Annotated in this window: 211 protein-coding genes, 1 tRNA gene, 1 pseudogene, 1 riboswitch and 4 other annotated features (2 of these 218 running past the window's edge); of the genes and pseudogenes, 42 read left to right on the forward strand and 171 right to left on the reverse strand. The window is 34.4% G+C overall.

Annotated features, from left to right (window positions below; translation table 11 throughout):
- The 16 genes from CRO45_RS04370 to CRO45_RS04445 form a co-directional block, all read right to left on the reverse strand.
- A protein-coding gene (locus CRO45_RS04370; protein ID WP_097148415.1) for a hypothetical protein crosses the window boundary here: on the reverse strand, nt 1-471 show its 5' portion. It extends 501 nt beyond the left edge of the window; only the first 471 of its 972 coding nucleotides appear in the window; it begins with the start codon at nt 469-471; the stop codon falls past the left edge of the window.
- A 172-nt stretch (nt 472-643) separates the two neighbouring features.
- Nucleotides 644-1,933 (reverse strand): glutamate-1-semialdehyde 2,1-aminomutase, encoded by a 1,290-nt coding sequence (gene hemL / locus CRO45_RS04375; RefSeq protein ID WP_097148416.1) that lies wholly within the window; start codon nt 1,931-1,933, stop codon nt 644-646.
- Between the two features lies 1 nt (nt 1,934).
- Nucleotides 1,935-2,915 (reverse strand): porphobilinogen synthase, encoded by a 981-nt coding sequence (hemB, locus tag CRO45_RS04380; RefSeq protein WP_097148417.1) that lies wholly within the window; start codon nt 2,913-2,915, stop codon nt 1,935-1,937.
- 10 nt (nt 2,916-2,925) lie between these two features.
- A complete protein-coding gene (locus tag CRO45_RS04385) occupies nt 2,926-3,672 on the reverse strand; it encodes a uroporphyrinogen-III synthase (RefSeq protein WP_097148418.1) in 747 nt (248 codons plus the stop codon).
- Nucleotides 3,662-4,594 carry a hydroxymethylbilane synthase gene (hemC, locus tag CRO45_RS04390; protein WP_097148419.1) on the reverse strand — a complete coding sequence of 311 codons (933 nt, stop codon included), beginning with the start codon at nt 4,592-4,594 and terminating at the stop codon, nt 3,662-3,664. The genes CRO45_RS04385 and hemC overlap by 11 nt, the downstream gene beginning before the upstream one ends.
- 100 nt (nt 4,595-4,694) lie before the next feature.
- Entirely contained in the window at nt 4,695-5,522 is an 828-nt protein-coding gene (ccsA, locus tag CRO45_RS04395; protein ID WP_097148420.1) for a cytochrome c biogenesis protein CcsA, read from the reverse strand.
- A gap of 132 nt (nt 5,523-5,654) precedes the next feature.
- Nucleotides 5,655-7,010, reverse strand: coding sequence for a glutamyl-tRNA reductase (hemA, locus tag CRO45_RS04400; protein WP_097148421.1), 1,356 nt, complete (start codon nt 7,008-7,010; stop codon nt 5,655-5,657).
- 264 nt (nt 7,011-7,274) lie between these two features.
- Nucleotides 7,275-7,856, reverse strand: coding sequence for a ribosome biogenesis GTP-binding protein YihA/YsxC (yihA, locus tag CRO45_RS04405; RefSeq protein ID WP_097148422.1), 582 nt, complete (start codon nt 7,854-7,856; stop codon nt 7,275-7,277).
- On the reverse strand, nt 7,843-10,176 hold the full coding sequence (lon, locus tag CRO45_RS04410; protein ID WP_097148423.1) for an endopeptidase La: 2,334 nt from the start codon (nt 10,174-10,176) through the stop codon (nt 7,843-7,845). The genes yihA and lon overlap by 14 nt, the downstream gene beginning before the upstream one ends.
- 434 nt (nt 10,177-10,610) lie before the next feature.
- The gene (gene clpX, locus CRO45_RS04415; protein ID WP_097148424.1) at nt 10,611-11,876 is read right to left on the reverse strand and encodes an ATP-dependent protease ATP-binding subunit ClpX; all 1,266 of its coding nucleotides are present in this window, start codon (nt 11,874-11,876) and stop codon (nt 10,611-10,613) included.
- 407 nt (nt 11,877-12,283) lie between these two features.
- Nucleotides 12,284-13,576: a trigger factor gene (tig, locus tag CRO45_RS04420; protein ID WP_097148425.1), complete on the reverse strand. Its 1,293-nt coding sequence runs from the start codon at nt 13,574-13,576 to the stop codon at nt 12,284-12,286.
- Nucleotides 13,577-13,680: 104 nt separating this feature from the next.
- Entirely contained in the window at nt 13,681-14,688 is a 1,008-nt protein-coding gene (locus CRO45_RS04425; RefSeq protein WP_097148426.1) for a tetratricopeptide repeat protein, read from the reverse strand.
- 412 nt (nt 14,689-15,100) lie between these two features.
- Nucleotides 15,101-15,661, reverse strand: coding sequence for an energy-coupled thiamine transporter ThiT (thiT, locus tag CRO45_RS04430; protein WP_097148427.1), 561 nt, complete (start codon nt 15,659-15,661; stop codon nt 15,101-15,103).
- Nucleotides 15,662-15,773: 112 nt separating this feature from the next.
- A riboswitch (TPP riboswitch) is annotated at nt 15,774-15,882 on the reverse strand.
- Between the two features lie 166 nt (nt 15,883-16,048).
- A complete protein-coding gene (locus tag CRO45_RS04435; protein WP_097148428.1) occupies nt 16,049-16,930 on the reverse strand; it encodes an NAD-dependent epimerase/dehydratase family protein in 882 nt (293 codons plus the stop codon).
- An 84-nt stretch (nt 16,931-17,014) separates the two neighbouring features.
- A complete protein-coding gene (locus CRO45_RS04440) occupies nt 17,015-18,067 on the reverse strand; it encodes a DUF4097 family beta strand repeat-containing protein (RefSeq protein WP_097148429.1) in 1,053 nt (350 codons plus the stop codon).
- Nucleotides 18,064-18,384, reverse strand: coding sequence for a PadR family transcriptional regulator (locus tag CRO45_RS04445; RefSeq protein ID WP_097148430.1), 321 nt, complete (start codon nt 18,382-18,384; stop codon nt 18,064-18,066). The genes CRO45_RS04440 and CRO45_RS04445 overlap by 4 nt, the downstream gene beginning before the upstream one ends.
- Before the next feature lie 198 nt (nt 18,385-18,582).
- Here CRO45_RS04445 and CRO45_RS04450 point away from each other — a divergent pair, with 198 nt between their 5' ends.
- From CRO45_RS04450 to CRO45_RS04465, 4 genes are all read left to right on the forward strand, one after another.
- Nucleotides 18,583-19,191: a hypothetical protein gene (locus tag CRO45_RS04450; protein WP_097148431.1), complete on the forward strand. Its 609-nt coding sequence runs from the start codon at nt 18,583-18,585 to the stop codon at nt 19,189-19,191.
- 105 nt (nt 19,192-19,296) lie between these two features.
- The gene (locus CRO45_RS04455; protein ID WP_097148432.1) at nt 19,297-20,043 is read left to right on the forward strand and encodes an SDR family NAD(P)-dependent oxidoreductase; all 747 of its coding nucleotides are present in this window, start codon (nt 19,297-19,299) and stop codon (nt 20,041-20,043) included.
- Nucleotides 20,044-20,168: 125 nt separating this feature from the next.
- The gene (locus CRO45_RS04460; protein WP_097148433.1) at nt 20,169-20,462 is read left to right on the forward strand and encodes a hypothetical protein; all 294 of its coding nucleotides are present in this window, start codon (nt 20,169-20,171) and stop codon (nt 20,460-20,462) included.
- Nucleotides 20,463-20,494: 32 nt separating this feature from the next.
- A complete protein-coding gene (locus CRO45_RS04465; RefSeq protein WP_097148434.1) occupies nt 20,495-21,040 on the forward strand; it encodes a hypothetical protein in 546 nt (181 codons plus the stop codon).
- A 64-nt stretch (nt 21,041-21,104) separates the two neighbouring features.
- On the opposite strand, the gene trhA is transcribed toward CRO45_RS04465, so the two are convergent.
- The 14 genes from trhA to CRO45_RS04535 form a co-directional block, all read right to left on the reverse strand.
- Nucleotides 21,105-21,746, reverse strand: coding sequence for a PAQR family membrane homeostasis protein TrhA (gene trhA, locus CRO45_RS04470; protein WP_097148435.1), 642 nt, complete (start codon nt 21,744-21,746; stop codon nt 21,105-21,107).
- Nucleotides 21,747-21,940: 194 nt separating this feature from the next.
- Nucleotides 21,941-22,360 (reverse strand): universal stress protein, encoded by a 420-nt coding sequence (locus CRO45_RS04475; RefSeq protein ID WP_097148436.1) that lies wholly within the window; start codon nt 22,358-22,360, stop codon nt 21,941-21,943.
- A gap of 149 nt (nt 22,361-22,509) precedes the next feature.
- Nucleotides 22,510-23,337 (reverse strand): C40 family peptidase, encoded by an 828-nt coding sequence (locus CRO45_RS04480; RefSeq protein WP_097148437.1) that lies wholly within the window; start codon nt 23,335-23,337, stop codon nt 22,510-22,512.
- Nucleotides 23,334-24,122, reverse strand: coding sequence for a serine hydrolase (locus tag CRO45_RS04485; RefSeq protein WP_170949403.1), 789 nt, complete (start codon nt 24,120-24,122; stop codon nt 23,334-23,336). Before CRO45_RS04485 ends, CRO45_RS04480 begins: the two co-directional genes overlap by 4 nt.
- Before the next feature lie 10 nt (nt 24,123-24,132).
- Nucleotides 24,133-25,065, reverse strand: coding sequence for a S66 peptidase family protein (locus tag CRO45_RS04490; protein ID WP_097148439.1), 933 nt, complete (start codon nt 25,063-25,065; stop codon nt 24,133-24,135).
- Entirely contained in the window at nt 25,062-26,009 is a 948-nt protein-coding gene (locus CRO45_RS04495; protein WP_097148652.1) for an ATP-binding cassette domain-containing protein, read from the reverse strand. The genes CRO45_RS04490 and CRO45_RS04495 overlap by 4 nt, the downstream gene beginning before the upstream one ends.
- Nucleotides 26,002-27,060, reverse strand: coding sequence for an ABC transporter ATP-binding protein (locus CRO45_RS04500; protein WP_097148440.1), 1,059 nt, complete (start codon nt 27,058-27,060; stop codon nt 26,002-26,004). The genes CRO45_RS04495 and CRO45_RS04500 overlap by 8 nt, the downstream gene beginning before the upstream one ends.
- Before the next feature lie 11 nt (nt 27,061-27,071).
- On the reverse strand, nt 27,072-28,046 hold the full coding sequence (locus CRO45_RS04505; RefSeq protein ID WP_097148441.1) for an ABC transporter permease: 975 nt from the start codon (nt 28,044-28,046) through the stop codon (nt 27,072-27,074).
- Nucleotides 28,046-28,990, reverse strand: a complete 945-nt coding sequence (locus CRO45_RS04510; RefSeq protein ID WP_097148442.1) for an ABC transporter permease — start codon at nt 28,988-28,990, stop codon at nt 28,046-28,048. Before CRO45_RS04510 ends, CRO45_RS04505 begins: the two co-directional genes overlap by 1 nt.
- A gap of 122 nt (nt 28,991-29,112) precedes the next feature.
- Nucleotides 29,113-30,924 (reverse strand): peptide ABC transporter substrate-binding protein, encoded by a 1,812-nt coding sequence (locus CRO45_RS04515; RefSeq protein ID WP_097148443.1) that lies wholly within the window; start codon nt 30,922-30,924, stop codon nt 29,113-29,115.
- Nucleotides 30,925-30,949: 25 nt separating this feature from the next.
- Complete coding sequence (locus CRO45_RS04520) at nt 30,950-32,017, reverse strand: dipeptide epimerase (protein ID WP_097148444.1); 1,068 nt, start codon at nt 32,015-32,017, stop codon at nt 30,950-30,952.
- A gap of 22 nt (nt 32,018-32,039) precedes the next feature.
- The gene (locus CRO45_RS04525) at nt 32,040-32,834 is read right to left on the reverse strand and encodes a M55 family metallopeptidase (protein ID WP_097148445.1); all 795 of its coding nucleotides are present in this window, start codon (nt 32,832-32,834) and stop codon (nt 32,040-32,042) included.
- Complete coding sequence (locus CRO45_RS04530; protein WP_235864519.1) at nt 32,818-33,582, reverse strand: M15 family metallopeptidase; 765 nt, start codon at nt 33,580-33,582, stop codon at nt 32,818-32,820. Before CRO45_RS04530 ends, CRO45_RS04525 begins: the two co-directional genes overlap by 17 nt.
- A 274-nt stretch (nt 33,583-33,856) precedes the next feature.
- Complete coding sequence (locus CRO45_RS04535) at nt 33,857-34,912, reverse strand: DmpA family aminopeptidase (protein ID WP_097148446.1); 1,056 nt, start codon at nt 34,910-34,912, stop codon at nt 33,857-33,859.
- Between the two features lie 429 nt (nt 34,913-35,341).
- Here CRO45_RS04535 and CRO45_RS04540 point away from each other — a divergent pair, with 429 nt between their 5' ends.
- Complete coding sequence (locus CRO45_RS04540) at nt 35,342-37,609, forward strand: sensor histidine kinase (RefSeq protein ID WP_097148447.1); 2,268 nt, start codon at nt 35,342-35,344, stop codon at nt 37,607-37,609.
- Between the two features lie 2 nt (nt 37,610-37,611).
- Nucleotides 37,612-38,241 carry a response regulator transcription factor gene (locus tag CRO45_RS04545; RefSeq protein WP_097148448.1) on the forward strand — a complete coding sequence of 210 codons (630 nt, stop codon included), beginning with the start codon at nt 37,612-37,614 and terminating at the stop codon, nt 38,239-38,241.
- A 97-nt stretch (nt 38,242-38,338) separates the two neighbouring features.
- Here the strand turns inward: CRO45_RS04545 and CRO45_RS04550 are convergent, their stop codons facing one another.
- From CRO45_RS04550 to dacB, 5 genes are all read right to left on the reverse strand, one after another.
- A complete protein-coding gene (locus tag CRO45_RS04550; RefSeq protein ID WP_097148449.1) occupies nt 38,339-38,530 on the reverse strand; it encodes an ABC transporter permease in 192 nt (63 codons plus the stop codon).
- 175 nt (nt 38,531-38,705) lie between these two features.
- Nucleotides 38,706-40,706 (reverse strand): glycoside hydrolase family 3 protein, encoded by a 2,001-nt coding sequence (locus tag CRO45_RS04555; RefSeq protein WP_170949404.1) that lies wholly within the window; start codon nt 40,704-40,706, stop codon nt 38,706-38,708.
- 167 nt (nt 40,707-40,873) lie between these two features.
- Nucleotides 40,874-41,098: a transcriptional regulator gene (locus CRO45_RS04560; RefSeq protein WP_097148451.1), complete on the reverse strand. Its 225-nt coding sequence runs from the start codon at nt 41,096-41,098 to the stop codon at nt 40,874-40,876.
- 128 nt (nt 41,099-41,226) lie between these two features.
- Entirely contained in the window at nt 41,227-41,478 is a 252-nt protein-coding gene (locus CRO45_RS04565) for a hypothetical protein (RefSeq protein ID WP_097148452.1), read from the reverse strand.
- Nucleotides 41,479-41,718: 240 nt separating this feature from the next.
- On the reverse strand, nt 41,719-43,176 hold the full coding sequence (dacB, locus tag CRO45_RS04570; RefSeq protein WP_097148453.1) for a D-alanyl-D-alanine carboxypeptidase/D-alanyl-D-alanine endopeptidase: 1,458 nt from the start codon (nt 43,174-43,176) through the stop codon (nt 41,719-41,721).
- Nucleotides 43,177-43,545: 369 nt separating this feature from the next.
- On the opposite strand from dacB, the gene CRO45_RS04575 reads away from it, so the two are divergent.
- Nucleotides 43,546-44,508 (forward strand): aldolase catalytic domain-containing protein, encoded by a 963-nt coding sequence (locus tag CRO45_RS04575; RefSeq protein WP_097148454.1) that lies wholly within the window; start codon nt 43,546-43,548, stop codon nt 44,506-44,508.
- 111 nt (nt 44,509-44,619) lie between these two features.
- On the opposite strand, the gene CRO45_RS04580 is transcribed toward CRO45_RS04575, so the two are convergent.
- Both CRO45_RS04580 and CRO45_RS04585 read right to left on the reverse strand, forming a co-directional pair.
- Nucleotides 44,620-45,096 (reverse strand): ASCH domain-containing protein, encoded by a 477-nt coding sequence (locus CRO45_RS04580; protein ID WP_097148455.1) that lies wholly within the window; start codon nt 45,094-45,096, stop codon nt 44,620-44,622.
- Nucleotides 45,097-45,116: 20 nt separating this feature from the next.
- Complete coding sequence (locus CRO45_RS04585) at nt 45,117-45,689, reverse strand: YdcF family protein (protein ID WP_097148456.1); 573 nt, start codon at nt 45,687-45,689, stop codon at nt 45,117-45,119.
- Between the two features lie 174 nt (nt 45,690-45,863).
- Here CRO45_RS04585 and CRO45_RS04590 point away from each other — a divergent pair, with 174 nt between their 5' ends.
- Nucleotides 45,864-46,142, forward strand: coding sequence for a DUF5320 domain-containing protein (locus tag CRO45_RS04590; RefSeq protein WP_097148457.1), 279 nt, complete (start codon nt 45,864-45,866; stop codon nt 46,140-46,142).
- 70 nt (nt 46,143-46,212) lie between these two features.
- Here the strand turns inward: CRO45_RS04590 and CRO45_RS04595 are convergent, their stop codons facing one another.
- Nucleotides 46,213-47,406, reverse strand: coding sequence for a PqqD family protein (locus CRO45_RS04595; protein WP_097148458.1), 1,194 nt, complete (start codon nt 47,404-47,406; stop codon nt 46,213-46,215).
- Nucleotides 47,407-47,537: 131 nt separating this feature from the next.
- Entirely contained in the window at nt 47,538-48,716 is a 1,179-nt protein-coding gene (locus tag CRO45_RS04600; RefSeq protein ID WP_097148459.1) for an HD-GYP domain-containing protein, read from the reverse strand.
- Nucleotides 48,717-49,222: 506 nt separating this feature from the next.
- Here CRO45_RS04600 and CRO45_RS04605 point away from each other — a divergent pair.
- A complete protein-coding gene (locus tag CRO45_RS04605; RefSeq protein ID WP_097148460.1) occupies nt 49,223-50,083 on the forward strand; it encodes a YitT family protein in 861 nt (286 codons plus the stop codon).
- A gap of 347 nt (nt 50,084-50,430) precedes the next feature.
- Here CRO45_RS04605 and CRO45_RS04610 read toward each other — a convergent pair whose 3' ends face one another.
- The gene (locus CRO45_RS04610) at nt 50,431-50,919 is read right to left on the reverse strand and encodes a DUF6241 domain-containing protein (protein ID WP_097148461.1); all 489 of its coding nucleotides are present in this window, start codon (nt 50,917-50,919) and stop codon (nt 50,431-50,433) included.
- A gap of 224 nt (nt 50,920-51,143) precedes the next feature.
- On the opposite strand from CRO45_RS04610, the gene CRO45_RS04615 reads away from it, so the two are divergent.
- Nucleotides 51,144-51,401: a hypothetical protein gene (locus tag CRO45_RS04615; RefSeq protein ID WP_097148462.1), complete on the forward strand. Its 258-nt coding sequence runs from the start codon at nt 51,144-51,146 to the stop codon at nt 51,399-51,401.
- Nucleotides 51,402-51,738: 337 nt separating this feature from the next.
- Here CRO45_RS04615 and CRO45_RS04620 read toward each other — a convergent pair.
- The 10 genes from CRO45_RS04620 to CRO45_RS04665 form a co-directional block, all read right to left on the reverse strand.
- Nucleotides 51,739-51,812: transfer RNA gene (locus CRO45_RS04620), tRNA-Arg, on the reverse strand.
- An 87-nt stretch (nt 51,813-51,899) separates the two neighbouring features.
- Complete coding sequence (locus CRO45_RS04625; RefSeq protein ID WP_097148463.1) at nt 51,900-52,403, reverse strand: metallophosphoesterase; 504 nt, start codon at nt 52,401-52,403, stop codon at nt 51,900-51,902.
- A gap of 84 nt (nt 52,404-52,487) precedes the next feature.
- Nucleotides 52,488-53,081: an XTP/dITP diphosphatase gene (locus tag CRO45_RS04630; protein WP_097148464.1), complete on the reverse strand. Its 594-nt coding sequence runs from the start codon at nt 53,079-53,081 to the stop codon at nt 52,488-52,490.
- Nucleotides 53,082-53,123: 42 nt separating this feature from the next.
- Entirely contained in the window at nt 53,124-53,873 is a 750-nt protein-coding gene (rph, locus tag CRO45_RS04635) for a ribonuclease PH (RefSeq protein WP_097148465.1), read from the reverse strand.
- A gap of 159 nt (nt 53,874-54,032) precedes the next feature.
- Complete coding sequence (racE, locus tag CRO45_RS04640; protein ID WP_097148466.1) at nt 54,033-54,830, reverse strand: glutamate racemase; 798 nt, start codon at nt 54,828-54,830, stop codon at nt 54,033-54,035.
- Nucleotides 54,831-55,433: 603 nt separating this feature from the next.
- The gene (locus CRO45_RS04645; protein WP_036186004.1) at nt 55,434-55,655 is read right to left on the reverse strand and encodes a helix-turn-helix domain-containing protein; all 222 of its coding nucleotides are present in this window, start codon (nt 55,653-55,655) and stop codon (nt 55,434-55,436) included.
- Between the two features lie 72 nt (nt 55,656-55,727).
- Entirely contained in the window at nt 55,728-56,171 is a 444-nt protein-coding gene (locus CRO45_RS04650) for an acyl-CoA thioesterase (protein ID WP_097148467.1), read from the reverse strand.
- A gap of 496 nt (nt 56,172-56,667) precedes the next feature.
- Nucleotides 56,668-57,450, reverse strand: a complete 783-nt coding sequence (gene sdhB / locus CRO45_RS04655; RefSeq protein ID WP_097148468.1) for a succinate dehydrogenase iron-sulfur subunit — start codon at nt 57,448-57,450, stop codon at nt 56,668-56,670.
- Nucleotides 57,451-57,472: 22 nt separating this feature from the next.
- Entirely contained in the window at nt 57,473-59,218 is a 1,746-nt protein-coding gene (gene sdhA / locus CRO45_RS04660; RefSeq protein ID WP_097148469.1) for a succinate dehydrogenase flavoprotein subunit, read from the reverse strand.
- 49 nt (nt 59,219-59,267) lie between these two features.
- Nucleotides 59,268-59,882 (reverse strand): succinate dehydrogenase cytochrome b558 subunit, encoded by a 615-nt coding sequence (locus tag CRO45_RS04665; protein WP_097148470.1) that lies wholly within the window; start codon nt 59,880-59,882, stop codon nt 59,268-59,270.
- 263 nt (nt 59,883-60,145) lie between these two features.
- Between CRO45_RS04665 and CRO45_RS04670 the strand changes: the two genes are divergently transcribed.
- On the forward strand, nt 60,146-60,559 hold the full coding sequence (locus tag CRO45_RS04670; protein WP_097148471.1) for a YslB family protein: 414 nt from the start codon (nt 60,146-60,148) through the stop codon (nt 60,557-60,559).
- A gap of 96 nt (nt 60,560-60,655) precedes the next feature.
- On the opposite strand, the gene CRO45_RS04675 is transcribed toward CRO45_RS04670, so the two are convergent.
- The 13 genes and pseudogenes from CRO45_RS04675 to zapA all read right to left on the reverse strand — a co-directional run bounded on the left by CRO45_RS04675 (nt 60,656) and on the right by zapA (nt 75,310).
- Nucleotides 60,656-61,879: an aspartate kinase gene (locus CRO45_RS04675; RefSeq protein ID WP_097148472.1), complete on the reverse strand. Its 1,224-nt coding sequence runs from the start codon at nt 61,877-61,879 to the stop codon at nt 60,656-60,658.
- A 28-nt stretch (nt 61,880-61,907) separates the two neighbouring features.
- Nucleotides 61,908-63,698, reverse strand: a complete 1,791-nt coding sequence (gene uvrC, locus CRO45_RS04680; protein WP_097148473.1) for an excinuclease ABC subunit UvrC — start codon at nt 63,696-63,698, stop codon at nt 61,908-61,910.
- Between the two features lie 211 nt (nt 63,699-63,909).
- Nucleotides 63,910-64,233: pseudogene (gene trxA, locus CRO45_RS04685) on the reverse strand (thioredoxin); the annotation flags it as partial.
- Nucleotides 64,234-64,387: 154 nt separating this feature from the next.
- Nucleotides 64,388-65,365 (reverse strand): electron transfer flavoprotein subunit alpha/FixB family protein, encoded by a 978-nt coding sequence (locus tag CRO45_RS04690; RefSeq protein WP_097148475.1) that lies wholly within the window; start codon nt 65,363-65,365, stop codon nt 64,388-64,390.
- A gap of 29 nt (nt 65,366-65,394) precedes the next feature.
- Nucleotides 65,395-66,168, reverse strand: coding sequence for an electron transfer flavoprotein subunit beta/FixA family protein (locus CRO45_RS04695; RefSeq protein ID WP_097148476.1), 774 nt, complete (start codon nt 66,166-66,168; stop codon nt 65,395-65,397).
- A 20-nt stretch (nt 66,169-66,188) separates the two neighbouring features.
- Nucleotides 66,189-66,962: an enoyl-CoA hydratase gene (locus CRO45_RS04700; protein WP_097148477.1), complete on the reverse strand. Its 774-nt coding sequence runs from the start codon at nt 66,960-66,962 to the stop codon at nt 66,189-66,191.
- A gap of 19 nt (nt 66,963-66,981) precedes the next feature.
- A complete protein-coding gene (locus tag CRO45_RS04705; RefSeq protein ID WP_097148478.1) occupies nt 66,982-67,563 on the reverse strand; it encodes a TetR/AcrR family transcriptional regulator in 582 nt (193 codons plus the stop codon).
- 171 nt (nt 67,564-67,734) lie between these two features.
- Nucleotides 67,735-69,426 (reverse strand): long-chain-fatty-acid--CoA ligase, encoded by a 1,692-nt coding sequence (locus CRO45_RS04710; RefSeq protein ID WP_097148479.1) that lies wholly within the window; start codon nt 69,424-69,426, stop codon nt 67,735-67,737.
- A 391-nt stretch (nt 69,427-69,817) separates the two neighbouring features.
- Nucleotides 69,818-70,231 (reverse strand): DUF350 domain-containing protein, encoded by a 414-nt coding sequence (locus CRO45_RS04715; RefSeq protein WP_097148480.1) that lies wholly within the window; start codon nt 70,229-70,231, stop codon nt 69,818-69,820.
- A 57-nt stretch (nt 70,232-70,288) separates the two neighbouring features.
- Complete coding sequence (locus tag CRO45_RS04720) at nt 70,289-72,655, reverse strand: endonuclease MutS2 (protein ID WP_097148481.1); 2,367 nt, start codon at nt 72,653-72,655, stop codon at nt 70,289-70,291.
- Between the two features lie 42 nt (nt 72,656-72,697).
- The gene (gene polX / locus CRO45_RS04725) at nt 72,698-74,407 is read right to left on the reverse strand and encodes a DNA polymerase/3'-5' exonuclease PolX (protein ID WP_170949406.1); all 1,710 of its coding nucleotides are present in this window, start codon (nt 74,405-74,407) and stop codon (nt 72,698-72,700) included.
- 97 nt (nt 74,408-74,504) lie between these two features.
- Nucleotides 74,505-75,044 carry a CvpA family protein gene (locus tag CRO45_RS04730; RefSeq protein ID WP_097148483.1) on the reverse strand — a complete coding sequence of 180 codons (540 nt, stop codon included), beginning with the start codon at nt 75,042-75,044 and terminating at the stop codon, nt 74,505-74,507.
- Nucleotides 75,045-75,049: 5 nt separating this feature from the next.
- On the reverse strand, nt 75,050-75,310 hold the full coding sequence (zapA, locus tag CRO45_RS04735; protein ID WP_097148484.1) for a cell division protein ZapA: 261 nt from the start codon (nt 75,308-75,310) through the stop codon (nt 75,050-75,052).
- Between the two features lie 519 nt (nt 75,311-75,829).
- Between zapA and rnhC the strand changes: the two genes are divergently transcribed.
- Nucleotides 75,830-76,780: a ribonuclease HIII gene (gene rnhC, locus CRO45_RS04740; protein WP_097148485.1), complete on the forward strand. Its 951-nt coding sequence runs from the start codon at nt 75,830-75,832 to the stop codon at nt 76,778-76,780.
- 469 nt (nt 76,781-77,249) lie between these two features.
- Here rnhC and CRO45_RS19985 read toward each other — a convergent pair whose 3' ends face one another.
- The 3 genes from CRO45_RS19985 to CRO45_RS04750 all read right to left on the reverse strand — a co-directional run bounded on the left by CRO45_RS19985 (nt 77,250) and on the right by CRO45_RS04750 (nt 79,006).
- Nucleotides 77,250-77,411, reverse strand: coding sequence for a hypothetical protein (locus CRO45_RS19985; protein ID WP_170949407.1), 162 nt, complete (start codon nt 77,409-77,411; stop codon nt 77,250-77,252).
- A gap of 125 nt (nt 77,412-77,536) precedes the next feature.
- Nucleotides 77,537-78,148, reverse strand: coding sequence for a SafA/ExsA family spore coat assembly protein (gene safA, locus CRO45_RS04745; RefSeq protein ID WP_097148486.1), 612 nt, complete (start codon nt 78,146-78,148; stop codon nt 77,537-77,539).
- 318 nt (nt 78,149-78,466) lie between these two features.
- Nucleotides 78,467-79,006, reverse strand: a complete 540-nt coding sequence (locus CRO45_RS04750; RefSeq protein ID WP_097148487.1) for a hydrolase — start codon at nt 79,004-79,006, stop codon at nt 78,467-78,469.
- Nucleotides 79,007-79,157: 151 nt separating this feature from the next.
- Between CRO45_RS04750 and CRO45_RS04755 the strand changes: the two genes are divergently transcribed.
- The gene (locus CRO45_RS04755) at nt 79,158-79,619 is read left to right on the forward strand and encodes a nucleoside-diphosphate sugar epimerase (RefSeq protein ID WP_097148488.1); all 462 of its coding nucleotides are present in this window, start codon (nt 79,158-79,160) and stop codon (nt 79,617-79,619) included.
- Nucleotides 79,620-79,743: 124 nt separating this feature from the next.
- Here CRO45_RS04755 and pheT read toward each other — a convergent pair whose 3' ends face one another.
- The 10 genes from pheT to CRO45_RS04805 form a co-directional block, all read right to left on the reverse strand.
- Nucleotides 79,744-82,152 (reverse strand): phenylalanine--tRNA ligase subunit beta, encoded by a 2,409-nt coding sequence (pheT, locus tag CRO45_RS04760; protein WP_097148489.1) that lies wholly within the window; start codon nt 82,150-82,152, stop codon nt 79,744-79,746.
- 13 nt (nt 82,153-82,165) lie between these two features.
- Complete coding sequence (gene pheS, locus CRO45_RS04765; protein WP_097148490.1) at nt 82,166-83,203, reverse strand: phenylalanine--tRNA ligase subunit alpha; 1,038 nt, start codon at nt 83,201-83,203, stop codon at nt 82,166-82,168.
- Nucleotides 83,204-83,295: 92 nt separating this feature from the next.
- Nucleotides 83,296-83,527: a binding site (T-box leader), on the reverse strand.
- A 133-nt stretch (nt 83,528-83,660) separates the two neighbouring features.
- A complete protein-coding gene (locus tag CRO45_RS04770) occupies nt 83,661-84,755 on the reverse strand; it encodes an ABC transporter ATP-binding protein (protein WP_097148491.1) in 1,095 nt (364 codons plus the stop codon).
- A gap of 196 nt (nt 84,756-84,951) precedes the next feature.
- Nucleotides 84,952-86,019: a serine hydrolase domain-containing protein gene (locus tag CRO45_RS04775; RefSeq protein ID WP_097148492.1), complete on the reverse strand. Its 1,068-nt coding sequence runs from the start codon at nt 86,017-86,019 to the stop codon at nt 84,952-84,954.
- Nucleotides 86,020-86,057: 38 nt separating this feature from the next.
- Nucleotides 86,058-86,891 carry a carbohydrate ABC transporter permease gene (locus tag CRO45_RS04780; protein WP_097148493.1) on the reverse strand — a complete coding sequence of 278 codons (834 nt, stop codon included), beginning with the start codon at nt 86,889-86,891 and terminating at the stop codon, nt 86,058-86,060.
- Nucleotides 86,892-86,901: 10 nt separating this feature from the next.
- Nucleotides 86,902-87,795, reverse strand: a complete 894-nt coding sequence (locus tag CRO45_RS04785) for a carbohydrate ABC transporter permease (protein WP_097148494.1) — start codon at nt 87,793-87,795, stop codon at nt 86,902-86,904.
- A 141-nt stretch (nt 87,796-87,936) separates the two neighbouring features.
- Entirely contained in the window at nt 87,937-89,334 is a 1,398-nt protein-coding gene (locus CRO45_RS04790; RefSeq protein WP_097148495.1) for an ABC transporter substrate-binding protein, read from the reverse strand.
- Nucleotides 89,335-89,693: 359 nt separating this feature from the next.
- On the reverse strand, nt 89,694-90,455 hold the full coding sequence (locus CRO45_RS04795; RefSeq protein ID WP_097148496.1) for a DUF2935 domain-containing protein: 762 nt from the start codon (nt 90,453-90,455) through the stop codon (nt 89,694-89,696).
- 162 nt (nt 90,456-90,617) lie between these two features.
- The gene (locus CRO45_RS04800) at nt 90,618-91,382 is read right to left on the reverse strand and encodes a TrmH family RNA methyltransferase (RefSeq protein ID WP_097148497.1); all 765 of its coding nucleotides are present in this window, start codon (nt 91,380-91,382) and stop codon (nt 90,618-90,620) included.
- A gap of 83 nt (nt 91,383-91,465) precedes the next feature.
- Nucleotides 91,466-92,578 (reverse strand): cysteine desulfurase family protein, encoded by a 1,113-nt coding sequence (locus CRO45_RS04805; protein ID WP_097148498.1) that lies wholly within the window; start codon nt 92,576-92,578, stop codon nt 91,466-91,468.
- A gap of 129 nt (nt 92,579-92,707) precedes the next feature.
- Between CRO45_RS04805 and nadB the strand changes: the two genes are divergently transcribed.
- From nadB to nadA, 3 genes are read left to right on the forward strand one after another with little or no spacing between them, the layout of a single operon-like run.
- The gene (nadB, locus tag CRO45_RS04810) at nt 92,708-94,303 is read left to right on the forward strand and encodes an L-aspartate oxidase (RefSeq protein ID WP_097148499.1); all 1,596 of its coding nucleotides are present in this window, start codon (nt 92,708-92,710) and stop codon (nt 94,301-94,303) included.
- Complete coding sequence (gene nadC, locus CRO45_RS04815) at nt 94,260-95,105, forward strand: carboxylating nicotinate-nucleotide diphosphorylase (protein WP_097148500.1); 846 nt, start codon at nt 94,260-94,262, stop codon at nt 95,103-95,105. Before nadB ends, nadC begins: the two co-directional genes overlap by 44 nt.
- Before the next feature lie 3 nt (nt 95,106-95,108).
- On the forward strand, nt 95,109-96,212 hold the full coding sequence (nadA, locus tag CRO45_RS04820) for a quinolinate synthase NadA (RefSeq protein ID WP_097148501.1): 1,104 nt from the start codon (nt 95,109-95,111) through the stop codon (nt 96,210-96,212).
- Between the two features lie 141 nt (nt 96,213-96,353).
- On the opposite strand, the gene CRO45_RS04825 is transcribed toward nadA, so the two are convergent.
- Nucleotides 96,354-96,719: a hypothetical protein gene (locus CRO45_RS04825; RefSeq protein ID WP_097148502.1), complete on the reverse strand. Its 366-nt coding sequence runs from the start codon at nt 96,717-96,719 to the stop codon at nt 96,354-96,356.
- A gap of 163 nt (nt 96,720-96,882) precedes the next feature.
- Entirely contained in the window at nt 96,883-97,752 is an 870-nt protein-coding gene (locus CRO45_RS04830) for a YitT family protein (protein ID WP_097148503.1), read from the reverse strand.
- A gap of 202 nt (nt 97,753-97,954) precedes the next feature.
- Between CRO45_RS04830 and sspI the strand changes: the two genes are divergently transcribed.
- Nucleotides 97,955-98,164 carry a small acid-soluble spore protein SspI gene (gene sspI / locus CRO45_RS04835; protein ID WP_097148504.1) on the forward strand — a complete coding sequence of 70 codons (210 nt, stop codon included), beginning with the start codon at nt 97,955-97,957 and terminating at the stop codon, nt 98,162-98,164.
- A gap of 140 nt (nt 98,165-98,304) precedes the next feature.
- Here sspI and argF read toward each other — a convergent pair whose 3' ends face one another.
- The 3 genes from argF to CRO45_RS04850 all read right to left on the reverse strand — a co-directional run bounded on the left by argF (nt 98,305) and on the right by CRO45_RS04850 (nt 102,076).
- Nucleotides 98,305-99,270: an ornithine carbamoyltransferase gene (gene argF, locus CRO45_RS04840; RefSeq protein WP_097148505.1), complete on the reverse strand. Its 966-nt coding sequence runs from the start codon at nt 99,268-99,270 to the stop codon at nt 98,305-98,307.
- Between the two features lie 404 nt (nt 99,271-99,674).
- Nucleotides 99,675-101,132 (reverse strand): AMP-binding protein, encoded by a 1,458-nt coding sequence (locus CRO45_RS04845; protein ID WP_235864521.1) that lies wholly within the window; start codon nt 101,130-101,132, stop codon nt 99,675-99,677.
- Between the two features lie 119 nt (nt 101,133-101,251).
- Nucleotides 101,252-102,076 carry an SDR family NAD(P)-dependent oxidoreductase gene (locus tag CRO45_RS04850; protein ID WP_097148507.1) on the reverse strand — a complete coding sequence of 275 codons (825 nt, stop codon included), beginning with the start codon at nt 102,074-102,076 and terminating at the stop codon, nt 101,252-101,254.
- Between the two features lie 169 nt (nt 102,077-102,245).
- On the opposite strand from CRO45_RS04850, the gene CRO45_RS04855 reads away from it, so the two are divergent.
- The gene (locus tag CRO45_RS04855) at nt 102,246-102,770 is read left to right on the forward strand and encodes an RNA polymerase sigma factor (protein WP_097148508.1); all 525 of its coding nucleotides are present in this window, start codon (nt 102,246-102,248) and stop codon (nt 102,768-102,770) included.
- The gene (locus tag CRO45_RS04860; RefSeq protein ID WP_097148509.1) at nt 102,767-103,963 is read left to right on the forward strand and encodes a hypothetical protein; all 1,197 of its coding nucleotides are present in this window, start codon (nt 102,767-102,769) and stop codon (nt 103,961-103,963) included. Before CRO45_RS04855 ends, CRO45_RS04860 begins: the two co-directional genes overlap by 4 nt.
- 78 nt (nt 103,964-104,041) lie before the next feature.
- Here CRO45_RS04860 and CRO45_RS04865 read toward each other — a convergent pair whose 3' ends face one another.
- From CRO45_RS04865 to CRO45_RS04880, 4 genes are all read right to left on the reverse strand, one after another.
- A complete protein-coding gene (locus CRO45_RS04865; protein ID WP_097148510.1) occupies nt 104,042-104,422 on the reverse strand; it encodes a VOC family protein in 381 nt (126 codons plus the stop codon).
- Nucleotides 104,423-104,436: 14 nt separating this feature from the next.
- Nucleotides 104,437-104,796 (reverse strand): VOC family protein, encoded by a 360-nt coding sequence (locus CRO45_RS04870; protein ID WP_097148511.1) that lies wholly within the window; start codon nt 104,794-104,796, stop codon nt 104,437-104,439.
- Nucleotides 104,797-104,897: 101 nt separating this feature from the next.
- Nucleotides 104,898-105,986: a M42 family metallopeptidase gene (locus tag CRO45_RS04875; RefSeq protein ID WP_097148512.1), complete on the reverse strand. Its 1,089-nt coding sequence runs from the start codon at nt 105,984-105,986 to the stop codon at nt 104,898-104,900.
- Between the two features lie 53 nt (nt 105,987-106,039).
- Complete coding sequence (locus tag CRO45_RS04880) at nt 106,040-106,528, reverse strand: dUTP diphosphatase (protein ID WP_097148654.1); 489 nt, start codon at nt 106,526-106,528, stop codon at nt 106,040-106,042.
- 91 nt (nt 106,529-106,619) lie between these two features.
- Here CRO45_RS04880 and CRO45_RS04885 point away from each other — a divergent pair, with 91 nt between their 5' ends.
- The gene (locus tag CRO45_RS04885) at nt 106,620-107,006 is read left to right on the forward strand and encodes a sigma-w pathway protein ysdB (protein WP_097148513.1); all 387 of its coding nucleotides are present in this window, start codon (nt 106,620-106,622) and stop codon (nt 107,004-107,006) included.
- A gap of 780 nt (nt 107,007-107,786) precedes the next feature.
- Here the strand turns inward: CRO45_RS04885 and metG are convergent.
- The 5 genes from metG to infC all read right to left on the reverse strand — a co-directional run bounded on the left by metG (nt 107,787) and on the right by infC (nt 111,573).
- Nucleotides 107,787-109,427 (reverse strand): methionine--tRNA ligase, encoded by a 1,641-nt coding sequence (metG, locus tag CRO45_RS04895; protein ID WP_097148515.1) that lies wholly within the window; start codon nt 109,425-109,427, stop codon nt 107,787-107,789.
- Between the two features lie 225 nt (nt 109,428-109,652).
- Nucleotides 109,653-109,894 (reverse strand) — a binding site (T-box leader).
- A gap of 73 nt (nt 109,895-109,967) precedes the next feature.
- Nucleotides 109,968-110,237: a DUF1294 domain-containing protein gene (locus CRO45_RS04900; protein ID WP_097148516.1), complete on the reverse strand. Its 270-nt coding sequence runs from the start codon at nt 110,235-110,237 to the stop codon at nt 109,968-109,970.
- 175 nt (nt 110,238-110,412) lie between these two features.
- Nucleotides 110,413-110,772, reverse strand: a complete 360-nt coding sequence (gene rplT / locus CRO45_RS04905) for a 50S ribosomal protein L20 (RefSeq protein WP_097148517.1) — start codon at nt 110,770-110,772, stop codon at nt 110,413-110,415.
- Between the two features lie 63 nt (nt 110,773-110,835).
- Entirely contained in the window at nt 110,836-111,036 is a 201-nt protein-coding gene (gene rpmI / locus CRO45_RS04910; protein WP_036190138.1) for a 50S ribosomal protein L35, read from the reverse strand.
- Between the two features lie 30 nt (nt 111,037-111,066).
- Nucleotides 111,067-111,573 (reverse strand): translation initiation factor IF-3, encoded by a 507-nt coding sequence (gene infC / locus CRO45_RS04915; RefSeq protein WP_097148518.1) that lies wholly within the window; start codon nt 111,571-111,573, stop codon nt 111,067-111,069.
- 392 nt (nt 111,574-111,965) lie between these two features.
- Here infC and CRO45_RS20265 point away from each other — a divergent pair, with 392 nt between their 5' ends.
- The gene (locus CRO45_RS20265; RefSeq protein WP_097148519.1) at nt 111,966-112,232 is read left to right on the forward strand and encodes a Parvovirus coat protein VP1-like protein; all 267 of its coding nucleotides are present in this window, start codon (nt 111,966-111,968) and stop codon (nt 112,230-112,232) included.
- 41 nt (nt 112,233-112,273) lie between these two features.
- Here CRO45_RS20265 and thrS read toward each other — a convergent pair whose 3' ends face one another.
- The 7 genes from thrS to CRO45_RS04960 all read right to left on the reverse strand — a co-directional run bounded on the left by thrS (nt 112,274) and on the right by CRO45_RS04960 (nt 122,882).
- Nucleotides 112,274-114,205 (reverse strand): threonine--tRNA ligase, encoded by a 1,932-nt coding sequence (gene thrS, locus CRO45_RS04925; RefSeq protein WP_097148520.1) that lies wholly within the window; start codon nt 114,203-114,205, stop codon nt 112,274-112,276.
- A gap of 433 nt (nt 114,206-114,638) precedes the next feature.
- Entirely contained in the window at nt 114,639-115,586 is a 948-nt protein-coding gene (gene dnaI / locus CRO45_RS04935) for a primosomal protein DnaI (RefSeq protein WP_097148522.1), read from the reverse strand.
- Nucleotides 115,587-115,590: 4 nt separating this feature from the next.
- On the reverse strand, nt 115,591-118,335 hold the full coding sequence (locus CRO45_RS04940) for a DnaD domain protein (RefSeq protein WP_097148523.1): 2,745 nt from the start codon (nt 118,333-118,335) through the stop codon (nt 115,591-115,593).
- Between the two features lie 21 nt (nt 118,336-118,356).
- Nucleotides 118,357-118,824 (reverse strand): transcriptional regulator NrdR, encoded by a 468-nt coding sequence (gene nrdR / locus CRO45_RS04945; protein ID WP_097148524.1) that lies wholly within the window; start codon nt 118,822-118,824, stop codon nt 118,357-118,359.
- A gap of 478 nt (nt 118,825-119,302) precedes the next feature.
- A complete protein-coding gene (locus CRO45_RS04950; RefSeq protein ID WP_097148525.1) occupies nt 119,303-120,325 on the reverse strand; it encodes a glyceraldehyde-3-phosphate dehydrogenase in 1,023 nt (340 codons plus the stop codon).
- Nucleotides 120,326-120,520: 195 nt separating this feature from the next.
- Nucleotides 120,521-122,365, reverse strand: a complete 1,845-nt coding sequence (locus CRO45_RS04955; RefSeq protein ID WP_097148526.1) for a DUF4652 domain-containing protein — start codon at nt 122,363-122,365, stop codon at nt 120,521-120,523.
- Nucleotides 122,358-122,882, reverse strand: a complete 525-nt coding sequence (locus CRO45_RS04960) for a sigma-70 family RNA polymerase sigma factor (RefSeq protein ID WP_097148527.1) — start codon at nt 122,880-122,882, stop codon at nt 122,358-122,360. The genes CRO45_RS04955 and CRO45_RS04960 overlap by 8 nt, the downstream gene beginning before the upstream one ends.
- A gap of 318 nt (nt 122,883-123,200) precedes the next feature.
- On the opposite strand from CRO45_RS04960, the gene CRO45_RS19890 reads away from it, so the two are divergent.
- Nucleotides 123,201-123,638 (forward strand): hypothetical protein, encoded by a 438-nt coding sequence (locus CRO45_RS19890; RefSeq protein WP_141400315.1) that lies wholly within the window; start codon nt 123,201-123,203, stop codon nt 123,636-123,638.
- On the opposite strand, the gene coaE is transcribed toward CRO45_RS19890, so the two are convergent.
- The 12 genes from coaE to citZ form a co-directional block, all read right to left on the reverse strand.
- Nucleotides 123,559-124,155 carry a dephospho-CoA kinase gene (gene coaE / locus CRO45_RS04965; RefSeq protein WP_097148528.1) on the reverse strand — a complete coding sequence of 199 codons (597 nt, stop codon included), beginning with the start codon at nt 124,153-124,155 and terminating at the stop codon, nt 123,559-123,561. The two genes, CRO45_RS19890 and coaE, sit on opposite strands and share 80 nt — an antisense overlap.
- A gap of 13 nt (nt 124,156-124,168) precedes the next feature.
- The gene (gene mutM / locus CRO45_RS04970) at nt 124,169-125,041 is read right to left on the reverse strand and encodes a bifunctional DNA-formamidopyrimidine glycosylase/DNA-(apurinic or apyrimidinic site) lyase (RefSeq protein ID WP_097148529.1); all 873 of its coding nucleotides are present in this window, start codon (nt 125,039-125,041) and stop codon (nt 124,169-124,171) included.
- Between the two features lie 12 nt (nt 125,042-125,053).
- On the reverse strand, nt 125,054-127,681 hold the full coding sequence (polA, locus tag CRO45_RS04975; RefSeq protein WP_097148530.1) for a DNA polymerase I: 2,628 nt from the start codon (nt 127,679-127,681) through the stop codon (nt 125,054-125,056).
- Nucleotides 127,682-127,833: 152 nt separating this feature from the next.
- Nucleotides 127,834-128,280: a DNA polymerase I gene (locus tag CRO45_RS04980; protein WP_235864522.1), complete on the reverse strand. Its 447-nt coding sequence runs from the start codon at nt 128,278-128,280 to the stop codon at nt 127,834-127,836.
- A 166-nt stretch (nt 128,281-128,446) separates the two neighbouring features.
- Complete coding sequence (gene hflC, locus CRO45_RS04985) at nt 128,447-129,484, reverse strand: protease modulator HflC (RefSeq protein ID WP_097148531.1); 1,038 nt, start codon at nt 129,482-129,484, stop codon at nt 128,447-128,449.
- The gene (gene hflK, locus CRO45_RS04990) at nt 129,484-130,440 is read right to left on the reverse strand and encodes an FtsH protease activity modulator HflK (RefSeq protein WP_170949409.1); all 957 of its coding nucleotides are present in this window, start codon (nt 130,438-130,440) and stop codon (nt 129,484-129,486) included. Before hflK ends, hflC begins: the two co-directional genes overlap by 1 nt.
- A 328-nt stretch (nt 130,441-130,768) precedes the next feature.
- The gene (gene pnpS, locus CRO45_RS04995) at nt 130,769-132,220 is read right to left on the reverse strand and encodes a two-component system histidine kinase PnpS (protein ID WP_097148533.1); all 1,452 of its coding nucleotides are present in this window, start codon (nt 132,218-132,220) and stop codon (nt 130,769-130,771) included.
- Nucleotides 132,217-132,930 (reverse strand): response regulator transcription factor, encoded by a 714-nt coding sequence (locus CRO45_RS05000; protein ID WP_097148534.1) that lies wholly within the window; start codon nt 132,928-132,930, stop codon nt 132,217-132,219. Before CRO45_RS05000 ends, pnpS begins: the two co-directional genes overlap by 4 nt.
- A gap of 49 nt (nt 132,931-132,979) precedes the next feature.
- A complete protein-coding gene (locus CRO45_RS05005) occupies nt 132,980-133,417 on the reverse strand; it encodes a MaoC/PaaZ C-terminal domain-containing protein (RefSeq protein ID WP_097148535.1) in 438 nt (145 codons plus the stop codon).
- Between the two features lie 148 nt (nt 133,418-133,565).
- A complete protein-coding gene (gene mdh, locus CRO45_RS05010) occupies nt 133,566-134,504 on the reverse strand; it encodes a malate dehydrogenase (protein ID WP_097148536.1) in 939 nt (312 codons plus the stop codon).
- A gap of 129 nt (nt 134,505-134,633) precedes the next feature.
- Complete coding sequence (gene icd, locus CRO45_RS05015) at nt 134,634-135,896, reverse strand: NADP-dependent isocitrate dehydrogenase (RefSeq protein WP_097148537.1); 1,263 nt, start codon at nt 135,894-135,896, stop codon at nt 134,634-134,636.
- A gap of 81 nt (nt 135,897-135,977) precedes the next feature.
- Entirely contained in the window at nt 135,978-137,093 is a 1,116-nt protein-coding gene (gene citZ / locus CRO45_RS05020; protein ID WP_097148538.1) for a citrate synthase, read from the reverse strand.
- Between the two features lie 252 nt (nt 137,094-137,345).
- Between citZ and CRO45_RS05025 the strand changes: the two genes are divergently transcribed.
- Nucleotides 137,346-138,311: an AI-2E family transporter gene (locus CRO45_RS05025; RefSeq protein ID WP_097148539.1), complete on the forward strand. Its 966-nt coding sequence runs from the start codon at nt 137,346-137,348 to the stop codon at nt 138,309-138,311.
- On the opposite strand, the gene CRO45_RS05030 is transcribed toward CRO45_RS05025, so the two are convergent.
- From CRO45_RS05030 to CRO45_RS05065, 8 genes are all read right to left on the reverse strand, one after another.
- Nucleotides 138,301-138,690: an FxsA family protein gene (locus CRO45_RS05030; protein WP_097148540.1), complete on the reverse strand. Its 390-nt coding sequence runs from the start codon at nt 138,688-138,690 to the stop codon at nt 138,301-138,303. The two genes, CRO45_RS05025 and CRO45_RS05030, sit on opposite strands and share 11 nt — an antisense overlap.
- Nucleotides 138,691-138,830: 140 nt before the next feature.
- On the reverse strand, nt 138,831-140,591 hold the full coding sequence (gene pyk, locus CRO45_RS05035; RefSeq protein ID WP_097148541.1) for a pyruvate kinase: 1,761 nt from the start codon (nt 140,589-140,591) through the stop codon (nt 138,831-138,833).
- 29 nt (nt 140,592-140,620) lie between these two features.
- Nucleotides 140,621-141,580, reverse strand: coding sequence for a 6-phosphofructokinase (gene pfkA, locus CRO45_RS05040; protein WP_097148542.1), 960 nt, complete (start codon nt 141,578-141,580; stop codon nt 140,621-140,623).
- Between the two features lie 275 nt (nt 141,581-141,855).
- A complete protein-coding gene (gene accA / locus CRO45_RS05045; RefSeq protein ID WP_097148543.1) occupies nt 141,856-142,812 on the reverse strand; it encodes an acetyl-CoA carboxylase carboxyl transferase subunit alpha in 957 nt (318 codons plus the stop codon).
- Nucleotides 142,805-143,680 (reverse strand): acetyl-CoA carboxylase, carboxyltransferase subunit beta, encoded by an 876-nt coding sequence (gene accD, locus CRO45_RS05050; protein WP_097148544.1) that lies wholly within the window; start codon nt 143,678-143,680, stop codon nt 142,805-142,807. Before accD ends, accA begins: the two co-directional genes overlap by 8 nt.
- Nucleotides 143,681-143,703: 23 nt before the next feature.
- The gene (locus CRO45_RS05055; RefSeq protein ID WP_097148545.1) at nt 143,704-144,360 is read right to left on the reverse strand and encodes a FadR/GntR family transcriptional regulator; all 657 of its coding nucleotides are present in this window, start codon (nt 144,358-144,360) and stop codon (nt 143,704-143,706) included.
- 287 nt (nt 144,361-144,647) lie between these two features.
- Entirely contained in the window at nt 144,648-147,737 is a 3,090-nt protein-coding gene (gene dnaE / locus CRO45_RS05060) for a DNA polymerase III subunit alpha (protein WP_097148546.1), read from the reverse strand.
- Nucleotides 147,738-147,756: 19 nt separating this feature from the next.
- Nucleotides 147,757-148,701: a DHH family phosphoesterase gene (locus CRO45_RS05065; RefSeq protein ID WP_097148547.1), complete on the reverse strand. Its 945-nt coding sequence runs from the start codon at nt 148,699-148,701 to the stop codon at nt 147,757-147,759.
- 139 nt (nt 148,702-148,840) lie between these two features.
- On the opposite strand from CRO45_RS05065, the gene CRO45_RS05070 reads away from it, so the two are divergent.
- Nucleotides 148,841-149,149 (forward strand): YtpI family protein, encoded by a 309-nt coding sequence (locus CRO45_RS05070; protein ID WP_097148548.1) that lies wholly within the window; start codon nt 148,841-148,843, stop codon nt 149,147-149,149.
- A gap of 47 nt (nt 149,150-149,196) precedes the next feature.
- Here the strand turns inward: CRO45_RS05070 and CRO45_RS05075 are convergent, their stop codons facing one another.
- Both CRO45_RS05075 and CRO45_RS05080 read right to left on the reverse strand, forming a co-directional pair.
- Nucleotides 149,197-150,504 (reverse strand): DRTGG domain-containing protein, encoded by a 1,308-nt coding sequence (locus CRO45_RS05075; protein WP_097148549.1) that lies wholly within the window; start codon nt 150,502-150,504, stop codon nt 149,197-149,199.
- A 166-nt stretch (nt 150,505-150,670) separates the two neighbouring features.
- Nucleotides 150,671-151,351: a metal-dependent hydrolase gene (locus tag CRO45_RS05080; RefSeq protein WP_097148550.1), complete on the reverse strand. Its 681-nt coding sequence runs from the start codon at nt 151,349-151,351 to the stop codon at nt 150,671-150,673.
- Nucleotides 151,352-151,472: 121 nt separating this feature from the next.
- Between CRO45_RS05080 and CRO45_RS05085 the strand changes: the two genes are divergently transcribed.
- Nucleotides 151,473-152,558 (forward strand): M24 family metallopeptidase, encoded by a 1,086-nt coding sequence (locus CRO45_RS05085; protein WP_097148551.1) that lies wholly within the window; start codon nt 151,473-151,475, stop codon nt 152,556-152,558.
- Nucleotides 152,559-152,620: 62 nt separating this feature from the next.
- Here CRO45_RS05085 and CRO45_RS05090 read toward each other — a convergent pair whose 3' ends face one another.
- The 6 genes from CRO45_RS05090 to ald form a co-directional block, all read right to left on the reverse strand.
- Nucleotides 152,621-153,334 (reverse strand): ABC transporter ATP-binding protein, encoded by a 714-nt coding sequence (locus tag CRO45_RS05090; RefSeq protein WP_097148552.1) that lies wholly within the window; start codon nt 153,332-153,334, stop codon nt 152,621-152,623.
- Nucleotides 153,327-154,100 (reverse strand): ABC transporter ATP-binding protein, encoded by a 774-nt coding sequence (locus CRO45_RS05095; RefSeq protein WP_097148553.1) that lies wholly within the window; start codon nt 154,098-154,100, stop codon nt 153,327-153,329. The genes CRO45_RS05090 and CRO45_RS05095 overlap by 8 nt, the downstream gene beginning before the upstream one ends.
- Nucleotides 154,100-155,050 carry a branched-chain amino acid ABC transporter permease gene (locus CRO45_RS05100; protein WP_097148554.1) on the reverse strand — a complete coding sequence of 317 codons (951 nt, stop codon included), beginning with the start codon at nt 155,048-155,050 and terminating at the stop codon, nt 154,100-154,102. The genes CRO45_RS05095 and CRO45_RS05100 overlap by 1 nt, the downstream gene beginning before the upstream one ends.
- 4 nt (nt 155,051-155,054) lie before the next feature.
- Nucleotides 155,055-155,939, reverse strand: coding sequence for a branched-chain amino acid ABC transporter permease (locus tag CRO45_RS05105; RefSeq protein WP_097148555.1), 885 nt, complete (start codon nt 155,937-155,939; stop codon nt 155,055-155,057).
- Between the two features lie 96 nt (nt 155,940-156,035).
- On the reverse strand, nt 156,036-157,193 hold the full coding sequence (locus CRO45_RS05110) for an ABC transporter substrate-binding protein (protein ID WP_097148556.1): 1,158 nt from the start codon (nt 157,191-157,193) through the stop codon (nt 156,036-156,038).
- A 280-nt stretch (nt 157,194-157,473) separates the two neighbouring features.
- On the reverse strand, nt 157,474-158,610 hold the full coding sequence (gene ald, locus CRO45_RS05115; RefSeq protein WP_097148557.1) for an alanine dehydrogenase: 1,137 nt from the start codon (nt 158,608-158,610) through the stop codon (nt 157,474-157,476).
- Nucleotides 158,611-158,875: 265 nt separating this feature from the next.
- Here ald and CRO45_RS05120 point away from each other — a divergent pair, with 265 nt between their 5' ends.
- Complete coding sequence (locus tag CRO45_RS05120) at nt 158,876-159,331, forward strand: universal stress protein (RefSeq protein WP_097148558.1); 456 nt, start codon at nt 158,876-158,878, stop codon at nt 159,329-159,331.
- A gap of 86 nt (nt 159,332-159,417) precedes the next feature.
- Here the strand turns inward: CRO45_RS05120 and CRO45_RS05125 are convergent, their stop codons facing one another.
- From CRO45_RS05125 to ezrA, 9 genes are all read right to left on the reverse strand, one after another.
- Nucleotides 159,418-160,347: a class I SAM-dependent methyltransferase gene (locus CRO45_RS05125; RefSeq protein WP_097148559.1), complete on the reverse strand. Its 930-nt coding sequence runs from the start codon at nt 160,345-160,347 to the stop codon at nt 159,418-159,420.
- Between the two features lie 105 nt (nt 160,348-160,452).
- Nucleotides 160,453-160,962, reverse strand: coding sequence for a thiol peroxidase (tpx, locus tag CRO45_RS05130; protein ID WP_097148560.1), 510 nt, complete (start codon nt 160,960-160,962; stop codon nt 160,453-160,455).
- Between the two features lie 81 nt (nt 160,963-161,043).
- On the reverse strand, nt 161,044-161,595 hold the full coding sequence (locus CRO45_RS05135; protein WP_235864523.1) for an RDD family protein: 552 nt from the start codon (nt 161,593-161,595) through the stop codon (nt 161,044-161,046).
- A gap of 15 nt (nt 161,596-161,610) precedes the next feature.
- Entirely contained in the window at nt 161,611-162,615 is a 1,005-nt protein-coding gene (sppA, locus tag CRO45_RS05140; RefSeq protein ID WP_097148561.1) for a signal peptide peptidase SppA, read from the reverse strand.
- A 148-nt stretch (nt 162,616-162,763) separates the two neighbouring features.
- Entirely contained in the window at nt 162,764-164,347 is a 1,584-nt protein-coding gene (gene mbcS, locus CRO45_RS05145) for an acyl-CoA synthetase MbcS (RefSeq protein ID WP_097148562.1), read from the reverse strand.
- Nucleotides 164,348-164,610: 263 nt separating this feature from the next.
- Nucleotides 164,611-164,823, reverse strand: coding sequence for an alpha/beta-type small acid-soluble spore protein (locus tag CRO45_RS05150; RefSeq protein WP_097148563.1), 213 nt, complete (start codon nt 164,821-164,823; stop codon nt 164,611-164,613).
- A gap of 135 nt (nt 164,824-164,958) precedes the next feature.
- Nucleotides 164,959-166,167 carry a tRNA uracil 4-sulfurtransferase ThiI gene (gene thiI, locus CRO45_RS05155; protein ID WP_097148564.1) on the reverse strand — a complete coding sequence of 403 codons (1,209 nt, stop codon included), beginning with the start codon at nt 166,165-166,167 and terminating at the stop codon, nt 164,959-164,961.
- Entirely contained in the window at nt 166,164-167,312 is a 1,149-nt protein-coding gene (locus CRO45_RS05160) for a cysteine desulfurase family protein (protein WP_097148565.1), read from the reverse strand. Before CRO45_RS05160 ends, thiI begins: the two co-directional genes overlap by 4 nt.
- 198 nt (nt 167,313-167,510) lie before the next feature.
- Entirely contained in the window at nt 167,511-169,214 is a 1,704-nt protein-coding gene (ezrA, locus tag CRO45_RS05165) for a septation ring formation regulator EzrA (RefSeq protein ID WP_097148566.1), read from the reverse strand.
- Between the two features lie 135 nt (nt 169,215-169,349).
- Between ezrA and hisJ the strand changes: the two genes are divergently transcribed.
- Complete coding sequence (gene hisJ / locus CRO45_RS05170; protein WP_097148567.1) at nt 169,350-170,144, forward strand: histidinol-phosphatase HisJ; 795 nt, start codon at nt 169,350-169,352, stop codon at nt 170,142-170,144.
- 12 nt (nt 170,145-170,156) lie between these two features.
- Nucleotides 170,157-170,636 (forward strand): GAF domain-containing protein, encoded by a 480-nt coding sequence (locus CRO45_RS05175; RefSeq protein WP_097148568.1) that lies wholly within the window; start codon nt 170,157-170,159, stop codon nt 170,634-170,636.
- 46 nt (nt 170,637-170,682) lie between these two features.
- On the opposite strand, the gene CRO45_RS05180 is transcribed toward CRO45_RS05175, so the two are convergent.
- The gene (locus CRO45_RS05180) at nt 170,683-172,557 is read right to left on the reverse strand and encodes a sensor domain-containing diguanylate cyclase (RefSeq protein ID WP_097148569.1); all 1,875 of its coding nucleotides are present in this window, start codon (nt 172,555-172,557) and stop codon (nt 170,683-170,685) included.
- A gap of 427 nt (nt 172,558-172,984) precedes the next feature.
- Between CRO45_RS05180 and rpsD the strand changes: the two genes are divergently transcribed.
- Nucleotides 172,985-173,587 carry a 30S ribosomal protein S4 gene (gene rpsD / locus CRO45_RS05185; RefSeq protein ID WP_097148570.1) on the forward strand — a complete coding sequence of 201 codons (603 nt, stop codon included), beginning with the start codon at nt 172,985-172,987 and terminating at the stop codon, nt 173,585-173,587.
- An 89-nt stretch (nt 173,588-173,676) separates the two neighbouring features.
- On the opposite strand, the gene CRO45_RS05190 is transcribed toward rpsD, so the two are convergent.
- The 5 genes from CRO45_RS05190 to CRO45_RS05210 form a co-directional block, all read right to left on the reverse strand.
- On the reverse strand, nt 173,677-174,087 hold the full coding sequence (locus CRO45_RS05190; RefSeq protein WP_097148571.1) for a YugN family protein: 411 nt from the start codon (nt 174,085-174,087) through the stop codon (nt 173,677-173,679).
- Between the two features lie 112 nt (nt 174,088-174,199).
- Nucleotides 174,200-175,225, reverse strand: a complete 1,026-nt coding sequence (gene splB / locus CRO45_RS05195) for a spore photoproduct lyase (RefSeq protein WP_097148572.1) — start codon at nt 175,223-175,225, stop codon at nt 174,200-174,202.
- 14 nt (nt 175,226-175,239) lie between these two features.
- Nucleotides 175,240-175,473, reverse strand: a complete 234-nt coding sequence (locus tag CRO45_RS05200; protein ID WP_097148573.1) for a transcriptional regulator SplA domain-containing protein — start codon at nt 175,471-175,473, stop codon at nt 175,240-175,242.
- Nucleotides 175,474-175,588: 115 nt separating this feature from the next.
- A complete protein-coding gene (locus CRO45_RS05205; RefSeq protein ID WP_097148574.1) occupies nt 175,589-176,914 on the reverse strand; it encodes a hemolysin family protein in 1,326 nt (441 codons plus the stop codon).
- A 377-nt stretch (nt 176,915-177,291) separates the two neighbouring features.
- Nucleotides 177,292-178,611, reverse strand: coding sequence for a gluconate:H+ symporter (locus CRO45_RS05210; protein WP_097148575.1), 1,320 nt, complete (start codon nt 178,609-178,611; stop codon nt 177,292-177,294).
- A gap of 347 nt (nt 178,612-178,958) precedes the next feature.
- Here CRO45_RS05210 and CRO45_RS05215 point away from each other — a divergent pair, with 347 nt between their 5' ends.
- Nucleotides 178,959-179,573, forward strand: coding sequence for a GntR family transcriptional regulator (locus tag CRO45_RS05215; RefSeq protein WP_328588591.1), 615 nt, complete (start codon nt 178,959-178,961; stop codon nt 179,571-179,573).
- A 279-nt stretch (nt 179,574-179,852) separates the two neighbouring features.
- Here the strand turns inward: CRO45_RS05215 and tyrS are convergent, their stop codons facing one another.
- A complete protein-coding gene (gene tyrS / locus CRO45_RS05220; protein ID WP_097148576.1) occupies nt 179,853-181,133 on the reverse strand; it encodes a tyrosine--tRNA ligase in 1,281 nt (426 codons plus the stop codon).
- A 153-nt stretch (nt 181,134-181,286) separates the two neighbouring features.
- Nucleotides 181,287-181,493, reverse strand: a binding site (T-box leader).
- A gap of 120 nt (nt 181,494-181,613) precedes the next feature.
- Between tyrS and CRO45_RS05225 the strand changes: the two genes are divergently transcribed.
- Nucleotides 181,614-184,559: a transglycosylase domain-containing protein gene (locus CRO45_RS05225; protein WP_097148658.1), complete on the forward strand. Its 2,946-nt coding sequence runs from the start codon at nt 181,614-181,616 to the stop codon at nt 184,557-184,559.
- Nucleotides 184,560-185,122: 563 nt separating this feature from the next.
- Here CRO45_RS05225 and CRO45_RS05235 read toward each other — a convergent pair.
- From CRO45_RS05235 to argC, 4 genes are read right to left on the reverse strand one after another with little or no spacing between them, the layout of a single operon-like run.
- The gene (locus CRO45_RS05235; protein ID WP_097148578.1) at nt 185,123-186,280 is read right to left on the reverse strand and encodes an acetylornithine transaminase; all 1,158 of its coding nucleotides are present in this window, start codon (nt 186,278-186,280) and stop codon (nt 185,123-185,125) included.
- Nucleotides 186,277-187,062: an acetylglutamate kinase gene (gene argB / locus CRO45_RS05240; protein ID WP_097148579.1), complete on the reverse strand. Its 786-nt coding sequence runs from the start codon at nt 187,060-187,062 to the stop codon at nt 186,277-186,279. The genes CRO45_RS05235 and argB overlap by 4 nt, the downstream gene beginning before the upstream one ends.
- Nucleotides 187,025-188,251 carry a bifunctional ornithine acetyltransferase/N-acetylglutamate synthase gene (gene argJ / locus CRO45_RS05245; protein ID WP_097148580.1) on the reverse strand — a complete coding sequence of 409 codons (1,227 nt, stop codon included), beginning with the start codon at nt 188,249-188,251 and terminating at the stop codon, nt 187,025-187,027. The genes argB and argJ overlap by 38 nt, the downstream gene beginning before the upstream one ends.
- Before the next feature lie 11 nt (nt 188,252-188,262).
- Complete coding sequence (gene argC / locus CRO45_RS05250) at nt 188,263-189,297, reverse strand: N-acetyl-gamma-glutamyl-phosphate reductase (RefSeq protein ID WP_097148581.1); 1,035 nt, start codon at nt 189,295-189,297, stop codon at nt 188,263-188,265.
- Nucleotides 189,298-189,718: 421 nt separating this feature from the next.
- Here argC and CRO45_RS05255 point away from each other — a divergent pair, with 421 nt between their 5' ends.
- The 3 genes from CRO45_RS05255 to CRO45_RS05265 are packed head-to-tail and all read left to right on the forward strand — an operon-like array spanning nt 189,719 to nt 192,166.
- On the forward strand, nt 189,719-190,351 hold the full coding sequence (locus CRO45_RS05255) for a GNAT family N-acetyltransferase (RefSeq protein ID WP_097148582.1): 633 nt from the start codon (nt 189,719-189,721) through the stop codon (nt 190,349-190,351).
- 16 nt (nt 190,352-190,367) lie between these two features.
- On the forward strand, nt 190,368-191,006 hold the full coding sequence (locus CRO45_RS05260) for an acetoin utilization AcuB family protein (protein WP_097148583.1): 639 nt from the start codon (nt 190,368-190,370) through the stop codon (nt 191,004-191,006).
- Entirely contained in the window at nt 191,003-192,166 is a 1,164-nt protein-coding gene (locus CRO45_RS05265) for an acetoin utilization protein AcuC (RefSeq protein WP_097148584.1), read from the forward strand. Before CRO45_RS05260 ends, CRO45_RS05265 begins: the two co-directional genes overlap by 4 nt.
- Nucleotides 192,167-192,230: 64 nt before the next feature.
- Here the strand turns inward: CRO45_RS05265 and ccpA are convergent, their stop codons facing one another.
- Both ccpA and CRO45_RS05275 read right to left on the reverse strand, forming a co-directional pair.
- Nucleotides 192,231-193,232, reverse strand: coding sequence for a catabolite control protein A (gene ccpA, locus CRO45_RS05270; RefSeq protein WP_097148585.1), 1,002 nt, complete (start codon nt 193,230-193,232; stop codon nt 192,231-192,233).
- A 263-nt stretch (nt 193,233-193,495) separates the two neighbouring features.
- Complete coding sequence (locus CRO45_RS05275; protein ID WP_097148586.1) at nt 193,496-194,581, reverse strand: bifunctional 3-deoxy-7-phosphoheptulonate synthase/chorismate mutase; 1,086 nt, start codon at nt 194,579-194,581, stop codon at nt 193,496-193,498.
- Between the two features lie 174 nt (nt 194,582-194,755).
- Here CRO45_RS05275 and pilM point away from each other — a divergent pair, with 174 nt between their 5' ends.
- Complete coding sequence (gene pilM / locus CRO45_RS05280) at nt 194,756-196,900, forward strand: pilus assembly protein PilM (RefSeq protein ID WP_097148587.1); 2,145 nt, start codon at nt 194,756-194,758, stop codon at nt 196,898-196,900.
- 66 nt (nt 196,901-196,966) lie between these two features.
- On the opposite strand, the gene CRO45_RS05285 is transcribed toward pilM, so the two are convergent.
- The 9 genes from CRO45_RS05285 to CRO45_RS05325 all read right to left on the reverse strand — a co-directional run bounded on the left by CRO45_RS05285 (nt 196,967) and on the right by CRO45_RS05325 (nt 206,712).
- Nucleotides 196,967-197,422 (reverse strand): YtxH domain-containing protein, encoded by a 456-nt coding sequence (locus CRO45_RS05285; protein ID WP_097148588.1) that lies wholly within the window; start codon nt 197,420-197,422, stop codon nt 196,967-196,969.
- A 54-nt stretch (nt 197,423-197,476) separates the two neighbouring features.
- A complete protein-coding gene (locus CRO45_RS05290; RefSeq protein WP_097148589.1) occupies nt 197,477-197,896 on the reverse strand; it encodes a DUF948 domain-containing protein in 420 nt (139 codons plus the stop codon).
- A gap of 149 nt (nt 197,897-198,045) precedes the next feature.
- The gene (gene murC / locus CRO45_RS05295) at nt 198,046-199,344 is read right to left on the reverse strand and encodes a UDP-N-acetylmuramate--L-alanine ligase (RefSeq protein ID WP_097148590.1); all 1,299 of its coding nucleotides are present in this window, start codon (nt 199,342-199,344) and stop codon (nt 198,046-198,048) included.
- Nucleotides 199,345-199,674: 330 nt separating this feature from the next.
- The gene (locus tag CRO45_RS05300) at nt 199,675-202,620 is read right to left on the reverse strand and encodes a DNA translocase FtsK (RefSeq protein WP_097148591.1); all 2,946 of its coding nucleotides are present in this window, start codon (nt 202,618-202,620) and stop codon (nt 199,675-199,677) included.
- Nucleotides 202,621-202,885: 265 nt separating this feature from the next.
- Nucleotides 202,886-203,503: a YtpR family tRNA-binding protein gene (ytpR, locus tag CRO45_RS05305; protein WP_097148592.1), complete on the reverse strand. Its 618-nt coding sequence runs from the start codon at nt 203,501-203,503 to the stop codon at nt 202,886-202,888.
- Nucleotides 203,500-204,315: a DUF1444 domain-containing protein gene (locus tag CRO45_RS05310; RefSeq protein WP_097148593.1), complete on the reverse strand. Its 816-nt coding sequence runs from the start codon at nt 204,313-204,315 to the stop codon at nt 203,500-203,502. The genes ytpR and CRO45_RS05310 overlap by 4 nt, the downstream gene beginning before the upstream one ends.
- A 122-nt stretch (nt 204,316-204,437) precedes the next feature.
- Nucleotides 204,438-204,950: a hypothetical protein gene (locus tag CRO45_RS05315; protein ID WP_097148594.1), complete on the reverse strand. Its 513-nt coding sequence runs from the start codon at nt 204,948-204,950 to the stop codon at nt 204,438-204,440.
- Nucleotides 204,951-205,024: 74 nt separating this feature from the next.
- Nucleotides 205,025-205,546, reverse strand: coding sequence for a DUF84 family protein (locus tag CRO45_RS05320; RefSeq protein ID WP_097148595.1), 522 nt, complete (start codon nt 205,544-205,546; stop codon nt 205,025-205,027).
- A gap of 86 nt (nt 205,547-205,632) precedes the next feature.
- A complete protein-coding gene (locus tag CRO45_RS05325) occupies nt 205,633-206,712 on the reverse strand; it encodes a M42 family metallopeptidase (RefSeq protein ID WP_097148596.1) in 1,080 nt (359 codons plus the stop codon).
- Nucleotides 206,713-206,943: 231 nt separating this feature from the next.
- Here CRO45_RS05325 and CRO45_RS05330 point away from each other — a divergent pair, with 231 nt between their 5' ends.
- Nucleotides 206,944-207,258 carry a hypothetical protein gene (locus tag CRO45_RS05330; RefSeq protein WP_097148597.1) on the forward strand — a complete coding sequence of 105 codons (315 nt, stop codon included), beginning with the start codon at nt 206,944-206,946 and terminating at the stop codon, nt 207,256-207,258.
- A 203-nt stretch (nt 207,259-207,461) separates the two neighbouring features.
- On the opposite strand, the gene CRO45_RS05335 is transcribed toward CRO45_RS05330, so the two are convergent.
- From CRO45_RS05335 to pepV, 6 genes are all read right to left on the reverse strand, one after another.
- The gene (locus tag CRO45_RS05335; RefSeq protein ID WP_097148598.1) at nt 207,462-208,334 is read right to left on the reverse strand and encodes a YtnP family quorum-quenching lactonase; all 873 of its coding nucleotides are present in this window, start codon (nt 208,332-208,334) and stop codon (nt 207,462-207,464) included.
- A gap of 66 nt (nt 208,335-208,400) precedes the next feature.
- Entirely contained in the window at nt 208,401-209,048 is a 648-nt protein-coding gene (trmB, locus tag CRO45_RS05340) for a tRNA (guanosine(46)-N7)-methyltransferase TrmB (protein ID WP_097148599.1), read from the reverse strand.
- Between the two features lie 51 nt (nt 209,049-209,099).
- On the reverse strand, nt 209,100-210,059 hold the full coding sequence (locus CRO45_RS05345) for a diacylglycerol/lipid kinase family protein (RefSeq protein WP_097148600.1): 960 nt from the start codon (nt 210,057-210,059) through the stop codon (nt 209,100-209,102).
- Between the two features lie 17 nt (nt 210,060-210,076).
- Nucleotides 210,077-211,057 carry an NERD domain-containing protein gene (locus CRO45_RS05350; protein ID WP_097148601.1) on the reverse strand — a complete coding sequence of 327 codons (981 nt, stop codon included), beginning with the start codon at nt 211,055-211,057 and terminating at the stop codon, nt 210,077-210,079.
- A 109-nt stretch (nt 211,058-211,166) separates the two neighbouring features.
- Complete coding sequence (gene dat / locus CRO45_RS05355) at nt 211,167-212,021, reverse strand: D-amino-acid transaminase (protein WP_097148602.1); 855 nt, start codon at nt 212,019-212,021, stop codon at nt 211,167-211,169.
- A gap of 21 nt (nt 212,022-212,042) precedes the next feature.
- Nucleotides 212,043-213,434 carry a dipeptidase PepV gene (gene pepV, locus CRO45_RS05360; protein ID WP_097148603.1) on the reverse strand — a complete coding sequence of 464 codons (1,392 nt, stop codon included), beginning with the start codon at nt 213,432-213,434 and terminating at the stop codon, nt 212,043-212,045.
- A 479-nt stretch (nt 213,435-213,913) separates the two neighbouring features.
- Between pepV and CRO45_RS05365 the strand changes: the two genes are divergently transcribed.
- Entirely contained in the window at nt 213,914-214,135 is a 222-nt protein-coding gene (locus CRO45_RS05365) for a DeoR family transcriptional regulator (RefSeq protein WP_097148604.1), read from the forward strand.
- A gap of 74 nt (nt 214,136-214,209) precedes the next feature.
- Here CRO45_RS05365 and CRO45_RS05370 read toward each other — a convergent pair whose 3' ends face one another.
- The 3 genes from CRO45_RS05370 to asnB form a co-directional block, all read right to left on the reverse strand.
- On the reverse strand, nt 214,210-214,923 hold the full coding sequence (locus tag CRO45_RS05370; protein ID WP_097148605.1) for a pseudouridine synthase: 714 nt from the start codon (nt 214,921-214,923) through the stop codon (nt 214,210-214,212).
- Nucleotides 214,924-214,932: 9 nt separating this feature from the next.
- A complete protein-coding gene (locus tag CRO45_RS05375; RefSeq protein WP_097148606.1) occupies nt 214,933-216,549 on the reverse strand; it encodes a putative polysaccharide biosynthesis protein in 1,617 nt (538 codons plus the stop codon).
- 222 nt (nt 216,550-216,771) lie between these two features.
- Nucleotides 216,772-218,631, reverse strand: a complete 1,860-nt coding sequence (asnB, locus tag CRO45_RS05380; protein WP_097148607.1) for an asparagine synthase (glutamine-hydrolyzing) — start codon at nt 218,629-218,631, stop codon at nt 216,772-216,774.
- A gap of 300 nt (nt 218,632-218,931) precedes the next feature.
- Between asnB and CRO45_RS05385 the strand changes: the two genes are divergently transcribed.
- Nucleotides 218,932-220,188 carry a BaiN/RdsA family NAD(P)/FAD-dependent oxidoreductase gene (locus CRO45_RS05385; RefSeq protein WP_097148608.1) on the forward strand — a complete coding sequence of 419 codons (1,257 nt, stop codon included), beginning with the start codon at nt 218,932-218,934 and terminating at the stop codon, nt 220,186-220,188.
- Between the two features lie 392 nt (nt 220,189-220,580).
- On the opposite strand, the gene CRO45_RS05395 is transcribed toward CRO45_RS05385, so the two are convergent.
- The 4 genes from CRO45_RS05395 to CRO45_RS05410 form a co-directional block, all read right to left on the reverse strand.
- Nucleotides 220,581-220,763, reverse strand: coding sequence for a hypothetical protein (locus CRO45_RS05395; RefSeq protein ID WP_097148659.1), 183 nt, complete (start codon nt 220,761-220,763; stop codon nt 220,581-220,583).
- A gap of 14 nt (nt 220,764-220,777) precedes the next feature.
- Nucleotides 220,778-221,971: a class I SAM-dependent rRNA methyltransferase gene (locus CRO45_RS05400; RefSeq protein ID WP_097148610.1), complete on the reverse strand. Its 1,194-nt coding sequence runs from the start codon at nt 221,969-221,971 to the stop codon at nt 220,778-220,780.
- A 232-nt stretch (nt 221,972-222,203) separates the two neighbouring features.
- The gene (leuS, locus tag CRO45_RS05405) at nt 222,204-224,618 is read right to left on the reverse strand and encodes a leucine--tRNA ligase (protein WP_097148611.1); all 2,415 of its coding nucleotides are present in this window, start codon (nt 224,616-224,618) and stop codon (nt 222,204-222,206) included.
- 144 nt (nt 224,619-224,762) lie between these two features.
- Nucleotides 224,763-224,968, reverse strand: a binding site (T-box leader).
- 307 nt (nt 224,969-225,275) lie between these two features.
- Nucleotides 225,276-226,451 (reverse strand): MDR family MFS transporter, encoded by a 1,176-nt coding sequence (locus CRO45_RS05410; RefSeq protein ID WP_097148612.1) that lies wholly within the window; start codon nt 226,449-226,451, stop codon nt 225,276-225,278.
- Between the two features lie 347 nt (nt 226,452-226,798).
- Here CRO45_RS05410 and CRO45_RS05415 point away from each other — a divergent pair, with 347 nt between their 5' ends.
- Nucleotides 226,799-227,755, forward strand: coding sequence for a TIGR01212 family radical SAM protein (locus CRO45_RS05415; protein WP_097148613.1), 957 nt, complete (start codon nt 226,799-226,801; stop codon nt 227,753-227,755).
- A complete protein-coding gene (locus CRO45_RS05420; protein WP_097148614.1) occupies nt 227,755-228,336 on the forward strand; it encodes a class I SAM-dependent methyltransferase in 582 nt (193 codons plus the stop codon). Before CRO45_RS05415 ends, CRO45_RS05420 begins: the two co-directional genes overlap by 1 nt.
- Nucleotides 228,337-228,366: 30 nt before the next feature.
- Here the strand turns inward: CRO45_RS05420 and CRO45_RS05425 are convergent, their stop codons facing one another.
- Complete coding sequence (locus CRO45_RS05425) at nt 228,367-229,170, reverse strand: alpha/beta hydrolase (protein ID WP_097148615.1); 804 nt, start codon at nt 229,168-229,170, stop codon at nt 228,367-228,369.
- Between the two features lie 121 nt (nt 229,171-229,291).
- Between CRO45_RS05425 and CRO45_RS05430 the strand changes: the two genes are divergently transcribed.
- Together CRO45_RS05430 and CRO45_RS05435 are read left to right on the forward strand one after the other, a co-directional pair.
- Nucleotides 229,292-229,804 (forward strand): gamma carbonic anhydrase, encoded by a 513-nt coding sequence (locus tag CRO45_RS05430; protein WP_097148616.1) that lies wholly within the window; start codon nt 229,292-229,294, stop codon nt 229,802-229,804.
- 133 nt (nt 229,805-229,937) lie between these two features.
- Nucleotides 229,938-230,480 (forward strand): hypothetical protein, encoded by a 543-nt coding sequence (locus CRO45_RS05435; protein ID WP_097148617.1) that lies wholly within the window; start codon nt 229,938-229,940, stop codon nt 230,478-230,480.
- Nucleotides 230,481-230,525: 45 nt separating this feature from the next.
- Here CRO45_RS05435 and metK read toward each other — a convergent pair whose 3' ends face one another.
- On the reverse strand, nt 230,526-230,686 hold the final stretch of the coding sequence (gene metK / locus CRO45_RS05440) for a methionine adenosyltransferase (RefSeq protein WP_097148618.1). 1,042 nt of this gene lie beyond the right edge of the window; only the last 161 of its 1,203 coding nucleotides appear in the window; its start codon lies off the right edge, out of view; it ends in the stop codon at nt 230,526-230,528.

Genomic DNA, 230,686 nt, shown 5'->3' on the forward strand with positions numbered 1-230,686 from the left:
TGGAATATTATTCGACTCCAGATAAGCATCAAATCGAATACTATCCTCTTCCTCAATCGCAGGCTCCACAACAGGCTCAGGAATAATGCAAGAAACATCCCAATTGAATGCTGCGCAAGATCCTGTAGATACATCGTAATTAACATTTTCAACATAAAGCTCTGGATGACAACCATCAGGAATTTTTTCTTTTGGTAAATTTACCTCCAATGGTAATGCGTATTCAAAGTATCCATCATCTTCATTTAGTTCAATATGTTCAATTAGAGTACCTTCACTGTATTCTGGTAGTTCATGTGGATCAAAACGTACAGTTGAAGTAATATGATAAATTCCAACTAGTCTAAGCGATTCTTCTGTTTCAATTAGCTGAAAACGTGGTTTTATATCAACAGCAACAACATCTTCTACTAGCCCATATTCTTCAGGAAAAACAAATTGTGTCTTTATATCCCAATTATAATTTTGCATTAAATCCCTCCCGCTAATACAATATGCGAAAGAATTTCAAGTATGCAAAATCGAGTCTCCAAAATCTCCTACTAAATATGAGGTTTTCAGGGCTTTTTCTAGTTATTTTAAAAAACAAAAAAGTGCCTTTCTCATCATTGAAAAAGACACTTTTTTTACTATTTAATATTAATTATCGAGCAAGTTTTTCAAAAACAGTATGGAATGCTTGAATTGTTTTATTGATATGTTCTTCAGTATGTGCAGTAGAAATAAATAATCCTTCAAATTGTGAAGGTGGTAAATAAATACCTTCTTCTGCCATTAATTTATAATACTCAGCAAATAAACTTAAGTCAGAAGTTTTCGCTGTCTCGAAATCAACTACTTCTTCATTTGTTAAGAATAATCCAATCATCGAACCAGCACGGTTTACTGTATGTGGGATGTTGTATTTTGTAGCTGCTTCACGTATTCCTGCTTCTAGTAAGTCACCAAGCTTTGTGAAATAATCATATGATTCAGGTGTCAAACGGGATAAAGTTTCAATACCTGCGGTCATTGCTAATGGGTTACCAGATAGAGTACCAGCTTGGTAAACAGGGCCTGCAGGAGCAACGTGTTCCATAATGTCCCGACGGCCACCATAAGCCCCAACTGGAAGTCCACCACCTACAACTTTACCTAAGCAAGTTAAATCAGGTGTTACTCCGTAATATCCTTGTGCACAATTATAGCCAACACGAAAACCAGTCATTACTTCATCAAAAATAAGTAGAGAACCATTCTCCTTCGTAATTTGACGAAGTCCCTCTAAAAAGCCTTGCTTTGGAGGAACAACACCCATATTTCCTGCAACAGGTTCTACGATAACTGCTGCAATTTGTTCGCCAAATTTCTCAAATACAACTTTAACTGCTTCAATATCATTATAAGGAACAGTCATAGTATTTTTTGCTATATCAGCTGGTACACCAGGACTATCTGGTAATCCAAGTGTAGCCACACCAGAACCAGCTTTAATTAATAAAGAATCACCGTGTCCATGATAAGAACCTTCAAATTTTAAAATAATATCTCTTTTTGTATATCCACGTGCTAAACGTAGTGCTGCCATTGTCGCTTCTGTACCTGAAGATACAAAACGAACCATTTCAACAGCTGGAACACGATCAATAACAAGTTCAGCTAATTTATTTTCTAGTAAAGTAGGTGCACCAAAAGAAGTGCCCTTTACAGCCTGCTCTTGAATCGCTTTAACAACTTCAGGATGAGAATGACCTAAAATAAGTGGTCCCCAACTTAACACATAGTCAATATATTCGTTACCATCAATATCTTTAATGATTGCGCCATTTCCTGAATCGATGAAAATTGGATCAATATTTACAGATTTAAATGCACGAACAGGGCTGTTAACTCCACCTGGCATTAGATCAACGGCTTCTTTAAATGCTTCGATCGATTTTTCAAAAGTTTTCATATTATTTCTCCTCCAACCAACGAGCAACATCTTTTGCATGATAAGTTAAAATTAAATCAGCACCAGCACGTTTCATTCCTAATAATGTTTCTAAAACGACTGATTTTTCATCTATCCAACCATTACCTGCAGCAGCCTTAATCATCGCATATTCACCAGAGACATTATATGCAACAATTGGTACCGGGAAGTTGTTGCGTACATCTCGTACAACGTCTAAGTAAGATAATGCCGGTTTAACGATTAAGAAATCTGCACCTTCATCGATATCTGATTGAGCTTCGCGAATTGCTTCTAATCGGTTTGATGGATCCATTTGATACGTTTTTCGATCCCCGAATTGTGGTGCACCATCTGCCGCTTCACGGAAAGGTCCATAATAGCTTGAAGCATATTTTACAGCATAAGACATGATCGGCACATCGTGGAATCCTGCTTCATCAAGTGCGGTACGAATTGCAATAACGAAACCATCCATCATATTTGACGGTGCAATAATGTCTGCTCCTGCTTTTGCTTGTGATACAGCGGTACGAGCTAATACATCTAATGAAGGATCATTTAAAATTGTTTCACCTTCAACTACACCACAATGTCCATGGTCAGTAAATTCACATAAACATGTGTCAGCTATAACTAAAAGCTCTGGGTGACGAGCTTTAATTTGACGTGTTGCTTCTTGAACAATTCCATGGTCATGGAAAGCTCCTGTCCCAACATCGTCTTTTTCAGCTGGAATACCGAATAAAATAACCGCTGGAATCCCTAATTCAACAACTTCATCAATTTCTTCATCTAATCTATCAAGAGAAAATTGAAATACACCCGGCATTGAGCTAACAGGGTTTTTAATATTTTCTCCTTCCATTACAAATATAGGGTAAATTAAATCCTCTTTGTGTAAATATGTTTCTTTCACCATTGAGCGCATTGTTGCTGATGATCTTAAGCGACGATGTCTTTTAAAATGCAATTGTGTCATATAGATCCTCCTATTTAACGATTTCTTCTAACACTGCTTCCATAGTATAGGTTTTTGGTTGATAGGAAACATGAGCACTATACTTAAGTAGAGCATTACTCGTTATATGCCCAATACTTGCGATTTTAATTTTCTCCCATCCTACAAATGGTGCAATATGTAATCCAAATGCATCGACTGCAGATGGACTTGCAAAAACTAAAATAATATTCTCACGGGTTTGAATTAAATTAATTAGCTGATGTATATAATCGATATTTTCTTTTGTTTCGTATACATCCCACTCAATTACTTCGAACGGTAGTCCAGTTTTTATTGTATCTTTGGCCATTATTCCGCGCACAAATAAACAACGAGAATTTTCATGAGCAACATTTGGAAATTCCTTCACAAAGACATCTGCACTAAAAACTGTGGGAACAAAGTCAACAGCAAACCCATTAGCTAATAATCTTTCTTTTGTTTTCGAACCAACAGCGGCAATTTTCCCTTGAAAATGAGAAGGTGTTAAATTATACCTTAACATTTTAGCACAAAATGACATTACTGCATTTTGACTGGTGAAAATTAGCCAATCAAATGATCTCGCCTTTTGAAGTTGGCTAAGATCATGTGGATGTAATATTTCTACTGTTTTAATGAGCGGACAAGAAACTGCTTCGCCACCTAGTTGCTCAATTTTTTGTAGAATCGTTGTTGTAACCTTAGACCCAGTTACAACAACGGTCTTCCCTTTTAGAGGATTGTTAATTTGCATCAAGCTCAGCCTTTACCTGTTGGATTAAATCAAATGCACCTTGTTCAGTTAATTTACGTGCAACTTCTTCACCAATTTCAACCGGATTTGTACCTGTAATTGTTTCTTCATAAAAAACAGATGCGTCTGGAGCTGCTACTAATCCAGTAAGTGTAATAGAATCTCCTGTTGTCTTAGCATAGCCTGCAATAGGTACTTGGCAACCACCATCCATAGCAGCTAAAAATGCTCTTTCTGCAAATGCCTCATTCCAAGTTGTTTGATCTGTTAGTTTTGCTAACTCGCGAAGTAACTCTGCATCATCAGCTCGACATTCAATTCCAAGAGATCCTTGAGCTACTGCTGGTAAACATAGATCTGTATCCAAATATTCTGTTACTACATCATCATTCCAACCAAGACGTTTAAGCCCTGCTGCAGCAAGAATAATTGCATCGTAATTTTCATTTTCTAATTTTGCTAAGCGTGTATCCACATTTCCGCGAATCCATTTAATTTCTATGTCAGGACGTACCTTTTTTAATTGTGCACTTCGGCGTAAAGAACTAGTTCCAACAATCGCATACTGTGGTAAATCCTTAAACTTTACATGACCTTTCGAAATAAATGCGTCACGAGGATCTTCTCTCTTCGGAATACATCCAATCACTAATCCTTCAGGCAGTACAGAAGGCATATCTTTCATGGAGTGTACAGCAAAATCAATTTCTTTATCGTATAATGCTTGCTCGATTTCTTTAACAAACAAACCTTTCCCACCGACTTTAGATAGTTGAACATCTAAAATGCGGTCCCCTTTAGTTACAATTTCTTTCACTTCAAACTCAAAAGGAGCGCCAGCTTTTTTCATTTGCTCGATAAACCAATTCGTTTGTGTTAAAGCTAATTTACTTTTTCTAGAACCAACAATAATTTTTCTCAAAATGATCAGACCTCTCTAACTTTAAATATCCGAAGATTATGCCCGCGCTGATTCAATTTATATCACCATTAAGTCGCAAGGCTGTACATTGAAACCTACTTTAAAACCATAAATGGAAGCTTGAAAGTTTACTTCCTAAAAAGAAATTAATAACGACTAGTAAAAACGTATATATTTGTGCCCAAGAATACTGAATCGCTGTTATTTTACCTCTATGATGTAAAATCAATATCATTAAATAAATGACAAAGATGATAAACGAACCTATTATCTTCGCATCAATAATTGATAAACCTTCTAATGTCAAAAATGCCCATTCTAACCCTAAAATTATACTTATTAGAAAGAGTGGATTACCAATTAAAATTGAACCATTTACCCATTTACTCAACTGCTGCAATGAAGGTAATCGTGACCATAATTTTGAATATTTTTTGCCCTTTAGTAGTTTATATAAAATTAGATATAACACAGAAAATACAAAGGCAATCGTAAAGGTTGCATAAGATACCATTGCAAAACTTATATGAATAATCAACATTTCAGACACTAGCGATTCTCGTAGTGGATATTGAACATAATCTGGTGCAAATAAATGAATTGTGACAAAAATAAATCCTAAAAAGTTTATAAAAAAAACAGGTAAATCTACTCTAACAATGCAATGTAGTATGATTGAGATCGTAATTAATAACCACGCGTAAAAGTATACCCCTTCAATCAAGGACAGCACAGGGAATCGCTTCATTTCAAAAATATATAATACTAAGAAAAGCGTTTGCATTACCCATACAATCGATACAAGCCAAAATGCAACACGCCGTATTTTAACTTGTTTGTAAAAATAATCAAAGAAATAAAGAACGATACTAATAGCATATAGGATCACCATTACCTCATAAATCCTAGATATTACTGAATCAATCATTCGCATCCCTTCTCCATCAAAAATGTCCTTATTAATGAAAACTACACAATAAAAGCGTTTTTCGTATCTAGTTTAACATATAGATACGAAAACGCCTTAGGAAGTCCTTATAACGAAATACCGAAACTGATTTTAATATGACAAATTTGGATTTGCAACTTGCTCAGTTCGATTAATTTTTTGTTCTGCTTTCTTTTGTTGTAGGATTACTTCTTCTTTGACTTCATCTTCGATTCCAAATATTTGTTGGAATAGTTGAAGTTGCTCATTTGCTTTTTTTGAATTCGCTAATTCTTTTGCTTGAAGAATTGGTTCCTTTAACAATTGATTAATAATGGATTTCGTATGCTTATTTAATATTTTTCTTTCGCGATCCGTTAAATTAGGCATTTTATTTTCAATGCTATTCATTGTTTCTTCTTGGATATTACTTGCTTTTTTACGTAAAGCAGAAATGACAGGTACTACACCTAATGTTGTAATCCAATCTTTAAATTGGATAACTTCTTCGGTAATCATTTCTGAAATTTCCTTAGCTGCTTTTTCACGTTCTGCAAGATTTGCTTCTACAATACCTTGTAAATCGTCTATATCGTACAAGAATACATTTGGTAAATCACCAATTTTAGGATCCAAGTCCCTAGGAACAGCAATATCGACCATAAATAATGGCTTACCTTTTCTTAATCGTTCTACAAATTGCATTAATTCAAAATCAATTACATAGTCAGTGGACCCAGTTGAGCTGATTAAAATATCAGCTTCTAGTAACGTACATTGCAATTCTTGCATCGATTTAGCTTGTCCATTAAATTTTTCAGCTAATACTTGAGCCTTTTCAAAAGTGCGGTTTATGACTGTAACTTTCCCTACACCACTACCAGCTAAATTCTGTGCAGCAAGTTCCCCCATTTTACCTGCTCCAAGAATAGCTACATGTTTATGTTTTAGGGAACCAAAGATTTTCTTAGCTAATTCAACTGCAGCATATGAAACAGATACGGCATTTTCGTTTATTGTTGTTTCGTTATGAGCACGTTTAGCGAAGGTTACTGCCTGTTTAAATAGATGATTGTAAACGGTACCAGTAGCACCAACTTCTTGAGCATCTAAAAAGCTTTTTCGCACTTGTCCAAGAATTTGTGTTTCACCTAATACCATTGAATCGATTCCACTTGTAACACGGAATAAATGATTTAACGATTCATCATTTTCACGAATATATAAATGTTGTTCAAACTCATTAACCGGAATATCAAACCATTTTGCTAAAAATTGTTTTATATAATAACGACCTGTATGCAATTGATCAACAACCGCATATATTTCTGTACGATTGCACGTTGATACAATTACATCTTCTAAAATGCTTTTTTCTTTTTTTAGCGCTGCCATTGCATTCGGTAAATCGCTTTCAATAAATGACAATTTTTCACGAATTTCGACAGGCGCAGTTTTGTAATTCAAGCCTACGACAAGTGTATGCATTGAACTTTACACCTCACATTATATTTTCCAACCTTATCTTATCATAAAGAATGAACTATTAAGCGATAAATTGTGAACATGCTATGAACTGGTTGATTCTTATTTAGAATAATTATAATCTGAGTGTATCAAAAAAACGAATATTATTCAACAAAATGAGTCATATCATGTATTTGTTCGATAATTATGAAAAAGATGTTTTGTAAAACCGAAAAATCGATTTCTATCAAAACATCTTTGTTCACTAGATGGCTATGTACATCTTTACATTCTTTTTTTAATTTCATTCCAGGTTTGGTCAAACCCTAAACCAGTTTCAGAAGAAAAGACGATTAATGGATCACTAGAATCCATATCCAACGTATCTTTGACGACTTTTTTATGCTTGTCCCACTTACCTTTTGGAATCTTATCAGCCTTTGTCGCGATGACAATTGTCGGAATGTTATAATGCTTTAAAAAATCATACATCATACAATCGTCGTTTGTTGGTGGGTGTCTTAAATCAACAATCAATACTACAGCACGTAAAACATTACGTGCTGTAATATATCGTTCAATCATTTGACCCCATGCTTCTCGGTCTTTTTTCGAAACTTTTGCATAGCCATAACCTGGAACGTCTACAAAAAATAATTGCTCCTCAATTTTATAAAAATTTAAGGTTTGAGTTTTTCCTGGTTTTGAAGACGTACGAGCTAAAGCTTTACGTCCAATCATTTTATTTATGAATGATGATTTTCCAACATTCGAACGACCTGCTAACGCAAATTCAGGTAGATCATCTATTGGGTACTGTTCTGGTTTAACAGCACTTATCACCATTTCAACATTATTTACTTTCATTTTTGAAACCTCCAACTAGTGCTATATTAAGCACCTCGTCAGCAGAAGATACAGGTTTAAATGTCAACTGTTCACGAATACTTTCAGGTATATCATCAATATCACGAATATTATCTTTTGGAATAATAATCGTAGTTAATCCAGCTCTATGTGCACCAAGTGATTTTTCTTTTAGTCCACCAATCGGTAAAACCCTACCACGTAGCGTAATTTCGCCTGTCATACCAACTTCTCTTCTAATTGGTTTGTTAGTAATAGCTGAAACTAAAGCAGTACACATTGTAATACCCGCTGATGGCCCATCTTTTGGCACTGCTCCTTCAGGAACGTGGATGTGAATATCATGTTGGTCAAAGAAATTATCATCAATATCTAACTGATTAGATAATGAACGAACAAATGATAATGCAGTTTGAGCAGATTCCTTCATTACTTCCCCAAGTTTACCTGTTAACTGAATTTTACCTTTACCAGGTGTTAACGATACCTCAATTTGTAATGTATCTCCACCTACTGATGTATATGCTAGACCTGTCGCTACACCAATTTGATCTTCTGTTTCAGCTTGACCATAGTGGAATTTGTGCTTTCCTAACATTTCCACCAATACTTTTTGATTTACAGTAACTCGCTTTTTATCGCCTGAGACGATAATTTTAGCAGCTTTTCGGCACAGGGTAGCAATTTGACGTTGTAAGTTACGAACTCCCGCTTCACGTGTATAATATCGGATTAAATCAACAATCGTTTCATCCTTAATTACAAATTGAGATTTTTTCAGACCATTTTCTTCAATTTGTTTTGGAATGAGATGATTTTTTGCTATTTGTGTTTTTTCCATTTCTGTATAACCAGCAATCGATATTACTTCCATACGGTCAAGAAGTGGACCAGGAATCGTGCTTAAATCGTTTGCAGTTGCAAGGAACATCACTTGCGATAAGTTATAAGGCTCTTCAATATAATGATCGCTAAAATTATGATTTTGTTCAGGGTCCAAAACTTCTAACATTGCCGCAGAAGGATCCCCTCTAAAGTCATTAGACATTTTATCAATTTCATCTAGTAAAAATACTGGATTCACTGTCCCTGCTTTTTTCATTCCTTGAATAATACGACCCGGCATTGCTCCAACGTAAGTACGACGATGACCACGAATTTCAGATTCGTCACGCACTCCACCTAGTGAAACACGTACAAACTTACGATCAAGACTTTCCGCTACAGAACGCGCTAAAGATGTTTTACCTACACCAGGTGGTCCAACTAAACATAGTATCGGTCCGCGAACCGATTGAGTAAGTTGACGTACAGATAAATACTCTAAGATACGCTCTTTCACTTTTTCAAGTCCATCATGATCACGATTTAATATTTCTTCAGCATGTTTAATATCAAGTCGGTCTGTAGTTGATTCTGTCCATGGAATCGTCACAAGCCATTCAATATAATTTCGAATGACTCCGCTTTCCGCACTTGCAGCTGGTAATTTTTCATAGCGATCCAATTCTTTAAATGCAACTTTTTGAGTGGATTCAGGCATGCCAGAACTTTCAATTCTTTTGCGTAAATCTGCAATTTCACCTGTTTTACCTTCCCTGTCGCCTAGTTCAGATTGGATTGCTTTCATTTGTTCACGTAAGTAGTACTCTTTTTGAGTACGTTCCATGGCTTGCTTAACTTTTGAATTAATTTTCTTTTCTAAATTTAGAACTTCTTGTTCGTCATGTAAACGAATAATAAGGTGATCTAATCGCTTTTTAATATTATAAATACTTAATATCTCTTGTTTTTCAGCAATTTTTAGCGGAAGATGGGATGCAATTACATCCGCTAGTCTACCAGGTTCATCTATATCTACAACAGAATCAATCGTTTCAGTTGTAATTTTGTTAGAAGATTTTGCATACTTTTCAAAATAACTTAATAATGTACGCATTAACGCTTCTATTTCAGCGTCTTTCGTTGTAGGATCTTCTTGGATTTCTACAGTAACCGAAGTAAATTTATTATCTTCATGATACTTTTGAATTTCACCACGGCTAATACCTTCAACTAAAATTCTCAATGTACCATTTGGTAATTTTAGCATTTGTTTTACATTTACAAGAGTACCAATTGTATATAAGTCTTCTTTTTCTGGTGATTCAATTCGCAAATCTTTTTGTGTTGCTAAGAAGATTTGATTATCATTCAACATCGCATGTTCTAATGCTGCAACAGATTTCGCTCTACCTACATCAATATGTAACACCATTGAAGGGTAAACTAATAATCCACGCAAAGGCAATAAAGGTTTTTTCTCTATTTTCTTGCTCATGCGCGTTTTCACCTCCATTTATTTATCCCGATTGAACGGAAAGTAATGACTCCTACATTAAGCTTAAATTAAGCATGTAAAGTCAAAATTTTTAAGCGACCTTGAAGGTCTGTTCAATAGAACTCAGATTTAAAAATAAATCTTCGTATAGTAACTTTAGTTTGCCCATATTTGTGAGCCCTCAACAACCAACTGTAAAGGTTTTTTAATCCTCGCTGTTTCAATTCAAAAGAAACATTCCGCTCACTTAGTATGTGATAAAGACATAACATTTCTCTAGGCATATTGTTAGCAATTTTTAGAGAGTACATGTACAAAAAGCCTAAACATTTTATGTAAATTGTTAAAAAAGCTGACTTACGACCATTACACGTAAAAAACGTAAATTGCGAAGTCAGCTTTTATATTCCTAAAAAGTGAATCTCGGTTGTTTTCTATGCTGATGTTTTTTCATTAAAATTTTTCAGCTCAGAACCATCACTCAAGAACAATTTAGGTGCTTTTTTATCTAGAATTGTTTCTTTTGTAATAATACATTTCACAATATCATCGCGTGATGGTAACTCAAACATCATATCAAGCATCGTAGATTCAATAATTGATCTTAACCCACGAGCACCTGTTTTTCGTTCGATTGCTTCTTTAGCAATTGCATTTAAAGCCTCTTCATCGAACTCAAGTTCTACTTTGTCGAGTTCAAGCATTTTTTGATATTGCTTTACTAATGCATTTTTAGGCTCAGTTAAAATACGAACTAATGCTTCTTCGTCTAATTGCTCAAGAGATGCTAATACTGGAAGTCGGCCAATAAACTCAGGTATTAAACCAAACTTCAGTAAATCTTCAGGAATTAGCTGTGCTAATACTGACTCAGTATCATCTTTTTTCGTTGTATTTGAGCCAAATCCGATTACTTTTTCACCTTGACGGCGTTTAATAATTTGCTCAATACCATCAAATGCTCCACCAACGATAAATAAGATGTTTGTAGTATCAATTTGTAAGAACTCTTGATGAGGATGCTTACGACCACCTTGTGGAGGCACACTTGCTACAGTTCCTTCAAGAATTTTTAGTAATGCTTGTTGTACACCTTCACCTGAAACATCTCGAGTAATAGATGGATTCTCAGATTTACGTGCTACTTTATCGATTTCATCAATATAAATGATACCTTTTTCTGCACGTTCTATATCGTAATCTGCAGCTTGAATTAGTTTTAATAGGATGTTTTCAACATCTTCCCCTACATAACCAGCTTCCGTAAGTGATGTAGCATCTGCAATTGCAAATGGAACGTTTAAAATACGTGCTAACGTTTGTGCAAGTAATGTTTTACCACTACCTGTTGGTCCTATTAATACGATGTTAGATTTAGATAATTCAACATCATCAATCTTACTGTTCGAATTTATACGTTTATAATGATTGTACACAGCAACAGCTAATGCTTTCTTAGCGCGCTCTTGTCCAATAACATATTCATCTAAAATGGATAATATTTCTTTTGGCTTAGGAATGTCTTGAAATTCAATTTCTTCCTCGACACCTAGCTCTTCGACGACGATTTCAGAGCAAAGCTCGATACATTCATCACAAATATAAACACCAGGTCCTGCAACTAATTTTCTTACTTGTTCTTGAGGTTTCCCACAGAACGAGCACTTTAAATTGCCTTTTTCATCATTAAATTTGAACAATTTGCTTCACCCCTATTCAAGCAACTATCTTACAAGATTCTGTTATCTTTATCAAATAAGTTGTCTTTTTGATGCAAGTAGAACTTTCCCACTAGCATAATTTATGTATAAATTACTATTTAACTTCATTCAGTGAATGAAGTTAAAGCCTCCGGCGGATGCCACAGATTTTTTAAAGGATTAATAAATGAACTTAGACTATGAGCGCCACGTCCTGTGCAAACGTCTAAGTGACCAACATCCTGTTGGCCTAAGCTCGATAAAATCTGGGCGCACATGTTTTTACTGTGACGAAAGCTTGCGGCAGTCACAAATACGCCAAAGCGCATTTGATTATGTTATAAAACAAGGCACGGGAAAACCGTACCTTGTTTATTTCTTATTTCATTTTACTAAATTGTGGCAAATTATTCAGTAATTTTTGCATTTTCTACTAAAAATTCTACTGTTTTTTGAGTACGAATATCGTTCTCTAAAATTTCAGATGTTCCACCTAATGCTGTTAAAATTTGTTCTTTATCCATACCGAATTGTGCACCCATTTTATCAAGTTCTGCATCGATATCTTCTTGAGTTACTTCTATTCCTTCAGCTTTAGCGATAGCTTCAAGTGTTAATGAAATACGCACGCGTTTTTCAGCATCTGGACGCATTTGCTCATGTAAAGCATTTTCGTCTTGACCAGAGAATTGATAGTAAAGGTCAAGAGTCATACCTTGCATTTGTAAACGTTGACCAAATTCCTCAATCATACGGTGAATTTCGTTATGAGTCATTGCTTCTGGAATGTCGATTTCAGCGTTTTCAGCAGCTTTTTCAACTAATTCATCACGTAATGAGCCTTCCGCGTCTGCTTTCTTTTGTTCAGCAGCTTGTTCTTTTAGTTTTGCACGTAATGCATCTAATGATTCTACTTCTGGATCAATTTCTTTTGCAAATTCATCGTTAAGTTCTGGTAAAACTTTAGTTTTTACTTCTTTAACAGTTACTTTGAAAGTAGCTTCTTTACCAGCAAGTTCTGCAGCATGGTATTCTTCTGGGAATGTAACAACTACATCTTTCGCTTCACCAGCTTTTAAACCTACTAATTGCTCTTCAAATCCAGGAATGAATGAACCTGAACCGATTTCAAGTGGATAATCTTCACCTTTACCACCTTCAAATGCTTCATCACCAACGAAACCTTCGAAGTCGATTACAGCAGTGTCACCTTCAATAATTGCTTCGTCTTCTTTAATTTCTAATTCAGCTTTACGAGCTAATTGAGATTGGATTTGTTCTTCAATTTCTTCATCAGTTACTTCTGTACTTAATTTTGCAACTTCTAAACCTTTATATTCACCAAGTTTTGGTTCAGGTTTTACAGTTACAGTTGCTGTAAATGTGAACGCTTGATTTTTTTCAAAGTTTTCAGTTCCATCAATTTGTGGGTAGTCAACAGGAACGATACCAGTTTCGTCGATTGCATTTGAGTATGCATCTGGAACTAAGATTTCAAGTGCATCTTGGTATAATGCTTCTACACCAAAACGCTTTTCAAATAATTGACGTGGCATTTTTCCTTTACGGAAACCAGGTACGTTAATTTCTTTTACTACTTTAGCAAAAGCTTTATCGATTGCTTTATTTACTTCTTCAACTGGCACTTCAATTGTTAATAAGCCAGAATTTCCTTCTTGTTTTTCCCATTTTGCTGACATATATTAATACCTCCAAAAATAATTTACAGTTTGACAAACATCTCGTTACATACGATTTGACAACCATTTTAGTATATCATAGTCTCTCATAGTTTCAACTTTTTTCATACTTCTCGTAGTTCTGTAATTTCTTCAAGCTTTTGCAAAAATCCGATGAGCTCGTAGTCCATTTCTTGCATACTTCCAAACATTAAACTTACGAAATCAATATAAGCATAACTTAAATCTTCTGAATCATAATCTAGCCAATCAAAAGGATATGTGGCAATTGCATGTTTAGATATTAAGTATTCTACCATTTCAAGTTTAGATGGCTCTTGGTCTAATCGATCTCTAACAATTGATAATATCTTCTTATATTTAGGTAATTTCGTTGGCAATAAAAGACTCGATGGATTTACTTCCATCTGTTGCTCAAATTTACTAATCCTTAAATTTATATCGACTTCTTGTTCAACTAATAAAATTAAAATCAAACTTTTTACAAATGGATGTGTCGATTCATGTTCAATAATATCCTTCAATTGTCCAACAATAGGTCTTATATTTGCCTCAGTTAATTCCTGGATAAGTATCAATTGTTGGTTAGATGAAAGTGATAGAAAACGATTTAATTCGTATTTACTTTCATCTTGCACCTGATCTGAGAAATTTACATCATGGAAAAATTCATCATTCGTTCCTACTATATTTGCATTTAAATTTTTTAATCGTTCGAATTTTTCAATTTGGTTTTCAGGTATAGCCCCTTCTTCCAACAATGATGTAATGATTGTTTCAACTTCTTTATATTGTTTCAGTTGCATACAAATTGTTAAATATAATTCCATTACCTCTAAATACATTGATGGTCCTATACTTAAAAGTTTCTCACATACTTCTTTCGCTTTATCATAAGCTTTAGTTTCATATAATGAATAAGCATATACACTTAATGTGATTTCATCGCCTTCGGTGTATTGCAATGCTTCTTGGAAATATTGATTTGCAAGGTCAAACTGATAATTTTCCACATATTTATGTGCTGTTGAAATAAGTCTTTCAACAGTTCCTGGGAAAACGACGACATTTTCAAACTTCTGTATTTTTTGTTTTTTCTTTTTCAATGCCATCACCCCAAGCTGTAACTTTCATAAAAATATCCATAATCATTGTCATTTTACCGTTATTTACAAATCGTAACAACAGATTTTTTTAAATTACACTTTTACCTAATTGGTTATTAATCAATGTTACCAGCGAAATAAGAATTTAATCTTTTTATCTAATAATTAGATGGTGTCAGGACTGAAAGTAAATGATCAAAGATATTTCGGATGCATTTCCTGGTTCAAATGTCCTTCATCACCTTTATGAAAGACATTTCCGATGCATTTACTTCTTCAAATGTCCTTCATCACCTCTGTGAAAGACATTTCCAATGCATTTCCTTCTACAAATGTCCTTCATCCCTTAAGGTAAACAATCTCCAGAATAAAAAATAGAGCCACCTCGTATTTAAGCATCGAGATGGCTCTATCTTATTTATGAAGCTGTTTTTAATAATCTAGGTGCACTTGTAAATATGAATGTACCGACGATGGCAGTTAAAATAATCGCAGGGATCATATAAGAACTATTGTAACTTAATGTATAAAGCCATACATTTTGGTCCCCTGCGTATTCCCAGAAGAAAATTGCACCTGCAAGGGAGTGTGCAGCAAAACGGAGAAGCCCACCAATTACAATCCCTAAAACGATATATAAACTTAGTTTTTTCTTGTTTAGAGATTTAGCAGCGTCAATAATTTGGTGACGGAAAATTCCAGCTAAACCGACAACTGTGAAGGCAATTACATAGTCAAGTAATGCCTGTGCCCAGTGTAAAATGTAAGCACCTAAAGCCATTTGTAATACACCTATTAACAATCCTGTAGTTAAGCCAGCAACTAAGCCCCAACGAACAGCCATAATTAAAATCGGCAACATAACAAAGCTAATGGATCCGCCTTGTGGCCATAATGAAAATGAAATTTTGTCTAAAACTAGACCGACTGCTACAAAAATAGCAATCTCCACAAGCATTAGTAATCTAAATTTGTTCATAACAATTCTCCTCTCTTTTATTCCGATGTAGAACATTTGAGAAGGAATAAAAACCGGTTTATTGATTAAAAGAAAAAAATGACATCAGGACAGAGCCTGACGCCATTTTGGAGTCGGTTTCTATCCACATCCCTACGCAAGTGCTAACTTACAGGTTCAAAGGGTTAGCGCAAACAAGTGCGCAATCTCAGCTGACTTCATCAGCTCCCCCTGTGGGTTATACATCAAGTTTTTTGTTTGAACACTTCTATTCTAGCAAATTATTACTTTTTTACAACTATCTTTAATATAACAATTTTAAATTTTCGAAAAATGTTCGAACACTCGAACACTAGTTGCAAATAAATACTACCTTCCAACCACTTAAAACATTAGAAGTAACTTATATTATTCCATTTCACTTGCTAGTTTCTTAATTAAGCTAGGTAACCAATCATCTAGATGAAGAAATTCATAGCTTGCTTCTTTAGCTTTTTGTGGAGTCATATACCAATCTTTAGGTACTCCAAATGGAGAACGACTTTCATCGTTTCCTACAAGAGTGATTTTTGCCTTTTTCCCTGTTGCTTCTTCTATCAAATCAATTAACTCTTGCATTGAATACGAGCCCGTTGATGTAGCATTGAAAGGACCTTCAATGTTAGACGTTCCAGCAAACTTTAGAAATCCTGCTGCATCATCAGAAAGTATATAGGACATTCGAGCATCCATATTAACAAAACCAATCGGTTGTTCTTTTGCAACTCGCTCTATATGGAAATGTAATCTTTTCGTATAATCATCTTCCCCTAGAACAATTGGGAATCTGACAGCAACTATAGGGAACGATGCTTTCTGGAAAAATACTGCTTCAGCTTGTCGTTTACCTTCTCCATAAGAAAAATCCTCTACATCTCCGTATCTAATTTCATAAGTATACGGGTTAAAATCTTCTTCTGTAAGATCAGAACCCAATTCTTGATCCAATGTTGAAAGTGTAGAAGTTAAAATATATTTTTTTGTCTTACCATCAAAAATCTCGCATGCAGCTAGTGCTTCATTTGGTGAAAAACAAATATTATCATAAACAATATCCCAATGTTCTTCGCCAACAGCATCTTTTAATGAACTTGCATTCTTTCGATCAACTTTTACTTGCTTTACCTGTGAACCGAAAGGATGTTGTACATTTCCGCGCGTTGCAATCGTTACATCGTGTCCTTCTTCTATTAGAAGTTGAACTAATTTCTTCCCAAAAAACCTCGTACCACCTAGCACTAAAATTTTCATTAGTAATCCCCCTTGACCAAACATGCCTTTACATATTTGCAACTGTCACAAGTTTTCACGCATTAAACAATCTCTAATTTGAAGTTAGACTTCTTGCAAACTTGCTGTTGTAACAGTAATACGACCAGCATCTGTTTTTAACCGTATTGGAATATTTCCTTCGCCAAAGACAAAGCTTTTTCCTTTTTCTCCATAAACAGAAATTCTTCCAAAATCCGATTTAACTGATAGAGCTGCATTTTCAATCTTTTCATCCGTTGTTAATGTAATACTTCCATTATCCGACTTAAAAACAATAGGTTTTGTAATTACTGGAATGTACCCCTCGATTCGTCCGTTATCTGTTGTAGCATGTATTTCACCAACTACATCATTTAATTCTATTCTTCCATTATCCGTTGAGAACTCAAACTTTTCGGATTTCGAATTTTTTGCTACGATTCGACCATTGTCTGTTGAAAAAACAGCTTGTGTGAAATGTGATTTTTCAATTTCTATACGACCATTGTCTGTGTCTGCTTTCATCTTACTAGCTAATAATGATTTTAATATAATTTTTCCATTATCTGTCTCTAACCCGATTGTTTTCGCTTGTTGTTCTGCTATTTGGATTTTCCCGTTATCATTTTTGATCAATATTTGTTCGTATAATTGTTGAGGCAATTGGATAATTACGTGAACATCCGATGAGAAATTCACATTAATTTGGAAGAAGAAGAATTTTTTAAATGAGTTTTCTCGGCTAATACGAATTTTTAAAGTATCATTTATTACGTCCATTTTTGTAACGGTTTTACCATCCTTATCTCTAACATGAATATAAGGTTTTTCGTCTTTCGATGGAATAATTGTTAAATCAGCTGAATCAGAAACGATGTCTACTTTAATAAATTTTGGTACATTAATCGGTTCCATTTCAACAGTTGTTTCATTGATCGGTTCTGCATAAGCTTCCAACAGTTCTTCAGCAAGTAAATCAACCGGTCCAAGAGCTTCGATAATCTCTTCATCTGTCTTACCTTCCGCTCTTGCACTTGTAAAATGTTCGCGAAAATCGCGAATAATATCTTTTCTTTCCTCTTCGCTTAAGCGTTTTAAACCAAGCTCAAGTTGTTTATAGAATGTTTCCTCTGTCATTTCGAATCCTCCCCATCAATTAGCTCATTAACGCCTTTAATAAAATTCTTCCAATCTTCACGAAGTTCCTTTAAATTTTGTTTTCCTAACTCTGTAATCTTGTAGTATTTACGTGGTGGACCTTCTGTTGATTCCTTTAAATAGGTAGTAAAATACCCTTCCTTTGTAAGTCGTCTTAAAAGTGGATATACAGATCCTTCTGAAATTTCAATTTGATTTGATATTGCTTGAACTAATTCGTAACCATACATGTCTTGTTGATCTAATAGAGCTAGAACACATAAATTTAAAACACCCTTTTTGAATTGAACGTTCAAGTACCACACCTTCCTCACTACTGTTCATTGTATAATAGTGCATCATATAGGTATTATACATTGCAAGGTACTAGAATACTTTCATTACTCATTCGAAAACAGAGCGAGAAGTTTCGACAGAACGAATGATTTAAAAATTCGCGTTTTTAATTCACATAATTGCACATAATAAAATGTAAATTAAGGAGGGATATACGTATGAATAAATTTTTACTAATTTTAGCACTTATGTTTTCTTTAATACTTGCAGCCTGTGGTGGCGATGAAACGACTGATAATACAAATACAAATGATACAACAACAAACAATGAAGAAGAGCAACACGAAGAAGTAAGTACTGATGAAAATGTTAGTGAATCAGAAATGGGTACATTAACTGTAAACTATAAAAATGAGGATTTAGCAATATCCCATGAAGCTGGACCAATGTCTTTAACATTAAATGCAGTTCAAGTAGCAACTTTAGAAGTTTCAGACGATTATAAAGAGTCATTCGAAAATCAAGATACGGTTACTGTAGTAACAATTAACATGACAGCTAAAAACTCTACTGAAGATACAATTAGCTTTTATCCCGATCAAGCAACACTTGTAACAGATACTGGACAACAAGTGGAGGCAGACCTTTGGTATTCAGGTAGTGTTGGTGGTGACTTTTTAGGTGCAGTTACTATGGAAGATGATGTTGTATGGATTTTAAAACACGATGAAAATATTAAAAATCTAACATTACATGTAAGTGGTCCTCATGATGAAAATTTTGAAACCATTGCAGAAGACTTTAAATTAGAAGTTCCACTTCAATAATAGTAAAAAATTCATTGCTGATCTATTTATGGGTTGATTCGTTTTTGACGAGTCAACCTTTTTTCATTTAGCATAAAGAGGTATTTATTTTTCAGGAGGGATTTTATGTTCCAAAACAAAGTAGTTGTAATAACTGGAGCTTCACAAGGGATAGGAAAAGAAGTGGCAAAACAATATGTAAATCAAGGTGCACGTGTCGTATTAGCAGATATAAATGAAGAACAAGGTCACATTACATGTAAAGAAATTTGTGAAAAAAATGAAAAGGCAATTTTTGTACCTACAGACGTTCGAAAAGAACAAGATATCATTCATCTTATGAGAAGAGCTGCTGAGTCTTTTGGTACAATTGATATTTTAATTAATAACGCTGGTACATTCCAACCAACCTCTCCTTATGATCTTACGGTAGAAGAATGGGACAATATAATTAACACAAATTTAAGAAGTGTATTTTTATGTTCCCGTGAAGCTGCAAAGTATATGAAGTTAAACTCAAATGGCGGCTCAATAGTATCAATGGCGTCAACTCGTGCATTTATGTCTGAACCAAATACTGAAGTCTATGCTGCGACGAAAGGTGCTATTATTTCTTTAACGCATGCACTTGCAAGTTCATTGGCTTCAGACAAGATTAAAGTGAATTGTATTTCACCCGGATGGATTGAAACTGGGGATTATGAACAACTTAGAGATGCTGACCACCTACAACATTTTTCCCGCCGAGTTGGTAAACCAGAAGATATAGCAAAAGCATGTTTCTACTTAACTGATGCGTGCAATGATTTTGTAACTGGTATTAACCTCACAGTTGATGGTGGAATGACGAAAAAAATGATCTATGAAGAGTAATTTAGACTTAGATTTGGAAATAATTAATTCGAACTAAATGTAGCAGTACTTTTACTAGTATACTTAAATTAATAACTGATCGATTTAGCACTACTAACCATCATAAAAGATTGGAAGTGTATACTATGGTAGATTTGATTGCTACATTAGTTGAATTTTTAGTTATTGGTGGAATCATTCTGCTTTTTTCTATGTGGAGTGTATCACTTATAAAATTAATCTTTAGAAAAAGCAACAATATTTACAGATGGTTTAAACTGTCACCAGAAAAAAGAAAAAACAATCGAAAAATGAACAAAACCGTTAAGCGAATGAGACGCAAATCTAAATACAATTCCGGTTATGGTGATGGGGGTTATGCACCTTCATCCTATTCAAGCGGCGATAGCGGTGGAGATGGCGGCGGAGGTTGTGATTAGTAACACCGTAAATGAGCCTTAGGAGGAAAACAATGAAATTCGTAAAATTTGGAATACTATTAAGTCTAGTATTCAGTTTAACAGCTTGTAGTATTAGTACAGACGATTTGCCTATTAAAGAGATTACAGATACAGTTACTGAAAGTGTATCTAATAGCGGGATACTAGAAGGTGCAAATGAAGTATTCACATACGTTCAAAATACACAAGAATCATTTCAAGAGTTAATGAACATAGGTGGTCAATGGTCTGAAGTTTATAATGCAGCTTCAAACGGTACAATTACAAATGAAGAGTTAGCATCACGAGTTACAAACGAAATTTTACCATTAAATGAAGAGTTAATGACACAAATTGAAAACTATGTCGCTCCCACTGATGCTACTTCTAAAATTAATGATTTACTAGTTAATGCCGTATCAACGCAACACGACGCTTTGCAAGAAGTTGTAAATGGAATTCAAAATGGAGATTACTCGGTCCTTAATTCAGCGAATCAATTAATGTCCGATGTGCAAGGTTTCGAAGGTGAATTCACAAAAATGATTCAAAATATTATTACAGAATACGGTTTTTAATTTATAAAAAAACTCCAATGTTGAAAAAAGTGGCAATTTCCATTTCTTCAACATTGGAGATTTTTTAACAATAAAAGTAAATTGACAAAAACATAAACACACTTCCACCCATTACGAAAACATGCCAAATTGCATGGTTATAAGGGATCTTACTATTTTTATAAAAATAAGTTCCAACTGTATAACTAAGTCCACCTGCTAGCAATAGCAATACCCCATTGATGGTAAGATAATCTATAACCGGTTGAAATACGAAAATTACTAACCAACCCATACCGATATATACAAGTAGTGAGATTTTTTTATATCGGTGTACAAAAAATTGTTTTAGTACTACACCAATTACAGCTAAGCCCCACTCGATACCAACTAGTGTCCAACCCGTTGAACCACCTATAGCTATTAAGGCTACTGGTGTATATGTACCTGCGATTAAAAGAAAAATAGAACTATGATCTAGTTTTTTCAGTAAGTTTTTATGTGTTGGTACGGAATGATAAAGCGTTGATGCCAAGTATAGAAGAAACATGGAAATTCCGAATATAATATAACTTACAAGCGCTACATTTGATTCATTGAATAGAGCTTTTTTTACTAGTAAATAGGTTGCCGGAACTGTTAAAAAAGCTCCTATACCATGGGTCATCGCATTCCAAAACTCTTCTTTCTTACTATAAGTACTTTTTACAACTATAGATTGTTCCATGTTCTTCACCTCTTTCTTTATTATGTCAATATAACACATTTTTTTATAGAGAGAGATGTAATGAAATTAGAATGATAAATGTCATATTTAATATCACTATAGTTTAGATATATCAATTTGACCAACGATACAAATAAAAAACCCCAATTGTATACGAGACAATTAGGGGGTTATTCTATAGATATAATGAAATATTAAGAGCGAACAACTAAAACGTCGCATTTTGCTAAGCGAACAATACGTTCTGCAACAGAACCTATCATCATATTTTCGATTGAGTTATAACCAGTTGCACCACAAATAATTAGGTCCACATCCGTTAATTTAGTTAATATTCCTACTGGAGCTCCTTCTTCTACAAGCACCTCAACGCTTTCTACTCCTGCGGCTTTTGCTTCATTACTAATACTTTCTAGATCAGAGTAACTTTTTGCTTTTACCTTTTCTGCAAACTTAACATTGTAAGCTCCGATACCAAATGATTTTGTATCAATGATATGAACTAATTGTAAAATAGCTTTGTTTTCCATTGCAACCTTGATTGCACGTTGGAAAGCCTTCATCGATTGCTCAGAAAAGTCAATTGCCACGACAATTTTGCTGTAAGATGACATAATAATCCTCCTTTAGTTATTTTAATAATAACAAATTTTGGGTTATCTAAATATAATTTCACATATTATCCACATTAAAAATGAAAATTACAGGACACTAATTTTACATAAAAAAAGTGCAGCTATACTGCACTTTTTGTCATTCATATTTAATGAACCAATTCTTTCGCAAATAGACTCCCTACAGCTGTAATGGAAGTGGCTAAATCTTTTCTATAATGGGGATGATTTTCATTTAAACTATTAATACTTACTTCGTTACCGCCTAATGATGAATGAACATAAAGACCATCCCCCATGTACATCGCAATATGGCCAGGGAAATACAGTAAATCACCCTTTTGAATTTGGTCGAATTCAATTTGTTTAATAGGGAAACCTTCAACAATTTTAGCATCTCGATAGATCAATACCCCATTTAACATATAGGCCATTGAACAAAGGCCAGAACAGTCAATTCCTAGTGGAGATTTTCCTCCCCAACGGTACGGAGTAGTTAAATAACTTAATGCTGTTTGCACGACATTTTCTCTAAACTCTTCTTCAGATACTCTTTCAGAAATCGTTTGACGAACCCAATATGAGCGAGTATAACCCACTTCACCAGAAGCTAATTTAACTTTAGCCCATTCCTGATCCAGTTCAGAATCTTCTACTATTGTTACAAAGGATCCTTTTACTAGAGTCGCAATTTTTGTGCTCTGAATTTTTGGTCCAGCAAGAATGTCAGAGAAATTTTGAATAATTACATTCTTCGCTTCTTCTTGCCACTTCAGTGATTTTTCTTCATCAATTAGGAGTTTTTCCTTTAAACAATACCCCTCGTAACGATATGTAGTTTGTATGCGTACCCAAGACTCATCACAAAACTCCAAAACATCCACAACCATGCCATACAAAACTTCATCAATTAATTCCGAAGTTGTATCTGGCTTGGCATGTAAATTAACGATCTTATTATTTACAATAGCTTTCATAGTAATGACCTCCCTTCATTCATCCCAAAATATTCGTAAACAATTTTAGATATTCGTCCTATTAATCTTTTTCCAATTTCAACGTCAGCCAACTCAGTAAGAAAAATACCAATTATATAATTATTTGATGGATGATATACAATTCCAACATCATGACAAACCGTATCGAGACTTCCTGTTTTATGCGCAATAAAAATATCATCCGTTATATATCGTTTTAATCCTTCATGGACTCTTTGCCTGCACAAAATATCAATGACTAATTGGCTATATTGATCTGAAAGTAAATCCTGTTGGTACACACGTGAGAATAGGTATGCCATATCCCGCGCAGTCGTTACGTTATCGTACCCTTTGTTAAGGCTTTTAAAATCCATCATTTTTCGTTGTAACCTTGTTTGAGTTAAACCAATCTTATTGAAGTATATATTCAGCTCTTCCATTCCAATAAAATCAATTAACACATTAGTAGCAGAATTATCACTAGTAATAATCATCCATACTAATAACTCATACAAAGTACAACTATCTAGATTTTGTTCTGTAACGACACTAAATTCAACTTTATTTTCAATAGCAATAGGAAGTTCTTCGTCTAATGTTTGATTGTTTTTCTCTAAATAATCTAGTACGCCAAGTAGAATGGGTACTTTTATGAGACTAGCACTCGAAAAAATGTCATCCGATTTTTCGTTTAAAATATAATTTTCGCTTTTCGCTTCTTTTACAAATAGATGGACCTTGAAGTCAACACATTCTATAAGGGAACGTATTTTTTCTATCAAATTCATCCACCTACCCAAGTACTTTAATGGTCTTAGTCTCTGAATTAAACGTAACTGTCTTTCCTAATGGCAATGTCATCGTTGGTAACACATGACCACAAGTAATATCCATTAAAGTAGGCTTTCCAGTCGGTACAATAATTTCTTCAAAGATTGTTTGTAAACGTAAGCTTTGTTCAGGTTTGTCAGGGTTTGGAGCACCGCAATTTGTCCAAGCTCCTAATAAAATCCCTGCTGCATCATCCAGTTTACCTGCTAATTTAAGTTGCGTTAACATTCTATCAACACTTCGTTCATATTCATCAATATCTTCTAAGAATAATATTTTCCCTTTTGTATCAATTTCATATGGTGTACCTAAGGAAGCCGTTACTAAAGTTAAATTTCCTCCGACGAGTTGTCCCGTAGCTTCACCTTCTACAAGTGTATTGACTTCACTTCCTTCAGCATTATTAAGAAGATAGTCTTTACCCTCTGTATCCGTTACATGATTTATAAACGAATTCCAAGTATATTCATCCATATCAGGTTTTATAAATTCAGTAGAAGGCATTGGTGAATGATACGTTACAAAATCACATATCTGATTAAAAACAATGTGAAGAGCAGTTACATCACTGTACCCAGCAAATACTTTTGGGTTTGCTTTAATTAACTCTAAATCTAGCAATGGAATAATTCTATGGGCCCCGTATCCACCACGAATGCAAAAGATTCCATCGATAGACGGGTTAGCAAACATATCATTTACTTCTCGAGCTCTTAATTCATCTCTTCCAGCTAGGTAACCATGCCTCTTGTGACATGTTTCTCCGACAACAACATTAAACCCAAGATTTTCAACAGCATCGATTGCCTTTTGTAAATTTTCAGGTGGTGTTGGGCTAGATGCACCTATTAGCCCAATCGTATCCCCCTTTTTCAATGCTTTTGGTATCCTCATGAAGTTACCCCCATCTTTTGTGTTTCACGGTAACGCGCTATCTCTTCCTCATTAGCAAGAACAAAGTGTCCTTCTTCTAATTCTACAAATGAAGGTGGATTTGCTTCATAGTTATGTTGAGTTGGGTCATAAATTTCAACTTTTTTACTACGTTCATTATGCGGATTTGGTTCAGGAACCGCTGACATAAGCGCACGTGTATATGGATGAATAGGATTTGAAAACAATTTTTCTGTTTCTGCTAATTCAACAATATTTCCTTTATAAATTACTGCAGTTCGATCTGTTATAAATCGTACAATCGATAAATCATGAGCGATAAATAAATAAGTTAAATTATTTTCATGTTGCAATTTCGAAAGTAAATTTAATACTTGAGCTCGAATCGAAACGTCCAATGCGGAAATAGGCTCATCCGCTATGATGAACTCAGGTTCCATTACAAGTGCTCTGGCAATTCCAATACGTTGGCGTTGACCACCAGAAAACTCGTGAGGGAAGCGGGAAGCAAATTCAGGTAATAAACCTACTTGTAAAAGTGCATTTCGTACTTTCTCTTGACGTTCGATCTCATTTGAGAATTTCTTTGTATTTACTAAACCTTCGCTAATGATATAGTCAACTTTTGCACGTTCATTTAGTGAAGCCATTGGATCTTGGAAAATCATTTGAATTTTTTGCGTAATTTCACGATCCCAATCTTTCGAAATTTTCCCATTGATCGGTTTTCCTTTGAATAGAATTTGACCTCCAGTTACTTCGTTAATGCGCATAATGGCACGGCCAATTGTCGTTTTACCTGAGCCAGATTCTCCAACTAAACCAAATGTTTCACCTTTATAAATTTCAAAACTTACATCTTTTATTGCTTCAAATGCATTTTTTCCTTTACCAAAAGTAACATTTAAATTTTTGACTTCTACTAACACTTCTCTATCAGCCATTTGCATACTCTCTCCCTTCTTCGAAGAATTTTTTCAACGTTTCAGGAGGCTCAACTGTAGGTGCATTCGGATGAAGTAACCATGTTTTCGCAAAGTGTGTTTCACTTAACTTAAAGTATGGAGGACGCTCGACGAAATCGATTTTTAATGCATATGGATTACGTGGAGCAAAAGCATCTCCTTGAATTTCTTTAAATAGATTTGGAGGAGTTCCTTTAATTGAATATAACTCTTGCCCCTTCACTCCAAGTTGAGGAAGTGAAGAAATTAATGCCCAAGTGTAAGGATGTTTTGCATTAAAGAAAATTTCATCCGTCTTTCCATATTCAATAATGTCACCTGCATACATTACTGCAATTCTGTCTGCAACTTTTGCTACAACACCTAAATCGTGTGTAATATAAATCGTAGTTAATAAATATTTCTCTTGAAGATTTTTTAATAACTGTAAAATTTGCGCTTGGATTGTTACATCTAGTGCCGTTGTAGGTTCGTCACAAATTAAAACTTTTGGATTACATGCAATGGCAATTGCTATTACAATCCTTTGACGCATACCACCTGAGAATTCATGTGGATATTGTTTGTAACGTTTTTCCACATCATGTATCCCTACGTCTCTAAGTAATTGAAGAACTTTTTCATAGGCATCCTTGCCCGTTAATCCTTGGTGTAGAACGACAGCCTCTTCGATTTGCTTTCCTATCGTTTTCAGTGGATTTAATGAAGTCATAGGGTCCTGAGTGACCATCGCAATTTCTTTTCCACGTATTTTTAACCAATCTTTTTCTGTACTAAAATGAGCTAGATCGTTGTCATTATATAGAATTTTCCCTTGATCAATGTAACCATTTTTATCTAGTAATCCCATAATAGATTTTACTAGAACAGATTTTCCCGAACCGGATTCTCCTACGATTGCAAGACTTTCGCCTTTATACAAATCGAGAGAAATATCGCGAATTGCTGTTAACACTTGACCTCGCAATTTAAACTTGATGACTAAATTTTCAATTGATAAGATTTTTGTCTTCTTTTGTGTTTCTCCCATTGAAATCCCTCCTATACGTGATTTTTCGGATCAGCTGCATCGGCAAATGCGTTTCCTATTATATAGAAGGAAATTGTAATTACACTTAACACAACACTAGGGAATATAAGCTGATATCGTAAATCTGGAGACATCATTAGTACACGACCTTCGTTAATTAAGTTACCTAATGAAGGTTCACTAATAGGTAAACCTAAACCAATATATGTTAAAAATACTTCTGCACCGATTGCAAATGGAATCGCTAAACTCATACGCAACATAATGATAGAAACTAAGTAAGGTAATAAGTTTTTCAATATGATGCGGTGACTAGGTGTACCTAACGTTCTAGATGCTAAATTATATTCACGGTCCCGTAATATTACTATTTGATTTCGAAGGAAACGCGCCATTTCTACCCAACCGGTTATACACATTGCAATGATAATTGTGGAAATACTTGGTCGTAATATTAAAGACATTAAGATTAAAACAATAGTTGTAGGAATATTCTCGATTACGTTATACGCATGTGATATAGGTGTTTCAAGTCTTCTCGAATAGCCCCAGAGCGCCCCTATGGTAATACCTACAACTACCTCCACGAAGGCAACAACCACACCTATTAATAATGATGTTCGAGTCCCTGCCCAAATACGTGACCATAAATCCTGCCCAATAGAGTTGGTTCCAAACCAAAATTCTTCGCTTGGTGCCAAATTCCGTACTTGATATCCAGTCTCTTCGTCTAAATAAATTTCTGTTGGCGATTTTTGGTAAGGTAAATATGGTTGAATCAATACAAAGAATACAATTCCTATAACCAAAATAAGTAAAAACACCGCAACTTTATTTTTTAAAAAGGACTTCCAAGTTGAGCGCCAATAAGAATAATTTGAGTATCCTGTTTGTTCAGCTTTGCTTTCGTCTGATGATGCAAACTCGAATAATTGTTCACTAGATTTATCTGTAATATTTCTTATTTCTTCTGAATATAAGCCCATTAGCGAACACTCCCCCCTCTTCCTAACTTAATACGAGGATCGACAAGCGCCATCGCTATATCACCTAAAAATAGTCCGATGATTCCTAAAGATGAGAAGATCAATACTAGACCTTGTACGACAGCATTATCTTGTCGTTGTATGGCATCAACGAGTAATCCACCCATTCCCGGAATGGAATATAATGATTCGATATAGATTGAACCGGTAATAGTAAAAAGAATCGTTGCTGGTAAATATTGCGCAAGTGGAATAAACGCATTTCTCATTACATGGCTAAACATTAATGTGCGTTCTTTAACACCTTTAGCGCGAGCTAGTTTTATATAGTCTTTATTTAATTCATCGACCATATAACGACGCATCCACATTGCATATGAAGCAATAGGCCCTAAAGCTAGTGAGATGAGTGGTAATAGCCAACTTATTGGTTTATCGGAATCAAATAAAAGTGGCAATTTAAAGATATCCGTTATATAGACTTGAATTAACAAGAAATATACCATGGAAGGTACCGCAACAATGAAAACAATATAACCTGTCCCTAATCGATCAAGCCATCTTCCTTTCATTTGTGCCATTAATATTCCAAGTGGTACTCCAATTAAAATGGATAAGGCTACAGCTGCTAATCCAAAAGATAAAGAGTACATGATCTTATCAGCAATTATATCTACAACAGGGACATCCGTTCGATATGTAATAGATTTTCCTAAATCTCCGCGTATTAAATCCGTGTAAAAGTTCCCTAACTGAACCAGTATCGGATCTCGTAATCCTAAATTCGTTAAATAAATTTCCTGTTGTTCCGGAGACATTTTATCAGCAGCTGCCCCTAAATAGCCTTCTTCAGGCAATAATCGTAATAGTAAGAAGACGATTGTTATAATGACTAAAAGCGTAACTACTGACTGCAATAACCTTTTTCCGACATACCCTAACATATTGTAACCCCCTTGCTTACCTTAAGTAAGAAGGAAGGAGATGGTAAAAGGCCATCTCCTTCTTCTAGTTTATACACTACGAACCTTAATTCTATTTAATAGATTCGCAGCGTTACTATTTTTTAATTACCTGCTTCAGCTAAAGCTTCTGCACGTTCTTTCTCCCATTGCGCTTGCGCTTCTTTGAATTCATCGTTACTCATTGGCTTCTCTAAAAGTTTTTGACCTTTAAATTTCTCCATCGTTACACCGAATGGTGAGTATTGTGCTTCGAATGGATTTAATTTAGAAGCTAGGTATCCACTACCACCTACAGCATAAGGAACAACGAACGCTTCTTCGATAAGGAAGCTTTCCGCTTCAGCAAATAATGGATAGCGTTCTGCTGGGTCAATTGCTGCTTTAGCAGTTTCAACCAGGCTATCGTACTTACCATTATATCCTTCAGCTAATTCTGGTTTATTGTAAGTTCCACCAGTTGTGAATGGATCTGTGTAAGTTGATGGGTCAGCAAAGTCTGGACCCCAGTTTACTTCCATAAACGCATACTTACCTGGACGACGAACTTCACCTAAGAATCCAGTTGAAGGACCTGCATAAACGATAATATCGATATAATCTTTACCTAATAAGTTTTCCATTTGTTGTTCGATAACTTGTGAACGGTTTGCCCAGTCTGGACTTCCAGAGTTATAAGGCATTAAAACTTTAACAGGGAAAGTCGCTTCACCTGCTAATTCTGCCATTGCTTTTTCCTTGTACTCAACAGCTAATTTAGCATCAAATGAATCTTTATTACTAAATTTAGCTAGTGCATCTAATTGTGTATAATCTACTCCATCAACATCAACGAAGTTTTTCGGAGTAATTGTATTACTTAAAAGTGTTTCTGGGTTATATGGTTCTACAGTCATCATCGCAGATACACGGTCAAGTCCATGGAATAGTGATTTACGGAAGTTTTTGTTGTTAACTACAACTTTCCAGTTTTCAGGTTCATATTCTGCATCAAATTGTGGATCGAAGTTTAATGCATAGAAATATGTGTAGAAACTATTTGAACTTTGGCGTACTAAATCTTTTTTCTCTGAATCATTGAACCAGTCATCTAGAATCGCAGTAGGAATTGCTGCTGCGTCAATTTCTCCACGAACGAATAACTCAGGAGCAACAGTTGCTGCTTCTTTGTTATACTTGTATTCAATTTTGTCAATTAGGACATTGTCTTTATCCCAATATGTTTCGTTTTTCGTTAACACACGACGGTTTTGTGGTTCAAATTCGCTTAAAATATATGATCCGTTATATAAGAAGTTCTCTTTTGTTGTTCCAAAGCTTTCACCTTTTTCGGCTAAAAACTCTCCATATACTGGGAAGAAACATACATAGTTAAGCATAGATAGGAAATAAGGTGTTGGTCCTTCTAATGTGTACTCTAAAGTATGTGCATCAACAGCTTTTACACCTACTTGTGAGAAGTCAGAAATTTCACCTTCATAGAATGCATTACCGTTTTTAACAACAGTTGCAATCCATGCTGTTGAAGACTCATTTTTTGCATCAAGCACGTAATTTAAACCATCAACAAAGTCTTGAGCCGTTACATCTGCTACTTCTTTTCCTTCATGGTCTACCCATTTAACTCCTTCACGAAGTTTGAATGTCCAAACAGAAGCGTCATCATTTGCTTCCCATGATTCTGCTAAACCAGGTTGAACAATCCCGTACTTATCATACTCAATTAAACCATCCACTAAGTTTGCAGCAACCGCAAACTCATTTGTATTAGATGTCTTTAAATAGTTTAATGTAGTAATTTCCCCTGAGTAGACTGTACGGTAGACAGATTCTTCACCTGCACCCTCTTCGTTCCCACTACATGCTGCTAGAATTACAGTTACACATGCTAACAGCAACAATAAATATTTCTTCATAGAAACCCCCCGTTTATTTTTCTTTTTATATTGAAAATCCTATTCCCGGTTCATCAGACATTTTTATCCATTGATTATCAAATGTCGGACCTCCCGTAACTGGATCATTCAAACATAGACTTGGTCCATCTAGATCAACCATCGTAATGTTCTTTTGTGAAGCTGCAAAATGAGCAGCAGCACTTACGCTAATTTTCGTTTCTAACATACATCCAATCATGCATTCAATCCCGTTTGCTTCAGCGATATGGGAAATTTTTTGCGCTTGGTAAATACCGCCAGTTTTCATAAGTTTAATATTGATCAGATCACATGCACGCATTTGAATCAACTTCAGGGCATCCTTTGGTGAAAAGACACTCTCATCAGCCAAAATATTTGTTTGTGTATGCATCGTTACATATTGCAATCCTTCTAAGTCAGCGTAGTAAACTGGTTGTTCTACTAATTCAATATTAGTACCTGCATCTTCTAATGCTCGAATGATACGAACCGCCTGTTTAGCAGACCACCCTTGATTAGCATCAACACGTAAAGTAACATTTGGTCCGACTGCTTTACGTATTTCTACTACTCGTTGTATATCACCCTCAGGATCTTTCCCTACTTTTACTTTCAAAATATGGAAACCACGATTAACTGCAGCTAAGCTATCATTTACCATCTCATTAGTATCGTTAACACTGATAGTAATGTCTGTAATAAGTTCTTTTCGATAACCACCAAGTATTTTGTATAATGGTGCATTATATCTTTTCGCAAATAGATCATAGATTGCTATATCAACTGCTGCTTTAGCACTTGTATTTTTATAAAGACATTTGTCTATACGCTCCATGATTTGTGCGATATCTTCGATTTCCATCCCCAAAATTGCTGGTTTAATATAATGTGTTATGGCATGAATAATGGAGTCTTTTGTTTCACCTGTAATTACAGCAGTTGGAGCGGCTTCTCCAATACCTACTAAGCCATTGTCTGTATAGATATATACGCCAACGTTATTTATTTTATCTACAGTTCGAAGAGCAGTTTTAAATGGTGTTATTAGTGGTGCCTCAACTTCAAAAACCTGTATGTCTGTTATTTTCATTTTGTTTCACCCTATTTTTCTATCAAGTTAAAAACTGTAAGATGCGTAACACATCAAAATAGTTACTCGTTTCATATTCAACAGTATTATGTGGTTTGAATTTCGCACCAGGGTAAAAAGAATTACGAAAAGCACGTGTATGGTCACGATATACAATTTCCACCACAAAATGTTCAGGAAGACTAACTTGAATGGATTCTCTATCCACTTTCATCGCTTCTTCGACTAAACGTTTCGTTTCACTAATTGCAAGTTTTGGACTAACGCTTAACGTTGCCCCACCAATTCCCTCTTTCGTTGCATAAGTCACAATGTTTTCATTTACTGTTTGAATTTCTTCAGTTAGACCTACATCTCCGCTTACAAAAGCAACTGGTACTCCTTTTAGTGCAGCGGCATACGTATTAATTAAAAATTCACTAACATATTCACCATTGATCTTCACATCAGCATTAATAACTAACGTATGTGCTAAAGGATTGCGATGACTACCACCTTTACTGTGATAGCCTATAAAAATAGCACGGTCAAAACTCTCGTCGAGACCAGCGACCATACACATTGGATCACCTGTCCATCCACGAATAATCTTTACATTTTCCGGTAAACTTGAAATATCTATATTTCTTGCTGAGTCATGAGCATCTTTTAATAGAATTTCAGTTGCACCACCCGCTATAGCTCCTTCAATCGCTGCTTCTACTTCTTTTGTCATTTGCTTTTGGAAAGGAACATAATCAGGTGTGTTCTTTTCAGTTTCAATCCATGTAGTTGATCCAGCAACTCCTTCTAAATCTGCGCTAATAAATACTTTCATAAAAACGATACTCCTTTACATCATTGTTTTCGAGTTCTACTAAAACTGGACCGTATAGAACAGTTTCTAATTTCATGCGCCTTGCCCATGAGACATTGCCATAATCGTAATGCCACCATTCCTCTGAATAGTTCTTAAATCCAACCTCATTCATGCAGTTATATAAAATACGTCTGTTTTGAAGAGCGTCCTGATTTTCTAACGGATGATCTTCAAAATATCTTGTAGCAGACTTCTCACTCATTTCATCGAATTCCGTTCCAAGTTCAAGTGGATATCCATTACTGTCACCTAAGGTTAAATCGATTGCTCCACCTGTAATATGAGGGGAGGTGCGTGTAGGCTCAACACTTGGAAATGCAACATATTTCAATGTTTCTTGCAAAACATCTTCGTCTGTAAGTCTCGGATTCCTTTTTTTAATATTTTCAGAAAATATTTTGAATAGTGATTGCTGTACCTGTAAAGGTCGAAATCCATCATACAAAATAAAGCTATATTCTTTTGGTAATAATTCTAGTGCCATTTTTAAACGAAGATATGCCCCTTTTCGTAAATAAATAGCATTTATACTTGAAAGAATTTCTTGCTTATAATAAATAGGCCTTATATATAATCTATTTGGTTCGGCTTGGACTCGAATTAGAGGATCCTTATTTTCTATAATTCTAGGGGACAGTTGTTTGTCATGAACCTCTAACCGCTCAATAGGTTTTTGTAAAATATTTTGTATAATAAACCACCCCAAGCTATATAATATTTCACAAACATTGTCATATAATAGAATTTTTAGACAATTCCGTATTTAAAATAAAATCTATCATACTTTAAAATTTTTTACTAGATATAATTTGTATTTTTTGTAATGAAACATAGTATTTTATAATATTTTTACTTTTTTAACATAAAGTATATATTTCTTATAGGATTTATTTTATTTCACTGAATAAAATAATGATTGCACCTAATATTTACAATAAAAAAAGTTATTCAAGTAAAATACTTACTTGAATAACTCTATACTAATTTTCAAAATTATATGAATGGACTGTATGATTATTTCTACCCGCTGTAGTAACGGCTTGTGACATTGAATTTATAATAGCTTCTTCTGTAGCTTCTGCAGCAGCGGTAAACAATTTGTTCATGATTGGGTGATCTTCACGAAGTTGTGTTCTAATCTCAACAACACTTTGTGAAACATGAGAAATTTTATGAGCAGTTGTAAATCCGATAACTATATCTCCACTTCCGTGTGAAAAATGACTTCCCGTTCTTCCAAGTCCGATACCACAACGTTTAATAACACGTTGTAACTGTCGACTACTTAATGGTGCATCCGTTGCAAGAACAATTATGATAGATCCATCCGTTGGTTTTACCGTTGTTGGTTCTTGCTGTTTAGAAGAATTGTACCGGTCCGCTTGAAACTCATATTTTTCTCCAAAATTACTTAAAACTAAGCATCCAATTGTATAAGAGAGATTCTCATCTTCAACAGATACAATACGGGATGAAGATCCTATTCCACCTTTATATCCAAAACAGACCATACCTTTACCTGCTCCTACCGCTCCCTCTTTTGCAACTTCTTCTGTTGCATTTTGGATAGCTTCAATTGCATGACCGGGAGTAACAGGACAATGACGAATAGAATTTAAATAACTATCATTGCATTCACCAACAACAAGATTAATTGTTCCTGTTGAAATTCCTATTTCCGGATTACGTTCTAGCATATATTCTAATGTACCCTGTGTAACAGCTGGAACGCCAAAAGTATTTGTTAACATAATTGGAGATTCAATGACTCCTAATTCATTTACTTGAACGAGTCCTGTAGTTTTTCCAAATCCGTTAATAACGTAACTTGCAGCAGTAACTTTCTTCTTAAACAAATTGCCACTGTGTGGTAATACTGCGGTTACTCCAGTGCATGCATATGTACCTTCTTCGTCAATTGGAAAGTCTAGCGTTACATGTCCAACTTGTACTCCGTCAACATCTGTAATACAGTTTTTCCTACCTACAGGTAACTTACCGATTGTAACCCCAAGCTCTCTAATTTTCTTCCCCATACAATCGACTCCAATCTATATTTTTAGCAATATTTTAAAGGTATTTCGATTATTTTAATAGGGGTGAATTGGAAAATAGTAGAATAAAAATAAAAAACGCCCAAACTCCTTTTAGTAAAGAGCCTAAGCGTTGAGATACAAATATTTATTTGATATTTACACAATATGATAAATCGCTTCTTGAATCAATGAGTTCTCTAGTCATTTCACATAACTTTCAAACTTTTAAATATTTATATATTATATTTTTAATTTACTGTTGAAATTCCTAAAAATATTAGTTATTTCATACCGAATTATATGTAAAGTTTTGATAGATTTTTACTGATTAAAGTTATCTAAAAGCTATAAAACATATTTGCAAATAGATAAATCTAGTAGATAATTGTAATAGCACAAACAATACATATTTGGAGCATTAATAATATTATGATTTCAAGAAAATGGTTTTGGATTATTATTTCACTTTATCTTATTTTAGGTTTTTATATTTTCTATACAAGTTACCAATCACCTACAGCCGGAATCGAGGTCGAACAAAAAAATGACCAATGTATAGTTGTTGGATTACTTTATCCTGAATTGGAAGAAATTCACAAAATAAATAGAGGGGATACCATCTTAAAGGTTAATGGTAAAGATATCAATGATACTTCTAAATTAAAATATGACAGTATAATAAGCTTTGCAGATAGTGCTACAGTTATGAACTCAAAGGGTGAAGTCCGACAAATAATTTTTAGTCACGATGATTTACCATATCAGTTTTTTAATAATTATATATTGCCGCTTTGTTATTTTCTTGCAGCATTATTTTTAGCCATCTATTTATATAGACAACAAAAGGGAAATCAACAAGCATTAAACTACTTAATTTTATTCATTTTAACTGTTGCCATTGCCTGCGGTAGTATACCTTTGTATATGCGGTTAAATTGGTTTGGTATTATTATTAATAGTACCACTGCAGTACTAAGCCCAATTTTATTACTCTCTTTTTTAAAACACTATTACACATTTTTATCGATTCATTGGCGGATCTTTAACTATGTTCGCTACTTGTATATTATCCCAATTTTCGTACTCGTATTAACAATTGTTGAAGACTTCTACCCTTCAATGTTTTTCATTGATAGTTTAATTATTTTATCACTTTTTTTTATATTAATTATGATCAATATTGCCATCATCATTGCTGGCTATATAAAATATCCAAAATCACAAATTAAAGTGATTTTTTGGTTTATTATATTTCCTATTATTCCTTTTTTAGTTTTATATGTTGTGCCATTATTAATATTACAAAAATATATTATCTCAACATCTATACTCTCAATCTTTTTCTTGTTTATGTCATTTGGATTCACTTTCGCACAAATATCCGAGCGCTTATTTGATGTTGAATATTACATCTCTAGATTAAAATATTATTCACTATTTTCACTCGTCATTACTTTAGGATTAGTGCTGGGTATATACATAATTACTTCATTGCCAATATACGAAATAGTAAGTTTGTCTATATTTATATTCTTATTTATTTTAGTTAGCTTTTATATTAGAGAAAAATTGGACTATATTAATCGAAAGGTTCTATTTACTCCTCAGGGTAACTATATTCACCAATTATATACTTCCATTGATAGCATAGGAAAAACGACCACAAGGGAAGAACTATTTCAAAAATTATCATCTATCCTAGCAAAACAACTCGAGTTTAATGTAGTCTATGTAATTGGTTTTAATATTAGCGAGAGAAAAATTGTTGAGAATAAATTACAAACAGCAAATCGGCTACACGATTCAATCGATATTTCTCTTTTCGAAAATTTACAGCTGATGGAAATAAGTAATATTGGAAGTTGTTACATTGCATGTATACATCAAGATATAGAAATGAAACAGATCTTAATACTTGGAAATGAAAATCATTCATCATTAAAACATGAAGAGTTACTCGCTTTGGAATTGTTAATTTTATATGTTAATAACTTTATTGATAATACTAAATTAGTTGAGGAATTATTAGCGAAATTAAAAACAATGGAACAAAAGGATGATCACCCCTACTGGTTCGAAAAACTTGTATTACTTAAACTTGAAGAGGAAAAAACTCATTTAGCTCAAGATTTACACGATACTGTTTTGCAGGAGCAAATATTCCTCATTCGTGAGATGGATAGCATTCTAAATGAAACGAATGTAGAAACACTTCAAGCAAAAATAACTGATTTCCATCATCAGCTCGTTTCCATTAATCACCAACTAAGAGCATATTGCGAAATTTTAAAACCACCTTTACTGGATACTTTAGGTTTAAATGCTGCGCTAAACAAACTGTTTATGCAAACAAAAAAACGGGCTAATTTTACTTTACTTAAAAAAATAGAGCAAATTGATTTAAAAAATAAATACACGCCATTGTTTATTTATCGTTTAATACAAGAATTACTAACAAATGCAATTAAACACTCTCAAGCCACATATGTAAAAATTCAGTTGTTGCCATATGAAAATGGATTTGAAATAAAGTATATGGATAATGGGGTTGGTTTTGATATAGAAAAGTTGAAGACTTCAAATTCAATGGGTCTAGCTGGTATGAAAGAAAGAGTAAGAACATATAACGGATATTTCGAAATTGATACATATCCTAATGAAGGTTTGCAAATTCAAATACGTGTTGGAGAAGATTAGTTATGATTAAAATTATGATTGTTGATGATCACCATGCAGTCTTAGAAGGTACAAAAAATCTTTTCAATGATGTGGATGACATTATAGTAGACGCTAGTGATAATGTATACGAAATCCATAAAATGATAAATGAAAACCGATCATTTTATGATGTCTACTTAGTAGATATTAACATGCCTGAACAAAATGGAATCGTTTTATGTAGTAAAATACGTACATACCAACCAACTGCAAAAGTCATCCTATATACAGGTGATAATATTGAAGATTATTATTCCTTACTTTTAGATAAGTTAGTTCATGGAGTACTATCAAAAACTGCCACTAAAGAACAGGTAATTCATACAATTCGTGAAACGTTGAAAGATAGTTTAGTAATTCCAGCTAATTTTATAGATTTTGTAAAAAATCATTATAATGATGGCGATAATGAGGATACATTAAAATTAAATGACAGAGAACAACAATTACTACAATATGTATCGATGGGGTATTCAAATAGCGTAATCGCAAAGGAACTTCAGGTTTCACAACGTACAATTGAGCGCAATCTGTCCCAACTGTTTAATTTGTTAAACGTAACCTCTCGTTCAGAAGCTGTGATGGTTGCTAAAGAAAGAAACTTATTTTAGGCAAATTAATAGGCGCTGCTCAGAAATTTTGTGCTAGAGCAGCGCCTTACTCAAATGAGTCTATATCATCATAACATTCAATTTGCTTTTCCAATTGTTACGTGGCCTCCCGTAAGTATGTTTTGTTATTTTCTAAAATCTTAATCATTTGTTGAAGAATTTTTTCTTCTACCACTGGGGTAGCATTAATTTCTTTTCTAATAATTGTATACAAATCTAAAACTGAACCTACGTCGAGTCTATGTTTCTCCGCTAGTTGAAACGCTCGCTCTAACTGACCGGTTATCATCGGCAGTCCTCCTTTTTTTGTAGTTACTTCTATTTTATGATGTTTTGGTGAATATTTCATCTGAAACCACAAAATATTTTAATTTTTTTTATTTTTTTAATAAATTTGTGGAATCGCCCAACCTAAATTGTTACCGGTTGAGCGATTTTCATTAGTATAAACATTTTTTCACTTTCTAATATGACAAACCAAAGTTATATTGGTAAGTATTGCCGTTCTTATCTTTGTACGGGTAATCTGCTCCCTTTCTGAACCCTGGGATATCACCTGGTGTATTGTTCAGAACTTCTTGACTAGCTGGAATCGTTAGTGGAAGTTTTCCAACAGGACTAAATTTTCCACGTAAAATATCCAATAATATTTCCGGTTTAACACCAAAAGTAGCAATGACACTTGCCGCATTTGGTTCAATATCATTAATTAGCCAAGGATTTTTAAAATCGATTGCAGTAATTGTTGGAACTTTCTTTTGAATCTCCTTTACACGTTCGATATTAAAAATACCGGTATCAGGACCAATTGTCAGTGTAATTTTACTTTGTCCAAATAAATCCATATTCGGAAGAACCCAGACCAATGCATGGGTTGCTTCTTCCAAAGTATCAATCACTGTAATGTTTGAATCATGTTTTCTAATAAGGTCTTTTAAATTTTGTGTATTTTGCCCTTCTTCACCACCTGGAAATACTTGAACAAACAATTTTATGTTTTGCAGCTTTTTGTCAGTTAAAGGTAATAACTTTTCATCATTTCTCAAGAGGACAATTGACTTTCGATGGGCATCATCTGCTCTTTGCTGAGACTCTGGATCATTGACAACTTTAAGAGCTTGCTGAGGTTCAACATACGGATTTTCAAACAAACCAAGCATCATCATCTCAGTAACTAAGTAGCGAACAGAACGGTCAACTACTTCTTCACTCACTAATCCTTTATTCACTGCAGTAATAATAGGTGTAGGATCTTGGGCTCCAGAAAATATATTTGTTCCCGCATTTAATGCTTTTGCAAATCGCTCTTCTATAGGTAAATCAAGTGCACCCCATGCCTTATCAATGACTGCACTTGTATCTGAATTTACATACCCTAGAAATCCTAGTTCAGCTCTTAAATAATCGTTAATAAATGGTTTATTTAAAGCAAAACCAACTTCTTCAAATTGTTGTGTTTGAGTAAAAGGTGGTAATCCTTGGTTAGCACTCATATTACTTGGAAAAGCATAGTAAGGCATAATTGAGGTTGTATCGGCTTCAATGGCAGCTCTAAAAGGTGGCATATGGTATCTTAAAAGGCTTCCTTCTGTTGGGTAAATATTATACCTACCTTCTTCAAAGTGTGGGTCTTTACCTTGTTCCCTAGCTCCACCTCCTGGATAATGTCTAACAGTTGTTGTTACACTATTATCGTTTAGCACATCCCCCTGATAACCTTTTACAATTCGGTAAATGATATCAGATACTAATGCTGGATGTTCACCAAAGGTTTCATCAATTCTAGACCATAGTGGATCTGTCGCTACGTCTGCAGAATATCCATACAGTTTACGTATACCTGTTGCACGAAACTCATTCGCTGTTATTTTTGAAAAATCTTCAATAAGTCTTAAATCACGAGTTGCCGCTAAGCCTAATGTATTTGGCCAATATGAAAATTGGCCTGAAGTACCTGGACCAGCCCCTACTAAAGCATCAATTGAAGTAGCATGATTTCTTGGATTAGAAATGATCATCACAGGGATACCTAATCGGGAGCCTTCTGCAGCTTCTTGCAACTGATTATTATAGTCCGCAATGATGTTTGCACTTGGTGTTTCACGGTAAATAAAATAGCGGGTATTTTGATCTAAATGTGCATTTGGTAAAACAAGTTTACCTTCCTCGAATGTAGGAAATTCAGGAATCATTAATAATCCTGCTTTTTCTTTAAGTGTCATTTTGGATATTAGATCTTTTGCTCGATCATCAAATGAAAGTTGCCAGTTTTCATAGGGGTCTAACTGTCCATTTCCATTTAAGTCTTTAAATTTTTTGCCATCAATGGATAATGTCTGTTTCACTTTTGATCCAATAGTTGGTTGTGTATCTCTTTCGGCAGAAATTTGGTGCATTGGAATGAAAGTTGATAATGATAAAACGATTACAATAGAAACCGCAAATATTTTCCTTAGTTTAACCATTGATTCCCTTCCTTTACTTCGCATTCTTCCATTATTCTGCCGATTCTTTCATTATTTATGTATAATGAGGCATTACCAAAAAATAAAAAATAAAAAGCCAACTAACATTATGAGCAGTTAGATGACTAATATAAAAATGGATTAGGAAATTAATCATATATATTTATTTAACTAATAATATCCCGTTCGTTTCGAACTACCGGAAACAGTGATAATACATTATTAATGAGAAAAGTTCTTTGAGCTTTTTTCATAAAACAGTACGCTGTAAATGTATGATCATGAACATGAAGTACCTTTATTCGTCTTTTTGAAATTTCCCCACTTTTTGCAATATAGATCATATCAACCAATTGCTTACGATCCATTTGTTTTATCAACTGCTCTTTCAAATGTTTAGCCCCTTTGAAACGTTATATAGAACAAGTGTTTTCATGAACAATGTATTCTAAACCTGTTATATATAGAACATTCTTTGAGACGGGCTAATTAAAAAGAAATTCTTTTACCTTCTAAGATTTCAATGTTCAACTTTATTAATCTTTTCATATGACATTATTGCGTCTGTCATATCTTTAAAGAATAGATCAAAAACTAAAACATCATTCTCTGTTACTTTTGCTTTCTTTTTGTTAAATGTAAAAAATTGAATTAAGTAAAAATCGTGACCTTCATCTTTAATAAAAATATCAAGGCTACAAAAATAATCTTGTAATTCTTTTATCACTTCTTCGATACGAATTGATTTTATTAGATAAGATACAATTTCCAATATCTTCACCTCGCTTCAAATCAAGCTACATATTTAAGAATTTTAACAATTAGCCACATTATATCAGAATATTCAAATAAATAATTTTTACAAATATGGTAATTTTAATTAAAAATATTATCAATTTGTAAGCCTTTTCATTTGTGTTTATACTACAAATTGTATATATTATTTCATTTAGCTATCAAAAAAAGAAAAGCTCAGTCTTATATCCAAGCTTTTCTACTTATCATTTATTTATTAAAATTCTTTTGCAATTTCAAGTACGATTTCATCAATTACTGGTGCTGCACCTGATTTATTTTGTACTAATACACTGAAAATGTATCTATTTCCACTGTTTGCTTCAATATAGCCACTTAAAGCAGCCACGCCGTTTAAAGAACCTGTTTTCGCGAACACTTTCCCTGCTGTTAATGGATCCTTTAATCGATTTCTTAAAGTTCCTCCAACCATACGCGTGCTATTCGCCGAGACTGGTAAACTAGTTAAAAAGGTATCATACCACTCTTCACTTTGAACTTTGTATAGTAGTTCACTCACAGTTAAACTAGAAACATAGTTTTCATGGGACATTCCAGACCCGTCTTCAAAGAACCAATCATTCATATTCAGGCCAATAGATTGTCCATAATCATTTAGCACTTTAAGACCAGCATTTGTACTACCATGGTGATTCTTTACTTTACCCATAGTCTTAATTAAAATATCAGCAATCCCGTTATTACTTAATTTCATATAAGGGATTAATAATTCTTTAAGAGTCATAGATTCTTTGGTTGAAATAAGTTGTGCACTATTCGGTGTCGCCGCTTGGAATACTTTATCTTTTGTATACTCAATTCCAGCTTCTGCTAGTATTGCTTGGAACATTGTTAGCGTATGTGTAGTAGGATTTTGAACGGTAATCCAATCTCTAAAAGTTCTCCCAATAGGAATATTTCCACTAATTAGAATTTGATTTGTTTGGTAAATTCTCTCAACAGATACTGTCCTATTTTCACCAGAAGGTACAGTTATAGCTTCATTAATAATTTCTAAATCACCAATGTGTGGTGTGATAGTAAATGTAGCTGGTTCACCAACTTGTGCAGGTGCTACATCTACGATTATAGTTCCAGAATCGTAGTCTGGATTCGGTGATGTTGTTAATGCAGTAATTGGTGCAGCATAATACCATGACTCATCATCGGCCCAAATTCCAGGAGTAAGTAAATCACCATCAAACCATTTGTCGTCACCAACAATGCGACCTTCAATAGTATGAATGCCTAGGGATTTTAAATCTTCTGCAAATTGTTTTAAATCCGTATCCATTAACGTTGGATCGCCTTGACCTTGTAAATAGACATCACCTATTAAAACACCATTAGAAATTTTACCGTTAATATAAAGATTTGTTGCAAAACGATAATCTTCTCCCAGAACATCTAATGCAGCAGCTGTTGTTAATAACTTCATATTCGATGCAGGTTTAATAGTAGTATCTCCATTTAATTCATATAGTACCTCACTAGTGTCACTATCTCTGATGGTAATACTTACATCAGCGCCAATTAATTTCTCATCAACAATTGATTGAATTTTCTTTTCAAATGTAGACGCTAGAATTTCCTCAGCGCTTGCCAAACTACTAAAACCAAAAAGACTTAATACTAACATCCATGCTACTGCCATAATTGAAAATTTTCTCTTCATAGAATCATCCTCTTTTTTCAGAATTTTCCTTTAATAAAAGAAGAGATTCTAACTTAATAACAAAATACCTCTTATCCTTTTAAAAATGAGCTTTATGAAGTATATTTATAGAATTCCACTAAGTATTTAAAACTAGATTTCTAGTTTGAACACCGTTTTTATTTACTATGTAAATAATACATTTGGAGTGTATCTAGAAATGTATTAAGTATTATGCAAAAACTAAATTTGTAGTCTATCTAATAGTTTTTAGAATATTTGCATAAAAAGTGATATTTAATTTGGATAATATGTTAATATAGCTTAAATAGATTATTATTTGTTTTCAGATAACACATAATTAAATTCCATACGAAAAGGAGAAGTATTATGAAACCAAAAAATGTGAAAATTATTGATTGTACCATTAGAGATGGTGGACTTGTGAACAATTGGGATTTCAGTATCGAATTCGTTCAAGATTTATATAATGGATTAAATGACGCAGGTGTTGAATATATGGAAATTGGTTACAAAAACTCCCCTGCACTATTAAATGCAACTGAGCCAAACCCATGGAGATTTCTAGATGATGACTTTTTAAAACAAGTGATCACTGAAAAGAAGAAGACTAAATTATCTGCTTTAGTTGATATTGGGCGCGTTGATCCTAATGATATTTTACCTCGTGAAGAAAGTATTTTAGATATGATTCGTGTAGCATGTTACGTTCGTGAGGTTGACAAAGGATTGGAACTTGTTGAAATGTTCCATAATTTAGGATATGAAACTTCCCTAAATATAATGGCTCTTTCAAGTGTACCTGAACATCAACTAATCGAGGCTTTTGATATGGTTCGTGAAAGCCCAGTAGATGTCGTTTACATTGTAGATTCGTTCGGTAGTTTAGATCCAAAAGATATCGAACATCAAGTGAACAAATTTAGCGCACTAATTCCAAATAAACAACTTGGTATCCATACACATAACAATTTACAATTAGCATTTGCAAATACTTTAACAGCAATGCGAAACGGTGTCGTATACCTTGACTCTTCAATATACGGCATGGGGCGTGCTGCCGGGAACTGTCATACCGAGCTACTAGTTGGTTATATTAAAAAGACAAGTTATGAATTAAAACCACTTTTACATGTGATTGAAAAACATATGTTAGAAATGCGTGAAAAATGGGAATGGGGCTACATTATCCCTTTCATGATTTCAGGAATTCTAAACGAACATCCGCGCGTAGCAATGGCATATCGTAATAGTGATGAACGAGATCAATTCGTCAATTTCTATGATAAAGTGACGACACCTGAAGCCACACCTTCTCCAACGTCAAAATAATATTAGCTGTTCAAATGGGCGACACCTAAATTTGGAGTCGCCTATTTTTTGCAACAAAAAACACCACAGGCAAGCGCTTGTGATGCAACTAATTGTACATTATTAAAGTAACTATACTTGGTATACAACTTCAAAATCTTCAAAAACAACAGGCATATCATCAGTAAACTCATATCCGAGTGCATTACCCTCCGCTTTATAAAAACGCTCATGCCCTTTTTGCCAAGATTCTAAAGTATCATCCTCACCTTCACGTTTACAAATTTCATAAGTAATGTCCTTAAATGGAATAATAGTGACCGCAGTTGTCTGAATAACACACTTTGGATTACCTTCCCAATCTGTAACAATACTTAAATCCCCGACTTCAGGTACACGTGTACCTTCGATTTCATACGCTAGTAAACTACTCGCTGTCGCCTTCTTTTGACCGATTAATACTAATTGCAACAATTCATTTGCTAGCTTTTCAGTTAATTCAAAATGAAATACTTCAATGTATTTAGTCGATTCTTCTCGACCTGTTTCCACCAAAAATTTCTTCCAAAATAAATCGACTAAATGTTGTGTTTTAACCCCATTTTCCATTTGTAACTTCCCCTTATGTGTTATTTACCAAAAATATATGTTTTCAATAATGCTAGACGCTCTCTAATAAGAGATTGTGTCTTCACACTTTTTGGTGTTGGTGCACCAATTACATCTGCCTCTAAACCAACAATATTTGCTAAGTACTTAGCTCTAGTGAGATGAAAATCATTAGAAACGATAGTAACCTTATTTACTCCTTCAGGCAGAAGTTCCTTAGAAAATAGCAAATTCTCATATGTAGAAGTAGACTTTTCCTCAAGTTGAATTCGTAAGGGGTCAATTCCGGCTTCCATTAAGTATTTAGCCATCACAGAAGCTTCGGTAGCGGGTTCATCGCTCCCTTGTCCACCGGAAACAATAATTTGAACATGTTCGTACTGTTCAAGATAGTCAATTGCTGTTTCTAACCGATTTTGTAATGATAGTGATGGTATCCCACTTGGTTTTACTTTCGCACCAAGAATTATTAAATAATCATTTGAACCGTCTGCTTTAGGTGTTTGACCTTCCTCAATTTGGATCCCTAGCCAGTTATACCCAAAAACTATTAAGAGAACAATTAATATGGCCGCACCAATCCAATTTTTCATAGACTCACCCCTTATCCATTGTAACGATTTTTAAAAGGAAAGGGTCCAAAAATTTCCTAATGTAAGTAATGCCTTCGGAAGTATTAGTTACTTTATGTATAATTTGTTCTCCTAAACAAGTTAATGGTAGTTGCATATGATACAAACAAGCGACCTTGTTAGGAGGAAAATTTGATGAACAACAATAGTAATAAAAATAATAATAATCAAGGACAAATTACGTTAAGTCAGGCTGATAAACTTGCAATAATTTCAGGTTTAATCTCCACTTTTGGTGGTGGGCTTGGAACAATTGCAACTTTACTGGCAATACAAGAAGAACAACTGGAAATCAAACAGGATAGTGATAACAATGATTTAATTATCAGTGAATTACATTCCTTAAAAAAACAGGTAAATACTTTACAAAAAGAATTAAAACAAATTAAAAAGATGCTTTCCAGACTATCTTAAAGAACGCATTTGGATCACAATAACAAATCCCCGCATAAGGATATAAGGTTCCCTTTTCTAATTCGAGAGCTTATTTGTCATCGAGCCTACGTTTTCTCATCAAATAAATTAACAAACCTATTATGAATATTGTCTGTACAAGAAATGCAACGGCATCCCAAAATGCAGCACTATTATGTGGATTTTGTATTTTTGAAAAGATTGTAGTATATGCATAGTACAACTGTGGCAAAAAATAAATCGTCGCTAATAATAACGTTAAGAACACACCAACTATGTAGAACACACTATACATACGAATTACATTCAAATTATCCTGAAATATTTTTTGTTTCTCATTCCAGGAAACGCGTTGTTTCTTAAATATAGAACGCAAATATTCTGTTCCGCTCTCCATCAAGTTATAACAACCTGTAACATTTTCCACAACATAATACACATCTGTTTTCATATAAAAACAACATTGGTACATTGTTTTAATAAAAATATCTAAAACGATGATACTCAGAATTCCCACAAAATTCGCATCTGGAAAAACAAGCATTAAACCAAGGGATACAAAAACAATGATCTGCTCGATAGACATTCCTGCCAAATACAGTATATTCCGCTTTTTAGGGTCAAGTTTCCATGCTGAGGTCAAATCAGTTTCGAATACAATAAAAATCAGACGATTTCCTATACTTAACTTAGCAGGTAAATCATAAGATCGAATAGCTAAGATATGTCCAAATTCATGAATGATGATCAATGCCAAAGAGATTAATAGATAAATGAGCATATTCATCACCATGGAATCAAATAGAAATATATCCATGTAATGAGGGAAAAGCTCTGGATTTAGCACAAAAATGAATATGTTCAAAACAAGTAAAAGTAAATAAACTTTACCCATCATTCGATTAAAGAACAGTCGGCCAACCCATGATGGGATCCATTCGAATCCGCCTGCTCTTGATCTAGAATTAGCCCGCTCTATTTCTCTATTAATCGGCTCCCCGTCTACAGCCTGAACTAGGCCTAACTCTACTAACTGCTCGACAAATTCAATGATATCTACTTCTTCATCAGGATAGGACTCCTTTATCGCCTTTTCAACATCAGCTAGATCTTCACCTTTTTCCAATCGTTGGATTGCATCTACACTTATTTGAGGCATCTCAAAAAAGTCACCGGAAATCGGCTCCTCTACAATATAGTTCTTTTTATCTTTTTGAATGGATAACGGATATAACGTTATTTTGGATTGTAAGGATACCTTCAACGTTAAGCCTCCTCTAGAAATGAAAATAGGATGCTGTAATGCTAGCATCCTAAGTATGTACCTTACTTATCCTCTTGGAATCATGAAACACCAATAGCAAGTAACTTTAATTTTTTTAAGTTTACGGATTTTCATGCTTCTGTCCCTCCTCTCAAGTCCATACCCTTTTGGTGATTTTTTGAAATTCGCACCCATTCAGGGTAGATTTCTTTAAATATATCTATAAGTTGTGGATCGAACTGACTCCCTTGTCCATCGATGATTCGTTGGTGTGCCTCTTCAAATTGAAGTGCTGGACGATAAGATCTTGATGAAGTCATTGCATCAAAAGCATCAGCAATCGCCGTAATTCTCGCTAAAAACGGAATATCTTCTCCCGCAAGTCTTTCTGGATATCCTTTCCCATCCCATCTCTCATGGTGATAGTAGATCACATCAATATTATCGGCGATGCCATCGACCTCTCGAATAGCTTCGGCTCCAACAACAGGGTGCGTCTTAATTATATCATATTCTTCATCTGTTAACTTACCAGGCTTTGTCAAAATAGAGTCCGGAATACTTACTTTTCCAATGTCATGCAACAAACAAGCATAGTAAAAATAATTTAACTCAGACGGTTTAAATCTTCTTGTCGCCTCAGCCATGCTCATCGCGTATGCAGCAACCCTTTCACTGTGTCCACGCGTATAAGGGTCCTTCAACTCTAGTGTAGCAATGACGCCTTTTACAATACCTTCTAATTGTTCATCATATGAGTACTTCAATGCTTTTATATAATTTAAAATGCGATGAAGTAGTAAAAAGGCTATAAAGGAACAAACCGTCGTAATAATAATTGGAAACACAACTACAGGATCTTGTAAAAATAATCCAACTAAAACATATTTAAGAATTAAACCAAATGATACATAGTATGTAAATTTCTTAGTTACAAATATAGGAGAGAATAGGATTATTATAATTTCTACTAAGTTTCCACTTGTATATACAAGTGAACTATCTTTAAAATACAATACATCCGAAAATAGATTTGTAGCAAAATAACCAAAGAACAAAATATATTTCACGTAAGTTGTTTTATCCTTTTTAATGAGATAAATGAATAATGGGATAAGTCCGATAATAACTCCATATTTAACATACATAAAATCGTACCATATCGTACCCGCAGTACCTACATCCAACCACGGAAATGCTGGAAATAGATTATAATAAAATATATCATATACAAAAAATACTAAATAAAATAACCATAAAAATAGTACCGTTGAATTCTTTTCTTCTTCTAACAATGATGTCTTCTTCATTTTTTAACCTCACAATATATTAAACAATAAGTAGTTATTACTAAACTATAATATTGCGTTCTTCTAAAGTGTCATTCTATATAAATTGTACTAGGAATAATTTGCCCCAAGTATGAATTTTATCATTAACAATGAACTAATTACAAAACAAATAATTCCATATTTGTCCGTATTATCCCAATTAATTATAGTTGCACTACATTATCTTCATCGTTGTTTTGTTATAGCTGCAAATTTCTGGACTCCTCTTTAATTTTTCAAAATTCTCCCACAACCGAAATCCGGATACGACATATCTAATGTTATGTGCAATTGCGCATATTTTTGATTATGTCGTATGTCGAATCTAGCAAGCGCTCTATTCAGCATTATGAAAATTGCATTGAAAATAAATAACACACTATTTATCCCAACATTTTTTAAGAGCTTCCTTTATTATTACAAGAAGATATATTATTATTTTTATGTTATATACAACAAGCATTTTCAGAAAGGTTAAATTAAAAATGAATAGATTAAAACATAATAAGAAACTAGTTACTGAATATATTTCCGTTATTTTTGGGTCGGTGTTAGTTGGGCTAGCTTACAATATATTTTTCTTACCGGCTAAGCTAGCAGCTGGTGGAGTATCAGGGATAAGTACGATTCTGTATGAACTGTATCAATTTAATCCTGCTTATGTACAATGGTTGATTAATATCCCGTTATTTTTTATTGGATTGATCCTCCTTGGGAAGGACTTTAGTTTAAAGACGTTAGTCGGGACGTTTTTCGTACCTTTTACAATTTGGCTTAGTGCAGATATTCCATTTAAAATTGATAATCCTCTACTTGCCGCAATCTACGGAGGTATCCTATTAGGGGTAGGTCTCGGTATTGTATACCGTGGAAACGGCTCTACAGGCGGATTAGCAACAGTTGCCCAAATACTTAAAAAATATACTGGAATCTCAAGTGGGTACTCCCAGTTAATCGTAGATGGTTTTGTAGTATTTGCTTCTGCTCTTGTATTTAATTTGGAATTAGCTTTATATGCTATGATTGCAATTTTCGTAACAAGTAAGGTTATTGACTTCGTTCAACTACAAACTTCGCCATCAAAACTTGTCCTAATTATTACGGAACACGAGGAACAAATACAATCCATAATTGAGGAAGAAATTGATCGGGGGTTAACGAAAGTCCGTTCTATTGGTGGTTACTCAAACAAAGAGAAAACTATGATTTTATGTGTAGTGGAGCAACAAGAGGCAATCTATTTGAAAAAAGTTTTGAATGAACAAGAGCCGAATTCATTTGTCGTATTCCTTAATGCTTCTGAAATACTTGGACGTGGATTCTCTATACCGAAATATTATAGTTAGGGTTATACAGAGATCAGTGACTTGAACATAAAAAAGGAATACTCGCTAGTCGGTATTCCTTTTTTAATCTATTTAATTTGGATTGTTACGAAGTACTTCTTCTAACATATAACCGCCTTTTTGAACTAAATCGTCAAGCATTCCTAATTGATAGTAACCTATTATCATTAGCTTCTATATTTTCGGAAGCTGTTGCAACGCTATCTTCATTTTTATCTAAATTGAAACGAAGCCAAATCCTGTAAACGAAATTAAGGAAGTACCTACTAAACTAAAAATTAAATTTTTCAAATAGATACACCTTCTTAATCTTAATTATCAAATAAAAAAAATAGGGCATTTAGCCCTTATCTAAAGTTATTTAATACGAACTTTTCTTCTTCATCGGGCGTGAATAATCGTTTTGCTTCGCTTACTGTTCCGTTGTGCCAATTCCATATTGTATTATGAACATGAACGGCATTTGAAAAGTTACCTACTTTCCAATCGTTTAGAACTTCCCAATAGAAATCTTCTTCTTTATATGTTCCGCCGTCCCTTTCCAATAAGGCAACCATAATCGCAACTGATTTTGGCGTGATTTCGATACTACCCCACTTTTCGTCAGCACTTACTTTTTGGTGCGTCATTTGGTGTAATCTCGATTGGAAGCTATCTTCTGAAAGTGGTTCAATAAAGTCAATATTGACATCTACATTACTAATATCGAAATTATCTACAATAGACGTTTCAACTTTTTTAGCTTGTGCGAAATCACTTTCGTAAAAATACACCGACAAGAAACCAACGCCAGCAACTAAAACAGCCGATAATACAATTGTAAGAATCTTCTTCATAGTAACCCCTTTCGAATACACTCTTGCATTACTTGTATTCACTTAGTATTTTATTCAACTTAACTTAAATGTCAAGATTTTGATAATAATGAATTCCACTTTAATAGTTACTGAAAAGGAATTTAGTTATATAACTGCATATAACGTATATTATTATGCTTTACATATTTGTAATATTTTCGTAGAATATATCGCAAATAGAATACAAAAAGGAATGAAGCGGTTTGCAATATCTTTATAAGAACGCACCAATGTTCTTGATTCTATCGTTATTTTCTTTCGTTGCTGGTGTTGTTTATAATTGGTCACTTTTTATGTACTCATTCGACCCTAATGAGGCTCACTTTGGGATTTTTCATATAATTGGCGGTACTATATTCTCTTTGAGTGAATCATTTAAAGTAGGGGTTGCATTAACGGTAGTTTTAAACGTAATTTATTACGGAATGAAAAGAGTATTACAATCGCTTAAAATCGTTTGAAAGAATTGATTAGTATGCTATCTTTACGTGACAATGTTCTTTGTTATATCGTTGCCATCTTTAGCTATTAGTGTTGCTTACAATTTATGGTCTTATCTAAGTGCAGTAGACTAATATCATTTTGGATTGTATTACTTACTGATGAAACTAATTGAAGGAGTTTCGATTGGATTTGCAATTGTAGTTGTATTGAATACAATTTATTGCAGAAGATGATCTCGGTCTAATAAAATTACAGGGTGAAAAAAAGGGATAAAGTCCACCAGACCGAAGCCCCGACTCTATCCCTAACTTACTCAAACCCTTATTCCTAAAGGCTTGAACCCTATTCCTATTACGTCCCAGGAGGGATTCGAACCCCCGACCGTACGCTTAGAAGGCGTATGCTCTATCCAGCTGAGCTACTGAGACATGACTTTCAAGAGATTATTTCTCTTAAAGACAAGTTTTATTATATCTAGAAAAAATGAAAGTGTCAACACTTTTTGAAAAAAATATTTAAAATAATTTTAACCTTTTTGAGAAAATTTTATCTCCATTGTCAGTGTAGCCTGTCACAATCGACTCATCAGCAGCAAACTCCACTATTACATAACTTTTTTCTTCCAGTCCTCTAGGTTTTAATAAACTCCCAGGGTTCACAAATAATACGTTATCCAAAAGTTCGCAACCTAATACATGCGAATGGCCAAAAAAGACTGCATCTGCCTCAAGCTCATTTGCACGATAATACAAATTCATTGTTGTGGATTTTACGTTAAATAAATGACCATGTGTTACAAAGATTTTCTTATCTGATAGAATAAACAACTCTTCTTCAGGATATCGGTTATCACGATCACAATTACCGCGTACGCGCTTTACATCGGCTAGATACTCATGATCAAAAGGTAGTTCACTATCCCCACAATGTATGATTGTATCGATATCAGGATGTCTTTCACGCACTCTTAGAATCACTTCTGCATCTCCGTGTGTATCACTCATTACTAAAAGTTTCATTCATTCACCGCCTATTTCTTCAAATCATAAATGGTAATCAAATTTGCCCCTTGTAAACACCCATCCCCTATGTTCTCCAAGAAACTATTTCAGTAAATTTGGTAGTTCTTCTGCTAATTTTCGGATTGCATTTCCTCGGTGTGAAATCGCGCCTTTTTCTTCAGGTGTTAATTCTGCCATTGCTCGGCCTAGTTCAGGAACATAAAAAATTGGGTCATAGCCAAAACCATTTGTACCACGTTTTTCAGTTAAAATAACGCCTTCACATGTTCCAAAAACCGTAAAAGTCTCCATGTTTGGACCTGCAATTGCTAATGCACAGCAAAAACGAGCAGTACGTTTAGCTTCAGGAACGCCTTCTAACTTTTCCAACACTTTTACAATGTTTGCTTCATCATCATGATCACCTGCATAACGGGCAGAGTATACCCCTGGTTCCCCTCCTAATGCGTCTACAGCAAGCCCACTATCATCAGCAATGACAAGCTTACCTAAAGCGCTAGAAAGGGTTTCTGCCTTCAAAATAGCGTTTTCTTCAAAGGTTGTTCCTGTCTCTTTAATCTCCATATCAGGCGCTACTTCAAACATAGTTACCACTTCAAAGCCAAGTGGAGTAAATAGTGCTTCAAAATCTTTTGCTTTTCCTTTATTCTTTGTTGCGATGACAACTTGTTGCATTTTATATCCTCCTAATAATACGATTTAAACTATAAATAAAAGCTATTTTACATATCCTACTAAATTCGCTGTTTCACCAAGTACTTCTTTTTGTATTGTAATTAACTTTGAAATTCCCTCTTCGCCTAATGTAAGCATATTATTTAATTCCTCACGAGAAAATGTAGCTTCTTCTCCAGTTCCTTGAATTTCAACAAAGCGCCCACTGCCAGTCATAATTAGGTTCATATCTACCATAGCAGAAGAGTCTTCAACGTAGTCTAAGTCCAATACTGGGCCAATTTCATCAATAATACCGACACTCGTTGCTGCTAGGAAGTCTGTAACAGGGAATTTTGAAAATGGTTTCGATTCATGTATCTTTGCAAGTGCTTGGGTTAAGGCAACAAATGCTCCAGTAATAGATGCTGTGCGTGTGCCTCCATCCGCTTGAATAACGTCACAATCAACCCATAACGTTCTTTCGCCAAGTGCCCCTAAATCAACTATTGATCGTAAAGCTCGTCCAATTAAGCGTTGTATTTCCATTGTGCGGCCATTTATTTTTCCACGAGTTGCATCGCGTTGCGTTCTTTCAGCTGTAGCTCTTGGTAACATGGAGTACTCGGCAGTAATCCAACCTTTCCCTTGACCCCGTAAGAAACCTGGAACCTTATCCTCTATTGTTGCTGTACAAATTACTTTTGTATTTCCAACTTGAATCAGTACAGAACCTTCCGGATGCATTAAATAATTTGGTTCCATTAATACGGTTCTTAAATCGTTTGTTTCACGTCCATCATGTCTACTCATAGCTTGTCCTCCTAAACACTTCGAATATCAAAAAGAAATCACATTTTATCGCTTTTCTTATTCATCGTTATTAAAGATAAAATCGTGCCTAGTACACACTCGTACCAGGCACAATTTCAACCAATAATATTGGTCCTATTTCATTTAAAACACCAAAAACTAATATAATTTAATACGTCGAATATCTAGAAAGTCTTTTTCTAACCATTTTTCTGCAATCATACGGAAAATCGGTACAGAACCTGTTGTATGAAAAATATGCTGTGGTAATTCACCACTGATATTTAGTTGGTTATTATACGATAACCATTCACCTACTTCTTTTGCTGTTTCTTCTGCAGAAGATAGTACAGTAACTTCCGGTCCAACAACCTTTTCTATATGATGCTGTAAAATTGGGTAATGAGTACAACCTAAAATAACTGTATCAAATTTTTCCTTCGCTAGTGGCTTTAGTCCTTTAGCTACTAAGTCGAATGCAAATTGCCCGTCGTACTCCCCGCTTTCAACGAGGGGCACGAATGTTGGGCAAGCAAGAGGAATTATTTTCGCCTTCGAACTTAAAGAAAGTAGTGCATTTTCATACGCTCCACTCTTGATCGTTCCTTCTGTAGCCAATACAACGATTTCATTTCGTTTCGTCTTTTTCTCAGCGGCTCTTGCACCTGGATTAATGACTCCTATTACAGGAATTGGTAGATGTTTCTGCAAGCTTTCTAATGCAACAGCAGTAGCTGTATTACAAGCAATGACTAACATTTTTATATTCATACGTTGTAAAGCTTTCGCCATTTGCCATGTAAATGTCCGCACTTCTTGTTTCGTTCTTGGTCCATATGGACATCTTGCAGTATCTCCAATATAATAAATTGTTTCTTGTGGTAAAACTTTCAATATTTCTTTTGCTACAGTTAAACCACCAACCCCAGAATCAATTACGCCAATAGGGGCATTCATAAAACCGCCTCGATCCTAACCTTTACATAATGAAATAGATAAGAGAATTCTAAAAAAGAATTCTCAAATCTTTTTCATTAGATGTATTCTTGTTTAAATTATATGTTGCTTTTAAAATTTCGAAATATTAGCAGCTATATGATTCATATATGCACTACTAAATCTTATCATTTCATAATCAATCTCGGTTTGTCATTTCAATAAGTTTTTTTTAGTGAAAGCATCCCGATTTTCATATTGCCCGATTCAAAGCCAGATTAAATGTTATTTTGCAATATTTTGATCTTGTGCTTTTTGGATTGATTTATCATGAATTAATTTTCGTTGGATTTTTAAGAAACATTGTTTCTTTAAAATTAATGAATTTCACCTTGCTTTATATTACACTTCTTGAAGTCTAATTCTGATATCAAACGCTTTTGTAAAATACCAAAAGTGTTCAAATTTAGACAAGACACAATACTTCATTGTCTAAATACTAGTTGAAAAGCATTATAGACTAAACACCATTCAATTAGAGGGCCTCTCCTTATCATGGTGAACATTTTAAAAATGAAGTTAATCCTATTTTGAAGTGTTTTATTGTAAATAGCAAGTATCCAATCAATGTAATGATAATTCGTCTAGCCTCAGCAATTCAATCAATGCCTGCGATCTACTTGATACACCTAGTTTTTGAATCGTGTTTGAAATATGATTACGCACCGTTTTCTCGCTAATATTCAGCTTTTGCGAAATTTCCTTGGTTGTATAATCTAATATTAATAGTTGGAAAATTTCACGTTCTCTTTTCGTCAAAAGCGAACGATGCTGCGGGCTATTCATAAGGCAACACCCTCCTATCTCCTCTTCTATGTAAAGTATGTTGGAAGTATAGGGTGCGTGAGGGCATTTTCACTATTTCCCATGCAATATTATTTTTTCTTTTTCTGTCCAAGGGGTTCCCTTTCCTGTTGATTTATTAATTTGAACAACAGCACCACGGCCAGTGAAAACTGTTTGGTCTTCCGAATTTTTGGCTAAATAGTGTACGTCTACTGAAGATGTCCCAACATGTGCAGCTTTAACATAGATTTTGAGAGTTTCATCAAAATAAACTTGTTTTAAAAAGTCACATTGAAGATCAGCAACAACAATAATTTTTTCAGAATCAGTTGTAGACCAGTCATAATAACCAATATGTTTGAAATATTCGATACGTGCTTCCTCAAAATAAACAAATGGAATTGTATTGTTTAAATGACCATACATGTCTGTTTCTGAAAAACGAACCTTTACTTCAATATGAAAATTAAATTCTTTTTCCCACTCAATTGGATTATTAATATAATTTGCTCGCATATTTCTACATCCCCTTTGTAATTTATAGATAGATATTAGTGTGATTTAATTTATCTTCTACAAGTGGAATGAATTCTCCTTGATGCTTTTGTAATATAATTTGAACTTTATATCTACTTACAGCTAATTATTATACTGAGAATGTAAAAGTAAGGATATCCAACTTCATGAGAATTCGTGTGCAACTGTCCTTTTACTTCCACATAACAAATATAAAAAGTTGTTATGCGGGAGTGACAAATACTACCACAAAGATTGGTTATAGAATAAAATCACCTTTCACTGGACTACTTCTTATTCACCTCTAGTGCTTGTTCTTCAAGATCCTTTGCTTGCGGGCACCAAATAATTTACGAAACGCCAATGATTGGTGTTTCACTATACACTTCAGTTTATGCAAGAAATGAAAAGAAGGACATCTAAAGTCAAAAAAGTTTGACGAAGATGTCCTTCTATAAGATTAAAACTTTGTTAAAAGTGTTAACACCGAATTTTATTAGTCTACCATATGGTCAGATCCGAAGAAGTTACGGAACATTTGAACAGTAGTAGCACGGTTTAAAGCAGCAATTGAAGTTGTTAATGGAATACCTTTTGGACATGCAGCTACACAGTTTTGTGAGTTACCGCAGTTTGCAAGCCCTCCATCACCCATAATTGCGTTTAAACGTTCGTCTTTAGTCATTGCACCAGTTGGATGCGCATTGAATAGACGTACTTGTGAAAGTGGAGCTGGTCCGATGAACGAAGAACTTTCCGATACGTTTGGACATGCTTCCATACATACACCACAAGTCATACATTTAGATAATTCGTAAGCCCATTGACGTTTACGTTCTGGCATACGAGGTCCTTCACCTAAATCATACGTACCATCAATTGGAACCCATGCTTTTACTTTCTTAAGTGCGTTAAACATACGACTACGGTCTACTTGTAAGTCACGAACTACTGGGAAAGTTTTCATTGGCTCAAGACGAATTGGTTGTTCTAATTGATCAACTAACGTAGAACATGATTGACGTGGACGTCCATTAATAACCATCGAACAAGCGCCACATACTTCCTCTAGACAGTTCATGTCCCAAGTTACAGGAGAAGTCTTTTGACCATCAGCTGTAACTGGATTTTGTTGTATTACCATTAATGCTGAGATAACATTCATACCAGGACGGTAAGGAACTTCGAATTTTTCCCAACGTGTAGATTCACCTTGACGGTCTTGACGTAGGATTTCAAGTTTAACCGTTCTTCCAGTCGTTCCCACGGCTGTTGTCATGATTAATGACCCCCTTTATGATTTATGAAGAATAGTCACGTTTACGTGGTGGAATTAATGAAACGTCTACCTCTTGGTAGCTAATTTCAGGTTCACCAGTTTGTGGATTGAACTTCGCCATTGTTGTTTTTAAGAAGTTCTCATCATCACGTTCTGGGAAGTCTGGTTTATAGTGTGCTCCACGTGATTCGTTACGTAAAAGTGCTCCTTTAGTAATAACACGAGCAAGATATAACATATTTTTCAATTGACGAGTGAAGTGAGCACCTTGGTTACTCCATTTTTGAGTATCGTTAATGTTGATGTTTTCCCAACGCTCTAACATTTCAGTAAGTTTGTCATAAGTTTTTTCAAGTCTGTCGTTATAACGAACTACTGTAACGTTATCTGTCATTAACTCGCCAAGTTCTTTGTGTAATAAGTATGCGTTTTCAGTTCCATCCATTTTAAGGATATTGTCCCATTTCTCTTGCTCTTCTTTAACACGAGCATCATATAGAGATTGTGGAAGATCTTCCGCATGTTTTTTCAAGCCTTTAACATATTTAACAGCATTTGGTCCAGCTACTGAACCACCATAAATCGCTGATAATAATGAGTTTGCACCTAAACGGTTTGCACCATGTTGTGAGTAATCACATTCACCTGCTGCAAATAGACCAGGAATTTCAGTCATTTGATCGTAATCTACCCATAAACCACCCATTGAGTAGTGAACTGCTGGGAAGATTTTCATTGGTAATTTACGTGGGTCATCACCTACGAATTTTTCGTAGATTTCGATAATACCACCAAGTTTAATATCTAATTCATGTGGATCTTTATGTGAAAGATCTAGGTAAACTACGTTTTCACCGTTAATACCTAATTTTTGGTTAACACATACATCAAAGATTTCACGAGTTGCAATATCACGTGGTACTAAGTTTCCGTATGCTGGATATTTTTCTTCTAAGAAATACCATGGCTTACCATCTTTGTAAGTCCAAATACGTCCACCTTCACCACGAGCAGATTCTGACATTAAACGGTTTTTGTCATCTCCAGGAATCGCTGTTGGGTGAATTTGAATGAATTCACCGTTTGCATATGTAGCACCTTGTTGGTAAACAATTGATGCTGCAGAACCCGTGTTAATCACTGAGTTTGTAGATTTACCGAAGATAATACCAGGACCACCAGTTGCCATAATTACAGCATCTGCACGGAATGCTTGAATTTCTTCTGTTTGCATATTTTGAGCTACGATACCGCGACAAACTCCCTCATCGTCAAGAACAGCTCCAAGGAATTCCCAGTGTTCGTATTTAGTTACTAATCCAGCAACTTCATGACGACGAACTTGCTCATCTAATGCATAAAGTAATTGTTGACCAGTAGTCGCACCAGCGAATGCTGTACGGTGATGTAATGTACCACCGAAACGACGGAAGTCAAGTAAACCTTCTGGTGTACGGTTAAACATAACACCCATACGGTCGAATAGATGAATGATTCCAGGTGCGGCATCACACATTGCTTTTACAGGTGGTTGGTTTGCTAAGAAATCCCCACCGTATACTGTATCATCAAAGTGGATCCATGGAGAATCCCCTTCACCTTTTGTATTAACCGCTCCATTAATTCCGCCTTGAGCACAAACAGAGTGTGAACGTTTTACGGGAACTAATGAGAATAATTCTACCTCAGTGCCTTCTTCAGCAGCTTTTACTGTTGCCATTAAACCTGCTAATCCGCCACCTACGACGATAATTTTGCTTTTCGCCATGATTATTCCTCACTCCTCAAAATTTACTGTTGATGTTCTACCAAACTATTTATACGAACGCAAGAATTGCGGCCACGAAAGCAACACTGAATACTACAAAGAATACCATTGTTACATATGTAGCAACTTTTTGTGATTTTGGAGATTGTGTAATACCCCAGCTCACTAAGAATGACCAAATACCATTTGATAAATGGAATGTTGCAGCTAAAATACCAACAATGTAGAATGCTAACATTAATGGATTTGCTACAATTTCAGCCATCATGTCAAAGTTAACTTCAGCCCCAAGCGCTTTTTGGATACGAGTTTGGAAAATATGCCACGCAATGAATACAACTAGGAAGATACCTGTGAAACGTTGTAATACAAACATCCAGTTACGGAATGTGCCAAAGCGCTGTACATTGTTCGTTGCTGTAAAGGCAATATACACACCGTATAATCCGTGGAATAATAATGGTATGTAGATAACTACCCACTCAACAATTAACAATAGCCAATGTGGGATTAACTCCATCATTCCAGCAGCATTATTGTAGGCTTCTACTCCTTGAGTAGCAGTGAAGTTGATTGAAAAGTGCACCAACAAGAACAATCCTACAGGAATAATTCCTAGTAGAGAATGAAAGCGGCGCCAATAAAACTCATGATTCTTCGACAAGACTATTACCCCCCTCAAGTACATTTAAAATAGTAGTCAATAGTTGATTTTTAGCGTTTTTGAAACCGCTTAAATATTGACTGCATATCTTATCATGTTACAATATTATGACATGTCCATTGTACTCCCAACCTGAAGGACCGTCAAGGCAACTTCTAATTTTTTATACATATTTTAGACAAATACTTTTTGCAAATCCATACTATCAGTTGCGTATTATTAATATGAATACGTTTTGTAAAAGAAAGAGGTAATATATTTTTATGACATCTCAAAATAAATCTGTCCCAGCATTTGGTTATGAAATAATAAGAGATTATGCTCTATCTACAATTCTAGGAAAACATGCAGATGATGTTTTATATTGGGTAGGAAAGGATATAGCAAGAAAATTCCCATGTAGTGATATTCAGCTAATTATTTCATTTTTTGAAGATGCAGGTTGGGGAACACTATCTATTGAAAAAGAAATGAAAGACGGCTATATTTTTCAACTTACAAGCGATCCAGATTTACTAAATATTAAAAATCGGAAGTTTCGAATGGAAGCTGGCTTTATCGCTGAACAAATCCAATGTTTTAAAGGTTGTTTAACAGAATGCTATGATGAGAAAAAAGAAAAACAATCAGTTGTCCAATTTACTGTTAAATGGGATACGAAAGAAAAGATAGGTTAAGGTTTAAATCCTTGCAATATAAAAAACGAACTACTTTTAGCTAATTGCTAAGTATAGTAGTTCGTTTTTCTTTTTAGTCATTCATTTAACAATATTCTAAACAAGTTCTTCAACTAAGTTAAATTCATCATGCAGCGCATTTGCTGCGCGAACCATATCATCTTGAGGTACAACTACTGACACTTTAATTTCAGAAGTGCTAACCATTTTCACCTGAATTTGTTCATTTTTTAATCGATCAAACATACGGGCAGCTACACCAGGATTAGAGACCATGCCAGAACCAACAATTGATACCTTCGCTAATCCAACTTCGAAATCTGCAAAACTAAATCCTAATAATTGTTTATTCATTTCAAGAACTTTTATTGCTTCAGCAAAAACTTCTTTATCAATAGAGAACGAAACAGTAGGCTTCACGCCATCAATAACAGCTTGAACAATTATATCAACGTTTATATTATTATCAGCTAAAGTTGTAAATAAGCTTGCCAATGATGCTTGCTCATATGAATCATAACCTACAGTTAGTCGAATGATATCTGTTTCATAAGCAATTCCGCGAACAATTAAATTTCTCTCCATCTCAACCTCTCCCTTAATAACTGTACCTGGTACATTCTCAGTACTTGAGCCAATCACAATTGTCATATTATACTTTTTCGCTAATTCTACTGCACGGGGATGAATAATTTTTGAACCTAATAGAGACAATTCTAACATTTCATCATAAGACATTTGTTTTATTTGATGTGCATCTTTTACGATTTTCGGATCGGCTGTGAAAACACCAGTTTCATTGGTATAAATTTCCACTCTTTCAGCATCGATTGCAACTGCCACACCGACAGCAGTTGTTTCAACTCCGCCTTCTCCTAGCAGGGTAATATTATTGTTTTCATCTATTCCTTGACCACCTGCAATAATTGTGATTTCCCCATTACGTAAATGAGATAAAATATTCTCACTTTCAATATGTTCGATTAGAACATTACGGTTTGGAGTGATTGTAGAAATTCCCGCTTGCCAACCTGTTAAAGATACAGCATTATAACCACGTTTATTAAGTGCGATAGTTAGTAAACTACTTGTAATTTGGGTATTCGTAGAGCGGATTGAATCTAATTCCCTTTGTATAGGGTTTTCCGAAAGTGTAAATGCGTATTGTCTTAATTTCTCATCAATTAAATGGATAAATGGAACAACTACGACAACTTCAAAACCATTATTTTTCTCATTAATAATTTTTTTTGTAATTCGTTCAATTCGATCAGGTGATGCAAAAGTATGTTCATCTAACTTAATAACAATCTTTGACATATAATTTCCCCCTCCATCTACTACACAACTATTCTTTTGGTTCTGATTCTTTATGAAAATGTTCATAAATTGCTTCTGCAAGTTTCTTCGGTATTTTTGCTTGTTGTAATTGTTCAACGGATGCTTCACGAATTTTTTTAACAGACCCAAAATGTTTTAGTAATTGCTGTTTACGTTTTGGCCCAACTCCTTCAATTTCATCGAGTACTGATTGAATTGCATGGGCTTGGTGCTGCTGTCTTAAAAACGTAATTGCGAAACGGTGAACTTCATCTTGAATTCGTTGCAATAAATAAAATCCATCACTTGTACGTTTCATTTCTACTGGAACAGGTGGTTCTCCAAATAATAGTTGAGAAGTATTATGCTTTTCATCTTTCGCAAGTCCAGCTATGGGTATGTATAACCCTAACTCATCTTCAATCACTTCACGGGCAACTTCCATCTGCCCTTTTCCACCATCAATAATAATTAAATCAGGTAATGGAAGATTTTCTTTTAGAACCCGCGTGTACCTACGTCGTATTACTTCTTGCATAGCACCATAATCATCATGTGCTCCTGTTTCCCTAAGTTTATATTTACGATACTCTTTTTTCGAAGGTTTTCCGTCAATAAAAACGACCATTGCTGAAACTGCATCAGTCCCGTGCATATGACTATTATCAAATGCTTCAATTCGTAGTGGCGTTGCTATATTCATAGCATCTCCTAATTGTTCACAAGAGCCGATTGTTCTTTCTTCTTGTCGTTCTATCAATTGGAATTTCTCATGAACTGCAATTTGCGCGTTTTTCATCGCTAAATCGACTAGTTCCTTTTTTGAACCTCGTTTTGGAGTATAAACTTTTACCTCGAGTAGTTTCTCAAGAATTGTTTTATCCATATCATTTGGAATAAAGATTTCTTTCGGTTTAATATGTTCTGGAATATCATAGAATCGTCCTACAAATGTTAAGAACTCTTCTTCTGGGTCTTGATAGATAGGAAAAATTGATACGTCTCGCTCTATTAATTTACCTTGGCGTACAAAAAATACTTGTACACACATCCATCCTTTTTCTACTGCATAGCCAAACACATCACGATTTGACATGTCTCCAGTAACCATTTTTTGCTTTTGCATAACCGTTTCAATGTGCTGGATTTGATCACGTAAATCCTTTGCACGTTCAAATTCTAGGTTTTCTGCAGCATCGAACATTTTCTTTTCAAGATTTTCTTTAACTTCCTCATATCCTCCATGAAGGAACTTTGAAATCTCTTCAGTCATTTCATCAAACACTTTGGATTCAATATCTTTTACGCATGGAGCTAAACATTGACCAAGGTGGTAATATAGACAAACCCGATCTGGTAGTTTAGTGCATTTTCGATATGGATAAATACGATCTAGTAATTTTTTAGTCTCATTCGCTGCACCAGCATTTGGGTATGGTCCAAAATACTTTGCTTTATCTTTTTTAACTTTTCTTGTAATGAGGACGCGTGGATACTTTTCGTTCGTAATTTTTATGTAAGGATACGTTTTATCGTCCTTTAACATAACGTTATATTTTGGATCATGAAGTTTAATTAAATTTAATTCTAAAATTAGTGCTTCTAAATTACTTGAAGTAATGATGTATTCAAAATCTTCAATTTCACTCACAAGTCTTTGAGTCTTACCGTCATGGGATCCAGTGAAATAAGAACGAACACGGTTTTTTAAAATTTTCGCCTTACCTACATAAATGATGGTGCCTTGTCGATCTTTCATTAAATAACATCCAGGCTCATCAGGTAAAATGGCTAATTTATTTTGAATGTTTTCATTCATGACAATCACCTAAATTGGGTTTTTCAATATTATAAGGTGTTTGAGAGTACAAATGCGAGGAAAATTCTTATAAGTTGTAATTGTTTTATTTTTCGTGGAGGATTCAGTGATTGTAAACTAGACAATTAGTACTCATGATTAACGCCTTTTTGTACTCGTTAAATGGTCAAAAATAAAAAACCGAGCACAATTGCACTCGGTTCTTTTCAAATTATTTATGGCTATTGATAAATTCTAATAATGCTTCTTTTGGTTGGAAGCCTACAGTTTTACCAACTTGTTGACCATCTTTAAATAAAAGTAAAGTTGGAATCGACATTACTTGATATTCAGCAGCAGTTGCTTGGTTATTATCAACGTCTAATTTTGCGATTTTCACTTGGTCACCAATTTCAGCGTCAATTTCTTCTAGAACAGGTGCGATCATTTTACAAGGTCCACACCAAGTAGCCCAAAAGTCTACTAATACAACGCCATTAGCGATTTCTTCGTTAAAGTTTTGATCTGTTACATTTACAATTGCCATTTTCATAACCTCCTTAAATCTAACATCTTAATGTAGTATAGCATGCTAAAAAAAAGAGAGGTAGTAAAGTGAACTGAAAAAAGCACAAAATGTTTACAACAATTTAACATTCATGAAAATAAAAAGCCCTACTATAAATCTATAGTAGAGCCACATGATAATATTAAGATCCCACTTTTAATGCTTTAATTTCTTCAATCATTAACGGAATAACTTCAAATAAGTCCCCTACAATTCCGTAATCCGCAACTTTGAAAATATTTGCTTCCGGATCTTTGTTGATAGCTACGATTACTTTTGAGTTTGACATACCTGCTAAATGTTGAATAGCACCAGAAATACCAGCAGCAATATAAAGATCTGGAGTAACTACTTTACCTGTTTGACCAATTTGTAGTGAATAGTCACAGTAGTCTGCATCACATGCTCCGCGGGATGCACCAACCGCTCCACCTAATAAGTTTGCTAACTCTTTTAATGGTTCGAAACCTTCTTCAGATTTCACTCCACGTCCACCAGCTACAACAACTTTCGCCTCCGAAAGATCGACACCTTCAGTTGTTTTACGAATTACTTCTTTAATAATTGTACGTAAATTCGTAATTTCCACTGCAGGTGACTCAACTGATCCAGAACGGGAAGCATCTTTTTCCAGTGGTGCAATGTTATTTGGACGAATCGTAATAAATACAATTCCTTCTTTTACTTTTACCTTTTCAAATGCTTTTCCAGAATAGATTGGGCGAATAAATAATGCGCTGTCGCCAGAACCTTCAATTTCTGTAACATCTGAAACTAAACCTGATTTTAATCTAGATGATATTTTTGGTGATAAATCTTTTCCTAATGATGTATGACCAATGACAATCGCCTCTGGCTTTTCCTTTTCATAAACTGCTAGAATTGCTTGGCTATAACCGTCTGAAGTATAAGATTTCAAATGTGGATGCTCCACTGTTACTACACGATCTGCTCCATAAGCGATTAAATTTGGTGCTAAACTTGAAACACTATCACCTAAAAGTAAACCAACAATTTCTCCACCATCAGCAATTTGTTTTGCTGCTGCAATCGATTCATACGATACGTTACGAATAACCCCTTCACGAACTTCGCCTAATACTAATACTTTTTTAGACATGTGTATCCCTCCGTTTCCCTTCTAGCCTATTAGATTACTTTTGCTTCTGAATGAAGTAGTTGAATTAACTCTTTTACTTGATCCTTAACATCCCCTGCTAAAATGCGGCCAGCATTTTTTTGCTTCGGTAAGTAGACTTCAACCGTTTCAATTTTTAGTTCAATATCATCTTCATCGATATCTAAATCATCTAATTCTAATTCTGCAAGTGGCTTTTTCTTAGCTTTCATAATACCTGGTAATGACGGATAGCGAGGCTCATTTAATCCTTGCTGAGCTGTTACTAATAAAGGCAATTTAGTTTCAATTACTTCTGAATCACCTTCAATATCACGAACGATTTTTACGTCTGTTCCGTTAATTTCTAAATCCGTAATCGTTGTAACGTAATTAATATTTAGTAAATCAGCTACACGTGGACCAATTTGACCAGTGCCACCATCAATTGCGACATTCCCAGCAAGTATTAAGTCAGCCTCTTTATCTTTTAAATATTCTGCTAGAATGTAAGCCGCAGTTGTTTGATCTAGTTCATCTAAATCATCTTCAGTATTAATTAGAACAGCTTCATCAGCACCCATTGCAAGAGCAGTACGAAGTTGTTTCTCGGCATCTTCACCGCCAATAGTTACAACGGTTACTTTTCCACCTTTAGCATCTCTTACTTGAATTGCTTCTTCTATCGCATACTCATCGTATGGGTTGATGATGAATTCAGCACCATCTTCTTGAATTTTCCCACCTGAAATAACGATTTTTTCTTCCGTATCAAATGTACGTTTAACTAATACGTAAATGTTCATTTATATACCCCCTATTCAAATTATTTGCCCGTGAAATTTGGCTTGCGTTTTTCAATGAAAGCTTGAATTCCCTCTTTTGCATCTTCTGAAACAAATACCGTTCCGAAACTTTCTGCTTCCGCTTTAACCCCTTCGTAATAAGAAGCATCTTTACTATATTGAAGCATTTGAATGGCAGCTTTTAGAGCAATTGGACTCTTTTCAGCTATCTTTTTAGCTAGTTCCGTCGATTTTTGTAACAGCTCTTCATTTTGAAAGGCTTTGTTAGCTAGTCCATATTGAACAGCTTCGCTACCCGTAATTGGTTCGCTAGTAAAGAGCATTTCAGCAGCCTTTGCTGTTCCTACATACCTCGGTAATCGCTGAGATCCAGCAAATCCAGGAATTAGTCCTAGACTTAACTCTGGTAAACCAAGTTTTGCATCTTCAGCTACATAGCGTATATGACAACTCATCGCCAGTTCTAGTCCCCCACCTAATGCTGCACCGTGTATTGATGCAATAATCGGCTTTGGAAAAGATTCAAGTCTTTCAAAAACTTCTTGCCCCTGTGCTGCTAATTTAGAAAATTCTTCACCTGAAGTAACTTCTGTAAATTCCTTAATATCAGCACCTGCTGAGAAGAATCGGCCTTCACCGTGAATCAAAATGACTCTAACAGATTCATCATGTTCGAAGGCGTTTAACATCTCATTTACTTCAAGTATTAGTTGTCTTGATAATGCATTTGCCGGTGGTCGATTAATTGTTACGACAGCAACTTTTTCTTCAATTTTCCAAGTTAGAAATTCCATTCTCTAGTCCCCTTTATGTTTATCCTTTTAGACCATTTAACAATAATTTCTTCACTTTTGGTGCACTTTCCAGTAAATCATATCGAAACTCATTCATCACCCATGTTGTAATGTTTTCATCGATTGTTCCAAATACCATTTGTCTAGCAACACGAACATCCATCGTTGGATCAAAATCACCCTTAGTCATACCTTCAATTAATATTTCATCTAGTAATTTTAAATATTCTTTAAGAATCATATTTATTTTCATACGGATTTCTTTATTTGACTGTCTCAACTCTAACTGTGTCACAGTTGCAAGGTGGTGATCGTTAGCTAAAACTTGAAAATGGTTATCGATCATCTTAGACAATTTTTCAATCGGAGTTTTATCCTTTTGAGTAATCTCAGTTAAACTTTCTACGAAAACCCCCATTTTCTCTTGAAACACTGAGATTAATATATCTTCTTTATTTTTGAAATATAAATAAATAGTTCCATCCGCCACACCTGCTTGTTTTGCAATTTTTGAAACTTGCGCTTGATGATAGCCACTTTCAGCAATCGCAATTACAGCTGCATCCACTATTTGTTTATATTTCGGTTTATCACGATTCATACTTACACCGCCATTAAAAATCATTGTCATTTGCAAAATTCATAATTAGCAAATAATGATGCTATTGTAGAATTTTTATGCAAAAAAAATACGAAAACATAAAATGAATGATGATTCATTCATGTTTTCATATTATAGTTTATTTAATTTTCTGTCAACACTTCAAAACGATTATTTTACTTGTAATTGCACCGCCTTTGCCTTTTCTTCATCAATTAATGAGCGACGTAAAATTTTACCTACAGCGGTTTTCGGTAATTCCTTTCGGAATTCATAGAAACGAGGTACCTTATATGCCGCTAAATTTTGTCGACAGTACTGATTTAATTCTTCCTCTGTAACTGTTTTCCCTTCCTTAAGAACAATATATGCTTTTACCGTTTCTCCACGGTAAGGATCTGGAATACCAGCTACTACACATTCTTGAACCGCATCGTGTTCATATAACACTTCTTCAACTTCTCTCGGGTAAATATTAAATCCTCCAGCGATAATGATATCTTTTTTACGATCGACTACATAGAAGTACCCTTCCTCGTCCATATAACCAATATCACCAGTTAAGAACCATCCATCAGAAAACGACATTGCCGTGTCCTCTGGTCTATTCCAGTAACCTTTCATCACTTGTGGGCCTTTCACTGCAATTTCACCAATTTCTCTTGGCGGTAAAATCGTTCCATCGGAAGATTGTAAAATGACTACATCAGTATTTGGCCATGGAACACCAATTGACCCTTTTACACGTTTACCCCAAATAAAGTTCGCATGTGTAACAGGGGACGTCTCAGTTAAACCATAACCCTCAACAAGTTTTCCACCAGTAAGTTCTTCAAATTTATCTTGAACCTCTACAGGTAATGGAGCAGACCCGCTTATACATGCCTTAATGGAAGATAAATTATATTTCGACAGATCAGGATGATTTAATAGCCCAATATACATCGTTGGTGCACCTGGGAACAGAGTTGGTTTTTGTTTATCGATTGTTTTCAATGCTGTTTCCACATCAAACTTTGGTAATAAGACCATCTTATTATTTTTCAATACCGTTAATAACAATACCGTTGTCATACCATATACGTGGAAAAATGGAAGCATGCCAAGAACAACTTCTTCACCTTCAACACATTGATACAACCATGCATCACACATTTTCGTATTTGCGATTAAATTCTTATGTGTTAACATAACCCCTTTTGGATAGCCTGTTGTACCACCTGTATACTGTAGTAAAGCAATATCATCTTCTTCAAATACAACATTCTCAATTGAATTTGCTTGTGCTACACGCATGATTTCTGTGAATAGGTGATTTATACCTTTGTGTTCAACTTTTACACTAAATCCGTATTGCTTTTTTTGAATAAATGGATAAATTAAGTTTTTTGGGAATGGTAAATAATCTTTAATACCCGTTATGATAACGTTTTCAATTTTTGTTTCTTTAATTACCTTCATCACTCTTGGATATAAAATATCCATTGCTAAAATTACTTTTGCACCTGAATCCGCCATTTGATACTGAAGTTCCCGCTCTGTATATAGCGGATTTGTTTGAACGACAATTCCTCCAGCATACAAAGTCCCAAAATAAGCAATTACTGCTTGCGGACAGTTTGGTAGCATAATTGCTACTCTGTCACCTTTTTCCACCCCTAGATCCCGTAAGTAATTTGCAAATTTGAGTGAAGATTCATAGAGTTCTTTGTAATTCATTTCCTTCCCCATAAAATGAATCGCAATTTTGCCTGGGTTTTTCTTGTAAGCTCTAGTCAGTAAGTCTTGTATAGGCATATCTTCATACGTTAGTGTGGTTGGTATCTCATCTGGATACTGCGAAAGCCAAACTTTCTCCGACATGAACATCTCCCCTTTGTTCAGAAAATTCAATTTTCTGAATTTATTATAATTGAAAAAGATTTGTATATCAACTACATTTTTACTAAATTTTCATTAATTCGCTAGAAAATGCACAAATATTCTATCTAATTGACTCGAAATTAATAGAATTTATTATATGATTTATAAAAAGAAATCCTACCATTTAATTATCCCAATATAATATTAGAGCTAAATTTATCCAAAATAAAAAAGTTAGTAAATAGTTGTTTACACTATTTACTAACTTTAGATTTTGAAAAAATTATTAATTATTGAATACTATACAGTGACCATATAATAGACACCTACTAATACGAATAATATACAGACAATAATAAGAACTTTCGCTAACTTTTCCATACAATCGCTCCTAAATAATACTAGCCCCAATTACAAAGGATAATCCCAATGAAATGGTAAATGAGATAAGTCCAACAGAACGATTATCCTTTGCAATTTCTTCATCAACGTTAATGCGCGGTGTTAAAAACTCAAATAAGAAGTATGCACAAATGAGTAGTAAGAACCCAAATAATCCCCATCCAAGCATTTCTAATAAAGAATTGTGACGTTCAATTGAGTATCGAAAAATATTACATACTCCTAATATTTTACCACCAGTAGCAAGAGCAACTGCAACGTTTCCTTTTTTAATTTCTTCCCAGTTTTTATATTTCGTAACAAGTTCAAATAAAATCATTGACACAATTAAACAAAGAATTACCACACTGAAATATCCTGCGGTTTCAACTACCGGATGATCCCAAAAGCTTGAATTTTGCAATTTGTCATCCCCTTTTCGATTTGCAGTAAAATATATACCTTACTGCACACAGCTTTTTTACTTTAATTCTACTACAGTTACACCAAATCCACCTTCACCGGCTTCTCCATATCGGAACGACTTAACTCTCTTATGTTTCTTTAAAAATTCTTGAATCCCTTGACGTAAAGCGCCTGTCCCTTTTCCATGAATTATTGAAACACGATGGTAATTTGCGAGCAAGGCATCATCAATATATTTTTCTGTTCTAAGAATAGCATCTTCGTAACGTTCGCCACGTAAATCTAATTCTAGCTTCACATGTGAGTTTCTATTTTTTATGTTCGCCATAGTAACAGTTTGTTTTTGTTTTTCCGGTTTTACATATTCAAGGTCGGATTCTTCAAGTTTCATTTTCAAAATACCAATTTGAACAACCCACTCATGGTCACCTACTTTTTCCACAAGTACACCCTTCTGACCATAGCTAATTACTTTTACTTCATCGCCAACAGAAAGGTTTTGAGCTCTTTCACGAATTTGTGCTTGTTTTTTCAAAACAGGATTTTCAGCTGGTGCAGCTTCATCCAATCGTTTTTTCGCTTCAATGAGCTCGTGTTCTTTAACAAGGTGGCTTGCATTTTCTCTCATTTTCCGTAATTCAGCAATTACCTTTTCAGCTTCCGCTTTCGCTTCATCTACAATTTTTCGAGCTTTTTCTTTCGCTTTCTTCTCTAAGCTTTCTTTTTTCTCATCATATGTTTTAATTTTCGCTTCAAGCTCTTTGTGTAAGTTCTGAGCTTCTTCTAACAATACATGTGCTTCTTCTGCTTCTCGTTCTGAGCGACGTCTAGATTCTTCTAAAGAAGCAATCATCGATTCCACTTCATGACGGTCTGTACCAGTAAATGATTTTGCTCTTTGTATTATAGTATCTTTTAAACCCAGTCTTTTAGAGATTTCAAAAGCATTTGAACGCCCTGGTACGCCGATTAGTAATCGATAAGTAGGACTTAATGTTTCAACATCAAATTCCACACTAGCGTTTACGACACCTGGTCGATTATATCCATATGCTTTTAGTTCTGGATAGTGAGTAGTTGCCATGACACGAGCACCGCGGTCAACCACTTCATCTAAAATTGATATAGCTAGGGCTGCCCCTTCTTGAGGATCGGTTCCCGCACCAAGCTCATCAAAAATAACGAGTGAATTTGAATCGAACTTTCCTAAAATATCTACAATATTCACCATATGTGATGAGAATGTAGATAGGGATTGTTCAATCGACTGTTCATCACCAATATCGGCAAAGAGTTGTTCAAAAACAGCAAGCTCAGAACCATCGAGCGCTGGTATAGGAAGCCCAGCTTGTGCCATTAAAGTACATAGTCCGACAGTTTTAAGTGTTACAGTTTTACCACCTGTATTTGGTCCTGTAATTACAATCGCTGTAATATCTTTTCCAAATTCAATTGTATTAGGAACAGCCTCTTCTCTTGGAATTAAAGGATGTCTTGCACGTATAAGGCGAATATAACCTTCTTTATTCATTGTTGGTTTTGTGCATTTATTTAATTGTCCATATTTAGCCTTTGCTAAAATGACATCCATTTCTCCTAACAAGTGAACAAGAACAAATAAATCATGACTCACTTCTTGTACTTTTGCTGAAAGTTCTAATAAGATCTTTTCAATTTCTACTTGTTCTTTCACTTTTAGGCGTTGAATTTCATTGTTCAGTTGCACAATTGCTTCTGGTTCAATAAATAACGTTTGTCCAGAAGATGATTGATCATGAACAATCCCACCATAATGACTTCGATATTCTTGTTTTACTGGAATTACGAAACGGTCATTACGAATAGTCACAATTGAGTCAGAAAGCATCTTCGCTGCATTTGACCCACGTGTTAAACTTTCTAATTTAGATCTAACCTTTGCTTCCTCAGATCTTAAAGATTGTCGAATTGAACGTAAAGTGCTACTTGCTGAATCCATCACCATTCCGTTTTCATCGATGCAGTCATTTATCTCATGTTGTAAAGCAGTAAGAACAGGCATTTGTTCTTTTCGTTCTATGAAATGTGGAATTTCTATTTCATTTTCTTCTTGTATTTCTTCAATGAAGTTTCGAAGTATGCGACTTGCTCTAATTGTACTAGCGATTTCCATTAGTTCCATACCGCTAAGCATCCCGCCAATTTGAGCACGTTTCGCATGAGGACGAACATCAAATATTCCACCCATAGGGACGTTTCCTTTTACACGTAAAATGGATAGACCTTCGTCCATTTCATCGAGTAGTTCAACTACTTTTTCATAATCTGTTTCTGGTATTAGTTGCTCAATCTGTGATTTTCCTATTGAAGAAGTACAAAGACTTGCAACTTGGGCAATTATTTTATTGTATTCTAGTGTTTTCAATGCTCGTTGCGCGATCATTTATGAACACTCTCCAATCTAATTCGAATTCGACAATACTATCTACTTGTTTTTATATATAAAAGTTTCAAAATCTTTTCTCGACCATGTATTTACAACTAAATCTTTTTTCAACCATGCTTTTTGCGCATACTCTGTGCCTAGTTTCATATAACGTAACTGTTCAATTGCATGGGCATCAGTGTTTATTGCGATCGGTACATTGTACTCCATGGCCAAAGCTAAATGTTCAACGCATAAGTCAAGACGATACGGACTTGCGTTTAATTCTAAAATCTTTCCGTATTCAGCAGCCCATTCAATTAATATCGGTACATCAGGGTTATAACCGTTACGCTCCCCAATAATTCGACCTGTTGGGTGAGCAATCATATGAACATATGGATTTTGGATTGCTGTATATAAGCGGCCCATTATCTTATCTTGTGATTGTGAAAAGCTCGAATGAATTGATGCAATGACGAAATCTAAGCTTTTTAGTACATCATCATCAAAATCGAGGGAACCATCTGGTAAAATATCCATCTCTGTACCTGCATATAAACGAAACTCTGGATTTTCGTCATTAAATGCGTAAATTTCTTGTCTTTGTCTTAAAAGACGTTCTGGAGTTAATCCGTTTGCTACTTTCAAATATTGCGAATGGTCTGTAATGACAGCATGGGTATAATCTCGATCAATTAATGCTTCTCCCATTTCTTGAATAGAATGGGCACCGTCAGACCATGTCGTATGCAAATGTAAGTCCGAAACAATATCATCAATAGTAACTAAATGTGGGATTTCTTCAAGTCGTTCTAACTCTTGACCACTTTCACGTAATGTCGGCGGAATAAATGGCAAATCAAAATGAGCATAAAATGCTTTTTCTGAATTGAACGTCTTTACTGTTCCATCAGGTTGTTCCACACCATATTCACTAATTTTTTTATCTTGTTCTTTTGCTCGCTGACGCATTTTCACATTATGATCTTTTGACCCTGTGAAATGATTTAGTGTAGTTACATATTCTTCTGGACTAACTAAACGGAAATCAACATTAATTGCATCGTCAATATTTAGCACAACGGATACTTTTGTATCACCATCAGCTACGATTTCCTTAACTGCTAGATCCTTTAAAATTTTTTCCTTCACGATTTCTCTAGATTCAGTAGAGATTACAAAATCTAAATCTTTACTCATTTCATTCACACGTCTAAAACTACCTGCTACTGAAAATTGTTTTACTTCTAGAATTGAACTAAGTAAATCATTAATATCACGAACAATCATCTCTAATTGCCAGATTGGATGTCTTTCACTTCGTTCTCCAAAATGCTCTAGCTCTTTTAATATTTTTTCCTCAGTTTTCGCCCCGAATCCAGCCAGCTTTTGTACTTCCTTATTTTCACATGCAGTTCGTAGGCTATCAACACTATCAATACCTAGTTCTTGGTACAACTTAGATAACTTTTTACCTCCTAAGCCCGGAAGTTTCATTAGAGGAATTAGCCCTTTTGGAGTTTTTTCTTCTAACTCTTTTAGTTGAGAGGATTCCCCAGTTTCCATTAATTCATCTATTACAGCAGCTGTACCTTTACCGATACCTTTTATTTTTGTAATATCATCGATTTCACTTAAACTTCTTTGATCTGCCTCAAGTGCTGCAGCTGCTTTACGAAACGCAGATACTTTAAAAGGATTTTCTCCTTGTAATTCTAGAAAAAGTGCAATTCTTTCTAATGTATTAATTATGATTTTTTTATTCACAATCGGACTCCTCCTTTGTACAGCTTTTCTATAGTTTAGACTTAAATACCTGAAAAAACTTCTCCCAGGATTGAGAGAAGCATTTTTTACTTTTCATTTAATTTGTGTAAATATACCACCAATTTTGGAACATGCCAGTAATAAGTGGTGTATGTTCTAACATTAACTTTGTTATAAACGATCCGCTTAACAGTCCTTGAATTGGTCCCAATGGCAATAAAGCCAGAACATATAGGATAATAAAAGCAATTAAGTAGAATTCGATAAAACATAGTACCGCTCCAAGTAAACGGTTTACTGATTTTAAAACAGGTAAGTACGTTAAAAAATCAAATATCGATGCAATGACTTGTAATACAATTTTTGTCGCGAAGAAAATGACAGCAAAGGCGATAATTCTATAAAACGTATGATCTACGTCAATCGAATCTAGAATTAACGTCTTTGATGTGTCTTCACTTATCCCTGGGTACGGAACCCAGAGTACAAAATTATCTGCTAAAGGTCTATAAAAGATATAAGCTACTAATAATGAAACAAAGTAACTTATTAAGTGGATTGCCTGTACGACAAACCCTCTTTTAATTCCGACCATTAAACTAGCAATAAATATAATTATTAAAAATAAATCTAGCATACCATTCAATCCTTTAGTTTTCTTAATTCGTCTTCGAGTTTTTCAACTTCTACCTTAAGCTTTAGCATTTCGTTCACCGTGTTGACAGCAGTTAGGACCGCAAGCTTACCACTATCCAAAGAAGGATTAAGAACACTAATTTCACGCATTTTATCATCTACTATTGAAGCTACTAATCGCATATGCCCGGTAGATTCGGTCCCTACCATTTTATAAGTATGACCAAATATTTCCACTGATATTCGATTTTTTTCTTGTTCAGCCAAATGAGATACCTCCCACAATCGTAAGCAACTAGCAATTAAAAAGCCATTATTAATGAACTCAAAACCAATGACGATTAGCTTAAAAAAATAATTCATACTATTTAGATACTATTAGAATATTCTAGCAAAATACATAATACATATCATAACATCTTTGGAATACATAGTACAACTACAAAAAGGTTACAAAACCAATGACATCAACATCTTACCTGAGTTTATTAATATAACATATTTGGGAATCATTCATAGAAATAAAGCTAGAATGGTTTTTAATGGGATTTAATAGATTGGTGAATTGATTTGAATCAGTTTTAATTTACCAATGCTAACCAGTTTAAGTACAGTTTTTGATGACTAAATATCTTCCAATTTGCACCTTCTTTTCTAGACGCCCCCACAGTTTACTGTGTATATTTAGATAATGATAAGCGATTCATAACTAATTGATAAAGCTAAATGATAAAAATTTATTATTTATGTAATAAAGGAAAATTTAACAATGGAAGGATTTCGAATATGACAAATATTGTATTGCAGCTATCTGTCGAGCAACAACAAAAAGTAAAAACTACTTATGCTTCTAACAAAGTTGACCGAAACGCACCAGGAGTAGTTTTCTCTGCAAAATTGCCGGATGTGGCAGTAACTGTATATAAATCTGGAAAAGTAATGTTTCAAGGTAATGGTGCCGAGCGGGAAGCAGCAAAATTCGGGGAAGTTGCGTTGAAAAGTAGTGAAAAGCAAACTTCTAATCAGACAATTAAAACAAAGGGCGATCAACTACCTGATAACTTTGCAGGAATGTCAGTATTAGGGTCTGATGAAACAGGCACTGGTGATTATTTTGGTCCTATCACTGTTGCAGCTGTTTATGTTCCAAGAAATAAGATAGAACTCATTCAAGAACTTGGAGTAAAAGATTCTAAAATGCTTACTGATGCTAAAATGTTGGAAATCGCACCGTCCATAAAAGCGGCTTGCACACATAGTATACTGACTTTACGAAATGATAAATATAATGAAATCCAAAGTAAAGGTTATTCCCAAGGTAAAATAAAAGCTCTTCTTCATAATCAAGCTTTAAAACATGTGTTGAATAAAATGGCACCAGAAAAACCAGAGTATATTCTAATCGATCAATTTGCCGAAAGAAACACTTATTATAAGCACATACAAAGTCAAAAAGAAATTGTTAAAGAGAATGTCCTCTTTTCAACAAAAGCCGAACAACTTCATGTCTCTGTTGCTGCTGCCTCTATTTTAGCCCGCTATGCATTTTTAACGGAGATGGATAAATTAAGTAAAAAAGCAGGTGTGGAATTACAAAAAGGTGCAAGTGGCATCGTGGATAAAATGGCTGCCCAAATATGGCTGAAACATGGTGAAGAATTTTTGCACTCCATTTCAAAATGGCATTTTGCCAATACAGAAAAAGCTCGAGTGTTGGTTAATAAAAAAAGAGTATAACTTGACTTAGAAAAACCGAACTTAATGAAACTTAAATAATTTGTTTCATAGTAGTTCGGTTTTTATTTGAAGGTTTTAATATTTTACATAATTGTTGTCACGTAACTCACTTTCTCGTGATAACTTCCAGCGGCTTACCAAAATCTTGTCATGCAACACGTTTTCTCGTGACAACTTTTAGTGGTTTACCAAAATTTTGTCACGCAACTCAATTTCTCGTGACAACTTTTAGTGGTTTACCAAAATCTTGTCACGTAACTCAATTTCTCGAGACAACTTTTAGTGGTTTACCAAAATCTTGTCACGCAACACGTTTTCTCGTGACAACTTCCAGCGGTTTACCAAAATCCTGTCACGCAATACGTTTTCTCGTGACAACTTTCGGTGGTTTACGTAAATCCTGTCACGCAACTCACTTTCTCATGACAACTTCCACCGGTTTACCAAAATCTTGTCATGCAACTCATTTTTATAAGTTATACTTTTTATTTTGATTTTGGCTCTGATTGTTTTTTGTATTAGTACTTCCACTTTCCATCTCTTTAAATTCCTTTTTATAAGTTACCTCTTGCATTTTTGTTAAGGCATTATCATTTGTTGTTAATTGTTCATGAGGTTGTTTCCCTTTCATTGTAGTACACTCCTTTCATTTTATAAGTTTAGTTTTGCCTGTAATACAAATGCTATGTAAAGAATAATTAAATAAAAAAACCGGAAACTACAATGACAGTAGTTTCCGATTGTTGTAATTCATAATTATTTTTTAATAAACATTTGTGTCCAAATATTTCCATTAGAAACGTAACCTACACCCATATGAGTAAAGTTAGAATTTAAAATGTTTGCACGGTGACCAGAACTATTCATCCAAGCATTTACTACTTCTTGTGGAGATCTTTGTCCTTTAGCAATGTTTTCTCCAGCTGCTTTATAGTTAATCCCATATGCTTTCATCATATCAAATGGTGATCCATAAGTTGGACTTGTATGGCTAAAGTAACCTTTTTTCGCCATATCTTCTGATTTGTGTTCTGCTACTCTAGCAAGCTCCCAATCATTTTTCAATGCTGGTAAACCAGCTTTTGCACGCTCAACGTTAACTAAACGAAGTACTTCTTGTTCATATGCAACGCCCTCTTGAGTAGGAACGTTAATTTGTTGACCTGGGTAGATTAAATTTGGATTTTGTAATTGTGGGTTTGCATTAATTAATTCTTGTACACCTGTTTGTGTTTTAACAGCAATTTTCCATAATGAATCGCCTGATACTACTTTATATGTTGAACCTGCTGCGAAAGCAGTTACTGGAACAATTAATGAAAGTGATAGAACTGATGCAACTACACCTTTTTTCAAGTTTTTAAACATCTAATCAATCCTTCCTTCTGTTTGGTATAACTCTATGATAATAGCTATCTAGCACCAATTCATTGCAAAAATAATGGTAGGATTGTTTCATCAATGTTACAAAAGTATTAATTCAAATTTTAATTACAATCATACCAATAGTTCTTAACTCTTAATATTTGTCATATTTCTCGAAAATGGGTATAAAAAATATTTTTTGATTTTCATAATTTCAACTACTATTTCCAAGGATTATAATAAAAAATTACCAAAAAAAGAGAGAAAGCACTCTTACATGCCTTCTCTCTTTCTATTTTCGTTTATATTATTACACAAATGTTACTTGATGATTTTGCTTATTGCTTTGAATTCATCGCCCTTTGCAATTTGTTGCATCTCAAACAACGCCATCTCTACTGTTGTAAGTTTTGCTCCAAGTTGCTTCATCTTTTCTAGACCAACCTCTTTACTTAAAGCAGTTCTAGACGATACACAATCCGCTAACACTTCAACTTCATATCCATTTGAAAGTAATTGGGCTGCTGTTTGATATACACATATATGCGTTTCAACTCCGGCAAGTAATACCTTTTTACGACCTGTTGCCTCTAACTGCTCAACGAATTCAGGTGTATCGTATGCACTAAATGTAATTTTTTCAATTGGTTTTTGATCTGTTAAAAGTTCGGCAATCTCTTCTACAGTTGGTCCAAGCCCTTTTGGATATTGTTCCAACCATAGAATAGGTAAATTCAATACTTTAGCGCCTTGTACAACATTTGAAATATTTTGAATGACAAATTCACTATTATCTACAATTCTAGCAAGTTTCCCTTGGATGTCTATTAGAACTAAAACTGTATCCTCTTTATGCAACATGTTCTTTTCCCCCTTTGTTAATTTAAACAACTACCTCTCTATTATATATAGGAAAAAATATAAAAGAAATTCCTCAGTATTAGAACCACATTCAATTCTTTAAATAATCGCACTTACACTGAACTATATACTATAATAGGTGAGAGAAAGGATGATTATTTTGCTTCGCCTTAGTTGGTTAATTAGTTTAGGACTCTCATTATTGGGAGTGTTAATAGTAGGAAATTTGTATATGCACTCTGAACAAAATGCTGAAAGTTTTGGCTTTATCGGTATGGTATTAGTTATACCGTTTATATTACTTAGTTTATTTATTACATATCGTTATTTTCTTGTTGCATCTAGCAATGCAAAGAACCGATTAATGAAAATGTTTTCCTTTGTGGGGGGATTTGTACTAATTGGAGTACTAATTTTCTTTGCGATCAATTACAAAAATGATATTCTATCAAATGTTGGTGCTTCGTCATCGATTACAATTTTTCCAACATTAAATCAACAAACCTATTCGGTTTATTTTAACTTCTATACATTTGCCCTTATCCATTCTATTAGTGGGTTAATTGGTGGATTTGTAGGTCTGTCTAAAAACGACCAAAACGAAGAAAGATGATTTCTGTTTTAATACAGAAACCATCTTTTTTTATCTTCGTTAAAGAATTTAACAATTTCATTTTAAAATATTCACTTAAAATAAAAGAGTGACCCTTTACATTTGGGGTCACCCTTATAAATACTTATCTTTCTTCCGCTCCAGCTTCAGCTAAAGCTTTTAATACTTTATTGTGTGCGCTTGTTACTTCTTCATCAGTTAGTGTACGTTCTGGATCAAAGTACGTTAATGTGAAGGCAACAGATTTTTTACCAGCTTCCATTTTTTCACCTTCGTAAACATCAAATACTTTTACCTGTTTCAATAATTTCGTTCCCGCTTTACGTATAATGCTTTCGATTTCACCAGCTGGTTTCGTACGATCAAGTTCTAACGCAATATCACGAGTAATTTCTGGGAAACGTGGTACTGGCGTATAAACTAGAGCGTTAGTTGAAGCATTTAATATTGCAAATAAATTCAGCTCCGCAACAAAAGTTTCTTTTAAGTCTACTTTTTTACGTTCTGATGGATGTAAACCACCGATAATACCTACTTTTTCACCATCTAATAGAACATTTGCAGTTTGACCTGGGTGAAGTCCATCTACTAACGCTTTTTCAAAGGAAACTTGATCTGTCAGACCTAATTTTTCAAACAACGCTTCCACAATACCTTTTGCAACGTAGAAATCTACTGGACGTTTTTCACCTTGCCATGCATTATCAATCCATTTGCCTGTTAAGACAATCGCTAAATGCTCTTCTTCGTAAGGAAGTTCTTCTTCTGTTTTCCCAAGGAATACAGAACCTACTTCATATAATGCAACAGAATCTGCTTTACGAGCTACGTTATAGCTTGCAGCTTCGATTAAATGTGGGATTAAACTTTGACGTAATGTTGTACGTTCTTCACTCATTGGCATAAGTAATTTTGTCGTATCTTCCACTTTTAATGCAAATTTTTGAGATAATTCATCAGAAGTTAATGAATACGTAACTGCTTGTAATAGACCAGCACCTTCCATTACATTACGTACTACGCGACGTTTCTCTTGGTACGGTGTTAAACCCCCAACAGAAGCATTTCCTTCTGGCAATGTCATTGGGATTTCATCGTAACCATATAAACGTGCAATTTCTTCTACGATATCTTCTTCGATTTTAATGTCCTGACGACGTGTCGGCGCATCAATGATTAATAAACCATTTGCTGCTTCCACATCGAATTGAAGACGATGTAAAATGGCAAGCATATCTTCTAGAGAGATTTTCATTCCAAGTCTAGCATTTACAAAATCCGGTGATACGACTACGCGAGTAGGTGTTTTATCAAGCTCATCTACTAACACAGTGCCTTGTAGTACTTCTCCACCTGCAAGTTCTGAAAGTAATTGTGCTGCTCTTTCCGCTGCAAGTAACACACGGTTTGGATCAACACCTTTTTCAAAACGTGCTGAAGAATCAGAACGTAATCCTAATTCTTTTGAAGTACGGCGAACAGAGAAGCCATCAAAGTAAGCTGCTTCAATCACAACAGTTGTTGTTTCACTAGTTACTTCAGAATTTGCACCACCCATAACACCTGCAACAGCAACTGGCTCTACACCATTTGTAATTACAAGGTTATGAGAATTTAAAGTACGTTCTTGATCGTCTAAAGTAACGATTTTTTCGCCTTCATTAGCTAAACGAACAACGATTTCGTTCGTTTTTAATGAGTTATAGTCAAATGCATGTAATGGTTGACCGTATTCCATAAGAATGAAGTTTGTAATATCCACTACATTATTGTGTGGACGGATACCAGCCGCCATTAAATGATGCTGTAACCAAAGTGGTGATTCAGCAATTTTTACATTTTTAATTACTTTAGCTGCATAAAGTGGATTTAAATCAGATGCTTCAGTACTTACTTTTATATAGTTTTCAGCATTTTCCGCTGAAGTTGGATAGTTGATTTCTGGAAGTTTTACTTCTTCAGATAATATTGCTGCTACTTCATAAGCAACACCTAACATAGATAATGCATCAGAACGGTTTGGTGTTAACCCAAGTTCAAGAACAATATCACGTAAACCGACTAATTCTAATGCGTCACTTCCTGGCACTGCATCCTCAGGTAATACATAAATGCCATCTGCATATGCTTTTGGCACTGTACGACCTTCAACACCTAATTCTTGAAGGGAACAAATCATACCGTTTGATTCGACTCCGCGCATTTTCGCCTTTTTAATTTTCACTCCACCTGGTAAACGTGCTCCTGGTAAAGCAACTATTACTTTTTGTCCTGCTGCAACATTCGGTGCTCCACAAATAATTTGGCGCACATCTCCTTCACCAACTTCAACTTGGCAAACGTTTAATTTATCTGCATCAGGATGTTTTTCTTTTGAAACAACATGACCAACAACGACATTCGTCATTCCTTGTGAGCGATCGATTACAGCGTCAACCTCAATACCTGAACGAGTAATTTTTTCTGCTAATTCTGTTGGTTCGATTCCATCTATATTTACATATTGTTTTAACCAGTTTAATGATACTAACATTTAATTGCCCTCCTTACCCTTCTGTTCGTTGGAATTGAGAGATGAAACGATTATCATTTGTATAGAAATGACGAATATCCTCAACACCGTATTTCAACATAGCGATACGTTCTACACCCATACCAAAAGCGAATCCTGAATATTTCTTCGAGTCATAGCCACCCATTTCAAGAACATTTGGATGAACCATCCCAGCACCTAAAATTTCAATCCAGCCTGTTTGTTTACATACATTACAGCCTGATCCACCGCATTTAAAACAAGAAATGTCCATTTCTACTGAAGGCTCTGTGAATGGGAAGAAGCTTGGGCGTAAACGAATTTCGCGATCCGAACCAAACATTTTCTTAGCCATTTTATCAAGAGTTCCTTTTAAGTCACTCATTCGAATATTTTCTCCAACAACTAATCCTTCAATTTGCATGAATTGGTGGGAGTGAGTAGCATCATCACTATCACGTCGGAAAACCTTACCCGGACAAATAATACGTAATGGTTCACCTTTTTTCTCTAGCATTGTACGAGCTTGAACTGGAGAAGTGTGTGTACGTAGTAATGTTTCTTCCGTAATATAGAACGTATCTTGCATATCACGTGCAGGGTGACCTTTTGGTAAGTTTAAGGCTTCGAAGTTATAGTAATCCTTTTCAACTTCTGGTCCTTCAGCAACTTCATAACCCATGCTTATGAATAAATCTTCAATCTCTTCAACAACACGAGTTAACGGGTGACGGTTCCCCACGCGTACAGGTCGGCCTGGCAACGTTACGTCAATTGATTCTTTTTCAAGTTGTTCTAAAACGGCTTGTTCTTCTAACTCGGCAACTTTTGCTTCTAATTGCTCCGTCACGTGTTCACGTACTTTGTTAACTAGCGCCCCCATTTTCGGACGTTCTTCAGGAGATAATTTCCCCATTCCTTTTAGTAAATCGGTAATTGGGCCTTTTTTCCCTAGGTAAGCTACACGAACTTCATTTAACTCTTTTAAGTTCAAAGCTGCTTCAATCTTTGCTAAAGCTTCTTGCTCTAACTGCTTTAATTGTTGTTCCATATCTAATTCCTCCTCTATTAGAGTGCCAGGCACCCAAACAATTGTGAATAGTCATTAAGTGGTTTAAGACAAAATAAAAAACCCCGCCCCAAAAAAGGGACGAGGATCATTTCGCGGTACCACCCTAGTTATTGCATAAGTGCAATCACTTCATTTACATAACGACTTTTCTGCCGGCATTCCTTTACAGCTAAATGCTGGTCCCGGAAGCTGCTTGCGAGGTGAACTTCAATAGTAAAAATTACTTTGTAAGCTTTCAGTCCATGGCTTACAATCCCTGAAAAGCATTTCAACTACTTACTCTTCTCGCTCAAACGCATTTTATAATTATTGTTTAAAATAGTCTGAACATATTTTACGATATATTATTCAGCGTTTCAAGTAATTGCAACAACTTCAATACATTTCTGCAATATTTTAGCGTTTTTGCCCTCTAATATCCAACATAAAACGTTTTTTAGCTTTTAATCACATCAGTTGTTGTTATATCAAAAAAATGAACTTTATCCTTATCTAATTTAAACTTAACTTGCTGTCCCCCTAAAATTTGGGACTCAGCTTTCACACGGGCTACAAATTCCTGATCAGCTATTTTTGAGTATAGGTATTTTTCTGCACCTAATAATTCAGCAACCTCAACTTGTGCTGTGAAGACCGAGTCAGTTGAATCGAACTCTGTTACCTCTTCTATGAATTCTGGTCTTATGCCTAAAACAACTTCTTTATTGTTATAGCCTTGATTCATTAATAATTTTCGTTTTTCCATAGGTATTTCAATTTTTACATTTTCAACAATAAAATGGCCATCAACAAACTTACCTGTTAAAAAATTCATTGGTGGAGAACCGATAAATCCACCTACAAAAATATTGTTCGGATGGTCATACACTTCTTTTGGCGTTCCGATTTGCTGAATTTTACCGTCTTTCATGACAACGATTCGCGATGCCATTGTCATCGCCTCCGTCTGGTCATGTGTAACATAAATGGTAGTCGTTTGTAACCGTTGATGAAGTTTTAAAATTTCTGTACGCATTTGAACGCGTAATTTTGCGTCTAAGTTGGAAAGTGGTTCATCCATAAGGAATACTTTTGCATCTCGAACTATTGCACGACCTAAAGCAACCCTTTGTCTTTGACCACCTGAAAGTGCTTTTGGTTTTCTTTTTAAATAATCCACTAATCCTAGAATCTTTGCGGCATTCTTAACTCTTTGATCTATTTCTTCCTTTTTAAATTTACGTAGTTTTAATCCAAAAGCCATATTATCGTATACATTTAAATGTGGGTAAAGTGCATAGTTTTGAAATACCATAGCAATATCACGATTTTTTGGTGGAACGTTATTCATCTTTTGACCATCAATATATAACTCTCCACCGGAAATCTCCTCAAGGCCAGCGATCATTCTTAATGTTGTTGATTTCCCACAGCCAGAAGGTCCAACAAACACTATAAACTCTTTATCTTGTATATGAAGGTTAAAATTATCAACCGCTAAAACATTTTTATCATATTTTTTTTGTATATTTTCAAGAAGCAGTTCTGCCATACTTCCCCCCCCTTTTAAGCTACTTTTTTATCTTCATTATTAAATTTCAAAAGTAGACATTTGGTCTAAATTAATACTATCGGGATTCCTTTTCTCTGTCGTCAGTTTTGATAATTCCATCCACAAGCTCCTTTAGTTAAGAGTTAAAGCTCTCTTACCTATGTAAAATCCGCTTCAATCTATATTCATTTCCTCATTATCTACGGGTTGCACCGTCCATTGTTATTGAAACTAAATTATGAATTATTTTTCTTAACCGGTGAATATTCGTGCTTCGTCCAAAATGAACACGATTCGTTAAGAAAATAATGGCTACATCTCGTTTTGGTGAATTCCAAATAGATGTCCCTGTAAAACCAGTGTGGCCAAATCCATCTTGAAAAAATTGACCTGAAAATGAAGATGGATCATACAATTGCCAACCTAAGCCTCTGTTTAAATTGAGACCCTTCGTGAAGGACTTTTTCGTTAATTCAATCGATGTTGCAGATAGTAAGTTTCCTTTTCCAAAGTCACCGCCATTTAGTAACATTCTTGCGTATTTAGTCAAATCTTCAGCTGTAGAAAACAACCCCGCATGCCCACTTACACCACCAAAGTGGAACGTGTTTTCATCATGAACTTTTCCCCACTGAAAATCTTGTATCGAATCCATAAATTCCGTTGCTGCAATTCGATTTTTCTTGCTTTCAGGGGGATTAAAATACGTATCATTCATTTCTAGCGGTTCATAAATAGATTTCGCCGTATACACATCTAATGGCAATTGAACAATTTGTTCAACAATTTTTCCAAGAAGTATAAAATTCAAATCACTATATATAACTTCTGTTTCTACAGGTTTCCTATCCCCTAAATTAGAAATGAGATCAACCACTTCATCTCTCTTAGCATTCAGTCGATAAAATTTAATATCCGGTCGGAACCCACTCGTATGTGTTAATAAATGTTTAATGGTCACTTCATGATGATTTATCTCTAATTGAGGAAGGTATAAAGATACAGAATCATCGATATCTAATAAACCTTTTTCCTGTAATTGCATAATCGCTGGTAAAGTTGAAGTCACTTTCGTAAGTGATGCTAAATCAAAAATTGTATCTTTTTTCATTTGGATTTGCTTTGTTTCATGTGCATAACCAAAAGCGCCTTTATATATGGTTTCATCAGATGTAGTAATAGCGATCACAGCACCCGGTATATGACGATTTAGAACTGCTTCTTCTAGAACCTCGGCAACCCGTTGGAAGTTTTTTTGTACCACTTGAGTCCTCCTAATATGGGAGTAGCTTTAATTGAATTTTATTTTATCGCTCCCTCAGTCATCCCTTTTACAATATGACGTTGGAAAATTGAATAAAAGATTATTACTGGTATGACCGCAATACATAATCCTGCGAATAAGACACCCCATGCACTTTCATACCGTGCACTTGTTTTCAATAAATCCATCGCTACACCTAACGTATTTTTACTCTTCGTATCTAGCAAAATTAATGCTAAAAAATATTCGTTCCAAAAAGATATTGCATTTAATATGGTAGCCGTAATAATACCCGACTTTACTAATGGGGTAACAATTTTCAGTAAAATACCATATGGACTCATCCCGTCTATTGCTGCAGCCTCTTCTAACTCCCTAGGCACATTGCCCATAAAACTAACGAGAATAAAAATCGTAAATGGAATTTGCGATACTGCATATACAAGTGAAAGTGCCCATAAATTATCCAGCATGTTAAATTTTAACAGTAGGAAAAATAATGGAATCCAACCTAATACAGAAGGTAACATCATCGATGCAAGATAGGTATTTAATAATACATCGCTACCTTTAAAACGAAGTCTTTCAAGGGCATAAGCAGTAGGTATTGCAAAAAGTAGACATAACAATGATCCTAAAATGGTTACGAACAAACTATTTAAAAAAGCGGTCCCAATATTGTAATTTGACCAAGCAGCAACAAAGTTGTTTAAATTCCACTGTTGTGGCCATGACCAAGGGGATGAAAAGATTTCTGCGTTCGTTTTGAATGCACCTATGAACATCCAAACTAGAGGGAAAACGACGATTATAGACCATAGAAATAAGGGGATTCTTACTGCAATTTTGGACAAAGTCGATAATATCTGCATCCTATCCCTCCTAATACTCCACTTTTTCTTTTTTCAATAATACTTGTAAAATTATTACGGAAACTAACGATAAAACTAAAATTAAGACGCCAATAGCTGCACCGTAGCCAAACTGGAAATCTTCAAATGCCTTTTGGTATAAGTACGACCCCATTACTTCTGTCGCCACTCCAGGTCCCCCTGCTGTCATTACTTGAACAAGGACAAAAGAACCATTTAACGAAGTAATAACGATATAAATAATCGATGTTTTTATTTGTGGCCATATTAATGGAACTGTAATTTTCCAAAATTGTTGCCATTCACTGGCTCCATCAATTTCAGCAGCTTCATATAAGCTTTTCGATATATTTGTAATTCCACCCATTAATAACAACATAAACAATCCAATCCCTGCCCAAATAGCTGGAATTGAAACACTTGGCAATGCCCAGGTCATATCCCCTAACCATGGACGTGCCCATTCTTCTAATCCGATTGCACGAAGAAGTCCATTTACTAAACCGATGTTAGGGTCATATATAAACTGCCATAGAATCCCAATAACTACTACTGACATTATATTAGGGAAAAAGAATACGATTCGGTAAAATGGCGCTTCTTTAATGCGAAGCTGTGTTAATGCAACTGCAAAGAAAAGTGCCAAAATCATAATTCCAAACACTTTAATAAAAACAAACAAATAATCATTTATAATTGCTCGTAAAATAACGGAATCTGATAACATCCTTGTATAATTATCAAATCCGATAAACTCCATTACCGAACTAGTACCAGACCATTTAAAAAATGAATAATAGAGTCCACCAATCATTGGGTAGACAGTAAAAATACAAAACATTATAAATGTAGGAAGCAAACAAAATGCCAAAAAGAGATACTTTTGTGTTTTTGACTGAACCACGTCTATCACTCTTTCTACATAGGGATACAGTGAATCCAATTGCAATTTCAGTAATCCTTCACCAATTCTTTTGATAAATTAAGAGAGATGTAATTAAAAGTTACAATCTCTCTTAATTTTAATCTTCCTGTTATTTGGTAATTACATTCCACGTAATTCCTTTGCTTTATTAGTCATTCGATTAACAAACTCTTCCGCATCAATTTGACCTAATAATATTTCAACGATTTGTATCTTAATTTCATTCGTAATTTCTACTGCAATTTCTTTTTCTCTATCGCCTTCTGGAGTATTTCTATTATGAATTTCAATTTGACCTGGTTCATTAATCATGTCATTAATACCTTTTAAGAAATCAGGAACACGGTTATTAGCAGATAAATCTACATTTTTCATATTCATAATTGCACCTGTTGACTCAGCAAATTTTTGTGCATATTCCTCTGTAAAGATAAACTCAAGGAATGCCTTCGCCGCTTCAGGATTATCTGCCTCTTTTGCAATTGCAATTGTTCTGATATCTGGAATTAGTGCCATCGATTTACCTGGATCATTCATAGGTGTTGGAACGAAACCATAGACAAAATCTGCTGGTGTATCATTTTTCATTTCATTTGGAAGCCAGAACCCAACCGGAATATAAGCATTTTGATGTAGTAATAAATTCATTTGTGACTGAGTGTGATTGTATGCAGCAAATCCTGAATCTACTAATCCCGCATCTACAATCGCTTCAACCTTTTTCATTACTGCCAATACTTCTTCCCTTTCCCATGCTTCCACGACACCATCTGCTAAATCATTAAGTAATTGTTCTCCACCAGCTGCAGCAAATGCTGGGTTTAATACTCCTCGTTGGAAATATTGAGCATATTGTCCCGTTGTATTAAATGGTGCAATTCCTGCTTCTTCTTTAATTTGCTTCATAGAAGCTAACCAGGTATCAAAATCAGTCGGTATTTCCCACCCTTGTGCATCAAACCATGCACTGTCATACCAAATTCCCCAAGTATCAAATACTAATGGTAGACTATAAATTTTCCCACCATCGAGTTCTTCAGCTGGAGAAATAAAGCTATCTAATAAAGGTGTACCATCCTCCAATGTAAGTCCTTTTGCCCAGTCACTTATGTCCAATAGCTGACCATCTGCAATCATTTGCGTTTCACTAGAACCTGCTCCATCAATATAGACAACATCAGGTGGATCATTTGATATCCATCTTGTATTCATTTCTGTATTTATGTTTGGTCCAGCATGCTCAATTACATTTACGTCAGGATAAGCTGCTTTAAAGTCTGCGATAACTTCTTTCCACCAAGCATCACCATAACCACCTACAAAATATTGAATTTCTAAATCGCCAGAAATCCCACCACTAGCACTTTCTTCACTAGTACCCTCTTCGGTATTCCCTGTCTCCGTTGTTTTCTCAGGTTCAGATTCTTCTGTCGTTGTAGTATTAGAACATGCTGCTAAAACTAAGAGAAGAAGTGTAACAAGCAAAAACAACCAGCTTTTGTTTAAAGACTTTGTCAATTTAACACCTCTTTACTTTTTTTTGTAAACCATTTACATCACCTTGTGACAAACGGTTTAGACTAAATCCGTAAACCAAATCTAATCTTTCTAACTGACTAAATCTTAGGACTAAAAAGATACATCAAATGTAATAAGGCAAGTCCTGTCAATAATCGATTTCCAGATAGTAGTTCTATAAATCTCCATAACCCATTAGCTATATTGGTAGTTTTACTACATAGACTATTAAAACAAACGAAACTTAACTACATTGTAAGTCTATGTATGAAAACGCTTAATAATTATTCTTATATTTCAGAATTTTGGGTAAATTTAAAACAGAAACAGGAATCTATGAAACCTGTTTCCGTTACAACTTAATTTTTTATTGATTCTGCTACTTTCATTAAATAATATTGTTCTTCTCTAGCCATATGATCTGCCATTGATGCGGTAAATGTTCCTAATACTTCTGCACTTAACTCCATTTCCTCCAATTCATGTAAAAAGGTTTTAAAAAGTTGAATTTCAAGGTTCACTTCATGATTAAATCTACTAAGTGCAGGAAATTTTCTTCGGTTGGTTCTTAAGTATCCAGTTAACTCAATTGCTTTTAAATAAAACTGCTCAAAGTGCTTTGTAAACTCATGACTTTTTTCTTTTAGTCTTTTTTCAACTCCATCTAATTGGTCATTAATTGCCCCTGCATGACCTGCAGCATCAATTAACCAGACTAAATGATGATGTAATTCGTGAAATATTGGTGGGCTTTTCTTTTGTTTTAGGTAAGATAATACTCGTAGATACTCTTCTAATTCATTAACCATATGATTCATAAAAGTAGGAGTAAGGTGGATATTCATTTGACCTGTTATGTGGCGTTCGATGAGGGATAATTTAAATGTTCTTAACCGTTTTGCTGCATCTTCACAAGCATTTGCAAAAACAACTGCATTTGCATTGTTTAACGATGGTACTTGAGAATGTAACTGATCAAAAAGTTGAATAAATGTGTTCGCATATGCTATGTCCGCACTTTCTGAAGGATATAATGAATCATGGATAAACCTAGAATGGTCACCAAGTACTTGAAGCCAAAACCGATGTTCAAACACAGCGCTTTCTATATAATTTGACAACCTGGTAACAACTCCTTTTTTTCACTTCGTTCACAATGTATGTTGGATTTTGTCATATTATTATAATGGAGTGAGTACCTTTTTCTATTAAATAAAAAACCAAATCATTGAATTGTACTTAAAAAATCATAGTCAATTCATGATTTGGTCTCAAATGTCATGTTATTTTTTCACAAGCTGATAAAGAAGAATTCCTGTCGCTACAGCTACATTTAATGATTCGGCCTGTCCGAATATTGGTATCGTCAGATTTTGAGTTGTCTTATCTAATAGTTGTGGATGTATTCCACTTCCCTCATTTCCAACAATCACTGCAAAGGCATCTGAATTTTTTACTTCAGTATATGAAATTGCATTTTCTAGAGCAGTTCCATAAACAGGTACGTCTTTCTCTTGTAATTTCTCAACCCAATCCAGTAAATCACCGCGCACTACTGGAATATGGAAATGAGAACCTTGAGCAGAACGGACCGTTTTTGGATTAAATGCATCTACACTACCCTTTCCTAAAACAACAGCATCCAATCCTGCAGCATCTGCAGTACGAATCATTGTTCCGATATTTCCTGGATCCTGCACTGCGTCAATTAGCAATACTTTACTCCAGCTTGACATGTCACTTTCTGAAATGACACGTTGTTTACAATGGGCAAATACACCTTGGGAATTTTCAGTCTCAGCAATTTCTCTTGCAACTGAACTTGTCACTTCAATGATCATTACTTCATCAATTGCCCATAAAAGTGGTAAATCGACTCCTTCTCGAACGATTATCTGAACAATTTGATCTTTATTTTTTAACGCCTCTTCAACTAAATGGAATCCTTCTACAAGATATTCTCCTGTTTTTTCGCGTTCTTTTCTCATCGTCACTAGTTTTTTCCAATGTTTTACTAATGCGTTTTGTGCTGATTCAATTCTTTTCATTACTAATCCGCCTTTATTCTCTTTTCATAAGCTTCATTTTACACGAAATAATAAGCACTGTAAAAGATACACGATTTTAACAATTATATATTTAGTTCTTCAATCATTTTTAATAAAGTTGTACCTAACTTTTCTACTTCAGCTTCCGTAGTCCCAACCCCAAAAGAAACTCGGAAAAATTGTCTAGCTTTCGATAAATTATACTCCATGGCTAAAATTGCTTTAGTACCTGAGGCACTATTAATGTCACAAGCACTTCCTGTAGATATACAAATTTCATCTTCGTTTAATCGAAGCATGACATATTGACCTTCAACACCTTCAAGACAAATACCAATAATACTTGGTAATTGTTCTTCACCTTTTCCTTCTATAAACGAACAAGGTGAATGTTTTAATAGTTCTTTCAGTTTAATTCGGTATTTCCAAAAGTCTTCCAATCGATATTCATATTCTTCAATTGCTGTTACCATTGCTACAATTGCAGGAGTGTCAACAGTACCTCCTCGTAAGCCCCGTTCATGGGTTACCCCTGGAAAGACAGGTAAAACACGTCGTTTTGGGTTTAGATAAACAGCTCCACACCCTTTTGGACCACCAATTTTATGTGCAGAAATAGTAATAGCATCTACATTGCTTGAAAAAGACTTTAGATCTAACTTACAAAAGGATTGTACGCAATCAACATGATAAGGAATATCATATGCATTTGCAATTTGGGCTATTTTCTCAACGGGTTGGATAGTACCAATTTCAGAGTTTACGTGCTGAATTGAAATTAATACTGTATCATTTCTTATCGACTTTTCTAGCAGTTCTACATCAATGATTCCATTATCGGTAAAAGGTAGCTTAGTTATTTCATATCCTTCTCTTTCTAAAGTGTTCATTGCTGCATGTACGCTAGTATGTTCTGCATCACTTGTAATAATATGTTTTCCTTTCCCACCTCTTGCAAGAGATAAAATAGCTAATAAGTTCCCTTCTGTTCCACTTCCCGTAAAAATAACTCCATACTTATTAACACCTAATTTATCCGCAATTATAGTACGAGCATTTTCTAATAAAAGTGCTGCTTTTCCTCCCGCATCATGAAGACTGGATGTATTTCCAAATGCTAATTTTGCTGCATCGCTATATGCATTAATCGCTGCATTACTCATTGGAGCTGATGCAGCATAATCAAGATAAATCATTGTAGGTTCCTCTCTTATTAACATATTTTTCTATGATTCTTCCATGTTATGTTTTGAATTCAAGACTTGTTTTCTTTTTTATTTTATGTGAAGATAGGTGTAAAGACAACTGTAAAGAAGGTTACTTACATGATTATCGAAACGGATATCGTCATAATCGGAAGTGGTGTTGCAGCTTTACAATCAGCAAAAGCTTTAAGTAAAAACTTTAATGTACATATAATTACTAAAGCTGAAATTACTAATGGTAGTTCATATAAAGCACAGGGTGGAATTGCCGCTGTTATGTCTAGCGACGATCAAACCCAGCTCCATATTAACGACACATTAGTTGCTGGCGAACATCATCACTCTTTAGAAAATGTTAAAACGTTAGTTGAAGAAGGAAAAAATGCAATTCATCAGTTAATCGATGAGCATTTCCCTGTCGACCGTAAAGACAACGGTGACATTTCATTAGGTCTTGAAGGCGCGCATAGTATGCCACGAATTGTCCACTCAGGTGGTGATGCAACGGGTAAAGTACTAATAGATTATTTATTAAAAGTATTACCAAAAAACGTGCAAATTCACGATTTTGAAATGGCATTTGAATTGATTTTAAACAATCATAGTGAATGTATCGGTGTGAAAACGAAAACTTCTAATGATGATATAAATACCTATTTTGCTTCTTATATCATATTAGCTACTGGTGGGGCTGGTGCACTTTATGCTAGTACATCTAATTCCCCGAATAGTTTTGGTGATGGCATAGCACTTGCCTTTTTAGCTGGTGCAAAAATCTCTGATATGGAATTTATTCAATTTCACCCAAGTTTACTCTATGTAAAGGGGTTATCTCGTGGATTAGTCTCTGAAGCGGTTCGTGGTGCTGGAGGACAATTTGTAGATGAAAATGGCCAAAAGATCATGGAGGGAAAACATCCCCTCGGTGATTTAGCTCCACGACATATTACAGCATTTGAAATGTATAAAGAACGTGCAAAAGGAAATGAAGTGTACATTGATATTTCCATGATTGATCATTTTGAAGAACAATTCCCAACAATTACTCAATTATGTAAAGATAATGGAGTTTCAATAACAGAAGGTAGAATACCAATAGCACCTGGTAGTCACTTTATTATGGGTGGTGTTGTTGCTGATTCGTTCGGTCGCACAAGTATTCCTAGATTACTTGCTGTTGGTGAAGTTGCATGTACTGGTGTTCATGGAGCAAATCGATTGGCGAGCAACTCCCTATTAGAAGGGATTACTTTCGGTAAATTAATGGCAGAACATCTAATCCAAAATGGTACTAGACAAAAAAACTTCCAGCCTGTCAAAAACATTACTAGTTTTAATGTGAAATCTTTCACATTATTACCAATTGAGGAACTCCAAAATGAAATGTTAGCAAAATCTGGTATTTTAAGAGACTCTGAAGGTTTACAAGAGTTAATTCATCAATTACCTTCTTTTGAACAATTCTTTAAAGTAGATTTTGACAATCTAAAACAAGAAAAGATTGAACAAATTTTTATGCATATCACTTCATCACTAATCGCGAATGCTGCCTTTGTACGAACAGAATCACGTGGTGCACATATTCGAAAAGATTATGGAGATTTGAGTAACGATTGGCAAAATAAATGGATAGTTTTTGAAAATGGAAAAATGAATGTAAGGGGCGGACTATATGAATTTGATCAAACTTCAAGACATGTTAAAGCAATTTTTTAATGAAGATATTGGTGATGGAGATCTTTCGAGCGAATATTTATTCTCCCCTTCTGAACAAGGATCGTTTACATTCTATGCAAAGGAAGACGGCGTATTTTGTGGAGCACAGATAATTGAAACTGGTTTTAAATTACTAGATCCAACGCTAGAAGTAACATTGTTAAAACATGATGGTGAACGAATTCATAAAGGTTCACAATTAGCAGTTATTTGCGGATCCTTTAGAAGTTTACTGACTGGAGAACGTGTCATTTTAAATTTAGTTCAACGAATGAGTGCAATTGCAACAAATGCTGCAAATGCTGTTGCTTTAACAGAAGGAACCAATGCAAAAATAGTTGACACTAGAAAAACAATTCCTGGTCTTAGAATGCTAGATAAATATGCTGTTCGATCGGGTGGTGCTTTCAATCACCGAGGTGGGTTATATGATTGCATTATGTTAAAAGATAACCATATTGCTTTTGCTGGTGGAATTACAAATGCAGTTAAACTAGCAAAATCAAAAATTGGTCATACGATTAAAGTCGAAGTAGAAATTGAAACGAAAGACCAATTACTAGAAGCTATTGAAGCTGGTGCAGACATAATTATGTTTGATAACCGCACACCTGATGAAATTCGTGATTGGTTACCTTTTGTACCAGATCATATAACAACTGAAGCATCTGGCGGCATTACTTTAGAAAATTTAAGAAGTTATGCAGAAAGTGGCGTTCAATATATTTCCCTTGGAGCACTTACCCATTCTGTAAAAGCTTTAGACATTAGTGCATTAGTACAACTTAAAGGAGCGTATTAAAAGATGGCAATTGCAAATTTACTAAAAGATGTAAAAATGTTACCAGAAAAATATCGTTCGATGGAGCGTTCTGAAATGGAAGCTCGCATCCGTGAAATAAAAGAAAAATTAGGTGATGATTTATTTTTACCTTGTCATCACTATCAAAAAGATGAAGTCGTTCAATTTGCTGATAGTATCGGGGACTCTTTACAACTAGCTCAAGTTGCGGCTAAAAATAAAAAAGCTAAACATATCGTATTTTGTGGCGTTCATTTTATGGCAGAAACAGCAGATATGTTAACTGAAGATTATCAAGATGTTTACCTACCTGACATGCGAGCTGGATGCTCAATGGCAGATATGGCGGATATTTATCAAACTGAAGAAGCATGGAAAGAACTTCAAAATATCTTTGGTGATACAATTATTCCACTAACTTACGTCAATTCAACAGCAGCGATTAAAGCTTTTACTGGTCGTTACGGTGGTGCATGTGTTACTTCTTCCAATGCAAAGAAAATGGTTCGATGGGCATTTACACAAAAAGAAAGATTATTCTTCTTACCTGACCAACATCTAGGTCGTAATACTGCTTTTGATATTGGCATTCCTTTAGAACAGATGGCTGTTTGGGACCCATATAAAAATGCATTAGAATTTGAAGGCAATGTTGATGACATTAAAGTGATCTTATGGAAAGGTCACTGCTCAGTTCACCAAGGTTTCACTCCAGCAAATGTATATCAAGTCCGTGAGAAATACCCTGATATGAAAATTATTGTTCACCCTGAATGTTGTCGTGAAGTTGTTGAATTAGCTGATGACAATGGTTCTACTAAATATATTGTCGATGTCATTAATAATGCTCCATCAGGTTCTAGCTGGGCCATTGGAACTGAAATGAATCTTGTTAAACGTATCATCGCAGAACATCCTGACAAAAGTATTATTTCACTTAACGAGAATATGTGTCCTTGTTTGACGATGAATCGGATTGATCTACCTCATCTACTTTGGGCACTCGAGATGATTGATAACGGTGAACAAGGAAATATCATTCAAGTAGATAAAGAAACAACTAGAGAGGCTATACTCTCACTTGATCGAATGCTTCAGTTGGCTTAATTTAAAAGTAGCGGTGATGTGTGCTTTTCACATCACCTTTTTTTATATTTAATAGATTTTCTAAATCAAACCCCACTAAAAAAACTAAAATACCTAATAATATAATGGACTTTCTACCAAAATTGGAACTGCCCTATGTATTTATCTTCCTTTAGCATTGAAGTATACGCCTGCAGCTAAACCTACGAAAGAAATTAACATAAAATACATACCAGTTGAAGCTGCGTTAACCGTTACGCCAAAGATTGTTTCCGTTTTTGACATGATAAATAAAATCACACCAATAATACCTAGTAAAGCTAGAACATAACCTCCAACTTTATTTATATGTTTTCCTTGATTCACACGAATTAATGGATAAATAAAGATTAAAAGGAATAAATAACCTTGTTGTTGGAATCCATTCACACTGAATAATCCAACATCAACCCATTTGAAAAATAATGAAATAATTGAAAGTAAAAACGATCCTATAATTAATTTTTTACTTAATGACCAGTTTGCCATTTTATCACCTCAGGAGTCTATATCGGCAGATAGTACTATTTTTAAATAGTTTTTGTGAATATTAAATAATTTATCCATACTATTTTAATATATCCCAACTATTACTCTAGTGATTTTGGTACTTTTTCATTAAGTATATTTTGTTTACTTGCAAGTTGCTAGATTAATGGATATTACGCTTTCTAAAGTTCCCACCTTTTACTTCTGCAGCCTCATAGACAGTTACAAATGCAGTTGGGTCAATGTCACGTATAATTTCTTTCATTTTACTATCTTCTAATCGGTTAATGACACAAGTAATTTCAATTGATTTTTCTTTAGAATAAGCACCATATACTTCTTTATATGTTGCCGTTCGTCCTAATCGGTCACGGATCGTTTCAACCATTATCTCTGGTTCTTTTGTAATTATATTAAATGTTTTCGAACCACTTAGACCTTCTTCAACGATTGTTACGACTTTAGAAGCAATAAAGTAAGCAATTCCGGAAAGCATCGCCCCTTTAAACCCGAATACCGTTGATACGATGATAAACACAAAAACATTTAAGAAAAGAATCAGGTCACTCGTACCAAAAGGAAGTTTTCTTGAAAGTAATACCGCTAACATATCAATACCATCAAGCGCTCCACCATTTCGTAATGCTAACCCCATACCAAAGCCGAGAATAATCCCACCAACAACAGTAACTAATAGTGTATCTGCGTGAATAATCGTTGGTACATGGTGCATAAGGCTCGTACCTACTGATAATGAAGCGATACCAAGTATCGATAATATCGCAAATGATTTACCAATTTGTTTATAACCTAAATAGATAAATGGAATATTTAATGCTCCAATTAATATACCTAGAGGAATTCCAAATAATTGTGAACCTACAATACTAATCCCAGTAACTCCACCGTCGGATACAGAGTTTGGAATTAATACAGATTCCAATCCGTAAGCTGCAATCGCTCCACCGATAATTACCATTATTGCTCTTACAAAAAACATTAGTTTGTTGGATTTATGTTGTACATGTCCCATCAAAAAACCTCGATTCAAAAAAGTATGTAATTATTATATAAAACGCGTAGTACATGCGTAAAATCAAAAGTAGTATTTTTACAAAAATTTGTAATAACAAATGTAATTATGTTAATAAAAATTTTCCAATCATTATATATACGTTCATTATGTATAGAATTTATATATTTGAAACAAAATACTCAAAGAGGAGGAGATTGTAATGAGTTTTATGATACGCGAAGCGATAACATCAAATGTACAAGGTGATAGTGCGAACGAATTTCGCGATACAGTAGAAGATGCAATTTCTCGCGGTGACGAACATTTACTACCTGGCCTTGGAGTCTTTTTAGAAAAATGGTGGCAAACTTCAAGCGCAGCTGAACAAGAAGCGTTTACTGAAAAACTATCTCAAGCCTTTAAAAATTAACGATTGATTGAAGTGGACAAAGACTATTTGTTCACTTTTTTAATTGATGAAAAAGGCAATCCAGCGTCTCCCGGATTGCCTTTACTATGATGCAATGTGTCTTTCCAACTTGAAAAACAATCGCATGTAATTGATTTTAATTAAGCTAAAATTGAAGCAAGAACTGCTTTTTGTGCATGAAGTCTGTTTTCAGCCTGTTCAAAAACATAAGAATTCGGACCATCAATAACTGATGTAGCAACTTCTTCTTCTCTATGAGCAGGTAAACAGTGTAAGAACATATAATTTGGTTTTGCAAATTTAACTAATTCATCATTAATTTGATAATCTTTAAAGTCAGCTAAGCGTTTTTTAGATTCTTCTTCTTGCCCCATTGAAGTCCATACGTCAGTATAAACTACATCTGCGTTCATAACGGCTTCAACTGGATCATTTGTTACAGCAACGATACTTCCGTTAGCTTTTGCAATTTCAGCTGCTTTTGCAATAATTTCTTCGTTACATTCATATCCATCAGGTGTTGCTACTACAATATCCATTCCTACGTGTGCAGCTGCAACAACTAATGAGTGAGCAACGTTATTTCCATCGCCTACATATCCAACTTTTAAACCTTTTAATGTGCCTTTATTTTCTGCAATTGTTTCTAAATCCGCTAAAGCTTGGCAGGGATGATAAATATCAGTTAACCCGTTGATTACAGGGATTGTTGCATGTTCTGCAAGTTCTTTCACCATCTCATGGGAGTTTGCACGAATCATAATCGCATCTAAATAGCCTGATAAAACTTTCCCTGTATCTGAAATTGGTTCGCCTCGACCAATTTGTAAATCACGTGAATGCATAAACATTGATTTACCACCTAATTGGTGCATCCCTACTTCAAATGAAATACGCGTACGTGTCGAATTTTTTTCAAATATCATTGCAAGGGTTTTGCCGTCTAGTAATTTCGGGCATTTCCCTTCTTTTGTCAATGCTTTTAGTTGTGTAGCTAATTTAATTAAATCTTGAACTTCTTCACTTGTATAATCAAGCAACGTTAATAAGTCTTTTCCTTTTAAACTAGAGACTAATTTTAGTTGCACCTCTTCTAACAATTTCATACTCTTTACCGCTCCTTATTGTTAAGTTGTAATTCATTATACAATTGCATATTTATAAAATCAAGCGTATTTTTATAATATTTTTTCGTTTTACAAATTCGATAAATATTCATAAAAATAGAGAAAATCTGTGAATAAATAATAAAAATATAGAATATTAATAAAATTTAAGCTATAAAAATTCGTTATTTTTAAATATTGTGCGAAAATTTATTCATTAAAATATGTATGTGTATGTTTAATTATTCAAGAGAGACCTAAAAAATTGAAAGGAAAAATACCTCAAAAACAATATTATGTAATGATATTCCCTTTTGTTCTTAAAATGTGGGATTAGGGACAGTTTACTGGAAATTTTTCAACTTTTTCTCCTCTCCTATCTAAAACAAAAAAATCGAATTAAATTAAATTCGATTTTTAGCATTCATCGTTTTATTTAGTTGTTTTCGATCAAGTTTCCCAAGAGAGTTATAAGGGAGTTGGTTAACCAATTCGATTTCCTTTGGTAATTGGTATCTCGATACCTTTGACCGCAACCAATGGAGGATTTCATGCTCGGTTAATTCGCTTCCCTCTATAGGAATTACGAATGCTTTTAATCGTTGGCCGAACTGTTCATCTTCAATCCCTATCACGATTGCATCTATAATCGATGGATGTTTCATAAGCATTTGTTCAACCTCAATAGGATAAATATTCACCCCGCCAGAAATGATCATATCATCGATCCTACCGCATAAATAATAAAAGCCGTTTTCATCTACGTATCCTATATCCCCAGTTTGTATCCAACTCGTGTTCCTATTCCACATTGACCATTCATTTTTTATACAGATTAGACCTACGTTTCCTTGTTTCACTTCACACAAATGACTATCTAATACTTTAAGATCCACTCCCGGTATCTTCCTCCCAACAGTTGCTGGAGAATAGATTAAATCTTCAGGAGTTGCGATAAAGTTTAATCCAGATTCTGTTGTACCGTATAAATTGTACAATACGTTCCCCAATGAATTAAATGTATCTTCAACTAAATTAGAAGTTAACCTTGCCCCGCCGGAAGCAATACAACGCAACGACCTTAAATCCTCCTTGTTCGTATCTAACATTCGTTGCAACATCGTTGGAACAACTGTAACGACTTTAATATGGTGTTCTTTAATTACTGTACAAGCATCTTGTGCATCAAAGTTACCCCGAATAAAGACTTGCTTCCCTAATGGAATGAATAGAAGCATAATGGCCATTCCATATCCATGATAAATCGGGGTCGCAACGTAAGCTCTGTCATATTTTAATATCTCTAATTTTTGAATAAACACAATAAAAGGATTTAAATAATTAAACAATGAAGGCTTATGTGCGATTTCTTTTGGTTTGCCAGTTGTGCCGCTCGTATGTAATACAACCTTACCACTTGATGTTCTTGGGAGTTTGTTACTTTCATGATGTTCATAAAGTAGATGATTATTAATTGCAGGTAATTCGTTATGATAACTGAACACTTTCGGATCCTTGTAATCTGATTGGCTAACAATTGAACTCAATTCAAAATCATAAATTAATAAATGAAACGGATGTTGATGAATTAATTCATTAAACTTAATCTTGCTAATTTCAGTATTAATAAAATACAAATCTGCGCCTAGTCTTGAAACAGCAAAAATGGATTTCATAAGTGAAGCATGGTTTTTGCACAGGATGGCCACCTTACTTCCTTTATCTATACCCATTTTTTCTTTTAGAGCGATTGCAAGTTTCATAGATGAGCTAAGCAATTCCTTATAGGTGAAAGATTCTTTGTCATCCACTAAAAACACTTGATGAGAATATCTTTTCTCTGCAAAGTTTAATAATGTCATTAAATTGACTCCACACTTTAAAAAAGAATTGATTAAATAGCATACAGCAATCGGTGATAAACATTTTATATGATAAAGAACATATAGTAATCGAAAAACTTTCACCAAAACACTCCACCCTATCTCTTTTTTGTGAAATCCCAAAAGCTAAATAAAAAAATAGACGCCATTTGACCAAATAGTAGCCACCAAGGTTTCATTTTTTTCTTATTCTTATACATTCCCTTGCAGATAATCTGTGCTGCGCCACGTTTAGACAAGGCAGGTTTATTTCGATATGCTACAGTAGGTTCAATCATAGGTGTTTTTACTAACGGAAAATAAATCGACGTTGTTACTATTCCTTTTGCATTTAGCTCAGGTGAAACGGACCTAAACCAAATATCAAATGCCGATTTGGAAGCTTGGTAAGCTGCGAAATAAGGGACTGGTGCTAATAAAGTATTAATACTTGACACGTTAATGAATTGCCCTCGATTTTTTTGAAGAAGTGGTATGGTTGATAAAAGTAACTGGACTGGTGCGTAATGGTTAATGGCCATCGTTCTTGAAACATCATGAAATCGATCAAGAGAATCATAGATTGAACGTTTAATGGATAGACCTGCATTACTAACGATTATATCTAACCCATTTGGTAAGCTATGAAGAAAGGATAGCAAATCGTTCATCTCAGGTTCATTTCTTAAATCTGCTTGGAAGATATCTACCCTTGCGTTTTTCTTTTCGACCTCTCTCTTTACTTCAGCAAGCTTCTCTCCTCTTCTCGCAACTAAAATCAAATGACAATGAAAGTCCGCAAGCTCGTATGCAAGTTGTGCTCCAATCCCTGAACTCGCACCTGTAATTAATATTGATTTCCCTTCAAGTTGTTGAGCGAGTGTTTTTTTATTCACATTAGTTAATCCAAAGAAACAGAAGTCTACTAAATATTGATTATGCATTATCAACCTCACTCAGCTTTCAACTTTTTATATAAACGTTAGTTTTTCGCATTTCATACAATGAGTCCCTTTGTTTATAGTACCATTAAAAGAATAGGAAAAATTTCAATGTTGTAACTTTTACCTAAAATCTTTCGTTCCACTAATAACACTATGAAAGGAGAACCATATGATTGAACCAGACCTACTCATCAAACAAGCAAAGGACGGGAATTTGTATGCTTATGAACAATTAATTGAACATTACATACCTACAATTGAACGGTTTGCTTTCCAAAGCGGTATTCCCCTAGATTACATAGAAGATGTGACGCAGGAAGTTTGTATTAAAATGTATCGATTTTTGCATCATTTTGTGAATGGAAAATTTACAACTTGGTTGTATCAAATCACATTAAATGAAGTTCGCGATCAATATAGAAAAAAACAAGTGATGGAAACAAACTTGAATAACTATCAAAATGAATTGCCGAGAAATTACTATGAACACTTTTACAGTGAATTTAATAATGATTTACATAATGCAATCACTGCACTCGAAGACAAATACAAATTTCCGCTCATTTTATTTTATTTTCATGAACTTACATATAAGGAAATTGCAATCGTCCTAAACATTTCAATGCCTAATGTCAAATTACGAATACTTCGAGCGAAAAAAAAGTTAAAACATCAGTTGGAGGGAACTTTATGACAAAAGAGTTAGAAGAACGATTACTTCGTTTAAAACAAAGTTATGAAAAACTCCCGATTCAGTCTGAACCAAAAAACATAATGAATCAGTTACCGATGCAGAAATTCAAAACTAAGAATAGAAGAAAGCGATTTATTCTACCTATGCCAGCCTTCGTTTTTGTAACATTTATACTTCTAGGAACTGTTAGTACGGTTTGGGTCTTAAACAACCCAACTTCCCAATCTAATTTACCTATTACAGAAACCAATGAGCGAGAGATGGATAACGAAGATTATCTCGATTTAATTGCATGGACGAATGAATTAGAAGTGCGTTATGAAAATTCCATTCAACGTTATGCAGAAGAACTTGGATTAACAATAGAACAAATTGAATCACTATCATACATCCAAAACAGTTATTCTCTTTTAAAATATACGGTGGATTTAGTTGAAGAGAAAGAAATACGTTATGACAACACGAATATAAAAGAATGGGAACAAAGGATAATGGATTCCATTCGCCCCCCTAGTGAAATGCTACTATTATTAGAAAAAGGGGAAAAACTATCGCTTGAAGAAGAACATTCGTTTTTACTTGATTATGGAGATAAAATAAAGAGTTTGTCATCACTATATAACGAACTACTGAAGACGAATACATTGCAAGCCGACTCTGAACTTCTAAAAATGCAAGGATTTATTTTAGCTACTAACAATAACGGTGAATTCTATCAGTATATATATGATGATTTTAAACCCGTTGTTTCTGAAAAACTGTCAGCTTCTGCTTTTAGTTATTTGGAAGCCCTATCAATGCAGCCTTATTTTTATGCAGGGGATTTTTTATTCTCTGTAGAAGAGATGACAAAATCGATGTTAAAATTAGAAGTACTTTTAACCAATGAAAACTACGAACAATTCCAGGATTATGATTTACTTAAACTTTATTATCAAGGTGGTATATTTAAACTTTTCACTGGAACTGACTCATATCATGTGAAAGAAAATAACACTTATTCAACTTCTCTTATTTCTGTGCTAAATCAATTAATTGAACAAGATAGCGCAGTTAGTGAATTGGCTAAAACAATTTTAATGGAGATTGAAAACAGTAACCATTCAGAAACAATTGAAAATCTAACTTATGATCAAATCTGGATGGAAGTGTTAAAGAAGAAGTATGGCGACATTGATCTCCAAATAAAATAAATCCTTAACAAAATGCGTAAACCCTTCTAAATTGGATTTACGCATTATACTTTTTTACGTTCCAATTATAGGAAATCTTTAATCAAGGGAACTACAAATTTCGATATAATGTCCATCTGGATCTGCTACATACGCTACTACTTGTCCCCAAGGTTTCTCAATTGGTTCCACTAAAATTTCAACATCTCGTTTTCTTAATGATTCGATTGTTCCTTTCACATCGTCAACAACAAATCCAATTTCAAATGTTTGAGAAGAATTATTTTCTGGAATAGGCAATCCTGTAATTTCTTTTACACTGTCACGTGTATTGATGGCTAAAATCGTAGAACCCGTTTCAAATTCAATATAAGTTCCATGCTCTCCACGAACTGGTAGCCCTAAAATATCTTTATAAAATCGTTTTGATTTCTCCTGATCTGCAACATATAAAATTACATATCTCATTTTTAAGTTCATATACAATCACTCCATTATTCAGCATTTTTTTCCCATAGTTCAATCCATCGACCCTCTGGATCAGCAATCCAAAGAAATGTTCCAAATTCACTTTTTTCAACTTCTTTTATAAGTGGAATACCTAATTTGTTGAAATGTTCCATCCATTCCTCAATATGGTCAACTTGAAAGTTTATCATAACTGATTGTTCTTTCGGAAAGTACTCACTATCTTCTTTAAATAAAGAAAAAATCGTTTCATTATCTTGGCTTGGAGTAATAATTGCTCCATTCCAATCGTTCATCTCAATTCCTAAAGTTTCTTTATACCATTCTTTCAATCCATGAACATCTTTCGTTCTCCAAAAGATGCCACCAAATCCTTTCACTTTCATAAGGCATGCCTCCAAATATTCCATAGTACAATCCACTAATATTTATTCCATAAATAAAGCGCTAATCCCTTTTTGAGAATTAGCGCAATCGTTAATTTGTTTTATTCAAATGTAATTTTATTTACAGTTTCACGGTCTAATCGTTTAGTAACTTCTACAATTAGTTTCACTGTATTTTCATAATCATCACGATGTAAAATACCTGCATGTGAATGGATGTATCTTGTCGCAATACTAATTGCAATACTTGGAACACCAGTTCCGGCAATGTGCATTGAACCAGCGTCTGTTCCACCACCTGGAGTTGAGTCGAATTGGTATGGAATGTTCAGTTCTTCAGCAACGTCTACAACTAAATCACGTAAACCTTTATGCCCTACCATTGAAGCATCATAAATAATAATCTGTGGACCAGCACCAACTTTAGAAGTTGATTCATTTGCTGTAATACCCGGTGTATCACCAGCTACACCAACATCAACAGCAAAACCGATATCTGGTTGGATTTTATTTGTTGCAGTTTTTGCTCCACGTAATCCAACTTCTTCTTGTACGTTTCCTACACCGTAAACAACGTTTGGATGATTTTCATCTTTTAATGCTTTCATAACATCAATAGCAATTGCACAACCGATACGGTTATCCCAAGCTTTTGCAAGAAGCATTTTTTCGTTTTTCATCACATTGAATTCGAAATAAGGTGTAATCATGTCACCAGGGCGAATTCCCCACTCTTCAGCTTCTTCTTTTGAGCTTGCACCAACATCAATAAAGATGTCTTTCATTTCCATTACCTTTTTACGTGCTTCAACTGGCAAGATGTGTGGCGGTTTTGAGCCGAATACACCAATGATTTCGTCACCTTTTCGAGTTGTAATTGTTACTCGTTGTGACAGCATTACGTGGCTCCACCAACCACCAACTGTTTGGAATTTAATAAACCCTTTATCATCGATTTGGGTTACCATAAAACCAATTTCATCAAGGTGACCAGCAATCATAATTTTAGGACCATTTGCGTCCCCAACTTTTTTTGCAATTAAACTTCCTAAACCATCCGTTTCAATTTCATCTGCATATGGTTCGATATATTTTTTCATTACTTCACGAGGTGCACGTTCATTTCCCGCGATTCCATTTGCATCTGTTAATTCTTTAAACATTGTTAATGTTTCGTCTAATTTCGCCATTTGTTGTCCTCCCAAATAAGAATAACTAATTAAGTATACTGCAAAACTTTTTATTAATACCCTGTTCGTTGTCGCTCATAATTTTTTTCATTCTTTAATTTGTAGGCAACTAAAATATCCTCTAAAGTAAATCCTAAATTATAAGCTAAGACACTATAATTTTGCCAAACTATGTTATATTTGTCTACTTCCGGGTGTTGTATGTAAGTTAAAATTGATTGTTGTGTTTTTAAAAACAACTTGCTTAAATTTACTTCTTCATGAATCTCTATTTCTGGCCATTCATCAATGGAAATTCCTTTTTCATTTCCAAGTGAAAGTAGGAAATGAATCGAATCCACAAATTCTTCTAGCAAAATGGCTTTTTCAGAAGTACCTTTTGAACTCCAATATTTAAAGCATCTCGTTTCATTTGCCAGTTCTGCTAACTCAACTGTTAATGCTAAGCCTTTTTCAATAAATACATCACTATTAATACCTCGATTATTTTCTATAAATGCATCTAGTTTCCGTTGCATCGAAAAAAGTTCTATAAAATTCATAATTTTCTCCTTATTTTTAATGAAAAAATGAAACTTATTCTCTTCTTCAATCGTAAATGAATGTACAACGCATTTACAAGGAGGAACTTCCATGGCTCTTCTCATACGAATTATTGTAATTGTAGCAGTCATTTACATATTCTATAAAATTGTTCGTTATTTGACAGATCCGAAAAGAAAGCTTGATGAAGCTTATGAAAAGGGACAATATTATTTTTATGATGATGTAAAAAATGTACGGAAAAACTTCTTTATTTCCTATAAAGGTGCACTTTTTGAAGGTGAAAAATACTTAGGAACAACAACAGATGCTTTTGAAGTTGTATCCATTTTCGTCTGGGTTCACGATACCGGAAAATTACAAGGCTTATCAAAAGAGGACTTTTATTATTTGGAAAAAGAAATATTATTAAATTACCCAAATGCTAAAATAAATTGGAAAAATCCGATTGAACAACTGATGAAGGAAGAAAATTAATTTATACGTTAAGGATTGTCTCAACATAGGTTGTTATGAACCACGTGGGACAATCCTTTATCGTTTTTATTAATCATAAATTTTTTATTGAATACATATCGATGAACTGAGTGAAATTAATTACCCAAGTTACTTAGAAAATGTTAAAGCCATTCAATGTGAGTGGCTTTTTATGTGCTTAAACATTTCGGTCAAAAAGCCATAAAAGGATTTAACGATTTCTTGGCGAAATTGTTGAGTAATATCCATTTTTTTAGTAATTGTATGAGGAGGTATATTACTTTGCAATCTGATTTATTCTGGTGGATTTTATACGGTTTAGGTATTGCTTTTGGTATATTTTTTTGGACTGCAATTATTAGATCTATATATAAAACAAACAGAATAAGAGGCATTTCTCTAATAATGATCGCAATAAGTTCTGTCATGTTCTACTTTGCCGATATCTTTAACCAGTTTTATGCTGTTTTCTCGACTTTCGGAATTGTTTTTCTACTGTTGGGTGGCATAATGATGGTAATATCCTTTAGGAAAAAATTAATAGATTAAGAATGAGTGGTTAGAAAAAAATTTTTACCTCAAATTCTTGTTTGAAATGACCTTCATGCCATTGTGAAGGTCATTTTTTTGATGGATGCGTAACGCAAAACTAATTCCTCAACGTAATGAAAGACATTTTGGTTCGATTTCTTCCCCCAAATGTCCTTCATCACCCTCATGATAGACATTTTGAATGGATTTCTTAACTCAAATGTCCTTCATCCTCTGCTAGTAATTCCTTTAGTTATTTTGTGATTGTTCGTATAGCTTTCTAAGTTCTTCATCAATCCTTTTCGTATCAATTCTTTCAAATAAAGGATGCACGTTCTTAATTTCATTTGGGAGTTGATTTTGCACTTTCCATTCATTCACTTGTATACTAAGGGTCTCTTTTATTTCACCGCTTGCGAACGGTAAAAATGGATGTAAAAGCTGTGCAAGATTTTGAATGATGAATACACAAGAAGCTAGAGTTTTATTGCATTCTTCAATATTTTCTTTTACTTGAATCCATGGTTTTTGCTCATCAAAGTAACGATTAGCAGATCGTATATATTCGAAAACCGTCTCCAATCCTTGTTTGAAGTGACCTTTCTCGATTAAATCCCCAACTTCTTCAAAGATTTTTTCCGTATTACGTTTAATAGACTCATCTATTTCTGCTTGTGGAATAATTGAATCAAATGATTTCTCTATAAACTTTAGTGTTCGATTTACAAAATTTCCAAATGCCCCTAGTAATTCTCCGTTATGACTGTAAATGAATTCTCTCCATGAAAAATCCGTGTCTCGATTTTCAGGGGCATTCACCGTTAAAAAGTAACGAAGTGAATCTGGATGATAGTCTTTCAAAATTTCTGGGACCCACACTGCCCAATTTTGGCTCGTGGATAATTTCCTTTTTTCAAGGGTTAAATATTCATTTGAAATAATGTGAGTTGGCATTGCCTTTGAGCCGAGGGCAAATAAAATTGCTGGCCAAATTACTGTATGAAACGGAATATTATCTTTTCCATGAACATAATAAGAAATTGCTTCTTCATTCCACCAATTTTCAATGGACTCGTTATGCTGTTTAACCCATTCTATACTCGCCGTTAAATACCCTGCTACCGCTTCAATCCATACATAGATCTTTTTACCTTCAAAACCTGGTACCGGAACATCGATTCCATTTGGTAAATCTCTTGTTACAGCGCGGTCTGGTAATCCTTCATTTAAGTAACGTTTAGTTAGTTCAATTGCGTTTGTTCTCCATTTTTTATTGCTATCAGCTTCAGCTACATATTGCTCTAATTTCTTTTGAAAGGCACTAAATGAAAAATAAAAGTGTTCCGTTTCTTTTATAACGGGGGCATTTCCACACAGTTTACATCGTTTATCAATCAAGTCTAGTGGGTCTAAAATTGCTGAGCAATGATCACACTGATCCCCTCTTGCATTTGAACCACAGTTAGGACAAATTCCTTCCACATAACGATCTGGTAAGAATTGCTGGTCGTTCTCACAATATGCTTGTTTCACTTTCTTTTTGTATAAAAGCCCGCGTTCTAATAGGGTTAAAAAAATTTTTTGAACGGATTCATGATGATGGTTGGCATCGGTTCGTGTATATAGATCGTAAGTGAAGCCTAATTTATTGAAACACTGAACAAATTCATTATGATATCGATCTGCGATTTCTTTAGTTGTCGTATTTTCTTGTTTGGCCCTAATGGAGATAGGTGTTCCATTACAATCACTACCAGATACGTATAAAACATTTTCTCCCTTTTGTCGATAGTAGCGCGCTAAAATATCACCTGGCAATAAGGCTGCGATATGCCCTAAATGTAATGAACCATTTGCGTATGGCCAAGCTCCTCCGATAATAACTGTCATTCTAAAATCCTCCTATTATATATAAATTCATAATTGACCCCGGGTAATTAAATTTTCATTTCTATTGTGTTTTATTCTAATTATTTCAGGTATTTACGAGACAGAATTTCGAAAAAATCGTCTAAAGTGTCTCGTATTTCGGTTTTACGAGACAAAAATTACGTAAACTTCAATAAAGTGTCTCGTAAGCCAAAGAAAATAAAAAAACGCCCTAATCGAATAATCGATTAGGACGAGATACCCGTGTTACCACCTAAATTCGCAAATAGCTCACACTATTTGCCTCAATCAGTACGTGTTCATACTGTTGCCGTTGTAACGAGTGCCCCTCGTCGTAGCCTACAACAATAACTGTTTCGGTACGCAGCTCAAAGGTCATTTTCAATAAGTTTCGTTTGCTTCATTTCCACCGTCAGAAGCTCTCTATCAAACTACCTCTTATTTACTTTCCTTTTCATTGCTTTTCATTAATGACCATATTATTTTAAATTAAATATAATTTACTACTCATTTTGCTATTTGTAAAGTAATACCATTTAATTAAATAATGGAGTAAGTACTTACTAATATATAAATATGAATAGCGGCTAGTAGTGGGAATCCAAAGGCAAAGGAATTATGTTTTGTCTTATGTCTGAAAAAATACATTCCAAGAACTCCACCACAGGCACCCCCGAAAATTGCAATTGTAAATAATGTCTTCTCAGAGATTCGCCATTCTTTTCTTTTAGCCCTCGACTTATCCAATTTCATAAGGACTAACAGTATAACTGACTCAACAATGATAAAGGCTAATAATGCATACCACATATGTATTTGCCCTCCTATATTAAAAAAGACTGATAGGGTTTAATCCTACCAGTCTGTAATGTGAATTTAAATTATTTCGCAACTGCTTTTTTTGCGCCTGTCGTAAACTTTCGGCGCAGAAAAATAAAGTTATTCTTTCTAAGTATAAAATACCGTTAGAAATAAGTATAACTTCTTACTTAGCTACAGCTTTTTTAGCAGCGTCTGCTAATTGTGCGAATGCAGCAGCATCGTTTACAGCTAAGTCAGCTAACATTTTACGGTTAACTTCGATACCAGCTACTTTTAAACCGTGCATTAAACGGCTGTAAGAAAGACCGTTGATGCGAGCAGCAGCGTTGATACGAGTAATCCATAATTTACGGAAATCACGTTTCTTTTGACGACGGTCACGGTATGCATATTGACCTGACTTCATAACTGCTTGGTTAGCAACTTTATATAATGTATGTTTTGAACCAAAATAACCTTTAGCTAATTTTAAAACTTTTTTACGACGCTTGCGCGTTACTGTTCCGCCTTTTACGCGTGGCATACTAATTACCTCCTGAATTTCTTACGAATGTTTAATTTATATTACGAACGATATATTATCGAATTATTTCATGTAAGTTAATAGTTCTCTAATACGTTTGAAGTCACCTGAAGTCATAACTTTTGCTTTACGTAGGTGACGTTTAGCTTTTGTAGATTTGTTAGCGAATAAGTGGCTTCCGTAAGCACGGTCAAATTTTAATTTTCCTTTGCCCGTTTTTTTGAAACGCTTCGCAGCGCCACGGTGAGTTTTCATTTTTGGCATTTCGAATTTCCTCCTAAACTGTTTCGTATATTACTTTTTCTCGTTCTTCGGTTGAAGAACTAAGAACATGCTGCGTCCTTCCATCTTCGGTTTTTGTTCAACCGTAGCTACTTCAGCACATTCTTCAGCAAAACGATCTAAAACTCGTTGACCAATCTCTTTATGCGTAATGGCACGTCCTTTGAAACGAAGAGAACATTTTACTTTGTCACCTTTTTCAAGGAATTTAATCGCATTACGTAATTTAGTTTGGAAATCATGTTCATCAATTGTTGGACTTAAACGTACTTCCTTAATATTGATAACCTTTTGATTTTTACGAACTTCACGATCTTTCTTTTGCTGTTCAAACTTAAACTTACCATAGTCCATAATACGTGCGACTGGTGGCTTAGCTTGAGGGGCCACAAGGACAAGATCCAAGTTTACACGAGCGGCAATTTCTAACGCTTCGTTACGCGTTTTCACTCCAAGCTGATCACCATTATGATCGATTAGACGAAGTTCACGTGCGCGAATGCCTTCGTTTACATACATGTCTTTGCTAATACGAATCCACCTCCAAGATTGTGTCGGGAATACATGTGTTTACAGCAAATATGCCCGGTTGAACGGTACACTTCCTAGGTATGTCCATAAAAAAAGGACGGACATTTCTAAAGAAGATGTCCGCCCGCAATATATTCATACGCTCAACTTCAGCGTAAATAATTCAACGTGTCATACCTGCTAACAGCAAAGCGTCATACCAGGTGAGAAGCGGGCAGCCTCTACTTTCAACCACATATTGTATTCATAACCTAATCAATATTAACATCCCTATATAAGGTTGTCAATAAAAAAACTTAAATTAAATTATTCGCCGTTTACATGTCCAGCAATACTTCATATTTTATAGTAATAAATGCGATAAGAATAGAGGTAATTTTATGAACCATAGACGTAATAATTTCAGCATCTGCTTTCCAGGTTATCGATATTGCGGACCATGGTGTTCTGGTCCAGGATTGCCAACTAATCCAGTAGATCAATGTTGCTATGAACATGATAAATGCTATAGAAAATATGGCCGGTCCTATTATTGCGATGTAAAGTTCCATCAATGTTTATCGCCATATTACAATTATCGAAATAAATTAGGGAGAGACGCTAGACTGTTTTCTAAAGCAATTCAATTGCGGAACTTTTTATTTTAATGATAAGGGGACGTCTCACTTTAAGACGCCCCGCTTCATTTTTATTTATTTGCTTCAGCAACTAATCTATTCAGGAATTCATCAAACGGAACTGTTTCTGAATCTTGTGAACCGTAGCGTCGTACGTTTACAGAATTAGCTTCCATTTCTTTGTCACCTAGTACAAGCATGTAAGGGATTTTCTTCATTTGTGCTTCACGGATTTTATAACCAAGTTTTTCTTCACGGTCATCCATTTCTACACGAAGTCCAGCTGCTTGTAATTTTTCAACTACATTACGAGCATAGTCATAATGTACTTCATTTGAAACTGGAATAACTTCCACTTGAACTGGTGCTAACCATGTTGGGAATGCTCCTTTGTATTCTTCAATTAAGAATGCAACGAAACGTTCCATCGTTGATACAACACCACGGTGAATAACGACTGGACGATGTTGTTTTCCATCTTCTCCAACGTATGTTAATTCGAAACGTTCTGGTAATAAGAAGTCAAGTTGAACTGTTGATAATGTTTCTTCTTTACCAATAGCAGTTTTCACTTGTACGTCTAGTTTTGGACCGTAGAATGCAGCTTCCCCTTCAGCCTCAAAATAATCTAAACCAAGATCATCCATCGCTTCTTTTAACATGCTTTGTGCTTTTTCCCACATTGCGTCATCATTAAAATATTTTTCTGTATCTTGAGGATCACGGTAAGATAAGCGGAACTTATAGTCATTTAGCTCAAAGTCTTTATAAACATCTAAGATTAATTCAACAACACGTTTGAATTCTTCTTTAATTTGGTCAGGACGAACGAAAATATGAGCATCGTTTAAAGTCATTCCACGAACACGTTGTAAACCTGATAATCCACCTGAACTTTCATAACGGTGCATTGTTCCTAATTCACCAATACGAATTGGTAATTGACGGTAAGAATGCATCGATGATTTATAAACTTCCATATGGTGCGGACAGTTCATAGGACGTAACACTAATGTTTCATTATCCATTTCCATTGGTGGGAACATATCTTCTTGATAGTGATCCCAGTGACCAGATGTTTCGTATAATCTTTTTGAACCAAGTACTGGTGTGTAAACATGTTTGTAACCTAATTTTACTTCTTTATCTACAATGTAACGTTCAATAATACGGCGAATTGTTGCACCGTTTGGTAACCATAACGGTAAACCTTGACCTACAGTTTGAGATAAAGTAAACAATTCTAATTCTTTACCAATTTTACGGTGGTCACGTTCTCTTGCTTCTTCAAGCATTTTTAAGTGATGTGCTAAATCTTCTTTTTTGAAGAATGCAGTACCGTAAATACGTTGAAGCATTTTATTGTCTGAATTACCGCGCCAGTATGCACCTGCTAACGATAATAATTTAAATTCTTTTAATTTACCTGTTGAAGGTACGTGAATACCACGACAAAGGTCATAGAATTCACCTTGGTAATAAATCGAAACTTGCTCATCAGCAGGAATTGCTTCAAGAAGTTCTAATTTATATTCGTCGCCAACTTCTTCATAAATTTTTTGAGCTTCATCACGTGATACTTCTTTACGTTCAATTTCAAGATTTTCAGAAATAATTTTTTTCATTTCCTTTTCGATTTTCGGGAAATCGTCCGCAGAAATTGGTTCCGGTGAATCAACATCATAGTAGAATCCACCTTCAATTACAGGACCAATTCCTAATTTAATTCCTGGGTATAAACGTTTAAGTGCTTGAGCAGTTAAGTGTGCTGTTGAGTGGCGTAAAATTTCTAATGCTTCATCCGATTCAGGTGTAATGATTGCAATATTGCCATCTTCCTCAATCGGAGTTTTTAAATCGATTAATGTATCGTTTATTTTACCAGCTAACGCTTTTTTACGGAGACCAGGACTAATAGATGCTGCGACATCTTCAGTTGTTGTTCCGCGCGCAAACTCCTTTACTGCGCCATCTGGGAATGTTAACTTAATAATTTCTGACATGTTGGTTCTCTCCTTTAAGAATGTTTGTTTTATCACATGGTGGAATTTGAAATTCATCAGGGAACTCATTATTTTCCCCGCAACCCAAAATCCTGTACCGTGTTATCATCTTTAGAGCAAATAAAAAAGCGCCATCCCAAAAAAGGGACGACGCGTTAGCTCGTGGTTCCACCCTTCTTCCTTCCGAAAACAATTATGTTTTCAGACGAAGCTCTAGGTCGGTTAACGTACCGATCAACGTTAGCGGATTGGCCCCGCTAATGCTCCAAGGTAGTAAAGTTAGTATCGTAACTAGGAAGCTTACAGCCATGGCCTCCCTCTCTTTAAGTCCGTATCACAAACTTGTTGTCCTCTTCAATGCATACATATATTGTTACCTTTACTTTGAAAGTAGTATACGCTCAAATAATTAAAAATGCAACTATATTTCAAATTATTGTCGTTTTCGAGGTCCAACTAGTTCAAATTCATGTGTCATTGCTATAACTCTTTGAACAATTCGAGAACCTTTAAAGGGATCAATATCACCTTTTGTTATACGGCTATAAAATCGTTCTAATTCTTCATAATTTAAATTTGAAGAAACGAACAATGGTAAATGATTATTCATTCGATAATTTAAAATGGAACCTAGTACTTCATCTCTTGTCCATTCAGAGTTTGCTTCAGCACCTAAATCGTCTAGCATTAAAACTGGCACTTTTTTTATAAAGTCTATTTTTTCCTCATAAGTACCATCATCAAGACTCGATTTCAATTCACGGAAAAATTCAGGTACAAAAACAACCGCAGTTTGAACTTTTAATTTAATAAATTCATTTGCTAAAGCACCTAGTATATAAGTTTTACCTGTTCCGTATAGTCCATGTAAGTACAACCCTTTTCTAGGCAGTTCATTTGTTGCTTTATATATACTAATAAAATCTGCAGCATAATCAGCTATTTGTAGGCGAGATTTTGTATTCATTTCCATATTTTCTAAACTTGCCTCTAATATTTCAGGCGACATATGGAAACTTCTTAACATACGCTTTACTTCGCGTTGCTCGTCTTCAACTAATTTTTGCTGACAAGGAACATAATTTAACTCTACTTTTCCATTTCGAATTGCAAATGTTGGGATAAACCCATTTAAATAATTCGTACATTGATCTGTCCCTTGCGCTCCGCAGCAAGTTCTAGATTGATTAATATATTCATGGAAAGTAGTTAAATTTTGTTGGATAAAATCCTCAGTTACATTTAAATCGGAATCATTCAGTAATTTTTGAATTTCCGGATGTTCTACTATTTCTTTTTTCATCTTTTCATAACGTTCTTGAAAAGATGGAATATTTGCCACTCGTTTAAGGGCTTCACTTATTGGTTCGATGTTACTCACCTACTTAATTCTTATTCCCTAACTTTTCTAAAATACGTTGACGCTCTTTTTCAAAGTCGATTTGATCATCATGTTCTTCTTTGAACTCTTCAGCAGACTTATTTCGATCATTAAACCATTTTGGTATAGGCATAACCTGTTTTGTTCCATAAGGATTAAGCTCTTTTTCCTTCTGTCTTTGTCTACGACTTTCAACAGATTCCTTCGCTATTTCAAACGCTTGGCTAGTAGTTACAATCCCTCTATATCGCCAATCAGCTGCAATTGTTTCTGTAAATTTTGTAGGGAGTTTCCCGTCATTTACTTCCAACACATATTCAACTAATACATTCGCAACCCCTACTGGCAACTCGAAACGGTTAACTAATGATTCTGCCAAACGAACATGCTGTCCGTAAGGTTCAATCCCGTTATTTATGTTCTTTAAAAACTGGTATGGCGTTACGTTTTCATATTTTGCATATGAAGCATCCATTTGGCGCTCATTATTTAAGCTAGTGAGTTTATCTTCTGTAATTGTTGGAATGTATCCAACTTTTTCACGGAACTCGTTTGCCTTCTCTTGACTTTCAATATTATTTTTCGCCTGTTCAACTGTTTGAATTTGTTTATTACGCCAATCGTTTGCAATGACTTCCACATACTTCTTCGGTAATTGACCAGATTTTAACGTATGAACATATTCTATCAAAACATTGGTTACCCCAACGGATAATCCAAATTTTAATACTAAGCTTTCGGCTAAACGAACATGAGAAGATAGTGGTTCCATCCCTTTATTTAAATATTTTAAGAACTCATATGGAGTAAGACTAGCATACCCTTGCCATTCCGCTCGAACTGTTTCCACTTTAGCAATCGATTCTGGAGTAATTTTAGGTATATAGCCAAGTTTTTTGTGCATTTCTTTTGCTTCATTTTGTTGTAGTACATAATCAATGGCACTTTGAGCTGAGTTAATTCCTAATTGTCTCCAGTTACTTGCTATCGTGTCTACTAATCGTTTTGGGAACTGTCCATTATGCGTTGTTAATACATACTCAGTTAACACGTTTACTACACCTACAGGCAATCCATAAACAACAACTAAATCTTCCGCTAACTTCACAGTCATTGGGAACGGCTCATTGCCATTATAATAATTCTTTAGGAACTGGTATGGTGGTGTCAATTCATAATACTTATAATCATCATCTAATTCATCTGAAATAGCGATAAATTGCTGTATATTATCTTTCGTAATACGAGCATTAAATAGAGATTCTTTCTTCGTTTGCTTTTCTTCTTTTGTTTTTTGAATATGATCTAAAGCTTCTTCTGAAGTTTGGATATTTAATGTCATCCAGTTACTTGCAATTGTCTCAACAAACTTCTTATTCACTTTACCATTTGTTTGTTCAATTGCATATTCCATCAATACATTGACGACTGAAATAGGTAAACCATGGAAGTTAACTAATGATTCTGCTATTTTCACAATATAATCAAATGGCTCTTTTCCATCGTTTAAATAACATAAAAACTCATAGACATTATACGAATCATATGGTGATTTCTCTTTATCTAGCACTTCTGTAAGTTGTGGCGGTTTTTTATTATATTTATCGTGTTCTAATCGAGCAAACTCCATTGCTTCTTTTGCCGTTTGGATATTTTTTCGATTCCAATGGTCTGCAATCGTTTCAACAAAGTTTTTTGGAAGCTTTTTGTCAGACTGTAACATAACATAATCAATTAATACATTAACAACGCCTGGATTCATTCCATGTTTGATAAATAAGTTTTCGATTAATTCTCTTATGAATGAAGTAGGTTCTTTGCCATTATTAAGATTTCGAAGATGATCTATCGGACTAGTTGTTTCATAATAATTTATAAGTTCTTGTTCTTTCGAATGTTTTTTTTCATTCACTGGTTTTTGTTTTTCGAATGTTTTATCGATCATAGGCAAATCTTTCGAAATGGTTAATTGATAGTATTCAAGTGCAGCTTTTTTTAAACGTTCATCGGTAATTTTTAAATGTTCATCTAAAGCTAGAATGACTACCTTTTGCATGTCTAATGGTGATAATTGATAAAGAAATGCAAGTTTAGCAATCGATTCTCGAACTTCAGGTGTAATTGCACTAGAAGGAACTAATTGCTCGGATAGTCCAGAAAACAATAAATTAAAATCAAATTGTTGATAGTAGAATGGAACATCTTGTTTCTTACTTTCACCAATTTGAGTCAATTCTTTTGGTACATTTGTATTTACTGGTTTATAAACATCAACGAACGTACGAGACACTTCTGTATAAGAATCTAATTTAGTATGTTTTAAGAAACGTTTTTGAAGATTGCGATACGTTTGTTCACCAATCTTACTAAAAAGAAACATGGATAGTAAGGGATCTTGAAAAAAGCTTTGGGCATCTAACGGTCGAATCAATTCATAAACAAAGAATCTACCGTCCACTGTGTCTTTTCTATACGTTCTTAGTAAGCCGATTGCTTCTAATGAAATTCGAGCTTCAAATAGTTTCCCAATAGGCATGTCTAGTAAATTCATTAAATGATAATGATTAAAAGTTGAAGTTGACTGATTTTCACCTTCAGCCCAAAGTGTGTAGTAAAGGCTGATAGATTCTAATCCAGTTAATGGTTGATAAAATAGCGTGATTAACTGTCGCTCATGTGCAGACAAAAAATGAGGGATACTAATTTCAAAATGATCCGCAGGTTGTAATTCTTTATACAAATGAACCATTAAGCAATTCCCTCCCTAACATTATTTTAAATCAGATTGTCGTTGTAAAATTTCTTTTAGTTCTTGAATAAAGACATTAATATCTTTAAATTGACGATAAACTGAGGCAAAACGTACATAAGCAACTTCATCGATTTTTGCTAAATGATCCATGACCATTTCACCTACTCCATCTGAATGTACTTCTGAATTTCCTATTCTTCTTAATGATTTTTCAATTTCAATAACGATTTCTTCAAGTTTATGTAATGGTACTGGTCTTTTCTCACAAGCACGAATTAGACCGCGCAAAATCTTTTCTCTACTAAATTCTTCTCTAGAACCATCCTTTTTCACAACGATTAAAGGTGTTTCTTCAATTCTCTCAAAAGTAGTAAAACGATAACTGCAAGACTCGCATTCTCTACGTCTACGAATTTCTTTGTTGTCATCAACTGGTCTTGAGTCAACAACACGAGTACCGTTAAACTGACATGCAGGACATCTCATAGTTTTAAACTCCCATTCTTAGTTTCGTACAATTATTATAACAAATAATTAAATAGATTAGTAAAACACATCCAAACCAATATTAAACTTGTTAATGTTTTCTAATTTGGATTTTTATTTTTCATTAATAAACAAGTAACCTCACCGAACTTTTGCAGAGGTTAATTATAAATGATTTTAATAGAATAATATAGGTTTAAAAGATGGAAATTAAAAAACACTGTTCACATTTATGAGTTAGATATATAATATTTCAATCGATTCACTTGTAACTCAAATTACTTAGTTATGATTTCTTCCGCTGACGAAATCCATATACGACATATTTGAAATTAAGTGCAATGATGCACATAATTTCAATTAAGTCCTATGTCAATTTCGTCAATTATCGAATTTGCATTGGTCGGTAGTGTTTCATTTTTGTTAAAGCATGAAAAAACCGGCTCAATTAAATTGAACCGGTAGGTAATTAATATTATTAGTTTGTTACAGCAGTTTTAAGTTCGCTAACAACTTTTTTCATTAAGTCAACAACACGTGCAGAGTAACCCCACTCATTGTCGTACCATGCTAAAACTTTAACTTTTCTTGTACCCATAACCATTGTTAATGGACCATCGATTGTTGAAGAATAAGTAGTTGTGTTGTAATCAGTTGATACTAGTGGTTCAGTAGTGAAGTTTAAAATTCCCTTCATTGGACCATTAGCTGCTTTTATAAATGCTTCGTTCACTTCTTCAACTGTAACATCTTTTTTAACATCTACTACAAGGTCAACTAATGAAACGTTTGGTGTTGGTACACGTAAAGCTAAACCATGAATTTTCCCTTGTAATTCAGGTAGTACTAAAGCTAATGCTTTTGCAGCACCTGTTGATGTTGGAATAATTGACTCAGCACATGCACGAGCACGACGTAAGTCTTTATGTGGATTATCGATATTTTTTTGGTCATTTGTATAAGCATGAACTGTTGTCATTAGACCATTTTCGATACCAAATGTATCATTTAATACTTTTGCTACAGGAGCTAAACAGTTTGTTGTACAAGATGCATTTGAAATGACATCGTGTTTACTAACATCTAGTAAATCATCGTTTACACCCATAACGATTGTTACGTCTTCATTTTTACCTGGTGCTGTTAAAATAACTTTTTTCGCTCCAGCTTCTAAATGCATTGCAGCTTTTGAGCGCTCATTAAATTTACCAGTAGCTTCAATAACGATATCTACGCCCATTTCTTTCCAAGGTAATTTTAATGGATCACGTTCACTAATTAATGCCACATGTTTACCATTGACGATTAAAGCGTTTTCTTTTGCTTCAATAGTACCCTCAAATTTACCGTGGTTTGTGTCATACTTAACTAAGTGAGCTAATGTTTCTGCAGGATAACTTGCATTAACTGCCACAATATTTAAATCGTCTTGCATAATTGCTTGACGAAAAACCATACGACCAATACGTCCAAACCCGTTAATAGCGATAGAAACTGTCATAAATAAAAAGCCTCCTGTAATCGGTTATCATTATGTTTTACTTTACTCCAAATTAGTATAGCACATTATAAATAAAGTGGAACACATTAATTTGTTAATTTAAATGTTCTTATTTTCTGAAAAATTTCCGAATCTATTACTATTAAATGAAAATAAAAAAACTTGGTTCTCACAAAAGAACCAAGTAGTAGAAATTTATTCATTTGTTGGTGTAATAATCCCTTCTTCAACATGACCAACACTATAATTATCATCTTCATAGACATGTTTTTTGTAAGTGAAAGTTCCATCGCCATTGGATTCGACTGACATAATTTCTTCTTTTTCTGTTAAATTTTCAAATACTGGTTTAATTGAGTTGTTCGTAATATTTAGTTCATAAAGTTGACCGCCCATTGTTACAGTTCCAAATCCATAACCTACAATGACATAAAGACGATTTTCATCGATCCATTCAATCTCTTTTGGAGTAAATTGAATGGCTTCATTTCTATATTTATATATTGTATATTTACCATTTTGGAGATTTTCAATTACGAGTTGGTTTATACCTTCAAAATCAATACCTCTACCGTGAAGAATTGCTCGTTTTGTTTTTTTAGGGGAATTTTCCATTGCATCGCCAGATTGAAAATCCAGTTGGTCCGCCTCAAATACTCGGAATACGATATTCCCTTCTAGTTCCTTCATGATTGGACCAAACGAGGATAATTCCGTGTTAAAATCCGATTTTTCATACTGACCTGTTTCCTCATTGTAAAATTCGAATTCTAATTTTACTTTACCGTAACCTTTTGCATAATATTTTCTCGTAACGGAATCCTCGTTTTTATTTTCTAAGATGAGAACATCGGAAAATGAATTATACATTGTTCCAACTTCACCCTTTGTATCTATTACAGTCCATTCACCAATTGTATCGCCCACTTTAAAGGGAGCTGTCATAACAATTTCCAACGTTGGTAGTTGATTTAATTGCTCTATTGTCTTAGATGATGGGGTTGTTCCGTCAATCATTTCTTGATAGATGAGCTCTATTTGGTTATCTGTTATTTTATAGATGCGCTCAATTGTGGCACCACCGTTACTCGTGATTTCTTGAACAAATTCATCGTTAATCCATTTTGTTTGAGCTTTTTCTCCACCATTTTCAAATCCGCCGATGTAAAAGGCATCTGAATTTTCAGGTGGGAAGAAGTATGATTTCAGTAAACTAGTATAGTCGCTTTCGTTTTCAGTCACTTTATTGCCAAATGAAATTGAAACGAGTTCATATCCCTCAATTCCTCTTGTATCACCTTTAACAATTCCATAGTTCGGTACATAGTACGTTCTTGAATCAGCTCCACCTTCCAGCACGATTACATTTGAAAAAGTACCATAATCTATTGACAATTCTGCATCGATTGCTACAATTTTTTGATTACCAATTTCGGTTCCTACCTCGATAGGTCCAATCAATTGCACACCCAATGATGGACGTTGATCGAGCTTTTCTATTGTCCACTCCAGCGGATCACCGTAATAGATTTGCTGAATTTCCTCATTTGTAATTCGGAAAACATTTGAAAAAGTTCGTGTACTACTACTACTACTACTACTACTACTACTACTACTACTACATGATACACAATCTTTCACATAAATGATTTCTTGTACGTATCGATCACTTAACCAATTTGTTTCTACATCTGTATAAGAGTCACCACTTTTAAAAGTAGCAACTGTTCCATCAGGCGGGAAGAATTGTTTTAGTTCATCATAATAACTTATTTCCTCATTAGGTTCAGTAACTGGATCCACAACTGAAGGTGTTTCCTCGTTCAAAGCCCCTTGTTCATTCATCAGTTTGGGTAATAAAAAAAGTCCGATAACAAAAATACCTACAAAGGATGCAAACGTGACATAGTAACCCCAAGGTGATTTGTTTCGTTTTTGATTTTTCGGATTTTTATTAGCATTCACATTTAGGATTACTCGATTTTTCCTGTCAGATGTGTCACCGATCCTAGACAATAGCTGTTTTTTAATTTCATTCATGGAGAAGCACCTCCCATTGATTGTTTTTCAATTCTTCTTTTAATAGAGCTCGAGCTTTACGGAGCCTTGTTTTTACTGTGTTGTCGGAAAGGTTTAATTGTATTGCAACTTCTAATATAGGTAGTTCTTCAAAATAATAACTAATAATGACTTCCCTATATTTTAAAGGTAATTGTAATACCGCATCTGCAAGTTCTACTTTTTCATCTTGTTCTACCAGTCTATTACGTTGTTTTTTTGAGTTTACTGAAAAGCTATTGGTTAATACTTGCATACGATATCGCCAACTTTTTAGGTAGTCTTTACATTTATTCACTGTGATTTTTGACAGGTACGTTTTTAGAGATGAGCGCTCTTCAAATTGGTCAAATTTTTGATAAAAACTAATAAATACATCCTGGACGATATCTTCGGCAGCAGGCCAGTCTTTAACATATAAGAATGCAATTTGTAATAGGTAATCCGTATGGTCTTCCATTATTTGCGAAAAACTACGCTCATCTAATGCTTTGTTCATCCTAAATCCTCCTCCCTGCCTTTAATAAATAGACGAAGCAAAAACAGGTTACGTTTTAACTTTTTGAAAATTATTTTTAAGATTGAAAGTTTTTGAGATTTAATTGTTGTTATGTATTGGATTCTTTAGATTTTTGACGGTTTACTTGCGAAATTGGGTTACTTATTTGCGAAATTCGAGTATCTATTTGCGAGTTGCGGGTGTTTATTTGCGAATTTAGATTTACTTGCGATTTTCAGTGGTTTACTTGCGATTTGCGGGTACTTATTTGCGTAATCTGAGTATCTATTTGCGATTTCCGGATGTTTATTTGGGAATATGGATTTACTTGCGATTTTCAGCGGTTTACTTGCGATTTCTGGTTGCCTATTTGCGAATTCTAAGTATCTATTTGCGAGTTTCGGATTTTTATTTGCGAAATGCCATTTACTTGCGGTTTTCATTGGTTTATTTGCGATTTGCGGGTACTTATTTGCGATTTCTGAGTATCTATTTGCGAGTTTCGGATGTTTATTTGCGAATTTAGATTTACTTGCGATTTTCAGTGGTTTACTTGCGATTTCAGGTTCCTTATTTGCGAAATCTCCACACTTAATTGCGATTTCACGATATTTATTTGCGAACCGAAATTCCTTTCAAAAAAAGGTCGGCAATCATGCCGACCTTCATTACCTCATTATGAAATTACTCCCCAATTGCGGAGAACCGTTTCCAACTGTGCACGGGTTTCCTCAACAGTACCATTATTATCAATGACCGCGTCTGCACCCTTTTCCTTTTCAGATAAAGGAAGTTGAGAGCTAATACGAGCACGCGCATCTTCTTCACTTAGCTGATTTCTTTCCATTAAGCGACGCAATTGCGTTTCTTCGGATACTGTGACCACTAATATTTTCTCTACATAATGCTGCAGTTTACTTTCAAATAGTAAAGGTATATCCATGATCACCGTTTTCGCACCATTTGCAATATGTTCATCACGCTGGCGTAACATTTCTGCACGAATTGCAGGATGGATGATGTCATTTAACACCTTACGTTTTGACTCATCGTGAAAAATGATTGAACCTACTTTAGCTCGATCCATCTCTCCATTTTCAGTAATCACTTCTTTTCCAAATGCTTCCACAATTTTCGCAAGCGTAGCTGTTCCTGGCTCTACTACAACCCGCGCAACAACATCCGCATCCACTATAGGTAATCCATATTCTTTTAACATATTCGCGACTGTGCTTTTTCCACTAGCAATACTACCTGTTAACCCAATAATCATTAAAAACACACCTTTAATGTTGACATTGTGGACAGTAAACAGAAGTTCGCCCACCAATTGTCATCGATTTCGTATTTGAACCACATGTAGGACATTGTTTTTTTCCATACATTTTCAATCGATGCTGCATACCGCCTGCCTCACCGTTAATATTTCGATAGTCAGAAATGGTCGAACCACCATTTTCAATACTTTCACGTAAAATATCTCGGATCATTTCAAATAACTTTACTTTTCGTTCTTTGCTTATTCGACTTACTTTTCGTGCTGGGTGAATCCCCATTTTAAATAAAGCCTCTGTTGCATAAATATTTCCACATCCAGAAATCACCTGTCCATCCATAATGACTTCTTTGATCGGTTTATTTTGGTATTTTGGTAATGAACATTTATTTAAAAAATACTCGCATGCACCATTATCAAAAGGCTCAGGAGCCATTTCAAGTAGTGGTGGATGTTCATCTAAACTAGTAAGTAATCGCATCTCACCAAAACGGCGTATATCCGAAAAGACTAATAGTTCACCAGAATCTAATGTGAAAACAGCATGAACATGCTTACGAAATTTCTCTTCGTGAATTTCATCTAAACGATGTACCACAAACCATGCACCGGTCATTCCAAGATGGTTTATAAATTTAAACGGTTGATCGTTTTTTTCAACATCAAAAAAAATATATTTAGATCTTCTTGTAACCTTTTTAATAAGCATGTCCTGCATTGCTTCTTCAAAATAAGAAGGCTCTAAACTTTTTACAATACACTGTTTACCAGCTGCACAGGATTCATAGACAGTTTTAGAAAACTCCACTTTCTTGATGGTCTTTCCTTCAACAGCTGGCGCTAATTCCCTAACGACTCCTTCTACTTCTGGTAATTCAGGCATCTTTTCACTTCCCTACTTCGCATCGTACCAAGTACTACCGTAAGAATATTCCACTTTCAATGGAACTAATAGCTCAATTGCATTTTCCATCACTTCTGGAACAATTCTTTCTAAAATTTCGATTTCATCTTTAGGAGCTTCAAAGATTAATTCATCGTGTACTTGTAGTAGCATTTTCGTTTTTAGTCCTTCTTCTTTCAGACGAGCATCCATGTCGATCATTGCTTTTTTAATAATGTCTGCTGCACTACCTTGAATTGGAGTGTTCATCGCAGTACGCTCTGCAAAACTACGTAAATTAAAGTTTGAACTTGTAATATCAGGTAAGTAACGGCGGCGATTTAAAATCGTTGTGACGAAACCGTTTAATTTAGCATCTTGAACAATGGAATCCATATATTCTTTAACACCAGGGAAACTTGCGAAATATCTTTCGATAAATTCACCAGCTTCTTTACGTGTAATATCTAAGTTTTGAGAAAGACCGTAATCACTAATTCCATAAACAATACCAAAGTTAACCGCTTTTGCAGTTCGACGCATATTTGAAGTTACTTCATCAGCTTGTACATGGAATACATCCATAGCAGTTCTTGTGTGAATGTCCATCCCTTGTTTAAACGCATCAATTAGACTTTCATCTTTAGAATAATGAGCTAACACTCGTAGTTCAATTTGTGAATAGTCAGCTGCAAATAATACCCAATCTTCTTGTGAAGGAGTAAATGCCTGTCTAATTCGACGACCTTCTTCTAAACGAATCGGGATATTTTGCAAGTTAGGATCGGTAGAACTTAGTCTTCCTGTTGCAGTTAAAGCTTGTTGGTATCTTGTATGCACTTTGCTATCGTCTTTGTGAACTTCTTTCATTAACCCTTCGATGTAAGTTGACTTTAATTTTGCAAGAGTACGATAATCTAAAATACTTGCCACAATTTTATGTTTTGATTTTAACTTTTCAAGCACATCTGCGGCAGTGGAATATCCAGTCTTCGTTTTCTTTACTGCCGGAAGCTCTAATTTTTCAAATAAAATGACACCTAACTGTTTTGGCGAGTTAATATTAAATTTTTCTCCAGCTAAATCATAGATTTCATTTTCAAGTTGAGAGATTTTTTCCGTTAACTCTTCTCCCATTTTTTCTAATGTTGAGAAGTTAACTTTAATCCCTTCACTTTCCATTGTTCCTAATATATTTGCAAGAGGTAATTCTAAATCATGATACAGGTCGAATTGTTCGTTTTCTTTTAATTTTTCTTCAATAACTGGTTGGAGCGACCAGATTGCAAATGCTTTACGACTTACGTGTTCGGCAAGCACTTTCACCTCTGGTAATGACCATTTCGCACCTTTACCGTAGATCGTTTCGTTCGCCTGAACATCTGTAAAGTTAAATTCTCTAGCTAATGTTGCAACATCATCCCCAGAGATTGACGGATTTACGATATAAGACGCTAATAGTAAATCAAATTCGACACCGCGTAATTCAATCCCTACACGTTTTAAATATGCTTGTGCTGCTTTGCTATCAGACATATATTTTTTCTTTGTCTCATCTTCTAACCAGTTTTTAATTACCTTATTTTGCTCCATTTTTTCAAATGGAACATAGAACGTATTTACACCATCAGTAAGTGCTAATCCAAATAAACGACAAGTATGGTAATGTTCATTTTCTAATTCTAACTGAACAGCCATTACGTCTTTTAACATATCTTCAGTTACATTTTCTACGATATTAAATTCAAGAGCAGCTGTTTCCTTCTCTTCCATTTGGAATTTACTTTTTTCAATTAGGGATTTGAAGGATAGTTCCTGCCATACATTTAATACTTCTTGTTCATCAGGACCTGGGTAATCCAAGTCTGCAAGAGTAATTTCAATCGGTGCTGCGGTAAAGATAGTCGCAAGCTCTTTAGACATTTTTGCTTGTTCTTCATTGGCTACAAGCTTTTCTTTCATTTTCGAAGCTTTCATGCCTTCTATATTTTCGTATAGATTTTCAACCGTGCTATACTCTTTTAACAATTTAATTGCGGTTTTTTCACCAACGCCAGGAACACCTGGAATATTATCCGAAGTATCACCCATAAGACCTTTCATATCGATAATTTGTTCAGGTGTAAGTCCGTACTTTTCTTCAATATGAGCTGGTGTATATTGCTCAATATCCGTCATACCTTTTCTTGTTATATAAACTGTTACTTTATCTGTTGCTAGTTGTGTTAAGTCCTTATCACCTGAAACGATGATGACTTCCATATTATCTTTTTCCGCTTGTTTAGCTAAAGTTCCGATAATATCATCCGCTTCATACATTGGAAGCTCATAACGTTTAATTTGATAAGCGTCGATTAATTTTCTTAAGTAAGGAAATTGCTCAGATAATTCTGGTGGCGTTTTTTGACGACCACCTTTATATTCGTCAAAAGACTCATGTCGGAATGTTGTTTTGCCAGCATCAAAAGCAACAAGCATTTTTGTCGGTTTTTCTTCTTCTAAAATTTTCTGAAGCATTGTCGTAAAGCCATAAACTGCATTTGTATGAATTCCACTATCATTTGTTAAAAGCGGTAATGCAAAAAATGCACGATAAGCTAAACTATTTCCATCTAGTAATAGTAATTTTTCTTTTGCCATAGTAATCTCCTTTTGTCACGTATGTACCAATTCATTCATAGTTTTACTTTAACGTGAAAACACATTTAATTCTATTATAAAACACGTATCCTTCTTATTCGAAGAATACGTGTTATTTTGGACGTCATTTCTATGATTTATTTAGTACAATGTTATTTAACAGTTGGTTTGTTTGTATTACCTTGTTTAGTAATTTTTGTGTAGATTACTTCTTCATAAATGACTGTAGCTAAAAATGCGTTCATAAATGAAATCACAATGTATAAAGGCATTCCACCTAGATCTGGTGTCATTAATGAACGGAAAAATACTTCTACTATACCGATTTGAACGAAGAAGAAAATCATCCCAACTCCAACTTCCCATATCGGACGTTGATCTTTTCTTTTTTCAAATCTCAATACCTTTTTAAAACTATTTCGTACATCTTCAGAAATAAATAATGAACCTACTAAACTAATAATAAAAATGATAGGGATATGCAGTATTTCAAATTTTGCCCAAGAGAAGGAAGTTGAACTAAATAATGCCGTTACTGAACATGCCATCATGATTGCAACTAAACTGTTTTGTACGTATTTATTCACTGCTCTCAACATAATCCCCTCTAATCTAATAAATTTATGATAACTATTAAATTATATAAGAGAGTTATATTATTTTGTAGTAGTAAATTTTGTAATCGATATATAGTTTAAAGTCATCCACGGAAAATAAAAAAACTGGTAGCGAAAACTTAAAAGTTTCCAACTACCAGTTCCTTAACTATTCTAAATATCCAGATAAAATACGTGCATATGGTGAATCAGATGGAATGATAATTACTGTATCTTCACCAATTGTTTGTTTGTATGTTTCTAACGTACGGTAAAGCTCGTAGAATTCTGGATCTTTCGAGAAAGCATTGTTATAAATTCTTGCTGCTTCTGCTTCCCCCTCTGCACGGATAAGCGCAGCTTCTTTTCTTGCTGTTGAAAGCAGTTCAGAAGCATTTCTATCGGTTTCTGCTTCTATACTTCTCTTTTGTGCATCCCCTGCAGATAGATAATTCTGAGCCATCGATTCACGTTCTGAAATCATACGTGTAAATACAGATTGTTCGTTCTCTGCTGGTAAATCTGTACGACGAATACGAACATCAACTACTTCAATCCCGTATTTGTCGTTTGATAATAATTCATTTACTCTCTCAGTAATATTTTTATTTAAATCTCCTCGAGTGGAGCTTGATTCATTAATAATTTCTCCATATTCCAGTCTACCAAGCTCTGTACGTAGTGTAGAGTATATGAATTCTTCCATTCTTGCTTCAGCATTGGCAATCGTTCTTGCATTTGAAATTAATAATTTTGGATCCGTAACTTTCCACACCGCATAGTTATCAACAATAATTCGTTTTTTATCAGCAGTCATAATTTCTTCTTCAGTTGCCATGTCATAAATCATGACGTTTTTAGGCAATGTTGTAACGGATTGAATGAAAGGGATTTTAAAATTTAACCCTGGCTCACTTTTATAAGCAACAACTTCACCAAATTGACGGATAACCTTATATTCATTTTCTTTTACAACATATAAGTTAGAAATAATGATTACTATAATCGCAAAAACAGCAACTAGGGAACCAATAATTGTTCCAATTTTTTTTCCATTAATCGGTTTTTTATTTAAATCGACTACTTTTGCCTCTTTTACGTCACCAGAATCATTCGGTTCCTTAGAATTTTTCTTTTTATTATTGTTATTCCCAAAAAGGGAATTTACAAATTTATCTAAATCGTTTTCGAATTTATCTTTACTCATTAGTTATTGCTCCCTTCTGTCACAGGTGGATTTGTGGAAGAGTTTGGTACTAATGGTAAGTACTTCAATGTCTCACCATCGTCATTCATAATGTAAATTTGTGCATTTGGTAATACTTGTTCTAAAGTTTCAAGAATTAAACGTGTTCTTGTAATTTCTTTACTTTGGCTATATTGTTCATATAAACTATTAAATACTGCCACGTCCCCTTCAGCTTGCTGGATACGAGATATTTTATCGGCTTCTGCTTTAGACATGATCGCATTCTTTTCCCCGTTTGCCTCATTCATTTTTTGGTTTTTATATTTTTCAGCTTCATTTAGTTTTGTTGCTTGTGTTTCACGGGCATCGGTTACAGCTGTAAATGCCTGGCGAACTTCAGCGTTTGGCACTTCAACGTCCTGTAACTGAACAGCTAATATGTTAATACCAATATCGTAATTATTAACTAACGTAGTTAATAATTCTCTTGTGTCTATTTCAATCTGCGCTTTTCCATCCGTTAATGCGTCATCAATCTTTGAACTACCAATTACTGAACGAATGGCTGCTGATGTTGCATTATGTAGTATCGATTTAGGATCGTCTGAGTTAAATAAATATTTCTCTGGATCGGCGATTTTCCATTGTACAACTAAATCTGTTAATACGATATTCTCGTCGCCTGTAATCATTTTTGTTGCATTTTCATTACTAATGATTTCGCCATTTTCATCTAGCTTATAACCAAATGTTAAACTAAATGTTTCCCTTGATAATAACTCTACTTTTTGAATTGGCCAAGGCAGTTTAAAATGCAACCCTGGTTCTGAAACGGTATCATCTGCATGACCGAATGTAATCACTACTGCTTGTTCTGATTCATCGACTGTGTACCAAGATGTTAGTGCGGCAAGGATTACTAAAATCGCAAATATACCGGAAAAAATTAATGTTAACGTTCTTTTCACGCTCAACAAAATTACCTCCTCTAAGTAAATCAAAGTCATCTTTATTTTTGACTTAACTAATTTACGGATTATACGCCTATAAGTTTCAAAAAATAATAAAAAAACAAATGTTTTTCTTTAAGCGACTATAATTTTATCCTCGATAAAAAACACAACTCGACCTAAAACGGTCGAGTTGTTATAATTTCCTTCGCTAAAAATAGTGAACAGACATGCTTGCTCACTATTTCTCGCAAATTATTTAGTTATCTACTAAATCTGAAACAGGGGGGTTTCTAGTTATTAATATATCTTTCTAGTATGAAGAAGATATAAACCCATTGTAAACGTTTTGTTAATTTTTCATTTTTAATGGAATCATAATTTTTATACACGTACCTTTTCCAATTTCACTATCTATATCAAGTTTCCCGTGATGAGCTTCCACTAAATGCTTTACAATAGCTAAACCTAACCCAGTACCCCCTGAATTTCGACTTCTCGCTTTATCTACACGATAAAAGCGTTCGAAAATCCTTGGTAATTCGTGTTTATCAATACCTATTCCCTGATCATCTATTTCAACAATTCCATATTCCTTATTTTCTTTAATACGAAGTGTTATCGTCGTATTCTCAGGAGAATAGGTAATTGCATTTGCGATTAGATTCGTAAAAATTTGAATTAGTCGGTTCGAATCTCCCATTACGACTACGTCACGTTCAATATCAACTTTAAACTGCATATTTTTTTCGTCTAAACGAGGACTTGTTACATCCACAGCTCGGATTAATACGTCTTGTAAACTAGTCGGAACTATATCTACTGTATAACCGTGTTGTTCGATTTTGGATAGCTCTAGTAAATCATTAATTAACATCTGAAGGCGATTACTTTCTTGATATATAATATCTAAAAACGAAAGCAACATTTTTTCATCTTTAAAAGCGCCATCCAATAACGTTTCAGAAAATCCTTTAATTGATGTAATTGGTGTTCTCAATTCATGAGAAACATTAGCAACAAAATCTTTTCGTATTTGTTCAAGACGAATTAGTTCTGAAATATCATGCATAACAATTACGACACCTAGCCAACGACCATGCTCGCCAACTACAGGTGCACCGTATACTTGCATATATAAAATTTCATGGTGTAATTCAACTTCAATTTGCTTACGATATGGTGATTCCGTTAAAAATACATGATCAATAAATTCTTCAAGGTTTTTAGGAAGACCTAATGAATTAAAGTTCTTTCCTCGTACTTCATCAAATGTTAGTTCAAACCCTTTTAGAAATTGTCTATTCACAATTGAAACATTACCTTCTCGTCCAATCATGATTAGACCGCTACCCATATTTTCGATTAATGTTTTTAATCTTTCCTCTTCTACTTCTCGTGTTTTTTCAATTTCTTGTAAAGTACGAGCTAAATTGTTTATGGAACTCCTTAACTGAATGATCGTTGAAGGACCTGTTGCATAGGCTCTTGCACGATAATTTCCTTTAGTTAATTCTTTAGCTGTTTTTGTTATATTATCTAACGGTTCAATTAAGTTACTTACTAATCGATAAGCACCAAAACTTATTAATAGTAAAGCAATTGCCATTAAAATAAATAATATGAAAAAGTATTGTGAGTTAACATACCGAAATGACTCCTCATCAAAGGGGATATTATTTCGATCAAAGTAATTTTTCAAAAAGAATGGAAAAAGCTGACCTAAGATAATTCCAAGGACAGCAAAAATTGAACCGACTATGATCATGAAGAATAGATAGAGTTGATTACTAAAGGATTTCATACTGTTTTTGGCTCCTCAAATTTATAACCTATTCCACGTATCGTTTTTATAAATTTTGGTTTACGGCTGTTTTCTTCTATTTTTTCTCGAAGATGACTAATATGTACATCAACAATACGTGTGTCACCAGCAAAGTCATAGTTCCACACTGCACTTAATAACTGATCGCGAGTTAGAACACGATTTTTATTTTCTAATAAGTATACAAGTAATTCGAATTCTTTTGGTGTGAATTCTAACGGTTGTTCATCTAAAAATGCTTCAAAACGCTCAGGATAGACAACAAGTTTGCCAAAGGCAAGTGTTTTATTGTCAGGTTCTTCCTGTTCTGTTTCAAGGGCTGAAGTAAAGCGTCTTAATACAGCTTTTACGCGCGCTGTAACTTCACGCGGGCTAAATGGTTTTGTCATATAATCATCAGCCCCAAGTTCTAATCCTAGAACTTTGTCAAACTCATCATCTCTCGCAGTAAGCATAATGATCGGAATGTTTTTCTTTTGACTGCGTAATTCTTTACATATTTCCATTCCATCCATCGTAGGTAGCATTAAATCAAGAAGCATTAAATCAGGTGATTTTTCTATGGCTATATCTAAACCTTCTTTTCCATCGTGGGCTAATAAAACTTCATACCCTGCTTTTTCAAGGTTATACTTTAATAAAGTTGCAATAGAGATTTCATCTTCTACTACTAGAATTACTTTAGACATTCACGTTTCCTCCAAAAATTAATTTGAAACCCCCATTTCAAATCGCAGTTTATATATGAGGCATAACGGTTATTACACCTTCTATAACCGACTTTTGTTCTTCATTAGTAGCATATACATAAATTTCTACCAAATTTTCAAGAATATTAATATGTTGTACTTCAATTACAATATTAATTGTTTCATAGTGATAAACTGGTTCATTATACATTAAATTTTGTTGGATAATTCGAGAACCAGGACCTGGAATATGTTTGGAAATCGCTGATGTGATAATTCCATTAAGCATAATTACTGGAACAATAGGTTTTTTGTATGCTGTTTCAGCTGCATAATCGTGTTGAATATAAAGTGGATTATTATCATTTGTTAAGCCTAAATATAATAATAATTCCTTATCCTCAATTTTTTCGGTTAAATGCAACCTATCTCCAATAGATAATTCATCTGCCTTTTTTCCGAGTTTTATACTCTTTCGTATCAACAACGAAGCAACTCCTTTATCCTCAGTTTATTCAATAGTATCAATTTTTTCAGAAAATAACAATGAAAGAAAGATGTTGACGACTCAACAATAAAAGAGAAGAGTAAGGATATTTACCATGTCCTTACTCAAAGTTAAACGACTTTTACTGTTAAATTAAAACGGACATAACCTCACGTACACTTTCAGCAGAAGCATCTAATGCTGATTTCTCTTCTTTCGTTAAATCAAGTTCATAGATTTTTTCTATACCGTTTGCTCCGAGTAACGTTGGTACTCCTAAATAAATCCCCTCATACCCATACTCCCCTTCTAAATAAGCAATTGACGGTAGGATACGCTTTTGGTCTTTTATTATTGCCTCGGCCATTTCAACAAGTGAAGCAGCTGGGGCATAATATGCAGAACCATTACCTAGCAAATTAACAATTTCACCGCCTCCAACTCGAGTTCGATCTACTATTGCTTGAAGACGATCAGCTGCGATTAACTTTTCCAAAGGAATTCCGCCGGCATAGGAATAGCGAATAAGTGGAACCATTGTATCGCCATGTCCTCCTAGTACAAATCCTCTAATGTCTTTTACTGAAACGTTTAATTCCTCTGCAACAAAGGCACAAAAACGTGCAGTATCTAATACACCTGATTGACCAATGACTCTTTCTTTTGGGAAACCTGTTTCTTTAAACACAGTATAAGTCATTGCATCAACTGGATTTGTTAGTACTAAGATAATTGCATTTGGTGAGTGTTCCTTAATTTGTGTAGAAACAGATTTCATTACTTTTTGATTGATTTGTACTAAATCATCCCGGCTCATTCCAGGTTTTCTTGCAACACCTGCAGTTATTATGACAATATCCGATTCTTTAGTATCCTCATAATTTGAAGTTCCCATAACATGTGAATCAAACCCTTGAACAGGGGCTGCTTCCCACATATCTAAAGCTTTTCCTTTTGTCGGATTTTCAGCTTCAGGAATGTCTACTAATACAACATTACCTAATTCCTTTTGAGCCAATAAGAAGGCTGTTGTTGCACCAGTAAATCCTGCTCCTATGACAGATATTTTTTCACGTTTCATACTCATTTGTCTATTCACTCCCTAATTTCCCTATACAAAAAGGAAGCATACAAAGATGCTTCCTTTTTTATACTTGTATTCAATTACAGTATAGACAATGATTTTGTAAAAAAATTCATCATTTAGAAGAAATAATTAAAGGTTTTTAATTAATTCGTTTGCGAATTCAGAACATTTCACTTCAGTAGCGCCTTCCATTAAACGAGCGAAGTCATAAGTAACTACTTTAGAAGAAATTGTTGTTTCTACAGATTTTGTAATTAAATCTGCAGCTTCTTGCCAACCTAAGTGTTCAAGCATTAACACACCAGAAAGTAAAACAGATGATGGGTTTACTTTATCTTGACCAGCATATTTAGGTGCAGTACCGTGAGTAGCTTCGAAGATAGCATGTCCAGTTACATAGTTAATGTTAGCTCCTGGAGCAATACCGATTCCACCAACTTGTGCAGCTAATGCATCAGAAATATAGTCACCATTTAAGTTCATAGTTGCAACAACGTCGAACTCTTTTGGACGAGTTAAAATTTGTTGTAAGAAGATATCAGCGATTGAATCTTTAACGATGATTTTACCTGCAGCTTCAGCATCAGCTTGTGCTTTGTTAGCAGCTTCTACGCCTTCTTCTTCTTTAATTTTGTCGTATTGGTTCCATGTAAATGTTTGATCAGCAAATTCAGTTTCTGCTAATTCATAACCCCATTTTTTGAATCCACCTTCAGTGAATTTCATAATGTTACCTTTGTGAACAAGAGTAACTGATGGACGGTTATGTTTGATAGCATATTCAATTGCAGAACGTACTAAGCGCTCTGTACCTTCTTTTGAAACTGGTTTAATACCGATACCTGAAGTTTCTGGGAAACGGATTTTGTTTACACCCATTTCAGTTTGTAAGAATTCGATGATTTTTTTAGCATCAGCAGATTCTGCTTCATATTCGATACCAGCATAGATATCTTCAGTGTTTTCACGGAAGATTACCATATCTACATCTTCTGGACGTTTAACAGGTGATGGAACACCGTCAAAGTGACGTACAGGACGTAAACATACATATAAATCTAATTGTTGACGAAGTGCAACGTTAAGAGAACGAATTCCGCCTCCGATTGGAGTTGTAAGAGGTCCTTTAATTGCAATTAGGTATTCATTAATTTTATCTAAAGTTTCTTGTGGTAACCATTCACCAGTTTGGTTAAATGCTTTTTCCCCAGCTAAAACTTCTAACCATTCAATTTTCTTTTCACCGTTATAAGCTTTTTCGACTGCAGCATCAATTACTCTTGAAGCTGCCGCCCAAATATCTGGACCAATTCCGTCACCTTCGATGAAAGGAATTACTGGGTTGTTTGGTACGTTTAGTACACCATTTTCTACTACAATTTTGTTAGTCATGAATGTTGCCTCCCTATAATCATAAGTCAAGGACTGTGCATTCTATTCACAGTCCTAGACAATTTTAGCATATTTTAAAAATTAGCGCTCATCGATTGGAATATATTTTTGCATTCCTGGTCCTACGTATTCTGCACGTGGACGGATTAAGCGGTTATTTGAGTATTGTTCTAGAATATGTGCTAACCAACCTGATGTACGTGAAACAGCAAAGATTGGTGTGAATAAATCATGTTCAATTCCTAGTGAATCGTATACAGATGCTGAGAAGAAGTCAACGTTAGCTGGAAGGTTTTTCTGACTAACGATCATGTCATGAATTTTAACTGACATATCATATAGTTCAGGTTTTCCAGTTAATTTTGTTAACTTTTCACTCATTACACGTAAGTGTTTTGCACGTGGATCACCTTTACGATATACGCGGTGACCGAAGCCCATGATTTTTTCTTTGTTGTTTAATTTTGTTTGGATGTAATCTTCTACCTTATCGATTGAACCGATTTCAGATAACATTTTCATAACTTGTTCGTTAGCTCCACCGTGAAGAGGTCCTTTTAAAGCACCAATTGCCGATGTAATACCAGAATATACATCTGATAATGTTGCTACACATACACGTGCAGTGAATGTAGATGCATTTAACTCGTGGTCAGCATGTAATACTAATGCTTTGTCAAATGCTTCAATTTCAATTGCTTCAGGCTCTTTACCGTGTAGCATATATAAGAAGTTTGCTGCATAACCTAATTCAGGTTTTGGAGCAACTGGTTCTAAACCTCTACGGATACGAGAGAAAGCAGTAACAACCGTTGAGATCTTCGCTTGTAAACGAATCGCTTTACGATAGTTTGCTTCCGGAGACATTACATCCGCTTCTTCATCATATACACCTAATAGTGAGATTGCAGAGCGTAATGCAGCCATCGGATGAACCGTATTTAATGGATAAGCCTTAAATTGATCAAGAATTGCTTGAGGAACTTCAGCATTCTCAGCTAATTGTTGTTTCAATTCAGCAAGCTCATCCGCTTTTGGTAGGCGCGTATGCCATAGTAAATATACAACCTCTTCAAATGTAGCATTGTCTGCTAAATCATCAATGTTGTAGCCTACATATGTAAGTGTGTCGTCGATGATTGAACTGATTTTTGACTCAGCCGCTACGATACCTTCTAAACCGCGTGTTGCTGTCATAATATAATCTCCCCTTATAAAGATTTTGTAAGTGCTTTCTTTTCATTTTAGAAAAAGGACACTTAGATTAGTTCTGCTCAATGAACCTATAAGTAAATCGCTTACAAGTTTATTATAATCAATTTTGTCGTCTTTGTGAATGAAATTACTAGAATTAAAGTAAAAATCGAAAATAGAACGAGAAAATTGCACGAAAGAGAATTTCTTATTAACGTACGAGATTTTACATACATTAAATAGAGGTGAGAATTAATGAAGATGCAAAAATTAAATGAATTTCCTTTTAAAAGTGGAATTAAATTTATTGTATTAGCTGTATATTTATTAATTATTTGGTTTGTTTTTCCAATATCAATTGCAATTTTTTTTGCCTATTTAATATTTCCAGTAGTTGAATTTTGTAATAAGCGATTAAAACTTCCTTACATACTAAGTGCTATCACTATATCTATATTAATATTTATTCTAATTTATTCATTAATTTATATTACTATACAAAGTTTAATTAGTATTTACCCTGAATTACAACAACATATAGCTAAAATCCCTCTAATAGATACCGCTAGCTTTCAAATATTCGAAACTATTTACGAACAATCCATGTCTTTAATTGACTCTTTAATTTTAACCATCGTTAACTCAATTCAAATAGTTTTTAATTATATATTTGAATTTTTTATCTTTCTATTAGCATTTTTCTTTTCTTTGTTCGAATCGAGAAAAGATCGGGCATGGTTCTTTCTCTATGTTCCAAAGGCTTATCGATCAGAATGGAAGCAATATTTTACACGAGCTATTGATTTAATAGGTTATTTCTTATTTGTTGGGTTTCAATTATTTATGATTACATTCTTTTTACTAAGTTGCGGTTTCTCACTTTTAAAATTCGAACAACCTATAAGTAAAGCATTTCTAATTGCGATAGCAGATTTCTTACCATTCTTCGGTATTGGTATTTTCCTTGTACCGGCAGCAGTCTATTTCTTTTTTGTTGGACAAAGTACATTGGCCATCGCTATTTTAGTTTTATTTTTGTTTATCATGCTGACTAGACAAATAACAGAGTCCATGTTGTGGGCAAAAACTTTTCAATTGCGAGCCATCCATTCATTTTTCATAAGTGCTGCATCAATATTAATGTTCGGGATATATGGTATTTTACTAAGTCCATTCATTATTTTAATAGCACTTAAAATGAAACAAAAATCTACCTATTAATAATATAAACGTTTCCACTTTCCATTTTCTTACGTAACCATTTATAAATAGATGGTTTATAAAGTTTTCGAGTAAAACTAAAAATAAGTGTAAAACCGATAACATCTGTTAAAAACCCTGGTAAAGCTAATAGTATACCTCCAACGAATATTAAAAATGTATCGACCATTAAGGGGCCAGGTGGTTCACCCTGATTGATACTATGTTGCAAGTTTTGTACGGATTTCATGCCCAGTTTTTTTGATACAGCGATTCCAATAATTGAAGTAAGGATGATTAATAATAGAGTGTTAAATACTCCAATTAAGTTACCTACTAATATAAACAAAGCTATTTCAACTAATATAAAAGCTATTAGAGTAAATAATATTTTTCTCATATGATTCCCCCAATTCGTTACTATTAAAACTTTATCTCATAATTTACGTTCATACAAATTGAAAGATTCATTTATGAATCATTTAGAAAATAAAAGTAGACAAAACTATTTTACGTTTTGTCTACTTTTATGTTTATTTGTTATAAAACACTTGCATGTCCTTTATATATAACGCCTGTTTCTGCATCCATCGTAATTTCTTGGCCATGTCTTATTAAGGTTGTTGCTTCTTTTACACCAACAATAACTGGAATACCTAAGCTCAATCCGACAACTGCTGCATGGCTCGTTAAGCCGCCTTCCTCTGTAATGATACCAACACATTTTTCAATCACTGGCATCATTTCACGATCAGTCCCAATAGTCACCAATATACATCCTTCTGTGTCGTATGCCTTTGCTTCATCTGCATTATTTACAACTACTGCTTTAGAAACGACAGACTCTTTTCCAATCCCTTGTCCACGTGCAAGAAGATCACCAATAACATGTACTTTCATTAAGTTTGTTGTTCCTGCTTCACCTACTGGTACACCAGCTGTAATTACAACAACATCACCGTGGTCAACATATTTATATTTTAATGCTTCATCAACCGATAATTCTAAAATTTCATCTGTTGTCGTTACTTTTGGAGTTACGATTGGCGTAACACCCCACACAAGAGTTAATTTTTGGGCTGTCGTAGCCTCATTTGTAATTCCAATAATTGGTACACCTGGACGATATTTTGCAATCATTTTCGCTGTAGTACCACTAGAAGTAGGAGCTAATACTGCCTTAACTCCTAAGTTTATGGAAGTATATGAAACGGCTTGTGAAAGAGCTTCTGTCATTGTTGTACCTTTTTCACGACTTCTAGTTGATACAATCGAACGATAATCTAATGAGTTTTCAGTGTATTCCGCGATTTTGTTCATTGTTTTAACTGAATCTACTGGATAAAGCCCAGCTGCAGTTTCTCCAGATAACATGATGGCATCTGTACCATCAATAATAGCGTTTGCTACATCACTTGCCTCAGCACGCGTAGGTCTAGGATTTCTTTGCATAGAATCTAACATTTGTGTTGCTGTAATAACAGGCTTTCCAACTTGGTTACATTTTTTAATTAATGTTTTTTGAACTAATGGTACTTCTTCAGCAGGAATCTCAACCCCTAGGTCTCCGCGCGCAACCATCAGGCCATCAGACACTTCAATAATTTCATCTATGTTATCTACACCTTGTTGGTTTTCAATTTTAGGGATAATTTGAATATGACTGCCGCCATTTTGTTCTAATAATTCACGAATTTCTAGTACATCTTTAGCCGTACGAACAAACGATGCAGCGATAAAGTCAACGCCTTGCTCGATTCCAAATAAAATATCTTGTGCATCTTTTTCAGTAATACCAGGAAGATTTACAGAAACCCCAGGTACGTTTACACCCTTTTTATTTTTTAATACTCCAGCATTTTCCACAATTGTATGGATTACACCCTTGTCAGTATCCTTAGCTAAAACACGTAATTCAATTAAACCATCATCAAGTAAAATCTTATCGTTTTGATCCACATCTACTATAAGTTGATCGTAAGTGACCGAGAATACATTTTCATCGCCTTCAACTTCTTCCATTGAAATGTCAATAACTTGTCCACGAGTAAGATGTACTTCACCGTTCTTCATATTATGTGTACGAATTTCTGGCCCTTTTGTATCAAGTAAAATACCAATTGTTCGATTCAATTTGGCAGCAACTTCTCTAATCGTTGCAATTCTTACCGCATGTTCATCGTGGGAACCATGGGAAAAGTTTAAACGTGCCACATTCATGCCTGCTACTATTAACTGTTCTAGAACTTCTGGTGATTCACTTGCTGGTCCAATTGTACATACTATTTTCGTTTTTCTCATTTATTTATCGCTCCGTTTTTTACTATTATTTATATAGATAATTCTTTAGATAATGTATATAAACTAACTTCAGCTTTATGTTTTAGATTAAATGCTTCTCCAAAATCATAATCAATTACTTGGTGATTTTTTATACCAACAGCTCGTCCACTACCACCTTGTAACAATACTTCTACAGCTCTCGCACCTAAACGACCAGCCAATACACGATCACGAGCTGATGGAGAACCTCCCCGTTGAATATGTCCTAATACAGAAACCCTTGTATGGATACCTGCTTTTTCTTTTAAAAGTTTAGCAAGTTCCGAGCCAGACATTACTCCTTCTGCTACGATGATAATGCTATGTTTTTTCCCCCTTGCTTCTCCGCGTTGGATTCTTTCGATAATATCATCAATGTCATAGGCTTCTTCAGGAATTAAAATCGATTCTGCCCCAGCTGCAAGACCAGCCCATAATGCTAAATCTCCAGCATCCCTTCCCATCACTTCTACAATAAAGGAGTTTTCATGGGATGTTGCAGTATCTCTTATTTTATCAATGGATTCAACAACAGTGTTTAATGCAGTGTCAAAACCTATCGTATATTCTGTACCCGGTATATCGTTATCAATCGTTCCAGGTATACCTACACAAGGAAACCCCAGTGTTGTTAAGGCATGGGCACCACGGTAAGAACCATCCCCACCAATTACAACTAGCCCTTCAACACCAGCTTGTTTCATCTTTTCGATACCCTGTAATTGATACTTTTTTTCTTTAAACTCTGGACATCGCGAAGAAAATAATTTAGTTCCACCTCGTTGGATGATACCACCAACGGATCCTAAATCTAATAACTCCATATTCCCTTCTATAAAACCTTCATAACCACGGTAGATCCCCATTACTTCTACACCATGGTAATTTGCTTTTCGAACGACAGCTCTTATTGCTGCGTTCATGCCAGGAGCATCTCCGCCACTTGTTAAAACTGCAATTTTTTTCAAGTGCCCCTACCTCCTAATCTTTCCTCATATTTAACACATTATCATAAAATGGAATTAATGTAATGATTATAAGAAGTTAAAATTGCTACTTTTACAAAAAAATTATATTTATACCAGCGTTAGTTATTGTTTTTACAATTTCATGATTTCTTGATGACAATTCAAATATTCCTTACAAAGTTTCCACATGTTGAAAAAAATATATTCTGTTTCACTAAAAGTTTAATATATAAAAAACGACAAAACCTTTTAATAAAGATTTTGCCGAGTTTAATTTATTGTTCAATAAATTCACCAATTACTCTAAATTTATTGTAACGATCTTCGATTAGCTCCTCAGATGATAACAATTGTAATTTTGATAATTCCTCTAATAGACATTCTTTAATAGCAAGTGCTTGTGCATTTATGTTTCTATGTGCACCACCAGATATTTCAGGAATTATGCCATCAATTATTTCCATTCTCTTTAAATCTTGGGCTGTAATTTTCATTGCTTCGGCTGCTTGTTTTGCTAAACTCGCATCCTTCCAAAGAATAGATGCTGCACCTTCAGGAGAAATAACAGAGTATGTTGAGTTTTCAAGCATGAAGATACGATTAGCAACACCTAATGCTAGTGCTCCACCACTACCACCTTCACCTATAACAATGCTGATTACAGGAACTTTTAATCCAGCCATCTCAAACAAATTCTTTGCAATTGCTTCACTTTGACCACGCTCTTCCGCAGCTTTACCAGGATAAGCTCCTTTTGTATCTATAAAACAAAGAATTGGTCGGCCAAATTTTTCAGCTTGTTTCATTAATCGAAGAGCTTTTCTGTAACCTTCTGGATGTGGCATACCAAAGTTTCTTCGAATATTTTCTTTTGTTGCCTTTCCACGTTGATGACCAATAATTGTAATCGGCTGATCTTCGAAGAATGCAATACCACCAACAATTGCTTCATCGTCACGGAAAGTACGATCTCCATGAAATTCAACAAAGTCCGTGAAAATTTCTTTTATATAATCTAATGTCGTTGGACGCTCAGGATGTCTAGCTACTTGAACACGATCCCAAGGTTCCATATTTGAATAAACCTTAATTTCTAACTGTTTAAGTCGTGTTTCAAGAGTTTTAATTTCATCAGACATATCAACATCGGCTTTACTTGCGATGTCTTTTAACTCATCTATTTTTTCACGTAGTTTAATAACCGGTTCTTCAAAAGCCATATTTTTAGCCATTTGAAACTCCTCCTTTTCGATGAATTTTTACGATTGTTGCTACCTTTTCTCGCATTTCTTTACGATGGAAAATAGCATCTAATTGTCCATGTGCAAGTAAAAATTCTGCTGTTTGGAAGTCATCAGGTAATTTTTCTCGTACAGTTTGCTCAATAACACGACGACCAGCAAAACCAATTAATGCTTTTGGTTCTGCTAAATTTATATCACCAAGTGATGCAAAGCTTGCTGAAACCCCACCAGTTGTTGGATGTGTCATGATAGATATAAATAATAAACCATTGTCACTATGACGTTTCAATGCAACACTTGTTTTCGCCATTTGCATAAGGGAAAGGACGCCTTCTTGCATACGAGCCCCACCACTTGCAGTGAAAATTATGAACGGTGTTTTTAATTCAGTAGCTTTTTCAATCGCTCTTGTAATTTTTTCACCAACTACAGAACCCATTGATCCCATACGGAAATGTGAGTCCATGATTGCTACAACTACACGCTCACCTTTTAACTGACCAACACCTGTTAACACTGCTTCATTTAACTCGGTCTTAATCATATCTACTTCAATTTTTTCTATATAAGATGGGAACTTTAATGGATTAGATGTTTGTAAATGATCATCTAAAGATTCAAAAGTCCCTTTATCTAAGAAATAATCCACTCTTTCCCATGCAGTTAATTTATAATGATGATCACAATTCGGACAAACTTTGAAATTGTTCTCTAATTCTTTTGTTAAATATATTTTTTTACATTCTGGACACTTTGTCATTAAATCAGCGGGAAATTCATTTTCTTTCTTACCTTCGATAACTACCCCGCCTTTTGATTTCTTACGATTCAACGTTAAAAAGTTCTTAATCGCCATCATAATCCCCCTTATGGTAAATATTATTTTTCATTATCCATATTATTTTTAATATAATTCATCCACTCGTCATATGCTGCAAGTGCTTCTTTCTGAAAACCAAGCTGAAGCGATTTTAATAGTACTATAAGCATTGGTTTTTCTTGTTTAGTCGTTGTCTTTTTTAAAGGTGTGGCGCTATAAGCTGCAAGCTGTAACCATATTTTTAAAGCAAGTCGATTACCAGATGCAATAATGAACTCTCTTAAAATATGATCTCTAACAACGTCATTTTCTATTTCAATTTTATAAAATAAACTTTCCCAAACAGGTAAGGCGGTTAAATCTTTATCTGAGCAAATAATTCTAATCGCTTCTTTTTCATGCATTTTTCTTATTGCATCTAATTCTTTTACAGTTCGACTTTCTCTTAAAATAAAAGAAGCTAAAATTTCTACTAGTTGAATATTTTGCCCTGATGATAGAAAAGTACCTCCACCTTGCCTCGTTTCGATGAGCCCAAGTAATTCTAAACTGCGCAATGCCTCCCTAACGGACGATCTACCAACATTTAATCGTTCAGATAGGACTCTTTCCGAAGGTAACTTATCTCCAGGTCTAATTTGTTCTTTATCGATTAAAACTTTTAATTGATTCACAATCTCTAAAAATACTTTTTTGTTCTCCTGTTTAGTATCCATAAACACCTCACACAAAGTAAATCCTACGGAAACCTGCACCGAGATAAGGTCTTAGTCAAGTTTATATACGTATAACTGAATATTTTTATTACAAATGTAATAAAAAACCTAAAAGTGGTCTGACCACTTTTAGGTATAAGAATACATAAATTTTGTTTGTTTGTAAAGAAGAAAACTGTGCGAAATGCACAGTTTTTTCTAGAATATTAAAATAACTACGCGTTTATGTAGCTATAGTTCTGTTTTAGGTACATCTGAGTTCTTACTTTACGGCTAATAAATTTACATTACTCATTAATTTTTTGAAGTGATTTAACGATAATTTGAGGTTTATCAAAACGATATTCTAAAGTACCTTCGACTAAAACAATAATGTCCTCTTTAATCCAACCTATGATGTTGTTATATTCTTTCGGGAAAATCGTTGTTGATATTACTCCAAACTCATCTGATATTTGTAAGAACGCCATTAATTCGCCTTTTTTCGTACGAATTTGACGGACATTATCAACCATTCCAACAATTGTTACAAAGGTTGAAGGACGCAATGTTTTAGTAGATCTTGTGTTGTGGTGCACGTTGTTTAATCTTTGCCGTTCAATCGTTACAGGATGTAAAGATAAATAAAATCCAAGTACTTCTTTTTCAAATTGAAGTTTTAATTTTTCGGGGATTGGATCTACATCGATATATTTAGGTTTCCCAAAAATAGTAGGATTCGAAGAAAACAAATTATCTTCATCTGTTGGTCTAACTATTTTTGCATGTTTAATCGCTGCATCAATCGTAGCAAGTAAACATGCACGATCTTTCCCAAAGTCATCTAGAGCTCCTGCTTTTATTAATGGTTCAATTTCTTTACGTGTAAACGTTGCTGCACTTAATGAAGTAGCTAATTCAAAGATGTCTTCGAAATACTTTCCGTTTGCTTGCCGAACGCCTAGTAATTTTTTTAAAAAGTTTTGTGAGACGCCTTTTATTATTGAAAGACTACATCTGATTTTTCCATTCTCCACAACAAAATGTCGATAACTTTTTTGTATGGAAGGTCTTTCGATTTCAATCCCTTTATTTTTTGCTTCTAATATATACTGGAAAATCTTATCGGGATTTCCAATAGAGTTGGTCATAAGTGCTGCATAAAAATGGACGGGATAATTTGCTTTTAAATAAGCCATTTGATAAGAAATTAAACTGTAGGCTACTGCATGGCTTTTCGCAAATCCGTAGTTAGCAAATCGAACAATTAAATCATATACTTCTTCTGCAACTTGTTTTGAGAATCCTTGTCGAATCGATCCTGTTACAAAAGATTCTTTCTGTTCATTTAATATATCTAATTTTTTCTTACTTACTGCTCTTCTTAATAAATCTGCTTGTCCAAAAGTAAAACCAGCCAATACGTGAGCAATTTGCATAATTTGTTCTTGGTACACTATAATTCCATAGGTTTCTTTCAAAATTGATTCAAGGACTGGGTGTGGCATAATGACAGGTTCTTTATTTGCTTTTCTACGTGCATAAGTTGAAATAAATTCCATTGGTCCAGGACGATATAATGCATTTACTGCAACAATATCTAAAATTTGTGTTGGCTTAATTTCCCTTAATGCATTTTGCATTCCTTCTGATTCTAATTGGAAAATACCAGTTGTATCCCCTTGTTGTAATAATTCATATGTCTTTTGATCGTTTAAAGGAATGTTGTTAAAATCTATTTCCACATGTTCTGTATATTGAATAGATTTACGTATTTGCTCTAAAATTGTTAAATTGCGTAAACCTAGAAAGTCCATTTTTAAAAGTCCTTGCTTTTCAACCTCTTGCATAGACCATTGCGTTAAATAAATATCATCATGCCCCTTTTCAATTGGAACTACTTCCACTAACGGTACAGGACTTAGTATAACACCTGCAGCATGTGTGGAGGAATTCCTTGGAAGACCTTCTAATTTTAATGCGACACTGAACCATCTTTTTCGAATTTCTTCTCCTTCAATCCAATTTCTTAGTTTTTCAGAAGAAGCGTATGCCTCTTTTAAGGTAATACCCAATTTGTTTGGAATTAGCTTTGAAATCATTTCAAGTGTTTCACTTTCAAAGTTAAACATTCTAGCAACGTCACGAGCTACAGCTTTTGCTGATAATGTACCAAATGTAATAATTTGTGCGACATGTTTTGTACCATATTTTTTTGCTACATACTCAATTACTTCGTTTCTTCGAGTATCTACAAAATCGATATCTATATCTGGTAAAGATATTCTTTCTGGATTTAAAAATCGTTCGAAAAGTAATCCATACTTAATAGGATCTACTTGGGTAATTTGGAGAGCATAAGCAACTAATGAACTTGCCGATGAACCACGACCTGGTCCTGTTAAGATTCTCTCTTTATGAGCATATTTCATAAAGTCTGAGACGATTAAAAAATAATCCGCGTAACCCATTGAGTTAATAATGCTTAACTCATATCGAAGTCGATCTAAATATTCTTCATTTGGAATGTTTCCTTGAAATCTTTCTTTCAATCCTATTAAAGCCATTTCATACAACACATCTTCCGCAGATACTCCTTCTGGAAGTGGGAACCTAGGTAAATAGGTCTGTTCATTATTAATCTCTACATGGAAACTTAATAATAGTCTTTCAGCTTCATTTAGCCACTCCGGACGGTCATGAAACCATGTAGTCCATTGTTCTGCTGTTGGAACATATTGGTGTTCTTTTGAAATTGGTTGTACTCTTTCATTTAACTTCACACCTGTTTCAATGGCTTGTGCAACCTCAAACGAAAAATGGTCTTCCATATTTTGAAACAAACATTCATGTAGTGCGATTATTTTACATCCAAACTGATTACTTAACTGATTTGCTTTTTCTTCTAGTAGTGAACGGATTCCACCTGGGCGTGAGATACCAAAAAATAAATTTGTAGAAAAAGCTGTTGCCATTTGATTGATTGACTCAATGGCGTCATCTTGTAACCAAATCTCTTTGTTGTCCATTAATGGTAAAACAATGACTAATCCTTGCGAATACCCTAATAACCATCGATAAGGCAATGTTTCGTCGTCTCTAATTGATATGCTGCTAGTAATTTTCAACAAATTTTTATAACCGTTCGTTGTTTGGGCGTATAGAATTGCCGGAAAAGTTTTTCCATCATGAAATTGGATTTCTACTTTTAACCCAACCACTGGATGGATATTAGCTTGCTTAACTTCCTGCCAAAAAGGCAAAAGCCCGTACAATTTCGTATTTACGATTGCACATGCTTTTGCCTTTTGTTGTCGTAAAAATGGGATGAGCTCATCAATACGAATTGTACTTTTTAACAGATCTGCACTTGTTCGTATTTGTGGATAAATTGTCAAACTCCATCCCTCCTTCAAATTATTTATATTTGCGACAAATTTCTTTTAATTCTGAGATAACTTTGTCCGCTTCTTCCCAAGAATAGACTGTTGCACCAGATGCTAAAGGATGGCCGCCACCGTTATATTTTTTGGCAAGTTCATTAATAATAGGTCCTTTAGAACGTAGTCGTACTCGAATTTGACAATCTTCTTCTACGAAGATTACCCAGGCACACACACCTTTAATGTCTCCAAATGATCCGACAAGTAAAGAAGTATCTGATGGAGTCGCATCAAATTGTTCTAGTATTTCTTTCGTTAATTTAATATAAACTGCACCATTTTCATCAAAATGATAATTTTGATATAAGTAGCCTTGAAGTTTCAATAATTTATGATCTTTTTCATACATTCCATCAAACAATTCAGTACGATTAAACTTATAACGTATTAAATGACCCGCGATTTCAAAGGTTTTTTCTGTAGCACTTGGAAATATAAATCGCCCAGTATCGCCAACAATCCCTGCAAATAAAAGACGAGCAGCTTCGTCAGATAATGTCCACCCTTTATATTCACGACCTTCTACAAACAGCTCATAAATCATTTCACTAACAGAACTTGCTTCACAATCTACCCAAAGTAAATCACCATATTGATCGTCATTTGGATGGTGATCTATTTTTACTAAAAAATCCCCAGTACTATAACGATTATCATCGATTCGCTCAGTATTAGCGGTATCTGTCACAATAATTAAAGCACCAGAAAATGTTTCATCATCAACTTGATCAGGCTTTGCTAAAAACGTTAATGATTCATCATGATCACCAACAGCATATACATTTTTTTCTGGGTAATTTGTTGAAATAATTGTTTTTAGCCCAATTTGAGAACCATATGCATCAGGATCTGGTCTCACATGACGATGAATAATAATTGTGTCATATTTTTCTATTGCTTCGATGATTTTACGTTTCACTCTAGTTCCTCCCGGAGATTTAATGTTTATTGTGAAATGTTAATAGCATTTTCCATGAAAAATCGATACAATAATGACAGCTTGTCTAATTGCGGATAACTATTCGCAAAGTCGTGATTTTGTTAGGAGGTCGCTATTTATGAATTTTAATTATTTTTTTCTCACAATCGTTGTGATTGCTTTTGCTGTTTATTTTTATTATAAAACAAAACAATTCAGATCCACTTTACCAATTCGTAAAAAGTGGTATAAAGCAAAGGCTGGTATTGCATTAGGTGTATTTATTATTGCCTTTGGTATAAATGCAGTAATTATTCATCAATCGTTAGTAAGTTACATAATTTGTGCAATTTTTGTTATTCTAGGTCTTGTACAAGCATATAACAATTATCTTCGTATGCGTCATGAAGGTAAGTATGTTCAAGAAGAATATGAACTAAATCGTTAAACTTAAAGGAAGCAATATACTTTGTATATTGCTTTTTACTTTTAGTCTTATCTTTCTAATAATTGGAACATCATCATCGCTTTTCCGACTAATGTATGATCATTAAACACATCAAAGTCCATCTTTACGAACTTACGGCTCATATCGAGTATATGTGGAACGATAGTAAGTACCGTTTCCATTTGGATTGGTTTAATAAAGTAAATCGTCATATTTTCAGCTACAGCATCCCCACGTTTTTTTCTTTTTAGTGCTAATGCACCAACTTCAGAAAGAAGCGTTGTGAATGCCCCGTATGAAATTGCCCCGAATTGGTTTGTCATCTGAGGTGTAACTGTAAATTCAACCATTAAATCTTCATCACTGATTAATTTAATCTCTTTTTTCACTAAGTCATCGATTGTTTCACCGTGATGTGGTTGACGTTGTGCATGTTGTAAAGCTTTTAATACATCTTGTCGACTTATTACCCCTTGTAAAATACCGTCCTCATCTACGATTGGCAATAAGTCAATTCCTTCCCAAATCATACGATGTCCAGCAGATGCTACACTTGTTTTCATAGAAGTTGAGATAGGGTGCTTTGTCATTACTTTATCAATAGGTTCTGACGGTTCTCTTCCAATAACGTCTTTTACAGTTATCATACCAACAAGTTTTCTATTGTTCCCAACTACAGGAAATGCACCGTGACTTGTTTTTCCGTTTAAAATACGGAAATCCTCAATTGTTTGATGAGAATGTAACGTAGCCGTTTCCTCGATTGGTATATAAATATCTTCAATTAAAAGAATATCCTTTTTAATTAGTTGGTCGTAAATAGCCCGATTGATCAATGTTGCAACAGTAAACGTATCATAACTTGAAGAGATGATTGGTAGTTCAAGTTCATCAGCAAGTCGTTTTATTTCTTCAGTTGTGTCAAAACCACCAGTTATAAGAACAGCTGCACCTTCTTTTAAAGCATTTTCCTGTGCTTTAAAACGATTCCCTACAATTAGTAAGCTACCTGCTTCTGTATAACGCATCATATCTTCAAGTTGCATCGCACCAATAACGAATTTTGTTAAAGTTTTATGTAAACCGTTCATCCCACCTAAAACTTGTCCATCAACTATGTTAACAATTTCCGCAAAGGTTAATCGCTCAATATTTTCTTTCTTTTTCTTTTCAATACGGATTGTTCCAACACGCTCGATAGAACTTACTAAGCTACGGTTTTCAGCTTCTTTAATAGCACGGTAGGCTGTACCTTCACTAACTCCCATATCTTTTGCTATTTGTCTAACAGAAATTTTATCTCCTACTGGTAAAGACTCAATATATTGTAATATTTTTTCATGTTTTGTAGACATGTCATCACCTAATTTCCAAATTAGTTCCTTATCTATTAGTGTAACATATTTCATCTATGTATTGACATAAGTGGATTACCTATTACTAATGTACCAAATCAAAGAAAAAAGAGAAAGTAACATCAAAGCTTCATTATCACTTTTATGTTACTCTCTCTATGAACTATTAAATTTCTACTTTTTCGCCTGGAGCTAATATTTGTACTTTTGCATCCTTTACTAATTCCTCAAACTTATTAGGGTCTTGTTCAATCACTGGGAATGTATTGTAATGAATTGGTACAACTACTTTTGGTTTTAATAGGGAAACAGCATATGCAGCATCCTCTGGCCCCATTGTAAAGTTATCCCCAATAGGTAAGAAAGCAACATCGATTGGATGTCGATCACCAATTAACTTCATATCTCCAAAGAGTGCAGTATCCCCAGCATGATATATTGTTAATCCTTCTGCGGAGAATAGTATTCCTCCCGGGTTACCTGCGTTAATAATCTCTCCAGTTTCAGTTTCATATACTGAACCGTGAAACGCGAGTGTATACTTTACTTTTCCAAAATCAAATTCATAAGATCCGCCAATTCCCATGTTGTGAACATTAACACCTTGAGTTGCTAAATAGTTTGCCAGTTCATTTGGCGCTACAACTAGTGCATTTTTATCTTTAGCTAATTCAACTGTGTCACCAACATGATCATTATGTCCATGCGTTAACAAAATAGCATCTGGCTTTTCTTCCTCTACCTTTAAATCTGTTAACCCATTGCCACGAATAAATGGGTCAATAAGAATTTCTTTACCATTCGTTTTAATTTTTACAACTGAATGACCATGATATGAAATTTCCATTAAATATCCTCCTTACAGTTATTCATTGATTTATTTCTCTCTAAAAACAAATATCCCTTCTATTTTGTTATAATATATTAGAATTTACTATTTTATTCCTAGCCAAATGGAGGGTCAAACTTTGACAAAGATTAAACAAATTCAATCCTATTTAAAAGAAAAGAATCTGGATCTGGCTTTTATTACAACTCCTGACAATGTATTTTACTTCTCTCAATTTAAGAGTAATCCTCACGAACGATTACTTGGGGTGTTAGTTTTTCAAGATGTAACACCTGTATTAGTTTGTCCAAAAATGGAAGTACCCGATGCTATCAATTCCGGCTGGCAGTATGATGTAATTGGTCATTTAGATACCGATCAGCCATTTGAACTAATTAAAGAAAAGGTTCAATTAAACAATATTACTGTAAATAACATGGCCATTGAAAAAAGTCATTTAACCGTTGAAAGATTAGAAGCTCTCCAGCAAGTTTTCCCAAAAGCAAGTTTCACTAGACTAGATGAAAAAATTAATGAAATGCGTGTTATTAAAGATGAAGTTGAACTTGAAATAATGCGTGAAGCGGCTCGACTTGCAGACTATGCGGTTGAAGTTGGAGTGAAAGAAATTGCTGAAGGTAAAACGGAAATGGAAATATTAACAGCTATTGAAAATACAATAAAAGAAAAAGGTTACAGTATGTCCTTTGACACTATGGTATTGTCAGGCCCTAAAACTGCTTCACCACACGGTAACCCTGGTAATCGCAAAATTCAAAAAGGTGATCTAATATTATTTGATTTAGGTGTAGAATATAAAGGATATTGTTCTGACATTACAAGAACTTTCGCTTTTGGTAATGTATCAGATGCTCAAAAAGAGATTTATCAACTAGTTAGAAGTGCGAACGAAAAAGCAATTGAAGCAGTGAAGCCTGGTGTCCGTGTTATGGACCTTGATAAAACAGCTCGTGATATTATTACTGAAGGTGGTTATGGTGAAAATTTCACTCACCGCCTTGGCCATGGTCTTGGTATTTCAGTGCATGAGTATCCTTCTGTAACTGGTACAAATGAATTACAACTAAAAACAGGAATGGTCTTTACTATCGAACCTGGAATTTATAACGACATTGCCGGAGTAAGAATTGAAGATGATGTTGTTGTTACAGAAACTGGTGTTGAAGTTTTAACAAAATATCCAAAAGAATTAATAATTCTATAAAATTGAAGACTTAAATAATAAAGGTGACGAGAATTTTCATTCTCGTCACCTTCTTTTATGCATTAAGACGTAGATTTTCTTCCAAGATATGCTTCAACAACTCTTGGATCCTCTAATAGACTTTGTGCACTACCTTCAATTATTATTTTACCGGTTTCCATGACATAGCCATAATCAGCTATTTTCAATGCCTGTTTTGCATTTTGCTCAACTAGAAGAACTGTTGTACCAGCTTCATTTATTTCTTTAATAATTTTAAAGATATCAGCAACAATCAATGGTGCTAATCCCATTGAAGGTTCATCTAATAGTAACAATTTTGGTTTTGACAGTAGAGCCCTAGCGATAGCTAACATCTGTTGTTGACCACCAGAAAGAGTACCAGCCATTTGAGTTTGTCTTTCTTTTAATATTGGGAAACGTTGCATGACGTCTTCAATATCGTTTCGTACGTCTTTATCATTTCGTTGATAAGCACCCATTTCCAAATTTTCTAGTACTGTCATCGAAGTTAAAATCGCACGACCTTCAGGAACTAAAGATATACCTTTACGTAACAATTGGTCTGGACGTAAGCCTGTGACATTCTCACCATTAAATTCGACTGAACCATTTTTAGGTTTTAAAAGACCTGCAATCGTCTTCATAGTCGTTGATTTTCCGGCACCATTTGCACCTAACAAAGTAATGATTTTCCCTTCATTTACTTCTAAATCGATTCCTTTTAGTGCTTGAATTTGACCATAAAATGTTTCAACATTTGTAAGTTTAAGCATCTACTTCATCCTCCTCTTTTCCAAGGTAGGCTTCAATAACTGCTTCATTATTTTGAATTTCGTCTGGAGTACCTTCTGCTAGTTTTTCACCGAAGTTTAATACAGCGATTCGATCACATAATTTCATAACAAGTGGCATGTCGTGTTCAATAATTAACACTGTAATACCTCTTGATTGCACAGTTTTTATTAGATCATATAAACTATCAGTCTCATTTTCATTCATACCTGCTGCAGGTTCGTCTAATAATAGTAGACTAGGATTACTTGCTAAGGCGCGTGCAATTTCAAGTCTTCTTTGCTGTCCGTAAGCTAAGTTCTCTGCAATCGTATCTTTATGTTCTAGAAGACCTACTAAATCTAGTAATTCTTCAGCCTTTTCCTTTAATAATTGCTCTTCTTTGCGTTGTGCTTTTGTACGAAAAACACTACTAAATACGCCAGATTGTGATTGGCTATGTCCACCAACCATTACATTATGTAGTGTAGACATTTGTGAAAATAAACGGATGTTTTGATACGTACGACAAATCCCTTTTTCTGTAATTTTATAAGGTTTTAATGCCGTTATATTTTCACCATTAAATATGATTTCACCTGAAGTGGGTTCGTAAATATTCGTAATCATATTGAACATTGTTGTTTTTCCGGCACCATTAGGACCAATTAGACCGAAAATTTCACCTTTATTAATTGAAAAAGAAACATCCTTTAAAGCAGAGATTCCGCCAAAGTTTTTTGTAATTTTTTTCAATTCTAAAACCATTAACGAACCCCTCCTTTTGAACGTTTAAATTTAAACTTTTTAAGTAAATTTGCATCAAGAATACCTTGAGGACGTACAGCCATTAAAACAACTAGAAGGATACCGTAGATAATATAACGGAACTCACTTACAAAACGTAATACTTCTGGCATTAATGTTAAGAAGAATGCACCAAATACAGAACCAATTATTACTTCACTACCACCAAATACAGTGAAAATTAATACTTCAACAGCACGGTGATAAGAGAAGTCAGCTGGAGAAATATATCCAATTACATGAGCAAATAATGCACCAGCTAGTCCTGCAAAGAATGCACCTTGTGTAAATGCTACTACTTTATAATGAGTAATATTTATTCCCATAGATTCTGCTGCTCTATCATCCATATTAATAGATTGTAAAGCTCGTCCAACACGTGAATTTTGTTGACGAATAACAAACCATAAAATCGCGATTACTAAAATTAGTAACACTAAGAAAATAGATAGAAACACAAATTGATTGTTTCTAATACCGATCATTGCTGGTTCAAAACCTAGGCCACGTGAAAACTCTAAAATTTCCCTACCTAATTGTGGAATTCCTGTTAAGCCAACTGAACCCTTAGTTAAAGAATCCCAGTTCACGAAGATTACACGGATTACTTCCCCAAGACCTAATGTTGCAATAGCTAAATAGACACCTGAAAGTCTTAAAGAAGGAATCCCAACAATCACTCCTAGAATACTTGCTGCTAATGCACCAGCGATAACCCCTACAAAAATTGGTAAATCAAAATGGATTGTAAGTAATGCTGATGTATAAGCTCCGACACCCATAAATCCAGCGCTTCCTAAAGAAAGCTGACCAGATGATAATGGAACATATACACTAATCGCTAACATAATATTAATTAAAATAAACGACCCTATTTGTAAATAATAGGTATTTAAAATTTCTCCTAACAAGTGATCACCTTCTTTCTTGAGATACCTTTGAACCAAAGATACCTTGTGGACGTAATAATAGGATGACAATAATCATAATAAATGCGATTGCATCTCGGTATCCTGAATCTCCGTATGCAACTAGCATCGTTTCAGATAAACCTAAAATTAGGCCACCAACCATTGCACCTTTTACATTGCCCATACCACCTAAAATGATAATCGCTAGCCCTTTTAACCCCATTGACAATCCCATTTGTGGACTGACTGAGTTAAACGCCATACCAACTAAAATACCTGCAATACCACCGATTGCAGACGCAACAACAACTGTTAGTATAATAATTTTCTTTGTATCTACTCCTAGAATACTAGCTGTTTCTAAGTTATCTGCTGTTGCTCTTAATGCCTTACCTGCTTTTGTCTTCGAAAGCCAAACCGTTAAACCAATCATTAATAGAATTGAAATGACGAAAATAACAATTTGAACTAGATAAACAGTAATTGATCCTATATTAATACTAATTTCTGAAAATGATGTGTTGAATGGTTTATTCCCAGCACCAAAAATGTGATGTGAAAGATTCTCCAACAATATGGACACACCGATCGTACTAATTAATGGCGCTAAATGTGATACACCCTTTTTTCCTCGTAAAGGTCTTAAAGTAAAACGTTCTAATAAGTAGCCTAATATACTTGTAACTACAATAGCCGCTATAAATGCCAACCAAAGAGGCCATCCAAGCACTCCAGTTGTTGTTACTCCTACAAAAGCACCAACCATAAAGATTTCACCATGTGCCATATTGATAATACCTAGCACACCAAATACAAGGGTAAAACCGAGTGCTATTATTGCATAAATACTACCTAACGTTATCCCGTTAATTATTTGTTCTAATAGCAATTTAAATCATCCTTTAGTTAATTTGATTACCCTAGCAAACACTTATTATGTAGATTGGTTCTCGCAATGACTTACGAGAACCAATAAGGTTATTGATTATTCAAATTCAATGAATTTACCGTCTTTAATCTCAAGGACAGTAACATCCATAATTACATCTCCAACTTCATCGAATGAGAATTTCCCTAAGATACCTTCAAGATCTTTTGTTTCTGCTAAAGACTCTCTAAATGCTTCACGATCGGAACTACCAGCTCTCTTTAATGCGTCAGCATAAATGAATAAAGCATCGTATGCTTGTGCAGCAAATTGGTCAGGTTTTTTGCCGAATTCTTTTTCATATTTTTCATTGAATTCGACAATTTTTGGATCTGATGATTCACCAAAATATGGAGTTGCAACGATTAAACCGTTTGCTGCATCACCAGCAATTTCAATCGCTTGTGGTGAGTTAAAACCATTTCCACCTACAAATGGAATTTCGATACCCATTTTACGAGCTTGGTCCATAATTACAGCACCTTCGTTATATAAAGCAGATGCTAATATTAAATCTGGATTTGTGTTTTTAATTTTTGTCAATTGTGCATTGTAATCACTTTGACCTTCTTGATATGTTTCAATAGTTGTAATTTCAAGTCCCATTTCTTTAGCTGTTCTTTCCATTACTTCGAATCCGCCTTTTGTTAAAGCGTCGTCATTTCCATAAATCATAGCAACTTTTGTCGCCCCAGTTCGTTCAACAGCTTTTTCAATCGCTGCAGGGATTGCTAATGATTCTGGAACTGCATTTCTAAATACGTAATCACCAATTTCAGGAATACCATCAACAGTAGTTGAAGTACCTAAAATTGGAATACCGTTCAAATCAACTTCTGGTGCTACTGCAAAAAATTCAGTACTTAATGTCGGTCCAATAATTGCAGTAATCGAATCATCACTCATAATCTTTTGAGCTGCGTTAAGTGCTTGATCCGCTTTACCTGCAGAATCCTCAATAACTAATTCAATATTTACTTCACCAAGCGCATTGATATCTTGTTGCGCTAACTTCAAACCATTAGTAATAGCTTCACCGTAAGCAGCTCCAGCTCCAGTTAAATATGAAATAACGCCAAACTTAGCGCTTAATACTCCATCTTCACCTGTATTTGAATTCGATTCTGTTGTTGTATTACCGCCACCACATGCAGCAAGTAATAATAGCATAACAATTGATAAGATTGAGAATAGCTTTTTATTTAATTTTCTCATCAATAATATCCTCCTTAAATAGTTTTTGTTTTTCATTTATATAAAACAATATAACTATTTAAGTACATTTAGAGGAAAAAGTAAATGGTATTTTTATAATTTTAGATATTTTCTGATAAATTCCATTTTATGTTATCCTCATATAATGTTAGTGAAAATTCTACTTAATGACGCTTTTTTCTCTTTAACGACTTATTATTTCTATTTCACCTCACTGAAAAAATCATAAAAAAAAGCTATTTAAAGAGATTTTTTTATCTCTTAAATAGCTTTTTTCTACTTATTTACTTACTAGTGTATCGCCTTTTAATAAAGTTTCAACAGGGACATAATCGCGACCTTGGTCGATAGCCACTGCTTGATAAACCACTTTACCTTCTAATGTGTTAATACCTTTTCTTAATGCTTCATTATCAAGGCAAGCTTGTTTATATCCTTTATTTGCAATTTGTAAAGCGTAAGGTACTGTATTATTAGTTAATGCAATTGTTGATGTACGTGGTACAGCCCCTGGCATATTCGCAACAGCATAATGAACTACTCCATGTTTAGTGTAAGTTGGATCATCATGTGTCGTTACTTTATCTGTCGTTTCGAAAATACCGCCTTGGTCAATTGCGATATCAATAATTACAGAACCTGGTTTCATCGATTTAACCATTTCTTCAGTAACAAGTTTTGGAGCTCTTGCACCAGGAATTAAAACCGAACCAATGACTAAATCGGATTCTTTTACCGATTCTGCTATGTTAAATGGATTTGATATTAATGTTTGAACAGATGAACCGAAAATATCTTCTAGTTGACGTAAGCGTTCTGGACTTACATCTAAAATTGTTACGTTTGCTCCCATTCCCACAGCAATACGTGCAGCATTTGTTCCTGCTACACCACCGCCAATAATTGTAACCTTTCCTCTTTGTACTCCAGATACTCCACCTAAAAGAATTCCTTTTCCACCATATAATTTTTCTAAATATTGTGCACCAATTTGCACAGACATTTTACCTGCTACTTCACTCATCGGTGTAAGTAATGGTAATGATCTGTTCGGTAATTGAACTGTTTCATATGCAATTCCTACCACCTTTTTCTCTAACAAGCTTTGCGTTAATTCTAACTCAGGTGCTAAATGTAAATATGTGAATAAAATTAAGCCTTCATGGAAATAGTCATATTCGCTTGCAATTGGTTCTTTTACTTTCATAACCATCTCTTGTGCCCAAGCTTCTTTCGCCGAATCAACGATGACTGCTCCAGCAGCACGGTAATCATCATCAGTAAATGAGGATCCTAATCCAGCACCCGTTTCAATAAATACTTCATGACCTGCAGATGTTAAAGTAACAACTCCAGCAGGCGTCATTGCTACACGATTCTCGTTGTTTTTTATTTCTTTTGGTACCCCTATTTTCATCGCCATTCCTCTTTCCCTATGTAGTTATGTGTTACGACAATTCCATCTTATCAGTATTTTCTGATTTTGGAAATATAGTTTTCTAAATTTTGATGTTTATTATTGTCCGAATAATAGAAATATTGTAAGAGAAGCGGCAAACTATAATATTTACAATAATTTGTATCTTTTGAGAATGTTTTGTGAATATTAAATTTACTTTTCTACAATTAGTTTTCATTAGTATGCGATTTGATATAATTAAAGTATAAAGAAGGAGGAGTATATTATGACTCAGTACAAAAGTATCGTAGTTGCGGTAGATGGCTCTAAAGAAGCAGAATATGCATTTAAAAAAGCCGTTGATGTGGCAAAACGTAATGATGCATCAAAACTGAATTTAGTTAACGTAATTGATACTCGTTCATTTGCAGCGATTGAAGCTTATGATCGCTCTATTGCTGATCGTGCTCAAAATTTTTCTGAAGATTTGTTAAATGAGTATAAAAAACAAGCAGAAGAAGCTGGTCTTAAAAACGTAAACATCATTATTGAGTACGGTTCACCAAAAGCAATCATTACAAAAGAACTTTCAAAAGTTGTTGAAGCTGATTTAATCGTATGTGGTGCTACAGGTTTAAATGCTGTTGAACGTTTCTTAATTGGTTCTGTTTCAGAAGCAATCGTACGCTCTGCAAAATGTGACGTATTAGTAGTTCGTACTCCTGACACTGTAGAATAACTTTAAAAACCCCTTTAGGGCAACATGGCCCTAAGGGGGTTTTTTCTATCGCACTGAAATTGAATATAAGAATTCATATAACAGGATTATTTATTTTCTTTCCAAATTTGAACTTTTTCAAAAAATGCAGCCAATGCTTGTTTATTTGACATCGTTGGTACTTTAGCTAATAGCACTTCACGGGGAGCACTGTATTCCTTACTCTGCTTTTGAACAATTAGTATACTCTTTTCTAATGCTTTATTTGCAAATAGTCCATTAGGCAATTGAATAACCGCTTGTATCCATGTATGCTTTTTTAAATATTTATGTAGCTCTTTTGATTGCTCTGATTCAAAAAGGTTCGCAGGTATTAAGAAAAATAGGTACGCTCCCTCTTTTGAATGGTTAATTGATTGTTCGATAAATAAATGATGTGCATAACTCATTCCCTCATGGGCACACAATTCATAATCTATTGCTACCTCTTCGTTCGGGTAATAACCTACAGGCAAATCGCAAACTACTACATCAACTGGATCTACCAACATTTTTTGCAACGCATCTTGATGATAGAGCATTAATGGTTGTTTCGTTAATTCGGCTGTATCTGCAGCTAATCGGATTAACATTTCATCCACTTCAATTCCAGTAGCGAAAGTTTTTCCATCTAACAAATTCATAACAGTTAATAATAAATTTCCTGTTCCAACTGCAGGATCAAGTATTGAAATCGGTCCGTTTTTTAATTTTTCTTCCATGAATTGTTCAACAAAATAGCCAACTAATAATCCAAGGGTATCAGGTGTCATTTGATGATTTGGTTGAGAATTTTTTCTCATTCCTTTTAAAATCGCTAATTGTATTGCTTTTCTAATTTCTTCTTTGGTTGCATCTTTAAAAGACCAATCAATCTTTCCATCAAGTATATCTTCAAGGGTATGTAACACCCCTTCTAAATAGGTGAAATCACTATTTTGTTCATATTGCTCTGAAGTTTCATTGATCGTTGTAAAGATTTGTTCTAATTTATCCATAATTTACTCCTTTGAAACGAACAACCCACTCGTAAAAATCTAGTCGAGTGGGTCCGTAAAATACCAAACAAAAGTTGTAATTGCATTTAGTTAGCTATGTTACAATTATTTTGCTAAAGCTGCCTTCACAGCATCAATTGCTGCCTCATAGTTCGGGTGACTTGTTCCTTCTGGTACGTATTCAACATATGTAACTTTTCCTTCACGGTCAATTACAAATACAGCACGAGCCAGAAGACGAAGTTCCTTCATGTGCACTCCGTAAGCTTCACCAAATGATAAATCCTTATAGTCTGATACTGTGTGCACACCTTCAATTCCTGCTGCCGCACACCAACGTTTTTGAGCAAATGGTAAATCTACAGAAACTGTATAAAATGCTACGTCTCCACCAATACTCGCTACCTCTTCGTTAAAACGACGAGTTTCCGCATCACATACACCAGTGTCTAATGAAGGAACAGAAATAATTAATCGAACTTTTCCTTCTGAATCTTTTAATGTAACAGGTGACATGTCATTTGCTAATACTGTAAAATCAGGTGCTTGGTCACCTACTTTTACTTCACTACCTACTAAAGTGATTGGATTGTTTTTAAATGTTACTTGTACCATTATATTCGCCTCCCTTTCTGTAATCATCTTACTAAAAGGTATTTCATCTTTGCAAATAAGTTAGCTTGATTATGGGAAAAATCATCCAACAATCGGACTGTCTAAAGGAACTGGTTTAACATTGTCCTGTTTCTTTTTAATGTATACATTTTCTTGCACGACAACAGTTTCGGCAAAATAGTCTGCTAAACTATTGTTTTTTGGCATAAAAACGACAAGAAGGTATAATATCCATACAGTATTATTAATAAACCTTCCAATTAGCTCACGAAAAATAACAGTAACCCAATCTAATTTTTCTCCATCTGACTTTTGTACTTTTATACCAAATATCATTTTGCCTAGCGTTTGCCCAAAATATTTTGTCATCAATATGAAATAGCTAAAGTAAAAAATTGTTGAGATGATTGATATGGGTGCAAAGTAGCGAGTATCCGTTAAATTCAAATCAAACACTTTAAAAATAGGATATACAACAATCCCTATCATCGCCGAAACAATACCTTGATCAATAATAAATGCAAAGAAACGCATCCAAAAGCCAACTGTTTTTTCTTCATATTCTTCTACAGGCTTGGCTACTATAGTTTGCTGGGCTTCTGAGGAATGGTTCATTCCATTTACATCTTCCATGTTAAGTAACCCTCCTTAAAATTCTCCATAAAGATACATCAACCTAGGAGAATTCGATGAATTCATTAGTTTAGTGATCATCTGTTGTTCAACAGAAGGACCGAATAATGACCCAAGTTTCATACTTAAAAACGAACGAATACCACCAGTATTTACTTTATATTCAAAAAGTGTTGCATTTTGCAATCCATAATCAGAACGTAAACTTGCAATTGTATCGTCTAAACCACCTAATTCATCTACTAAGCCAGCTTTAACCGCTTGAGATCCACCTAAAATACGTCCATCTGCAACCGCTTTAACTTCTGCTTCACTCATTCCACGGCCTTCCTCAACAACATCAACAAATACTTCGTAGGAATCGTTAATCATTTCCTGCATCATTGCTTTTTCTTCTTCCGTTGATGCTCTTGTACCACTAAACATGTCCTTATGTTGACCAGATTTAATAGTTTCAAATTCAATACCAAAGTTCTCAGCAAGTTGTGAAAAATTATAACTAGACATAATTACACCAATTGAACCTGTAATCGTCTCTCTATGAGCATAAATTTTATCGGCTGGTGCAGCTATATAATAACCACCTGATGCCGCCATTGAACCCATTGATACATAGATTGGAATATTTCGCTCATTCTTAATTTGAACTAATTTTTTATGAATTTCTGCTGATTCAATAGCTCCACCACCTGGTGAATTTACTGTAAGTACTATAGCTTGTACAGTTGGATCTTGCAAAATTGTATCAAGTTGTTTTAAAAATAATTGATGGTCATACTCAACTTGAGACCAAATATTGCCAGAACCAACATCTTGAATGACTCCATCCACTGTTAGTAATGCTATTCTTTCTGTTATATTCCCACTCTCAATTACTTTTTCATTTAGAGCAATAGTTGTCTCTTCTGAAACAGTTGATATTAAATCAGAACTAAAAAAGCCAATTACGGCATTTAATCCTATTGAGAAAATAAATAAAAAAGCTGCAATAATAATTGCAATCCATCGTTTAGTATTCATTAAATGAATCCCTCCTCATTAAAATTCTACGAATGGAATTGTATAATGTTTCAAAAAGTTTAAGAATTTAATTAAGGCTGTCCAGTGAATTGTTCTATCTGGACAGCCTTAAAATTAATATATTTTATTATTTCCTAAAGAATGATTACTACTTTACTGTTTCATTAAATTCTTTTTGTCTTAACTCAATTCGACGAATTTTCCCTGATGATGTTTTAGGTAATTCATCGATAAACTCAATTGCTCTTGGGTATTTATATGGAGCTGTAATTGTTTTCACATGATCTTGTAGTTCTTTAACAATTGTATTACTAGATTTCAACTCTGGATCACGTAAAACAACGAATGCTTTTACAATGTGACCGCGAATTTCATCGGGACTTGCAACGACCGCACATTCTTTTACAGCTGGGTGTTTTACAAGAGCATCTTCTACTTCGAATGGTCCGATTGTATAACCAGAAGAAACAATTATATCATCACCACGTCCTTCAAACCAGAAATACCCATCTTCATCTTTATACGCACGGTCACCAGTTAGGAACCATTCACCACGATATTGAACTTTTGTTCTTTCAGGATCATTTAAATAGCCTTTGAATAATGCTGGTGTAGAAGAATGAACCGCAATATCCCCTACTTCCCCTGAATTTGTTGGTTCGCCTAAGTCATTAATTACTTCAACTAGGTTACCTGGAGTTGGTTTTCCCATAGATCCTGGTTTTGACTCCATACCGATTAATGTACCGACTAATAATGTATTTTCAGTTTGTCCATATCCATCACGAACTTGTAGTGAGAACACTTCTATAAATTTGTTAATTACTTCACTATTTAATGGTTCTCCAGCTGATACAGCACTTCGAACACTTGATAGATCATAATTTTCTAATCCATCTACTTTTGCCATTAATCGATATTCTGTTGGTGTACAACATAAAACATTAATTTTATGATCTTGTAGCATTTGTAAATATTGTTGTGGATCAAATCGACCGATATGAACAAATGCAGTTGCCCCACTACCTAATACCGCTAAAAACGGACTCCAAATCCATTTTTGCCATCCAGGTGCAGCTGTAGCCCAAGCAAGGTCACCTTCTTTTACCCCAAGCCAATGAGCTGCTGTTGTACGTAAGTGAGCATATCCCCAACCATGAGAGTGAACTACACCTTTTGGATTTCCAGTAGTACCACTTGTGTATGAGAGGAAAGCTATGTCCGAGTCTTTCGTACGATTCCCTTCAAATTCTTCAGAAGCTTGTTCCATTTCAGATTGCATTGAAATCCAAGAACCTTGGGAACTTCCAAATACTAGTTGTTGTAAACCATTTAAATGTTCTACTTCATCAAATTGTGATAACTCTTTCTCAAATGCAATGACAGCTTTAGCACCAGAATGAGTAATTCGATAATCAATATCTTTTGCTCTTAACATTTCTGAACTTGGAATAATTGTAATTCCAGCTTTTAATGCGCCAATATAAGTTATGTATGCCTCAACAGAACGAGGTACCATTACTAATGCCACATCACCTTTTTGTAAACCTTTATTAGTTAAAACATTAGCTACTTTGTTAGCTTGTTTAATTAAATCTTTATAAGTAATCTTTTCAATTTCTCCATTTTCATGGTGAACCATTAATGCTAATTTTCCTTCTTCACTAGCAAAACGTTCTATTTCGTCTACGATGTTATAGTTTTCTGGAGCTAATAAATCTTCTCTTTTCATTCCATACTTCCCCCAATTCTAATTTACTTTTTGCAATTTTATATATGATTTTTGCCGGAAATTTAGACATAAAGTAAAAGTCTATCCAAAGGTGTTTTCAATAATTACAAAAATAATTATAACCTAATTATATACCAAGGTTTTAGGAGTAGGTACTATTTTTTCAGAAAAATTTTTTCTCCATTTTTTTTTTAGAGTAATATGAAATAAAAAAACACAAAATAAAGAGCTAGTAGCTTTCGCTACTAGCCCTTTTAGTCATATTATTGACCTTGAGTACCACGTAATTGTGATTCAGCCATTTGCACTAGGCGTTTAGTAATTTCTCCTCCAACTGATCCGTTCGCACGAGATGACGCATCTGGTCCGAGTTGAACACCAAACTCTTGTGCAATTTCATACTTCATTTGGTCTAATGCTTGGTTAGCACCAGGCACTAATAATTTGTTTGTATTTCTGCTATCGTTTGTTGCCATGTCTCTCACCTCCTTGTGCATTTAGATTGTGCCGAAATCATTTTTTAATACACAAAAGGTTAGAGGAAATATGTGCTTGTATTTCTAATTAGATGGTTATAAAAATGCGGTGTTTTTTTGTTACTGATTTATATATTAAAGTAGACCTTCAAACTTATCTTCTCTTGGTTTTGTCATCGGGAAGATATAAAGTTCACGATTTTTTACTGCTTTATCAATTAAATCATCAAAATCAGTAAAGCTTTCGTAATATTTAACTTTATCTACTTTTGGTTTAGTTTTTGGATTTGCAGGAGTAAAAATTGTACAACAATCTTCAAACGGTTGAATTGACGTTTCGTAAGTACCAATTTTTTCTGCAATATCAATAATTTCAAGTTTATCGTAACCGATTAAAGGTCTAAGAATCGGAGTTGTAGTAACATCATTAATAGCAGTTAAACTTTCTAATGTTTGGCTTGCTACTTGTCCTAGACTTTCCCCAGTTACAATGCCTAAAGCATCAATTTCTTCACGAACTCTATCTGCGATTTTCATCATCATTCGGCGTGTTGTTGTCATTAGCATATTTTCAGGAACACGATCTTTAATAAGAACTTGTATATCTGTAAATGGAATGACATGCATTCTTATTTTATAACCAAATTTCGATAATTCGTTTGCAAGTACTTTTACTTTTTCAAGTGAATTTTGGCTTGTATATGGTGGGCTAAAAAAGTGAATCGCTTCTAGACGTACTCCACGTTTCATCATCATATAACCAGCAACAGGACTGTCAATACCGCCTGATAACATTAATAGTGATTTCCCGTTCGAACCGACTGGCATTCCACCAGCACCTTGAATAACTTGAGCCATCATATAAATAGCATCTTTTCGAACTTCAATTCGTAATTCCACATCGGGTTTCTTTACTTTAACAGTTAAATTTTGATAGTTACTTAGAACAGTTCCACCAATCTCACGTTGAATTTCATGTGATTCATGTGGAAATGATTTATCTGAACGTCTTACTTCTACTTTAAAAGTGATGTCTTGATCTTTAAAATCATTCATAATTTCAATTGCTAATGATTTCATAGCGTCCATATTTTTTTCGCATATTGCAACAGGACTAAATGATTGAATACCAAATACTTTCGGTAACTTTTCCATAATAATATCCATTTGCTCATTATTTTCAATTTGAATATGCATTCGATCTCGTTCTGTATGAATCTTCAACGGAGCAATTTCGTTGAATGTATAACGGATATTATCACGGAGGCGGTTAATAAACTCTTTTCGATTTCGACCTTTTGTTGATAATTCTCCGTATCTTATTAATACTTCTTTCCATTTCATTTGTAGTTAACTCCTTTTAAGTCCTTAATGACTTTTGCAAATTCTTCTTTAAATTTTTCAATTTCTTCATCTGTATTAAATGCCCCAAAACTTAAACGGATCACTCCATCTTTAAATTTAGGTGCTACATTTATTGCTGTTACTACATGACTTGTTGTCTTCTGTTTTGAAGAGCAAGCACTTGATGTAGATACGATAATTCCACGTTCTTGTAAAGCATTAATTAATATTTCACCTTTTAAATCCTTCACACTAAAGGATAAAATATGATCTGCACCAAATTTGGTTGATAATAAGTGAATAACTTCTCCGAATCCAGTCAAAAACTTCATTAAATCCTCATGCCACTTTTTATATTTACTTTGTATAGCCTGTGCATTTTCAACTGTGATTCGAGCAGCCTTTGCAAAAGCAATTGCTTGCGGTACAGCAACAGTACCACTTCTTAAACCAAATTCTTGTCCACCACCAAGTATTAATGGAATGATGTTCAATTTCTGTCGGAAAACAATTACACCAGAACCTTTTAATCCATGAATTTTATGTCCAGAAACTGTTATAATATCTGGACCTTTGTCACCGTTAAATTTAATTGGTAACTTACCAAAACTTTGAACGGCATCTACATGAAAAACAGCACGACTATTTTCATGGATAATCTGTCCAGCTTCTTCAATTGGTTGAATCGCACCTATTTCATTGTTTACATGCATTATACTTACAAGAACTGTATCTTTTCTAACTCTTTGTTTTAAATCTTCAAGTGATATAGTACCAGTCTCATCTACATCTAAGTAATCGACTTCGAATCCATCTTTCTCCAAGGATTTTACTGCTTCTAAAACGGAAGCATGTTCGATTTTTGTAGTAATAATGTGCTTTCCTTTATGAGTATTTGCTTTAGAGACACCAAATATCGCAAGGTTATTTGATTCAGTGCCACCCGCAGTGAATATGACACATTTCTCTTCTGTATTAAAAATATCCGCTACTTGCATTCTAGCGCGATCTAATAATTCATTTACTTCCACACCAGCTTCATGAATTGATGCAGGATTTGCATAAAATTGTTCATTTACTTTTACGAATGTATCTAACACTTCTTTATATGGTCGTGTCGTTGCACTGTTGTCAAAATAAATCATATTTACCAACCTTTATTAATAAATTTCATAAGAATAGGCGTCGCTTAATAAAACAAGACGCCTTGCCAAAAGAAAATATAACATATTTAAACTATCAAAATAGTAAGCAATATTTGGTATAAAACAAGAAATGGCTGTCTAGAAAGTTTAGTTTCTAGACAGCCCTATCGTGAAACTTCAAGATGTTTGAGCTGAATATTAAGACTTAGAATATAATTCTTCTTGCACTAGTTCTTCAATTCGCCTTATTGCACCTGGTTCTGCTTGTTCAACAGCAGAAACCGCATCTTCTAATGCTTTCATATAGCGGAATTGGTGAAAAGCATCTTCAGCCTCTAATAACTTTTCATGAACTGTTCTATTCGATGCTCGGTAACGGTTTCCATATTGGATAATGCGCTCAATAAGCATTACATTTTCGATCATTTCTTGCGCACGTTCATCCACTTCTTGAATACATTGATTTGCATTTTGTAGATTTGCATTAACTAAATTCATATTCAGTGGAACTTCTTGTAAGCTTTGAATTACTAAGAAGACTTTCTCTTCTGCTTCTTCTAATCGGGCTTCCATATCTTCTGGAATTCCTGGAATATTTGCTTTTTGTAATTGTCGATCAATATTTTGTAATAGTTTCTTTAGTGAATTTAGTTGCTGACGTGCTTTATTTTCATCGATTCGCAAGTTTTTTAGTCGATTTGATAATTCTTCTTGCTGCACTTTAATTTGTTCTATCTCTTCACTAATTTCAATTAGTTCTTGTTGTAAACTAGAATAAGCAGATTGTTCCTCATGTACTCTTGTTGCTAGTATTTCAAATCGTTTTTGTATTATCTCTAGCTGCTTTAAACCAGCTTTCGGAATCTCGGCTTCTTCTTCTGAGATTCGGTAAGTTGTTTGTACATAAACAGCTTCCTCACTCACTTCTTTTGTTACACGTAATACATCATTTATGGATGTATATAAGTGATCGTAATTTTTATCAACAAAGTTTTTAGCAATAACTTCTTTTTCAAGTAGGTCATAGTAGTGGTCGATTTCATCATTAATTTTTTCAACCCGAGTAACTACTGTTGAAATGTTTAAATCTTTCACTTCTTGGTTCAGTTGCTCTAATTCATCTTCTAGTTTAGCAAGAGCATCATTTAATTCTAAATGATTTAAATAGTAGGAACCTTCTTCCATTTCTCGCTGACCATTTCTTAAATCATGGATTGCATTAGGGATTTTTGTATGTATATCCGTTATTACACTAGGTATTTCATTTATGAAATAATCAAACTGCTCAGCATCTGTATTTAGTGAAAGTACAACTTCACGGGCTTGTAGATAATTCCCTTCTTGTGTCAATGTTTCATATTGACTAAACCTTGTAGGAATTTCTTCAAGTTTCTTTTCTAATGCTGGTAGTGCTTGTCCAAAAGAATAAGGATGAGCAAGCAATGTTTTGCGTGCAGAGCGATAATATTCTTTTAGTTGTTCAACTTCAATACGATTTTTTTCTTCACTACCTACTAATTCTTCTAACTCAGTGATAATTTGATTTTTAATTTTTTCACATTTCTTTAAATATTCTTCTAGTTCTCTTTCAACCTTTGAAGCTTTTTTAAAATTAAAACGATCAATATAATCCTCAGCATCGAATAACATGGAATCCATTTTAATAATGTGGACATCAATCACTTCTGTCCATTGATCGCGCCATGATTCAAATAGTTTTTCAGTTTCACCATTCATATTCAACGCTTTTACTTTTGTTAGTTCTTCAAAGATAGGATAATGCTGAACTTGTAACTTATCTTTTTCTAATCGCTGTATAATGACATTATGTTTCCGTCTCACAAAGAGTCCTACAACAAATAATGCTATTAGTACGATGACAATAATGATGATATACTTCATCGTAAGCCCCCTATTCCAAATCACACAAATCGGCTAGTTCGTAACTATAATATACCATGTTTTGATTCATTTGTTGAATAAATTAAAGTAAATTAATTCAAGTTTAACTTTCTTTCGAAAAGGAGGAGTATCATTTTGAAAAAAGATGGGCATATTCATACACAATTTTGTCCTCATGGTACTACGGATTCAATTGAGCAATATGTTGAGAAAGCGATTCATTCTGGATTTTCAGAAATTTCATTTACCGAACACGCACCTCTTCCAACAAACTTTTCAGACCCAACACCGGATAAAGATAGTGGCATGAATCCGAAATTGTTACAAGCATATATTGAGACTTTGAGTGAAATAAAGTCTACATATGCCGATAAAATTAAAATTAACGTCGGCTTAGAAATTGACTATATTATTGGTTACGAAACTGAAACAAGAGCATTTTTAGATACTGTAGGGCCTCTTTTAGATGATGCAATTCTATCTGTACATTTTCTTAAATGGGAAGATGAATATTGTTGTATTGATTTTTCTAAAGAAGTATTTTTAGATTTTGCTAGAAAAGTAGGAAGTGTTCAAGAAGTTTACAATTTATATTACGAAACTGTAGAAAAATCAATTCATGCAAATCTTGGGAGATATAAACCAAAACGTATTGGACATCCAACACTTATTCATAAGTTTCAATTAGCTCATGGTGAAAAAATTGATGATACGACGAGAATAAAAGAAGTCCTTACTTTAATGAAGGAAAAAAGATTCGAATTAGATTTAAATAGTGCTGGCTTAAGTAAAAAAGATTGCAAGGAACCATATCCACCGTTACCATTAATTCATTATGCAAAATCCATTGAATTACCTATGATTTTTGGTTCAGATGCACACAGCGTCAATGATTTACATCAACATTATGAAGTATTATTTTCAAAATAAAGGAGCTTTAATATGTTCACAAAATTAAAATTTAGTGGGTCTACAAAAGAACAATATAATCTATTATCAAAACAACTTGATGCATTACTAGAAGGTGAAAACGATCTTATAGCAAACTTAAGTAATGCATCTGCATTATTAAATCAATTCTTAGACAATATTAATTGGGTTGGCTTTTATTTAATGAAGGATGGAGAACTTGTTTTAGGTCCATTCCAAGGACTACCTGCATGCGTTCGCATTGCTGTTGGAAAAGGTGTATGCGGAACTGCTGTTTCGAAAAAAGAAACAATTGTCGTTGAAGATGTCCATAAATTTCCTGGCCATATAGCTTGTGATGCTGCTTCTAATTCAGAAATTGTAATTCCTATTATTAAAAATGATGAAGTTCTAGGTGTTTTAGATATTGATAGTCCATCATTAAACAGATTTTCCGAAGAAGACCGCGAAGGTTTGGAACAGTTTATGAAAGTATTAACTAAACATTTATAAAAAAATGGCTGATTTGAATGTAACACATTCAAATCAGCCAAATTTTTTATAGTGTTTTTTCTAATTCTTCATCGTAAATATATACTCGGTTTTTACCATTATTTTTTGAATAATAGAGTGCAGTATCTGCTTGTAAGAAGATCGTTTGAAAATCAGGGCGTTCATCCTTATGCCATACAATCATTCCAGCAGAAATTGTCACGGTCGGGTTTGTCCCAATAGGAATCGTATCAACTATATTTTCTGCCAGTCGAATGGACTCATCGTCTAAAATATTTGGAACGTAAACCGCCATTTCTTCTCCACCCCATCGAGCACAAATCCCTCTAGTACCAACAATATCTAGAAGTAAATCACCAATTTGAATTAATACTTCATCTCCTACATGATGACCGTATGTATCGTTGACTCGTTTAAAGTTATCAATATCAACTAGTAAAAACATACCGGAATCATCTGTTTTTAATGATTTTTCAACAAATTGATCTAAATAACTTCTTGCATATAGTTTTGTTAAATGGTCATGGTCAACCATTTGTTGTAATTGACTTCTTAACATTGAGTTTGCGATTGCTAATGATGAATGTTGAATAAGTGACTGCATTAGTTTATAACTATCAAATGAGAAAAAGTAAGATTCGCTATGCAAAACAATGCTAAAGCCATAAATTCTTTGCTCTACAATTAAAGGTATTGCCATTAATGAATTATAGGGGACATCTTTTGAAATTAAACGATTAAAATCTGCTACAAATAATGAATCTTGAGTTTTATTAAAATGGTTAGATACATATTTTATATATTCCCGTCCCTTTGGCGTTTTAAAAAATTCGGTACATGCTTCCGTCAATTTGCATGTATTATTTTCAATGAACACAAAACATAGTTCCATAGGTTGAAAAGACTTGATTAGCTGTTTTTGTAATAGCTTCAACATGTCATTCATATTTAAATTCATATTTAATCGGTGGGACGTTTCATTAATTAACTGTAGATCACTTACTAAACGATGCGACTGATGATATAGCTTGGCATTTTCAAGCGCATTCCCTGCAGTATTTGCAAGCATACTTACAAAGTTTTTTTCAATTGGAGAAAAAACATATGAAATATGTGCACTTACTTGTAAAATGCCATAAATAGCTTGCCTTCCTTTAATAGGAGCATTGAGCAAACTATAATTTAAATCGCTAGCCTTTTCAGTTGTTATATTTCCTGAAACAAAAGCCTCAATAGTGGACGGTCTTTCAGTTAAATAATCAAATTGTTTTATGGAGATTGTTGTCTGCCGATCCTGGTCATTAGATAATATCAATTCAACTTGAAAAGTTGGGAAATTTTCTTGAATCGTATTTAATACGTTTTCTAAAATCATATTAATATCCATTGTGGAATGGAATAAATCTGTCATGTTGTACAATTTCCGATATTGATTTTCGTTTAATCGAATTTCTTTAGTTTTATTTAACATTTGTACAATATTAGAAATATTTTGCATTGTTTGTTCAAAATATTCTGTTTGAGTGAACTCTTTCCACTTACTACTTTCTTTTATTAAAAGTAAATTATTATTCTCATTTGGACCTTTTAATAAAATCATATGGGTAAGTTCTTTAAATTCTTCTTTTTCCTTTAATATATTAGGTAACTCGTTAACCGTTTGTTTAACAAAATACTTTTCTAATAAGGCACTTGGAATTCCACTATATCGAAGATCGAATGATACGTCATCATTAGGGCATATAAATTTGTTTCCATCGTATATGAGAAAATAACTATATTCAATATCAAGATAACGTTTTAAACACTTTTCAATTAGTTCAAATTGACTATTATTTATTGAAAGTTCATCTACAGATTTTGCACATATAGCAAGTAAATCTGATATTAAATGATTGATGGATTGTTGATGTACTTTCATAAAAACCACCTTTTCTAATAGGAAGTGGAACGAATTTTTATAATATTTCAACTAATATTTAAGTATACACTCTTTAAGTCTAAATGACTATAAAGTTTTTATTAAAAAATATACATATTTTAACTAATTCTACTTAGATATAAATGAATATCTATCAAAAAATATGGTATAAATTAATAATGGAGTACAAATGATTATTACTTGACACAAAACCTATAATAATTATACAATACTCCTTGTGTAAAATGAATGCAGCAGTTGTATAAGCTAGTTTGTATTTTATTCCTCTAAGATGATTAGACGGTGTATTAGTAACCCTTTACGGCTGCAAGGGCGAACCTACATGAAAATAAAATACCCATTAGTGTCGGGTACAACTGGTTTTCTTTGAACACAAAAAAACCAAATCTAAAGGAGGAGACACATTATGTCTCGTTATACAGGTCCATCTTGGAAACTTTCTCGTCGTCTTGGTATTTCTTTAAGCGGCACTGGTAAAGAATTAGAAAAACGCCCTTACGCACCAGGACAACACGGTCCAAACCAACGTAAAAAATTATCTGAATATGGTTTACAATTACAAGAAAAACAAAAACTTCGTCATATGTATGGTATGAGCGAACGTCAATTCAAAAACCTTTTCGATAAAGCTGTTAAAATGAAAGGTGTTGCTGGTGAAAACTTCATGATCCTTCTTGAAACTCGCCTTGACAACCTTGTTTACCGTTTAGGTTTAGCTCGCACTCGTCGTGCAGCACGTCAATTAGTTAACCATGGTCACATTTTAGTTGATGGCAAACGCGTTGACATTCCATCATTCAGCGTTAAACCAGGTCAAACGATTTCTCTTCGTGAAAAATCTCAAAACCTTGCTGTTGTAACTGAAGCAATCGAAGTAAACAACTTCGTTCCAGATTACTTAACTTTCGACGCTGAGAAAAAAGAAGGTACTTTCGTACGTCTTCCAGAGCGTTCAGAATTATCAGCTGAAATTAACGAAGCATTCATCGTTGAGTTCTACTCTCGTTAATTAAATTGCTTCAAAAGAAGCATTCAAAAAACCCTAGTATGGTCGATTTTAATCTACCTACTAGGGTTTTCTTTTTTCTTTTTGATTTTTTAGTTTAAATAGTTCAAAACTTTTCCGACAACTTCTTCTCCTGCATGAACCCATCTGTTTTTATTTATTATTGGAGCGTCCTTATCAAGGGGTTCTTGGAACTGACTAAACCCAGTTGCATCAAGTAAGGAACTTTCATCAAAATCAAGACCACAATGAACAACGTGTTTTATGACATATGGAGTTTGAAATTTAATTTCTGCGTTGTAAGAATCGAGTTCTCCATGTGTTACGACAAATGGTAATCTCAAATAGATTGTATCGCAGTCTTTTTTTACTAAAATTGTATCAAAAAAACCTCGATCATATTCCCAATACCCACCTAGGCAAAAGCCATGTGGTTTAAGTTTATCCCGTAAGTATCCAAATTTCGCTAGTTTGCCATCTAGTTCTGTTTGTAGTGTTAGCATTAATAATATCCGCCTCCGTAAAATTCTCATTTATAGGATAGACAAAAATAATTAAGCAAATACTTGATAATTTAGTAATTTTGAATAATATTCACTTGAAACAAATACCTTTTTAAGTGAAATACTCCAATTTTGCATCAGGGAAAAATTTCTCCATATAGGAATATAAATGTGATTTTATATCTTCTTCTTCATCTTTTTGATAAATATATTTTCCTATACCATATTTCCCCCATTTATATCTTCTTTTTTCTTCATCTAACTCTAGTTTAGTCATTGGATAGTTTTTCTCAATGACTCTTTTTGCTGGCTTTGTAAATCGATGTTGAATAAACTCAAAGGTTAAATCTTTCTTAGCTTCCGAAGGTAATTCTGCGGCTAACCGTTCGAACATATGATAATAGCCCTCTTCCCAACCTTCGTGGAGATAAATAGGTGCTACGATAAACCCAAGGGGATAACCAGCACGTGAAACTTTTCCCGCGGCTTCTATTCTCTTTTCTAATGGAGAAGTTCCAGGTTCAAAATTTTTAATAATAAAATCTGCATTTACACTAAAGCGGAATCTTGTTTTACCATTGTGCTTTGCATCTAGTAAATGATCCACATGGTGAAATTTTGTTACGAACCTTAATTTCCCAAGTTCAGACTGACCAAAGTGTTCGATTGCTCTTTTTAAAGTATGAGTTAGATGATCAATCCCAACAATATCAGATGTACAGGATGCCTCAAATCTTGTAATTTCAGGTGCACGTTCTTCCATATATTTGTCTGCCGCATCAAGAATTTCTTCCACATTAACATACGTACGTATATATGGCTTACTTCCCATTGTCGTTTGTAAATAACAATAATGACAATGGCCCATACAACCTGTAGCAAAAGGAATTGCATATTCTGCAGAAGGTTTCGATGTATCAAATTTGAGCGTTTTTCTAACTCCGACTACAAGTGTTGACTTTGCAACCCGATATTTTTGAAAATCATTGTCACCGGGTAGATTTCGAATTTGATTGTGTGAAGTAGTTTCACGTATTTCAATATCCATATTTTTAAACTTTTCATATAGTTCCTTCCCTAAAGGATACTCAAGGGCTTTCGGTTCAAAATATACGAGCCTTGGGGTAAATGGTTTCATTGAATATCCCCTTCTTAGTTATTTCCATAGTAATAATCGTACGCTTTGTTTGCTTCTTCCTCAGTTGCATACATGGCTAATTCATTGGTAATTGGATAATAGGTTTCATATAAAAACACAGCTAATTCTCCGTCTTTCTCAGGATTATTGACAACAGCAGCCTCCTGTATATTAGCTACATCTTGGGCATGTGGATTTCGATAAAACACGTAAACAATATCACCAGCCTGGTAAGCTTGATTTTCCATGCTCTCACCTTTTCTTAAAAAATTGTTGATAATAAAATTTTGGCTCTAAAAGTAATAATTATGTTTTCTTCATTTTGGAAAATTATTTAAGCAAAAAAAATAGGCCGATATCGACCTATTTCTCTTCTTCAATATTCGTTTCTTCTTCTAATTTTTCTACTTTTATATAATTAATTTGATGATCTTCTTTTTCGTGAATTGAAAATGCGTAACCAGCAAAATGTATACTATTTGGTTCTTCAAGATCCATATCTTGATTATAATACCATCCACCAATTGTATCGATATCATCGTTATCAAAGTCAATTTTAAGTAAGTCTTCTATATCGTCGAGTAATACACTACTATCAAAAATGTAAACTCCCTCATCTAAAATTCTTACATCTGCAATTTCATCATCATCAAACTCATCGTGGATATCTCCAACGATTTCTTCAATAATATCTTCTAATGTAACAAGACCCGCTGTTCCACCGTACTCATCTATTAGAATCGCAATTGGCGTTCGTTCTTTTTGCATTCGTACTAGTAAGTCATTAATCGGTATAGAATCAATTACTTTTATAACAGGATTGATAAATGTTTCTAAATTAAAAGTATCTGGTTTGATGCGATTATTCATTCCTTGAGTTAGGAAATCTTTAATATTTAAAAACCCAATAATGTTATCACGATCGCCTTCAAATATTGGATATCTTGTATATCTTTCTTCTGAAACTATCGTAAGTAGTTCCTCGAAAGAAACATCTTTATAAAAACCAACGATCCTCGTTCTAGGAACCATTATTTCACGAGCAATGCGCTCATCAAATTCAAACACATTATTTACGTAATTTAATTCGTTCTGATTGATTTCACCACTTTTATAACTTTCTGTGAGTAACAATCGTAATTCTTCTTCCGTATGGGAAAGCTCACTTTCACTTGCAGGCTTCATACCAAATATTCCTATTAATAAACGAGCAGATCCATTTAGGAACCAGATAAATGGGAAGAGAATCTTATAAAATACCATAATTGGTTTTGAAAACATTAATGTTACTTGTTCCGCTTTTTGAATCGCAACAGACTTCGGTGCTAATTCACCAACTACTACGTGGAAGAATGTAGCCAATGCAAATGCTCCAGCTATCGTAAAATAATGAACATAGTCTGGCCCAATACCTATTGATGCAAATAACGGATGCAATATAAATTCAAAGGTTGATTCACCAACCATACCAATACCTAACGCTGTAACTGTTATCCCCAACTGACAGGCAGATAAGTACTCATCAAGGTGAGAAGTTACATGTTTAGCTGCTTTTGCACCTTTAAATCCTTCCTCCACTAGTTGGTCAATACGAGAAGAACGAACCTTTACAATGGCAAATTCTGTTGCAACAAAAAATGCGGTCAAAATAATTAATATTACAAAAATGGTTAAGTTTAAAGCGGTCAACTATTTGTCTTACTTAGTGATAAGTAAGACTCCACCTCCTGAATTTTAAGTTTTTATTTTTAATATTCGGAATTTTACAAAATTTTAGTGTGTGGTCCCCATCAGAAACACCCCAATTCATAACAATCTAGTAAATAGAATAACGTGAAATCGGTACCAAATCAAACAATCTAGTTTAATGGTCAAAAAATCTCCTTTAAATCACATTTATTTTCATTATTTATAATCATTATTGAAACCTTTTTTATGTTATATCCGTATATATTTTTTCTCTTAACTTAGAAAAATGTTAAGCTCTAGATTAAAATTAAATATAAAAAAGACACAAGAATAAATAACATTATTCTCAACTTGTGTCTTTAAAATAAATACTATTCTCAAATGAACATATCCAAAACGATTATGCAAAATAAACCAACGATTGATACGATTGAAGTAAGTACAGTCCATGTTTTAAATGTTTTGCCAATTGACATGTTAAAGTATTCTTTTACAATCCAAAACCCTGCATCGTTCACGTGGGAAAAACCAACACTTCCTGCACCTGCAGCCAAAGTCATTAACTCTGGATTAGCACCAGTTACGGCTACAATTGGTGCGGCAATACCAGCTGCTGTCATACCAGCAACTGTTGCTGAACCTAGTGCAATACGTAATACCGCGCTTATAACCCAAACAAGTAAAATGGGTGACAATGCTGTACCTTCCATCAATCCAGCGATGTACTGATCGATTTCACTATCAATTAACACTTGTTTAAAGGCACCACCACCAGAAATGATTAATAAAATTAATGCTATACCGGCGGTTGCTTTAGCAAATGAATTCATAACCTTTTTCATGCCCTTACCACGAGCGATTCCCAAAGTGAACATCGCTACAATTACAGAAATTAATAATGCAGTACTAGCAGTCCCTATAAAATCAGTAAATGGTCGGATTGGTGAATTTGGCGATATGATTTCTACTAGTGATTTAATTGCAATCAAAATAACAGGTAAAATAGCTGTCAATATACTAACAGTAAAACTTGGAATTTCATGATTTCCAAATGCTATTGGATTATATAATTCTTTTGGTATTGTTACCTCTAAATCCTCTTTTTTAAAAACCTTTGTAAATAATGGTCCTGCAATAATAATCGGTGGGATCGCAATAATCACACCCCAAATTAATGTTTCGCCTAAGTTTGCGTTAAAAATTTCTGCAATAGCTGTTGGACCTGGGTGTGGCGGTACAAAGCCGTGCATTGTAATGAGCGCTGTTATTACGGGAATCCCTATGTATAAAATCGGAACACCTGCTGCTAAAGAAATAGTAAATACTAATGGTACGAGAACAACAACACCTGTTTCAAAAAATAGTGCAATTCCAACTACTGAAGCAGTGAAAACTGATGCAAATTGAACATGTTTTTTTCCAAAAGCGTTTAACATCGTTACCGCAATACTTTTTGCTGCACCTGAGTCAGTTATTAACTTACCTAAAACAGCCCCAAATATTATAATCATCGTAATACTTCCAAGAGTAGATCCAAGACCATTTTGAATGGATGTCATTGCTTCAGTGGGTGACATTCCTTCTAATATTCCAACAAACAATGATGCTATAATAAATGCCAAAAATGCATTTAACCTTAACACCATCATTAAAAGTAATAGTAGTGTAACTCCTAATATAATCGAAACGATTGACATAAAAATCCTCTTCCTATTAAAGATTTGCTACATTATAGCAAGTCCCTTGAATTCACTTATTAATAGAGATCAAATATCCTCATAAAAATTCTTTCACTATAGGATAAACCCTAGAATACCAACCTTACAATTATTTTCTTAACCTATAATAAAATCGGTCACTTTTTATAATTTCTTTCATTTGAAATTACACATATATTTATAAACTTATATTCTTAAAAACTTATTTAAAGAAATATGTTATATCTTACTTTTTAATAACAAAATCGGAAAAAGCCTTTTCATTTGATGAATACAAATTTATACTACAAATGGGGGAGTTTTTTACTATATAGGAGTCGATTAAATTGAAGAAAAAAGACATGCATGCATATACATACGCATATGAATCCATTAGAGATCAAATCTTAAATGGAGATTTTGAACCACATGTAAAGTTAACCGAAGAAATGCTTGCAGAAAAATTAGGAATTAGTCGAACACCAATTCGTTCTGCAATTGCAAAACTCGAACAAGAAGGTTTAATTCGAAACAAAAGAATATTTATACCTACCGAGAATGATATGCGACATATTTTCCAAGTACGCATGTTAATTGAAGGGTTTGCTGCAAAATATTGTTCAAGTTCCATAACTGAAGATGCATTAAATCGTTTGAAAGAATGTGTTGAAATTGGATTTAACGGAACAATTGAAGATATTATGCAAGCGAATCATGCATTTCACCAAATCATTGTACAGGAAACAAAAAATCCTATGATGATTGATATTATTGACAAAATGCAGTCGATTATATATTTATTTAGAAAAACAGTAGTTTGGCAAAAAAGACCTCATTTAATAGATGAACACGCAAACATTGTCAATGCAATTGAGGATAAGAATGGACAACTTGCACAAGATTTAATGGTTGAACATCTAAAAAAAGATTTAGAGTTTAGTATAAGTAGAATTAAATATTAACCCTTTTAACTTAAAAGGCGACTCAAAAAATTGAGTCGCCTTTTTAAAATCAAATTCGCCTTGGAGAATTTGCGCGCCCAGATTTTATCGAGCTTAGGCTAACAGGATGTTAGTCACTTAGACGTTGCCACAGGACGTGGCGCTCTTAGTCTAAGTTCATTTATTAAACCATTAAAAATCTGTGGCATCCGCCGGAGGCAACCTTCATTCAGCAAGGATATCCCTCACCGTATGGTAATCTACATACAATTAAAAATCATAATTTATAGAAATGCGACACTACTGCTGAATGGAGTTGAATTTCACCATATGATATTTTTTCTTACCTCTACGAATGATCGCAAATTCGTCTTCAAGTCGATCTTTGCTATCTACTACGTAATCTAAGTCTGTAATTTTTTCGCCATTAATTGAGATTGCGCCATTTGTAACATCTTCACGTGCTTGTCGTTTAGAAGATGAAATATTTGCTTCAACTAACACATCAACAATATTTTTATCTTCTTTAGGTAGTTCTGTTGATGGCACATCTTTAAATGCATTTTTCATTTCGCTAGCAGATAACGCTTTTAAATCACCAGAGAATAACGCGTCTGTAATGCGTTTTGCTGTTTCAAGCGCTTCATCTCCATGAATTAAACGTGTCATTTCCTCAGCTAATGCTTTCTGCGCTTTTCGTAAATGTGGTTCTTCTTGAACAGATACTTCTAAAGCTTCGATTTCTTCTCTAGATAAGAAAGTAAAGATTTTTAAGTATTTAACTACATCTGCATCCGCAGAGTTAATCCAGAATTGGTAAAATTCATATGGTGTTGTTTTCTCAGCATCTAACCATACCGCTCCACCAGCAGTTTTTCCAAATTTCGTACCATCCGCTTTTGTCACTAATGGTATTGTAATACCAAACGCTTTTGCATTATCATCATGTGTTTTACGAATAACTTCAAGACCCGTTGTAATGTTCCCCCATTGGTCGGATCCCCCAACTTGAATACGTACATCGTAATGATCGTATAAATGATTGAAATCTAGACCTTGAATTAGTGTATAGGAAAATTCTGTAAAGGAAATACCTGTATCAAGGCGAGAAGCGATTGTATCTTTTGCTAACATGTAATTTACGTTAATCAGTTTTCCGTAATCACGTAAAAAATCAATAACACTCATTTTTCCTACCCAATCAAAGTTGTTAACTAATTGAGCGCCATTCCCATCTTCACCAAACTCAAAAATTCGTTCCATTTGAGATTTTAGTCCAGCTACGTTACGAGCGATTTGTTCTTCAGTTAAAAGATTACGCTCTTCTGAACGACCTGACGGATCTCCAATCATACCTGTTGCTCCACCAACTAATAGAATTGGACGGTGGCCAGCTTGTTGGAAACGACGTAATGTTAAAAGGGGTACAATGTGGCCAATGTGCATTGAGTCAGCTGTTGGATCAACACCTACATATAAAGAAACCTTTTCTTCGTTTAATAACTTTTCCATTCCTTCAGCATCTGTTTGTTGATATAACAAACCACGCCATTGTAAATCTTCTATTAGTTTATTTGCCATGATAATTCCTCCTAAGCTTGATTTAATTACTATCATCATTGGTTAAAAAGAAATAATTCAACGAAAAATAAGTTGAGTTATTTATATTAAAAGTGTAGAAAAATATTTTATCTACAAAATAAAAAAGCCCCACATACAAATGAATCATTTGCATGCAGGGACGTTTAAATAATTTTAACGCGGTACCACCCGGCTTGAAGAATACTTTTATATATCCTTCCACTCGTAAATGTCTTATCGCGACATATTCGTCAAGCTCCAAGAACGTAATTCATATTCTCACTATGACTAGCTTCCACTAACCGCTAGCTCTCTTTACAGGGAATGAAAATACTACTTCAATCTTTTCAACACTTGAAAAAAAATATTATAATGATTGTTATTTTACTTGTTTTTTTTATAATGTCAATTAATTGATTACTGAATATTAGAATTATGCTATAATAGACAAGATTTTAGGGGGTCGATAAAGTGGATGAAATAAAAAAGCGTATCGAACAACTCAATGAAAAAATTGAACAACTATCTACTTCAGTGCGAACACGCCCACTTCGAATTGGTATAAGAGTTGTATGGAATTTATCATTGTTATTCCTTTTCATTATCATTATAGGTTTTGTTTTTGTCGGAGCAGTTGGTGCTGGCTATTTTGCATCATTAGTAAAAGACGAAAATCTACAAGCAAAAGACGAAATGTTATCACAAATTTATAATTATGAAGAGACGAGTGAAATTTACTTTGCGAATAATATTTACATAGGTAAACTTCGGACGGATTTAGAACGTCGCGAAACATCATTAGATCAAGTTTCACCACTCGTTATTAATGCTGTATTAGCAACAGAAGATGAATATTTCCGTGAACATAATGGAATTGTTCCAAAAGCAGTACTTCGTGGACTTTTACAAGACTTTTTAAATACGAGTCAACAAACAGGTGGTTCAACCTTAACGCAACAGCTTATTAAGAACCAAATTTTAACAAATGAAGTTTCTTATGAACGTAAAGCTAGAGAAATTTTACTTGCAGTAAGGCTTGAAAAGTTTATGACAAAGGATGATATTTTAGAGGCATACTTAAATATTATTCCATATGGTCGAAGTTCTTCAGGGCGTAATATTGCCGGTGTTGAAACAGCTGCAAGAGGTATTTTCGGTGTTAGTGCATCTGAGTTAACTTTACCGCAAGCTGCTTACATTGCAGGTATTCCACAGGCACCATTTGCTTATACGCCATTTACTCAAGCTGGACAATTAAAGGATGCTAAAGGTTTACAACCTGGAATCGACCGTATGAAGGTCGTATTATCTCGTATGCTTGAAGTTGGTTATATTTCTGAATCTGAATACAATCAAGCTATTAGTTATGATATTACAAAGGATTTCAGAGAACCTGAAAAACTGGCAAAGGATAGCTACCCTTGGTTAACATATGAGTTAGAAAATCGTGCAAAACGAATTATAGCTGGTATTTTAGCAGAAAAAGATGGCATTGATCCAAAACGTCTTGATGAAGAAGAAAACTTACTTGAAAAGTATATGATTCTTGCGGATCGTGATATTCGATCAAGTGGTTATCGTATTTATTCTACAATTGATAAAGATATGTACGATGCAATGCAGCAAGCTGCAGAGAACTTTAGTTACTACGGCCATACATTTACTAGAACTGAAATTGATTCAGAAACTGGTGAGGAATATGAAGTACAAATTCCAGTGCAAGTCGGTGGTATGCTAATTGAAAATAAAACTGGAAGAATAATAAGCTTCGTAGGTGGTCGTGATTTTGAAATAAGTGAATTAAATTACGCCACTCAAGCATATCGTTCAAATGGATCAACTATGAAACCATTACTCGCATATGGTCCTGCATTGGATTATGGAGTTATAGGTGCTGGTAGTCCCGTAGTGGATGTAAAGTTTACCCTACCTGGATATGAACCTTCTAACTATTTAGTAAATGAAGAAAGAGGGATTATGACAGCAAGGGAAGCTTTAGCTCACTCTCAAAACTTAACTGCACTAAGATTATATGATTCTATTCTCGATCGACGTCCAGTAACCTATTTAGATAAACTAGGTTTTTCTAAATTAGTACCAGTTGATTATGAAAGTTTAGCTATATCAATCGGTGCAATGACTGTTGGTACAACAGTAGAAGAAAATACAAATGCATTTGCAGCCTTTGCAAACAATGGGCAATTTATTGATGCCTATATGATTGAAAAAATAGTTGATTTAGATGGCAATATTATTTATGAACATGAAACTGAAGCAGTTGATGTATTCTCTCCTGAAACTGCATACATGATCACGGATATGTTACGTGATGTATTAGATTACGGTACTGGTGCAAGAGCAAATAGTATGTTGAAATTCTCATCAGACTTTGCAGCTAAAACTGGGACTTCCCAAAACTATCGAGACGTTTGGTTTGTTGGTTATAACCCGGATATTTCTTTTGGATTATGGATGGGCTATGACGACAAAAAAGAACCACGTTCGTTATATCAATTTAACAATACGTACTATCAACCAAGTACACGTGTAAATATGCTTTGGGCTAATTTTATGAATGCAATGTACGATGTTAACCCTGAACTAATTGGTACATCTGAACAATTTACTGCTCCACCTGGAGTCGTTAATGCTTCATTCTGTGGAATTTCGGGACTTGCTCCATCCGACGCTTGTACACAAGCTGGATTAGTGAAGTCTGATTTATTTAACCGAAACTTCTTACCAACAATTCCGGATGATAGTTTAATTTCATCGTCATCTGTAATGATTGACGGAAAAGCATATGCTGCTTTAGATTCCACGCCTAGAGAATTTGTAACTGAAAATGGAATAGGTTTAAATCCGGAATTCGCAAAACGAATGCTAGGTAGATTAGGTGGAGATGCATCGAAGTTATTGCCTAACAATTCTTCATTTGGTAGCGGTGTTGTTTCAACTTCAACGCTAGAACCAGATAGCGGTAATCCACCTGCTGTCACTGCGATATTGAAAGGTAATGTTATTACATGGACGAAATCACAAGCAAATGATGTAATTGGATATCGTGTGTATGACGTTACTAACGGAGATCGCAGTTTAGTTGCGACAATAAGAGATGGTCAAGAACTTCAGCATTCGATTTCAAATAATAGTTCATATATCGTTGTTGCAGTAGATATTACCGGTTTAGAATCAACAAATTCTAATACAGTTACTACTTTACCTACTGATCCAACATTACCTGGAGATCCAGGTGAAATTGAAGAACCGGGCAATGGAAATCCTGGCAATGGAAACGGTGGCGGAAATGGCAATGGAAACCCTGGTAATGGAAATGGCGGTAACGGGAATGGCAATGGAAACGGAAATAATAATGGTGATGACGGAGATATAATTGACGATATTATCAATCCCGGTAACAATTAATACTAAATAAAATTAACTCTCTATCATAAAGTAATGGCTTTATGTTGGAGAGTTTTTTTGATCAATTGAAAGATAAGTTTTTTGAGATTGAGCAACTCACTGCTGAATTGAGCACTATTCACATTGAATTGATCACTTTCCCCACGGAATTGAGCAAATTTAACTTCTTCCCGATTTTTTGAGCGACTCCTCGGGTTAATTGAACAAATTTCCCACCTAATTGAGCACTTTTTACATTGAATTGAGCACTTTCCCCACGGAATTGAGCAAATTCAACTTCTTCCCGATTTTTTGAGCGACTCCTCGGGTTAATTGAGCAAATTTCCCACCTAATTGAGCACTTTTTACATTGAATTGAGCACTTTCCCACGGAATTGAGCAAATTCAACTTCTTCCCGATTTTTTGAGCGACTCCTCGGGTTAATTGAACAAATTTCCCACCTAATTGAGCACTTTTTACATTGAATTGAGCACTTTCCCACGGAATTTTAGCATCTCCCCTCCCTACAAACAAAAAAAGCACAATCCTAATCGGCACCGATTAGGATTGTGCTTTTATCACTTTAAACCGTCTGTTCATTTAACTGTTTAATTAATACATCTTCTAAAATTGCAATCCCTTGATCAATCTCTTCATAGCTTACGTTTAACGGTGGTAATAGTCTTAAGACATTAGGACCTGCTCCACAAAGAAGCAATCCTGCATCTTCAAATTTTGAAATAGTAGGAGCAACTTCTAAACTTCCACAGTCAATCCCAATCAATAAACCTTTTGCACGAACAGTAAGTTTGTCTGCAGGTAATATTTCATTTAGCTTCTGAACGAGATACTCCCCTTTTTCTTTTACTTCATTTAAGAACGTATCTTGAAACACAATATCTAGCACTGTTTGCGATACAGCTACTCCTAACGGATTTCCACCATAAGTCGTACCATGAGAACCAGGGCTAAATGTATCATAAATTTCCGAAGTTCCTAGAACCCCTGCAAATGGGAATCCCCCACCTAATCCTTTTGCCAAAGTTACTAAATCAGGTTTCAATACAGTCTGTTCAAATGCAAAACGAGTTCCAGTACGTCCAATGCCTGTTTGCACTTCATCGATAATTAATAAAATATCGCTTGTAGAACAAATTTCGTGGATGGCTTCTGCAAACTCCTCTGTAATTGGGTTTACCCCGCCTTCACCTTGGACAACTTCTAGCATAATCGCCGCAACTGAATCATCTACAGATTTTTTTAATTGCTCAACATCATTAAAAGGTAAATAAGTGAATTTATCTACTAACGGACCAAAGCCATTATGAATTTTTTCTTGTGCAGTTGCCGACATAGCACCAAATGTACGACCATGGAAGGAATTTTCAAAAGTGATGATATGATTTTTTCCTGTATGCTTTCGTGCCATCTTAATGGCTGCTTCGTTCGCTTCCGCACCACTATTACAGAAAAAAGCATGTGACAAATGTTGATCTTTAACTAATGTTTCTGCAAGCTTTACTTGGCTTGGAATTTCGTACAAGTTACTTGTATGCCAAATTTTCTCGCTTTGTTCTTGTAATGTTTTTACCAATGAAGGATGCGCGTGACCTAAACAAAGTACAGCAATCCCACTAGTAAAATCTAAATAACTTTTTCCGTTACTATCTTTCACAAATGTCCCTTTACCTTCTACTAAGCTAATTGGTCTTCTAGAATAGTTGTTAAAAAGTGCGTTCATTTTACCTTGCTCAACTCCTGAATAGTAATATTTGTCCCTAGTAAACTATCATTTACAATTTGTACAGAAGGAATGCCTGCATTTAGTACTTGAACCGCACCTTGAACTTTCGGGATCATTCCACCATAAATTTGCCCATCTTCAATCCATTTTTCGATATTGGATGGAGTTGCTTGTTGTTGATACTCATCGTTAATACGAATACCCGAAACATCTGTTACTAAAAGTAAACTTTCTGCGTTCATAGCTAGTGCAACTGAACTAGCAACGGTATCGCCATTTATATTCAGTGCCTGACCATCCATCGTCACGCCAACACAAGCTATAACAGGAACAATTCCTTGAGATAGTAGTGTTTGTAATAAGTTTGTATTGACATCAACTACTTCTCCAACATAACCATATTTCTCTTTATTTAAGTAATTTGCGTGAAGTAAAAATTGATCAAATCCACTTAATCCAATAGCGGAAATACCAGCCTTATTTAACTCGTATACTAGTTTTGGATTTACCTGGCTAATCAAAGCAGATTTTACAATATCAATTGCATCTTCACTTGTTACACGAATGCCGTTTATAGTGTGGGAATCTACTTGTTGTTTTGCTAGTTCACGGTTTATCGCAGGGCCACCACCATGTGTAATGATAATATCGTAGCCATCTTCCTGAAACTTTTTAAAATTGGAAAAGAAAGCATTGTTCAAGCCTTCTAAAGTACTTCCACCTAGTTTTATAACAATGCATTTACGAGCGGTATGATGCATTGATTTGGACGTAGTCATAAGTTAAATCGCACCCCCAAGCTAATCCATAACCATTTCCTTGTTCTAAAGAAACTGATATTTTTACTTCATTTGCTTTTAAGATTTGAATTAGTTCCTCTTCTGAAAATGGAACTGGTTCGCCATGCTCAACCATTAAGGCATTGCCAATTTTAATTGAAATTTTATTTGGATCAACAGTTGCTCCACTATATCCTACAGCAGCAATAATTCGACCCCAGTTTGCATCACAGCCAAATACCGCTGTTTTCACTAATGGAGAGCCTACTACTGTTTTAGCAATTTTACGTGCTTCCCCATCTGAAACGGCCCCTTCAACCTCAACTTCTATTAACTTTGTTGCGCCTTCACCATCTCTTGCAATTGATTTTGCTAAGTCTTCGCAAACTGCTTTTAGTACATTATAAAAATTAGACCAATCAGGATGTAATGTTGTTAATGAATCATTCCCCGCTAATCCATTGGCCATTACTAATACTGTATCGTTAGTAGATGTATCACCATCAACAGTAATTGCATTGAACGTAAGATCTGTAATTTCCGATAACGCTTGTTGTAAGACGTGAGATTCAATATTCGCATCTGTTGTAATAAACCCTAGCATTGTCGCCATATTTGGTTCAATCATCCCTGAACCTTTTGCCGTACCAGCAATAAGCACTTCTTTTCCATCAATAATTGTGCTGTATGCTGTGTTCTTCATGACAGTATCTGTTGTTAAAATCGCTTGAGAAAAATCAATGGCATTTTCTAATGAATTACTTAATTCAAGCTTCTCAACCCCAGTACGAACTGGATCCATTTTCATCACTTCTCCAATGACACCTGTAGAAGCAACTCCAATTAAAAATGGCTCAATATCTAACTTTTTCGCTGCTAGTTGTTGCATTTCATAAGCATCAGCAATACCTTGTTTACCTGTACATGCATTTGCATTTCCAGAGTTAACAATGATTGCTTGCATTTTTTTACTGTTGTACACGACTTCTTTTGTTACATTTAGCGGTGCAGCTTGAATTGCATTTGTTGTAAAAACACCCGCTACACTTGCTGGTACTTCACTTACTAAAAGTGCTAAATCTTTCTTTTTATGTTTGATTCCACAGTGTATTCCTGCTGCTTTAAAACCTTTTGGTGATACGATATTTTTACTTGAGAGTCTTTTTAACTCATAACCTACTGTTGTCATATTTTTCCCCCTTAAATGAACAATGGCACTAAATTTAAACCATGTGTTTGTGGTAATCCAAATTGGACATTCATATTTTGAATTGCCTGGCCAGCTGCGCCTTTTACTAAATTGTCAATGACACTTATAATCGTTACACGATTTGTTCTTTCATCTAGTTTTATTGAAATATCACAGAAATTTGAGCCTTTTACTCGGTTTGTTCCAAGCGAAGATGCCCCACTAATTACCCTCACGAATGGATCATTTTTATATGTTTCTACTAAACATTCATTCAGCTGTTTTTCCGTTACCCCAGTAATTGCTGGTGCATATGTAGTAGAAAGTATTCCTCTAGTCATTGGAACGAGGTGAGTATTAAATGTGACTGTTGTATTTACGTCTGTAAATAGTTGAATTGCTTGCTCAATTTCCGGAATATGTTGGTGTTCGTTAATTTTGTATATAGAAAAGTTTTCATTTGTTTCACTGAAATGTGTTGCTTGAGATGGTTTATTCCCCGCTCCAGACACTCCACTTTTCGCATCGATTATTAAATAATTTGGATCTATTAATTTTTCTTTTATTAATGGAAGAATCGATAAAAGCACTGCCGTTGGATAACATCCAGGATTAGCAATGATTTTCGCATCTTTTATTTGCTTTTCATTCCACTCAGTTAGCCCATAAACGCTCTCTTGTAGTAGCTCGAAGGGAGCAGGCTCTTTTTTGTACCACTCTTTATATAATTCAGGTTGTTTTAGTCGATAATCACCTGACAAATCGATTAGTTTTGGACCTGATCCAACTAATGGTGGTAACAATTTACTCGTTACCCCTGATGGAGTACTTGTAAAAACAACGTCAAAAGAAGCTAAAGTATCTTCATCAATCTTTTTAAGTGAATCATCATGAATGGTTAATAAATGGCCAAACCGTGATGAAAAAATTGTTCCCTCATCCGATGATGTAAATAACTCCAATTTTTCTACTTCTGGATGGGTATGTAAAAATCGGATTAATTCCAATCCTCCATATCCAGTTGCACCAATTATTCCAACCTTCATTTCCATTCACTCCTTGTATAAGATATTGTAAGTATAGGACTGTATATTTATTAAGTCAACTGTATTTTTATATATTTTATTTTTTTCTTAATTTTTTGCTCATAGCTATAGATAAGGTCAATTGTATACAAACAAACTAGTTTTTTGTTGATTTGAATACAAAAAAGACGACCATTTGAAGTTTGTGTATACTCTTCACATGTCGTCTTTTTAATGTTTTTGTATAAATATAAGATTTTTTAATATTAGTGCATTTAAATAGAGCATTAAAAGCAATTAGTTCATGAAATTATTTTACATGAATACACAGTTAATATTCTAAATATTTCAAAAATTAATTATTTTTTCGTATTTTCGAGCTTTTTTAAACCTTATTTTTAATATAATGTTAATATCATGTGCAGGTGGTGTTTAGTGATCTATGAATCATTTAAAAAATTATCATTGTATTGAAATGGAGACGAAGCAGGGGAAAGTTTTAATTGAAGGTCCAGTGCCCCCAAATAGGCTTGTACAATACACTCTTCATGAAGATTTAACTTCTTTTAGACCTCCCAAACAACAAAAGAAAGCATTAGTTGAAATCGCTGAATTAGAAGAAGGCCGAATCATTATAATCCGAAATGGAGATTTAATTGTAGGCTATGTGACTTATCTTTATCCAGATCCACTTGAAAGATGGTCTGAAGATAAAATCGACAACATGATTGAGTTGGGTGGAATTGAAGTAGCTCCATTGTATCGAGCTAAAGGTATAGGTAAAAAGCTACTCGAAGTTTCTTTCATGGGAGACGAAATGGAAGACTATTTAGTTATTACTACCGAATATTATTGGCACTGGGATTTAAAAGGAACTGGTTTAAACGTATGGGAATATCGAAAAATGATGGAACGGTTAATGAGTTCAGTCGGCTTTGAACCGTTTGCAACCGATGATCCTGAAATCACTTGCCACCCTGCTAATTGCTTAATGGCTCGTATCGGAAAACGAGTCAATGAAGATACACTAGAACGATTCGATCGATTACGTTTTAAAAAGCGCTATATGTATTAAGTAAGGGGGGATTATGATGATTGTCGAGGAAATTATGAAAACTGATTTAATCACACTAACGCCAAAAAACACTGTACTGGATGCTTTACAACTGATGAAAAATAAGCAGATTCGCCATATACCTATTGTTGATGAAGACAAAAAATTAGTTGGGCTTATTACATCTAATACATTAAAAAATAGATTATCACTAGAGAATATCGAAAATAGAAAACTTAAAAATATTATAGAAGATATTATGATAAAGGATTTAATCACAGCCCACCCTTTAGATTTTGTTGAAGAAATTGCACTAACATTTTATGAAATGAAAATTAGTTGTTTACCTATTGTATCAGGTGGTAAATTAGTCGGTTTAGTTACAGCTTCAGACCTACTATATACATATATCGAATTAACAGGTGCAAACAAACCATCCTCAAAAATTGATATTCGTGTAGAGGATAAACCTGGCATTCTATCTGATATAATGTCTATTTTCAAAAGTCATAACGCAAATATTTTAAGCGTCCTTTTATTTCCTGATTCAAAAGATGAAAAATATAAAATTGTAACAATCCGAGTTCAAATATTAAATCCACTATCAATTATTAACGATTTGAAGAAAGAAAATTTTAATGTTCTTTGGCCAAATCTTCCAGGTGTTACACAATGAAAAAGGCTGTCTTTGTTTATTCACCAGAACAACTCGGATATAAATTTTCAGAATCTCATCCATTTAACCATAAACGTTTAACGTTAACGATGGATTTACTTAAAAAGATTAATGCACTAAATGAGGATCATATCATTCCTGCGCGAATAGCAACTGATGAGGAAATTGCGCTTGCACACGATATAAAATATATCGAAGTCGTCAAGCAAGCAGGAATGGGATTACTGACCCCAGAGCAAACTGTACACTATGGAATTGGTACTGAAGATACGCCAATATTTCCACATATGCATGAAGCAAGTAGCACCCTGGTTGGAGGTACGCTACAAGCAGTGGATGCAGTCATGCAAGGAAAAAGTAGACATGCTCTCAATTTAGGTGGTGGACTTCACCATGGATTTTTTAGTAAGGCATCAGGATTTTGCATTTATAATGATAGTAGCGTAGCGATTCGTTATTTACGGCAAAAATATAATGTTCGAGTTTTATATGTTGATACTGATGCTCATCATGGGGATGGTGTTCAATGGGCGTTTTATGACGATCCGAATGTATGCACATTATCGATCCACGAAACGGGAAGATATCTCTTCCCTGGTACCGGAAATATTACGGAACGTGGTAGCGGAAAAGGTTATGGAACAACATTTAACTTTCCAGTAGATGCATTTACGGAAGATGATAGTTTCTTAATGATTTATGAAAATGCTTTAAAAGAAATCTTTGAATATTTTAAACCTGATGTTGTATTCACTCAAAATGGCGCAGATGCTCACTATTTAGACCCTTTAACTCATCTATGCGGAACAATGAAAATCTATCAAGAAATTCCAAAGCTAGTACATAAATTAGCCCATGAATACTGCGATGGAAAATGGATTGCTGTAGGCGGTGGTGGGTATGATATATGGAGAGTTGTTCCTAGAGCATGGTCATATATTTGGACAGAAATGAATGACCTCCCTGCTCCTTCTGGTCCATTACCTAAAGAATGGATAGAAAAATGGCAAAAGGAATCTCCCGTTCCTTTGTTTCCGAATTGGGAGGATCCAGATCCATTATACAAGCCTATTCCAAGAAAACCAGAGATTGAAGAAAAAAATGCTCAAATGCTCCAGAAAGCCTTGCAAATTATTAAAAATGAGCAATTCAAACAATGATAAAAAAGGATGTCTTATGTTCTAAGTATCACATACTTAGATAAGACATCCTTTCTTTTTCCTCTCAACCTTTAACAGATTGACGGGATTCGATACGGTGTGGCAAAATGACCACTTTTTCTTCAATATTTTCTTTGTTCATGATTTTTGTTAATAAACGCATTGCCACTGCCCCAATATCATATAGAGGGAATGCAACGCTCGTTAACCTTGGACGAACCATTCTTGCTAGTTTAGAATTTTCAAAACTAATGACCTCAATATCATCTGGAACATTTTTACCGTGATCTTGTGCTCCATGAATAATTCCAATTGCTAATTCGTCACTTCCCGCAAAAAATGCAGTTGGTGGATTATCTAATGTACTTAGTGTCTCCCATGCCTCAATTCCACTATCATAAGAACTTTCCTCAGATATTATTAATTGTTCATCAATTTCAATGTTTGCATCTTGTAACGCTTTTTTATATGCTGCTAACTTATATTTTGAGTTAATGGTATAAGCAAGAGGTCCTGATAAAAAGGCAATTCTTTTATGTCCATTGCTAATGAGCAATTGAATCGCTTCATAAGATGCTTGGAAATAATCAATATTAACTGAAGGAACATCATTTGATTCATCAACAGATCCAGCCAGTACGATTGGAACTGGTGCATGTTTCATTAAGTGATGTAACTTATCTGTTACAGCATCACTCATCATAACAATTCCATCAACTTGTTTTCCTAACATAGTATCAAGCAATGTTATTTCTTTTTCTTCGTTTTGGTCCGAATTGGCTAAAATAATGTTGTAATTATACATTGTCGCAATATCTTCAATTCCACGAGCGGCTTCTGCATAAATACTATTTGATATATCAGGAATGATAACTCCTACAGTTGTCGTTTTTTTACTTGCTAACCCTCGCGCAACTGCATTTGGTCTATATTCCAAACGTTCAATTACTTCCAACACTTTTTTCCTAGTTGAAGGTTTAACATTTTGATTTCCGTTCACTACACGTGATACAGTTGCCATTGATACATTTGCTTCACGTGCTACATCATAAATTGTTACAGTCAAAGGATCCGCCTCCTTTTTTATTTATTATTGGTGCTATCATCATACGATATAAGTCTTTTCATTTTCAATGAATAGTATATGAGTTGTAATTATATGGTATCCATTCTAACATAATTCTCAATATATTTTATGACAAGAATGTTAAATTTCTCTTTAGAATTTCAATTTGCTAAAAAATTCACAAATTTGAAATGAATTATCGTTCAAATATAGTAAAACAATTTGCTAAAAAATCCGACCAGCATTCACCGGTCGGATTACAATTATGCTTTAAGTTCATATTCTTTCATGAACCTTTGAAGTTCTGTATAGAATTGGTTGAATTCTTGAATATCCATTTGTTGTTGAGAATCAGATAGTGCCACTGAAGGATCTGGGTGAACTTCTGCCATTACTCCATCTGCTCCAATAGCAATTGCTGCTTTTGCACATGGTAATAGTAAATCACGACGACCAGTGGAATGCGTTACGTCAACAAATACTGGTAAATGTGTTTCTTGTTTTAAAATTGGCACAGCAGAAATGTCTAATGTATTACGGGTAGCTTTTTCATAAGTGCGAATTCCGCGCTCACATAACATAATGTTCTCGTTACCTTTTGACATAATGTACTCTGCAGCATGGATAAATTCGTCAATTGTAGCCGCTAAACCACGTTTTAAAAGTACTGGTTTATTCGTTTCACCAACAGCTTTTAACAATTCAAAGTTCTGCATGTTACGTGCACCAATTTGAATGACATCAACATAATCTAATGCTTCTTCAATATGAGCTGGTGTTACGATTTCTGTTACGACAGCTAAACCGTATTCTTCTGACACTCGTTTTAGGATTTTTAAACCTTCTAACCCTAACCCTTGGAAGTCGTATGGAGAAGTACGTGGTTTGTATGCACCACCACGAATAAATTTAAGACCTTTTGCACTTATAGATTCAGCAACTTTCGCAGTTTGTTCATAAGATTCAACTGAACAAGGACCGAAGATAAATGATGGACCACCTGCTCCAACTGTTTCACCGTTAATATCAATAACAGTATCTTCAGCTTTTTTCTTACGTGAAACAAGTAGTTCTTTCTTTTTATTTGCTTCTAATTGTTTTAGAGATGTCTTAAAGATTTGTTTAAAAATATAGTCAACCGTCATCTGATTTAACGGTCCTTTATTGTGCTCTTTTAATAAATTTAACATATGACGTTCACGTAAAGGATCGTATCGGTTAACACCTTGTTTTTCTTTAATCTTACCGATTTCGTTTACAACTTCAGCTCGCTCATTTACTAATCGTAATATCTCTAAATTTAAATGATCGATTTGTTTACGAAGTGCATCTAAATTTTGCTCGCTCATTTACTTTCTCTCCTCTCCAGTGTACCGAACTCTTTCAGAAGTATGAAATGTATGATACATTTTAGAATAATAATACTATTATAATCAAAATATATTAAGTTGTCACGAAATTTAATTTAGCGATTCAACTCGCTAAAGTGAATTGTGAATTATTAAAAAAAGGAAGCGGTTGCAATGTCTTCAAAACTATTCGCATTAGATATTGGTACACGATCTGTTGTTGGCATTATTTTAGAGGAACAAAATAACAACTTTCACGTTGCAGATATCTACATGAAAGAACATAAAGAACGTGCAATGGTTGATGGACAAATACATAATGTGCTCTACGTAGCCGAACTGATACATACAGTTAAAACCGAATTAGAGAAAAAACATGGTCCACTTACGAAAGTAAGTGTTGCAGCAGCTGGTCGTGCGTTAAAAACCGAACAAGCAAGTGTTACTATAAACATAAAAAATCGTCCTATTTTTACTGAAGAAGATATAAACCGTCTCGAGTTACAAGCAGTTCAACAAGCCCAAGCACAGTTAATTCAACATGAGGTTGAAAATGAGATTAATCATTATTATTGTGTTGGATATTCTGTTCTGTTTTATAAACTTGATGGTGAAGAAATCGGTAGCTTAGTCGATCAACAAGGAGACGAGGCGACTGTTGAAGTTATCGCAACATTTTTACCGCGTGTTGTCGTTGAATCGCTAATCGCCGCATTGAAAAGAGCAAATTTGGAAATGGAAGCTTTAACATTAGAACCAATTGCTGCCATAAATGTGCTCATACCTTCAAGCATGCGTCGCTTAAATGTTGCACTTGTTGATATTGGAGCTGGTACGTCTGATATTGCCATTACTGATGGTGGAACGATTGTAGCTTATGGGATGGTACCAGTCGCTGGTGATGAGATTACTGAAGCATTAAGTGATCATTACCTTTTAGATTTTCCTGTTGCAGAAAATACAAAACGCCAGCTAACTTCAGAATCAACAATTTTCATAGAAGACATATTAGGTTTTGATCAGGAAGTACCACGTGAAGAAGTATTAGATGCTATTCAACCATCCATCCAACATCTAGCTCAATCAATTGGACAAGAAATACTAAGATTGAACAATCAACGCTCTCCAAAAGCCGTTATGTTAGTTGGTGGAGGAAGTTTAACTCCTAATGTGACTACGGAATTATGTAAAGTATTACAACTTCCAGAAAACCGAGTGGCAGTACGTGGGTTAGATGCTATTCAAAATTTAACAAAATCTGATTCTATTTCTAATTCTCCTGAACTTATTACACCAATCGGTATTGCAATTGCTGCGAAATTAGCACCAATTCAATACATGACAGTAACAGTGAATGATACAACAGTACGATTATTTGAAATGAAAGATATGACCGTGACTGACGCATTCTTAGCTGCAAATATACAAGCTAAACAGTTATATGGAAAGCCTGGGAAAGGCATTTCTATAACGATAAATGGTCAGGATATTTTTGTTCCTGGTGAGCATGGAAGTTTAGCAACAATTTACGTAAACGGTGAAGTTGCAACAACAAAAACTGTCATTAGAAATGGAGATCGAATCGAACTTGTAGATGGGAAAAATGGACAAGATGCTACTGCAAAAGTCCAAGACCTTGTTGATAGTGCATTGATAAAAAAAATTAAACTTCAAGGTAAGCCATTTACAGTCCAACCAAAAGTATTATTAAATGGTTTACCAACTACATTAGATAGAAATCTTAAAGATCGGGATGTCCTAGTCATAAATACAATCGATACAATTGAGAATTTATTGAATTTGTATAATAAAAAACTAATCAATCAATTACAACCATTTGTTGTTTATGTTGAGGGAAAACCGTTGTACTTACCTGAATTTACTGCGAAACTTTACATTAATGGAAAGCCAGGAAAACTTCAATATCCTTTTTATGATGGATACACAGTGTCTGTTGAAGAATCTTCATTACCCACTATACAGAACATTGCTGATAAATTAAGTATTGTTTTAGAAGATAGAATAACAGTTATATTCCAAGATGAAGAGTTACTATTAAAAAGAACAATTTACGAAGCACATGTAAATGGAACTGTTTATCAATCAAGTGCAACGATTTTTAGCGGAGCGTCGGTTGAATTTAAACAAAAAGAGCAGAAGCAAAAGTGGATTTTCCAAGATGTATTTCGTTTTTCCAATTGGCAATTACCCTCAGATTTTAAAGGGCAATTTACAATATTAAGAAATGGTCAATCAGCTACTTTTGATACCGAAATTTTTGGTGGCGATCACTTGCAAATACTCTTATCTGAACTTTAATGCTATTAAAAAAGGGTTGAATCTTAAAGAAAATTTCTTTAAGATTCAACCCTTTTTATTCACTTTTTAAATGGAAGAAGGACGAGCAGCGTCTGAAATTTCAATTCCTTCTTTTTCATTTTCGATTAATTCGATTGGCTCTTCACCTTCTGCTGATACAGTTCCATCATAAAATACTGTTGGTACTTTTGATGATTTAGATTTTACTTTATCAACTAATTGAACAGATTGTTCTTTCAATTGGTTAGAAAGTTTTACTGTTTTTTCTTTTGCAGTCGTAGAGATTTCTACGCCTTTATCACGAATTGTTAAAGCTTGATTTGCTACATCAGTTCGTAAATCTCTTCCTGCCTTTGGAGCTAATAATAAGCCTACAGCAGCTCCAACCATTCCACCCACTAGAGAACCAATAATAAAATCTTTAATATTAATTGTCTCCTCTCTATAGATTGGATCATTTGTTCCTACAGGTAAATTTGATTGATTTTTCACTTCATTGTAATTTGGTTTTTCAGTTGTCATTGCTCCCCAACCCCTTTTAAAATTTTTAATATTAGAAAATAGTGCTTTAAGTAATCACTTAGTTGTTTTACGTTGTTTCCATTTATCTGCTAGTTCAATTGCGATATTCCCCCATTGAACAACTTGAGCAATTTTTTCCTCATTTTTTTCAACTTCTGTTGAAATTGTTGATGAAATTTTATTAATTGAATTGTTTAATCCATTTACAGAAGTACCAATGTTTTTTACTGCATCGACTACCGTATTTAACTTTTCTGATTTATGTGTAATATCTTCAGCTAGAGTATTTGTCTTTTCAAGCAATGAAGTTGTTTCACGCGTTATACCTTCCATTTGCTTTTCTATTCCAGCTGCGGTACCAGCAATACTATTTAAAATTTCTTTAAGAGAAAATAATGTTCGACCGATACTGATACACAATATTAGAAAAGCGATTGCTGCGATCAATGCGGCGATGTATAAAATGATAATCATGCGATGAATCCTCCTGAAACTTATTAGTAATATAATTCGACAAAAATGGGTGAATACCTTTTTCATTTTTGAAAAAACAGCTTACCTTTAAGATAAGCTGTCAACTTTTAGTCTAAACAATTATATATAAATTTTTCAAATCATAACTATTATTTTAATAATTCTTCAAATGCATCTTGGAATTTATGAACATCGCCTGCACCCATAAATAAAAACACAGCATTGTCAAACTTTTGTAGTTCACTAACCGTATCTAGTTGTAATGTTGCACTTCCATTAATAAGAGTTTTTAAATCTTCTATTGTCAGATTCCCACTCTGTTCACGAGCAGAACTGAAAATGTCACATAAGTATACTGCATCTGCCTGACTTAGACTATCAGCAAAGTCCTTCAAGAACGCTTCAGTTCGACTAAATGTATGTGGTTGGAATACAGCTACTAGTTGTTTGTCTGGATACTTTTGACGAGCAGATTGAATTGTAGCTCTTATTTCTGTTGGATGATGTGCATAATCATCTACAAGCACATTGTTGCCTATTTTTGTTTCTGTAAACCTTCTTTTCACACCTGCATAAGTAATTAGTCGTTCCTGTACTAAATCTGCTGGAATTTCCTCATAGTGTGATAGTGCAATAACGGATAATGAGTTCAATACATTATGGTCGCCAAACAACGGAATTGTAAACGTACTATAATACTCATTTCTAACATATACTTCAAAACTTGTTCCTTCAGTTGTTTTTATAACGTTTCTAGCTGCAAAGTCATTTTGAGCACCAAATCCGTAATATACAACAGGGACATTCGCTTGAATTTTCTGTAAGTAATCATCATCACCACAAGCAATAATTGCCTTTTTCACTTGTAATGCTAATTGTTGGAATGCATTATAGACATCTTCAATATCTGCAAAATAATCCGGATGATCAAAATCAATATTTGTCATTACTGCATAGTCTGGCTGATAAGCTAAGAAATGTCTTCTATATTCACATGCTTCCATGACAAAGAAAGATGCTTCTTGCTTTCCTGAACCAGTACCATCACCGATTAAGAATGATGTTGGCTTGTAACCACCGATTACATGACTCATTAAACCTGTAGTTGACGTTTTACCATGTGCTCCGGTAATTGCGATTGATGTATATTTTTTAATATAATCTCCTAAAAACTTATGATAACGTATGACTTCAACGCCAATTTCTTTAGCTCGAACAATTTCTGGATGATCATCTGGAAATGCATTCCCTGCAATAACAATCATGCCTGGTTGAATATTTTCTGGATCGAATTTTAATATTGTAATATTACGATCTCTTAACGGTTTTTCTGTAAAATAAAAGTTTTGTACGTCAGAACCTTGTACTTGTTCACCTGAGTCAAATAATATTTGGGCTAATGAACTCATACCCGAACCTTTAATACCTGTAAAATGATAAAATGTCATAAGATAAACCTCCCGGGATACTGTATTTGACCCCTTTGATGAACTTTTTTTGTTAGAGGGTAAAAGTTAAATAATTTTTAGTAAAATAGTCTTTTGGTTGTTTGGGGTGTACATGCGAACCTATAAATAACTTGCAGACTTAACTCTACACCAAGATTGTAGCCTGCTCTCCCCTTTACTTTCATTTAGCTAAAAACCTTTACCATTATAGCACTAATATGGCAAAACATTAACTATTCATTTAAGTATAGTTTACCTGTAAATTCAGATAATTATTAACCGAAATTTACCCTTTTTGAAATAAATGAGAGGGGTAATTATTCCCTCTCATTAGTTAAACATTGAATTTAAATCTGCTTCTGTAATATATACTTCCCTCGGCTTACTTCCTCGTTGTTCAGATATAAAGCCATTTTTCTCAAGTAAATCCATCATACGTGCTGCACGATTATATCCAATCTGATAATTACGCTGAATTGATGAAGTTGAAGCGGTTCCTTGTTCATAAACGAATCGACACACCTCTTCAAAGAGTTCATCGTATTCTTCAACCATCTCAGTTTTCTTAAGTAATTCTTCATGCTCAAACATATAATTTGGCGTACCTTGACTTCTAACATGATCAATAATTTCTTCAATCTCATCATCCGTAACAAAAGTTCCTTGAATACGGATTGGTGCGCTCATACCATTTCCAAGATAAAGCATATCTCCACGACCTAGTAACCTTTCAGCACCTTGACTATCTAAAATTGTTCTAGAATCAATTTGTGATGATACTGCAAAGGCAATACGTGTTGGAATATTAGACTTGATCAAGCCTGTAATAACATCTACTGATGGTCGTTGTGTAGCAACTATTAAATGAATACCACAAGCTCTTGCTTTTTGAGCAATACGAGCAATGGATTCTTCCACATCGCTTGGAGCCATCATCATTAGATCTGCTAACTCATCAATTACAATCAAAATATATGGTAATTTATTTTTATTGCCATTCTTTTCAGCTTGCTTATTATACCTAGATAAATCACGAACTCCGACATGGGCAAATAATTGATAACGTCTCTCCATTTCATCCACAGCCCATTTAAGTGCTGCAGTTGCCGTTTTTACATCGGTAATAACAGGGCTCACTAAATGAGGTATGTTATTAAATGGTGCTAGTTCAACGACCTTCGGATCAATGAGCATCAATTTTAATTCGTGTGGGTCTGCTTTATATAATAGACTTACTAAAATTGAATTAATACATACTGATTTTCCTGAACCAGTTGCACCTGCAATTAACCCATGGGGCATTTTACGTAGATCAATTGTAATTGGCTTTCCTGTTAAATCCAATCCTAACGCTGCTTCTAAGGGTGATTCCGATTCATTAAACATTTCACTTCGAACCACTTCAGAAAGACGTACGGCTCTTGATATACGGTTTGGAATTTCTATACCAATTGAACTTTTCCCAGGTATTGGCGCTTGTATACGAATATCTTTTGCCGCTAAAGCAAGTTTTAAATCATCGGCTAGATTTTTTATCTTACTTACTTTCGTTCCATGACCAACTGTAATTTCAAATTGTGTTACTGCAGGTCCTTGAACGATGGATTCTATCTGAGCTGTCACTTGAAAATGTGACAAGGATTCTACTAAATTATTTGCTTGGGATTCCATCCATTCCCGGTCTTCTGTTTTTCCTTCCGGCGGTATTAAGTAATCATATGTTGGTTTCTCATACTCAACATAAGAATCTTGTAATTCCGCAACTTCCACTTCGTCTACTTTTTCGACAATATCTTCTTGAGGTAAATTCTGATCTACACTTAGTGTAGGTTTAGCAGAATTTTCATCATTCTTCGTTTCTACTTGTTCGATTGACGGCGGATTTACTTTTTGTAAAGATTGTTTCAATTTTAACTTTTCTTTGTCTGACTTCAGCATTATGACATTAAAAGGTATTTTACTGCCCGAAGATATTTTATTATCTTTATTGTCATCATTATGAATAATTTGTTCTTCTTCTACATTATTCAATGGCTGTGCCAAAATTTCTTTTGGAAGTGTTTCATTTTCATCATCAACTACCGTAGCAGTACTATTGAGAGCAGATTCTTCCTCTTCTTGGTCATTAATATCTTCTTCTTGGAATTCTTGTGAAATAACTTCCTCAATTTCTAAAGCTTCTTCATTGTTTACCGTTACTTCAACATCTTCGAATTCCTCTAATTCTTCAACCATGTCAGTTTCAATCTCATTAAATTCTATAACAATCTCATCATCAACGATTTCTTCTACATCTTTAACTGTTTCAAGTTCATTTTCATCGATAAATTCTTCGTCATAATCATCAATTTCATCGCAGTCTTCAATGTTATCATCATATGTTTCAACTACATCATCGTAATCAATGGATTCTAAATATAATTCTTCTTTCTCTTCTTCTTTGTTCACTTCAAGTGATTTGAAATTATCATTCATTGACAATTCATCGTTAGCTAATTGTTGAACTAATAATTGGTCATGACTATTTTGAACGTTATCCATTTTTACATGTTCATTAATGTTTTTATCTGTCTTGTCATGAGTAGGTTGTTCAATTTGTACGTTATTTACTTTCACCTCATTATTTAACATAACTGTGCTAGCAACTTCCTGTGAGGCTAAAACGACCTCTTCTACCGCACTATTAGATACTTCTGTTTTAGTGTTATTGCTTTGTGTATTTTTTTGTTCATTTTTTTGATTTAGTAATTGATTTATCGTACTTGGCTTTTTAAATCCATGAACAGGCGAAGGTACTTGTGTTGGAACAAATCTTCTTCGAGTTGCTTCTTGTATTTCTGTATTTTCTATTTCTATTTGTTTTTTACTAGATTTTTTATACTCGTTTGTTGAGAGTTTTTGTTTAGGCTGTAATTGTTTATTTTGTATACTTTGTCTTCTAACAGTCTTCCCTTTACCATTTCTTCTTTGTTCCAGTAGTTCACGAATACCTGAAACTTCAACATCATATACAATTTTACTTGGCGTTTCTTTATAATTTTCAGGTTCGTATGTTCTATTAATATTACTTTTAGTATTGATTGGATCAGTATCGTGTTTAAATTGATCAATTTCGTCATCTGCTATAATTGGAAAACGAAAAGAACGTCGGTTGTTCGTTTCATTAGTCTTTTCTTCTTCAATCACTTCTTCTTCATCATCAAATGGAACATCGTCTTCATATTGATCGATGTCTTCTGTAAAAAATCTATTAAATTTCTTTTTAAACCAATTCATAATTTATCACTCTCTTCTAAAACCTTGCATTTCTATTATATGATAATTAGTCGTCTAATAGTGTTTATTATTTACTTTTATGTATTATTTCTCATAGCCAAATATGACTAATCTCATAAATTATGATTAAAAACAAACAATCGTCTATTTAATCATTCATTCAGGTCAAAGCATAACATACTAATATTTCAATTAGATAACAATGAATAAACAATTTAACAATAAAAAATGCTAGAGAATTGATCTCTAGCATCTAGATGAGACTTTATAGAGTTGTTGGAACGACAAATGGTGATCCAACTTCTGAATTATCTTCTAAAACTAAAATTCCTTTTGCACTTGGTGCGTTAGGAATCGCCAATTCGCGAGCTGAGCAAAGCATTCCATGAGATGCAACACCACGAAGTTCTGACTGTTTAATTACTAAACCAGAAGGCATAACGGCGCCAATTTTTGCAACAACAACTTTTTGGCCTGCCTCTACATTTGGTGCACCACATACAATTTGTAATGTTTCATCTCCAACATTTACTTTACAAATGCTTAACTTATCTGCATCAGGGTGTTTTTCTTTTTCTTCAACATACCCTACAACAAATTTTGGAGTGAAGTCTACATTTAAAGAAATATCGACTTTATTTTCTACCATTGCTTTTTCAATTTTTTCAACAATTTCGGGAGTAACTTCTACATTTCCTTGTACGTCCAATTCAATGTATTTACTAGCATTAAATAGATTAAATGCTTTTACTTCCTGCGTTGCTTGTTCCTTCAAAATTGCAAAATCACCAACGCGTTCAACTTCTGTTGTTACAATCGGCTCAGTTGCTAATTGAACTAATAATACGTCACCTACATATGGTTTGTTGTAAGAAATAATCATTTTTCATCTTGCTCCTTATTTACTTTATTTTTAGCTAATATAAAGATCGGTTCAAGTTCCCCATCTTCATAGACAAATGATAACGAAGTAATTGGTACCATTCCAACTGAAAAGAAGTGCATTGTCATTTGAGCTAAAACATCGTATCCAACTTCATTTCGTATATCACCAATTATTAATACATCTTGATGTGGGACAGATACCGTCATATCTCCTTCAATTTTAGCACTCATTTCTTTTAGGAAAGATTCATTTAGTATTCGGCTTGCATCATATCCGTCATTTTCGTTTAAGAAATAAAATATATTTCCAGCAACTTCATCTTTTTTAGTTTTAGTAGATAATTTTTTCACGGAAAAACGGGCAGCTTCTCGAATTTGTTTTTCAGTTACATTTAATTTTTCTAACATTTTTTCGTCGATAATTCGATAAGTTTTACCTAAATCAAGTGCATAAAAAATACGTGTTTCTGCAGTATGATCAGTTGTAATGAATGGAGACCCTTCTTTAGACTTTAGTGGAAAGGACGTGGAACGAATGATCGGAAAAACATTTGCTAATTCATAAATTTCTTCATTCGCTTCTTTTTCCATAGCTTCAAAGGTCTGCTCGATCGTATAGACAACTTCCGATATCGCCTTTTCTTTCATTGTCTCGTATTTAGCTAAAATGTCAGATAAGTGTAACGTCATTCCATGTTTTAACTTTATATGGTCAATTCTTAAATCGTCTTTTTCACTATCAAAATGATATTCAAATCGATTTTCACCTAATTGCTCTTTTAATCGATCTACGAGTTCATGTGATTTCAACTTTACTTTCACCTCAATTGCTTTACAAAAATGAAGAGTTGTCCCGTTATAATCTATGGAACAACTCTAAGAACGTCACATTCGGACATCCAATACATGTATATCATCATATCATAAAATGGCTAGAAAGTTACAGAATGAGCTATTTGCATCATCTCTTGTAATGTAACATCAATATTTTTAGCAGAGGATAATGTAGATATTTTCACTCCACCACTGCTAGCAATTAGTTCATAACTATCTTCATCATTTTCAAGAATTGCAGTAAAACCGAAAGAATCATTAGTCTCAAACTTTTGCTCTTCAACAATTTCTTTAGCCTGATTTTCCTTGAATAAATCATATAGTAAATGACTGTTTTTTTGTTCATTCGGATTAACAAATAAGATAAAATGTTGGTCACCTTTTTTTAATAGGTAATTCGTTTTATCTTCACTTTCTTCAATTGTATACCCTGTTGGTAAATATACTTCTATTTCACCAATCTCTTTATTTGTTTCTTTTGGTCCTTCTTTAAACATGGATTCTACATTTGTCATACCGGTCTCTATCTGTTCCTCAACTGGTTTTCCACAACCAGCGAGGACTAAAAGTATTAATAGTGTTGTTAATAGTAAAAACAGTTTATTTTTCACTATTTTCCCTCACTTTCTGTAAGCGTGATGCTTAAATGAATAGTGTATCTAACATCTTATTAGTGTGCTTTAAATTATTCATGTTCTTTCATAAAGAAATACTGACCTATTAATATCTTAACAATATGTTCAAACATTTCTGTTCTATCAATTAAGTTTGCTGTGAAAACACCAATTGCCCCTTTGTTGTGGCGAATGCCTTTTTCGTTTGTATAAGAATCCATAACTGGACCTAGTTCTCTTCCTATACGAATTTCATCTGCAATTTCTTCTGGTAATAAAAACAAAGCCCCTGCTGCTGTTATGACAGTACCATCTTTTAATACAAGTGCTCCCCAATTACAACAATACATTTTGCCATCTATTTCTCTTACTCCACCTTCTAGGCCAAAATTCAAATCGGCTTGTGATATTTTTAATGAATTTAACGCACGATTGATTGCACCTTGTCTTGTCTCATCATCAGATCGTGGTTGTTCTGAGACTTCAGAAGGGACTTCAAGATGATTGTATTCAACATTTTCAAGATAATTGTTTACTATATTTGTAACTGCTGCTGTTTTTGCTCTATTTTTTGTTCCTATGGATACAAGCATTATGTTCATCTCCAAAACTATTTATAATAGACACTATATTTTAACGAATAAAAAAGAAAAAAGATGCCAAGTGGCACCTTTTTACTTTACACATTTGAGTGGATGGATTCAACTGTAGTACGGTCAGCTGATTTAACAAGTTTTACTAGTAATTCTTTAGCAGCTGCATAATCATCTACATGGATAATGGATGCTGCTGTATGAATATATCGTGAACAGATCCCAATAACTGCACTTGGAATACCATTGTTTGAAGTGTGTACTCGTCCAGCATCTGTTCCGCCACCTGCTGAAACGAAGAATTGGTAAGGAATATTGTTTGACTCAGCAGTATCTAGTACAAATTCTCTCATACCACGGTGAGTAATCATCGTACGGTCAAATATACGAACAAGTGCACCTTTTCCTAACTGTCCAAATTGTGATTTATCCCCTGTCGTATCATTTGCTGGTGAAGCATCTAAAGCAAAGAATAGATCTGGTTGAATCATATTAGCAGAAACTTGTGCTCCTCTTAACCCAACTTCCTCCATAACGTTCGCACCTGAATACAGATGATTTGATACTTTTTCACCTTTTAGTTCTTTTAATAATTCGATAGCTAATCCACAACCATATCGATTATCCCAAGCTTTTGCCATTATTTTTTTAGGATTTGCCATTGGTGTAAATGGACATACTGGAATGATAGATTGACCTGGTTGAATGCCTAGTTCTTTTGCATGTTCTTTACTATCAGCACCAACATCAATTAATAAATTTTTAATTTCAGTTGGTTTTGAACGTTCTTGTTCTGTTAATAAGTGAGGTGGTACGCTTGCAATTACCCCCGGAATTTCTTTATCTTTCGTATAAACTGTCACTCTTTGAGCTTGTAATACTTGGTTTGACCAACCACCTAATGGTTGAAAGCGAATCATTCCGTTTTCTGTAATACTTGTTACCATGAATGCTACTTCATCCATGTGGCCAGCTACTAATATTTTAGGAGCATTAGGATCTTCTGATTTTCTTACACCAAATATGCCGCCTAAATTGTCTTGAATGATTTCATCTGAATATTTTTCTAACTCTGAACGCATAAACTTTCTTACTGCGTGTTCATTACCAGGCGCACCAGGTAACTCTGTTAATGTTTTAAATAAACTAAAGGTCTCACTGTTCAAAAGGTCCACTCCCCATCATATGTAAGTTGTTTTCTATTTTAGCACAATTAGAGCTGAATACCATATAATTCTAACATAGCAGTAATGTGTTTCGAACCATTTCGAATGTTGTGGATTCATGCATGATTCTTGTATACTTTGCCCATTATGATTTTGAATATGAAAAAATACAGACAAGACGAAATGGAAATTTAATGATAAAATTATGAAAATTGTAAAGGAGGGTGGCAATTGAAACTACGTAGTTTTTTAATAGGTATGGCAACAGGACTTGCAGCTGCAATTATCATAAAGGAAACAGCTGAAAGAGTTGCACCATTTATTCCTGCAAATCAAGTATTGAATAGTGTAAAATCAGAATTTAAAAAAGAAGCTCCAATTGACGGTTCATGGATTTATATGAAAACTGAGGATTTCCATAATGGGGTGACAACCATCCCTGTTTATAAAGGTGGCATATCAAGAGTCATCAACGGAGAAATGGAATCATTTGAATTTGCTGCAGATGCACGTTCAGGTGTGATTGTGGATTTGAAAAGAATTTAATTAAATTGATACGCGGATTAATCACCTGTCCTCTTGAGAGCCAGGTGATTTGTTTTGTGTAAGGGAACTGGTTTTATCACATTGAATGCTTCTATAAGACATTTCAGAACCATTTCAATGCGTATTCGCCCTATAACATTCGTTCCTTAATTCAATTCTATTAAAAAAGCCTCCCTTGTAATTTCAAGGGAGCCTCCTTCAAATCAATTCTTCTGGAATTGAATATATGCCTCTTTACTTCTTTTTAAAGAGTCAACAATATCTTTACCTGTCTCATCCCATTGAATCATTCTATAGTAAGCATCATGGTAGAAGATAAATTTATAACCTTGACTTAAAGCTTCTTTCATTAGCTTTTCTTTTGCAAACACACTTGTCATTGGGTAATCGTCGTATGCCATTACCCATAAAGGATTTTGATGTGCATGTGTTGGCATAATGTCTGCCATATGAAGCAATGTTTCTCCATTTTGGGTTAATTTAATAATTGCATGTCCATCACTATGTCCACCTGTATGAATCATTTCAATACCTGGGGCTACTACAATGGAATCCTTAAATGTTTCCACTTGGTGTTGAACAGGCTCCCAGTTCTCCTTCCAGTACGTATTACGAGAACGGATATTTGGATTGCGCATTTCTTCCCATTCAATTTCTGTTGTATAGATTTTTGCATTTGGGAATGTAGGAACTAATTCTTCACCTTCCCAACGAGTGAGACCGCCTGCATGATCAAAATGTAAATGTGTCATTAGTACAACATCAATATCATTAGCTGTTAACCCTATCTTCTCTAAACTTTCTAATATAGCAGACTCTTCTGTTACCCCGTAATTTCGAAGTTGCTTTTCGTTTAACTTATTAAATCCAACACCACTATCGATTAAATAGTTTTTCCCATCATATTGAATCAGAATCGGTTCTGTTGCACACTCGATTTGATTTTTTTCATTCACAGGATATTTTCTAGTCCATAAAGGTTTCGGTACTACTCCAAACATAGCTCCGCCGTCTAATGACGTAACGCCCCCATCTAGCCATGTAAGTGTCATGTTGTGAAAATGTAGTTTGTCCATCCATTTCTCCCCTTTACAATTGTTCAACTACGAATATAGCATTCGCACCTGAGCACAATATGTTATCTATTTTGAAATAAATTGTGCTTCTAGTCTGTAAATCGGCTGCCCCTTTTGAGAAAACTTTTCTTCATACTCTGTCATGATATTGCCTTCTGGCATATTAGCATGTAAATCAAGTGAAACATATTTTAGTAACATACCATAATGTGACATATTCACTAATGAATATTCAAAAAGTCCTCGGTTATCCGTTTTAAAATGTATTTCCCCATTGTCAATCAATATAGATTCATATAATTTTAAAAATCCATCTGAAGTTAAGCGTCGTTTTTCATGACGGGCTTTTGGCCATGGATCAGAAAAATTCAAATACACTCGACTTACATCGTTTTTCTCAAAATACTTTGCTAAATCTGCACCATTCACTTTTAATAATCGTAAATTACTTGGTGAGTTTGCTTCTAATACTTTTTCTAACGCACTTACGATAACACTATCATAAAGTTCAATACCAATATAATTAATATCGGGATTTTGTAGTGCCATCCCAGTTACAAATTGTCCTTTTCCAGTCCCAACCTCAATATGTACAGGGTTGTCGTTGCCAAAAATTTCATTCCACTTTCCTAAATGTTCTTCTGGATTTGGAATAATAATTTCTGGATGTTCATTAATAAAATCTAATGCCCATGGTTTATTTCTTAATCTCACTGTCTTTCTTCCTCATTTCTTAGATGTACGTAAATTTTATAACATTATAACTTATCTCGAAAGATTTGGCGTGGAATTTCTATTGTAGTCTGTAGAAATCCAATAATCTTTTAGAATTCGATATGTAATAGGAGAATTTTGATTTGTAGAACCTAATACTTCTCCATCTGCATGGAAATACTGAGGCTCTTCGACTCGAACTTGAATTTGTGTTCCCTTCAATTGGGTAACTTCTGATAGTTTTGTATGTGTTCCCAAAAATACGGTACCAAACAAAAATAATAGCTTCAAATGATGAAGATTGTGAACAATGGTCACTTCAAGTACACCATCATCTGGTTTTGATTCAGGCGAAAGTTTCATTCCTCCACCGAAATATGGCTGATTACTTACTGTAACAAACCAAGCTTTTTTGTATTCAAATCGCCTATTATCTACTATAACCTCTATATTAAAAGGCTTAAATGTAAATAATGAAGTAATTGTTAAAAAACCATAACTGAGTTTGCCTAATCCGAATTTATTTAACAGTCCTTTTATTTTTGAACGATTTGCATTCCTCGAAACGAATCCGTCAAATCCAATACCAGCATTATTAATAAATTTCCGATTCATATCTAACGTGGCTTGGATTAGACCACTGTCCATTCTCATTCCATAAGGAGTTTTCAAAAATAATTCAATCTCCTTTGCGGACTGAAAGGAATGATATGCTCTTGAGTAGTCATTACCCGATCCTGCTTTGACAAATCCAATGTATATATTACTTTTTTCTACAATGCCATTTAACACTTCATGTATCGTTCCATCTCCACCCACTGCAACAATCAATGCAAAATCACTTTGATGTAAGTTACTATTTGAAATAGACTCGGATAATTGTAGTGCATGACCACTAAATTGGGTAATATGTTCGAAATATTGTACGGATAATTGATCTTTCAGTTTGTTCCATATCTTCTTCCCTTTACCATTACCAGCCTTTTCATTGACGATAAAATGAACTTCCACTTACACCATCCTTTCATCTATAACATACGATTATACGATGTAGTCTCAACATTACTTAACAATGTTTTAGCAGCTTGAATTTGCATATGTTTCATAGGCGAAGCCAAATGTTTTAACTCATCAATCCAATTTTCATAATTTCTTTTATCGATAAATTGTAAATTATAAATAGTGCCAGGATAATCGAAATAACCATTTCTTGACAGTAGAATTTTTCGAATGGGCATTGTTACATTATTTTGAGTAAAAAGCTGAGATACAATTGTTTCCATACGATTTAATTGAATGATCGGATTCAATATTTTCGTATCGGATTCACCAACTTTTTTCACCCAAAAATGTTCCCTTTCACTACTACCTGTATAAACAGCATAATTTTCACGTTCAACAATCGTAATACATAAGCATTCAAGTGGAGTTAAAATAACTACATCTAATTCAATTGGTGCCTTTTTTAATTTTACGATTGGATAATAAAGCACTAAATAATTATCAGGTAATGTTTGTAATACCGTTCTTAAAAAACTGTCTCCTATAAATTTAGAATTTACAAAGGACTTTTCCCGTAACGTTGAACTCGCCCATTTAATTTGAAAGTGAAAAAATTGGTCGATAAATATTTTCTTTAACTCATCGATCGATTGGGGATTGTATACAATGTTAGGCTCAAACAAAAGCGTTGTTTCGTCATCAGGTAGCGATTCTTCTCCAAGCGTTCCTTCAGTTTGAATCTCATCCACTTGCTCAACCGCTTCACCGTTTTGTTGATTCCGCTTAAATAACTTTTTTATTAGTGAAAAGCGTTGTTTTTTCATTTCTACTTCTTCTGAAACGGAATCATTCATATGTTCCCATTTTTGAACAAGCTCTCCAGATTCCCACTCGCTCTTTATGCGCTCCCAACCACTTTTCTTCATACGAACGAACTGTGCAGGATATCGATTCATGTCGATTTGATATCTAGAAATATAATCCTGTAATTTTACTAATTGAGCCAATCTTGACACTCCCTAAATACAAAATTGCCGCCTTCATTTAATTTTACCGTAGCTTTCTATAAAAAAATAGAGGATAGCACTCATATAGAGGCTATCCTTTCTTTAATGTTTATTTCACTTGAAGTGAATTAGGAATTTTTGTATTAAATTGAGCTTGTAATTTACGAGTCCATTCGCCAACTTTACCACCATTAATATCCGTATCATCAATACGAATGACTGGTGTTACTTCAGAAGTCGTTGAAGTAACGAATAACTCATCCATCGCTAAAGCTTCAGTTTTTGTGAATGACTCTTCTTTTACAGGAAGACCAATCTCATTTGCACATTCAATTACGACAGTACGCGTAATCCCTTTTAAAATTAAATTATTTGCTGGATGTGTATATAATACGCCATCTTTAATACCAAATACATTTGTAGAAGAACCTTCTGTTATCACTTCTCCACGGTGTAAAATTGCTTCATATGCATCTTTTTCTACCGCTTCTTGTTTAGCAAGAACCGCACCTAATAGGTTCAGTGATTTAATATCACAACGCAACCAACGAATATCTTCAACAAATGTCGCTTTTACACCTTTTTCAAAGTTTTCAAAAGGACGTTTATTCTCTTTCGTATAAGCAGTAAGTACAGGTTGAATATTACCCACAGGGAAATTATGAACACGTGGTGCTGTCCCTCGAGTTATTTGGAAATAAACATGACCTGTTCCTAAATTATTAACTTCAACCACTTCATGTAATAATTTGTGTAGTTTATCTTTTGTATAAGGAATTGTAAGACCGATTTTTTCCGCGCTTACATAAAAGCGATCAACGTGTTCATCAACTGTAAACATTTCACCATTATATACTTTTACAACCTCATAAACACCATCACCAAACTGATATCCACGGTCTTCTTTATTGATAAGTACTTCTTCATCTTTAACAATTTTATCATTCCATAATGTGTAGCTCATAAACGCACTCTTCCTTCAAATTTATTTACTTGCTAATTGAACAATCGCCTCAGCGTATATCGCTGCTGCCTTTACTAAATTATCAATGACAACATACTCATCTGTTTGGTGAGCAAGATCAGGTTCTCCAGGGAACAACATCCCAAATGCTACACCTTTTTTCATCGTTCTAGCATAGGTACCGCCACCTGTAGACAACGGGCCTGTAAAATCATCAGTATATTTTCGATAGACTTGTAATAACGTTTGAACAAAGTCATCCTCTTCACTCACGTAATGTGGTGTTGAATTTGAAAGGATATCTAAAGTGAAAGGTGAATTTGAAAGTTCCAATTGGGCCTTCGTAATTTTTTCATCAAATGGATAAGATACTGAGTACCTCATACTAACTTGTATGCTTCCGCCCTTAAGATGATTATATGAAACTACACCTGGGTTCAAAGTTGTTTTTCCAGACATCTCATCTTCAAAGTCTAACATCAATGCTTTTCCATAATGATCATTTTCAAATACATGTAAAATGAATTGAATAAATTCTTTACCAGCACCCGTGTTTACATAGTCTACTAAAAACTTACTTAATAACACAGCTGCATTAATACCTTTTTCAGGTTCCATTGCATGTGCTGATTTACCCTTCATTGTAACGATGAACTGATTGTCTTTTTTTATTATAGTACCTTCTAATTTATTTTTCTCTAAAAAGTTTTCAAAATCTTTAATGAATTGCGAAGTTACGTTTTCTATTACCGCCTCCGCATGATCTGGTACCATGTTTGTTCTTTTTCCAGCATTAAATGATATTAATTGTTCAGACTCTTGCATATGATTACTTAACGTAAACTCTAAACTTGCAATTCCTTTTTCAGCATTTATTAATGGAAAATCTGCATCAGGAGCAAAACCGATTGTAGGCATTTCTTCTTTCTCAAAGTAACGCTCTACACATCTAAATCCACTTTCTTCATCTGCACCAATAATCATACGAACTCGTTTGTTTAATTTAATATTAGCCTCTTTTATCATTTTCATTGCAATCCAGGCCGCAATTGTAGGTCCTTTATCGTCTATTGCTCCTCGTCCATAGAGTTTACCGTCTACTACTTCACCTTTAAAAGGAGGGTATGTCCACCCATTACTTGCTGGAACAACATCGACATGACACAATATGCCAAGTAATTCGTTGCCTGCTCCCATTTCAATATGACCGGCCATATTATCAATATTTTTTGTTTTGAAACCGTTTTCCTCGCCTCTGTTTAACATCCACTCAAGAGCTTTTAACGGGCCGATACCAAATGGAGCTTGGGCGGTTGCATTTTTTTCATCTAGGACACTTTCAATCTGTATTAATTGTTGTAATTCAGAAACTAACTCATCTTTTTTCGATTGGGCAAATTTTAAGCAATCCATAAAAACACCTCTTTATTAATTTTAAATACAGTCTTCGCCAAAATTCTCTAGAGCAAGGTAGAAATCTTTGGAATTCGGCGAAGTCGATCACTTTATTTAGGCAGTAAGTTTTAATGAAACAATGATATTTGCCATTATCATTTTATACAAATGTGAGTAACATAATGTTGTAGCAAATTAACATTATTTTACTCCTTCTAACAGTAAATACAATGCGATAAAATTCACATTATTTCGCTTTCACTTAAATAATTTTTATTTTTAAATTGTACAAACTTTGTAAATTTTATATTAGATGAATGGAAATTTTAATAGTTTGTTGCTATAATGACCTTGTCAACTAATAGTTTTGACTAAAAATTCTATCAAAAAAGGGGATGTCTAAGGCAGAAATTTAAAGCCTGTGCACCTCGAGCACAATTGAAGTCGTCCGCTAGTCTTTGCCATGAGAATTAAGATCGAAGGAGTGGTTCATTTTAATGAAACCAACTACTGACAGAATGCTTAATCGTATTAAAGACGTGTACATGTTTATCCTTGACAAAGGTGTGGTGTCTACACAGGATTTAGTCGAAGAGTTCAATATCACTCCTCGCACCATTCAAAGAGATTTGAATGTGTTAGCCTTCAATAACTTGGTCACTAGTCCGAGTAGAGGCAAATGGACAACGACGAAGAAAAAAGTGAAGTTAACATCGTAGATTATATGAATTAAGTTCTAAACTTAATCAAACATAAGAAAAGAATGACCTTTCGTCGGGGTCATTCTTTTTATTTATTCAATATTTTTTAATGCACTTAACTCTTCTGAAGTTAACTCCCGGTATTCACCAAGTTTCAAATGTTCATCTAAACTTAGTGTCCCCATCGAGAGCCGTTTTAAATAAGTTACTTTTTTATTTACTGCTTCGAACATTCGCTTAACCTGATGAAATTTCCCCTCTTGAATCGTTAACTCAATTTCAGATTGGGGACCTGATTTTAATATTTTCAATTCACCAGGTTTCGTAAGGTAGCCATCATCTAATTCGACACCTTGTTTAAACGCTTTGATATCCTCTTCGGTTACAGTACCGTTAATTTTTGCATAATAGATTTTCGGTACATGTTTTTTCGGTGACAGCAAATTATGTGCTAGCTGTCCGTCATTTGTAATTAAAAGCAACCCTTCTGTATCTTTATCGAGTCGCCCTACTGGAAAAGGCTTAAAATGTTGTGATAATGGATCTAGTAAATCGATTACAGTTTTATCGTACAAATCCTCCGTTGCTGAGATAACTCCAGGAGGCTTGTTCATCATTAAGTAAATAAACTCTGTATACTCTACCCTTTCACCATATACCATTACTATCTGACTTTCAGGATTCACATGCATACTTGAATCTTTTACTACTTCCCCGTCAACAGTTACTGCCTTTTGTTTCAGTAGTTGTTTCACTTCTTTACGTGATCCAAACCCCATATTTGCTAATAATTTATCTAAACGCATGAATGCCTCCTACTTAAGCCCGACTTTTGCTGCAAGTCTAGTAATTCTATCACCTAACATTTTTTGAGCTAAACCAAGTCTAAATGACAAAATACCGTAAACAGCAATTCCAACACCAATACAAATAATAGAAATGAATATAGCTGAAATTTTACTATCAACTGGTCCTAACATTGCAATTAACAATTTTTGTGTAATAAACACTGCCACAGCCATAATAATTGATAAAATGACAATTAATAAGATTCTACGTTGTACCATTTTCGAACGATAATTAAGTACCTTTTTCAATACAAATAAGTTAATGACGATGGAAATACCATATCCAATAGCAGTGGCAAGAATTGCACCGTCTGCTTGCATTACTTTAATTAATGGTGTGTTGATCATTAATTTCACTAAAATACCTGTTAACAAACTAAAGATAATCCACTTTTGATAATCAATTCCTTGTAATAACGCTGCAGTTACTTGGAACAAAGCAAATAGAATTGCTACTGGCGCATAGTGAGCTAAAACTGAAGCACCCATCTCGCTTTCAGAATAGAGCATAAAGTAAATTTCATTTGATAAAACTGAAATTCCCAATGCTGCAGGTAGTGTGATGAAAATTAGTATTTGATAGGATTTGTCCATCGCACTACGTAATAATCCATATTCACCTTGTGTAAAGTATTTTGTTATCGTTGGAATAAGAGCTAACGATAAGCTTGTTGCTAGCATGACAGGAATGATTACAACTTTATGAGTAGTAAAGTTGATCATCATAAAGTAAATGTCAGATACTGATGACATTCCTATTGATGCCATCGCATTATTAAACGTTAGCATATCAACAAGTTGGAATAACGGATTTGCTAGTCCAACAAAAATGATTGGGATAGAATAAGTTAGCACTTCTTTATAAATTTTCGACAATTGTAAGTTAGAAGTTGTTCCTCTACTACTATTTCGTAAAAGAGTAAATTCCTCATTATACTTTTTCCAGTAAACCCCTAAAATTAATAACCCACCAATTGCTCCTATAAAAGCTGCAAATACCGATAATGAAATGGCTGTTTCAGGTTTACCTTTTAACAAAACAACAATGATAAATGACCCTACTAATAGGAACACAATACGTACAATTTGTTCTATAAGTTGGGAAATTGCCGTTGGTTCCATTTTGTTATATCCTTGGAAAAATCCACGAACTAAACTCATAAAAGGCACTACAATAAGTGCAAAACTTACCCAACGGATAACTGTCGCCACTTGCTCAACTGAAAACACTTGTTCATCACTTTTAATAACTACATTTGCTATTGGAGTAGCTAGTGCATTTAACAGAAGAAATGCAGCAATTCCTGTGATTGTCATGACTAGCATTCCAGATTTCATCAATTTATAGCCCGATTCGTAATCACCTAGCGTATTATACTTAGATACAAACTTTGAAACTGCTAGTGGGAGACCAGAAATTGCTATACTTAACATAATTGAGTAAGGAATATAGGCATACTGATACAAAGCCAAATTCTCCTCACCAATTATTGCGTAAAAAGGAAAAATGTAAATTAACCCGAGCACCTTCGACAAAAACATACCTATTGTTAATATCGCTGTGCCTTTCATCAAAGTGGACATCTAATCCATCCTATCTATTTAAGGTTGAGAATATTTTATGTAATAAATTTTACAATACATTCCGATTAGCTTATTATAGTTTAACATTTGAATATATGTATATTAATCCATAAGGTTATGTATTTATTTTCCATTAAAAAAGAAGCACTATCTCAAAAGAATTGTTATCATCCTTTTGAGACAGTCCTTAAGTCAGTTTCTTTTTATTTACTTTAGAAGGATTTAGGCTGCTTGTTCGTCAACGAAGAAACGTTTATACCATACTAAAAATACATACACAGTCCAAATATAACGAGCACGATTAGCTTTACCTGTATAATGCTCATCTAAATAGCCTACTAACTGATTCACATCGAAAAATTCATGTGTGAAATCAGCTTGCAACATATCTTTCACTAGTTTATAGTATTTTTCCTCTTTTAACCAATGACGAATTGGAACCGGGAAACCTAACTTTTTACGTTTTGCCCACTCTTCTGGAAGTTCCGCATGTGCAGCTTGTCGTAATGCATATTTTGTATCAATTTCGTTTACACGATATTTAGAAGGAATGTTTTTCGCTAGTTCCATTACTTCTTTATCTAAAAACGGTACACGTAATTCCAATGAATGCGCCATACTCATGCGATCTGCTTTTAGTAATATATCGCCAGGCATCCAAAGATTTAAATCTAAATATTGCATTTTTGACACATCATCATGATCAGGTACTTCAGCATAAATGCTTTTTGTAATTGAACGTACAGTTGGGCCATTACGATATTCAGGCTTTAATACGTTAAACGCATCATCTTCATCCCAAACAACTGCTTCGCCGATAAAACGTTCTTCTACTGTTTGTCCACCTTTAATAAGGAAGTTTGAAACTTTATTTTTCGGCATTTTTTCTGCAATCCCACGCATTACTTTACGAAGGCCAAATGGTACTTTTTCATAAGTATCCATTTTTTTAGAGCTTTGATACCATTCATATCCACCAAAAATTTCGTCTGCTCCCTCACCTGATAAAACAACAGTTACATCTTTACTTGCTAACTCGCATAGGAAGTATAACGGCACACTTGAAGGATTTGATTGTGGCTCGTCCATATGATATTGAATCGTTGGAAGTGCCTCAAAACATTCTTCAGCTGTGATATATTTACTTTCGTTTTCAATTCCTAAAATATCACATAATTCTTTTGAATGCGTTGTTTCATTAAACATCGATTCGTAGTCTTTAAATCCAACAGAGAATGTTTTATTAGGACGTTGAAGCGCTGTTACATAACTAGAGTCAATTCCTCCAGAAAGAAACGCCCCTACTTTTACATCACTAATTTGATGAACTGCAACTGATTCTTTCATCGTTTCTTGGATTTCATTCACATAATGTTCTAGTGAATTTTCTTTTGGATTAAATTTCTTATCCCAATAACGTTCCATGTTTGTAATCTTACCATCTTTAATAATCATGTAGTGTGCAGGTGGTAATTTAAATACACCTTTAAAGAATGTTTCATTCATCGATGAATATTGGAAAGTTAAATATGGACGTATGGCATCTTTGTTTAATTCTTTAATAAACGATGGATGTGGTAAAAATGATTTAATTTCTGATCCGAAGATAATTGTGTTATCTGTTGTATGATTCGTGAAATATAAAGGTTTAATACCAAAACCATCTCTTGCAATAAACATCTCATCTTTGTTTTTGTCCCAAATACAGAAAGCGAACATGCCTCGTAATTTTTTAACAAAGTCTACACCGTACTCAATATATCCATAAATTAAAACTTCACTGTCTGATTTTGTTTTAAATGGATGTCCTTTTTGAATTAGATCTTCTCGCAATTCTTGGAAATTATAAATTTCTCCATTAAATACTAGAACGATGTTACCATCCGCACTATAAAGCGGTTGATTTGCAACATCTGATAAATCAATTATACTTAAACGACGAAAACCTAATGTAACTTTGTCGTCTGTATGTATACCACCGCTATCTGGTCCGCGATGAATAATTGTATTCATCATATTTTCAATCGTTTTATGATGATCAATAACATTTGTTCCGTTAATATATCCTATAAATCCGCACATATTTTTCACCTCGTGCCATAAAAATGCAATACTTATCTATCATACCATGAAAATTATTTTGTATGATACAGTTGATACTATTCGAAAAACACGATTTGCTGCTACAATTTTAGCGTTATCGTTATTTTACTTTTACTGATTTATAATCAGTGCTTAAAAATTATAAAGCTTTTCTATGAAAGTTTCAATGAATGATAGCCCGTTGTTACTATAATGTTAATGTGTCCAATCAGTTGTTAAATTATTAATTTGGAAATAATAAAAATATGAATGAACTAAACAAGAAAGTGAGTTATTACTATGTATGACGTAATTGTAATCGGTGGGGGTCCCTCCGGATTAATGGCAGCGATTGCTGCAGGGGAACAAAAGAAAAAAGTATTATTAATAGAAAAAGGAAATAAACTCGGAAAAAAACTAGCGATATCTGGTGGTGGACGTTGTAATGTTACAAATCGATTACCAGCAGAGGAAATTGTGAAACATATTCCTGGTAATGGACGTTTTTTATATGGCCCTTTTACGATATTTAATAATGAAGATATTATTTCATTTTTCGAAGGTCTTGGTGTGCCACTTAAAGAAGAAGATCACGGCCGTATGTTTCCCCAATCTGATCGGGCTCAAGATGTTGTAAATGCGTTAGTTAACGAACTAAAACGATTAAACGTTGAAGTTAGACTTCAAACTTCAGTAAGTAAGATGTTAATGGACGATGAAAAGATACTTGGTGTCCGATTAGAGAATGGTGAGGAAATCCGTTCAAAAGCTGTTGTTGTGGCTGTAGGCGGGAAAGCGGTTCCTCAAACTGGCTCAACTGGAGATGGCTACCCTTGGGCTGAACGTGCTGGCCATACTGTAACGGAATTATACCCTACAGAAGTTCCTGTATTATCAAACGAACCTTTTATTCAGTCAAAAGAGTTACAAGGTTTAGCATTACGTGATGTCGCAGTATCCGTTTTAAATAGTAAAGGTAAGACGCTAGTAACGCACCAAATGGACATGCTCTTTACTCATTTTGGTGTTAGTGGCCCAGCCATTTTACGTTGTAGTCAATTTATCGTGAAAGAGCGTAAGAAAAATGGTGGTACACCTGTTCAACTTCGAATCCAAACTTTAACAGAGTACAATCAAGAGTCATGTTTTCAGTATTTATTGAAGCTTTTAAAAGAGGATCCAAAAAAAGCGGTTAAAAATGTTTGGAAAAATTTAGCCCCGGAAAGATGGTTATTATTTTTATTTGACCGTTCGAATATCGATCCATCAATAACAGGCAATGATATCTCTCAAGATAAAATTCGCAGTTTAGCCCAAGAGCTCGTTTCATTTACGATGAATGTCCATGGAACACAACCATTGGAAAAAGCCTTTGTAACTGGCGGCGGTGTTTCAGTTAAAGAGGTTGAACCAAAAACGATGGCCTCTAAAAAGAAACAAGGTCTATATTTTTGTGGAGAAATTTTAGACATTCATGGCTATACAGGTGGCTATAATATAACAAGCGCACTTGTAACAGGTCGGATTGCCGGGATGAGTGCAGGGTCGATGGAGTAATTGTCTTTGACTTTGAATAGTGTCAGGATTAGCTAATCTACTCTAAATAACTAACTTTTTTCTTTAAGTGTTTTTTCTAGACACTTTCTTGGGGATTCCAGAATTTTTGTCCAGTAAATCGTCTTTTCTAGACACTTTCTTGGAGATTACAGATTTTTTGTCCAGAATACCGCCTTTTCTAGACATTTTCTTAGAGATTACAGATTTTTTGTCTAGAATACCGCCTTTTCTAGACACTTTCTTAGAGATTACAGATTTTTTGTCCAGAATACCGCCTTTTCTAGACACTTTCTTAGAGATTCCTAGTATTTTGTCTAGTATTCCACCTAAAATAGCAAGTTAACTATATTAAAAAATCGCCCTAAGGATTTTTACCTTAGGGCGATTGATTTTTATCCATCTAATTCTTGATAGCGTAGTTGATAACGACCACCATCTGCGACTGCTGAATGATATAAAGCTTTTAACGCTAAATTTTTTTCTAAGCCCATCTCACTTTTAATCCGTTTTAGTTCGTCGTGAAGTTCGCGTTCTTCATTTACCAACTTCAACATGGTAGATTTTGAATATTTCAAGTTAAGTTCAGTCCTTATTTCATTAATTGGATAATACAAACTTTTAAATAATTAAATTCTGGATACTCTTCAGGTGTAACAAAATCTTCAGGTAGTTGATGTTGTTCTAAAATTTTGTATCGCTTATTACTTTCTTTAAATCCTTTATCAATAAACGATTTGAACTTTTTCATATCAAAGCTCGCGTTATTGGTAGATGCAATGATAATACCTTTTGGAGCTGTTATGGCTAACGCATCCTTTATTAATTTTGGATAATCTTTTGACGTACTAAATGTCATTTTTTTCGTACGTGCAAAGCTAGGTGGGTCAAGTATTACTACATCAAATTTCATATTATGTCTTACAGCGTATTGGAAATAATCAAATACATTCATGACTTTAATTTGCTGTTGCTCATAATCAATACCGTTAACGCTAAACTGTTCGATTGTTTTTGGTAAGCTACGTTTTGCTAAATCCACACTTGTTGTTTCATAGGCTCCACCTAGTGCAGCAGCAACTGAAAATGCTCCTGTATATGAAAATGTGTTAAGTATTGTTTTTCCTTCTGAATAGTTTTCACGAAGCGAAAGACGGACATTACGTTGGTCCAAGAAGATCCCTGTCATGGCACCATCGTTTAAATCCACAGCATAGTTCATACCATTTTCCTTAATGATTAACGGGAACTGGCCTTTTTCCCCTTCGACGTAATCATCTTGTTCCAAATATTGACCATTTGTATCAAAACGTTTTTTCTCGTAAATACCACGGTAGTTTACTGTTTCTTTCAAAGCGTAAATAATTAATTTTCGAAATGAATAAATTCCTTCGCTATAAAAACTCAGCATATAATAGCCGTCAAAAAAATCAATAGTTAGACCACCAATGCCGTCTCCTTCTCCATTAAATACTCGGAAAGCAGTCGTTTCATCATCATCGAAAAAAGATTCTCTTAACTTTACAGCTGATTTAATTTTATCTTTAAAAAAGTCTTGATCGATTTCTTGTTGTGGATTCCTTGTTAATACCCAACCAATTCCTTTATTTTGTTTCCCGTAGTAGCCTGTTGCGATGTATTTACCGTTAGGACGGACGATTTTCAATATTGATCCTTCTACTAATCCATCAAGTGGTTCTGCCGCATCCTTTAATATTAGCGGATAACCTTCTGCAATTTCTGCTACATAATTTGGTTTTATTTTTAATTCAATTGTTTGGTTCATTGTGACATCCTATCTATTTGTAATCTATCCATTATGACACTCATTTTCTTAAAAAGCGATAACGAATAATTTGAGCTATTATTTAAAATTTTTGAGAATGACTTCTATATTATATATTTTTGTCTTGGTGTAGTATTTTAAACTTAAATAATGTCGTTTTTTTCTTAGATAGGTATAATAAAATGCCCCCCAATGATTTATGACATCATTGGGGGACATTTGTTATAGTTGACTATTTCACAACAATATTTACAAGCTTACCAGGAACCGCGATTACTTTCACGACTTGTTTTCCTTCTGTAAATTCTTTTACTTTTTCATCTTCAAGTGCAACTTGTTCAAGTTGTTCTTTTGATGCATCTTTTGCAACTTTAACTTTTGTACGTACTTTACCATTTACTTGAACAACAACTTCAACTTCATCGTCAACAAGTTTTGATTCATCATAAGTTGGCCAAGACTCATAAGTAATCGTATTTGTATGACCAAGAATTTCCCAAAGCTCTTCACCAATGTGCGGAGCGATTGGTGCTAATAATTTTACGAAGCCTTCTGCATATTCTGTTGGGATTACATCTGCTTTATAGCAATCGTTGATGAACACCATCATTTGTGAAATTGCAGTATTGAAACGTAGGTGTTCGTAATCCTCTGACACTTTTTTCACAGTTTGGTGATACGATTTTTCTAAAGTCGTATCTGAAACGTTTTGTACTTTGTCAGCTAATTTACCTTCATCTGTAGTAAATAAACGCCATACTCGGTCTAAGAAGCGACGTGCTCCATCAAGACCATTTGTTGACCATGCAACAGATGCATCAAGTGGACCCATGAACATTTCATAAAGACGTAGCGTGTCAGCACCGTGACTTCTAATAATGTCATCAGGATTTACTACATTTCCTTTAGATTTAGACATTTTTTCGTTACCTTCTCCAAGAATCATTCCTTGGTTGAATAATTTTTGGAATGGTTCTTTTGTATGGACAACGCCTAAATCGTAAAGAACTTTATGCCAGAATCGTGCGTAAAGTAAGTGAAGAACAGCATGCTCTGCTCCACCAATGTAAATATCAACTGGTAACCAGCGTTTTAATAATTCTGGGTCAGCAATTGCTTTGTCATTTTTCGGATCAATGTAACGTAAGAAGTACCAACTAGAACCTGCCCATTGAGGCATTGTATTCGTTTCACGACGGCCTTTTTTACCAGTTACAGGATCCACTACATTTACCCAATCTTCAACGTTTGCTAATGGTGATTCACCAGTTCCAGAAGGACGAATATCATTTGTTTTCGGTAATTCAAGTGGTAATTCTTCCTCTGGAATTGTTGTCATTGTACCATCTTCCCAGTGAATAACAGGGATTGGCTCACCCCAATAACGTTGGCGAGAGAATAACCAGTCACGTAAGCGATAAGAAATTTTCTTCTCACCTACACCTTGCTCTTCTAACCAAGCAATTGCTTTAGAAATACCATCTATTTTGTTTAGTCCGTTTAAGAAATCAGAATTAATATGTGGACCATCACCTGTAAATGCTTCGTTTTCAATGTCTCCACCTTCAAGAACTGGAATAATTTCTAATCCGAACTCTTTAGCGAATTCATAGTCACGCTCGTCGTGTGCAGGAACTGCCATAATAGCACCTGTTCCATAAGAAGCTAATACATAATCTGCAATCCAAATCGGAACTTGTTTTCCGTTAATCGGATTTACAGCATAAGCACCAGTGAATACACCAGTTTTTTCTTTTGCTAAATCCGTACGCTCTAAATCAGATTTCATTTTAACTTTTTCTAAATATGCTTCTACTGCTGCACGTTGTTCTTCCGTTGTAATTTCATCTACTAATTTATGCTCTGGCGCTAACACACAGTATGTTGCTCCAAATAATGTATCTGGACGTGTTGTGAAAACTTCAAAGTATTTATCAGTATTAGCAACTGTAAATTTAACTTGAGCACCTTCAGAGCGGCCGATCCAGTTTCGTTGCATGTCTTTAATAGATTCTGGCCAATCTACTTCTTCTAAATCGTCTAGTAAGCGATCTGCATATTTAGTAATACGTAGTACCCATTGGCGCATTGGACGGCGCTCTACTGGATGACCTCCACGTTCTGATTTACCATCGATTACTTCTTCGTTTGCTAGTACTGTACCTAAAGCTGGGCACCAGTTTACAGGGATTTCGTCTACATAGGCTAAATCCATTTCTACTAATTTTGTAAAAATCCATTGTGTCCATTTATAATAACCTGGATCCGTTGTATTAATTTCACGGTCCCAATCATATGAAAAACCAAGTTCTTGAATTTGACGTTTAAACGTCGCGATATTTTTAGCAGTAAATTCAGCTGGGTCATTTCCAGTATCTAATGCGTACTGTTCAGCAGGTAGACCAAATGCATCCCACCCCATTGGATGTAATACATCATAGCCTTGCATTCTCTTATAGCGTGATAGGATATCCGTTGCAGTATAGCCTTCAGGATGTCCCACGTGTAAGCCTGCTCCAGATGGATATGGGAACATATCTAATGCATAAAATTTTGGTTTTGATTGGTCTTCTAATGTTTTAAATGTTTTATTGTTTTCCCAATGTTGTTGCCATTTTTTCTCAATTGTTTCATGATTAAAACTCATGGTTGATCCTCCTTTATTTCATATACACGATGTTTTAACAAATCGACAGGAAGGAATTTTAAGCTCTATTTAGTAGAATAACCCAGAAAAGGTTTAATTAACGAAATATTTCAAAAAATAAAAAAACTCGCCCCATTCCATTACAGAAGGGACGAGATTATTTACTCCCGCGGTACCACCCAAGTTAGTGACTAGCACTCAGCTTAATTCCTTAACGCAGAAAACGGTTTTAGCTACTTATTCACTAAAACTGACTCCTAGGCGAGTTCGATTCTCCACTTACTAGCTTACACCAACCGCTAGCTCTCTTGAAAGCTTCCGAACCTACTATTCCTTCTCATAGTCGTACATATTAATAATGTATCTTATTGTAATGTAAATATTCAAAAAGTACAAGTGTTATAAAAATTATCACCAATTAACGGGTACCTGTCACCGGAACAATTCAGAATTGTTCCGGTGACAGGTGCACAAACAATTCTGAATGTTCGCAACATTTTTGATAGTAGGCAGGAACGCGTTTGACTCAGAATATTCAAGTTATAAAGATTATGTTCATCCACTTTCGACAACATAAAAGCGTTGCACATTACCCTGTGCAACGCTTCTTAAATTGTAGTAAATTGTCAGAATTGTTTGTGTACCTGGTACACAAACTCATACTTTTTTCAAAGGACGATCATATAGTAAACATGGAATAATGGCAATGATAAAGATAAAACAAAGTACCCAAATTAGTATGTCCATGTTAAATTGGTCGACCATAATTCCTCCAAAAAATGGACCAATCATACGACCGATTGAGCCTGCACTTGTAACAACTCCTTGATACATTCCTTCTAACCCTTTAGGTGCTAAACGGTTGGCAATCGCCGGAATTGCTGGCCATACGAAGATTTCTCCAATCGTAATAATAACCATCGCAACTGCAAATATTGTAAATGTTTCTGCAAATTGAACTACCACAAATGAAAGCATCATTATTATTACACCAACAACTAGTTGGTATTTAATTTTATGTTCATAGCGGTTTAAGAGCGGACTTGCCAATGGTTGTAGTGTAACAATTAAAAGTCCATTAATCGTCCAAACAAGACCATACTCACTTAAACTAATTCCTAACCCTTGCATATGAGACGGCATTGTAGACGCCCATTGGGAATATGAAATCGTTGCAAGTAAAAAGACAGAACATACGATTAACAATGAATAAAATGGCGTTTTATCTTTTGCTTTACCATCGTTTAATTGCTTGTCTGTTTCCTTTTTATTTCTAGTTGGAACATTCACTCCTAAATTACGGTAACCAAAAAAGGCAATCATGAAAAAGATAATGTACATTACTAAATTAGACATAAATATATAAGTAAAACTAAACTCTGCTATGGGCCCTGCTAAGGCTGGACCAATGGCAACGCCGACATTTTGAGCAATATACAACGTATTAAACCCTCTTCGACCACCTTCTGGCCAAAGCACCCCAACCATTGCAAACATCGACGGAAAAACAATTCCACTACCGAACCCCATAATCGTTAAGAAAATAACATAATGTGGCCAACCGTGCCATAGTGTTAAACCTGCTAAAGCAAATATCGTTATTCCAATCCCTATCAAAATGGATTTATATCCACCAATTCGATCGAAAAAATATCCTCCAATTAAACTTCCTATAACCCCTGCTCCAGAGTTAATCATTAATATTAATCCAGCAATTGTTAATGTTTGCCCTAATTCCTCATGAATGTAAATAGAGTTAATAGGCCAAATGAGTGAATTACCTATATTATTAACGAGCATTCCTATTACTAATAGCCATATACTTTTTGGCATGAATTACCTCCAATTTCACACTTCATAATCACAATTGATATACAACTTAGAAAAACACATCTCGCCCCAAATTAATGAACAAAGCCTAAGTGCGCCACGTCCTGTGGCAACGGCTTTGTGACCAACATAGTGTTGGCCTGAGATAATGTTTTTCTTATGCGGATTTCCTTAAAAACTTATACTTTCCTATCCGCCAAAAAATAATAGTATTCTTCTTTATACAAAAGCACAAGAAAAATTTTATTGGTAGAAATAATAGTAACTTTTCAGAATTTTTCTAGTATCTGTACCTAATGTACGACAACATTAAACCTGTGATAAAATAGGTAGATAGGAGTGTGAAATAAATGTCTGAACAAAATTTTCCGTTTCCTTCTGATGGGAAGCGTTATTATACATGGAATCGTTATTTAAGAAATGAATTTGGTCATAAAGTATATAAGGTCGCTTTAGATGCTGGATTTGATTGCCCAAATCGTGACGGCACAGTGGCTTTTGGAGGTTGTACATTTTGTAGTGCAGCTGGAAGTGGAGACTTTGCAGGAGACCGTGTAGATCCTATTCCAGTGCAATTTGAAAAGATAAAGTCAAAAATGCAGGAAAAGTGGAAAGATGGTAAAACAATGGCTTATTTCCAAGCTTATACGAATACACATGCCCCGCTACCTGTATTAAAAGAAAAGTTTGAAGCAGCATTAGCATGTGAAGGGGTTATGGGCTTAAGTATTGCAACTAGACCCGACTGCTTACCAGACGATGTTGTTGAATACTTGGCTGAACTAAATGAACGTACTTATTTATGGGTTGAACTTGGCCTTCAAACAGTGCATGAGAAAACAGCAAATCTTATTAACCGCGCACATGATTACGCGACGTATGTTGAAGGTGTAAACAAACTTCGCAAACACGGAATACGAGTATGTACACACATTATTAATGGACTACCATTAGAAGACTACGACATGATGATGGAAACTGCTCGTGAAGTTGCGAAACTTGATGTTCAAGGAATAAAAATACACCTTCTACATCTATTAAAAGGTACCCCTTTAGTAAAACAATACGAAAAAGGCATGCTTGAGTTCCTTGAAAAAGATCAATATATTAACCTTGTTGCAGACCAATTAGAAATAATACCACCTGAGATGATCGTTCATCGTATTACTGGTGATGGTCCGATAGATTTAATGATTGGGCCAATGTGGAGTGTCAATAAATGGGAAGTATTAAATGGAATTGATGCAGAGCTTGAACGACGTGGAAGCTGGCAAGGGAAATATTACAAGCAGGAGTTACCGAAATAATGAAGTTACAACGGGTTTTACAATATGCGAAATTCCTTCTAACCGAATCCATCGAAAAAGGTGAAGTTGTAGTTGATGCAACAGCTGGAAATGGTCATGATACATTATTTTTAGCTGAACTGGTTGGAGAGAATGGACATGTTTATTCCTTTGATATTCAACAAGATGCTGTTAACGCTACAATCAATCGATTAAAAGAAAGTGGTTTAGAGAATCGTGCGACAGTCATTTTAGATGGTCATCAACATGTAACAAAATACTTTTCAGGTGAAATAGCTGGCGCTGTTTTCAATTTAGGCTATTTACCTGGTGCAAACCACGAAATAATTACTAAAGGCGAAACAACTATTCAAGCAATTGAAGGCTTACTTAATTTGCTAAAAGTGAATGGTATGATTGTTCTTGTCATCTATCATGGACATGAAGGTGGTAAAGCTGAAAGAGATGCAGTCTTAAACTATGTAAGCAATTTACCTCAAAAATATGTTCAAGTATTAAAATATGAATTTTTAAATCAAAAGAATGATCCACCTTTTATCGTCGCTATAGAGAAAACTAAAAAACTACCTAAAGAGTCATAATCATGACTTTTTAGGCAGTTTTTATTTTACTTATTCTACAATATACCCTAGGGATCGGATGGAATTGTTTATAAAATCATTCACATAAAAATACACTTGATCCCGCTCTGAATCATGAAATAGATTATGGTAACTTATCGGCCACTCCTTATATTGGAAGTTAATCGACGATTGTTGTAATAACCATTTTCTAGATTGATCAGGGTCGGTGATTTTGTCGTGCTTTGCGGTCATAAGAAGAATTGGTAATGAAAGGGGGCTTACTTGTTGAGAAGTTAAGTTTTTCATTAGCAGTTGTATTTCTTTATACCAACTTACTGTTACATTCGTTTTATATACAATCTCATCATCTATTTCTTGATATCCTTCAAGACTATTCGTTAATGCCTTTTTATCAAAATCTAAAGAAAGTTTCATATTAGAAGTTAATGTTCCTAAATTAGCTAATGCGTTTTTTAATAAGTTCGCATGTCTTTGTAAAGAAAGCCATGGTGAACTTAAAATTAGCCCCGCACATTCAGCTTTGCTCTTTTTTAAATATTGAATTGCAAGCGTCCCACCTAAACCATGTCCAATGATAAAGACCGGTAATTCATAAGTCAGAGCAATTTGCATTAACTGTTTAACATATTCTATATATTCATTCACCGTCTTATCATGAATTCTTGCGTATTTTGAATCCTCACCATGGCCAGGCAAATCCCCCATCACTATGTGATTACCATCTTGTCTTAGTTTTTCAATTAGCCAAGCATACCAACGATGATGTTCGAACGCACTATGTATAATAACGACAACGGCTTTCGGCTGTCCTTCTGTTTCCCATTTCCACATAACTTTCTTTCCTCCTACCCACATCCAAAAATATGGGCATTCTTGCCTTACGCTTTTATTTTATCTTAAGTATTTGTTACGATTATAATATATATTTTACTTTGAAATGAGGAGTATTTCGATGATTTATCCATACAAAGACAAAAATCCTAAAATAGACCCAACTGTTTATATTGCAGATCATGCAGTTATTACAGGTGATGTTACGATTGGAGAAGAAACTTCAATATGGTTTAACACGGTCATACGAGGCGATGTTGCCCCTACTATTATCGGTAAACGCTGTAGTATTCAAGATCTTAGTTGCTTACACCAAAGTCCAAACAACCCATTAATTATTGAAGATGAAGTAACAGTTGGTCATCAAGTAACATTACATAGTTGTGTTATTCGAAAGCGTGCTTTAATCGGAATGGGCTCAATTATACTAGATGGCGCTGAAATTGGTGAAGGGGCATTTATCGGCGCTGGTAGTTTAGTCCCTCCTGGAAAGAAAATTCCCCCAAATACACTTGCAATGGGAAGTCCTGCCAAAGTTGTTCGTGAAGTTACACCGGAAGATCGCAAAGATATGGATCGGATTATTGCTGAATATGTTGAAAAAGGACAATATTATAAATCTCTATTAAAATAACCTCAAACAACTTTTAGGTAAGCTGGCAATAGGATTGTTGCTAGCTTTTTTTGTTTATGGTTCGGCTATATTCTAGTTAACACTTTAATATATTAGTAATACCATATAATTTTTTGTCTATCAGGGGGATACAATGCTACTTAAAAAGAAAAAAACAGCCAATTGGTTATATATAATAGTAATCATTTTGATACCAATATTAGTGTTTATAACACCTGAAATGATTTCAATGTTGTGGACTAGTAAATCAGATCACATTGCTTTTATATCCTATGGAAAGAGCTTCATTTTGTATTTAATATCGTTTGGCATCATTTGCATGTTTTTATTTGGGATGTATTTGATTAAGCACCTTGTTATTAATTTGGCTATCGGCTTTGTCGGGGTGTTTATCTTATTTTATGTGAACTTTGTTGGAATCCAGTATTCCATCTACTTAGATGAAAACTATATTGAATTTATGCCTCTATTTGGAGAAACAGAAAGACATGAATGGAATAAAATTAGCAAGGTATTTCATGAACTACCCACCAACCAGTTGGAAGAAAAATACATTTTTGAATTTTACGATGGACAACTATTTGAGTTTGCCACCACCAGTAATCTATCTGCAGATTTAAAGAATAGAATTTATGAAAAAGTATTGTCTCTTGAAGTATCAATTGAGGAATATTAAAAAACAGGTGGATAATAATCCACCTGTTTTATTTCATCTTCTATATTATAGATATAGACTTGCTTTTTCTCTTAACTGCTCAGCTACATCTGTATTTTCCCAAGGTACTTCTAGATCATTTCTTCCAAAATGTCCATAGGCTGCTGTTTGTTGGTAAATAGGGCGACGTAAGTCAAGCATTTTAATAATACCTGCAGGGCGTAAGT

The organism is Ureibacillus acetophenoni (genome assembly GCF_900220965.1).
Taxonomy (GTDB): Bacteria; Bacillota; Bacilli; order Bacillales_A; family Planococcaceae; genus Ureibacillus; species Ureibacillus acetophenoni.

Bases quoted from the DNA above. Each gene is read 5' to 3' on its own strand.
- CRO45_RS05025 (WP_097148539.1), top strand. From the start codon at position 137,346: ATGAAGATGCAAAAATTAAATGAATTTCCTTTTAAAAGTGGAATTAAA.
- CRO45_RS04755 (WP_097148488.1), top strand. From the start codon at position 79,158: ATGATTATTTTGCTTCGCCTTAGTTGGTTAATTAGTTTAGGACTCTCA.
- CRO45_RS04610 (WP_097148461.1), bottom strand. From the start codon at position 50,919: ATGAAGAAGATTCTTACAATTGTATTATCGGCTGTTTTAGTTGCTGGC.
- CRO45_RS04805 (WP_097148498.1), bottom strand. From the start codon at position 92,578: ATGATTTATCTTGATTATGCTGCATCAGCTCCAATGAGTAATGCAGCG.
- CRO45_RS05135 (WP_235864523.1), bottom strand. From the start codon at position 161,595: ATGGAAGATGTAAATGGAATGAACCATTCCTCAGAAGCCCAGCAAACT.
- argF (WP_097148505.1), bottom strand. From the start codon at position 99,270: ATGAAATTGTTAGAAGAGGTGCAACTAAAATTAGTCTCTAGTTTAAAA.
- asnB (WP_097148607.1), bottom strand. From the start codon at position 218,631: ATGTGCGGATTTATAGGATATATTAACGGAACAAATGTTATTGATCAT.
- CRO45_RS04575 (WP_097148454.1), top strand. From the start codon at position 43,546: ATGAAACCAAAAAATGTGAAAATTATTGATTGTACCATTAGAGATGGT.
- pnpS (WP_097148533.1), bottom strand. From the start codon at position 132,220: ATGAAATCCTTTAGTAATCAACTCTATCTATTCTTCATGATCATAGTC.
- sspI (WP_097148504.1), top strand. From the start codon at position 97,955: ATGAGTTTTATGATACGCGAAGCGATAACATCAAATGTACAAGGTGAT.
- CRO45_RS05180 (WP_097148569.1), bottom strand. From the start codon at position 172,557: ATGAAAGTACATCAACAATCCATCAATCATTTAATATCAGATTTACTT.
- CRO45_RS05190 (WP_097148571.1), bottom strand. From the start codon at position 174,087: ATGCTAACACTACAAACAGAACTAGATGGCAAACTAGCGAAATTTGGA.
- metG (WP_097148515.1), bottom strand. From the start codon at position 109,427: ATGACAGTTATTATCGGAGGAGCTTGGCCATACGCAAATGGTTCATTA.
- CRO45_RS04710 (WP_097148479.1), bottom strand. From the start codon at position 69,426: ATGTCGGAGAAAGTTTGGCTTTCGCAGTATCCAGATGAGATACCAACC.
- dacB (WP_097148453.1), bottom strand. From the start codon at position 43,176: ATGAAGAGAAAATTTTCAATTATGGCAGTAGCATGGATGTTAGTATTA.
- CRO45_RS04505 (WP_097148441.1), bottom strand. From the start codon at position 28,046: ATGGGCTTATATTCAGAAGAAATAAGAAATATTACAGATAAATCTAGT.
- CRO45_RS05300 (WP_097148591.1), bottom strand. From the start codon at position 202,620: ATGAATTGGTTTAAAAAGAAATTTAATAGATTTTTTACAGAAGACATC.
- CRO45_RS05435 (WP_097148617.1), top strand. From the start codon at position 229,938: ATGCTACTTAAAAAGAAAAAAACAGCCAATTGGTTATATATAATAGTA.
- rpmI (WP_036190138.1), bottom strand. From the start codon at position 111,036: ATGCCAAAAATGAAAACTCACCGTGGCGCTGCGAAGCGTTTCAAAAAA.
- CRO45_RS05285 (WP_097148588.1), bottom strand. From the start codon at position 197,422: ATGACAACTGAAAAACCAAATTACAATGAAGTGAAAAATCAATCAAAT.
- CRO45_RS05430 (WP_097148616.1), top strand. From the start codon at position 229,292: ATGATTTATCCATACAAAGACAAAAATCCTAAAATAGACCCAACTGTT.
- hemA (WP_097148421.1), bottom strand. From the start codon at position 7,010: ATGCATACACTTGTCGTAGGCTTGAATTACAAAACTGCGCCTGTCGAA.
- argJ (WP_097148580.1), bottom strand. From the start codon at position 188,251: ATGACAACAGTAGGTTATGAGTTAAAAAGACTCTCAAGTAAAAATATC.
- CRO45_RS04550 (WP_097148449.1), bottom strand. From the start codon at position 38,530: ATGATAACCGGTCAGTTAGAGCGAGCGTTTCAACTAGCGGAGAAACAT.
- nadB (WP_097148499.1), top strand. From the start codon at position 92,708: ATGATTATCGAAACGGATATCGTCATAATCGGAAGTGGTGTTGCAGCT.
- CRO45_RS05200 (WP_097148573.1), bottom strand. From the start codon at position 175,473: ATGGAAAATCAAGCTTACCAGGCTGGTGATATTGTTTACGTGTTTTAT.
- rplT (WP_097148517.1), bottom strand. From the start codon at position 110,772: ATGCCACGCGTAAAAGGCGGAACAGTAACGCGCAAGCGTCGTAAAAAA.
- ytpR (WP_097148592.1), bottom strand. From the start codon at position 203,503: ATGATTATTTCTTACAACAAACCATATGTAGGTGACGTATTATTAGTT.
- CRO45_RS20265 (WP_097148519.1), top strand. From the start codon at position 111,966: ATGAACCATAGACGTAATAATTTCAGCATCTGCTTTCCAGGTTATCGA.
- CRO45_RS04880 (WP_097148654.1), bottom strand. From the start codon at position 106,528: ATGAATTTTATAGAACTTTTTTCGATGCAACGGAAACTAGATGCATTT.
- CRO45_RS05055 (WP_097148545.1), bottom strand. From the start codon at position 144,360: ATGGATACTAAACAGGAGAACAAAAAAGTATTTTTAGAGATTGTGAAT.
- CRO45_RS04825 (WP_097148502.1), bottom strand. From the start codon at position 96,719: ATGGCAAACTGGTCATTAAGTAAAAAATTAATTATAGGATCGTTTTTA.
- tpx (WP_097148560.1), bottom strand. From the start codon at position 160,962: ATGGTACAAGTAACATTTAAAAACAATCCAATCACTTTAGTAGGTAGT.
- CRO45_RS04950 (WP_097148525.1), bottom strand. From the start codon at position 120,325: ATGACAGTTTCTATCGCTATTAACGGGTTTGGACGTATTGGTCGTATG.
- nrdR (WP_097148524.1), bottom strand. From the start codon at position 118,824: ATGAGATGTCCTGCATGTCAGTTTAACGGTACTCGTGTTGTTGACTCA.
- CRO45_RS04670 (WP_097148471.1), top strand. From the start codon at position 60,146: ATGACATCTCAAAATAAATCTGTCCCAGCATTTGGTTATGAAATAATA.
- CRO45_RS04780 (WP_097148493.1), bottom strand. From the start codon at position 86,891: ATGCAGATATTATCGACTTTGTCCAAAATTGCAGTAAGAATCCCCTTA.
- pyk (WP_097148541.1), bottom strand. From the start codon at position 140,591: ATGAGAAAAACGAAAATAGTATGTACAATTGGACCAGCAAGTGAATCA.
- CRO45_RS04435 (WP_097148428.1), bottom strand. From the start codon at position 16,930: ATGAAAATTTTAGTGCTAGGTGGTACGAGGTTTTTTGGGAAGAAATTA.
- CRO45_RS04875 (WP_097148512.1), bottom strand. From the start codon at position 105,986: ATGGCGAAATTAGACGAAACATTAACAATGTTTAAAGAATTAACAGAT.
- CRO45_RS05235 (WP_097148578.1), bottom strand. From the start codon at position 186,280: ATGAACGCACTTTTTAACAACTATTCTAGAAGACCAATTAGCTTAGTA.
- hemL (WP_097148416.1), bottom strand. From the start codon at position 1,933: ATGAAAACTTTTGAAAAATCGATCGAAGCATTTAAAGAAGCCGTTGAT.
- splB (WP_097148572.1), bottom strand. From the start codon at position 175,225: ATGAAACCATTTACCCCAAGGCTCGTATATTTTGAACCGAAAGCCCTT.
- CRO45_RS05030 (WP_097148540.1), bottom strand. From the start codon at position 138,690: ATGAGAAAAATATTATTTACTCTAATAGCTTTTATATTAGTTGAAATA.
- hflC (WP_097148531.1), bottom strand. From the start codon at position 129,484: ATGAGTAAAGATAAATTCGAAAACGATTTAGATAAATTTGTAAATTCC.
- infC (WP_097148518.1), bottom strand. From the start codon at position 111,573: ATGTATGTAAACGAAGGCATTCGCGCACGTGAACTTCGTCTAATCGAT.
- CRO45_RS05150 (WP_097148563.1), bottom strand. From the start codon at position 164,823: ATGGCAACAAACGATAGCAGAAATACAAACAAATTATTAGTGCCTGGT.
- CRO45_RS04850 (WP_097148507.1), bottom strand. From the start codon at position 102,076: ATGCATAATCAATATTTAGTAGACTTCTGTTTCTTTGGATTAACTAAT.
- CRO45_RS05075 (WP_097148549.1), bottom strand. From the start codon at position 150,504: ATGTCTACAAAACATGAAAAAATATTACAATATATTGAGTCTTTACCA.
- racE (WP_097148466.1), bottom strand. From the start codon at position 54,830: ATGAATGCCCCTATTGGCGTAATTGATTCTGGGGTTGGTGGTTTAACT.
- murC (WP_097148590.1), bottom strand. From the start codon at position 199,344: ATGACATTTTATCATTTTACAGGTATTAAAGGTTCGGGTATGAGTTCA.
- argC (WP_097148581.1), bottom strand. From the start codon at position 189,297: ATGAAGGTTGGAATAATTGGTGCAACTGGATATGGAGGATTGGAATTA.
- sdhB (WP_097148468.1), bottom strand. From the start codon at position 57,450: ATGACAACAGCCGTGGGAACGACTGGAAGAACGGTTAAACTTGAAATC.
- CRO45_RS04705 (WP_097148478.1), bottom strand. From the start codon at position 67,563: ATGAATCGTGATAAACCGAAATATAAACAAATAGTGGATGCAGCTGTA.
- CRO45_RS05385 (WP_097148608.1), top strand. From the start codon at position 218,932: ATGTATGACGTAATTGTAATCGGTGGGGGTCCCTCCGGATTAATGGCA.
- coaE (WP_097148528.1), bottom strand. From the start codon at position 124,155: ATGATTATTGGGTTAACAGGTAGTATTGCTAGTGGAAAAAGCACAGTC.
- mbcS (WP_097148562.1), bottom strand. From the start codon at position 164,347: ATGAAAAGAGAAGATTTATTAGCTCCAGAAAACTATAACATCGTAGAC.
- CRO45_RS04585 (WP_097148456.1), bottom strand. From the start codon at position 45,689: ATGAAAAATTGGATTGGTGCGGCCATATTAATTGTTCTCTTAATAGTT.
- CRO45_RS04650 (WP_097148467.1), bottom strand. From the start codon at position 56,171: ATGCGAGCAAATTATATTAATAATCCAATTGAGTGGGAAAAAGAATTT.
- CRO45_RS04960 (WP_097148527.1), bottom strand. From the start codon at position 122,882: ATGAACAAAGCATTAGATGAGCGTAGTTTTTCGCAAATAATGGAAGAC.
- tig (WP_097148425.1), bottom strand. From the start codon at position 13,576: ATGTCAGCAAAATGGGAAAAACAAGAAGGAAATTCTGGCTTATTAACA.
- CRO45_RS04630 (WP_097148464.1), bottom strand. From the start codon at position 53,081: ATGCAACAAGTTGTCATCGCAACAAAGAATAAAGGAAAAGCAAAAGAT.
- CRO45_RS05400 (WP_097148610.1), bottom strand. From the start codon at position 221,971: ATGAACCAAACAATTGAATTAAAAATAAAACCAAATTATGTAGCAGAA.
- trhA (WP_097148435.1), bottom strand. From the start codon at position 21,746: ATGGAACAATCTATAGTTGTAAAAAGTACTTATAGTAAGAAAGAAGAG.
- rph (WP_097148465.1), bottom strand. From the start codon at position 53,873: ATGAGTAGACATGATGGACGTGAAACAAACGATTTAAGAACCGTATTA.
- CRO45_RS04940 (WP_097148523.1), bottom strand. From the start codon at position 118,335: ATGGTTCATTTGTATAAAGAATTACAACCTGCGGATCATTTTGAAATT.
- CRO45_RS04450 (WP_097148431.1), top strand. From the start codon at position 18,583: ATGAATAAATTTTTACTAATTTTAGCACTTATGTTTTCTTTAATACTT.
- CRO45_RS04730 (WP_097148483.1), bottom strand. From the start codon at position 75,044: ATGCTAGATTTATTTTTAATAATTATATTTATTGCTAGTTTAATGGTC.
- CRO45_RS05415 (WP_097148613.1), top strand. From the start codon at position 226,799: ATGTCTGAACAAAATTTTCCGTTTCCTTCTGATGGGAAGCGTTATTAT.
- argB (WP_097148579.1), bottom strand. From the start codon at position 187,062: ATGACTACGTCCAAATCAATGCATCATACCGCTCGTAAATGCATTGTT.
- CRO45_RS04870 (WP_097148511.1), bottom strand. From the start codon at position 104,796: ATGAAAGTGAAAGGATTTGGTGGCATCTTTTGGAGAACGAAAGATGTT.
- sppA (WP_097148561.1), bottom strand. From the start codon at position 162,615: ATGAATACTAAACGATGGATTGCAATTATTATTGCAGCTTTTTTATTT.
- pepV (WP_097148603.1), bottom strand. From the start codon at position 213,434: ATGGATTGCTTAAAATTTGCCCAATCGAAAAAAGATGAGTTAGTTTCT.
- CRO45_RS04475 (WP_097148436.1), bottom strand. From the start codon at position 22,360: ATGTCATCTTACAGCAAAATTGTCGTGGCAATTGACTTTTCTGAGCAA.
- CRO45_RS04860 (WP_097148509.1), top strand. From the start codon at position 102,767: ATGACAAAAGAGTTAGAAGAACGATTACTTCGTTTAAAACAAAGTTAT.
- icd (WP_097148537.1), bottom strand. From the start codon at position 135,896: ATGACTAACAAAATTGTAGTAGAAAATGGTGTACTAAACGTACCAAAC.
- lon (WP_097148423.1), bottom strand. From the start codon at position 10,176: ATGAGCAAGAAAATAGAGAAAAAACCTTTATTGCCTTTGCGTGGATTA.
- CRO45_RS04580 (WP_097148455.1), bottom strand. From the start codon at position 45,096: ATGGAAAATGGGGTTAAAACACAACATTTAGTCGATTTATTTTGGAAG.
- CRO45_RS04545 (WP_097148448.1), top strand. From the start codon at position 37,612: ATGATTAAAATTATGATTGTTGATGATCACCATGCAGTCTTAGAAGGT.
- CRO45_RS05125 (WP_097148559.1), bottom strand. From the start codon at position 160,347: ATGGATAAATTAGAACAAATCTTTACAACGATCAATGAAACTTCAGAG.
- CRO45_RS04690 (WP_097148475.1), bottom strand. From the start codon at position 65,365: ATGTCTAAAAAAGTATTAGTATTAGGCGAAGTTCGTGAAGGGGTTATT.
- CRO45_RS04600 (WP_097148459.1), bottom strand. From the start codon at position 48,716: ATGAAGAAGACATCATTGTTAGAAGAAGAAAAGAATTCAACGGTACTA.
- CRO45_RS04865 (WP_097148510.1), bottom strand. From the start codon at position 104,422: ATGAACTTAAAAATGAGATATGTAATTTTATATGTTGCAGATCAGGAG.
- CRO45_RS04535 (WP_097148446.1), bottom strand. From the start codon at position 34,912: ATGGGGAAGAAAATTAGAGAGCTTGGGGTTACAATCGGTAAGTTACCT.
- CRO45_RS04515 (WP_097148443.1), bottom strand. From the start codon at position 30,924: ATGAAGAAATATTTATTGTTGCTGTTAGCATGTGTAACTGTAATTCTA.
- CRO45_RS04500 (WP_097148440.1), bottom strand. From the start codon at position 27,060: ATGGGAGAAACACAAAAGAAGACAAAAATCTTATCAATTGAAAATTTA.
- CRO45_RS04540 (WP_097148447.1), top strand. From the start codon at position 35,342: ATGATTTCAAGAAAATGGTTTTGGATTATTATTTCACTTTATCTTATT.
- CRO45_RS04520 (WP_097148444.1), bottom strand. From the start codon at position 32,017: ATGAAAATAACAGACATACAGGTTTTTGAAGTTGAGGCACCACTAATA.
- CRO45_RS04460 (WP_097148433.1), top strand. From the start codon at position 20,169: ATGGTAGATTTGATTGCTACATTAGTTGAATTTTTAGTTATTGGTGGA.
- CRO45_RS05000 (WP_097148534.1), bottom strand. From the start codon at position 132,930: ATGTCTAAAGTAATTCTAGTAGTAGAAGATGAAATCTCTATTGCAACT.
- CRO45_RS04440 (WP_097148429.1), bottom strand. From the start codon at position 18,067: ATGACAGAGGAAACATTCTATAAACAACTTGAGCTTGGTTTAAAACGC.
- thiT (WP_097148427.1), bottom strand. From the start codon at position 15,661: ATGAACAAATTTAGATTACTAATGCTTGTGGAGATTGCTATTTTTGTA.
- CRO45_RS04980 (WP_235864522.1), bottom strand. From the start codon at position 128,280: ATGTTGAGAGCAGTGAATAAATACGTACAAAACAGTTTAGTTGCAATC.
- CRO45_RS04800 (WP_097148497.1), bottom strand. From the start codon at position 91,382: ATGAAAAGAATTGAATCAGCACAAAACGCATTAGTAAAACATTGGAAA.
- hemB (WP_097148417.1), bottom strand. From the start codon at position 2,915: ATGACACAATTGCATTTTAAAAGACATCGTCGCTTAAGATCATCAGCA.
- CRO45_RS05370 (WP_097148605.1), bottom strand. From the start codon at position 214,923: ATGCGTTTAGATAAATTATTAGCAAATATGGGGTTTGGATCACGTAAA.
- CRO45_RS19985 (WP_170949407.1), bottom strand. From the start codon at position 77,411: ATGAAAGGGAAACAACCTCATGAACAATTAACAACAAATGATAATGCC.
- CRO45_RS05160 (WP_097148565.1), bottom strand. From the start codon at position 167,312: ATGATTTATTTTGACAACAGTGCAACGACACGACCATATAAAGAAGTG.
- CRO45_RS04645 (WP_036186004.1), bottom strand. From the start codon at position 55,655: ATGAATAGCCCGCAGCATCGTTCGCTTTTGACGAAAAGAGAACGTGAA.
- CRO45_RS04525 (WP_097148445.1), bottom strand. From the start codon at position 32,834: ATGAAAGTATTTATTAGCGCAGATTTAGAAGGAGTTGCTGGATCAACT.
- uvrC (WP_097148473.1), bottom strand. From the start codon at position 63,698: ATGAATGAAAACATTCAAAATAAATTAGCCATTTTACCTGATGAGCCT.
- CRO45_RS04625 (WP_097148463.1), bottom strand. From the start codon at position 52,403: ATGAAACTTTTAGTAATGAGTGATACACACGGAGATGCAGAAGTGATT.
- CRO45_RS04385 (WP_097148418.1), bottom strand. From the start codon at position 3,672: ATGCAAATTAACAATCCTCTAAAAGGGAAGACCGTTGTTGTAACTGGG.
- CRO45_RS04770 (WP_097148491.1), bottom strand. From the start codon at position 84,755: ATGGCAGAACTGCTTCTTGAAAATATACAAAAAAAATATGATAAAAAT.
- CRO45_RS04700 (WP_097148477.1), bottom strand. From the start codon at position 66,962: ATGGAATTTCTAACTTGGAAAATTGAAGAAAAAGTTGCTGTCGTAACA.
- pheT (WP_097148489.1), bottom strand. From the start codon at position 82,152: ATGTTAGTATCATTAAACTGGTTAAAACAATATGTAAATATAGATGGA.
- CRO45_RS05335 (WP_097148598.1), bottom strand. From the start codon at position 208,334: ATGGACAAACTACATTTTCACAACATGACACTTACATGGCTAGATGGG.
- nadC (WP_097148500.1), top strand. From the start codon at position 94,260: ATGAATTTGATCAAACTTCAAGACATGTTAAAGCAATTTTTTAATGAA.
- CRO45_RS05290 (WP_097148589.1), bottom strand. From the start codon at position 197,896: ATGATTATCATTTTATACATCGCCGCATTGATCGCAGCAATCGCTTTT.
- CRO45_RS05275 (WP_097148586.1), bottom strand. From the start codon at position 194,581: ATGAGCGAGCAAAATTTAGATGCACTTCGTAAACAAATCGATCATTTA.
- mutM (WP_097148529.1), bottom strand. From the start codon at position 125,041: ATGCCTGAATTACCAGAAGTAGAAGGAGTCGTTAGGGAATTAGCGCCA.
- CRO45_RS04455 (WP_097148432.1), top strand. From the start codon at position 19,297: ATGTTCCAAAACAAAGTAGTTGTAATAACTGGAGCTTCACAAGGGATA.
- CRO45_RS05210 (WP_097148575.1), bottom strand. From the start codon at position 178,611: ATGTCAATCGTTTCGATTATATTAGGAGTTACACTACTATTACTTTTA.
- CRO45_RS05410 (WP_097148612.1), bottom strand. From the start codon at position 226,451: ATGCCAAAAAGTATATGGCTATTAGTAATAGGAATGCTCGTTAATAAT.
- CRO45_RS04955 (WP_097148526.1), bottom strand. From the start codon at position 122,365: ATGAATGAAATTAAAAAACAGCTATTGTCTAGGATCGGTGACACATCT.
- nadA (WP_097148501.1), top strand. From the start codon at position 95,109: ATGGCAATTGCAAATTTACTAAAAGATGTAAAAATGTTACCAGAAAAA.
- CRO45_RS05425 (WP_097148615.1), bottom strand. From the start codon at position 229,170: ATGTGGAAATGGGAAACAGAAGGACAGCCGAAAGCCGTTGTCGTTATT.
- CRO45_RS05375 (WP_097148606.1), bottom strand. From the start codon at position 216,549: ATGTCCACTTTGATGAAAGGCACAGCGATATTAACAATAGGTATGTTT.
- CRO45_RS04720 (WP_097148481.1), bottom strand. From the start codon at position 72,655: ATGATCGCGCAACGAGCATTGAAAACACTAGAATACAATAAAATAATT.
- leuS (WP_097148611.1), bottom strand. From the start codon at position 224,618: ATGAGTTTTAATCATGAAACAATTGAGAAAAAATGGCAACAACATTGG.
- CRO45_RS04555 (WP_170949404.1), bottom strand. From the start codon at position 40,706: ATGGTTAAACTAAGGAAAATATTTGCGGTTTCTATTGTAATCGTTTTA.
- CRO45_RS05255 (WP_097148582.1), top strand. From the start codon at position 189,719: ATGAATCATTTAAAAAATTATCATTGTATTGAAATGGAGACGAAGCAG.
- CRO45_RS04855 (WP_097148508.1), top strand. From the start codon at position 102,246: ATGATTGAACCAGACCTACTCATCAAACAAGCAAAGGACGGGAATTTG.
- safA (WP_097148486.1), bottom strand. From the start codon at position 78,148: ATGTTTAAAAACTTGAAAAAAGGTGTAGTTGCATCAGTTCTATCACTT.
- CRO45_RS04900 (WP_097148516.1), bottom strand. From the start codon at position 110,237: ATGTGGTATGCATTATTAGCCTTTATCATTGTTGAGTCAGTTATACTG.
- ezrA (WP_097148566.1), bottom strand. From the start codon at position 169,214: ATGAAGTATATCATCATTATTGTCATCGTACTAATAGCATTATTTGTT.
- CRO45_RS05110 (WP_097148556.1), bottom strand. From the start codon at position 157,193: ATGAGAAAATTAAATAAAAAGCTATTCTCAATCTTATCAATTGTTATG.
- rpsD (WP_097148570.1), top strand. From the start codon at position 172,985: ATGTCTCGTTATACAGGTCCATCTTGGAAACTTTCTCGTCGTCTTGGT.
- mdh (WP_097148536.1), bottom strand. From the start codon at position 134,504: ATGAGTATGAAACGTGAAAAAATATCTGTCATAGGAGCAGGATTTACT.
- citZ (WP_097148538.1), bottom strand. From the start codon at position 137,093: ATGACAGCAACACGCGGTTTAGAAGGTATCGTAGCGGCTGAGTCAAAA.
- CRO45_RS05420 (WP_097148614.1), top strand. From the start codon at position 227,755: ATGAAGTTACAACGGGTTTTACAATATGCGAAATTCCTTCTAACCGAA.
- tyrS (WP_097148576.1), bottom strand. From the start codon at position 181,133: ATGGCAAATAAACTAATAGAAGATTTACAATGGCGTGGTTTGTTATAT.
- ccsA (WP_097148420.1), bottom strand. From the start codon at position 5,522: ATGATTGATTCAGTAATATCTAGGATTTATGAGGTAATGGTGATCCTA.
- CRO45_RS04425 (WP_097148426.1), bottom strand. From the start codon at position 14,688: ATGGCATTGAAAAAGAAAAAACAAAAAATACAGAAGTTTGAAAATGTC.
- pilM (WP_097148587.1), top strand. From the start codon at position 194,756: ATGTCTTCAAAACTATTCGCATTAGATATTGGTACACGATCTGTTGTT.
- polA (WP_097148530.1), bottom strand. From the start codon at position 127,681: ATGGCAAAAGAAAAATTACTATTACTAGATGGAAATAGTTTAGCTTAT.
- CRO45_RS05265 (WP_097148584.1), top strand. From the start codon at position 191,003: ATGAAAAAGGCTGTCTTTGTTTATTCACCAGAACAACTCGGATATAAA.
- rnhC (WP_097148485.1), top strand. From the start codon at position 75,830: ATGACAAATATTGTATTGCAGCTATCTGTCGAGCAACAACAAAAAGTA.
- CRO45_RS04490 (WP_097148439.1), bottom strand. From the start codon at position 25,065: ATGAGGATACCAAAAGCATTGAAAAAGGGGGATACGATTGGGCTAATA.
- CRO45_RS05070 (WP_097148548.1), top strand. From the start codon at position 148,841: ATGAATTTTAATTATTTTTTTCTCACAATCGTTGTGATTGCTTTTGCT.
- thrS (WP_097148520.1), bottom strand. From the start codon at position 114,205: ATGTCAGAAATTATTAAGTTAACATTCCCAGATGGCGCAGTAAAGGAG.
- CRO45_RS04750 (WP_097148487.1), bottom strand. From the start codon at position 79,006: ATGTTGCATAAAGAGGATACAGTTTTAGTTCTAATAGACATCCAAGGG.
- CRO45_RS04695 (WP_097148476.1), bottom strand. From the start codon at position 66,168: ATGAACATTTACGTATTAGTTAAACGTACATTTGATACGGAAGAAAAA.
- CRO45_RS04675 (WP_097148472.1), bottom strand. From the start codon at position 61,879: ATGTCAAAGATTGTTATTAAGTTAGATGAACATACTTTTGCATCACCT.
- CRO45_RS05095 (WP_097148553.1), bottom strand. From the start codon at position 154,100: ATGGTTTTAGAATTGAAAAAAATTACAAAAAACTTTGGCGGAATCTCT.
- CRO45_RS04465 (WP_097148434.1), top strand. From the start codon at position 20,495: ATGAAATTCGTAAAATTTGGAATACTATTAAGTCTAGTATTCAGTTTA.
- CRO45_RS05090 (WP_097148552.1), bottom strand. From the start codon at position 153,334: ATGCTTAAACTTACAAATGTTGAAACATTTTATGGTCAAATTCAAGCA.
- sdhA (WP_097148469.1), bottom strand. From the start codon at position 59,218: ATGGCGAAAAGCAAAATTATCGTCGTAGGTGGCGGATTAGCAGGTTTA.
- accD (WP_097148544.1), bottom strand. From the start codon at position 143,680: ATGGCGATTAAGAACTTTTTAACGTTGAATCGTAAGAAATCAAAAGGC.
- CRO45_RS05260 (WP_097148583.1), top strand. From the start codon at position 190,368: ATGATTGTCGAGGAAATTATGAAAACTGATTTAATCACACTAACGCCA.
- CRO45_RS04830 (WP_097148503.1), bottom strand. From the start codon at position 97,752: ATGGGACATGTACAACATAAATCCAACAAACTAATGTTTTTTGTAAGA.
- CRO45_RS05175 (WP_097148568.1), top strand. From the start codon at position 170,157: ATGTTCACAAAATTAAAATTTAGTGGGTCTACAAAAGAACAATATAAT.
- CRO45_RS04885 (WP_097148513.1), top strand. From the start codon at position 106,620: ATGGCTCTTCTCATACGAATTATTGTAATTGTAGCAGTCATTTACATA.
- CRO45_RS19890 (WP_141400315.1), top strand. From the start codon at position 123,201: ATGGATTTACTTGCGATTTTCAGCGGTTTACTTGCGATTTCTGGTTGC.
- CRO45_RS05365 (WP_097148604.1), top strand. From the start codon at position 213,914: ATGAAACCAACTACTGACAGAATGCTTAATCGTATTAAAGACGTGTAC.
- CRO45_RS04845 (WP_235864521.1), bottom strand. From the start codon at position 101,132: ATGACATTATTAAACTTTGCAGAGAAAAGATATTCTCATCAAGTGTTT.
- thiI (WP_097148564.1), bottom strand. From the start codon at position 166,167: ATGAAATGGAAAGAAGTATTAATAAGATACGGAGAATTATCAACAAAA.
- CRO45_RS04605 (WP_097148460.1), top strand. From the start codon at position 49,223: ATGAATAGATTAAAACATAATAAGAAACTAGTTACTGAATATATTTCC.
- accA (WP_097148543.1), bottom strand. From the start codon at position 142,812: ATGGCTAAAAATATGGCTTTTGAAGAACCGGTTATTAAACTACGTGAA.
- CRO45_RS05080 (WP_097148550.1), bottom strand. From the start codon at position 151,351: ATGGAAATTTCATATCATGGTCATTCAGTTGTAAAAATTAAAACGAAT.
- yihA (WP_097148422.1), bottom strand. From the start codon at position 7,856: ATGAAAGTAAATAATGTTGAAATGGTGATAAGTGCTGTTAAACCAGAA.
- pheS (WP_097148490.1), bottom strand. From the start codon at position 83,203: ATGGAACAACAATTAAAGCAGTTAGAGCAAGAAGCTTTAGCAAAGATT.
- CRO45_RS04590 (WP_097148457.1), top strand. From the start codon at position 45,864: ATGAACAACAATAGTAATAAAAATAATAATAATCAAGGACAAATTACG.
- CRO45_RS04495 (WP_097148652.1), bottom strand. From the start codon at position 26,009: ATGGCTGATAGAGAAGTGTTAGTAGAAGTCAAAAATTTAAATGTTACT.
- CRO45_RS05320 (WP_097148595.1), bottom strand. From the start codon at position 205,546: ATGCTTGTATCCATAGGAACAAAAAATAGAGCAAAAACAGCAGCAGTT.
- dat (WP_097148602.1), bottom strand. From the start codon at position 212,021: ATGAGCTACACATTATGGAATGATAAAATTGTTAAAGATGAAGAAGTA.
- CRO45_RS04480 (WP_097148437.1), bottom strand. From the start codon at position 23,337: ATGAAAGCTATTGTAAATAATAAGATCGTTAATTTACATGCCAAGCCA.
- CRO45_RS04510 (WP_097148442.1), bottom strand. From the start codon at position 28,990: ATGTTAGGGTATGTCGGAAAAAGGTTATTGCAGTCAGTAGTTACGCTT.
- ald (WP_097148557.1), bottom strand. From the start codon at position 158,610: ATGAAAATAGGGGTACCAAAAGAAATAAAAAACAACGAGAATCGTGTA.